The sequence below is a fragment of the Haladaptatus sp. AB643 genome (assembly GCF_024136975.1).
Taxonomy (GTDB): Archaea; Halobacteriota; Halobacteria; order Halobacteriales; family Haladaptataceae; genus Haladaptatus.
Map to the genome: position 1 here is coordinate 225,256 of NZ_JAMYJW010000001.1, position 222,237 is coordinate 447,492.

At 61.4% G+C, this 222,237-nt stretch carries 228 protein-coding genes and 2 pseudogenes (2 of these 230 cut by a window edge); 115 read left to right on the plus strand and 115 right to left on the minus strand.

Annotation, left to right across the window (positions count from 1 at the left end; translation table 11 throughout):
- Together NKF25_RS01155 and NKF25_RS01160 are read right to left on the minus strand one after the other, a co-directional pair.
- Positions 1-327 carry the 5' portion of a radical SAM protein gene (locus tag NKF25_RS01155; RefSeq protein ID WP_253224908.1) on the minus strand. 669 nt of this gene lie to the left of the window's left edge, so the window shows 327 of its 996 coding nt (coding positions 1-327); its start codon is at positions 325-327; the stop codon falls past the left edge of the window.
- A gap of 54 nt (positions 328-381) precedes the next feature.
- Entirely contained in the window at positions 382-1,248 is an 867-nt protein-coding gene (locus NKF25_RS01160) for an alpha/beta hydrolase (RefSeq protein WP_253224909.1), read from the minus strand.
- 199 nt (positions 1,249-1,447) lie between these two features.
- Here NKF25_RS01160 and NKF25_RS01165 point away from each other — a divergent pair, with 199 nt between their 5' ends.
- The gene (locus tag NKF25_RS01165) at positions 1,448-2,548 is read left to right on the plus strand and encodes a DUF373 family protein (RefSeq protein WP_253224910.1); all 1,101 of its coding nucleotides are present in this window, start codon (positions 1,448-1,450) and stop codon (positions 2,546-2,548) included.
- Between the two features lie 376 nt (positions 2,549-2,924).
- Here the strand turns inward: NKF25_RS01165 and NKF25_RS01170 are convergent, their stop codons facing one another.
- The 3 genes from NKF25_RS01170 to NKF25_RS01180 all read right to left on the minus strand — a co-directional run bounded on the left by NKF25_RS01170 (position 2,925) and on the right by NKF25_RS01180 (position 7,805).
- Complete coding sequence (locus NKF25_RS01170; protein WP_253224911.1) at positions 2,925-7,013, minus strand: DNA-directed DNA polymerase II large subunit; 4,089 nt, start codon at positions 7,011-7,013, stop codon at positions 2,925-2,927.
- A 1-nt stretch (position 7,014) separates the two neighbouring features.
- Complete coding sequence (locus NKF25_RS01175) at positions 7,015-7,434, minus strand: PPC domain-containing DNA-binding protein (protein WP_253224912.1); 420 nt, start codon at positions 7,432-7,434, stop codon at positions 7,015-7,017.
- 197 nt (positions 7,435-7,631) lie between these two features.
- The gene (locus NKF25_RS01180; protein WP_253224913.1) at positions 7,632-7,805 is read right to left on the minus strand and encodes a hypothetical protein; all 174 of its coding nucleotides are present in this window, start codon (positions 7,803-7,805) and stop codon (positions 7,632-7,634) included.
- Between the two features lie 319 nt (positions 7,806-8,124).
- Here NKF25_RS01180 and NKF25_RS01185 point away from each other — a divergent pair, with 319 nt between their 5' ends.
- The 12 genes from NKF25_RS01185 (at position 8,125) to NKF25_RS01240 (ending at position 22,374) form a co-directional block, all read left to right on the plus strand.
- Complete coding sequence (locus NKF25_RS01185; RefSeq protein ID WP_253224914.1) at positions 8,125-10,005, plus strand: ABC transporter substrate-binding protein; 1,881 nt, start codon at positions 8,125-8,127, stop codon at positions 10,003-10,005.
- 201 nt (positions 10,006-10,206) lie between these two features.
- Positions 10,207-11,229: an ABC transporter permease gene (locus NKF25_RS01190; protein ID WP_253224915.1), complete on the plus strand. Its 1,023-nt coding sequence runs from the start codon at positions 10,207-10,209 to the stop codon at positions 11,227-11,229.
- A 1-nt stretch (position 11,230) separates the two neighbouring features.
- Positions 11,231-12,697, plus strand: a complete 1,467-nt coding sequence (locus NKF25_RS01195) for an ABC transporter permease (RefSeq protein ID WP_253224916.1) — start codon at positions 11,231-11,233, stop codon at positions 12,695-12,697.
- Positions 12,697-13,773 (plus strand): ABC transporter ATP-binding protein, encoded by a 1,077-nt coding sequence (locus NKF25_RS01200; RefSeq protein WP_253224917.1) that lies wholly within the window; start codon positions 12,697-12,699, stop codon positions 13,771-13,773. Before NKF25_RS01195 ends, NKF25_RS01200 begins: the two co-directional genes overlap by 1 nt.
- Entirely contained in the window at positions 13,770-15,101 is a 1,332-nt protein-coding gene (locus NKF25_RS01205; RefSeq protein ID WP_253224918.1) for an oligopeptide/dipeptide ABC transporter ATP-binding protein, read from the plus strand. The genes NKF25_RS01200 and NKF25_RS01205 overlap by 4 nt, the downstream gene beginning before the upstream one ends.
- The gene (locus tag NKF25_RS01210) at positions 15,101-15,550 is read left to right on the plus strand and encodes a hypothetical protein (RefSeq protein WP_253224919.1); all 450 of its coding nucleotides are present in this window, start codon (positions 15,101-15,103) and stop codon (positions 15,548-15,550) included. Before NKF25_RS01205 ends, NKF25_RS01210 begins: the two co-directional genes overlap by 1 nt.
- A gap of 37 nt (positions 15,551-15,587) precedes the next feature.
- Positions 15,588-16,157 (plus strand): hypothetical protein, encoded by a 570-nt coding sequence (locus tag NKF25_RS01215; protein WP_253224920.1) that lies wholly within the window; start codon positions 15,588-15,590, stop codon positions 16,155-16,157.
- Between the two features lie 109 nt (positions 16,158-16,266).
- On the plus strand, positions 16,267-17,115 hold the full coding sequence (locus NKF25_RS01220; RefSeq protein WP_253224921.1) for a CBS domain-containing protein: 849 nt from the start codon (positions 16,267-16,269) through the stop codon (positions 17,113-17,115).
- Complete coding sequence (gene glyS / locus NKF25_RS01225; RefSeq protein ID WP_253224922.1) at positions 17,112-18,839, plus strand: glycine--tRNA ligase; 1,728 nt, start codon at positions 17,112-17,114, stop codon at positions 18,837-18,839. The genes NKF25_RS01220 and glyS overlap by 4 nt, the downstream gene beginning before the upstream one ends.
- Positions 18,840-18,841: 2 nt before the next feature.
- On the plus strand, positions 18,842-19,417 hold the full coding sequence (locus tag NKF25_RS01230; RefSeq protein WP_253224923.1) for a dolichol kinase: 576 nt from the start codon (positions 18,842-18,844) through the stop codon (positions 19,415-19,417).
- A 112-nt stretch (positions 19,418-19,529) separates the two neighbouring features.
- The gene (locus tag NKF25_RS01235) at positions 19,530-21,935 is read left to right on the plus strand and encodes a DEAD/DEAH box helicase (RefSeq protein WP_253224924.1); all 2,406 of its coding nucleotides are present in this window, start codon (positions 19,530-19,532) and stop codon (positions 21,933-21,935) included.
- Positions 21,936-22,125: 190 nt separating this feature from the next.
- Positions 22,126-22,374, plus strand: coding sequence for a hypothetical protein (locus NKF25_RS01240; RefSeq protein ID WP_253224925.1), 249 nt, complete (start codon positions 22,126-22,128; stop codon positions 22,372-22,374).
- Positions 22,375-22,412: 38 nt separating this feature from the next.
- On the opposite strand, the gene NKF25_RS01245 is transcribed toward NKF25_RS01240, so the two are convergent.
- The gene (locus NKF25_RS01245) at positions 22,413-23,072 is read right to left on the minus strand and encodes an Sjogren's syndrome/scleroderma autoantigen 1 family protein (RefSeq protein ID WP_253224926.1); all 660 of its coding nucleotides are present in this window, start codon (positions 23,070-23,072) and stop codon (positions 22,413-22,415) included.
- Between the two features lie 79 nt (positions 23,073-23,151).
- Here NKF25_RS01245 and NKF25_RS01250 point away from each other — a divergent pair, with 79 nt between their 5' ends.
- Positions 23,152-23,811, plus strand: coding sequence for a hypothetical protein (locus NKF25_RS01250; RefSeq protein ID WP_253224927.1), 660 nt, complete (start codon positions 23,152-23,154; stop codon positions 23,809-23,811).
- Here the strand turns inward: NKF25_RS01250 and NKF25_RS01255 are convergent.
- The 3 genes from NKF25_RS01255 to NKF25_RS01265 are packed head-to-tail and all read right to left on the minus strand — an operon-like array spanning position 23,794 to position 25,234.
- Positions 23,794-24,405, minus strand: a complete 612-nt coding sequence (locus tag NKF25_RS01255) for an L-threonylcarbamoyladenylate synthase (protein WP_253224928.1) — start codon at positions 24,403-24,405, stop codon at positions 23,794-23,796. The two genes, NKF25_RS01250 and NKF25_RS01255, sit on opposite strands and share 18 nt — an antisense overlap.
- Before the next feature lie 50 nt (positions 24,406-24,455).
- Positions 24,456-24,968 (minus strand): redoxin domain-containing protein, encoded by a 513-nt coding sequence (locus NKF25_RS01260; protein WP_253225577.1) that lies wholly within the window; start codon positions 24,966-24,968, stop codon positions 24,456-24,458.
- Complete coding sequence (locus NKF25_RS01265; RefSeq protein WP_253224929.1) at positions 24,965-25,234, minus strand: glutathione S-transferase N-terminal domain-containing protein; 270 nt, start codon at positions 25,232-25,234, stop codon at positions 24,965-24,967. The genes NKF25_RS01260 and NKF25_RS01265 overlap by 4 nt, the downstream gene beginning before the upstream one ends.
- A 116-nt stretch (positions 25,235-25,350) precedes the next feature.
- Between NKF25_RS01265 and NKF25_RS01270 the strand changes: the two genes are divergently transcribed.
- Entirely contained in the window at positions 25,351-26,739 is a 1,389-nt protein-coding gene (locus NKF25_RS01270; protein WP_253224930.1) for a hemolysin family protein, read from the plus strand.
- Between the two features lie 68 nt (positions 26,740-26,807).
- On the opposite strand, the gene NKF25_RS01275 is transcribed toward NKF25_RS01270, so the two are convergent.
- Complete coding sequence (locus NKF25_RS01275) at positions 26,808-27,233, minus strand: hypothetical protein (RefSeq protein WP_253224931.1); 426 nt, start codon at positions 27,231-27,233, stop codon at positions 26,808-26,810.
- Between the two features lie 179 nt (positions 27,234-27,412).
- Here NKF25_RS01275 and NKF25_RS01280 point away from each other — a divergent pair, with 179 nt between their 5' ends.
- Positions 27,413-27,631, plus strand: coding sequence for an AbrB/MazE/SpoVT family DNA-binding domain-containing protein (locus NKF25_RS01280; RefSeq protein ID WP_150123039.1), 219 nt, complete (start codon positions 27,413-27,415; stop codon positions 27,629-27,631).
- Positions 27,632-27,861: 230 nt separating this feature from the next.
- Here NKF25_RS01280 and NKF25_RS01285 read toward each other — a convergent pair whose 3' ends face one another.
- Entirely contained in the window at positions 27,862-28,458 is a 597-nt protein-coding gene (locus NKF25_RS01285; protein WP_253224932.1) for a conditioned medium-induced protein 4, read from the minus strand.
- A gap of 127 nt (positions 28,459-28,585) precedes the next feature.
- Here NKF25_RS01285 and NKF25_RS01290 point away from each other — a divergent pair, with 127 nt between their 5' ends.
- The 4 genes from NKF25_RS01290 to NKF25_RS01305 all read left to right on the plus strand — a co-directional run bounded on the left by NKF25_RS01290 (position 28,586) and on the right by NKF25_RS01305 (position 32,850).
- Positions 28,586-29,170 (plus strand): biotin transporter BioY, encoded by a 585-nt coding sequence (locus NKF25_RS01290; protein WP_253224933.1) that lies wholly within the window; start codon positions 28,586-28,588, stop codon positions 29,168-29,170.
- A gap of 18 nt (positions 29,171-29,188) precedes the next feature.
- Positions 29,189-29,932: an ABC transporter ATP-binding protein gene (locus NKF25_RS01295; RefSeq protein ID WP_253224934.1), complete on the plus strand. Its 744-nt coding sequence runs from the start codon at positions 29,189-29,191 to the stop codon at positions 29,930-29,932.
- Positions 29,929-30,636, plus strand: a complete 708-nt coding sequence (locus NKF25_RS01300; RefSeq protein ID WP_253224935.1) for an energy-coupling factor transporter transmembrane component T — start codon at positions 29,929-29,931, stop codon at positions 30,634-30,636. The genes NKF25_RS01295 and NKF25_RS01300 overlap by 4 nt, the downstream gene beginning before the upstream one ends.
- A gap of 87 nt (positions 30,637-30,723) precedes the next feature.
- Entirely contained in the window at positions 30,724-32,850 is a 2,127-nt protein-coding gene (locus NKF25_RS01305; protein WP_253224936.1) for a (Fe-S)-binding protein, read from the plus strand.
- Between the two features lie 25 nt (positions 32,851-32,875).
- Here the strand turns inward: NKF25_RS01305 and NKF25_RS01310 are convergent, their stop codons facing one another.
- Entirely contained in the window at positions 32,876-33,025 is a 150-nt protein-coding gene (locus tag NKF25_RS01310) for a hypothetical protein (protein WP_253224937.1), read from the minus strand.
- Between the two features lie 170 nt (positions 33,026-33,195).
- Between NKF25_RS01310 and NKF25_RS01315 the strand changes: the two genes are divergently transcribed.
- The gene (locus NKF25_RS01315; RefSeq protein ID WP_253224938.1) at positions 33,196-33,462 is read left to right on the plus strand and encodes a hypothetical protein; all 267 of its coding nucleotides are present in this window, start codon (positions 33,196-33,198) and stop codon (positions 33,460-33,462) included.
- A gap of 27 nt (positions 33,463-33,489) precedes the next feature.
- Here the strand turns inward: NKF25_RS01315 and larB are convergent, their stop codons facing one another.
- Positions 33,490-34,257 (minus strand): nickel pincer cofactor biosynthesis protein LarB, encoded by a 768-nt coding sequence (larB, locus tag NKF25_RS01320; RefSeq protein ID WP_253224939.1) that lies wholly within the window; start codon positions 34,255-34,257, stop codon positions 33,490-33,492.
- A 172-nt stretch (positions 34,258-34,429) separates the two neighbouring features.
- Between larB and NKF25_RS01325 the strand changes: the two genes are divergently transcribed.
- Complete coding sequence (locus NKF25_RS01325; RefSeq protein ID WP_066140253.1) at positions 34,430-34,597, plus strand: DUF1931 family protein; 168 nt, start codon at positions 34,430-34,432, stop codon at positions 34,595-34,597.
- Between the two features lie 73 nt (positions 34,598-34,670).
- Here NKF25_RS01325 and rpiA read toward each other — a convergent pair whose 3' ends face one another.
- Both rpiA and NKF25_RS01335 read right to left on the minus strand, forming a co-directional pair.
- The gene (rpiA, locus tag NKF25_RS01330) at positions 34,671-35,357 is read right to left on the minus strand and encodes a ribose-5-phosphate isomerase RpiA (RefSeq protein WP_253224940.1); all 687 of its coding nucleotides are present in this window, start codon (positions 35,355-35,357) and stop codon (positions 34,671-34,673) included.
- Between the two features lie 299 nt (positions 35,358-35,656).
- Positions 35,657-35,812, minus strand: a complete 156-nt coding sequence (locus tag NKF25_RS01335) for a hypothetical protein (protein ID WP_253224941.1) — start codon at positions 35,810-35,812, stop codon at positions 35,657-35,659.
- 156 nt (positions 35,813-35,968) lie between these two features.
- Here NKF25_RS01335 and NKF25_RS01340 point away from each other — a divergent pair, with 156 nt between their 5' ends.
- Together NKF25_RS01340 and NKF25_RS01345 are read left to right on the plus strand one after the other, a co-directional pair.
- Positions 35,969-36,238: a hypothetical protein gene (locus NKF25_RS01340; RefSeq protein ID WP_253224942.1), complete on the plus strand. Its 270-nt coding sequence runs from the start codon at positions 35,969-35,971 to the stop codon at positions 36,236-36,238.
- A gap of 59 nt (positions 36,239-36,297) precedes the next feature.
- Positions 36,298-36,816 (plus strand): lamin tail domain-containing protein, encoded by a 519-nt coding sequence (locus NKF25_RS01345; RefSeq protein ID WP_253224943.1) that lies wholly within the window; start codon positions 36,298-36,300, stop codon positions 36,814-36,816.
- A 17-nt stretch (positions 36,817-36,833) separates the two neighbouring features.
- Here the strand turns inward: NKF25_RS01345 and NKF25_RS01350 are convergent, their stop codons facing one another.
- The 3 genes from NKF25_RS01350 to NKF25_RS01360 all read right to left on the minus strand — a co-directional run bounded on the left by NKF25_RS01350 (position 36,834) and on the right by NKF25_RS01360 (position 38,762).
- Complete coding sequence (locus tag NKF25_RS01350; protein ID WP_253224944.1) at positions 36,834-37,460, minus strand: rubrerythrin family protein; 627 nt, start codon at positions 37,458-37,460, stop codon at positions 36,834-36,836.
- Positions 37,461-37,511: 51 nt separating this feature from the next.
- The gene (locus tag NKF25_RS01355; protein ID WP_253224945.1) at positions 37,512-37,727 is read right to left on the minus strand and encodes a hypothetical protein; all 216 of its coding nucleotides are present in this window, start codon (positions 37,725-37,727) and stop codon (positions 37,512-37,514) included.
- 174 nt (positions 37,728-37,901) lie between these two features.
- Positions 37,902-38,762: a sulfurtransferase gene (locus tag NKF25_RS01360; protein ID WP_253224946.1), complete on the minus strand. Its 861-nt coding sequence runs from the start codon at positions 38,760-38,762 to the stop codon at positions 37,902-37,904.
- A 242-nt stretch (positions 38,763-39,004) separates the two neighbouring features.
- Here NKF25_RS01360 and NKF25_RS01365 point away from each other — a divergent pair, with 242 nt between their 5' ends.
- From NKF25_RS01365 to NKF25_RS01410, 11 genes are all read left to right on the plus strand, one after another.
- Positions 39,005-39,784, plus strand: a complete 780-nt coding sequence (locus tag NKF25_RS01365) for a sulfurtransferase (protein ID WP_253224947.1) — start codon at positions 39,005-39,007, stop codon at positions 39,782-39,784.
- A 248-nt stretch (positions 39,785-40,032) separates the two neighbouring features.
- The gene (locus NKF25_RS01370) at positions 40,033-40,485 is read left to right on the plus strand and encodes a twin-arginine translocation signal domain-containing protein (protein WP_253224948.1); all 453 of its coding nucleotides are present in this window, start codon (positions 40,033-40,035) and stop codon (positions 40,483-40,485) included.
- Positions 40,486-40,614: 129 nt separating this feature from the next.
- Positions 40,615-41,001, plus strand: a complete 387-nt coding sequence (locus NKF25_RS01375) for a hypothetical protein (RefSeq protein ID WP_253224949.1) — start codon at positions 40,615-40,617, stop codon at positions 40,999-41,001.
- A gap of 303 nt (positions 41,002-41,304) precedes the next feature.
- The gene (locus NKF25_RS01380) at positions 41,305-43,071 is read left to right on the plus strand and encodes a ferredoxin--nitrite reductase (protein ID WP_253224950.1); all 1,767 of its coding nucleotides are present in this window, start codon (positions 41,305-41,307) and stop codon (positions 43,069-43,071) included.
- Between the two features lie 63 nt (positions 43,072-43,134).
- A complete protein-coding gene (gene nasA, locus NKF25_RS01385; protein ID WP_253224951.1) occupies positions 43,135-45,213 on the plus strand; it encodes an assimilatory nitrate reductase NasA in 2,079 nt (692 codons plus the stop codon).
- Positions 45,206-46,543, plus strand: coding sequence for an MFS transporter (locus NKF25_RS01390; protein WP_253224952.1), 1,338 nt, complete (start codon positions 45,206-45,208; stop codon positions 46,541-46,543). Before nasA ends, NKF25_RS01390 begins: the two co-directional genes overlap by 8 nt.
- Positions 46,543-46,671: a hypothetical protein gene (locus tag NKF25_RS24125; protein ID WP_255359047.1), complete on the plus strand. Its 129-nt coding sequence runs from the start codon at positions 46,543-46,545 to the stop codon at positions 46,669-46,671. The genes NKF25_RS01390 and NKF25_RS24125 overlap by 1 nt, the downstream gene beginning before the upstream one ends.
- 39 nt (positions 46,672-46,710) lie before the next feature.
- Entirely contained in the window at positions 46,711-47,556 is an 846-nt protein-coding gene (gene cobA, locus NKF25_RS01395; protein WP_253224953.1) for a uroporphyrinogen-III C-methyltransferase, read from the plus strand.
- A gap of 186 nt (positions 47,557-47,742) precedes the next feature.
- Positions 47,743-48,873, plus strand: coding sequence for a thiamine ABC transporter substrate-binding protein (locus NKF25_RS01400; protein WP_253224954.1), 1,131 nt, complete (start codon positions 47,743-47,745; stop codon positions 48,871-48,873).
- On the plus strand, positions 48,874-50,547 hold the full coding sequence (locus NKF25_RS01405) for an iron ABC transporter permease (RefSeq protein WP_253224955.1): 1,674 nt from the start codon (positions 48,874-48,876) through the stop codon (positions 50,545-50,547).
- Positions 50,540-51,595, plus strand: coding sequence for an ATP-binding cassette domain-containing protein (locus NKF25_RS01410; protein ID WP_253224956.1), 1,056 nt, complete (start codon positions 50,540-50,542; stop codon positions 51,593-51,595). Before NKF25_RS01405 ends, NKF25_RS01410 begins: the two co-directional genes overlap by 8 nt.
- A 278-nt stretch (positions 51,596-51,873) precedes the next feature.
- Here NKF25_RS01410 and NKF25_RS01415 read toward each other — a convergent pair whose 3' ends face one another.
- The 3 genes from NKF25_RS01415 to NKF25_RS01425 all read right to left on the minus strand — a co-directional run bounded on the left by NKF25_RS01415 (position 51,874) and on the right by NKF25_RS01425 (position 55,751).
- A complete protein-coding gene (locus NKF25_RS01415; RefSeq protein WP_253224957.1) occupies positions 51,874-52,590 on the minus strand; it encodes a hypothetical protein in 717 nt (238 codons plus the stop codon).
- A gap of 237 nt (positions 52,591-52,827) precedes the next feature.
- Positions 52,828-55,161, minus strand: a complete 2,334-nt coding sequence (locus tag NKF25_RS01420) for an ATP-dependent DNA helicase (protein ID WP_253224958.1) — start codon at positions 55,159-55,161, stop codon at positions 52,828-52,830.
- A 185-nt stretch (positions 55,162-55,346) separates the two neighbouring features.
- Positions 55,347-55,751, minus strand: coding sequence for a DCC1-like thiol-disulfide oxidoreductase family protein (locus NKF25_RS01425; RefSeq protein WP_253224959.1), 405 nt, complete (start codon positions 55,749-55,751; stop codon positions 55,347-55,349).
- Positions 55,752-55,933: 182 nt separating this feature from the next.
- On the opposite strand from NKF25_RS01425, the gene NKF25_RS01430 reads away from it, so the two are divergent.
- Complete coding sequence (locus NKF25_RS01430; RefSeq protein ID WP_253224960.1) at positions 55,934-56,866, plus strand: DUF4352 domain-containing protein; 933 nt, start codon at positions 55,934-55,936, stop codon at positions 56,864-56,866.
- Here NKF25_RS01430 and NKF25_RS01435 read toward each other — a convergent pair whose 3' ends face one another.
- From NKF25_RS01435 to NKF25_RS01445, 3 genes are all read right to left on the minus strand, one after another.
- Positions 56,867-57,748 (minus strand): aldo/keto reductase, encoded by an 882-nt coding sequence (locus NKF25_RS01435; protein WP_342766294.1) that lies wholly within the window; start codon positions 57,746-57,748, stop codon positions 56,867-56,869.
- Positions 57,749-58,184: 436 nt separating this feature from the next.
- Positions 58,185-58,340, minus strand: a complete 156-nt coding sequence (locus NKF25_RS01440) for a hypothetical protein (protein ID WP_253224962.1) — start codon at positions 58,338-58,340, stop codon at positions 58,185-58,187.
- A 65-nt stretch (positions 58,341-58,405) separates the two neighbouring features.
- Complete coding sequence (locus tag NKF25_RS01445; protein WP_253224963.1) at positions 58,406-58,873, minus strand: cupin domain-containing protein; 468 nt, start codon at positions 58,871-58,873, stop codon at positions 58,406-58,408.
- 211 nt (positions 58,874-59,084) lie between these two features.
- Here NKF25_RS01445 and NKF25_RS01450 point away from each other — a divergent pair, with 211 nt between their 5' ends.
- Together NKF25_RS01450 and NKF25_RS01455 are read left to right on the plus strand one after the other, a co-directional pair.
- Positions 59,085-59,405 carry a ferredoxin family protein gene (locus NKF25_RS01450; RefSeq protein WP_253224964.1) on the plus strand — a complete coding sequence of 107 codons (321 nt, stop codon included), beginning with the start codon at positions 59,085-59,087 and terminating at the stop codon, positions 59,403-59,405.
- A gap of 120 nt (positions 59,406-59,525) precedes the next feature.
- Positions 59,526-59,891, plus strand: a complete 366-nt coding sequence (locus NKF25_RS01455; RefSeq protein ID WP_253224965.1) for a hypothetical protein — start codon at positions 59,526-59,528, stop codon at positions 59,889-59,891.
- Here NKF25_RS01455 and NKF25_RS01460 read toward each other — a convergent pair.
- Both NKF25_RS01460 and NKF25_RS01465 read right to left on the minus strand, forming a co-directional pair.
- The gene (locus NKF25_RS01460; RefSeq protein WP_342764457.1) at positions 59,888-60,058 is read right to left on the minus strand and encodes a DUF6757 family protein; all 171 of its coding nucleotides are present in this window, start codon (positions 60,056-60,058) and stop codon (positions 59,888-59,890) included. The genes NKF25_RS01455 and NKF25_RS01460 overlap by 4 nt on opposite strands.
- A gap of 52 nt (positions 60,059-60,110) precedes the next feature.
- Positions 60,111-60,899 (minus strand): PHP domain-containing protein, encoded by a 789-nt coding sequence (locus NKF25_RS01465; RefSeq protein ID WP_253224966.1) that lies wholly within the window; start codon positions 60,897-60,899, stop codon positions 60,111-60,113.
- Positions 60,900-61,066: 167 nt separating this feature from the next.
- Here NKF25_RS01465 and NKF25_RS01470 point away from each other — a divergent pair, with 167 nt between their 5' ends.
- Positions 61,067-61,351, plus strand: coding sequence for a DUF2795 domain-containing protein (locus NKF25_RS01470; RefSeq protein WP_253224967.1), 285 nt, complete (start codon positions 61,067-61,069; stop codon positions 61,349-61,351).
- Here the strand turns inward: NKF25_RS01470 and NKF25_RS01475 are convergent.
- Positions 61,348-62,358: a DUF5784 family protein gene (locus NKF25_RS01475; protein ID WP_253224968.1), complete on the minus strand. Its 1,011-nt coding sequence runs from the start codon at positions 62,356-62,358 to the stop codon at positions 61,348-61,350. The genes NKF25_RS01470 and NKF25_RS01475 overlap by 4 nt on opposite strands.
- A 215-nt stretch (positions 62,359-62,573) precedes the next feature.
- Here NKF25_RS01475 and NKF25_RS01480 point away from each other — a divergent pair, with 215 nt between their 5' ends.
- Positions 62,574-62,747 carry a DUF5786 family protein gene (locus NKF25_RS01480; protein ID WP_253224969.1) on the plus strand — a complete coding sequence of 58 codons (174 nt, stop codon included), beginning with the start codon at positions 62,574-62,576 and terminating at the stop codon, positions 62,745-62,747.
- Positions 62,748-62,769: 22 nt separating this feature from the next.
- Here the strand turns inward: NKF25_RS01480 and NKF25_RS01485 are convergent, their stop codons facing one another.
- Positions 62,770-63,624: a YkgJ family cysteine cluster protein gene (locus NKF25_RS01485; RefSeq protein ID WP_253224970.1), complete on the minus strand. Its 855-nt coding sequence runs from the start codon at positions 63,622-63,624 to the stop codon at positions 62,770-62,772.
- Positions 63,625-63,697: 73 nt separating this feature from the next.
- Here NKF25_RS01485 and NKF25_RS01490 point away from each other — a divergent pair, with 73 nt between their 5' ends.
- Both NKF25_RS01490 and NKF25_RS01495 read left to right on the plus strand, forming a co-directional pair.
- Positions 63,698-63,979 (plus strand): hypothetical protein, encoded by a 282-nt coding sequence (locus tag NKF25_RS01490; RefSeq protein WP_253224971.1) that lies wholly within the window; start codon positions 63,698-63,700, stop codon positions 63,977-63,979.
- A 137-nt stretch (positions 63,980-64,116) separates the two neighbouring features.
- The gene (locus tag NKF25_RS01495; RefSeq protein WP_253224972.1) at positions 64,117-66,519 is read left to right on the plus strand and encodes a DUF4350 domain-containing protein; all 2,403 of its coding nucleotides are present in this window, start codon (positions 64,117-64,119) and stop codon (positions 66,517-66,519) included.
- A 76-nt stretch (positions 66,520-66,595) separates the two neighbouring features.
- On the opposite strand, the gene NKF25_RS01500 is transcribed toward NKF25_RS01495, so the two are convergent.
- The gene (locus tag NKF25_RS01500) at positions 66,596-67,930 is read right to left on the minus strand and encodes an MFS transporter (RefSeq protein WP_253224973.1); all 1,335 of its coding nucleotides are present in this window, start codon (positions 67,928-67,930) and stop codon (positions 66,596-66,598) included.
- A gap of 446 nt (positions 67,931-68,376) precedes the next feature.
- Here NKF25_RS01500 and NKF25_RS01505 point away from each other — a divergent pair, with 446 nt between their 5' ends.
- From NKF25_RS01505 to NKF25_RS01515, 3 genes are all read left to right on the plus strand, one after another.
- The gene (locus NKF25_RS01505; RefSeq protein ID WP_253224974.1) at positions 68,377-68,580 is read left to right on the plus strand and encodes a hypothetical protein; all 204 of its coding nucleotides are present in this window, start codon (positions 68,377-68,379) and stop codon (positions 68,578-68,580) included.
- 57 nt (positions 68,581-68,637) lie between these two features.
- A complete protein-coding gene (locus NKF25_RS01510; RefSeq protein WP_253224975.1) occupies positions 68,638-70,443 on the plus strand; it encodes an ATP-dependent DNA helicase in 1,806 nt (601 codons plus the stop codon).
- Positions 70,444-70,520: 77 nt separating this feature from the next.
- Positions 70,521-71,546 carry a peptidoglycan recognition family protein gene (locus tag NKF25_RS01515; RefSeq protein ID WP_253224976.1) on the plus strand — a complete coding sequence of 342 codons (1,026 nt, stop codon included), beginning with the start codon at positions 70,521-70,523 and terminating at the stop codon, positions 71,544-71,546.
- On the opposite strand, the gene NKF25_RS01520 is transcribed toward NKF25_RS01515, so the two are convergent.
- A complete protein-coding gene (locus tag NKF25_RS01520; protein ID WP_253224977.1) occupies positions 71,539-71,736 on the minus strand; it encodes a hypothetical protein in 198 nt (65 codons plus the stop codon). The genes NKF25_RS01515 and NKF25_RS01520 overlap by 8 nt on opposite strands.
- A 73-nt stretch (positions 71,737-71,809) precedes the next feature.
- Between NKF25_RS01520 and NKF25_RS01525 the strand changes: the two genes are divergently transcribed.
- Positions 71,810-72,886 carry a DUF2891 domain-containing protein gene (locus NKF25_RS01525; RefSeq protein WP_253224978.1) on the plus strand — a complete coding sequence of 359 codons (1,077 nt, stop codon included), beginning with the start codon at positions 71,810-71,812 and terminating at the stop codon, positions 72,884-72,886.
- A gap of 20 nt (positions 72,887-72,906) precedes the next feature.
- Here the strand turns inward: NKF25_RS01525 and NKF25_RS01530 are convergent, their stop codons facing one another.
- The 3 genes from NKF25_RS01530 to NKF25_RS01540 form a co-directional block, all read right to left on the minus strand.
- Positions 72,907-73,908, minus strand: a complete 1,002-nt coding sequence (locus tag NKF25_RS01530) for a class I SAM-dependent methyltransferase family protein (protein ID WP_253224979.1) — start codon at positions 73,906-73,908, stop codon at positions 72,907-72,909.
- The gene (locus tag NKF25_RS01535) at positions 73,901-75,010 is read right to left on the minus strand and encodes a 60S ribosomal export protein NMD3 (RefSeq protein ID WP_253224980.1); all 1,110 of its coding nucleotides are present in this window, start codon (positions 75,008-75,010) and stop codon (positions 73,901-73,903) included. Before NKF25_RS01535 ends, NKF25_RS01530 begins: the two co-directional genes overlap by 8 nt.
- A gap of 78 nt (positions 75,011-75,088) precedes the next feature.
- Positions 75,089-75,970 (minus strand): NAD(P)-dependent oxidoreductase, encoded by an 882-nt coding sequence (locus tag NKF25_RS01540; protein ID WP_253224981.1) that lies wholly within the window; start codon positions 75,968-75,970, stop codon positions 75,089-75,091.
- A 200-nt stretch (positions 75,971-76,170) separates the two neighbouring features.
- Here NKF25_RS01540 and htpX point away from each other — a divergent pair, with 200 nt between their 5' ends.
- Positions 76,171-77,061 (plus strand): zinc metalloprotease HtpX, encoded by an 891-nt coding sequence (htpX, locus tag NKF25_RS01545; protein WP_253224982.1) that lies wholly within the window; start codon positions 76,171-76,173, stop codon positions 77,059-77,061.
- Between the two features lie 24 nt (positions 77,062-77,085).
- Here the strand turns inward: htpX and NKF25_RS01550 are convergent, their stop codons facing one another.
- Positions 77,086-77,622, minus strand: coding sequence for a DsrE family protein (locus NKF25_RS01550; RefSeq protein WP_253224983.1), 537 nt, complete (start codon positions 77,620-77,622; stop codon positions 77,086-77,088).
- Positions 77,623-77,709: 87 nt separating this feature from the next.
- Between NKF25_RS01550 and NKF25_RS01555 the strand changes: the two genes are divergently transcribed.
- Together NKF25_RS01555 and radA are read left to right on the plus strand one after the other, a co-directional pair.
- Positions 77,710-78,315, plus strand: a complete 606-nt coding sequence (locus tag NKF25_RS01555) for a hypothetical protein (protein WP_253224984.1) — start codon at positions 77,710-77,712, stop codon at positions 78,313-78,315.
- 135 nt (positions 78,316-78,450) lie between these two features.
- Positions 78,451-79,482: a DNA repair and recombination protein RadA gene (gene radA, locus NKF25_RS01560; RefSeq protein WP_253224985.1), complete on the plus strand. Its 1,032-nt coding sequence runs from the start codon at positions 78,451-78,453 to the stop codon at positions 79,480-79,482.
- A 144-nt stretch (positions 79,483-79,626) separates the two neighbouring features.
- Here the strand turns inward: radA and NKF25_RS01565 are convergent, their stop codons facing one another.
- The 5 genes from NKF25_RS01565 to NKF25_RS01585 all read right to left on the minus strand — a co-directional run bounded on the left by NKF25_RS01565 (position 79,627) and on the right by NKF25_RS01585 (position 83,856).
- Positions 79,627-80,043 (minus strand): iron-sulfur cluster assembly scaffold protein, encoded by a 417-nt coding sequence (locus NKF25_RS01565; protein WP_253224986.1) that lies wholly within the window; start codon positions 80,041-80,043, stop codon positions 79,627-79,629.
- 27 nt (positions 80,044-80,070) lie between these two features.
- Complete coding sequence (locus tag NKF25_RS01570) at positions 80,071-81,381, minus strand: MFS transporter (RefSeq protein ID WP_253224987.1); 1,311 nt, start codon at positions 81,379-81,381, stop codon at positions 80,071-80,073.
- Between the two features lie 91 nt (positions 81,382-81,472).
- Positions 81,473-82,324 carry a helix-turn-helix domain-containing protein gene (locus tag NKF25_RS01575; protein WP_253224988.1) on the minus strand — a complete coding sequence of 284 codons (852 nt, stop codon included), beginning with the start codon at positions 82,322-82,324 and terminating at the stop codon, positions 81,473-81,475.
- A 79-nt stretch (positions 82,325-82,403) separates the two neighbouring features.
- Positions 82,404-82,853, minus strand: a complete 450-nt coding sequence (locus NKF25_RS01580) for an MOSC domain-containing protein (RefSeq protein WP_253224989.1) — start codon at positions 82,851-82,853, stop codon at positions 82,404-82,406.
- 64 nt (positions 82,854-82,917) lie between these two features.
- Positions 82,918-83,856 (minus strand): aminoglycoside phosphotransferase family protein, encoded by a 939-nt coding sequence (locus NKF25_RS01585; protein WP_253224990.1) that lies wholly within the window; start codon positions 83,854-83,856, stop codon positions 82,918-82,920.
- 141 nt (positions 83,857-83,997) lie between these two features.
- Here NKF25_RS01585 and NKF25_RS01590 point away from each other — a divergent pair, with 141 nt between their 5' ends.
- A complete protein-coding gene (locus tag NKF25_RS01590) occupies positions 83,998-84,195 on the plus strand; it encodes a hypothetical protein (protein ID WP_253224991.1) in 198 nt (65 codons plus the stop codon).
- Between the two features lie 202 nt (positions 84,196-84,397).
- On the opposite strand, the gene NKF25_RS01595 is transcribed toward NKF25_RS01590, so the two are convergent.
- From NKF25_RS01595 to NKF25_RS01615, 5 genes are all read right to left on the minus strand, one after another.
- Positions 84,398-85,561 (minus strand): acyl-CoA dehydrogenase family protein, encoded by a 1,164-nt coding sequence (locus tag NKF25_RS01595; protein ID WP_253224992.1) that lies wholly within the window; start codon positions 85,559-85,561, stop codon positions 84,398-84,400.
- Between the two features lie 138 nt (positions 85,562-85,699).
- Positions 85,700-86,122, minus strand: coding sequence for a hypothetical protein (locus NKF25_RS01600; RefSeq protein WP_253224993.1), 423 nt, complete (start codon positions 86,120-86,122; stop codon positions 85,700-85,702).
- A 79-nt stretch (positions 86,123-86,201) separates the two neighbouring features.
- Positions 86,202-86,894 (minus strand): type 1 glutamine amidotransferase, encoded by a 693-nt coding sequence (locus NKF25_RS01605; RefSeq protein ID WP_253224994.1) that lies wholly within the window; start codon positions 86,892-86,894, stop codon positions 86,202-86,204.
- Between the two features lie 62 nt (positions 86,895-86,956).
- Entirely contained in the window at positions 86,957-88,381 is a 1,425-nt protein-coding gene (locus tag NKF25_RS01610) for an AMP-binding protein (RefSeq protein ID WP_253224995.1), read from the minus strand.
- A gap of 291 nt (positions 88,382-88,672) precedes the next feature.
- On the minus strand, positions 88,673-89,464 hold the full coding sequence (locus NKF25_RS01615) for an alpha/beta hydrolase (RefSeq protein WP_253224996.1): 792 nt from the start codon (positions 89,462-89,464) through the stop codon (positions 88,673-88,675).
- A gap of 481 nt (positions 89,465-89,945) precedes the next feature.
- On the opposite strand from NKF25_RS01615, the gene NKF25_RS01620 reads away from it, so the two are divergent.
- From NKF25_RS01620 to NKF25_RS01645, 6 genes are all read left to right on the plus strand, one after another.
- The gene (locus NKF25_RS01620) at positions 89,946-91,109 is read left to right on the plus strand and encodes an HD domain-containing protein (RefSeq protein WP_253224997.1); all 1,164 of its coding nucleotides are present in this window, start codon (positions 89,946-89,948) and stop codon (positions 91,107-91,109) included.
- 233 nt (positions 91,110-91,342) lie between these two features.
- On the plus strand, positions 91,343-91,978 hold the full coding sequence (locus NKF25_RS01625) for a helix-turn-helix domain-containing protein (RefSeq protein WP_253224998.1): 636 nt from the start codon (positions 91,343-91,345) through the stop codon (positions 91,976-91,978).
- 90 nt (positions 91,979-92,068) lie between these two features.
- The gene (locus NKF25_RS01630; RefSeq protein WP_253224999.1) at positions 92,069-93,082 is read left to right on the plus strand and encodes a hypothetical protein; all 1,014 of its coding nucleotides are present in this window, start codon (positions 92,069-92,071) and stop codon (positions 93,080-93,082) included.
- 111 nt (positions 93,083-93,193) lie between these two features.
- Entirely contained in the window at positions 93,194-93,610 is a 417-nt protein-coding gene (locus NKF25_RS01635; RefSeq protein WP_253225000.1) for a helix-turn-helix domain-containing protein, read from the plus strand.
- Positions 93,611-93,750: 140 nt separating this feature from the next.
- Positions 93,751-94,734 carry an ATP-binding cassette domain-containing protein gene (locus tag NKF25_RS01640; protein ID WP_253225001.1) on the plus strand — a complete coding sequence of 328 codons (984 nt, stop codon included), beginning with the start codon at positions 93,751-93,753 and terminating at the stop codon, positions 94,732-94,734.
- Positions 94,731-95,561 carry an ABC transporter permease gene (locus NKF25_RS01645; RefSeq protein ID WP_066140401.1) on the plus strand — a complete coding sequence of 277 codons (831 nt, stop codon included), beginning with the start codon at positions 94,731-94,733 and terminating at the stop codon, positions 95,559-95,561. Before NKF25_RS01640 ends, NKF25_RS01645 begins: the two co-directional genes overlap by 4 nt.
- A 36-nt stretch (positions 95,562-95,597) precedes the next feature.
- Here NKF25_RS01645 and NKF25_RS01650 read toward each other — a convergent pair whose 3' ends face one another.
- From NKF25_RS01650 to NKF25_RS01660, 3 genes are all read right to left on the minus strand, one after another.
- Positions 95,598-96,209: a helix-turn-helix domain-containing protein gene (locus NKF25_RS01650; RefSeq protein ID WP_253225002.1), complete on the minus strand. Its 612-nt coding sequence runs from the start codon at positions 96,207-96,209 to the stop codon at positions 95,598-95,600.
- 94 nt (positions 96,210-96,303) lie between these two features.
- On the minus strand, positions 96,304-96,765 hold the full coding sequence (locus NKF25_RS01655; protein ID WP_253225003.1) for a pyridoxamine 5'-phosphate oxidase family protein: 462 nt from the start codon (positions 96,763-96,765) through the stop codon (positions 96,304-96,306).
- Between the two features lie 103 nt (positions 96,766-96,868).
- Complete coding sequence (locus NKF25_RS01660; RefSeq protein WP_253225004.1) at positions 96,869-97,039, minus strand: hypothetical protein; 171 nt, start codon at positions 97,037-97,039, stop codon at positions 96,869-96,871.
- A 245-nt stretch (positions 97,040-97,284) separates the two neighbouring features.
- Here NKF25_RS01660 and NKF25_RS01665 point away from each other — a divergent pair, with 245 nt between their 5' ends.
- From NKF25_RS01665 to NKF25_RS01700, 8 genes are all read left to right on the plus strand, one after another.
- The gene (locus NKF25_RS01665) at positions 97,285-97,836 is read left to right on the plus strand and encodes a DoxX family membrane protein (RefSeq protein WP_253225005.1); all 552 of its coding nucleotides are present in this window, start codon (positions 97,285-97,287) and stop codon (positions 97,834-97,836) included.
- A gap of 14 nt (positions 97,837-97,850) precedes the next feature.
- A complete protein-coding gene (locus NKF25_RS01670; protein WP_253225006.1) occupies positions 97,851-98,165 on the plus strand; it encodes a hypothetical protein in 315 nt (104 codons plus the stop codon).
- 235 nt (positions 98,166-98,400) lie between these two features.
- Positions 98,401-98,817 (plus strand): helix-turn-helix domain-containing protein, encoded by a 417-nt coding sequence (locus NKF25_RS01675; RefSeq protein ID WP_253225007.1) that lies wholly within the window; start codon positions 98,401-98,403, stop codon positions 98,815-98,817.
- A 5-nt stretch (positions 98,818-98,822) separates the two neighbouring features.
- Positions 98,823-99,023 (plus strand): hypothetical protein, encoded by a 201-nt coding sequence (locus NKF25_RS01680; protein ID WP_253225008.1) that lies wholly within the window; start codon positions 98,823-98,825, stop codon positions 99,021-99,023.
- Positions 99,024-99,172: 149 nt separating this feature from the next.
- Positions 99,173-99,844: an SCO family protein gene (locus NKF25_RS01685; RefSeq protein ID WP_253225009.1), complete on the plus strand. Its 672-nt coding sequence runs from the start codon at positions 99,173-99,175 to the stop codon at positions 99,842-99,844.
- Positions 99,841-100,362 carry a TlpA disulfide reductase family protein gene (locus NKF25_RS01690; RefSeq protein WP_253225010.1) on the plus strand — a complete coding sequence of 174 codons (522 nt, stop codon included), beginning with the start codon at positions 99,841-99,843 and terminating at the stop codon, positions 100,360-100,362. Before NKF25_RS01685 ends, NKF25_RS01690 begins: the two co-directional genes overlap by 4 nt.
- Positions 100,363-100,367: 5 nt before the next feature.
- Positions 100,368-101,033: a cytochrome c biogenesis protein CcdA gene (locus NKF25_RS01695; RefSeq protein WP_253225011.1), complete on the plus strand. Its 666-nt coding sequence runs from the start codon at positions 100,368-100,370 to the stop codon at positions 101,031-101,033.
- 57 nt (positions 101,034-101,090) lie between these two features.
- Positions 101,091-101,798 (plus strand): dolichyl-phosphate hexose transferase, encoded by a 708-nt coding sequence (locus NKF25_RS01700; protein WP_253225012.1) that lies wholly within the window; start codon positions 101,091-101,093, stop codon positions 101,796-101,798.
- Here the strand turns inward: NKF25_RS01700 and NKF25_RS01705 are convergent.
- The 7 genes and pseudogenes from NKF25_RS01705 to NKF25_RS01735 form a co-directional block, all read right to left on the minus strand.
- A complete protein-coding gene (locus NKF25_RS01705; protein WP_253225013.1) occupies positions 101,766-103,853 on the minus strand; it encodes a glycosyltransferase family 39 protein in 2,088 nt (695 codons plus the stop codon). The genes NKF25_RS01700 and NKF25_RS01705 overlap by 33 nt on opposite strands.
- Positions 103,854-104,992 (minus strand): annotated as a pseudogene (locus NKF25_RS01710) (ABC transporter ATP-binding protein). It abuts the gene before it with no gap.
- A gap of 13 nt (positions 104,993-105,005) precedes the next feature.
- Positions 105,006-106,613, minus strand: coding sequence for an iron ABC transporter permease (locus NKF25_RS01715; RefSeq protein ID WP_342766297.1), 1,608 nt, complete (start codon positions 106,611-106,613; stop codon positions 105,006-105,008).
- Entirely contained in the window at positions 106,613-107,746 is a 1,134-nt protein-coding gene (locus tag NKF25_RS01720) for an extracellular solute-binding protein (RefSeq protein ID WP_253225014.1), read from the minus strand. The genes NKF25_RS01715 and NKF25_RS01720 overlap by 1 nt, the downstream gene beginning before the upstream one ends.
- Positions 107,747-107,771: 25 nt before the next feature.
- On the minus strand, positions 107,772-109,019 hold the full coding sequence (locus NKF25_RS01725) for an alpha-1 4-glucan-protein synthase (protein WP_253225015.1): 1,248 nt from the start codon (positions 109,017-109,019) through the stop codon (positions 107,772-107,774).
- A gap of 49 nt (positions 109,020-109,068) precedes the next feature.
- On the minus strand, positions 109,069-110,673 hold the full coding sequence (locus tag NKF25_RS01730) for an FAD-dependent oxidoreductase (RefSeq protein WP_253225016.1): 1,605 nt from the start codon (positions 110,671-110,673) through the stop codon (positions 109,069-109,071).
- Positions 110,670-111,197: a gluconate 2-dehydrogenase subunit 3 family protein gene (locus tag NKF25_RS01735; RefSeq protein WP_253225017.1), complete on the minus strand. Its 528-nt coding sequence runs from the start codon at positions 111,195-111,197 to the stop codon at positions 110,670-110,672. The genes NKF25_RS01730 and NKF25_RS01735 overlap by 4 nt, the downstream gene beginning before the upstream one ends.
- Positions 111,198-111,322: 125 nt before the next feature.
- On the opposite strand from NKF25_RS01735, the gene NKF25_RS01740 reads away from it, so the two are divergent.
- Complete coding sequence (locus NKF25_RS01740; protein ID WP_253225018.1) at positions 111,323-113,122, plus strand: multicopper oxidase domain-containing protein; 1,800 nt, start codon at positions 111,323-111,325, stop codon at positions 113,120-113,122.
- Positions 113,123-113,432: 310 nt separating this feature from the next.
- Entirely contained in the window at positions 113,433-114,476 is a 1,044-nt protein-coding gene (locus tag NKF25_RS01745; RefSeq protein ID WP_253225019.1) for a HoxN/HupN/NixA family nickel/cobalt transporter, read from the plus strand.
- Between the two features lie 60 nt (positions 114,477-114,536).
- Here the strand turns inward: NKF25_RS01745 and NKF25_RS01750 are convergent, their stop codons facing one another.
- Positions 114,537-115,250: a hypothetical protein gene (locus NKF25_RS01750; RefSeq protein ID WP_253225020.1), complete on the minus strand. Its 714-nt coding sequence runs from the start codon at positions 115,248-115,250 to the stop codon at positions 114,537-114,539.
- Positions 115,251-115,614: 364 nt separating this feature from the next.
- Between NKF25_RS01750 and NKF25_RS01755 the strand changes: the two genes are divergently transcribed.
- Positions 115,615-116,658 carry a zinc-dependent alcohol dehydrogenase family protein gene (locus NKF25_RS01755; protein ID WP_253225021.1) on the plus strand — a complete coding sequence of 348 codons (1,044 nt, stop codon included), beginning with the start codon at positions 115,615-115,617 and terminating at the stop codon, positions 116,656-116,658.
- A 96-nt stretch (positions 116,659-116,754) separates the two neighbouring features.
- Here NKF25_RS01755 and alaS read toward each other — a convergent pair whose 3' ends face one another.
- From alaS to NKF25_RS01775, 4 genes are all read right to left on the minus strand, one after another.
- On the minus strand, positions 116,755-119,532 hold the full coding sequence (gene alaS / locus NKF25_RS01760) for an alanine--tRNA ligase (RefSeq protein WP_253225022.1): 2,778 nt from the start codon (positions 119,530-119,532) through the stop codon (positions 116,755-116,757).
- 117 nt (positions 119,533-119,649) lie between these two features.
- Positions 119,650-121,350 (minus strand): hypothetical protein, encoded by a 1,701-nt coding sequence (locus NKF25_RS01765; protein WP_253225023.1) that lies wholly within the window; start codon positions 121,348-121,350, stop codon positions 119,650-119,652.
- The gene (locus NKF25_RS01770; RefSeq protein ID WP_253225024.1) at positions 121,347-122,090 is read right to left on the minus strand and encodes an ABC transporter ATP-binding protein; all 744 of its coding nucleotides are present in this window, start codon (positions 122,088-122,090) and stop codon (positions 121,347-121,349) included. Before NKF25_RS01770 ends, NKF25_RS01765 begins: the two co-directional genes overlap by 4 nt.
- A gap of 153 nt (positions 122,091-122,243) precedes the next feature.
- Entirely contained in the window at positions 122,244-123,218 is a 975-nt protein-coding gene (locus NKF25_RS01775; RefSeq protein WP_253225025.1) for a replication factor C small subunit, read from the minus strand.
- 171 nt (positions 123,219-123,389) lie between these two features.
- On the opposite strand from NKF25_RS01775, the gene NKF25_RS01780 reads away from it, so the two are divergent.
- Positions 123,390-124,490, plus strand: a complete 1,101-nt coding sequence (locus NKF25_RS01780) for a polymer-forming cytoskeletal protein (protein WP_253225026.1) — start codon at positions 123,390-123,392, stop codon at positions 124,488-124,490.
- Between the two features lie 23 nt (positions 124,491-124,513).
- On the opposite strand, the pseudogene NKF25_RS01785 reads toward NKF25_RS01780, so the two are convergent.
- The 3 genes and pseudogenes from NKF25_RS01785 to NKF25_RS01795 form a co-directional block, all read right to left on the minus strand.
- Positions 124,514-125,062, minus strand: a pseudogene (locus NKF25_RS01785) (HD domain-containing protein); the annotation flags it as partial.
- A gap of 159 nt (positions 125,063-125,221) precedes the next feature.
- Positions 125,222-125,758, minus strand: coding sequence for a DsbA family protein (locus NKF25_RS01790; RefSeq protein WP_253225027.1), 537 nt, complete (start codon positions 125,756-125,758; stop codon positions 125,222-125,224).
- An 86-nt stretch (positions 125,759-125,844) separates the two neighbouring features.
- A complete protein-coding gene (locus NKF25_RS01795) occupies positions 125,845-127,089 on the minus strand; it encodes a cysteine desulfurase (RefSeq protein ID WP_253225028.1) in 1,245 nt (414 codons plus the stop codon).
- A gap of 119 nt (positions 127,090-127,208) precedes the next feature.
- Here NKF25_RS01795 and NKF25_RS01800 point away from each other — a divergent pair, with 119 nt between their 5' ends.
- Positions 127,209-127,388: a hypothetical protein gene (locus NKF25_RS01800; RefSeq protein ID WP_253225029.1), complete on the plus strand. Its 180-nt coding sequence runs from the start codon at positions 127,209-127,211 to the stop codon at positions 127,386-127,388.
- Between the two features lie 40 nt (positions 127,389-127,428).
- Here NKF25_RS01800 and NKF25_RS01805 read toward each other — a convergent pair whose 3' ends face one another.
- From NKF25_RS01805 to NKF25_RS01830, 6 genes are all read right to left on the minus strand, one after another.
- A complete protein-coding gene (locus NKF25_RS01805) occupies positions 127,429-127,719 on the minus strand; it encodes a DUF424 family protein (RefSeq protein WP_253225030.1) in 291 nt (96 codons plus the stop codon).
- The gene (locus NKF25_RS01810) at positions 127,716-128,447 is read right to left on the minus strand and encodes a tetratricopeptide repeat protein (RefSeq protein WP_253225031.1); all 732 of its coding nucleotides are present in this window, start codon (positions 128,445-128,447) and stop codon (positions 127,716-127,718) included. The genes NKF25_RS01805 and NKF25_RS01810 overlap by 4 nt, the downstream gene beginning before the upstream one ends.
- 115 nt (positions 128,448-128,562) lie before the next feature.
- Positions 128,563-129,693: an ORC1-type DNA replication protein gene (locus tag NKF25_RS01815; protein WP_253225032.1), complete on the minus strand. Its 1,131-nt coding sequence runs from the start codon at positions 129,691-129,693 to the stop codon at positions 128,563-128,565.
- Positions 129,694-129,768: 75 nt separating this feature from the next.
- A complete protein-coding gene (locus NKF25_RS01820; protein ID WP_082837713.1) occupies positions 129,769-129,927 on the minus strand; it encodes a DUF1059 domain-containing protein in 159 nt (52 codons plus the stop codon).
- Positions 129,928-130,026: 99 nt separating this feature from the next.
- Positions 130,027-130,293 carry a hypothetical protein gene (locus NKF25_RS01825; RefSeq protein ID WP_253225033.1) on the minus strand — a complete coding sequence of 89 codons (267 nt, stop codon included), beginning with the start codon at positions 130,291-130,293 and terminating at the stop codon, positions 130,027-130,029.
- A gap of 69 nt (positions 130,294-130,362) precedes the next feature.
- Positions 130,363-132,336, minus strand: coding sequence for an endonuclease MutS2 (locus NKF25_RS01830; RefSeq protein ID WP_253225034.1), 1,974 nt, complete (start codon positions 132,334-132,336; stop codon positions 130,363-130,365).
- Between the two features lie 147 nt (positions 132,337-132,483).
- Here NKF25_RS01830 and larE point away from each other — a divergent pair, with 147 nt between their 5' ends.
- Positions 132,484-133,317: an ATP-dependent sacrificial sulfur transferase LarE gene (gene larE / locus NKF25_RS01835; protein ID WP_253225035.1), complete on the plus strand. Its 834-nt coding sequence runs from the start codon at positions 132,484-132,486 to the stop codon at positions 133,315-133,317.
- Between the two features lie 313 nt (positions 133,318-133,630).
- Here the strand turns inward: larE and NKF25_RS01840 are convergent, their stop codons facing one another.
- On the minus strand, positions 133,631-134,485 hold the full coding sequence (locus NKF25_RS01840) for a twin-arginine translocase subunit TatC (RefSeq protein ID WP_253225036.1): 855 nt from the start codon (positions 134,483-134,485) through the stop codon (positions 133,631-133,633).
- Positions 134,486-134,579: 94 nt separating this feature from the next.
- Between NKF25_RS01840 and NKF25_RS01845 the strand changes: the two genes are divergently transcribed.
- Genes NKF25_RS01845 through NKF25_RS01855 form a run of 3 tightly spaced genes read left to right on the plus strand, consistent with a single transcriptional unit; the run spans position 134,580 to position 137,745 of the window.
- Positions 134,580-136,814, plus strand: coding sequence for a twin-arginine translocase subunit TatC (locus NKF25_RS01845; RefSeq protein ID WP_253225037.1), 2,235 nt, complete (start codon positions 134,580-134,582; stop codon positions 136,812-136,814).
- Between the two features lie 36 nt (positions 136,815-136,850).
- On the plus strand, positions 136,851-137,024 hold the full coding sequence (locus NKF25_RS01850) for a ribbon-helix-helix domain-containing protein (protein WP_066140492.1): 174 nt from the start codon (positions 136,851-136,853) through the stop codon (positions 137,022-137,024).
- Positions 137,017-137,745, plus strand: coding sequence for a queuosine precursor transporter (locus NKF25_RS01855; RefSeq protein ID WP_253225038.1), 729 nt, complete (start codon positions 137,017-137,019; stop codon positions 137,743-137,745). The genes NKF25_RS01850 and NKF25_RS01855 overlap by 8 nt, the downstream gene beginning before the upstream one ends.
- 41 nt (positions 137,746-137,786) lie before the next feature.
- Here the strand turns inward: NKF25_RS01855 and NKF25_RS01860 are convergent, their stop codons facing one another.
- Together NKF25_RS01860 and NKF25_RS01865 are read right to left on the minus strand one after the other, a co-directional pair.
- Positions 137,787-138,545 carry a 23S rRNA (uridine(2552)-2'-O)-methyltransferase gene (locus NKF25_RS01860; RefSeq protein WP_253225039.1) on the minus strand — a complete coding sequence of 253 codons (759 nt, stop codon included), beginning with the start codon at positions 138,543-138,545 and terminating at the stop codon, positions 137,787-137,789.
- Positions 138,546-138,656: 111 nt separating this feature from the next.
- Positions 138,657-138,806, minus strand: coding sequence for a hypothetical protein (locus tag NKF25_RS01865; RefSeq protein ID WP_190303696.1), 150 nt, complete (start codon positions 138,804-138,806; stop codon positions 138,657-138,659).
- Between the two features lie 182 nt (positions 138,807-138,988).
- On the opposite strand from NKF25_RS01865, the gene NKF25_RS01870 reads away from it, so the two are divergent.
- On the plus strand, positions 138,989-139,732 hold the full coding sequence (locus NKF25_RS01870; protein ID WP_066140502.1) for a DNA polymerase sliding clamp: 744 nt from the start codon (positions 138,989-138,991) through the stop codon (positions 139,730-139,732).
- 23 nt (positions 139,733-139,755) lie between these two features.
- Here NKF25_RS01870 and NKF25_RS01875 read toward each other — a convergent pair whose 3' ends face one another.
- Positions 139,756-140,343 (minus strand): hypothetical protein, encoded by a 588-nt coding sequence (locus tag NKF25_RS01875; protein WP_253225040.1) that lies wholly within the window; start codon positions 140,341-140,343, stop codon positions 139,756-139,758.
- Between the two features lie 143 nt (positions 140,344-140,486).
- Between NKF25_RS01875 and NKF25_RS01880 the strand changes: the two genes are divergently transcribed.
- Positions 140,487-141,551, plus strand: coding sequence for a DNA primase large subunit PriL (locus NKF25_RS01880; protein ID WP_253225041.1), 1,065 nt, complete (start codon positions 140,487-140,489; stop codon positions 141,549-141,551).
- Here NKF25_RS01880 and NKF25_RS01885 read toward each other — a convergent pair.
- Positions 141,548-141,751 (minus strand): transporter, encoded by a 204-nt coding sequence (locus tag NKF25_RS01885; protein WP_066140509.1) that lies wholly within the window; start codon positions 141,749-141,751, stop codon positions 141,548-141,550. The genes NKF25_RS01880 and NKF25_RS01885 overlap by 4 nt on opposite strands.
- A gap of 280 nt (positions 141,752-142,031) precedes the next feature.
- Here NKF25_RS01885 and NKF25_RS01890 point away from each other — a divergent pair, with 280 nt between their 5' ends.
- Positions 142,032-142,715 (plus strand): SWIM zinc finger family protein, encoded by a 684-nt coding sequence (locus NKF25_RS01890; protein ID WP_253225042.1) that lies wholly within the window; start codon positions 142,032-142,034, stop codon positions 142,713-142,715.
- Between the two features lie 45 nt (positions 142,716-142,760).
- Here NKF25_RS01890 and hjc read toward each other — a convergent pair whose 3' ends face one another.
- From hjc to NKF25_RS01915, 5 genes are all read right to left on the minus strand, one after another.
- Complete coding sequence (gene hjc / locus NKF25_RS01895; RefSeq protein ID WP_066140512.1) at positions 142,761-143,249, minus strand: Holliday junction resolvase Hjc; 489 nt, start codon at positions 143,247-143,249, stop codon at positions 142,761-142,763.
- Positions 143,250-143,701: 452 nt separating this feature from the next.
- On the minus strand, positions 143,702-144,985 hold the full coding sequence (locus tag NKF25_RS01900) for an adenosylhomocysteinase (protein WP_253225043.1): 1,284 nt from the start codon (positions 144,983-144,985) through the stop codon (positions 143,702-143,704).
- A 68-nt stretch (positions 144,986-145,053) separates the two neighbouring features.
- Positions 145,054-145,251 carry a helix-turn-helix transcriptional regulator gene (locus NKF25_RS01905; RefSeq protein WP_066140515.1) on the minus strand — a complete coding sequence of 66 codons (198 nt, stop codon included), beginning with the start codon at positions 145,249-145,251 and terminating at the stop codon, positions 145,054-145,056.
- A gap of 2 nt (positions 145,252-145,253) precedes the next feature.
- Entirely contained in the window at positions 145,254-145,469 is a 216-nt protein-coding gene (locus tag NKF25_RS01910) for a hypothetical protein (protein ID WP_253225044.1), read from the minus strand.
- A 154-nt stretch (positions 145,470-145,623) separates the two neighbouring features.
- Positions 145,624-146,916 (minus strand): amidohydrolase, encoded by a 1,293-nt coding sequence (locus NKF25_RS01915; RefSeq protein ID WP_253225045.1) that lies wholly within the window; start codon positions 146,914-146,916, stop codon positions 145,624-145,626.
- Between the two features lie 128 nt (positions 146,917-147,044).
- Between NKF25_RS01915 and hisG the strand changes: the two genes are divergently transcribed.
- Positions 147,045-147,893, plus strand: coding sequence for an ATP phosphoribosyltransferase (gene hisG, locus NKF25_RS01920; RefSeq protein ID WP_253225046.1), 849 nt, complete (start codon positions 147,045-147,047; stop codon positions 147,891-147,893).
- A gap of 265 nt (positions 147,894-148,158) precedes the next feature.
- On the opposite strand, the gene NKF25_RS01925 is transcribed toward hisG, so the two are convergent.
- Both NKF25_RS01925 and NKF25_RS01930 read right to left on the minus strand, forming a co-directional pair.
- Positions 148,159-149,211 carry an AAA family ATPase gene (locus NKF25_RS01925; RefSeq protein WP_253225047.1) on the minus strand — a complete coding sequence of 351 codons (1,053 nt, stop codon included), beginning with the start codon at positions 149,209-149,211 and terminating at the stop codon, positions 148,159-148,161.
- Positions 149,212-149,297: 86 nt separating this feature from the next.
- Positions 149,298-151,460 carry a hypothetical protein gene (locus tag NKF25_RS01930; protein WP_253225048.1) on the minus strand — a complete coding sequence of 721 codons (2,163 nt, stop codon included), beginning with the start codon at positions 151,458-151,460 and terminating at the stop codon, positions 149,298-149,300.
- A 415-nt stretch (positions 151,461-151,875) separates the two neighbouring features.
- On the opposite strand from NKF25_RS01930, the gene rnz reads away from it, so the two are divergent.
- From rnz to NKF25_RS01945, 3 genes are all read left to right on the plus strand, one after another.
- A complete protein-coding gene (gene rnz / locus NKF25_RS01935; RefSeq protein ID WP_253225049.1) occupies positions 151,876-152,802 on the plus strand; it encodes a ribonuclease Z in 927 nt (308 codons plus the stop codon).
- A gap of 162 nt (positions 152,803-152,964) precedes the next feature.
- A complete protein-coding gene (locus NKF25_RS01940; RefSeq protein ID WP_066140543.1) occupies positions 152,965-153,174 on the plus strand; it encodes a hypothetical protein in 210 nt (69 codons plus the stop codon).
- Positions 153,175-153,524: 350 nt separating this feature from the next.
- A complete protein-coding gene (locus tag NKF25_RS01945) occupies positions 153,525-155,525 on the plus strand; it encodes a DUF460 domain-containing protein (RefSeq protein WP_253225050.1) in 2,001 nt (666 codons plus the stop codon).
- A 2-nt stretch (positions 155,526-155,527) separates the two neighbouring features.
- Here the strand turns inward: NKF25_RS01945 and NKF25_RS01950 are convergent, their stop codons facing one another.
- On the minus strand, positions 155,528-155,728 hold the full coding sequence (locus NKF25_RS01950; RefSeq protein WP_066140546.1) for a hypothetical protein: 201 nt from the start codon (positions 155,726-155,728) through the stop codon (positions 155,528-155,530).
- Between the two features lie 99 nt (positions 155,729-155,827).
- Between NKF25_RS01950 and NKF25_RS01955 the strand changes: the two genes are divergently transcribed.
- Positions 155,828-156,805: a tyrosine--tRNA ligase gene (locus tag NKF25_RS01955; RefSeq protein ID WP_253225051.1), complete on the plus strand. Its 978-nt coding sequence runs from the start codon at positions 155,828-155,830 to the stop codon at positions 156,803-156,805.
- A 177-nt stretch (positions 156,806-156,982) separates the two neighbouring features.
- Positions 156,983-157,663: an MBL fold metallo-hydrolase gene (locus NKF25_RS01960; RefSeq protein ID WP_253225052.1), complete on the plus strand. Its 681-nt coding sequence runs from the start codon at positions 156,983-156,985 to the stop codon at positions 157,661-157,663.
- Between the two features lie 280 nt (positions 157,664-157,943).
- Here NKF25_RS01960 and NKF25_RS01965 read toward each other — a convergent pair whose 3' ends face one another.
- Complete coding sequence (locus NKF25_RS01965; RefSeq protein ID WP_253225579.1) at positions 157,944-158,147, minus strand: hypothetical protein; 204 nt, start codon at positions 158,145-158,147, stop codon at positions 157,944-157,946.
- A gap of 134 nt (positions 158,148-158,281) precedes the next feature.
- Here NKF25_RS01965 and eif1A point away from each other — a divergent pair, with 134 nt between their 5' ends.
- The 5 genes from eif1A to thsA all read left to right on the plus strand — a co-directional run bounded on the left by eif1A (position 158,282) and on the right by thsA (position 163,022).
- Positions 158,282-158,566, plus strand: coding sequence for a translation initiation factor eIF-1A (gene eif1A / locus NKF25_RS01970; RefSeq protein WP_066140559.1), 285 nt, complete (start codon positions 158,282-158,284; stop codon positions 158,564-158,566).
- A gap of 141 nt (positions 158,567-158,707) precedes the next feature.
- Entirely contained in the window at positions 158,708-159,367 is a 660-nt protein-coding gene (locus NKF25_RS01975) for a nitroreductase family protein (RefSeq protein WP_253225053.1), read from the plus strand.
- A 46-nt stretch (positions 159,368-159,413) separates the two neighbouring features.
- Complete coding sequence (gene rio1 / locus NKF25_RS01980; RefSeq protein ID WP_253225054.1) at positions 159,414-160,277, plus strand: serine/threonine-protein kinase Rio1; 864 nt, start codon at positions 159,414-159,416, stop codon at positions 160,275-160,277.
- A gap of 379 nt (positions 160,278-160,656) precedes the next feature.
- Positions 160,657-161,205, plus strand: a complete 549-nt coding sequence (locus NKF25_RS01985; RefSeq protein WP_066140570.1) for a KH domain-containing protein — start codon at positions 160,657-160,659, stop codon at positions 161,203-161,205.
- Positions 161,206-161,345: 140 nt separating this feature from the next.
- Positions 161,346-163,022, plus strand: coding sequence for a thermosome subunit alpha (thsA, locus tag NKF25_RS01990; RefSeq protein WP_253225580.1), 1,677 nt, complete (start codon positions 161,346-161,348; stop codon positions 163,020-163,022).
- A gap of 251 nt (positions 163,023-163,273) precedes the next feature.
- Here the strand turns inward: thsA and NKF25_RS01995 are convergent, their stop codons facing one another.
- From NKF25_RS01995 to lrp, 3 genes are all read right to left on the minus strand, one after another.
- A complete protein-coding gene (locus NKF25_RS01995) occupies positions 163,274-163,603 on the minus strand; it encodes an ArsR family transcriptional regulator (protein ID WP_253225055.1) in 330 nt (109 codons plus the stop codon).
- 184 nt (positions 163,604-163,787) lie between these two features.
- Positions 163,788-164,447: a helix-turn-helix domain-containing protein gene (locus NKF25_RS02000; protein WP_253225056.1), complete on the minus strand. Its 660-nt coding sequence runs from the start codon at positions 164,445-164,447 to the stop codon at positions 163,788-163,790.
- Positions 164,448-164,489: 42 nt separating this feature from the next.
- Positions 164,490-164,948, minus strand: a complete 459-nt coding sequence (gene lrp / locus NKF25_RS02005) for an HTH-type transcriptional regulator Lrp (protein WP_066140578.1) — start codon at positions 164,946-164,948, stop codon at positions 164,490-164,492.
- Between the two features lie 124 nt (positions 164,949-165,072).
- Between lrp and glnA the strand changes: the two genes are divergently transcribed.
- Complete coding sequence (glnA, locus tag NKF25_RS02010) at positions 165,073-166,443, plus strand: type I glutamate--ammonia ligase (protein ID WP_253225057.1); 1,371 nt, start codon at positions 165,073-165,075, stop codon at positions 166,441-166,443.
- Here the strand turns inward: glnA and NKF25_RS02015 are convergent.
- Genes NKF25_RS02015 through NKF25_RS02025 form a run of 3 tightly spaced genes read right to left on the minus strand, consistent with a single transcriptional unit; the run spans position 166,440 to position 169,678 of the window.
- Positions 166,440-167,267, minus strand: coding sequence for a phosphatase PAP2 family protein (locus NKF25_RS02015; protein ID WP_253225058.1), 828 nt, complete (start codon positions 167,265-167,267; stop codon positions 166,440-166,442). The two genes, glnA and NKF25_RS02015, sit on opposite strands and share 4 nt — an antisense overlap.
- Before the next feature lie 20 nt (positions 167,268-167,287).
- Complete coding sequence (locus NKF25_RS02020; RefSeq protein WP_253225059.1) at positions 167,288-168,514, minus strand: YhjD/YihY/BrkB family envelope integrity protein; 1,227 nt, start codon at positions 168,512-168,514, stop codon at positions 167,288-167,290.
- Between the two features lie 57 nt (positions 168,515-168,571).
- Positions 168,572-169,678, minus strand: coding sequence for a tRNA (guanine(26)-N(2))-dimethyltransferase (locus NKF25_RS02025; RefSeq protein WP_253225060.1), 1,107 nt, complete (start codon positions 169,676-169,678; stop codon positions 168,572-168,574).
- A 262-nt stretch (positions 169,679-169,940) separates the two neighbouring features.
- Between NKF25_RS02025 and NKF25_RS02030 the strand changes: the two genes are divergently transcribed.
- Entirely contained in the window at positions 169,941-170,285 is a 345-nt protein-coding gene (locus tag NKF25_RS02030; RefSeq protein WP_253225061.1) for a hypothetical protein, read from the plus strand.
- 11 nt (positions 170,286-170,296) lie between these two features.
- Here the strand turns inward: NKF25_RS02030 and hisH are convergent, their stop codons facing one another.
- Complete coding sequence (gene hisH, locus NKF25_RS02035) at positions 170,297-170,956, minus strand: imidazole glycerol phosphate synthase subunit HisH (protein ID WP_253225062.1); 660 nt, start codon at positions 170,954-170,956, stop codon at positions 170,297-170,299.
- A 147-nt stretch (positions 170,957-171,103) separates the two neighbouring features.
- Here hisH and NKF25_RS02040 point away from each other — a divergent pair, with 147 nt between their 5' ends.
- The 8 genes from NKF25_RS02040 to NKF25_RS02075 all read left to right on the plus strand — a co-directional run bounded on the left by NKF25_RS02040 (position 171,104) and on the right by NKF25_RS02075 (position 179,957).
- On the plus strand, positions 171,104-172,042 hold the full coding sequence (locus tag NKF25_RS02040; protein ID WP_253225063.1) for a phosphate/phosphite/phosphonate ABC transporter substrate-binding protein: 939 nt from the start codon (positions 171,104-171,106) through the stop codon (positions 172,040-172,042).
- 71 nt (positions 172,043-172,113) lie between these two features.
- Positions 172,114-172,866, plus strand: coding sequence for a phosphonate ABC transporter ATP-binding protein (phnC, locus tag NKF25_RS02045; protein WP_253225064.1), 753 nt, complete (start codon positions 172,114-172,116; stop codon positions 172,864-172,866).
- Position 172,867: 1 nt separating this feature from the next.
- Positions 172,868-173,878, plus strand: a complete 1,011-nt coding sequence (locus NKF25_RS02050) for a phosphate/phosphonate ABC transporter permease (protein ID WP_253225065.1) — start codon at positions 172,868-172,870, stop codon at positions 173,876-173,878.
- A 54-nt stretch (positions 173,879-173,932) separates the two neighbouring features.
- A complete protein-coding gene (locus NKF25_RS02055; protein ID WP_253225066.1) occupies positions 173,933-176,125 on the plus strand; it encodes a PQQ-binding-like beta-propeller repeat protein in 2,193 nt (730 codons plus the stop codon).
- Between the two features lie 69 nt (positions 176,126-176,194).
- Complete coding sequence (locus NKF25_RS02060; protein ID WP_253225067.1) at positions 176,195-177,466, plus strand: inorganic phosphate transporter; 1,272 nt, start codon at positions 176,195-176,197, stop codon at positions 177,464-177,466.
- A gap of 97 nt (positions 177,467-177,563) precedes the next feature.
- Complete coding sequence (locus NKF25_RS02065) at positions 177,564-178,007, plus strand: universal stress protein (RefSeq protein ID WP_253225068.1); 444 nt, start codon at positions 177,564-177,566, stop codon at positions 178,005-178,007.
- A gap of 95 nt (positions 178,008-178,102) precedes the next feature.
- Complete coding sequence (locus tag NKF25_RS02070; RefSeq protein WP_253225069.1) at positions 178,103-178,243, plus strand: hypothetical protein; 141 nt, start codon at positions 178,103-178,105, stop codon at positions 178,241-178,243.
- 151 nt (positions 178,244-178,394) lie between these two features.
- Complete coding sequence (locus NKF25_RS02075; RefSeq protein ID WP_253225070.1) at positions 178,395-179,957, plus strand: hypothetical protein; 1,563 nt, start codon at positions 178,395-178,397, stop codon at positions 179,955-179,957.
- A gap of 137 nt (positions 179,958-180,094) precedes the next feature.
- Here NKF25_RS02075 and NKF25_RS02080 read toward each other — a convergent pair whose 3' ends face one another.
- The 3 genes from NKF25_RS02080 to NKF25_RS02090 form a co-directional block, all read right to left on the minus strand.
- A complete protein-coding gene (locus NKF25_RS02080) occupies positions 180,095-180,682 on the minus strand; it encodes a uracil-DNA glycosylase (RefSeq protein ID WP_253225071.1) in 588 nt (195 codons plus the stop codon).
- 143 nt (positions 180,683-180,825) lie between these two features.
- Positions 180,826-181,035, minus strand: coding sequence for a hypothetical protein (locus NKF25_RS02085; protein ID WP_253225072.1), 210 nt, complete (start codon positions 181,033-181,035; stop codon positions 180,826-180,828).
- A 39-nt stretch (positions 181,036-181,074) separates the two neighbouring features.
- The gene (locus NKF25_RS02090; RefSeq protein WP_253225073.1) at positions 181,075-181,722 is read right to left on the minus strand and encodes a DUF3267 domain-containing protein; all 648 of its coding nucleotides are present in this window, start codon (positions 181,720-181,722) and stop codon (positions 181,075-181,077) included.
- 42 nt (positions 181,723-181,764) lie between these two features.
- Between NKF25_RS02090 and NKF25_RS02095 the strand changes: the two genes are divergently transcribed.
- The 4 genes from NKF25_RS02095 (at position 181,765) to NKF25_RS02110 (ending at position 185,572) form a co-directional block, all read left to right on the plus strand.
- On the plus strand, positions 181,765-182,010 hold the full coding sequence (locus NKF25_RS02095; RefSeq protein ID WP_253225074.1) for a hypothetical protein: 246 nt from the start codon (positions 181,765-181,767) through the stop codon (positions 182,008-182,010).
- 103 nt (positions 182,011-182,113) lie between these two features.
- The gene (locus NKF25_RS02100) at positions 182,114-183,421 is read left to right on the plus strand and encodes an O-acetylhomoserine aminocarboxypropyltransferase/cysteine synthase family protein (RefSeq protein ID WP_253225075.1); all 1,308 of its coding nucleotides are present in this window, start codon (positions 182,114-182,116) and stop codon (positions 183,419-183,421) included.
- Positions 183,418-184,611, plus strand: coding sequence for a homoserine O-acetyltransferase (gene metX, locus NKF25_RS02105; RefSeq protein WP_253225076.1), 1,194 nt, complete (start codon positions 183,418-183,420; stop codon positions 184,609-184,611). Before NKF25_RS02100 ends, metX begins: the two co-directional genes overlap by 4 nt.
- Before the next feature lie 91 nt (positions 184,612-184,702).
- Positions 184,703-185,572 carry a trypsin-like peptidase domain-containing protein gene (locus tag NKF25_RS02110; RefSeq protein ID WP_253225077.1) on the plus strand — a complete coding sequence of 290 codons (870 nt, stop codon included), beginning with the start codon at positions 184,703-184,705 and terminating at the stop codon, positions 185,570-185,572.
- Here NKF25_RS02110 and NKF25_RS02115 read toward each other — a convergent pair.
- Complete coding sequence (locus NKF25_RS02115; protein WP_253225078.1) at positions 185,488-185,901, minus strand: Hsp20/alpha crystallin family protein; 414 nt, start codon at positions 185,899-185,901, stop codon at positions 185,488-185,490. The genes NKF25_RS02110 and NKF25_RS02115 overlap by 85 nt on opposite strands.
- 108 nt (positions 185,902-186,009) lie before the next feature.
- Entirely contained in the window at positions 186,010-186,645 is a 636-nt protein-coding gene (gene serB / locus NKF25_RS02120) for a phosphoserine phosphatase SerB (RefSeq protein ID WP_253225079.1), read from the minus strand.
- Positions 186,646-186,870: 225 nt separating this feature from the next.
- Here serB and NKF25_RS02125 point away from each other — a divergent pair, with 225 nt between their 5' ends.
- From NKF25_RS02125 to NKF25_RS02140, 4 genes are all read left to right on the plus strand, one after another.
- Positions 186,871-187,845: a prohibitin family protein gene (locus NKF25_RS02125; RefSeq protein ID WP_253225080.1), complete on the plus strand. Its 975-nt coding sequence runs from the start codon at positions 186,871-186,873 to the stop codon at positions 187,843-187,845.
- Positions 187,845-188,363, plus strand: a complete 519-nt coding sequence (locus NKF25_RS02130) for a hypothetical protein (RefSeq protein ID WP_253225081.1) — start codon at positions 187,845-187,847, stop codon at positions 188,361-188,363. The genes NKF25_RS02125 and NKF25_RS02130 overlap by 1 nt, the downstream gene beginning before the upstream one ends.
- Positions 188,364-188,488: 125 nt before the next feature.
- Complete coding sequence (gene serA, locus NKF25_RS02135; RefSeq protein ID WP_253225082.1) at positions 188,489-190,072, plus strand: phosphoglycerate dehydrogenase; 1,584 nt, start codon at positions 188,489-188,491, stop codon at positions 190,070-190,072.
- Between the two features lie 184 nt (positions 190,073-190,256).
- Complete coding sequence (locus tag NKF25_RS02140) at positions 190,257-191,441, plus strand: MFS transporter (RefSeq protein ID WP_253225083.1); 1,185 nt, start codon at positions 190,257-190,259, stop codon at positions 191,439-191,441.
- Here NKF25_RS02140 and NKF25_RS02145 read toward each other — a convergent pair.
- The 12 genes from NKF25_RS02145 to NKF25_RS02200 form a co-directional block, all read right to left on the minus strand.
- The gene (locus NKF25_RS02145) at positions 191,330-193,210 is read right to left on the minus strand and encodes a histidine kinase N-terminal 7TM domain-containing protein (protein ID WP_253225084.1); all 1,881 of its coding nucleotides are present in this window, start codon (positions 193,208-193,210) and stop codon (positions 191,330-191,332) included. The two genes, NKF25_RS02140 and NKF25_RS02145, sit on opposite strands and share 112 nt — an antisense overlap.
- Positions 193,211-193,438: 228 nt before the next feature.
- The gene (gene thrC, locus NKF25_RS02150; RefSeq protein WP_253225085.1) at positions 193,439-194,698 is read right to left on the minus strand and encodes a threonine synthase; all 1,260 of its coding nucleotides are present in this window, start codon (positions 194,696-194,698) and stop codon (positions 193,439-193,441) included.
- A gap of 89 nt (positions 194,699-194,787) precedes the next feature.
- Complete coding sequence (locus tag NKF25_RS02155; protein ID WP_253225086.1) at positions 194,788-195,771, minus strand: CapA family protein; 984 nt, start codon at positions 195,769-195,771, stop codon at positions 194,788-194,790.
- 62 nt (positions 195,772-195,833) lie between these two features.
- Complete coding sequence (argF, locus tag NKF25_RS02160; RefSeq protein WP_253225087.1) at positions 195,834-196,727, minus strand: ornithine carbamoyltransferase; 894 nt, start codon at positions 196,725-196,727, stop codon at positions 195,834-195,836.
- Positions 196,724-197,767 carry a [LysW]-lysine hydrolase gene (locus NKF25_RS02165; RefSeq protein WP_253225088.1) on the minus strand — a complete coding sequence of 348 codons (1,044 nt, stop codon included), beginning with the start codon at positions 197,765-197,767 and terminating at the stop codon, positions 196,724-196,726. Before NKF25_RS02165 ends, argF begins: the two co-directional genes overlap by 4 nt.
- A gap of 8 nt (positions 197,768-197,775) precedes the next feature.
- Positions 197,776-198,909 (minus strand): acetylornithine/succinylornithine family transaminase, encoded by a 1,134-nt coding sequence (locus NKF25_RS02170; protein WP_253225089.1) that lies wholly within the window; start codon positions 198,907-198,909, stop codon positions 197,776-197,778.
- Positions 198,906-199,847: an acetylglutamate/acetylaminoadipate kinase gene (locus NKF25_RS02175; protein WP_253225090.1), complete on the minus strand. Its 942-nt coding sequence runs from the start codon at positions 199,845-199,847 to the stop codon at positions 198,906-198,908. Before NKF25_RS02175 ends, NKF25_RS02170 begins: the two co-directional genes overlap by 4 nt.
- A complete protein-coding gene (argC, locus tag NKF25_RS02180) occupies positions 199,844-200,920 on the minus strand; it encodes an N-acetyl-gamma-glutamyl-phosphate reductase (RefSeq protein WP_253225091.1) in 1,077 nt (358 codons plus the stop codon). The genes NKF25_RS02175 and argC overlap by 4 nt, the downstream gene beginning before the upstream one ends.
- Complete coding sequence (lysX, locus tag NKF25_RS02185; RefSeq protein WP_253225092.1) at positions 200,920-201,780, minus strand: lysine biosynthesis protein LysX; 861 nt, start codon at positions 201,778-201,780, stop codon at positions 200,920-200,922. The genes argC and lysX overlap by 1 nt, the downstream gene beginning before the upstream one ends.
- A gap of 60 nt (positions 201,781-201,840) precedes the next feature.
- The gene (gene lysW, locus NKF25_RS02190) at positions 201,841-202,005 is read right to left on the minus strand and encodes a lysine biosynthesis protein LysW (protein WP_066140665.1); all 165 of its coding nucleotides are present in this window, start codon (positions 202,003-202,005) and stop codon (positions 201,841-201,843) included.
- Positions 202,006-202,155: 150 nt separating this feature from the next.
- Positions 202,156-203,634, minus strand: a complete 1,479-nt coding sequence (gene argH, locus NKF25_RS02195) for an argininosuccinate lyase (protein WP_253225093.1) — start codon at positions 203,632-203,634, stop codon at positions 202,156-202,158.
- Positions 203,627-204,796, minus strand: a complete 1,170-nt coding sequence (locus NKF25_RS02200; protein ID WP_253225094.1) for an argininosuccinate synthase — start codon at positions 204,794-204,796, stop codon at positions 203,627-203,629. The genes argH and NKF25_RS02200 overlap by 8 nt, the downstream gene beginning before the upstream one ends.
- A 350-nt stretch (positions 204,797-205,146) precedes the next feature.
- On the opposite strand from NKF25_RS02200, the gene NKF25_RS02205 reads away from it, so the two are divergent.
- Entirely contained in the window at positions 205,147-206,292 is a 1,146-nt protein-coding gene (locus NKF25_RS02205; protein ID WP_253225095.1) for a hypothetical protein, read from the plus strand.
- Between the two features lie 72 nt (positions 206,293-206,364).
- On the plus strand, positions 206,365-206,865 hold the full coding sequence (locus NKF25_RS02210) for a 2'-5' RNA ligase family protein (RefSeq protein WP_253225096.1): 501 nt from the start codon (positions 206,365-206,367) through the stop codon (positions 206,863-206,865).
- 24 nt (positions 206,866-206,889) lie between these two features.
- On the opposite strand, the gene NKF25_RS02215 is transcribed toward NKF25_RS02210, so the two are convergent.
- Both NKF25_RS02215 and NKF25_RS02220 read right to left on the minus strand, forming a co-directional pair.
- Positions 206,890-209,076 carry a helicase C-terminal domain-containing protein gene (locus NKF25_RS02215; protein WP_253225581.1) on the minus strand — a complete coding sequence of 729 codons (2,187 nt, stop codon included), beginning with the start codon at positions 209,074-209,076 and terminating at the stop codon, positions 206,890-206,892.
- Positions 209,077-209,132: 56 nt separating this feature from the next.
- On the minus strand, positions 209,133-210,104 hold the full coding sequence (locus tag NKF25_RS02220) for a cation diffusion facilitator family transporter (RefSeq protein ID WP_253225097.1): 972 nt from the start codon (positions 210,102-210,104) through the stop codon (positions 209,133-209,135).
- Between the two features lie 99 nt (positions 210,105-210,203).
- Between NKF25_RS02220 and NKF25_RS02225 the strand changes: the two genes are divergently transcribed.
- Positions 210,204-210,707 carry a metallophosphoesterase gene (locus NKF25_RS02225; RefSeq protein ID WP_253225582.1) on the plus strand — a complete coding sequence of 168 codons (504 nt, stop codon included), beginning with the start codon at positions 210,204-210,206 and terminating at the stop codon, positions 210,705-210,707.
- 112 nt (positions 210,708-210,819) lie between these two features.
- Here NKF25_RS02225 and NKF25_RS02230 read toward each other — a convergent pair whose 3' ends face one another.
- The gene (locus tag NKF25_RS02230) at positions 210,820-211,470 is read right to left on the minus strand and encodes a winged helix-turn-helix domain-containing protein (RefSeq protein ID WP_253225098.1); all 651 of its coding nucleotides are present in this window, start codon (positions 211,468-211,470) and stop codon (positions 210,820-210,822) included.
- Between the two features lie 85 nt (positions 211,471-211,555).
- Here NKF25_RS02230 and NKF25_RS02235 point away from each other — a divergent pair, with 85 nt between their 5' ends.
- A complete protein-coding gene (locus tag NKF25_RS02235) occupies positions 211,556-211,708 on the plus strand; it encodes a hypothetical protein (RefSeq protein ID WP_253225099.1) in 153 nt (50 codons plus the stop codon).
- 11 nt (positions 211,709-211,719) lie between these two features.
- Here the strand turns inward: NKF25_RS02235 and NKF25_RS02240 are convergent, their stop codons facing one another.
- Positions 211,720-212,736, minus strand: coding sequence for a low specificity L-threonine aldolase (locus tag NKF25_RS02240; RefSeq protein WP_253225100.1), 1,017 nt, complete (start codon positions 212,734-212,736; stop codon positions 211,720-211,722).
- A gap of 106 nt (positions 212,737-212,842) precedes the next feature.
- Between NKF25_RS02240 and NKF25_RS02245 the strand changes: the two genes are divergently transcribed.
- Together NKF25_RS02245 and NKF25_RS02250 are read left to right on the plus strand one after the other, a co-directional pair.
- Positions 212,843-213,937 carry an aminopeptidase gene (locus tag NKF25_RS02245; RefSeq protein WP_253225101.1) on the plus strand — a complete coding sequence of 365 codons (1,095 nt, stop codon included), beginning with the start codon at positions 212,843-212,845 and terminating at the stop codon, positions 213,935-213,937.
- 375 nt (positions 213,938-214,312) lie between these two features.
- On the plus strand, positions 214,313-214,462 hold the full coding sequence (locus tag NKF25_RS02250; protein WP_190303699.1) for a hypothetical protein: 150 nt from the start codon (positions 214,313-214,315) through the stop codon (positions 214,460-214,462).
- Between the two features lie 23 nt (positions 214,463-214,485).
- Here the strand turns inward: NKF25_RS02250 and NKF25_RS02255 are convergent, their stop codons facing one another.
- Entirely contained in the window at positions 214,486-214,656 is a 171-nt protein-coding gene (locus tag NKF25_RS02255; protein ID WP_253225102.1) for a hypothetical protein, read from the minus strand.
- Between the two features lie 115 nt (positions 214,657-214,771).
- Between NKF25_RS02255 and ligA the strand changes: the two genes are divergently transcribed.
- Positions 214,772-216,829, plus strand: coding sequence for an NAD-dependent DNA ligase LigA (ligA, locus tag NKF25_RS02260; RefSeq protein ID WP_253225103.1), 2,058 nt, complete (start codon positions 214,772-214,774; stop codon positions 216,827-216,829).
- Here ligA and NKF25_RS02265 read toward each other — a convergent pair.
- The 3 genes from NKF25_RS02265 to NKF25_RS02275 are packed head-to-tail and all read right to left on the minus strand — an operon-like array spanning position 216,826 to position 218,914.
- The gene (locus NKF25_RS02265) at positions 216,826-217,704 is read right to left on the minus strand and encodes an ABC transporter permease (protein ID WP_253225104.1); all 879 of its coding nucleotides are present in this window, start codon (positions 217,702-217,704) and stop codon (positions 216,826-216,828) included. The two genes, ligA and NKF25_RS02265, sit on opposite strands and share 4 nt — an antisense overlap.
- Positions 217,701-218,615: an ABC transporter ATP-binding protein gene (locus tag NKF25_RS02270; RefSeq protein WP_253225105.1), complete on the minus strand. Its 915-nt coding sequence runs from the start codon at positions 218,613-218,615 to the stop codon at positions 217,701-217,703. The genes NKF25_RS02265 and NKF25_RS02270 overlap by 4 nt, the downstream gene beginning before the upstream one ends.
- Positions 218,616-218,659: 44 nt before the next feature.
- Positions 218,660-218,914, minus strand: coding sequence for a hypothetical protein (locus tag NKF25_RS02275; RefSeq protein ID WP_253225106.1), 255 nt, complete (start codon positions 218,912-218,914; stop codon positions 218,660-218,662).
- A gap of 87 nt (positions 218,915-219,001) precedes the next feature.
- Between NKF25_RS02275 and NKF25_RS02280 the strand changes: the two genes are divergently transcribed.
- Together NKF25_RS02280 and NKF25_RS02285 are read left to right on the plus strand one after the other, a co-directional pair.
- Positions 219,002-219,610 carry a hypothetical protein gene (locus NKF25_RS02280; RefSeq protein WP_253225107.1) on the plus strand — a complete coding sequence of 203 codons (609 nt, stop codon included), beginning with the start codon at positions 219,002-219,004 and terminating at the stop codon, positions 219,608-219,610.
- Positions 219,611-219,619: 9 nt separating this feature from the next.
- The gene (locus tag NKF25_RS02285) at positions 219,620-221,353 is read left to right on the plus strand and encodes an excinuclease ABC subunit C (RefSeq protein ID WP_253225108.1); all 1,734 of its coding nucleotides are present in this window, start codon (positions 219,620-219,622) and stop codon (positions 221,351-221,353) included.
- Between the two features lie 30 nt (positions 221,354-221,383).
- Here the strand turns inward: NKF25_RS02285 and NKF25_RS02290 are convergent, their stop codons facing one another.
- A complete protein-coding gene (locus tag NKF25_RS02290) occupies positions 221,384-221,695 on the minus strand; it encodes an antibiotic biosynthesis monooxygenase (protein WP_066140705.1) in 312 nt (103 codons plus the stop codon).
- A 201-nt stretch (positions 221,696-221,896) separates the two neighbouring features.
- Between NKF25_RS02290 and NKF25_RS02295 the strand changes: the two genes are divergently transcribed.
- Positions 221,897-222,237, plus strand: the start of a protein-coding gene (locus NKF25_RS02295) for an SPFH domain-containing protein (protein ID WP_253225109.1). Its footprint extends 778 nt past the window's final position; 341 of the gene's 1,119 nt are visible here — the first part of the coding sequence; it begins with the start codon at positions 221,897-221,899; its stop codon lies off the right edge, out of view.

A 222,237-nucleotide genomic window follows, 5' to 3' on the forward strand; every position in this document is an offset into this window, starting at 1 on the left:
CCGCCCACCCGTGATTCCGGTATAGAGGTGCGTGTGGTGGTCCTCGCCGAACTCGTCCTTCAACAGCGAGAGGTACCGACAGGTCTTGTTCATCGCCTCCTGTGGTTCGCCACCAGTGATGGACGTGCCGAGCGCGTTCATGCGCTTTGCCTCCGTAATCACGTCCTCGTCGTCCTCGACGAGTCGCTCGTTGGCGTACACGTCGGTGACGTTCTTCCGGTTTTCACCGAGGGGGCAGTAAAAACAGTCGCGCTGGTCGCAGTAACCGTAGACGAAGAGAACCATCTTGCCACCTTTGGCACACTGTTCACAGCCCTTGGAAATCATTCGTTGTACCGTTTTGCCCGTCGAGCCTCAAAAAGCGTGCGAATTACACTACTCTCAGCCACAGACAGTCATGAGCAGGCTGTTCACCATCGACATCATCGCGTTTTCGTTCTCCTCGAAGACGTGCTGACCGTGTGCGCTCCCATTGACCGTTTGGTAGCGTTTCGGATTCGACGCGGCCTTCTGCATCTTCTTCGTCGTCTGCACGTACTGTCGGTCGTCACCCTTGGCCACGACGAACAGCTTCCAGCCCTGCATTTCGCCCGCGGAATCCACACCGCTCCCGGGAGCGAGTGCGAGCGTCCCGGCAATCGTCCCCGACTTTGCCCGTGCGTTCGCCCGAACGACCGCATCCGCACCGGCACCGGCACCGACGAGGACGACGTTTTTCACGCCGACCCGTTTGCGGAGGTACCGACTTGCGGCGAGGACGTACCCCGGTGCCGTGCTGGTGTCGTCCAAGTTCAGACCGATTGGCAGGCACGTGTAGCCCTTGTTCGCCAGTTCCTTCGCCTCCGGGAGCCAGTCCTTCCTGTCGAAGCCGTTGTCGTGTGCGAACACGATGCCACAGCTACCATCGCCCACCAACGTCCCGTGAACCGTCGCTCCGCTTTGGGTGGTGAACTGAACGTCGCCACCGCCCTCCGGCGGCGCCGTTCCGGTCGTCGTTTCCTCGCCCGTTTCTTGAGTGGTGGTTTCCGACGTCGTTTCCTCGTCCGTCGCAGAGCTCGTACTCGTCTCCGTTCCGGATCCCGTCTCCGTCGTTCCCGTTCCGGCTCCCGCCTTCGTCGTTCGTTTCCCGTCGGGCGTCCCGGTACTCGTCGATTCCTTCTTACCGCCGGACGAACAGCCAGCGAGTGTCGCCGTCGCTGCGACTCCGACCGCTCGGAGGAGACGACGCCGTGTCGGCGTTTCGCTCATTGCTCGAACACTCCTTCCAGGGGGGTTAATTATACACGAGATAATGTCGGTCGTCCAACGAGCGAACGACTGTTTACACCGTTTTCGGACGCTCTCGAACTGTTTCTGTCACTTCGATTTCCGTCGATTTTGAGACTTCGATCGTCGTTTTCTTGCCATTCCCGAAAACAGTTAACCGTCGGCCGCGTACACATCGCCAATGCTGCTGGTGTTGTGTGTGGACCTCGACGACGATCTCGGCCGGAAGACGGGCTTTAATACGCCGGTCGTCGGTCGGGACGAGGTCGAGGCCGCCGCCGTCGCGCTCGCCACCGCAGACCCCGAGGACAGCGACGTGAACGTCATGTTCGAGGGCGTCCATCTCTACGACCGAATCCAATCCGACGAGAGCGTCGAAGTCGCTATCGTCACCGGCAACGAGGGGAGCGATATCAGCGCCAACCGGGAAGTCGGCGAGGAAGTGGACACCGTGTTGGCGAGCATCAACACCAGCGAGGAGATCACGACCGTCATCGTCACCGACGGAGCACAGGACGAGAGCGTCATCCCGGTCATCCGTTCGCGTATTCCCGTGGACGGCGTCCGTCGCGTCGTCGTCCGGCAGGCACAGGACTTGGAGTCGATGTACTACACCATCAAGCAGGTGCTGGACGACCCCGAAACCCGCGGGACGATTTTGGTCCCGCTCGGCATCCTGATGCTCATCTATCCCCTCGCGCTCGCGGCCGACCGACTCGGCATGCCCGGCGGGGCCGTGTTCGGCGGGACGTCCGCCCTTCTCGGACTCTACATCCTCTTCCGTGGTCTGGGCCTCGAACGCTTGGTCGACCGCTTCGCGGAGAAAACCCGGGCGAGCCTCTACTCCGGTCGCGTGACGCTCATCACCTACGTCGTCGCCGCCGCACTGCTCGTCATCGGTGGCGTCAGCGGCGTCAACACCCTCGATTCCATCCAACACCAAAACGACGGTAACAGCCTGGGCGCGCTTCGCGTCCTCGCGGCGCTCATCTACGGCGCAGTCGTCTGGTTCTCGGCCGCCGGGATCACCTCCAGTCTGGGTCAGATCACCGACGAATACCTCGCCGACGATTTCAAGTGGCGCTACCTCAACGCGCCGTTCTACGTCCTCGCGATCGGCGGCGTTCTCTACGCCGTCAGCGCGTACTTCCTCAGCCGCGCCTCGCTCGAATTCCTCGCCGGGATGCTCACCGCCGGAACCCTGCTCGGCCTGACGAGCACCCTCATCTTCGCCATCGCCGAATCACGCTATTCGAGGTCAGGACAGGCACGAGCGAGTTAGGATTTCGGTTTCTGCAACCGCGTCCAGACTGTTTCTACAATTTCGTCCATCCAAGTGGCGCGCGCTGACGAGACGGTTCGGCCAGTGGTCCGGCCGAACCGTCTCGGAAAGTTCGTGCGAGGGATGAGTGAGCCGGGCGGGACCGACGGTCCCGCTGGAAGCCGGCGCAAAGCGCCGGCGACGACCGCAGGGAGCGAAGGAATCGGCTGGGGAGGCGTGTGGTGCGGGGCGGTAGCGGTGGCGGTGCAGAAGCGGTGGCGGTACGGTTGCGGTTTCATTGCCGCTCGGTACTTGCGGTTATAGTAAAATTAGCACTCCTTCGTAACGAGTGACCGTCTAAAACCACAAAAGTGCCGAAACAACCAACTACCGTTTTCTACATGAAGTCCGCGATTCCGGACTGCTTGTTCTTGTCGTTCTCGAACACGCTCTCCAGCGAGCGCTCCAGGATCCGCAACCGCTGTTTGGTGTACTCGCGGCAGTCGTACTCCTCGGCGACCTGTAGCGCGGTGTCCATGTACTTGTTCACCGAGCCCTGGTGCACCGTCAGGTTCACCCGGCCGCCGCACTCCCGGCAGTCGCCGGAGAGGGGCATTCGCCGATACTTCACGCCGCAGTCGAGACACCGGGTTTCCTGCCGCGAGAACGCACGAAGGTTCCCGATGAGGTCCGGCAGGAAGTGCCCCTCGATGACGCGCTCGGCCACGTCCGTCTCATCGACCGCACGCGTCTTTCGGGCCAGTTCCAACTGGGCATTCATTTTGTCCATCATCGACCCGAGCGTCTTGTACGCCGAGAGGTCCGGCCCGAGCGCGATGTTCGAGGTGTCGTGTGTGTGCCGGAAACCGGTGTACTCGCGGTCGGTGCCCAGATACTCCTCCGCGATGGTGATGTCCACGTCCTCCGGGTCCACCATCTCCAGCGTCGCCTCGTAGAACTCGCGGGGATACCGGTCCACGATGTCCATGTTGTGCGCCTCGTCGTCGATCTCCGAGGGGTCGATGCGCGAGGACATCACCAGCGGCGCGTCCATCTGCCCACCGCGCTTGTCCGGCAGGAACTCCTTCGAGAAGTTGAGCAGACCGTCCATCAGCAACATCACGCAGTCCTCGTCGCCGTCGCACTGCTTCGTCGCAATTCCGTTTGCGACGAGATTATGCGTATCCCGGACGGTGACGCAGTAGGTGTTCGAAACCTCCGACTGGACGATTTCGACTCGCGTTACTTCGTCACGTTCGAAGGAACCCCCGTCCGCCACTGCTCCTGTATTTGCCCTTCCTGCCGAGAAACCGGAATTCACACCGCCGAGGAATCCAGGAACTGAAGTACCGACCTCCAAATCTCGTGCTTCGATTTCTTCGAGATAGTTCCCGTTCCACTGAACCATCGAATGGTCGGGAGTCACCGTAATTTCCCGTCCGCTTCGAGTTTCGATTTCGACTAGATGGTTCGGTGCTGGATGTTTCGAAACCGCTTCGATGGGCTTTCGAACGACGTTCCCATCCTCGTCTATCGACGGCACCAACACCTCACAATCCAGTTCTTGGACGAGAGTGCCGAAATCATCCGTTCGCGGCTCTTCCAATCGCTTCTCGACCAACTGTCGAATTTCGTCGTATCGCCACTCCTCGTCCTCATCTCGATACCAGACCTTGGTTTCCGGATGGAAGCAGTTGCGACGTTTCGCCGCGTGGAAATACGGATGTGCGTACCCCACCGCCGCGCTGGTAAAGCCGATGACGCGGCCGACGACGGCGGCGGAGGTGTGGGGTGCCATCCCGAAGACGAGTTCGCCGACCAAGTCCTCGCGTTCGTCCATCTCGTAGAACGGTTCGAGTCCGTAGTAGTCCTCGAGGAGTTGGTCCACGAACTCGGCGGTCTTGAGCAGGTGGACGGCCGCGCCGTCCGAGAGGACGATGTCCTGTACACGCAACTCGACCAGTTGGTCGTCGTGTTGGAGCGGTTCGCCGTGGATGTCCTCCTCGTAGCCGAGCGCGTGGAGTTGGTCGGCTTCCACGTCCAGTTCGGACGGCCTGACGGACGTGACCGGCAGGTCGGTCATGTCGTAGCGGATCGTGCCGTCCTTGAACGCGCTCACGCCGTGTTTCGCCCGGAGAACGCCCTTTTCGATGGATTCGGGCGTTTTGTGCGCCGAGGTGAGTCCCTTGACGCCTTTGAGCGTATCGAAGACGTTCGAGCGCTCGCCGACCGATTCGAGCGCGTTCCGGAACTCGTCGTTCATCTCGATGGGTTGCCACTCGACGCTGGTCGCCTCGACTTCACACCGCGGGCACTCTGCCCGGCCCGCTTGGTCGGGTTCGACCCTCGTTTCGCAGTCGGGGCATCTGTACACCGGATACGTGTTGCCGCCGCACTCCGGACACTGGCATTTGAACGTCTCCTCGCCGCAGTCCTCACACTCGCGTTGTCCGATTTGGACTTCGATTCGTCCGCGCTTTCCGGACATCCCTTCCGTATGAGTCGCAGCTTTCGCCACGTCGCGCTGGTCGCCGCCGGCCTCGCCGAGCGGGAAGAGCGTGTGGACTGCGGGACTCATCTCGCGTTTCTCGGATTTCTCGGGCCGACCCATCCGGTTCCCGATGCGCGTGGGTGCGCGTTCACGGACCTCGAACGGGGCGACTTCGTTGACCGCTTGGATAGCGTTGTCCCCCGGTTCGTCCTCGCCCCACTCGCGAGCTTCCTGTGTTAGTGTGTCCCACGCACGCGTAAGGTCATCAATACTGATCCCCAGCGATCGAACGAACGGTTTCCACACCGGTATCTCGATGTCCTCTCCCTGCCTGTGCTGAACGAGGAGATGTTCGAGCGCCGTTCGAATCGTCTCGGTGTTCGAAATGACGAGGGTTCCGTCCCGTATTTCGCCCGCTTCGACGGTCTCCGCCAGTGTCTCGAACTCGGCGACCGAGATATCGTGCCAGAGATGGGTGTACTTCGGGTGGAGCGGTGCGTCGTATTCGGTCGCCCAGTCGAGCGCTTCCTCGGGGGATGGGTCTTCGAGGTCGATACGGGGGTTATCACGCATCGCCTGCACGTTCGCACCGGCGTGTTCGAAATCCTGTACCCACCACTCGAAGACGTAGGATGCGGGGGGGAGCGGGTGGTTGTTCTCGACGAATTCGCCGTAGTTGACCAGATACTCGCCGAGGTCGATGATCTCCACGACGCCGTTACGAACTTCGAGCGCTTCCTCGGTGTCGTCGATTCGGCGTACGTCGCCGTTCGCCAACTTGACCGTCGGTCCTTCGATGGTATCGACGGGGATGACGCCGCCCGCTTTTCCGGGCCGTTCGGTCTTTATCTGCGTTCCCGTCGCGAGGAAATCGTCCACGATGTGCATCGTCGCGGGTTGCACGCCCGCCGTTGCGAACCCGTGGTTCCGCGCCCGACCGTATCGGAGGCGGAAGCCACCGGGTCGGCAGGGGTGTGTAAAGACGGGCCGTCCGGCGATGAGGTCTCGGAGAAACTTCGTGGCTTCATCGACGCGCGGCGGACCATGCAACTCGTGGGTTTCCGCTTCTTCTCCCCCTTCCTCTTCGGCTTTTTCGTCGTCCGCTTCGCCTTCTCCCCCCTCGCTCTCGTCCTTCTCCTCTTCTCCGTCGTCCTTTCCGATGGTACCGTCGATGAGGTCCTGCAACCACGGCCAGTCGATCTCGTCCAGGTTTCGGGTGTAGCGCTGTATCTTCGGCGCTTTGAGCGCGATACCTTCCGCCATGACGAGACACATTCCACCACGGGCGCTGTTGGTATCGACGCGGTCCAAGTCGCGGAATCCGGATACCTCCTCGTCGCCCGTCGCCTCCCCGTCCAGCATGACGGGCATGTGTTTGGCGATGAACTTCGACTCCTTGTCCTTCGGCGAGTACTGCAATCCAGTCTCCGAATCGTAGAGGTTGATCTCCTCGGCGTAGCGTTCGATCTCGTCGTCGCGGGCCTGATACTCTCCCACCCCGAGGAGTGCCCGCGTGTAATCCGCCACGAGAACCGACAACGCCTGTGCGGTCCCACCTGCCGAGCGAATCGGCCCGGCGTAGTAGACGTTGACGAACTCCGTGCCGTCGTCGTTATCGAGGAGTTCCACTCGGTCGATTCCCTCGATGGGCGCGGCGACGACACCTTCGGTCAACAGCGCGACGGCAGTCCGAACCGCACCCTCGATCTTCCCGGCACGGGTCTCGTAATCACCGACGTTCCCGTCCGCGAAGTCCTTTGCCAGTTCCAGGGCGGCCTCCTCGCGGGACATCTGTCCTTCGAGTTCGCGTACGCGTTCGGCGACGTTCTCGATGCCGAGGATGTTCTCCACACGGTCGGCCATGTCCTTTGCGACTGGAATCTCGACTTCCGGTTGCGGGTCGCCGCTGTGTTCCTTGGCCGCCTCCGCCACGTCGAACGCCTCGTCGAGGCGCGATTCCAGCCGTTCGAAGTACTGTCGGTCTTCGTCCCGCATACTACAGCCAGAGGTCCAATCCGGTCGGTTGGTCGCGTTCCCGAACGAGCGGTTCCTCGAACGTTCGCATGTACAGTTCCCCGGCGAACACCGTCGCGGAATCGAGGTGTCCGGCGAGCGTCTGTCCCGAACGTCGTGAAAGGACGGCGTGCGTGTGTGCGAACCGCTCGCCGTCGAGTAGCGAGATGTTGCCGACACAGGACGCGACTTCGAGCGGCTCGTCGAACTGAACCTCCCGGTACTCTTTCTCGTCCTGGTCGTAGTACCAGATGTCCGCATCCTGCACCGCGCCCATCGCGATGAACCACGCAGCGTCGGCGTCCTCGTCGTCGGCAAGCGATTCTATTTCGGCGCGCCAGTCCGCACCGTGCCCGAGCCGGGCGACGAACTCCTGTTCACTGGCAACCTCCCGATAGTCCATGTCTGCATGAAACCGCGTGGGGAACAAAAAAGGTTCAGTCTCGTCCCCTCGCCCTACGGGTCGTCGGTACGGTTAGCTTTCCGACGTACGGTCCCATTTCCTGTCTGCATCCCTACCACTTCCTGTAGCTGTTCGGTAGGCACAAAAACGGGGATCGTGGAAAGAGGACTGTTTGAGGGTCGAAACTGTTGGGGGAACTACTGCCAGTCGGGGAGGGATGCAGTGTCCGTTACTCGCATGCAAATCCATGCATCCTCGCGGGATACATCTGCGATGACGAGCCGCTCCGTCTTCCCGTCATCGTCCACCGAGGCCATAACCTCGGAGTCGTTTGCAACCGACACCGACACTGCTGCCGTATCCGGCGTCATACTTTGAGAGTGTGTACCAAGGAATATAAGCGCACCGAAACGCTGATACTCAATACTATTTCTGATATGAATTTCTGAAAAAATGACTGGACTGGGTGGGGGTAGCGTTTGTAACGAAAATAATAGAACGTTACTCGGCCGATTTCACCGCCGTCTTTCATTTCTCAATGATATGTTCTATGACAAAAATAGCGAAAGAATCCGGGTTGAATATAATCCCGAATCTGGCGAACTGTGCAATAAACCCGCCGTTTAACACCGTAATGGTGGCAATCTCAAACGGTAAGTTTATCCACTATGATACACAAGCCGTTGATGGATGACAGATACTGACAACCTAACCCGTCGGCGGTTCCTACAGGCAACCGGGGGTGCGGCATCCGCTGCCGCACTCGCTGGCTGTACTGGTGGCGGTGACGACAACGGTAACGGCGACAATACGAGCAACAACGGCGGCGGTGACGGCACCAGCAACGGTGGAGGAAACAACGGGAACGGTAACACGCTCCAGTTGCTCAACTCCACGATGACCACGCTCGACCCGGTCAAGGCGACCGACACGGCGTCCGGGACGGTCATTCAGCAGGTCTTCGACGGCCTGACGAACTATCCGAACGGCGAGATTGCCGTCGAAAATCTGATCGCTGACTCGCACGAGGTCTCCGACGACCAGAAGACCTACACGTTCAAACTCAAGGAGGGTGTGAAGTTCCACAACGGCAAGGAAGTCAAAGCGAAGGACTTCATCTACTCCTGGCGTCGCCTCGCCGAATCGAAGAACTCCCGTCGACAGTACTTCGTGCTCGACTCCATCGGCATCAAGCACGAGGAGACGACGAAGAAGTACAAGGATTCGGACGGTGAGGAACACAGCCTGACCGTCGCAAAGGCGGACTCCCTCGCGATCAAGGCGACGGACGACTACACGCTCGAAATCACGCTCGAAAAGCCGTTCCACGCCACGCTCGAAATGCTCGCCTACACGTCCTTCGCGGCGATTCCGGAAGGCATGATCGGCGACATCGACGGCTACGATGGCAAGGTGAAACAGACGAAGTTTGCGACGAAGAAACCCATCGGTGCCGGTCCGTTCGAGTTCGACCACTGGCAGACGGACGTCGAAGCCGCAGTCTCCAAGTTTGACGATTACTACGGCGACAAAGCGAAAGTCGACGGTATCCACTGGAACATCACGTCCGACCCGGACACGAGTTACACCTACGGTATCGTCAACAAGAACGCCGACATGGGGTACGGCAGCGGTATCATCCCGACATCGAAATACGATTCGAACAAGGTCAAAAACACGAAAGAAGACGACCTCGGTCGAACCGTCGGGAAGTACGGTCCCGTCGAAGGCAGTACGATGGACTACCTCGGCGTCTCCACGATCAACACCTACTACATGGGCTTCAACACGGACAACGTCCCGAAGCCTGTCCGACAGGCGATCGCCTACATCACTAATCAGGAGAAAATCGTCGACGAGATCTTCAAAGGCCGCGGGAAGGCCGCGTATCACTTCACGCCGCCGATGATCTACCCCGGTGGTGCGAAGGCCTACACGAAGCACGCGAAGAACAAGTACCCGTACGGCTACAACGAGCGCAATATCGAAAAGGCGAAGCAGATCATGAAGGACGCTGGCTACAGCCAGAGCAATAAGTTCAGCTTCACCTTCACCGTTTACCAGAGCTCCAGCACGTGGCCCGCGCTGGGTAAGCGTCTCCGTGACTTGCTCCAAACGGCGCACATCAACATGGAGATCAAGAAGACGCCGTTCAGCACGCTGCTCCAGCAGGGTCGACAGGGTAAGCTCGAAGGCTACTCGCTCGGGTGGGTCATGGACTGGCCAGCCCCGGACAACTTCCTCGGACTGCTCTACCCGCCACTGACGGACACGTCCCAGGATTCGCCACAGTCCTACACCAACTGGTCGGGTACCCCTGCCGCGAAGAAAGCGACCAACGCGTGGGAGACGGTGCAGGACAACACCGGTCCGACGAAGAAAGAAGGGAAGACTCGCGACGAAGCGTACATCAAGATGGAGGAAGCCAACTGGGAGGACGTCACCTTCCTGCCGATGTACCACGGTCTGTCCGAGCGCTTCTCCTACGAGTGGGTCGACGCGCCAAAGTTCGGCGGTGCTGGCTACAGCCGTCAGATGTACAACAACGTCGAACTCAGCAGCCGGAAATAAATAACCAAACTTCGGCGTTTATTTTTCTCCCAAACGTCCAGATAGCCGCGGCACTACTAGTGATTTTCCGTGAAATACTATCGCAAGACATAATGAGTGGAACGCGAAATACGTATCCGTATCAGCCATGAACGCGGTTACCATTGGGTGCAACCTACCGCACGACAAGATAACGTTTGACTGGGAGGTGGACTGGACAAAATGAGTCGATGGCGCTACTTCGCTCGCCGTCTAATACTGTCCATCCCTATTCTCATCTTCGGAACGACGATCACGTTCGTCGTCCTCCGAATGGGACCTCTCGACCCCGTCGGGGCGATTCTCGGTCCGACAGGAGATCCGCAAGCGTACAACAAGATATCGAATCAACTCGGCCTTAACAAGCCGTTATGGGAACAGTACGTCGACTACATGATCAACATGGCAACGTTCCATTTGGGCCGTTCGTGGGTTCTCCATCCGGATCAAACCGCCTACGGACTCATCGTATCGTATGCCCCCCGGACCCTCTGGTTGGGATTCTGGTCGGTTCTCATCGCCGTCTTCGTGGGAATCCCCCTCGGATTCTACGCCGGACTCAACCCGAACTCGGGAAGTGACTACTTCGCTTCGTTCGGTGGTATCGTATGGCGTGCGATGCCGAACTTCTGGCTCGCGCTGATCCTGATGGCAGTCCTTTCCCATTCACAAGACGTGTTGTTCGGGTTCAACTGGCAGAACTGGCTCGTTCATACGACCGTTACCGGCGTTCCGTTCCACGACTATCACGAGTTGACCAATCCGCATAACCTGCTAGCCGCCATCAAGAAGATCGCACCGGCGGCTATCGTTCTCGGTTCCGCATCGATGGGGAACGAGATGCGTATCGGTCGAACGGCAGTGCTGGAGACGGCGAACTCCAACTTCATCGAAACGGCGCGTGCGAAAGGTGTTCCGCCGCGCTCGCTCGTCTGGAAGCACATCTTCCGAAACGCCCTCATCCCGCTCGTTCCCATCATCACGGGCGAGGCGTTCCTGCTCATCGGTGGTTCAGTCATCGTCGAAACCGTGTTCAACATCAGCGGTATCGGCCGCCTGTTCTTCCAAGCAGTCATTCAGGGCGACTTGCCACTCGTCGGTTCGATGATGTTCATCTTCATCCTCATCGTCGTACTGATAAACATCCTACAGGACTTCCTGTACACGATCATCGACCCCCGTGTCGGTTACGACGGAGGTGCATAACATGAGTACCAATTCCGCTATTCGAGAGGAAAAATCCCTCCGCGAACGTATCGCAGACAACCCACGACCGGCGGCCCTCTGGTTCGCCGGATTCCTCGTGCTCCTCGCACTCGAATTCGGTGCGCTGTGGGGCATGATAATGGCAGTTCCGTGGAGCACGTTTGTCAATAAACTGGCGTTCCTCAAACCGATCGCCGCACCGTTTGCGACCTTCGGTGACGCACTGTCGGACTTGCCGACGCTGCTATCGAGGAGCATCTTCGACAACACCGGATGGCAATCGCCGTCCGGTGGGTGGAAAGGGACGTTTCTCGGATTGTCCCCGGCAGTCGTCTGGGCCATCCGCGTCGTCCTCATTTACGCCTACTCGCTCGCATTCCTGTACTGGATTTGGCGCGGCTATCTCACGTTCCGAGAGCACTATCGATACGCCGACTGGACGCCCCGTGACGACATGATCAACCGGTTCCGCAACCACACGTGGGGACTGTTCGGGTTCGTCGTCGTCTTCATGTTCGTCGTGATGGCGATTTTCGCGCCCGCACTCGGGCCGACGACCCTCGAACGTAACATCCAGGATCCGTACTCCCACCAGATCAAATACCTCGACAAGGATTCCAATCAGGTCAAGGAAGCCCTCGTCGGTGACGCCAACTCGGGTTCCCAATCGGAAGGTTCAAGCGGAAACGTCGGTCCGATGACCTACGACGACTACGGTCGATATCATCCGTTCGGCACGTTACCGACCGGTAAGGACTTATTTACCTTCATGATGCACGGCGCTCGCGTCTCGCTGTTCATCGGTCTCACGTCCATTATCGTGAGCGGTTTCATCGCAACGGCGTTCGCGCTCCTGACGGCGTACTACAAGGGTGCCGTCGATCTCTTGGTCGTCGTCGTCGGTGACTCGGTAATGTCGATTCCGCGCCTGCTACTCCTCATCCTGCTCTCGTACGTGCTGAAGGGTACGTGGCTCGGGAAGATTTACAACGGCGGCCTGTTGTTCGCACTGCTGTTCGCCGCAACTGGCTGGCCGTTCCTCTGGCGTGCAGTGCGTGGCCCCGCGATGCAGGTATCCGAACAGGAGTGGATCGACGCTGCAAAGAGCTTCGGACAGAGCCCGGTTACGACCATGAAGAAGCACATGGCTCCGTACATCCTCGGGTATCTGCTCGTCTACTCCTCGATGACGCTCGGCGGTATCATCATCTCCGTCGCAGCGCTGTCGTTCCTCGGTCTCGGTATCAACGCACCGACGCCGGAATGGGGTCGTGCAATAAGCGTCGGACAGACCTACACGACGACCGCCTCGTGGCACATCTCGCTCATTCCGGGTATACTCATCGTGCTCATCGTCACCGCGTTCAACGCGCTCGGTGACGGTATCCGTGACGCGGTCGACCCACAGAGCGAAACGGGTGACGACGGCGGTGCTGAAGTCGCCGCGACAGGAGGGAGTGGTGCATAATGGCGTCGAGCCACCAACCCACGTCCATCGCCGACAGGGAGCCGATTCTGTCGGTCGAAAACCTTCAGACGGCCTTCTTCACCGACAAAGAGGTCATCCGCGCCTGTGACGGCGTTTCGTTCGACATCAGACCTGGAGAGACGGTCGGTATCGTCGGCGAATCCGGGTCCGGAAAGAGCGTCACCGCACGCTCCATCATGGGCCTCATCAAATCGCCCGGACGCATCCTCGACGGTAGCATCCGTTTCAAGGACGAGGAACTGACGGGTAAATCCGAAAAGGAGTACCGACAGATTCGCGGCGGTGACATCGCGATGGTGTTCCAGGACCCACTGACGAGCCTGAACCCCGTCTACAGCGTCGGGAACCAGATCAAGGAGGCACTTCGTCTCCATCAAGATATGACCGGAACTGCGGCAACCAAGGAGGCGATCAACCTCCTCGAAGCGGTCGGTATCCCCGACGCCGGTCGCCGCATCAAGGAGTACCCACACGAGTTCTCCGGCGGGATGCGTCAGCGGGCGGTCATCGCCATGGCGCTCGCGTGTGACCCCGAACTGCTCATCTGTGACGAGCCAACGACGGCGCTCGACGTGACGATTCAGGCCCAAATCCTCGAACTGCTGGATGAACTCCAGGAGGAACGCGACCTCGCGATCATGTTCATCACGCACGACATGGGCGTCATCGCGGAAATCGCCGACCGCGTGAACGTCATGTACGCGGGCGAAATCATCGAAAGTGCGCCCGTCGTGGAACTGTTCGAGAACCCACGACACCCGTACACCCGTGGTCTGCTGCGAAGCATCCCGGGCAACGCCCCCGAATCGGACCGCCTCGTCACCATCGAGGGTGACGTTCCGACGCCGAACGAACCCGCCACGTACTGTCGATTCGCGCCTCGATGTCCCGAGGCGTTCGACTCGTGCGATTCGGTTCACCCGGTCCCGGTCGAAGTCAACGAGAACGCGGACAGGCACACTGCGGCGTGTCTCCTGTATCCCGAAGACGTGTCACAATCAGAAGCCATCGACGTGCATCGCAATATGGCAACCGAAAGTGAGGACAAACTATGAGCGAAGTACAGAAGAGCAAATCCCCGTCGGTCGAGACAGGCGAAACGCTCGTGGAAATCAACGAGCTGAAAACCTACTACGGCGAGGGTGGTCTCATCGACTCGACTCCCGTCAAAGCTGTTGACGGTGTCTCTGTCGATATTCAACGCGGCGAAACGCTCGGGTTGGTCGGCGAATCCGGCTGTGGAAAATCGACGCTCGGCCGGACGCTCATCCAACTGGAGGAAGCGACGTCCGGCGAAGTGCTGTTCGACGGCACCGACATCACCCAACTGTCGGGCAAAGACCTCAAAAACTGGCGACGAAACAGCCAGATGGTCTTTCAGGACCCCGAGTCCAGCCTCAACGACCGGATGACGGTCGGCGAAATCATCCGCGAACCGCTCGACGTTCACGATTGGAAGACGCCGCGGGAGCGTCGGGAACACGTCCGTGAACTACTGGACGTCGTCGGACTCCAACCCGAACACTACTACCGCTACCCGCACCAGTTCTCGGGCGGCCAGCGCCAGCGTGTCGGCATCGCCCGCGCGCTCGCGCTCGAACCGGAGTTCATCGTGCTGGACGAACCCGTCTCGGCGCTGGACGTCTCCGTGCAGGCACAAATCCTCAACCTGCTCGAAGACCTGCAGGACGAGTTCGGCCTGACGTATCTGTTCATCGCCCACGACCTCTCCGTGGTTCGGCACATCTGTGACCGTGTCGCCGTGATGTATCTCGGTCACATAATGGAACTCGGACCGACGGAGGAGTTGTTCGAGAACCCGAAAAACCCGTACACGATTTCGCTCCTCTCGGCGATTCCGGACCCGGACCCGACGGCCCGCGGTGAGCGAGTCACGCTTCGCGGGACTCCACCGAGTCCGCGTGACCCCCCGAAAGGCTGTCCGTTCAGTACACGCTGTCCGATGAAGATTCGACCGGAGGAGTTCCAAGACATGGACGACGACCTCTGGGTCAACATCGAAATCTTCCGCGAAGTCGTTCGCGAACGTTCCCGCGCCGAACGTTCGATGACCGATCAGGTGAAGGAGATTCTCGGCATGGATACTCGGTTCTCCGACATCAGTGAGATCCAACAGGAGTTGTTCACCGATGTGGAAGTGCCGCAGAAAGTCCAACAGCACATCGACGAAGCGTCGGGCTACATCGAGAACAACGACGAAGAGCAAGCGCGCGAGTATCTCCGCGACGTGTTCGGAAGCGTCTGTGACTCGGACTCGCCCAGCGACAACGTCGTGAGCGACTCCGGTCGCTTCAGCCACTGTCACCGTCATCTCGAATCGTACGAGGAGCCGGACGAATTCACGCCCTACACGATGCGGTAATGGCCGAACCAGACCAGTCCCCTCGGCGGTTTCGACAGGCGATCGACGCGCTCGTCTACGCGATCGTGGTGACTGGGTTGGTCTTCTTTATCGGCGCTGTCGTCTGTTTCACGCTCGGTAGCGATCTCGTCGGCGTGAAGTACTTCCTGTTTCTCGTCGGTATCTTGCTGTTCGGATACGGCACGTTCGCGCTCTATCCCTCCCGTCGGTGGAAGGTAGACCGGTCGGAGGGACGCGTCGACGTCGATCGGAACACGGAGACCGGTGAGGCCATCGGTGCGCGTGAGGAGACCCGATTTCAGTCGGCGGTACAGCGGGTCCCGCCGCTCCCGCAGTACTCCATCCCGCCCGAGGAACGCCTCTCACCCGGTGCGAAGTTGTTCATCGCCAGCCTTTTCGTTCTCCTCGCGTCGTTTCTCATGGAAGCCGTCTTCGGCGTTGGCGTGTAACAACAGTTTTTACCGTTTCGGAACCTGACATGGCTGTATGCCAGAGACCGGTGACGAAGGCGGAAACTATGCCGAGCGTATCGCGGCCAACGCCGACGCGGAGAAGGACGCATGGGGGATGACGCTCGAAGACATGAACGCGATGGCGGACGAACTCGAATCCGACGGGTGGAACGTCGTCGAAGTGGCTGCAACTCATACGGCCCCGGAAAACAAGGACGCTGGCGACACCGACCGGTTCGGGTTCGTCTACGTCATTCCGGACAACTATGCTGACGACCTCCGCGAGGCGGTCGAAGCGGGGACGTTCCCACAATATCGAGTCTTCCGCAAGGAGGTCAGTTCGCGTGTGTTCATGCTCACACAGTTTCTCGACCCCGACACCGAAACGGTGATCCTTCTCGCCGGAACCTACGAGATGATGCACGCACCCGGCTTGGTGAAAAACGCCATGAACGAGGACGAGATGTTCAGCTACGTCCAGACGTTGGACGGTACCGTCCACGGGACGTTCCGCCACGACGATTACACCAAGTTCTTCCCGAACCCGGAGAAGTACGAGAACTACGTCGTCGAGTCGCCGGTCGGCGATCACCACGAAGAATAGCTCCCGCCTCGTTTTTCCGGTGCTGAAGTCCCGGTTTCGGAGTCTCAGTCCGAATTTCACCCCTCACGCTTCGTAGGGTACAAGAAGGGTGAAACCGTATCCGGCGCGTATGAACGTTGCCGAAGCGATGACTCCCAGGTCTGATGTGGTTACTGTCGAGCTTCCGGGCACACGCGACGACGTGCTCGATTACTTGCAGGAACTGTCGTTTTCCTCCGTCCCTGTCGTTAAACAGACGGATGACGGCGAACAGTACCGTGGCCTCATATCGCGCGATGTCCTCATCGAGAATCCTGACGAAGACCAACTCGCCATCCTGATGCGGGATGTCGCGACAACGACACAGGACGCGTCCATCGAGGACGTTGCCGCCCTGATGTTGGAGGAACAAACCCGACGTGTCCCAGTCGTGGACGGCGAACTCGAAGGAATCGTCACCGTCACCGACGTCGTCCGAGCCATCGCCGAGAGCGAAGCCAACGGCGATACGGAAGTCGGCGAACTGGCGAGCCCTGACGTGAACACCTGCTACGTCGAGACGCCGCTGACGGTCGCCGAACGCGAAATCTACTACGCGAACGTGCCCTATGCGGTCACGCTCAACGAAGAAGGTGATATGGACGGTATCCTCACCGAAGTCGATATCATCGAAGTCGCGCGCGTGGTCGAAGGTGAGGACGACACCGGCGGCAGTATCGCGAACGAGGACGACGCGTGGATGTGGGAAGGAATCAAATCGGTCGGAAACAGCTACATCCCGACGCGAAACGTCCAAATCCCGTCCGCACCCGTCAGCGAGTTCATGACGGAGGACGTGGTGACGGTCTCGAAGCACAAGAAAGCGCGAGAGGTCGCCCAGACGATGCTCACGAACGATATCGAACAGGTCCCGCTCGTCAGCGGTGACCAACTCATCGGTATCGTCCGAGACGTGAACTTGTTGGAGGCGCTAAAATGACGGATCTGGTAGAACTCGCCAAACGGCGTGGGTTCTTCTTCCAATCGTCGGAAGCCTACGGCGGTGTATCGGGATTCTACGTCTACGGTCCGCAGGGCGCGGCACTCAAACGAAACATCGAGGACTCGTGGCGTGACCGCTTTCAGGTACAGGAGGGCCACCGCGAAATCGAAGCGCCGACGATCATGCCCGAACCCGTCTTCGAGGCATCGGGCCATCTCGACGGCTTCGACGACATGCTGGTCGAGTGCCCGGAGTGTGGCGAGAGCCACCGCGCCGACCACCTCATCGAGGACAACACGGACATCGAGGACGCGGAAGCCCTGCCGCTCGAAGAGGTCGGCGAACTCATCGCCGACAACGACCTCCACTGTCCGACCTGTGATACCCCGCTCGCGGGCGAACCGGTCGAGGATTTCAACCTCATGTTCGAGACGGACATCGGCCCCGGTTCGGGCCAACCTGGCTACCTGCGCCCGGAGACGGCACAGGGTATCTTCGTGGAATTTCCGCGGCTCAAGGAGTACGCCCGCAACAGCCTCCCGTTCGGTATCTCCCAGATTGGGAAGGCGTACCGGAACGAAATCAGCCCCCGGAAATCCATCATTCGGGTCCGTGAGTTCACGCAAGCCGAACTCGAACACTTCATCGACCCCGAAACCGACGAACCGCCGCTCCATCTGGTCGAGGACATCGAGGTGACGCTGTACTCCGCCGTCGAGCAGAACGCCGACGAAGGCGAGTACATCTACACGACCATCGGCGAGGCGGTCGACGAGGGTATCATCGCCAGCGACTGGATCGCCTACTACCTCGGCGTCGGCCAAGAGTGGTACGAGCGAATCGGCGTGGACATGGACCGCTTCCGGTTCCGCCAACACCTCGAAGGCGAACGGGCACACTATTCGAGCGACTGTTGGGACGCCGAAGCGGAAATCGACGGCGACTGGGTGGAGATAACCGGCTACTCCTACCGGAGCGACTACGACCTCTCGAAACACGACACCTACTCCGACGAGGACTTCACCCTCTTCCGGCAGTACGACGAACCGAAAGTGGTCGAACGTGCGACCGTCGACCCCGATATGAGTTATCTCGGTCCCGAATTCGGCGGGGCGGCCGCCGACATCGCCGAGGCGCTCCAGACCCTCGCGGAACGCGACCGCACCGCGTTCGACGGCGACGAGGTAACCGTCGAAGCCGACGGCGACTCCTACACGGTTCCGGTCGAGAAAACCGGATTCAGCGTCGACGAAGTCAAGGAATCCGGCGAGCACATCACGCCGCACGTCGTCGAACCGTCCATCGGTATCGGTCGTGTGCTCTACACCGTCCTCGACCACGCGTACCAGACGGACGAGATCGAAGGCGAGACGCGAACACGGTTGGCCCTCGAACCCGAACTCGCGCCGACGACGGTCGGCGTCTTCCCGCTCATGGACAAGGACGGTATGGGCGAGCAGGCTCGGGAAATCGCGACCGAACTCAGAACGCACGGCTTCGACGCTACCTACGACGATTCGGGTAACATCGGCCGTCGGTATCGCCGACAAGACGAAGTCGGCACGCCGTTCTGTGTGACGGTCGATTACGAAGGGTTGGAAGACGGCACCGTGACCCTCCGTGAACGGGATTCGACCGAACAGGTCCGCGTTGCCGTCTCCGACCTTCCGGATCTCCTCGCTGAACTCCGGAGCGGTGACCGCGCCTTCTCGGACCTCTAACCGTGTCGGGCGAAGTCAAGCGCAGACTGGTACACGTCAGCGGAACCGGACTCCCGGCGCTGTACTTGTTGGGCCTGCTGACGTGGCAGCAACTGCGCTGGCTTCTCCTCGTCGGTTCGGGTGTCGCGCTCGTCCTCGAAATCCTTCGCTTGTTCGTCGGTCTCGACTGGCAGATTTACGACGAACTCACGCGTTCGTACGAACAGGACAACCTCGCGGGGTACGCGCTGTACTTCTTCGGAATGACGGCGACTGCGTTGGTGTTCGAACCCCGAATCGCCATCCCGGCGATGCTCATGCTGACCATCGCGGATCCTATCAGCGGCCTTATCGGATCCGGTGAACTGGGAATCAAAGCGGCTCACACCCTTCTCGTCACGTTTGCCGTCTGTCTCCTCATCGCGTCCGTCCTCGGACTGCCGTTCCCCGCCGCCGTACTCGGCGCAATCGCGGCGACCCTCGCGGACGGCGTGAAACCCGTCATCGCGGGCTACGTTATCGACGACAACCTCACCATTCCGCTCGGTGCCGCCGTGGCCATCTTCATCGCGCTTCGATATCTGCCGATGCTGTTCTAATTCTCTCACCTCTCGGGTCGTCGTGGTTCCGTCTTCCCGTATAAACCTTCGCCGACCACTTTCACCTCGCTACACGAACCCTTTAACCGAATGACGACCAAACTCACGACGAATGGCGACCACGGACACGGAACAGAACTACGTGGAACACCCCTATCTCGCTCCCTCGTTCATCGAGCGGCGACTCTACCAGATTCAACTCGCCGGAACCGCACGCAACGATCACACGCTCGTCTGTCTCCCGACAGGGTTGGGAAAGACGACGGTTAGCCTACTCGTCACGGCGGAGCGGTTCAACGAGGTGGGTGGCAAGTCCCTCTTCCTCGCGCCGACGAAACCGCTGGTGAACCAGCACGCGGATTTCTATCGGCAAGCCCTCTCGATACCCGACGAGGACATCGTCGTGTTCACCGGCGAGGTCCGCCCGGACGAGCGCTCGAAGTTGTGGAAGTCGGCGAAAGTCATCATCGCCACGCCACAGGTCGTGGAGAACGACATCGTCGGCGGGCGAATCGACCTCGGTCCGGTGACTCACATCACCTTCGACGAGTGTCATCGCGCGACCGGCGACTACGCGTACAACTACATTGCCGAGCGCTACCACTCGGACGCACACGACCCGCTCGTTACCGGGATGAGCGCATCGCCAGGCGGCGACAAGGAGTCGATCATGGAGGTGTGTGAAAACCTCGGCCTGCATGAAGTCGAGGTGATGACTGAGGACGACAGCGACGTTTCGACGTACACCCACGACACGGACGTGGAATGGGTCCGCGTACAACTCCCCGACAACATCATCGAAATCCGGGATGCGCTGAACGAGGTCATCAAGGACCGGTTGGAACGCCTGAAAACTCTCGGCGTCATCAACACGACGCGACCTGACGTGTCCCAAAAGGACCTGAACAAGGTTCGCGGCGAGTTGCAGAAACTCATCAACAACGACCAGTCGGAGGGGTACAAGGGCATGTCCGCACACGCGGAGGTGATGAAACTCCGCCGCGCGGTCGAACTCGCGGAGACCCAGAGCGTCGAATCCCTCCGCCGGTATTTCGAACGCCAACGCAACGCCGCCCGCTCATCCGGTGCGTCGAAGGCGAGCCAGCGGTTCGTCTCCGACCCCAAGGTACAGGAGGCGATGCGGAAGGCGACCCAGTACGACGACCGACATCCCAAGTTCCGCAAGGCACACACCTACCTCGCCCAGACGCTCGTGGATGGCGGCCAGCGGATCATCGTCTTCACCGAATCGCGCGATACGGCCGAGACGCTGACGGAATTCTTCAACGAAAACTTCGACGCCCGGCGGTTCGTCGGACAGGGAGACAAGGACGGAAGCGACGGAATGACCCAGAAGGAACAGCAAGAGGCGCTCGACAACTTCCGGGCTGGCGAGTTCGAAGTGCTCGTCTCGACGTCCGTCGCGGAGGAAGGTCTGGACGTGCCGGAAGTGGATCTGGTGCTGTTTTACGAACCCGTCCCGACCGCGGTGCGTTCCATCCAGCGCAAAGGACGGACAGGTCGGCAGGCACAGGGACAAGTCGTCGTCCTGCTCGCAGAGGACACTCGCGACGAGGCGTACTTCTGGATCTCCAAGCGTCGGGAGGACGAGATGGAAGCCGAACTGCGGAAACTCAAGGGCGTCGCCAAGGAAGTCGAGGAGGAACTGGACGACTCACAGCAGACGCTCGGGTCGTTCGGCGGCGACGAGGACGGGGCGAGGGAAGTGAGCCACGGACTACAGGAGTTCGATACGAAGTCGGCGGACGACACGGGGGAGAAAAACGCCGACACCGACGATAGCGCGGACGCCGAAACCGACCCCGACGGCGTCGTGGCGACGGCACGCAAACGCGACAACTCCGACAACGTCGAAATCGTCGCCGATCAGCGCGAACTCGACGCGAACATCGCCCGTGACCTCTCCGCGCGGGACGGCGTGGACGTTCGCCTCGAAACGCTTGCCGTCGGTGACTACGTTCTGAGCGACCGGGTCGCAGTCGAGCGCAAATCGGTGAGCGACTTCCTTGATACGCTCGTCGGAAGCGACCGCTCGATGTTCGAGCAAGTCGGGGACATGAACCGCCACTACGCCCGCCCCGTCGTCATCATCGAAGGCGAGGATCTCTACGAACAGCGTAACGTCCACCCGAACGCGGTTCGCGGTGCAATCGCTTCGCTTGCAGTCGACTTCGGCGCGAGCGTCCTCCGAACCGAAGACGAGAAGGACACGACGGATTTGCTCGAAGTCATCGCCACGCGAGAGCAGGAGGTCGCACAGCGTGAGGTTTCGGTGCACGGTGACAAACACTCGAAGACGCTTTCCGAACAACAGGAGTACGTTGTCGCCTCCATCGCGGACATCGGTCCAGTCACTGCTCGTGCTTTGCTGGAAGCGTTCGGGTCGGTACAAGCGGTCATGACCGCTTCGAAAGGCGAGCTTATGGAGACACAGGGCGTCGGCGAGATAACCGCCGACCGAATCCGTGAGGTCGTGGCCGAGGCGTACGACCCGTAACCGGTGGTTACCACCCGACAGCAGTGGTGTCCACCGACCACATCCGTACAGTCGGCCAGCACGGCCTAAATCCGGTCATTTCCCGCTCGTATGGGACGAATGAACGTGGATAAACGTCCTGAACAGTCACTACGCTTTAATCTATCACCGCCATTTACCCGGTAGAGAGTAAACTATGTTACCCCGTCCCATGAGGGAGTATGACGAGGAGGAGTGGGAGGCCCAAAAGCGGTACGGAAAACCGCAACACGAAATTAGCCGCTCGACGAGCGAGCAGGAACTCTACGGCGACCCACAGCACGACGTAGCGGACGAGCACTCACTCAGGAACTCGGATTTCGACCTCGACCTCGGATACGCCTTGGACGTCACGCGATTCGACTTCGTGCAGGAAGTCGACAGTACGGAGCACCAACTCCTGTTCGCTGTGGAACGATAGTTGAGAAAATCGTTCGCCTCGACGCTTTTTGGTTCGACTTATCGATTCGCCCGGTCGAGCGCAGCGAGCGCCTCCGCCGCTTCTCGCGTTGCGGCCAGCAGTTCACGCGAGTAGCCTACATCGTTCGTGCTTTCGGCCTCCCTCGTGAGGGTCGTCAGTTTTCGAACCAACGCGTTCCGTGCCTCGGTGAGGTCTCCCGCTTCACCCGTCGCCTGCGTTCGTCCTGATGTTCGTGGCTCGGGTTGCCGCGGCCGTTCGTCCACCTCGTTTCCGCTCGCTTGACTCGGCGGCGCACGTCGCGCTCGGTGCGTCGGCGGTTGCTGAGACGGTGGTCGCTGTGGGGTCGGATGCGGCGGTTGATTCTCCGGTTGACCCTGCTGTTGTGGCTGGTCTGGTTCCGCCGATTCGGCTTCGATTTCGCTCACGTTCTGGCTCGTGGTCTCGACGGCTGAGTCATCCGCGGTCGTTTCCTCGTTTTCCCCTGCCGATTCGGACGCTGCCTGCTGGCACGTCGAACAGAACTCGTTTCCGTCGTAGCGGAAAATGGGATCACCACAGGTGTCGCAGTGCTTTCCCGTCATCGTCGCACCTTGCAACAGCAGTTCGCTCATCCGCTGGGTCGACTTTCGCTCCTTCCTATCGTTTTCGTACTGCTGGCGGAGTTTCTCTCGCTCCGCTTCCTTATCGAAGTCACTCATGAACGAACCAAGACCCTCCAAACTCTTGCCCCTTTCCCTCACCCCGAGGTTTATATACGAAACCGGGGCCAGAACCGCCGTGTCGAAGGTTCCATTCAGCGACCTGGAAGCCGCTACGTACTGCCCGCGAAAACTCTACTATCGACGGACGGACGACATCACCGTCCCGGATATCGTCACTGAACGACGTGAACTCGCATATCAGTACGACCGATTGGTCGATGCGCCCACTTCCGAACTCGCAGACCTCCCGTTAGAAGTCTCACCCGCCCAGTTCCGGGAAAATCTCGAACGCGCAACACACCTCGAAGACTGGGAAATCCTCGCCGACCCATCGGAACGCAACCGACCCGTCGAGGGAAAGGATTGTCGCGGAATCGTCCACAAAGTCCTCGACGGCGACCCGCCAGTTCCGTCGATGATCTTCACCGGAACCCCGCCCGAAACGGGTATTTGGGAGCCACAGAGCGTCCGAGTCGTCGCCGCCGCGAAGGCGCTCTCGTGGGAGTACGAACGGATGATCGAACGCGCGTTCGTGGAGTATCCGGCACACGGTATTGTGCGTGAAATCGCCCTCTCGACGCGCCGGAAAGCGGCCTATCGGCGCGTTCTTCGCACCGCCCGCGCCATCGACGGCCCACCGCCGCGGCTGACGAACACGTCGAAATGCGACGCCTGTGAGTATCGGGCCGAATGCGGGGTGAAAACCAGAACGCTTCGCTCACTCCTCGGCGGCTAGCCACGCCTCGATCGCGTCGGCATTTTCGCCGCGGCGGAGGATCTCCCCCCGTTCGACGTTCACCACGGTGCTTCCGGTCCCGCCGGTTTCACCGCCGTCAATGACGACTGCGGCGGCATCTCGAATCTCGTCGTCGAGTTCGTCGAGCCGTGTTACGCTTCCCCGACCACTCACGTTGGCACTCGTGCTGGTGATGGGTGAGACTCGCCGGAGCAGTTCCAGCGCGAGCGGTTGGTCCGGAATCCGAACCCCGACGTGGGAGCGCCCACCTGTGAGGAGGTCCGGAACGACATCCCGTTTTTCACAGAGCACGGTCACCGGTCCGGGAAGGAACTCGTCCATGAACGCCGCTTCGCGGGTCGTCGGGCGGACGTACTCCCGTGCGGTCTCCACGTCCGGAACCGCGAGCGAAATCGGTTTCTCGCGCGCTCGTCGCTTTGCATCGAACACACGCTCGATGGCTGTCGAGTCCACTGCGTCGGCAGCGAGACCGTACACCGTTTCGGTGGGATAGACCACGAGATCGCCATCCCGAATGGCACGCGCCGCGCTGTCGAGTTCGTCGTCGTGCGTGTCGTCTCGTTCGTCGTTCATACCTGACGTTGTGGGTTCCACGAAAAAAGCGTAGCGTCGTCCGTTCCCGATTATCCTTCGATGGCGCTTTCGACTTCGTCGTAGTCCGGGAAGTCGGGCCATTCGGTCGCGACCCACGCGTACTCCACGGTGCGGTCCTCGTCCAACAGGAACATCGCCGGTCGCGGTTCGCTGATGCCTTCCATCCCGTCCAGGTCGTTCACGATGCCGTACGCTTCCGCGACATCGTTCGCGGGGTCGCTGAACAGACTGTACTCGATTTCGCGCTCCTCGATGAGGGTCTTGTGCTCGTACGGCGACGAGATCGACAGGCCGACGATCTGCACGTCGTATGTGTCGTCCCACGCGCGATCACGCAGTTCGTTCCACACGTAGGTCGCCGGGAACGCGCCGTCCATGCTGTGGAAGACGAGCAGCGTCCGTCCGTCGGCCGTGATATCCGAGAGGGAGGCGTTCTCCCAGAACTCCGTGTTGACCAGCGGGCGGGTGAAATCGGGGACCGTCTCGCCGATTTCCGGGTGGTCCGCTTCACCGAGTTCGACCACGTCGAAGTCAGGCATTATTCGGCTCCTCCGTAGGTGTTTTCGAGGTATTGGACGATGTTCGCGCTCTCACTCATCGTTACGCCCGTGTTCACGTCCACGATGGCCGGGACGGTTCGTTTGCCGCTGATGCGCTTGACGACGTTTCTATCCGAATGCATGGGTTCGATGAATCGCGACTGGTACGGGAGGTCGTACTCCTGTAGTTTTCGAACCACGCGCTCGCAGTACGGACACGCCTGCAGTCGATACAGCGTGATGGCCGGATTTGTCGCCTCGGTGCTCATACAGCCTGATTGGGCCGAAACACGTGTAAGGTCTTCGTTCTCGGCAGTTTCGATCGATATTTAGGAGGGAAAAGGATAAAGAGTTAATCCCGCTGACGGTCAAGATGGGTTATCAAATGGGACTCTCTCCGACACTCATCGCCCTCTCACAGACTGCGCCACTGAATAGTATGCTGGACGTTCAGCCCAACGGACCGATCGTCCGGTGGGGCGGGATCGTCCTCATTTTCGTGCTTCTCTTACTGTCTGCGTTCTTCTCCTCCTCGGAAATTGCCATGTTTTCGCTCGCGAAACACCGCATCGATGCGCTCGTCGAAGACGGCATTCCGGGTGCGAAAATAGTCAAATCTCTGAAAAGCGACCCTCATCGGTTGCTCGTGACGATCCTCGTCGGCAACAACATCGTCAACATCGCGATGTCGTCCATCGCGACGGTCATCGTTGGCTACTACTTCGACCCCGGTGTGGCCGTCCTCGTCTCCACGTTCGGCATTACGACGCTCGTCCTGTTGTTCGGAGAGATCGCCCCGAAATCGTACGCCGTCGAGAACACGGAATCGTGGTCGCTCAGAATCGCCCGACCGCTCAAGTACTCCGAGACGCTTCTCATGCCGCTCGTTATCCTCTTCGACCATCTCACGCGAGCGATTAACAGCGTCACGGGCGGCCAATCGGCCATCGAGACGTCGTACGTGACCCGCGACGAGATTCAGAACATGATTCAGACTGGCGAGCGCGAGGGTGTCATCGAGGAGGACGAACGCGAGATGCTCCAACGCATCTTCCGGTTCAACAACACCATCGCCAAGGAGGTGATGACGCCGCGCCTCGACATGACCGCCGTTCCCCAGGATTCGAGCGTTGACGAGGCCATCGAGACGCTCGTCCAGTCGGGTCACGAACGCGTTCCGGTGTACGAGGGGAGTCTGGACAACGTCATCGGCATCGTCACCGTTCGTGACCTCGTTCGGGAGAAGAACTACGGCGAGACGACGCCGGACGGACTGAAACTCAGCAACCTGATTCAGCCGACCCTCCACGTCCCCGAGAGCAAGAACGTGGACGAACTGCTGACGGAGATGCGCGAAAACCGGATGCAGATGGTCATCGTCATCGACGAGTTCGGAACGACGGAGGGACTGGTCACCATGGAGGACATGGTCGAGGAGATCGTCGGCGAAATCCTCGACGGCGAGGAAGAAGAGCCGATCGAGCGTATCGACGAGGACACCGTCATCGTCCGCGGCGAGGTCAACATCGATGAAGTGAACGAGGCGATGGGAATCGAACTGCCGGAGGGAGAGGAGTTCGAGACCATCGCCGGATTCATCTTCAACCGGGCGGGCAGACTCGTGGAGGAAGGCGAAGACATCGACTACGACGGGGTTCGCCTCCACGTCGAACAGGTCGAAAACACCCGTATCATGAAAGCCCGCATCTCGCGCTTGGATGACGATACAATCGACGAAACCATCGAGGAAGGCGTCGAATCCGGTGCAGAATAGCGGTCGCTGATGGCCGTTTACTGATCGCTCGAAAAAATGGATGTCACTCCGTCCGAACGACGGGGTGATTATTCGACCGGCGTTACTTCTTCCTCTTCTCGCACATGCTCTTCCCGCAACTGCTCTTCCTGTGCGTGGTCGAACTGGCCTTCACCGAGCGCGATGAGGAAAGTCCCCATGAGGTCGAGTGGCAACGTGAAGAACGTCACCAACCCCAGCACGCCTGCAGTCATGCTACCGTACCAGTTGTGACCCCGATACGCCGACGCGCCACCCGCGAACTCGATGACCGAGAACACGAGGACGACACCACCGGCAGTCGCAGCACCAAGCCCACTCAACCCGAGAAGCGAAATACCCGCACTCGTGATGAGGAGTCCAAGTCCAACGATCGCGCCGATAACCCCCGCTAACATCAGCAGGAAGCCGCCTGCCTTGTACGTTCGTGGCGTATACGTTATTTCTCTCTCAACTACTCGGTCTGTTGTTGCCATACTATTTCCCCCGTGTGGACGAAGGGGAGTTTCGCATTTAGCGCCGTCGTCCGTTTAAGAAATTAGATCCTTTTCTGACTCGCTCTGTCCCCCATTACTTCCATCTGACACAGTACGATTTCGTAAACGAACGTCGTACTTTTGCTGACCAAGCGTCTACAGGAGAAGGTGGTGAATCGATGGTGAATATTCCGCATCTCCGATTTCTGGACGACGACGAACAGGAAGAGCAAGCACACCCACTCGGTATACGAACGCTCCGAAAATCAGGTGGTTCGATAGTGGTCACGATTCCGCCGGACGTAATGGAGCTCGTCAACATGAGCGTGGACGACGATGTCGTCATACATGCGGCTTCCGACTCGATTACACTGACGAAGCTTCCGGAACAGGAGTAGCGAGTTTATCGGGGTGGTAATCGACCGTTGAACTGGGACGCGAAATGGCAACTGTTAATAGCCGGGCGTCGCCATTCAATGCAATGAAGGTAGTTTATATGCTACTGGCGTGCTGGTTCGTGTTCTCGCTCGTTGGCGCGACGTTTTTGTACTGGCACAACTCCACGGAACAGCTCACACAGTGGTAACTCTCGGTTTGTGAAGCGTACCGAACAACCGCTGTAATCGAATTAAAACGAAACGTTCGTTTCCATGCCGTCGGTCGCGTCGTCCAAACCGTCTTGTTGAATGTCTCCTGTCATTCTGTCGGATATCTCTCGGTCCTGTAATATGTTCTCGAACTCGTTTGTGTACTGTTGGTTCACCGCTCGTGCCTCGTCTTTGGCTTCGAGGACGCGCTGATAGTGTCGGACGGTTGCCTCGCTGACATCGAGTTCCCCTGCGCAATCGGCCGTCGAAACGTCGTCGTCGACGAGCATTCGGAGACGCTCGATCTCGAACGGAGTCTCGGTATCCGAGAGCGTGAACAGATGGAGATCGATCCGGGCACGGGCCACCGACTCTTCTCGTTCGCCGAGTTCGGCGGCGATTTCCTCGTCGTCGTCACCCGCGTAGAATCGCCGAACGACCGTCGCCAACTGCTCGTCGTCGAGCGTCGTGTTGAACTCGTACCGCTCCCTCATTTCCGTCACGACGGCGAGTAGCTGCTCTTGAATCTTCTCCTCCGTGCTGAGTGAGCCGTGCGCCTCCTCCTGCCGTTCCGTGACTGTCGCCTCGTCCGTCATATTCAGGAACATGTCACGGAGTTCCTCGGTCTTCTTATCCATAGCGCGTAGCTGATGCTTGGATCGTATAAAAACCTGTTGGGCGGTGTATGATATTTATCTCTGTCGTTTGAAACACACTCGCTCGTCAACCGAAGTCCTAATACCGGTTGACCGGAGATGGTCTTCCATGTCGACCGAAACCGAATCCGTCGAACTCGTCGGCGAGCAGATGGTCGGGAACATCGCCCGTACCGCGATGTTCGCCGCTATCATCGGTGCGTTCGCGTACGTTTCGTTTCCGAACCCACTGGCACCGAACATTCCCATCACCCTGCAAGTGCTCGGCGTTTTCCTCGCCGGAATCTTTCTCGGCCCACTTTGGGGGTCCGCATCGCTCGTCCTCTACCTCGTCGCGGGTGTCGTCGGTGCGCCCGTCTTCGCCAATGGCTCCGCCGGATTGGCCGAACTCCAGGGTTTGACCGGTGGCTACCTCATCTCGTACCCTTTCGCTGCCTTCGCCATCGGCGCAATCGTTCATAACGGGTTGACGCTCCGCGACCCCAAGTCCGCGAGCATCGTCCGCCTCGTCAGCGGTATGGTCGTCGGAACTGTTATCATCTACGCTTTCGGAACCGTCGGGTTCTCCTACTACGGCAACTACGGCCTCGTCGATGCGTTCATGCTCTCCGCTGTGGCGTTCATCCCCTTCGAAGCGGTCAAAATCGCTGCCGCAGTCGGTATCGTCAGGAGTGACCGCGTTACGGCCGAATAACGTCCGGAGAACGCTCGAATGATAACAACCGAAAACCTCGTCCATCGATTCGGCGACACGGCGGCGCTCGACGGCATCTCGCTCACGATTCCCGACGGCGAGTTCGTCGTGATTTCCGGCCCGAACGGGAGCGGCAAGACGACGCTCGTCCGTCATTTCAACGGTCTCCTCTCGCCCGATGGTGGGGCCGTTCTGGTTGACGAGACGCCAGTCGAGGACGACCTCGTTGCCGCTCGTACCCGCGTCGGGATGGTGTTTCAACATCCACGGGACACCTTTGTCTCGGCAACTGTCGGCGCGGACGTGGCCTTTGGTCCCGAAAATTTGGGTCTCTCCCACGAAGAAATCGAGAATCGGGTCCAAGAATCCTTATCCGCGGTCGGCATGGACGACCGTCGAGATGCACGAATCGACACTCTCTCGGGTGGCGAATGCCAGCGCGTCGCCATCGCCGGTGCGCTGGCGATGGACCCGGACCACCTCGTGCTGGACGAACCGTTCACCGGACTGGACGGTCCCGCCCGTGATTCCGTCGTCTCCCACCTCGCTACCCTCTCGGACCGCGGAACCGGAATCATTGTCGTCACGCACGATTTGCGCGATGTCTGGTCGCTCGCCGACCGCGCGGTTGCGATTCACGATGGCACCATCGCGGTTGACGGCCCACCCGAAACCATTGCGGACGACCTCGAACGACTCGGCATTCACACGCCTCGATTCGAACGGCATGATTCGAACACCACGAGATTCGAAACTCCATGACACTGGTGTATCGTTCAAGCGGCGCGTTCGCCGAACGCCTCGACTCGCGCGTGAAACTCCTGTTTCAGACGATATTCGCTCTCGTTGCACTCTCCCACACGACGCCGCTCGGGTTGGGCGTTCTGACAGTCGTGGTTGCCGTCGTCCTTCTCGGCGCTTCCACCTCCCCGCTGTGGGTCCTTCGCGAGTTTCGGTACGTGTTCCCGTTCCTCCTCGGCGGGCCAGCGTTCGCGGCGCTCACGCTCGGCCCGCCATGGGTCGTTCCGGCGGACGCCGTCGCGCCCGCATTGGCGAGTTATCGCGTCGTGCTCGTCCTCTGCGTGAGCGCGGCCTTCGTCCGAACCACGCCCGTTCGGGAGTCACGCGCGGCGATACAGTGGTTGCTTCCCGGTCGAGTCGGCCAGTTTTTGGGGATGGGCGTCGCCTTCGTCTTCCGGTTTCTCCCCGTCCTACAGTCCGACCTGCGCGCCATTCGGAACGCGATGGCCGCTCGCCTCGGCACCGAACGCTCGCTCGCCGAGCGGATGGAACTCGTCGGGTCGGCGGGACTGGCTCGGGCGTTCGACCGTGCCGACACGTTCTCGCTCGCGCTCCGCGCTCGCTGTTTCGCGTGGAACCCGACGCTCCCACGTCTGGCGATTTCGTGGCGTGACCTACCCGCTATTCTGCTGACAATATCGCTTCTCGTGTGGGCGTTCGTATAAACTCACAACACGTTTTCCATTCTCGCATGACGGCGTGGAGACGGTTGGGTGGCAAGATTTAAGCAAGTAGTCTCCTCCTGATAAAACATGGAAATCTTCGCGCTTTCGGAGGCGGGTCCGACGCGCCCAACGTTCTGGCGAATAGGTCCCATGGGCGAGGCAGTGTTTTATTTCCTCGCTATCGTGACCGTCGTCTACTTCCTCTACGGCGTCTACAACCGTTTCGCGCGGTACACGGACGGCGAAGAGGACTGGTTCGACCGGTTGGACGACCTTCCGGGACGGGTGACCCGTGCGGCGAAAACCGTCATCACGAACGAGAAGCAGTTCAACCGCGACCTGTACGGCGGACTGATGCACTCGTTCATCCTGTGGGGTTTTCTAACTCTGCTCATCGGGACGACGATCCTCGCCATCGACATGGACGGCTACCGGAAATTCACCCACTACTTCCTCGGCGGCGAGAAATCCTTCTTCGTCGGCAGCTTCTATCTGGCCTACTCGCTCGTGATGGACGCCATGGGGCTGCTGTTCGTCGTCGGTATCTCGATGGCGCTCTACCGCCGCTACTGGGTCCACAAGGAACGCCTCTGGGGCAAACACACGGGGCGAGAGGACGACCTATTCATCTGGACGCTGTTCCTGCTCGGCGTCGGCGGCTACCTGACCGAAGGCGTCCGTATCCTCGGCACCAGCGCCACCCGTAACGTGGACTTCGAGACGGTGAGCTTCGTCGGTTGGTTCGTCAAGGACGTGCTCTCGGCGGCGGGCGTCACCCCACAGGCGGCCACGACGTGGTATCCGGTCGCGTGGTGGTCCCACGCCCTCATCGCGCTCGTATTCATCGCCGCGATTCCCTACGCCAAACCGTTCCACATGCTGTCGTCGTTCGCCAACGTCGTCACGCGCGACGAGAAGGCGGGCAAACGACTCCCGGGCGTTCCCTCCGATGCCAGCCCGGACGAAATCGGTGCCTCCGACATCGATGACTTCTCGTGGAAACAGATTCTCGACCAGGACGCCTGTACGAAATGTGGCCGCTGTTCGTCGGTCTGTCCCGCGAACGCGTCCGGCCGTCCGCTCGATCCGCGCGACGTGATTCTCGATTTGAAGCAGTACCGTGAGAACCTCGACGCGGGCATGACCGACGAAAAGCCCATCATCGCCGACGGCGGCACCAGCGTCATCGACAGCAGCACGATGGAATCCTGTATGGCCTGCATGGCTTGCATGGACGCTTGCCCGGTCGAAATCGAACATCTCAACTCTTTCACGGAGATGAATCGTCGGCTGACCGAATCCGGTCAGATGGACGCCAACGTGCAGGACGCGATGATGAACGTCTTCCAGAACGGCAACGCGTTCGGCGACCCCGAACGCCGCCGCCCCGAGTGGACCGAGGAACTCGACTTCGAGATTCCCGACGCCCGCGACGAGGACGTGGAGTTCCTCTGGTACGTCGGCGACTACCCGTCCTACGACGAGCGCAACCGCCGCGTCGCCCGCTCGCTCGCCACCATCTTCCACGAGACGGGCATCTCCTACGGCATCCTCTACGAGGACGAGCAGAACGACGGCAACGACGTGCGCCGCGTCGGCGAGGAAGGTCTCTATGAAATGCTCGTCGAGGACAACGTCGCCGCGTTCGATGAATGCGAGTTCGACAAAATCGTCTGTACCGACCCGCACAGCTACAACACGTTCAAAAACGAGTATCCGGAGATGGCCGACGACTTCGACGCGCCGGTCTACCACTACACGCAGGTCGTCGAAGAACTGTTCCGGTCCGACCGACTGGGACTCTCCGGAAACGAACTCGACTACACGGTCACCTACCACGACCCGTGTCACCTCGGACGCTACAACGACGAGTACGAGGCACCGCGCGAAATCGTAAAAGGCACCGGTTGTACCCTAGACGAGATGCCGCGCAACCGCTCCAACTCGTTCTGCTGTGGCGGCGGCGGTGGCGGCCTCTGGATGGATTTGGAGGAGACCTCCAAGCCGAGCGAGGAGCGCATCCGCGAAGCACTCGAAGACACCGACGCCGGAGCGGGTGTCGAGAAGTTCGTCGTCGCCTGCCCGATGTGCATGACGATGTACGAGGACGGAAGAAAAACGGGCGGCTACGAGGACGACATCGAAATCATCGACGTGGCCGAACTCGTCGTGGAAGCGCTCGGCGCTGAAGAGAAGATTCAGGTCTCGGCCTGAACTCGTCGATTTTCGCGTTTGGTTTTTACTCGGACGAGCGACGCCGCCAGTTCGAACGATGGAGACCCCCACCGTCCAGCAGCGTGACGGCGAGTGCTGTCGCTGCCGCGAGCAGTCCCGTCGGATTCGGGACGAACAGCGGTCCGAGTACCGCGCCCGCAGAGAGACCGATCAACGCACAAACAACTGTTCGAATTCTGATTGTATAAATAGATTGACAATAATGGGATGAAGAAAATCGCTTTCGAACGTTCCACACTCCGACCGTGACCGGGTTACTCATCTTTCCTCCGAAAATGGTTAGAATCATAATAATTATGCGGAACGAGGCCCACCGCACGGACGATGAACTCCCTCCTCTTCGACCTCGCAGCGTTTAGTTTCATTACGCAACTCGTCGCGCTCTACATCCAGTACCGCCAAGAAAAACCCCGAATCGTCCTCGCCACGTGGTCCAGCTACACCCTCTTCTGGGCGTATCTCGCCGTGACGCAGTTCTTCGAACTTCGTTTCGCTACCATCGGACTTGGGGTTCTACTGGTGGCTATCCTCGCGCTCACTGCCGTTACAGTCCATCGTCAACTTCGAAACAACCGAACGCAGTCCGCCTGATACTCGAACTCACTTCTTCTCTTTTTCCTACTCCTCCCGCGCCCCTCCGACCGCACGGGCGATGAGACCGGCCTGTGCGCCCGCCACGAAGCCAGCGTCGATGTTTACGGTGGAGAGGACGGTACAGGACTGCAACATCCCCGAGAGCGCCGCTTCGCCGCCGCTAGCGTGGCCGTAGCCGTTCGAAACGGGGAGTCCGATGACGGGCGTGTTCACGAGTCCGGCGACGACCGTGGGCAGGGCACCCTCGCGGCCAGCGGCGACGACGAGCGCGTCCACCGCGCGGAGGGTGTCCACCTCGTCCAGCATCCGGGCGATGGACGCCACGCCGACGTCGTGCAGTTCCTCGATGGTCGCACCCATCTCCGCCGCGATGACGGCCGCTTCCCCGGCGGGAATCGCGTCGCTCGTACCGGCGCTGACGACGCCGACCGTCGCGTCGATGTTCGGTACCTCGAACTCCGGTCCGTGTGCGACGAGCAAGTTCGCCCGGTCGTGAATCGTTACGGTGGCGTCGGGGTGATCGGCGTCGAGGCGACGACGGACCGCTTCGGTGTGTTCCTCGTCCGCTCGCGTGACGAGCGCTCTGCCTGCCGTTTCGACGGCCGTCGCGGAGAGTTCGGCGACTTCGCTCGGCGTCTTTCCATCGCAGAGAACCGCCTCCGGTACGCCACGGCGTGTCTCGCGGGCGGCATCGAACCGTCCGGCACCGTTCGTCGCGTATCCGGTCAACTTCGCTTCCGCTTCGGCGACACTGACTTCGCCGTCCGCGACCGATTCGAGTAGTTCGCGCATATTCGGGACTTTGTGGCCCTCCTACTCCGTTCTATCGTCTTCGGTCACTCGATACTACTTCACTTAAAGCTTGTGGCTATCTCGACAGAGTAGGTCACATTCTTCGACTCGTGGCTGTTCACCGCATAATTTGGGAAGCTTTATTAACTGGGCTACGGAACGTGAATCCTGTATGGCAGACCTTATTGTCAAAGCGGCTGTGAAGGAAGCGCTCGACGACAAAAACGTTGCCTCGGACTTCTACGACGCACTCGACGAGGAAGTCGCAGGACTTCTCGAGGACGCCGCACGACGTGCTGAGGAGAACGACCGAAAGACGGTCCAGCCCCGCGACCTGTAAATCGGAAACATCCTTTCATTCATTTTTTGATCGCCGACCAGCGACGGCGTTCCTCGAAATAGCGCCTTCGACGCTAGGATCGCCGTACTTCGACACCATCGTCCGTTCCGACGTGTATCTCGTCGGCCATTCCGACGAACAGTCCGTGTTCGACCACACCCGGAAGCGCCGAGAGTTCACACGCGAGTTCGGCCGGTGAGTCGATGGCTCCGAACTCGCAATCGATGACGAGGTTCCCGTTGTCCGTGACGACCGGCCCGTCCTTGTGCGCCGCTTCGCGCAGACTCGGCTCGCCGCCCAGGCGGCGAACCTCGTCGGCGACGGTCGTCCGCGCGGCAGGGAGCACTTCGAGCGGTACGGGATGGGTTAATCGCTCGTCAGCCTTGCTCGGATCGGCGACGACGAGGAATCGCTCCGCCGCACCGTCCACGATTTTCTCCCGAGCGTGTGCCCCGCCGCCGCCCTTGATCAGGTCGCCCCCGGCGAACTGGTCGGCACCGTCGATGGCGACGTCGACGGTTTCGACCGAATCGAGATCGGTGAGTGGAATCCCTTCCTCCTGTGCGAGTTGCCGCGATTGGAACGACGTCGGGATTCCCCGTATGTCGAGTCCGGCATCCACCATCCGTCCGAGCGCCCGAATCGCGTACGCCGCCGTACTGCCCGTCCCCAATCCGACTACCATTCCATCCTCGACTGCTTCCGCCGCGTTCTCGCCCGCATTCCGCTTCGCTTCGTCGCTTCCACCCGTCGTTTTCATATTCGTGGAAATCGGTGCACGGCGGAAAAAGGTTGCTAGCCCGAGGGGGAGACATTCGCCCCGTTAAATAAACTGGATTTTCGAAGGGTCAATTACAGGTTCGCATCTCTCATACAACTATTCGGATGTGGTTCCCCACATTCGGGAGGAGGGAACTCGGTTCCTCTTGGGTTACGCCCGAGTCGATCTTCGAACGGGAACGCGCCCGGTTGTACCGTCATCTGTCGTCACTCGGATCGAAACGTCGCCCGAGCGTGTTCCCGTGACTCATTGCTCCGCGTCGTTCATACCTGCTTGCGTCAGTCTTCGAACGGTAGAACGCCGGGTTCCTCGACGACGACCCACCAGTGGTAGTCCGCTTTGGGATGTCGGCGCTCTACGTGTTCTCGTAGCGTCTCGCCCTGCTCGAAGTCACGCCCACAGAGGTTACAGCGGTGATGTCGCTTTCGCGCCATGGAACTAGAACGCCGTTGAAACGCTAAAACTCGTCGCCCGCTCATGTACTGTCCTCCTGTTTCCATCGTCTCTCCGCCCGACTCGTCGCGTCATAGATTCCGTCAGCTATCGCCGTCCCCCATAGCACTATTGTGCCCGCTCGCGTACTCTCCCGCATGCCACGCGAAGAACTGGTACACGCAGCAGAGGAACTGAAACACGCCAGTGCCGACGCCTCCGGCGAGGTCAAAGAACGCCTCGAATCACAGGCCGACACGCTTCAGTCGCTCGCTCAGGCCGACCAGGGTCCGGACCACGGCCGACTCGCCCGAATCATGCACGCCCTCTCGGAACTCAAGGAGGACGCGGACGAAGACACCGCCGAGCGTATCCAGAGCGCGTACGACCACGTCGAGGCGCACCGTGAGACCGTCAGCGGCGTCTGATCTTTTATCCCGTAGCGAGCACAAGATCTATTACTGACTCTTTTCTTCCAGTAATTATCATGAAACGACGCGCGTTTCTCTCCGCAATCAGCGTCGGCCTTGCCGGAGCCGCTGGTTGTGCCTCCAAACTCCCCGGATCCGCCAAAATTGGTTCCCATCAATCGACAAAAACCAGTCGTTGTGAACACAATACACCGACGAATACGACGAAACCGACGAAGGAGAACATACAGCTCAATTACAGTTGCATCCGCAACGCTGACCACGTCCAGCAGGAATCGTTCACCTTCGTCAACACTGGTGACACACGCGTCGACTTTTCCGGCTACCGCGTTGCCTTCGAGAAAGAGAGCATGTACAAAATCGACGGTCCCGTACTGCTTCCGAACGGCGAACTAACGATCATCACCGCCAGCAACAGTTCGACAACATCTCCAAAACCGTATTGTGCTAACCACGTCGTTCAGCACCACTTGAAAAGGCCGCTGTTCGCGGATTATCACGCCAGTGTTGCGCTGGTGGCCCCCGACGGGACACGCGTACTCACACGGGCGTTCGACTTGCCGCGTTCGAACTGAAAAACCGCTTTCCGAACTCAGCAAACTGGTTTCGGATTCACGCCCATCGACTCCAGTGACTCGGTGTACTCGTCATAGGCCGCTGTAATCGCGTCTTTCGCTGCCTCTTTTGCCGTTTCCCAGTCCTCGTCCGAATCACAGCGTTCGTCTAACAGCGTGAGCGTGTCGTTCAACTGCTCGTCGAGGTCACCGTTCAAATCGCGGAACAACTGGGCCGTCTTCGGGTCGGCCTTTCCGGTAAAGAAGCCAGTCAGCTGTTTTTTCGATTTCTCGCTCGCCAGCGTGCGCCCGACGAATCCGCCGAGGCGCTCGATGGTGTCGTCCAATCCACGGAGATACTCGTGCAACGCAGGCGTCTCGTTCGGTTCGTGATCGTCTACCTTTCCGGAGACGCGCTCGTAGTGGCCGTTCTCGACCTCCGCGATGCCGGCGAACAGTTCGCTCGCGTCCTCGTCTCCCTCGTCGTCGGCCCATCCGCCGAACGTCTGAGCGGCGGCATACTCGGAGTCGGCGGCGGCATCGAACACCTCGTCAGGCTCCATCTCTCCGCCGGTCGCGGCGTAGAGCGACTTTGATGACCCCAGGCGGGAGAGGGCGGTTTCGTTTTCCTTTCGCACGGCGTCGAGGAATTCCTCGGAATTCATACGCCACGGTACGAAGGCGCGCGGCTTGTAATCACCGACCCCGGTAACGGGTCAGTCCATATCGTCCAACGAGACGAACACGTCGGCGTCGGCGGTTATCCAACTCGCCATCCGTTCGAAGCGGGTCGCCTCTTCCGGGTAAATCGTACATCTGTCCGGTTGTCCGTCGTACTCCACAACGACGGATGCGAGTTCGAACGACCGTTCGTCAACGGCGTTCCGTTTCGATTCGGACCGTGTATCGACAGTATGGAAATGTCCTGTCATTGTGTCCTCGGGGGCGTCCCGGCGACGCCGTACTATTGAGATTCGGCCCGCTCTCAATAACCCCTGCTAGTTGTTCTCAATAGCGCTCGGGAGCGGTGGGGAGCTATCGACCGCCTGAGACGTGACTGTCGGGCGTGGATCGTCCGAAGAAAACGTGCGTCGTTGGTGGCCGACTCAGTTGCCGGTCTCGATGGGTGCATCCACGAGGTTGCCCCATTCGGTCCACGACCCGTCGTAGTTGACGACGTTGTCGTAGCCGAGCAGTTCCGAGAGTGCGAACCACGCGATGGACGAGCGCTCGCCGATACGGCAGTAGGCGACGACCTCTTGGTCGTTCGTGACGCCTTCGCTCTCGTACAGGTCACTGAGTTCGTCGGCGGATTTGAACGTCCCGTCGTCGTTCACGGTGGCTGCCCACGAGATGTTCGATGCGCCGGGGACGTGGCCGCCGCGCTGGGCCGTCTCCTGGAGTCCTGGGGGCGCGAGGATTTCGCCGCTGTACTCCTCGGGCGAGCGAACGTCCACGAGCGGGACGCCGCGGTCGATGGCCTTCTCCACGTCGTCGCGGTAGGCGCGGATGCCCTCGAATGGGCCACGAGCATCGTACTCGACTTCGGGGTACGATGGGACCTCGTCGGTCGTCGGATAGCCGTTTTCGAGCCAGTAGTCGCGGCCACCGTCGAGGAGCTTCACGTTCTCGTGGCCGTAGTACTTGAACTGCCAGTAGGTGTAGGCCGCGAACCAGTTGGAGTTGTCCCCGTAGAGGACGACGGTGGTGTCGTCCTCGATGCCGTGACTGCCGAGGAGGTCCTCGAAATCGTCCTTTTCGAGGATGTCACGCGTGGTCTGGTCCTGGAGCTGTGTCTCCCAGTTGAAGCCGACTGCGCCCGGCGCGTGGGCGTCGTCGTAGGCTTCCGTATCAACGTCGACCTCTACGAGTCGGTAATCGGTATCGTCGCTCTGGAACTCGTCGAGGTGGTCTTCCACCCAGTCCGCGCTGACGAGTACGTCCTTGGCGTAGTCACTGTTGCTCATGCACGTTCCCCTTTCTACGCTCGGGTTATATTCTTGTTACTGCCGGAAGGTTCCGCCTTCTGTCGAGCTTCCCGGCAAGAATACCCGGTATCTCGCGGGGGAATCCCCGTTTTGCCGCTATCCGTGGCTCATCGCGCATGAACGGCACCTGACAACCGGCAAAATGTTCCGGCACCTCCAGTCGAATGCCGGTTTCGACGGAACCCGGAGGGCTAAGACGCTGGCGTCGGTATCGAGGGATAATGCACGAGAACGTCGTCGTCTCCGCCGATTGGCTCGCCGAGCGACTGGGCGATATCCACGTCGTGGACGTCCGCGACGCGTGGGAATACGAGGGAATCGGTCACCTACCCGGTGCGGTGAACATCCCGTTCGACGAATTTCGCTCGGCCGATGCGGACGATGCGGGAATGCTCCCCGGTGCCGAGACGTGGTCCGACCTCCTCGGCAACGTCGGTATCAGCGAGGACGATACCGTCGTCGCGTACGACGACATGCACGGGGTGTTCGCGGCGCGATTCCTCGTCACCGCCGAACTGTACGGACACGAAGTGCTCCACCTCCTCGACGGGGATTTCAGCGCGTGGCAACGCGACCACGAAACGACGACCAACGCTCCCTCTCCCGCTCCCGTTTCCTACGACGTACGGGAACCGGAATCCTCCCCGCTCATCGGCCGCGAGGAGGTCGAAGCCGCGATCGACGACCCGGATTCCGTTCTCGTCGATACTCGCGACCCGGACGAGTTCGCCGAGGGCCATCTCCCGAGCGCCGTCAACGTCGATTGGCTCGACCTCGTTGACGACGAATCCCGCGGCCTGAAGTCACCGGACGAACTCCGTTCGATTCTCGAATCCAACGGTGTCACCCCCGACAAGCGGGTGATCCTCTACTGCAACACCGCCCGTCGAATCAGCCACACCTACGTCGTCCTCTCTTCGCTCGGCTACGACGACCTCGGCTTTTACGAGGGCAGTCTCACCGAGTGGACGGAGGCCGACGGGAAACTCGAACGGGACTGATTCTTTCTATTTATCCTATATCTGTTGGCTGACGAAGAGCGAAATGCGTGTCAGTTTCCATCCCAGTAACGCCCGTTGCCGTCGTTGTAACGCCCAATACGGCTCGGTATCGGTGATGCCCGTATAGTGAGGGGTGCTTGCTCGTGAGAACCTAACCGGGATAGTTTTCCATTGGCACCCGAAACGGTCGCTCCCATTTATCTTCGGCTCCGGCCTATAGCCTGTCACCCCGGGAGGGGGGAAAAGGGATGACTGAGAGAGAACAACAAGACGCAGAAAACGTCGAATCGGAAGAACGTCGCTCGTTCATGAAGAAAGGCGCGCTCGCGACAGGCGCGCTCGCGTTGGGATTAGGCAGTGCCGGGAGCGCCTCGGCACAGGGCCGAAACGTGTTGGTGTACACCTACGACTACCACCCGAACGTGCAGTTCCGCGTCGTCAACTCGCTGGAGAAATCGACGACCGTTCGACTGCTCGAAAAACCGGGTGGCGGCAACGTCCCAGAGATCACCCAGCCGGACAACTACAACGGCTACATCATCCGCTACCTGCTTGGCGGCGGTGGCGGCGGGCAGGGACAGATAACCACGTTCATGTTCGCACAAGGTGTGTCCCTAAACCAGGGCGACACCCGACAGTTCAGTGGTGACGCGTCTGTCTTCAGCAGCACGCTCAACCTGCTTAGCACCAACCTGCGGTGAGACGAGCCGATTCGAGTTGTATCGGGGGGAAACAAGCGGTTCGGTACCCATTTTTCGGTGACGTAATTCACGGGAAGAGCCGTAGCGGTACCGACATCACGGGCGGATTTCAGTACGCTGGAGGAATACATGGACAACGAACACGAAGCAGGGATGCCGCGGTGGAGCGCTCGAGTAGACGATTCGGTTCGACCCCAACGAACCAGACCGTCGGGGGACGTATTGGTGTTCACCCGGGACTTTTTCCCGAACGTCCCGTTTCGAATCGTCGCTCAGCTTCCGGCAATCATCACGGTGACGATCCTCGACGAACCACCGGACGGGACACAGGTGATTTCACAACCCGACGAGTACAACGGCTACGTCATCACCTACGATTTCCATCGGACACCCATCTTCGTCTTTCTGTTCTCCCGACGCTATCTGCCGACGAGCGATCGATACCGGTTCGGCGACGATGCGACCTACTTCAGCAGCAACTTGGATCTGCTCGAAGTGTCCGTGGGGGTCGACTGAGGATCGTTTCGTTCGCTCCCGTCCGCGCGGACGATCGCCCCACTATTCCTGCCCATCTTAGTCTTCCATCCCACTATACTCGCCCATCTTAGTCTGCCTGTTCATCCAGATTCTCTCGAATAAAACGCTAGAATACATAATACTCCTTGTAGACGATTGCTCTGCATTCAGGAATACTGATTTTTACTATGTGTATGTCCATTATCCTTATTGTGTGGGCGTTTGTCCGGAATTAGCAGATGAAATCGAATGTTGTTCGATACTCCGACGTACAGGTAGAAGATTTCAGGGTGATCGACGAATATGGTTCATAAAAAGGAAGAATGGAAAGGTGAGTTGTACGGTGACGCGGTAAGAGACAAAATTCTCGAATTCGCCGAGAACGGTTGGCAGTCGATTCCGGAAGACGAGCGTGATGCGTGGTTCTCGCGGTTCAAATTCTGGGGCCTGTTTCACCAGCGAACCGGGCAAGAAAGCTATTTCATGATGCGTCTGACCAACTGCGGCGGCATCCTCGAACCGGGGCAACTGCGCGCCATCGGGGAAGTCGCACGTGAGTACGCGACCGGCCCAGCCGAGAACCCCGAGTTCGGGAACGGGTTCGTGGATTTCACGACGCGCCAATCGATTCAGCTCCACTGGATAAAGTTGGAGCACGTCCCCGAAATCTGGAATAAGCTAGAAGCCGTCGGCGTCTCGTCTCGCTCCTCCGGTGGGGATACGATGCGAAACATCTCCGGATGTCCCGTCGCGGGTAAAGACGAACACGAGTACGTCGAGACCCGGGAGTTGCTCGACCGAATCCAGTCACAGTTGCGCGACGATGACGTACTATGTAACATGCCGCGGAAGTTCAACATCTCCGTGACGGGTTGTCGGGAGGGTTGTGCACAGGATTCCATCAACGATGTCGCTTTGGAACCCGCACGAAAGCTCATCGACGGGACGCGAGTGAAGGGATTCAACATGCGCGCTGGCGGCGGTCTCGGCGGACGCGAACCCCGCCGTGCACGGTCGCTCGACGTCTTCGTCACGCCCGATAACGCCTACGAAATCGTCCGCGCGTTCGTCGAACTGTATCACGAGGAGGGCAACCGACAGAACCGACGGAAAAATCGTGGCCGCTTCTTCGTCGACGACTGGGGAACCGACGACATCCGCGAGGAACTCACCGAGCGGGTCGACTTCCCGCTCCATCACGCCGGAACGGACCTGCGTGATCAGTACACGTACAACGCCGGAAAGCAGGACGAACGGGGAAAACACGATCACGTCGGCGTCCACGAACAAGCCGACGGTGACTACTACGTCGGCCTCAACGTCCCGGTCGGACGCGTCACCGCCGACGAGGCCATCGACCTCGCCGACCTCGCCGACGAGTACGGGAGCGGCGAAATCAGACTCACTCGACGACAGAACCCGATCATCGTGGACGTCGACGACGCACGACTCGACGACCTGCTCGCCGAACCCCTGCTACAAACGCATACGCCCGAACCCACGGCGTTCACTCGCGGGGCGATGGCGTGTACAGGAACGGAGTTCTGCTCGCTCGCGCTCACCGAGACGAAGGCACGGACGGCCGAGATGCTTCGATGGTTCCGGACGAACGTCGAGCTTCCCGACGACGTTTCACAGCTGAAGATCCACTTTTCGGGCTGTACCGCGGATTGCGGGCAAGCCATGACAGCGGATATCGGCTTGCAGGGGATGCGCGCTCGAAAGGACGGAGAAATGGTCGAGGCGATGGATGTCGGCGTTGGCGGCGGAATCGGCGACGAACCGTCGTTCATCGAGTGGGTCCACCAGCGTGTCCCGGCCGACGAGGTGCCCGGACTCATCGCGAACCTCGTTGAAGCATTCGTCGCACTCCGAGAGGAAGAACAGACCTTCCGCGAGTGGGTCGATGCGACCGGCCACGAGTCCATCATCGAACTCGCCGAACCCGAAGAGACGAGCTACGAGGACCCCTGTCTTCACGACGCAAAGCAGGCCTGGTACCCGTTCGAGAACGGCGAAAGTCCGGCTCCGACCGCACCGGACGGCACACCGATCTCCAGTAATGACTGAGCACATTCACCGCCTTCGACCCGCCGTTCGGTCGAACTCGAATTTCAACGAGGCAACGCTCACATGAGAAACACTGTCCCGACGACGTGTATGCGGTGTGCGGTCGGCTGTGGTCACGTCAACCAAAGCGTCGACGTTGGCTACGGCATCGACATCGTTCGCGGTGACGTTGCCCATCCGGTTAACCAGGGACTCGCCTGTCAACGCGGTATCCGCGAGAGCAAGGAGCCAGAGGGCAGGTGGTTGACGCGCCCACTGATTCGGGAGGGTGACGAACTCCTCCCCACGACGTGGGACGTCGCCCTCGGTCGCGTGGTGGAACGATTCGCATCCACCATCGGACGCGACCGGGACGGCCTCGCCGTTCTCGGGAGCGGACAACAGACCAACGAAGCCGCGTACGCCCTCGGAAAGTTAGCCCGCGGCGGGTTTGGAACCCGGTACTACGACGCCAACACGACCCTCTGTATGGCCAGTGCGGTGACGGCCTACTACGACGCCTTCGGGAGCGACGCGCCGCCATGCACCTACGACGACATCCCGGACGCCCGTAGTCACGTCGTCTGGGGAGCGAACCCCGCCGTCGCCCACCCGGTCATGTTTCGTTGGATTCAGGAAAGTGCCAACGACGACAGCAGGCTGATCGTCGTCGATCCGGTCGAATCCGAGACGGGAACCGTCGCGGACACACACGTTTCACCCGACCCTGGCGGGGACCTCGCCCTCGCGCGCGCCGTATTGGCCCGTCTGGTCGAACGGGACGCGATAGACGACGCGTTCATCGACGCCGCGACTACCGGTTTCGACGCACTCCGCGCCGACCTCCCGACGGCGGAGGAGGGAGCGACGACCGCTGGCGTCGCCCTCGACGTCGTAGACCAACTCGCCGACGCGTTCGCGGACTCGACGCTTCTCTACTGGGGGATGGGCGTCAATCAGAGCACGCAGGGAACCGCGACGGCGGGTGCCCTGATAGACCTCTGTTTGGCGACCGGTAATCTCGGCCCCGGAACGGGACCGTTCTCGCTGACCGGGCAAGCGAACTCCATGGGGACGCGCGTCTGTTCGTCCAAGGGAACGTGGCCCGGTCACAGGTCGTTCGACGACCCCGACGAACAGGCCGTCGTCGCCGACGCGTGGGACATCTCCACGGAGCGTCTCCCCGACGACGCCGGACCCGGTCCGGTCGGAATCGTCGAAGCCGTCGACGACGGGCCGGTCGAAACGGTTTGGACCGTTGCGACGAACCCCGTCGCCGGGTTGCCCGATGCGGGGACCGTCCGCGAGCGACTGGACGAGGCGTTCCTCGTCGTGCAGGATGCCTTCCGAACCGAGACCGTCGAACTGGCCGACGTCGTCCTCCCCGCCGCAACCTGGGGCGAGACGGACGGAACGACCATGAACATGGAGCGACGCGTCTCCCGCGTTCGGTCCGTAACGGGGACGCCGACGGGTGTCCGAACCGACCTCGACATCATCATCGCCATCGCCGAAGGAGTCGTCCCCGGGTTGATGGGTCGTTCGAACCCGAGGGACGTGTTCGAGGAACTGACCACGCTTACGGCGGGCACGTCGGCGGACCTCTCGGGAATCAGCTACCCCCGTCTCGAAGAGGAGAAGGCCGTCCGTTGGCCCGCGCCCGACCCGACATCGAGTGGTGGTTACCGCTACCACGACGACGGGGACTGGTCGTTCGCAACCCCGACCGGCCGCGCCCGATTCTCGACCGCCACCCATCGAGGCCTTCCGGAACCGACCAACGAGGAATTCCCGCTCACACTGACGACGGGACGGACCGCCGACGGGTACAACACCGGCGTCCGCTCCCGACCGCCGGAGGCGGACGCCCCACCGCTCGTGCGTGTGCATCCGGACACGCTCGACTCCCTCGACATACACGGGGAAACCGCCGTCGTCACCTCTCGACGAGCCGAAATCCCCGTTCGAACCGACCCGAATTCGGCGGTTCCACGGGGTGTCGTTTGGCTCTCGATTCACCATCCGCGGACGAACGAACTGACACTTCCCGCTACCGACCCTCGTTCCGACGAACCGAACTACAAACAGTGTGCGGTACGGCTTGCACCGCGACCGGACGAGCGTACCGTGGCGAACCGAGCGGAGGTGACGGGAGATGACTAACAAGGTTGAACAGTTGATAATCGCCACTGTCGGGTTCTTCTGGGCGTTTTTGATGTGGTTCTCCACTGCCGCATTCAGCACGAGTATCGGGACGTTCTACGGTCTCACGACCGGCCAACTCGCCTTGCTCGCGAGTTCGGCCATCTGGCTCGCGCCGCCCGGACGCGTCATCGCGGGCTGGTTGGCGGACCGTCTCGGCGCGCACAACACGTTCGCGATGATTCTCGCGTACTCCGGTGTGGTGAGTATCGCGTCCTCGTTCGCCGCGAGCTATCAAGTGCTGTTCGTGGAGCGCCTCGTCGTCGCCTCGGCGGGAATCAGCTTCGTCGTCGGTATCCAGCATGTCGCACAGTGGTTCGACGAGCACGAAATCGGAACGGCGGAGGGACTGTACGCCGGAACCGGAAACGTCGGTGCTGGTGTCGGCGCGCTGGTACTCCCACGACTCTACGGCACCCACTTCGGCGATGCCTTCCTCCACCTCGGAATCGGTGCGCTCGTCATCGCGGCCGTCTACAAGTGGCGCGGCCAACCCGCGAAGGACCGTGCGACCGCCGAAGCCGCACGACAAAACACGTCCTTCAGCGACACGATGTACGTCTGGACGCGGTACGCCGCGATCGGACTCATGCTGGCCTACGCGATGTCGTTCGGTTTGGAAATCTCGATGAACTCGTGGTTGCCGACTTACTACGCGGACGGCTTTGCGGCGTCCATTCGACACTTGGGATTCACCGACACGTCGTCCATCCAAGTCGCCGCGGGAACGTTCGCCGCCGTTCAGTCGTTCAACGCGTCGTTGTGGCGACCGTTCTCGGGCTACATGTCCGATCTCTGGCAGCGAAACGGATGGACGCCGTATCCGATTCTCGCCACTGACAAGCCGTACTCGCCGCGCATTCACTGGCTGTTGACCGCCCTCATACTCATCACGGTATTGATGATCGTGCTCACCGTCGTGGGTCTCCTCGGCGTCCTTCCGCTGTCGGTGGTCGTTCTGGCCTTCTCCGGAATCGCGGTGAGCTTCGGTACCGGCGGTGTGTTCGCCATCGTTCCCCTCGTTTTCCCGGACCGTCCGGGGACGGCGTCGGGGTTCATCGGAGGCATCTCCACGACCGGGGGTATCGTCTACCCGCTCATGTTCGGCCTCATGCCGAACGTTCACGTGGGATACGCTTTCGTCGCCGTCGTGTTCTTCGTTCCCATCATGCTGTTTTACCTGTGGGCGATGCGCTCACAGTCGGGAATCGGCGACCACGGCATCGGCTCCCGCGAACGGTGGCTCGGCGACGGACCGGCACCGAATGCGTCTACGGGAGGTGATGACTGATGACGGAATACGACTCGTGGTACAAGTGGGGAAAAGCCACGCTGTACGTCGAGATGCTGATCGCAGTGCTCGTGACGGTCTTCTCGCTGTACATGGCCTTTAACGGCATGGCGGGATGGTTGGTCTAAAATGACTGTTAACCGGACATCATCGGCGGGGTCCAAACCATGAGTACGACCACGGGTACCGTTCATCTCGTCGGCGCTGGGCCGGGTGATCCGGAACTCCTCACGGTCAAGGCCCGGCGGTTGCTCGACGAAGCGGACGTTATCCTTCACGATTCGCTCGTCGGCGACGAGGTCGTCGAATCGTTCCCCGACCATGCGACCGTCGTTCACACGGGTAAACGCGCCGACGGCGAACGAACGTCACAGGCGGAAATCAACGACACGATGGTCCGGGAGAGTCGTACCGGAAACGATGTCGTTCGATTGAAAGGCGGTGATCCGACCGTCTTCGGGCGCGGCGGTGAGGAGGCGGAATATCTCGCACGCCACGGGATACGGTTCGAAATCGTCCCCGGCGTGACGAGCGCTATCGCTGCCGGTGAAGTTGCCGGTATCCCAGCTACCCATCGCAACTGCTCGTCCACCCTTACCGTCGTTACCGGACACGAGGACCCCACCAAGGACGACACCTCTCTCGACTGGGAGGCGCTCGCCGCGAATGTCGAGGCGGGCGGAACGCTCGTGATTCTGATGGGGGTCGGCCGTTTCTCCGACAACGTCGCCGCGCTCAGTTCGCACGGACTCGACACCGGGACACCTGTCGCGATGGTGGAGCGCGCGACTCTGCCCGACGAACGAGTCGTTACTGGGACCTTGGATACGGTCATCGAACGTGCGAGAACTGCCGACGTGAGACCTCCGGCGGTCACTATCGTCGGCGACGTGGTCCGCGTCCGCGAGACCGTCGAACACTGTTTGGCCAGTGCCACCGGGTCGTTTCTCGCATCGTGGACATCACCGCCGTCAGCAGTCGATGAAATCGAAAGCGCGAACCGCGGCGAATAGTTCGAATCGGTTCGGAACCACCATCAGCAAGCGAACGAGGAATCGTTCGTCCCGTTCGTCGGTTGTCGACTCGTCTATTTGATATAGCGTTATGGGATTCATTATAGCGCTCACGACTCTCGAACTGACGTTCGTTCGCTCGTTGTATCACGTCCGTTAAGTACCACCGACTGTAACAACCGAGTAATGAAACGACGAACCTATCTCACGGCGACTGGGACGGCATTTGCCGGTCTGGCTGGCTGTCTCGGGAATTCCGACGACTCCGGCAGTTCCGGGGATTCCGGTTCCACGAGTTCGACCGGCGGTAAGTCCGCGAAGACGACGTCACAGACCCAACTCAGCGGTACGCTGAACGTCGCAACGTACAGCGCGCTCGTGGACGCGCCGAGTACATCGCCCGGCGCGTGGCTGAAAAAGGAGTTCGAAAAGAAGTATCCCAAGGCGACGCTCAAGTGGCAAACTCCGGACAGCGAGGTCAACTACTACATCCAGCGAAAGGCACAGCACGTCGATATCGACGCAGACGTGTACGTCGGTCTCAACGTGGACCAACTCATCACCATCGACCAGAAACTGGGCGGGACAAAGTTGTTCACCCCCGTCACCGACTCGCTCTCGAACTACGGTCACGTCAAAAAGAGCCTGAACTTCGACCCGAAAGGACGGGCCGTTCCGTACGATACCGGCTACGTCAGCCTCGTGTACGACGAAACGAAGGTCGATAATCCGGGCTCGTTCGACGCACTGACGAAGCCGAAATTCAAGGGTACGCTGCTGACCGAGAACGCCCAACAGGCCGCGACGGGGCGGGCGTTCCTGCTCTGGACGATCCACGAGATGGGCGAGAAGAAGTATCTCGACTACTGGAGTCGGCTTTCGAACAACGACACCCAAATCCTCGGCTCGTGGGACGCGGCCTACACCGCGTACTCCAACGGCGAGCGGCCCATCGTCGTCTCTTACTCCACTGACCAGGTGTACGCCCATCGTGAAGGCGAGAACATGAAGAAACACCAGATCGGCTTCCTGAACGGACAGGGCTACGCCAACCCCGAGGGGATGGCGAAGTTCGCCGACACGGACTCGCCGAAACTGGCCGACGCGTTCCTCGACTTCATGCTCTCCAAGAAGGCCCAGTCGAAGATAGCGCAACTCAACGTCGCGTTCCCATCGACCGACTGGGCCGACCTCGGAAAGGAGTTCGACAAGTACGCCAAGGAACCGGACGAACCGGTCACCTACTCCTACGATCAACTCAAGGGCAACCTCGAAGGATGGGTTGATGAGTGGGCGCGCCAGATTGCGAGCAAGTAGATGGATACCGGGCGCTGGCTCGAACGACACGCACTCGCACTTCTCGGAATCGCGACCAGCGCCCTGCTCGTCGTTCTGTTCTACTATCCCGTCGCCATCGTCTTCGCCGACGCGGGCGGCATTTCTGCGTTTCTCGACGTACTGACCGACCACTTCTACGTCTTCGACATCTTCGGATTCACGGCGTATCAGGCGCTCCTCTCCACGATTGCGAGCGTCGCCGTCGGACTCCCGGGTGCGTACATCCTCTCGCGTTACGAGTTCCCGGGTCGGCGGACGATTCGCTCGTTGACCATCCTCCCGTTCGTCATGCCGTCCATCCTCGTCGCCATCGGCTTCGTGGCGATGTTCGGGCAGAACGGGTTGTTCAACGATGTCGTCGGCGTCGTGGGTCTCGGACCGTACTCCCTCCTGTACAATCTACCCGCAATCGTCGCCGCACACGCCTTCTACAACGCGCCGCTCGTCGCCCGCGTGACGAACGCGGCGTGGGAGAGCGTCGATGCCCGCGAAGTCGAAACCGCCCGAAGCCTCGGTGCTGGTCGCTTTCGGGCGTTCCGTGATGTGCTCGTCCCACAGTTGCTTCCGGCGATTCTCACGGGAGCACTTCTCACGTTCATCTTCACGTTCATGTCCTTCCCCATCGTCCTCGCGCTGGGTGGGTTCCAGTACCAGACCGTCGAAGTCTGGGTGTACGCGCTCGTCCAGCGCCTCGACTACTCACAGGCGGCCGTTCTCGCCATCCTCGAAACCTCTCTCTCGCTCGCCCTGACCTACGCCTATCTTCGGTACGAGGCTCGGCAAGCCGCCGCCTCGCGCGCCAGCAGACCGCTCGCCCGGAAACATCTCCTCTCGGGTGATACCGGTTTCGTCGAAAGGCTCGAACGGACCGGCGTCGCACTGTATCTCGTCGTCGTCCTCGTGCTGTTTCTCGGGCCGCTCGTCAGCACGGTTCTCGAAAGCATCACCGGCCCGTCCGGCTTTACCTTGCGCTATTACCAGTTCCTCGTGACGCGGCAGGTGTCCGGCGCGTCCTTCCAGACGAAACCCGGCGTCGCCGTCCGTAACTCGCTCACGTTCGGTATCGGAACCCTGTTCGTCGCGCTCCCGATGGGCGTCGTCATCTCCGTCCTGACGCGGGCGCGAAAGAGCCGAATCGTGGAAGCGGTGGCGATGGCCCCGCTCGCGGTGAGCGGCGTGATGGTCGGGTTGGGTATGCTCCGAGGCCTCGTCTTCGGGATCCCCATCGCCGGAACTCGAATCCAGGTGAGCGGCGCGATGGCCATCGTCGCGGCCCACGCCGTCGCCGCGTACCCGTTCGTCACGCGGAACGTCTCGCCCATGCTCGCCGGGATCGACCGGCGAACCGTCGAATCCGCCCGCTCGCTCGGCGCGACCCGCGTCCGGACGCTCATCGACATCGAACTCCCGCTCGTGGCGGTCGGGTTGGCCGCCGGGGCGGCGTTCGCCTTCGCCATCAGCATCGGCGAGTTCGACTCGACAGTTATTCTTGCCACGGGCAGTAGCAGTTACACGATGCCCGTCGCAGTCGAACGCTTCCTCGGCAAACAGACGTTGGGACCGGCGACGGCGATGGGGACCATTCTCCTCCTCGTCACCGCCGTCAGTTTCGTCATCATCGACCGCCTCGGCGGGAGGTGGGAAAGTGGTTGAACTCTCCCTCTCCGGCGTTCGAAAGGAGTACGACGGTGTCACGGCCCTGAACGACGTGTCGTTTCAGGTCGCGGACGGCGAGTTCTTCACCCTCGTCGGCCCGTCTGGCTGTGGCAAGACGACGACGCTCCGCACCATCGCCGGGTTCGAGGACCTCACCGCTGGCGCGGTGCGGTTCGGCGACCGCGAGATGGAAGGCGTCCCGCCCGAGGACCGCGACATCGGTCTCGTCTTCCAGAACTACGCGCTGTTTCCACACATGAGCGTCGCGGAAAACGTCGGCTACGGCCTCCGTTTCCGCGACCCGCCGGGAGCGCGAACTCGCGACGAGCGTGTGCTCGAACTGCTCGAACTCGTCGGATTGGACGGTTTCGAGGACCGCGACCCGGACGAATTATCGGGCGGTCAGCAACAGCGTGTCGCACTCGCTCGGGCCCTCGCGCCCGGTCCCGAGTTGCTCCTGCTGGACGAACCGATGAGCGCACTGGACGCCCGTCTGCGCGACGACCTGCGAACTCAAGTGTCGCGCATTCAGTCCGACCTCGGAATCACGACCATCTACGTCACCCACGACCAGGAGGAAGCGCTCGCCATCAGCGACCGCGTGGCCGTCATGAACGACGGTCGAATCGAGCAGATCGGCCGCCCACAGGACGTGTACCGCCGACCGGAATCCCGCTTCGTCGCGGAGTTCGTCGGCGAGAACAACGTCTTCGACGGGAAGACCGTCTCACGAGACCCGAACGGTTCACGCGTCGTCGTCCGAGACCACGAGTTCCTCCTTCCCGGTTCGACGGCCGACGCCGTGACGTTCTGTGTCCGTCCCGAAGCGCTCCGGTTGGGCGGCGGCGAAAATTCGTTCACGGCGGCCGTCGAGGACGTCGAGTTCCTCGGAGAGGCGTTCCGCGTCCACCTCGACTGGATGGGTAAAACCGTCACACTTCGCGTTCCCGAGGCTCCCGACGGCGAGCAGATGCGCGTCGGGTTCGACCCGGCCGACGCACACGTCATCGACGGCGCGTCCACCGAACTGGTCGAATCACGATAAAAAAGGTCTCGGTGCTCCCTTCGGACGCCGAAGAGCGCCGCGACGACGAACGCGACGAGTGTGACGACCCCACCGAAGCCGGGTTGACCACCGTCGTTGGTGCTCGTGGACGTTTGACCACCGTCGGTATCGGTGACCGTTTTGCCTGCAACCGTCGTGTCGGGCGTGGTCGTCGTCGAATCGTCCGCCAGTCGATGATGGTCGCTCGGCCGTTGCTCGCTCGCAGGTCACTTGAAAAACAGTTTGTTCCGATATCCCGTCGTCCTCCCGGGATTCCCCTATCGATTCGTCGTGTACGTGTCGGTCGTGTTCGTCGTGTAGGTGTCGTACGTTCCCGTCGTTCCCGTATTGGACGTTTCGGTCGTATAGGTGTTGTACGTCCCAGTGGTTCGGGTGTTGTAGGTTCCCGTCGTCCCGGTGGTATTGGTCCCCCGGTTCGTCGTCCCCGTCGTGAACGTGCCACCACCGCCGAACTGTCCCGATCGATCGATCCGTCCTCGCATACTGTTCGGGTGGAACCGACATCGATACCGCCGGATTCTGTCGGTCGGCTTGAACGTCAACACACGTGTCTCTCCCGCTTTCGATGACCGGCCGGTTCGATGGAGTACCTGTCCGTTCTCGCCGTTTTTCTGCCCGATTATCTGGAACTCGTGTTCCTTCCCATCGAGGTTTATCCAGACGATCCTGTACCGCTCGGTCGGAATGAGTCCGAGCGTCGGATTTCGACCCCCTTCGATCTCTTTCGGTGCCAACCCAAGCCAATGGCCGACACGTGCTCCGAGGATGATGGTCCGCTGATTTCCTCCTCCTCCGCCACCGCCCCCGTTCGTCGTACTGGTTTGATTCGACGTTTCGACCGTGCTCGTCTGGTACGTCGTCCCGTCATTGCTGGTATCCTGTGCCATCGCCATCCGTCCGAGCGCACCTATTCCGGTCAGTGCACCCGCCGCCTTCAGTAGCGTTCGACGCTGTGATTTCGGTGTCCCCGTCATATATTCCTCCGAACGTGCAACACCTCCGGAAACCAAAAAGCGCCCAGACCGTTCGGTCCGACAACTCGAAATTATACGCCCGAAACGGCGGTTATTCGCCGTTTCTCGCCGGGAAATTTTCGACTGGCCGTCATCCTACGGCGAACGGAATCGACCGGGAGTTCGAACACGGCCACCGATTCGACGATAGGCGAACGGTGACGGTCCACGATTCGACAGGTGTTGTGGAACCGTATTTCAGTCGTCGTCCCAGAACCGTTCCAACCCGAACGAGAGCATGTCCGGGCTGACCGGTTGAAACTCCTCCCGTTCGACGGGCGGGAAGAACTCCCTGACGCTGTTCCACGATTCGCGGGCGTATCGACCGTCGACCAGCACGCGAATTCCCCGTTCGTCGGGGCCACGAATGACTCGCCCCAGGGCCTGCCGGGCTTTTCTGACGGCCGGAACGGTCAGCGCGTAGGTAAACCCGTCACCGAACTGTCGTTCGTAGGCGGTTCGAACCGCCTTCGTCCGTGGGCTGGCAGTGTTGATGATGGGAACACCGCAGACGACCGCGGCTCGGAGCCGGTCACCACGATAATCGACGCCCTCGGTCAGCGTGCCGCGTAGGCTCGTAACCAGCACTTTCGCCTCGCCGCCGAAGAACTCGTCTTTCAGATTCTCGGTCGCCTCATCCGCGCTGCTCTCGTCCAGCAACACCGGCTTGTCCACCGTGCTCCGCAAGTGTTCGGCGGCCCACGTCGCCTCCGCGTAGTTCGGCATGCCGACGAGGACGTTGCCCGGCGAACGTGCCACATCCCGGATCGCGTCGGCGTACACCTGCCGCGTTCCCGTCTCGTCACCCGGCGCGCCGCGATTGTCGTAGGTGAACTTCGGTGCGTCCACCGCGAAACTCTCCCGGTTCGATTCGGGGAAGTTCAAGCCGTAGGTCCGTTCTACGATCGGTCTTCCGTCCTTCTCCAGATGGCCGAGTCCGGACACTTCCTCGAAAATCTCGATCGGTTCGAGCGTCGCGCTCATTAGGATCCCGCCGCCGAACTTCCCGAGTTCCTCACCGATGGCGTCGCTCGGGACGCAGTTCTGCATGGCGAGTTGGGCGTTGTACGCCCGTCGCCACGAGTCGTTGGGCTCGCGGTCGTTCCACGTCCGTTCGAGGACGATCTCGCGGAAGTACTTCTCGTGATCGTTGCGATACCACTCTCCCAGCGCACGCCCGGCGGGCAACGCGGCGCGTTCCCTGTCATCGTCCTCGGCTTCATTGAGAATGCGGGCGACGACCGCCCCAACGGCCTCCGCACGTGCCCACGTCCCGCCGTTGTACCCTCGATTTTCCGCCCACTCCGAAATTTCGTCCTGCTGTGGTACCGTGGGATCACGGAGCGGAATTTCTTCGTCAGGGAGGTCGGTGATGTTCGCCCGCCACCCCTTGTGTTCGCGCTCCAGGTGTTTCCGCACGCGCCGGTCGATCTCCTCGCGCAGTTCGCCGATGAACTCGCGGGTCTCCTCCAGTTCGAACAGCGTGACGCTCGCGTCTTCGAGCTCCGCCCGGACGAGGTCGGCGTCGGCGGTCATGTGTCCTGAATCATCGTCGTCGAACTTGACGGGCTGAATGACTCGCGTGAGCTCGGACTCGGCGTCACGGAGCGTCGAATCGCCGACCGACTGGCTCACGAGGTCGCGGACGCGCGGTTCCAACATGTGCGCCTCGTCGCAGACGAGGAACGTCGAGTCGTCGACGAGCGCCCCCGTGAACGTCGCCGCCGTCACCGGGTCGAAGGCGTGGTAGTAGTTTCCGACGACGACCTCGACGTGGCCCAACAGCGCGCCCATCATCGAGTGCGGACAGGTGCCCCATTGCACCGAGTTGGCCACTAAATCGTCGGGTTCGATGAGGCCCATGCTCTCGAAATCGAACGGAACCGCCTCGATAGGGTCGCCATCTTCGGGCATGTCCTCCAAGAACTGCGCGTAGAACGGGCAGTACTCCACGTCGTTGTACTCCGGCATCCGCGGCGGGTACGGCGTCGGTTCCCCCGCCGTTTCGAGGTAGGACGCGGCGGCCCCGCCCTTGCCGCTGTCGGCCAGTCCCGTCTGCTGGGTTCTGGCTTGCGAGGCGAGATTTTGGGCCGTGACGGAACCTCCTTCGCCGGTCAGGTCTCGGGTGCGCTCCCGGAGGCCCTCACAGCGGTCGTACACCGACTGGCTGTCGATGTCGCCCGCATTTTCACGGCTGTACGGGCACACGTCGGCCTTCCCGACGAGGGTCAGCGCCGATATCGGGTTCCAGTCGTCGGGCAGATTCGAGTTGATGGTCTTCAGGTCGGTTTCGAACTGGCGGAGCTGTTGTTTCACGCTCGTCAGCACGAACACGCGCTCGTACTGGCTGTCCGGGTCGCGGACGAGATCCAGTCCGGCCGTCAGCGCCAGCATGGTCTTGCCAGTCCCGCAGGCACCTTCGATGACGGTAAAGCCGTCATCGCGGGCGGTTTCGATGGCCGTCTCGATACCGTCCCGCTGCTCGTCGTATGGCTCGTCGTGTCCGAATATCGTCCGCCAGTCCGGCATCATTCTGTCTCTGTTTCCCCCCTGCTTAGGGCTGTTGTCCTGAGTTGCTCCCGTCTCGGTATTTAAACCTCAGCACGGGGCGGAAGTGATGCTGCGAAACGGAGTTGGTGGGAAGCGATGAGTCGTACTTGGTTGTTCTACGATCCCAGCGACTGGGAAGCGGACCTCGAACGCCTTCTCCCCTCTTATCACCGACTCAGTAGCTTCCCCCACCAAGCTCGGTGGTCGGCTCCCCAGCGGTACACCGGCTCGCGAATCTGCTCGCGGGTCGATTCGGGGAGGTACCGGAACATCGCCACCGCGTAGCGCGACGGGTCGTCGAGTCGGGCGAGGGTTTCCTCCATGGCCGCGCCACACGAGTACACCCGCTCGTCGGTGAGCAGGTGCGCGCACGACTGGAAGTCGGGTGGGAGGCGGGCGCGTTGGTCGGGCGTGAGGTCGGCAAAGCCGACGAGTTCGAACTCGCCGTGTGCGTCGGCATATTCGGCGACCCACGTGCAGAAGCCACAGTCGTCGTCGTAGACGAGTCGGGGCGACGACGGAGGGATCGATGGCGACGATGGCCGCGATGGCGACGAGGATCGTTCTCGCATATACGTCCGTTCGAGGGTCGCTCGGATACGATTTCTGGCAACAAGATACGGGCCGCAGTACTGCTCCGTTTAGGAGTCATGTGTCAGCAATCCACACGCTATCGTTCCGAACGCTTACCTGATTTATCAGTAAACGAACTCCTACCCGAGTCTTTATTTAGGAGGTGGTATATAAATTACCCATGCGCCGTAGAAGATTTCTGACGGCGTCCGGAGCGACACTCGCTGGGGGGGCCTTGGCGGGGTGTACGGGTTCCGGACCGAACAGCGGCGGGAATGGGGATAGCTCGAAGAACAAATCGAAGGGCGGGTCGGGTAACGCTACCGAATCGACTTCGGACGGCACCGACGACGGGAGCGCCGACAGTGGTGGAATCACCACTGCCAACGGCTTCCAACTCGTGTCCGCGAAGGTACCGAAGAAGGTCACGATGGGCAAGCAGTTCGCGCTCAAACTCACCCTCAAAAACGTCGGTGACAACCCGAAGGCGTTCGAATCCGCGGTGTCGGTCGAAGGCAACGCGCCGGGGTCCCAGCAGATGGGACACATCCAAACCGACAAGATCGCGCCGGGGAAGACGACGACGTGGTCCACCAAGCTCACGTATCCGTACGTGGCGACGGTCAACTACCACATCGCGGAATTGAAGAAGACGTTCTCGATCGATATCGTCGGCGAAACGCTCTCCTTCGGCGAGTCGTTCCTCAGTCCGAACGAGATCGCCGTGACGGTGCAGGATGTCACCCTCACCGACCACTATCGCTACAAACCGGACAGCGGTGGGTCGGAGGACGTGGAGGCCAGCGACGGCAGCCAGTGGGCCTTCGTGACGGTGAAAGCCGAAAACAAGTTCCGAATGAAGCAGACGCTTCCGATGGGCAATCAGTTCGTCCTCCATACAGGAGGGAAGAAGATCAAACCGACGGACCACATCGCCAAGGAGGATGGAAAGTACAAGGTGAACAAGTTCGGCGACCGAACCGTCGCCTCCGGCGAGAGTCTCGCCGGATGGCTCGCCTACGAACTCCCGGCGGACGTCTCGGAGCAGGACATAACCATCGAGTGGCACGGTAGCGACGACGAAGGCTCGTGGTGGACACGCTGGAACCAGTAGTCAGTTCCACGCGGCCGCGTCCGGATCGATAACTCTCTTTTGACGGTCGATCGCCGCGATAGTGTCCATGTCCTCGGCGTCGAGTTCAGGGACGGAGCGGTTTTGCCGGAGGTGGTCCTCACCGGTCGCCTTCGGAATGGGTACGACGTTGCCCAGTCCCTGCAACCACGCGATGCTGACTTGGCTCGGCGTCGAATCGTGCTTTTCGGCGATGTCCTGCAGTTCGGGGACGTCACCGACATCGCCCCGCATGAGCGGCGAGTAGGCGACGAGCGTCATGTCGTGGTCCGCCGCGTACGCTCGCAGTTCTTCCTGTTGGAGCAGCGGATGCATCTCGACCTGGTTGGCGACGATGGGGGCATCGAGCAGATCACGGGCCTCGTCCAGCAGTTCGGGCGTGAAGTTACTCACGGCGATGTCGGTGGCGGTTCCACCCTCGTACAGTTCGTCGAACGCCGGGAGCGTATCCTCCGCGTCGTAGGCCTCCATCGGCCAGTGGACGTACAGCAGATCGACGTACTCCGTCCCGAGTTTGTCGAGACTTTCGTCCACGCTCGAAAACACGTCGTCGTACGCGAGGTTGGCTGGGAGGACCTTCGTGGCAAGGAAGATATCCTCGCGGGGTACGTCCGAACTGGCGATTCCGTCGCCGACCTCCGCCTCGTTCTCGTACATCTGCGCGGTGTCGATGTGTCGATAACCGACGTCGAGTGCCGTCCGGATCGTCTCGGCACACTGCTCGGGATCCTTGTTTTGAGACGTTCCCAACCCTGGCGATGGAATCTCTATCACGAACTCGGAGAAGGACGCGAGAGCGAAAAAGGTCCGTATCGCGGAAGCGAGGGTGGGGTAGGCGTCACTTCCGTTTCGTCGCCGCTCCATTGCTCCGTCGTCACTACTTTCGCTCCGTCGTTACCTCCTTTCTCTCCGTCGCCGTTCCCTTGCTCCATCGCCACCCCTCCCGATCCGTCATCGTTTTCGCGTCGATATCAGTCCACGATTTCGCTCTCGAACAGAACTTTCGACGTCCTCCGCTTCCTCCGTTCCACCGGAAACTGTGGGGTAGCAAAAACCCACAAAATCGCGTGTCTGACGCCTGTCGTCCGCCGATTATCCCTCCTCGAAAACTGCCCTTTTTGCCCGTCGTTTTCGCCCGCAGGGGTGGGGTTTGTGAGTCCGTGACGAACCCCCCCCGTTTCCGGTGGAAAAGTTACACCGGGGTTTCCCGTCGGTTGTGTTTCGTTTGCAACCGGATTCCGATAGACGAAGGCTACCGTTTCCGGTGGAACCCCACCGTAAAACGCTCCGCCCCCACGATTCATGAACGGTATTTGTACAGACCGAACGAGAACACGAGAAAGAGCGGGATGATCGGCGCGACGACATTCAGCGGGAGCAAAATGAGCAGTACCGCGGAGACGACGACGAATTGGAGGGCGACGAAGACACTGAACGCTTCTCGTTGTGTAGCCATTCGTCTATCGTCCTTTCTTGCCCTGTTTTATGAATGTATTCCCGAAGAATCAACTACCAAACCGATCAGTGAAATCGACCGGTTTCCGCGCCGCAATCCGAACAGATGGTGACGAGCGCTTCCTTGTCGCCGACCATCTCTATCTCGTTCTGCGTCCGTTCGCCACACTCCGGGCAGTCGCGATACATCTCCACGTTTTCGGTGTCGCGCGGCGCGCCAAGCGCGAGGGCGACGACGCGGTCGTCGCCCTCGTTGACGCCACGTTGGAACTCGCCGCGCGCGAAGTGAATCGCTTCGCCCGCTTCGACGACCACGTCGCCGTCTTCGGTTTCGAACGTCGCGGTGCCGGACTGGATGTAGAAGACCTCCTCCTGGTCGTCGTGTGCGTGATACCCGAACGCGAAACTGTCGCCCGGTGCGAGTTCGTAGTAGTTGATGGCCATGTCCTCCGTTCCGAGCGCCTTCGAAACCGGCCGTCGAACGTCCGCCGCGCTCATCTGTCCCGCTACGTCCTCGACGTGGACTTTCTCCATGCGCGTTTCTTCGTCGGTGATACCGTAAAACCTCCTACCGACTCGTTGTGGTATTTAAACCCATCGCACGCTCAAATTCCTACTCTCGCTGTTCGGAGCCTCTCCGGCCAGTTTTTAGCCTAACCTAAAAAATGAAGGGAGAGCAAACCTTTAAGTAAAGTACTTGGTTTTAAGTACCTGTTTCGCGTTAAACTGTGTAGGTGAAACACTGATGGCTATCGACCCACAATTCCACGAAAACCGCGAAAAAGTAGACGAACACGAGGGCCACGACGTATGGGGTCCGGTGGACGAACCGGAAACGCTCGGTATCCACGGTACCCACGTCGCAGTCGATTTCGACCTCTGTATCGCCGACGGGGCGTGTCTCGAAGACTGTCCGGTCGACGTGTTCGAATGGACCGACACGCCGGGCCACCCGGAGAGCGAAGAGAAAGCAGACCCGGCCAACGAAGCGCAGTGCATCGACTGCATGCTCTGTGTTGACGTGTGCCCCGTCGATGCCATCGACGTGGACGCTGGCCGCGCCTGAAGAAACGAAAATTCTTCTTTGTGTTATCCACTGTCTATTTATATATCGGCCGCAAATGGCCTGTATGAATCCTCGAAGCCCTCCCCACTTATTTGGTAGGTGGCAACCGTGAGTCCGACGGTGAGGCGAAAATCGGACGACGTTCTCGACCTCGATCTCGACGAATCGGAATCCCCGTTCGAGCCGGTCGACGTTCTCGGCACGGAACACGAGGGGGACACGCTCACGATCTACACGATGAGCGGTGGTGGCGCGTCCTTGATCCTCTCCGCGGAGGAGAACGCGCTCACCCACCCCGTTGCGGTCGGCGAATCCGACTTGACGGCCCCGCTTCGAACCGGACTCTCGTATCTCTTCAGGGACGGTATTCGAACCGTCCGTGTCCGTGTGTCGCCCGATTCGGCTACCGATGCGCTCGCGACGCTCGAACCCGCATCCCTTTATCGCTACGACGAACTGCTGTTCACCGCGAAAATCGAAAACTAATCCCTATCGGTCCCGTCGATGTCCAGTTGGTTCCGCAACTTCTCCATCATCTCCGAATCCGAGAGTGATTCGAACTGCTCCCGGAAGTGGGCATCACAGAGGCCGACCTGGACGCCATCCACTTCGGGCGCGAACGTCGCTTCTCGGTCACAGTAATGACACCGCATGGCCGCGACTACGTTCCCCACACAAGTCAACCCACCGTTTGCGAATGACCGCTCAAAGCGTGACCGCGCTTCTGAAGTGACGGTATTCCGCCTTCGAGAGTCCGGCTTTCCCGAGCACTTCCCCATGGGCGTCGCTTCCTCCAGTCGGCACCAAGTTGTGGTCGGCAATCGCCCGCTCCAACGGTCGCGTATCCACCTCGCGTCCGTAGGGATAGTATCGCTCGACGGCATCCAGTTCGCTGGTGAGGGCGAGTGCCGAAGTGGGGTCGTCGTACCGATACGGGTGGGCCAAGCCGACGAGGCCGCTCGCGTCCGAGAGCAGTTCGACGCCGCGCTCGAACGTCGGCACGTCCCGGGCGACGTAGCACGGTCCGCCAGCGCCGATGAGTTCGTCGAACGCGCCGGAAAAGTCGTACTCGGTTTCCGGGTGTGCTTCGATGGCGCGAGCGATGTGCGGTCGTCCGAGCCCTTCGCGCGATTCGAGTCCGAGGTCGATATCGAGTCGGTCTTCGACGCAGTCGATGATGGCCTGTCCGCGTTCCTTCCGGTCAGCCTGCAGGCGCTCCAGTTCGTCGGCGAGTTCCGGTGTCGGATAGACGCCGTAGCCGAGCAAGTCGAGATGCTGGCCATCGGGTGCGCTCACCCGCAGTTCGATGCCGTGAACGACCGTAACCCCATCCATGACGCTGACCGGCGTCGGTAGTTCCGGATGTAGTCGGTCGTGGTCCGTGATGGCGACGACGGACACGTCCGCCGACCGCGCGGCCGCCGGAACGTCGGACAGTTCCATCGACCCGTCGGAGTTAGTGGTGTGGACGTGCAGATCCGCAAAAACGCTCATGTCCTTCCTCCGGTAGCTCGAACGAAGGTGTTTGTGGTTCGACCGGCGACTTTTGCAGGACAGGGCGGCGACGAAGCGCCGAATCTATACCGATTGTACATCCTTATATTCTCCGTATCCCCTTGGCGGAAATGTTTATAATGGTCTTTGATTTAGAACTGTTCGTAATGACGCTCAAGAAGGCAAGCCAACTGCTCGATGAACATCAGTATCCGACCGACACGGAACGGTTGATCGCGTCCCACGGCGACTACGTCATCGACCTCCCCAACGGGACTGAAACCCTCGAAGAGGTGTTCAGCCGTACCGGAGACGAAACGTACGAGTCGCCACAGCAGGCCCAAGAAGCGATGTACAACGCCATCAGCCACAAGGCCATCGGTCGCCGGTACTACAGCGACCGCGACCCGACGACGATGGGAACGTCCGGTCCCGACCAGGTCTCGTTCTAGACCCAGTCGAGCGCACGGTTCAGCGACAGCGGCACCGACCCTTTTTCGTACGCTTCGATGTGTCCGGACGGTCGAGCGCGGAAGACGACCGCCGGTCGATGACGGACGCCCGGTTGCTCGCCGATGACGGCGGCCCACTCGTCGTCCCGGAATCCGGTGCAGTCCACGAACAACACCGCGCCACCACCGTGCTCGCTCAGTTGCCCGTTCGTCTTCGTTTCCGCGGTCTCGCGCACCGCCGCGACGGGCGTATCCGCGGCCCGCCGAGTCGGCGGACGTGGACGGGTCACTTCGACCAGCGTGGATTGGTTGCCGTCGGCGGGGTCGGCACGGAAATCGAGCGAATGGCCGGTCGTCACCTCGATTTCGGGTTCGACGGCGTACCCGGCGTCGGTTAGTATCTTTGCGACGGTGAACTCGCTCATCGTCGAACTCATACGGTTCTCGTCGAAGTACTCGCTCGTCCCGAGTTTCGACGCCATCGTGTATCGGTAGTCGTCCAGCGCACCCGTACTGAGAAATCGCTCGTAAAACGAGAGCGCCTGGTCGCGCGTCGCGTCGGGGAATCCGGCGGCGTACTTACGGAAAAACGCTCGCGAGGTTTCGCGGCCGTCCTTCGAGAAGAAGACGGGAAGGAAGAACCACGAGAGGTAGTCGTATTCGGCCAGCCACGGCGATTCGACGGCGAGATCCGCGAGGAGTTCGCGTTGACTCCACCGCGCGATAGGATACGGAATCTCGTCGAAGGTGTACTTGTTCGTGCGCCAGAGTGCGGGCGGCGTCTCGGTGTTCCCGAGCCAGTAGGCGAGGTCGTCGTTCCAGACGAACAGCGCCACGTCGCCGTTATCCATCTCGAAACGCCGTGCCTCGAAGCCGTTCGGTTCCACGTAGTGTGGTGTCGTCGAACGCGCCCCGAGGTTCGAGTCGAGGTGCGAATACAACTCCGTCGTTATGCGGTCGTCGTCCCACCGCTCCGTAGAGCGGCGAAAGCGGAGCGGGCTTGCCACAAGATGACCTAGTAACCGAGAATGTTTACGTGTTATGCACCACACCGGTCGTCACGAATACATCTCTACTCTCAGTTCCGTCGTCTTTTCCATCGGTTCGCGCACTCCGTTTCTTCGAGTACCTCTTTCCGTCTGACGATAGTCCATCGTGAACGTATAATGTGATTATCCGTTACATTAATAACTACTCCTCGCCAAGTATGAGTGTGGTTGTCATGTCAATGGGTGCCTATGACGAAGAAGAACACGAACGTCGTGAGCGGAAAAACAGTAGCGTCGATACGACCGTCGATGACGTACGATCTGAGTATCACGGGACTGTCGAATACGACTCCGGCGATTCAGCCGAAGACCTGCTCGAGCAGTTCCAGAAGATGAAATCCGAGTAGAACGGCTCTTCTTCGCAGTTGTTTACCAGCCTAGAGTGGACGGTGCGCCGCGCTCCGCTTCGACCCGCTCCGCGACCGACGGGTCGGGTTCATCGGAGTTCTCTGCCATCGCTTCCCACTCCCGAATGGAGCGGCCGACCCACGAGTCGGCCGCTCGCGCTCGTTCCAGTACGGTTTCGTACACCGCCCGATTGTGTTCCGTCGTTCCGGGGCTGCTTGCGGCGGCGCTCGCAACGAAGTGGGCGCGGTCCTCGTCGGTCAACTCGTCCGCGAGCATTCGATCGACGACGGGGGGTAACTCGTCGGGGTCCGGATAGACGAACACCTTTTCGCCGATCGCCTGCGGACCGAGGAGGAGTCCGGAGAGCGCCTCCGGCGGTTCCGAATCCAGCAATCGCTCCCCGCCGAACGCTTCCTCCACCCGCTCACATTCGGTTTGCTGTCCCAGCTTGCAGTTGTGGCCGGGGTACTCCGCACACTCCATCGGATACAGGTCGGTCCCGTGAATCCGACACTGCAGCGTCTCCGGGTCGAGGAAGGTACAGGTCGGCAGCCACTCCGATTCCTCGATTTCGAACGGTTCGACGGGTTTCGGCGGCTTGCGAAGCCCGAGAAAGAACGCGGGTTTCCCCCCGATTGCCGCCAGTCGTTCGCCGCCGATTTCGACCCCGGAGTCGTCGTGCCAGAGGCGCGGCGTCATGGCGTCACCGAGTCCGGCCTCCACGAACGCTTCCACTTCCTCGCGCATGAGGGGAACGAGATTGTAGGTCTCGTCCAACGGTCGGCGCGGTCCACGCCGTTCGTGGTCCGAGGAAGTCGGCGCGATGGCTCGCCAGTCGATACAGCATCCAGCACATCCCTCGCAGTTCACCTCCATACCGATCACGGTACGGTAGTTAGTAGCATAAACCGTCGGGTGGAACTATTTCCTCCCGGAACCGATGGGGGATATGGATACCAGCAACGAAGTGCGCGTGTGGCTCGCGGAACGGACGTATTCGGACGACGAACAGAACCTGATCATCCTCGTGTACGCGACGCCGGACGGAAAACGCTACTTCCGCAAGGAGCGTGCGCTCACGAGCTTCACCGGTGCTGCGCGCGAGACCACGGCCGCACTCGACGTGTCTCCCGACCAGTTAGGAACGGTCGAAGACGAGGAAACACGCGAGCGCTACGCCACCGAAGCGAGCCGAATGATGGACGAATACGCTCCGGACGATGGCGTCTAGAACCGTGTGAAACGTAGGAATATATTGTGCACATATTTGTATATATTCTTGTGGCAGTGGGTTAAAATAACGCATGAAAATGCAATAATTTATGTCCCTGCACTTTTTTCGTTCACTCGATGCGAAGACGAACGTTTATGTCAGCACTCGCAGCAGCAACGGCAGCGGGACCAATCGCCGCAACGGGTAGTTCCGAAGTACGGGCCGCTTCGGGCCAAATTCCCGCAATCGAATTCCATTCGACGTCGAGCCTCCTCGACTCCTCCGGGGGCGAGTTGACCGATAGCTCGATCATCTCCGTCTGGGCAGAGGACACGGCCAGCAACCATGATGCCGACTCGAACGGCGACGCAACCATCTACAGCAGCGGCACGTCGATTCCGCTGACAGCCACCGAGTCGAACGTCGTCGCGTTCGGTTCGATGCTCGTCGAGGATGATACCGTCTGGCAGCACGGGAACGAGGAGTTCGTCCTCAACGCGTGGGACGCCCAACTCGGCGGTTCCGGCACCGTTCTCTTCGACGAGGGCCACGACCAATACTACGACCTCGCGTCGTTCTCGAAGTTCGAGAGCTACGCCGAGAACAACGGCTACACCGTGACGGCAACGTCCAGCCTCTCGTCCGACCTCGGGAGCGCCGACGCGGCCGTGATTACCTCGCCCGCCACCGCGTTTTCGTCCTCGGAGTTGAGCGCCCTCTCGGACTTCGTCGCGAGCGGTGGCGTCCTGTTCGTCCACGATCAATCCGACTACAACGACAACGACACGACCGCGAACCTGAACGACATCGCGTCCGCGCTCGGCCTCTCGTTCCGGTTCAACGACGACGAAGTCGTCGACGCGACCAACAACGGCGGTTCGGATTACCTACCGCTCACGAGCCAGTTCAACACCGCTTTCGACTACTTCACCGACCGCGAGGGACTCGGACTGGACAAGTCCAAGACCTACACCGTGGACGTCACCAAGGTCTCGGACGGCGACACCGCGACGGTGGAGTTCTCCGACGGCACGACCGAGAGCATCCGTATCCTCGGCATCGACACGCCCGAACTCTCCTCGCACAGTTCCGCCGAGCGGATTCAGGAGTGGGAGGGTATCGAGGACCTCAGTTACCTCCAGACGTGGGGTGACAACGCGAAGACCTTCGGACAGGACGAACTCGGCGGGAAGACCGTCAAACTCGCGTTCGACGAGAACGAGCCGATTCGGGACACCTACGACCGCGTTCTCGGCTACCTCTACTACGACGCGAACGGCGACGGAAACCGCGACGACCTGTACAATTACCACGCAGTCGAGCAGGGCTACGCCCGCGTCTACGGTTCCGGCCTCACCAAACACGACAAGTTCTGGCGTGCGGAGGACACCGCACGGTCCGATAGTCTCAACGTGTGGAGCGAAAGCGCACCCGACGAGGCTCCAACGATCCGCAACCGCGCGGTGGACGACCTGTTCTTCCCGCAAGCCGCGAGCGTCAAGACGGCCTCGGGCGGCGTCGCCGACTCCCGCGTTCCGGTCTCCGCCGAGAGCACCGCCACGCAGAGTGGCGGCTACAGCTACGACGGCGACATCCCGCTCGCCGCGGTGGACGAGGACGCCAACGTCGCCATGGTCGGCAGCCCACTTATCGACGAGAGTTACGAGAGCTCCGAAGGCTTCGCCGTCGATACCTCCGACTACGAGAACTTCGTCTTCCTCACCAACCTCATCGACTACATCACGGACCGGAGCGGCGACGTCCTCATCGACGGTGGCCACGGTCAGTTCGACGCCTCCTACGCCCTCTCGAACGACGACGCGGCGTACTACGGGCGCTACCTCGAAGGCGTCGACCTCTCGTTCGACCAAGTCAACCATCTCGACGCGTTCGACCTCTCGCGTTGGCAGGCGATCATCGTCACCACGCCCGTCAGCGCGTTCACGAGCGCCGAAATCGACGCGCTCACCTCGTTCATCGCGGACGGCGGCGCCGTCGTTCTCATCGGCGCGGGGACGGCACCGTCCGGCGCTCGCTCCAACCTGAACGGTCTCGCGTCCTCGCTCGGTTCCGACCTGCGCATCAACGGCGACCAGGTCACCGACGGGACGAACAACGTCAACGGTGATTCGGGTATCCCGACGACGACGGTCTTCGACACGTCCTTCCCGCTGTTCGACGCATACGACGGCTCGACCGGCGGCGGCGATGGCGGTAGCGGCGACGGCGAAATCTCGATCGCCCAGATTCACGAGGACGCGTCCGGCAACGACAACAACAACCTCGACGACGAGTACGTTGTCTTCGAGAACACGGGAACCGGCTCCATCGACCTCACCGGCTGGACCGTCGAGGACGAGGCCTCCCACACCTACTCGTTCCCCGACGGCTTCACCCTCGACGCCGGTGCGCAGGTGACGCTCCACACCGGCACCGGGTCGGACACGAGCACCGACCTCTACTGGGGCAAGACCGGCTCTGCAGTCTGGAACAACGGCGGCGACACGGTGTACGTCTACGACGACAGCGACGCACTGTCCACCAGCAAGTCGTACTGAGACGGACGACCCCGTTTTTCGCGGTTTTTCGTACACCATCCCGAGGACCCTCGAAAATTCGAAGGGAACAGCCGCGCTACTCCTCGTCGCCCGATTCCGGCGTCACGTCGAACGCCGCGGGATTCGCATCCGCGACGGCGGGGAGCCGTCGGAGTCGCGGCCGTACGAGTATGTACAGCCCCGTGAATCCGAAACCGAACGCCGCCAGTCCCATCGTTGTCGTCGTTCCCATCACCTCGGCGACGACGCCGCCGACCAGCGAACCGAGCGGTAGCGTGGCACCCGAGGCGGTTCCCTTGATGGACGATATCCGAGCGAGTCGGTCGGCCGGAAACACGGTCTGGTTCAGCGTCGCCGTGAGCACGCCGTTGACGCCCGCCGGTATCCACGCGGCTCCGAAGAGGACCACCGTGAGCGCCGCCGACGGCGCATAAACCGCGGCGAACCAACAGCACGCTCCCAGCGAATTGCCGACGAGGAGCAACCGCCCGTACGAGACGCCTTCGAAACGCGGCGCGACTACCGACCCGACGAGTCGGCCGATGCCGAGCGCACCGAGTAGCAGGCCGTAGACCGCGGGACCTCCGAGACCGTCGCCGAAGGCCGGGAGGATGGCGAGCGTCACGCCGGTCGCCAGGTTGGCCACCGCGGTCGTGAGTATCAGTTCGACGAAGACCGTTCCACGGAGGACGTCGGCCCCCGCTCGCAGGTCGGCGACGTACGAGCCGAACAGCGGTTCGTCGCCCCCTTCCGATTCGCCGGCGGTGTCCACCGCGGTGACGGTGATGCCCGCGAACAGCATCCCGGCGACGGCAAACGTGACCGAGTCGAACAGGAACAGCGTCGTCGCCCCGAAGACGGCGATGAAGGCACCGCCGAGGGCGTCGAACACCATGTCGAGTCCGAGCGTGACGGTCGCGAGCGCCGAGTTCGCCCGCGACAGTCGTCCTTTGGCCACGATACGGGGGACCAGCGTCGCCTGCATCGGCTCCATCAGCAGGTTCGCCAGCGTCAGTATCGGGACGACCATGAGCAGGACACCGACGCTCATCCATCCCATCGCCGCGGCCAGCGGGAGTGCGAGGACGACGACGCCCTGTATCACCTGTGACCCCACGAGCACGGGTTTGAGCCGTAGTCGGTCCACTATCGGCCCGGCGAACATCTGCAGGAGCCACGGGAGCAACAACAGCGAGTTGGCGATTCCCGTGAGGACGGTCGAACCGGTGAGGTCGAAGACGAGCCACAGGACCGCGACGGTGTAGAGGCTGTCCCCGGCGTTCGTCACGAACTCCCCGGCGAAGAACCGTCGGAAATCGCGATTCCGCCACAGCGACGGGTTCGTGGCGTTTGCGTCCACCGACGTTCCGCTCGCGTCGGCTGTATTCCCGTCCGCGTCCACCGTGGTCATTCGCGACCACCTCCGACGGTCGTCGATTCCGGTTCGAACCGTCCGAGGGACGGCGAGCGATGCGTCTTTCGTTCGAGCGACGATACGCTGACGAGTGAGTCGCGGCGACGTGCCGACGACTCGGTGGATATCGGCATATGCGTGTGTGTTCGGTCGAGAAACTGCGGCTACGGGATGTAGCGGAACGAAACCCGAGTGCTGCGGCTATCGGGCCCCGCTCCTCGGCGTGAGCGCGAGCGGTTCGAACACCGGACGACACGCGAACCGATGAGTCATAGAACGCTTCGTGAAAAAATCGAGTCACATCGGTCATAGTTCTGACGGTACCGTGGCACTCCAACGCACACCGATGACGGCCCCCGGAGTTCCGTTTCTGGTTCCCGCCACCGCATCGTCCGAACCGTCCACGCCAAACGCTCTTTGCCCCTGACTCACAACTGGTTCCAATGAGTACCGACAAGTGCGACGGCTGTGGGGCGGACGTGCCGATTGCGGGAGGGATTGGCAACTTTTGGACTGCGAGTCCAAAGACCACTGGCGGAATGACGCTGGAGTTCGAGGACGGCAGCGAGCATTTCCTCTGCTATGCCTGCATCGAACAGTTGCCGGACTATCCGTCGGCGGAAGACGTGGTGGCGTTGAGCGAGTGACGCGAAACCTGCCCGAGACCGGCAGGTTTTACGGCCCTCCTCGTCGTTCTACCAACAGTGAATCCCGAGCGGATTTTAGACGAGTTCCCCGCACCTTCCTTCCGTGGCAACCAGCAGGAGGCGCTATCGGACATTCGGGAAGCGTTCGAGGGGGAAAACGACGTGGTGTTGGTTCGCGCACCGACGGGGAGCGGTAAGTCCCTGCTCGCTCGGGCGATTGCGGGGTGTGCACGGCGGGTCGACGAGGCCGACCCGAGCGATTCGACAGGGGCGTACTACACGACGCCGCAAGTCTCGCAGTTGGACGACGTGGCCGAGGACTCCCTACTGGACGACCTCAAAATCATCCGCGGGAAGCGAAACTACTCCTGCATCCTGCCGGGCGAACACGACACGCCGGTCAATCGCGCGCCCTGTGCCCGCGAGAAGGGCTACGACTGCTCGGTGAGACATCGCTGTCCGTACTTCTCCGACCGCGCCATCGCCAGCAACCGGGAAATCGCGGCGATGACGCTGGCGTACTTCATGCGAACTGCTGGTTCGGAGGTGTTCCGCAAGCGCGACGTGGTGGTCATCGACGAGGCCCACGGACTCGCCGAATGGGCCGAGATGTACGCCGCCATCGACATAAACCCGCGGACGGTGCCAATCTGGGACGATATGAAGGTTCCCGAAATCACGGGTCTCGACAGGGCGGTGGAGTACGCGGAACGACTCGGCGGCACCCTCAAGCGACGAAAAGACGACCTCGTGGCGCAACCGGAACTCACGCCCGCGGAGGTCGCCCGCCGCGACCGGTTTCAGGAACTCGTCTCGGAACTGGACTGGTTCGTTGAGGATTACCGCAACCCCGACAGCGCGACGGAGTGGGTCGTGGACCAACCGGACGGGAAGGGAACCGCGATCACCATCAAACCGATGAACCCCGAGCGGTACCTCGCCCACACCGTCTGGGAGCGGGGGAACAAGTTCGCGCTCCTCTCGGCGACGATCCTGAACAAGGCGGCGTTCTGCCGACAGGTCGGCCTCGATCCGGACCGCGTCGCCCTCGTGGACGTCGGCCACACCTTCCCCGTCGAAAATCGGCCGCTGTACGACGTGACGCAGGGGAAGATGACGTACGAACACCGCGAGGACACGCTCCCGAAGATCGCGAGAACCATCGTCCGCGTCATGCAGGAGCACCCGGACGAGAAGGGAATCGTCCACGCCCACTCCTACCATATCCAGCAGAAACTCGCCGAACACCTCGACGCCTTCGGGGTCGGCGGACGAGTGCGCGCCCACGGCCGCGATTCGCGCGACGCCGACCTCGATTCGTGGAAGGCGACGGACGACCCGGACGTGTTCCTCTCGGTGAAGATGGAGGAGGCGCTCGATTTGAAGGGCGACCTCGCCCGCTGGCAGGTGCTCTGTAAGGCACCATTTCTGAACACCGGCGACTCGCGGGTCGCCCACCGACTCGAACACGGCCAGTGGGCGTGGTACTACCGCGCCGCGCTCCGAACCGTGATTCAAGCCTGCGGGCGCGTGATCCGCGCCCCGGACGACTACGGCGCGACGTACCTCGCCGACTCCAGCCTCCTGCAACTGTTCGACCGCGCCCGGACCGACATGCCCGACTGGTTCGCCGAACAGGTCGATCTGATGTCGTACCCGGACCTTCCCGAGTTCGACCCGGGAGATGCGGGCGGCGACGGTAGTATCGGCGGACTCGGCGGCGGAAGACATCGAACCGAATCGCCGAGCCAATCGACCGACGATCAGTCGCAGTCGAACTCCCAATCCAGCCAATCCTCACGCTCGCGGCGCTCCGACCGCAAAAAGAAGAGTCCGATGGCGGACGTGTGGGACACGGAGTGATGCGGGTCGCTACCGTCACGGTTCGTCGTTCATACTAGGTCGTCAATTTATTCGCTTTTGTTCCGAATCAGCGTGGAATGAACGAGACACGGCGTTCCGGTGCTGTGGGTGAAGACGGTGGCTCTCGACTGTCAGCGGCGGCCACGAAACCGACAGTAGATCGGGTACCGGCAGACGAATCGAACTACGCCAAACCGAACCGTGAAACCGACCGCGACATCCGGTGGTTCATCGTCCACGTCGCGGAACGCGAAGCCGATAGTACGATACGCTGGTTCCAAAATCCGAAATCGAACGTGAGCACACACCATGTCGTTGACCATCGAACCGCGAACCTCACGCGGCAGGTTGCCGAATCGAACACCGCGTGGCACGCCGGAAACCGGTCGTACAATCGGCATTCGGTCGGCATCGAACATTCCGGGTGGCGAAACGAAACACGGTTTTCGGACGAACTGTACGACGTCTCCGCTCGTCTCGTCCGCTGGGAAGCCACGAGATTCGACTTCCCGAAGCGGGTTCGACGCTACGACATCGCGCCCTGCGACGCGATGGACGGCGAGGGCGGTATCATCGGGCACGTACAGGTTCCCGACCCGGACGACTGCTCACGACGGGGCGGTGCCAACGGCCACACCGACCCCGGGTCGCTCTGGAACTGGGGTCGCTACGAGGGATTCGTCCGGCGCTACGACATCGAATCCGGCGAGCACGCGGTGGTATTGTCCGAGAACGCGGTTCATCGGGATACGGACGACAGTTCGGACACGCTCGACGTTCCCGGTGGTGCAGTCGGTACCGCGACTGGAACGGTCAGCGCTCACCGCGGCGAACAGCGGTACGAACTCGACTTCGACGGTCGCCCCGGATGGGTGCTTGCGACCGACCTCCTCTACGCTCGATTCGATACGGGGTCGGCGGTCGAAACGACCGGCGAATCGAGCGTCAGAGACGAACCGAGCGGTACCCGACTCGCAACCGTTCCGGAAGGTACCGCGGGAACGGTCGTGGACGGTCCGGTCGACACCGGCGGCTACCGCTGGTGGAAGGTCGCCTACGAGGGCGGCGAAACCGGTTGGTCCGCCGGGTACTGGCTCAGATGAGGGTGACCGCGTACGCCACTCCTGAGCCCAGCATCAGCAGGACGAAGAACAGCGAGATAAGCTTCTGTCGATCCATACCGGCCATATGGTGCTCGATCTGATAAGTGTTGTTGGCGATCGGTTCCGGAGCGGCCTCTTCCCCGTTCCTTTGCTGGCGCTGCAACCCGTTTAGCCGCGTGTTCTCCATCATCCGAACGGGATTGAGTAATGTTAGCACACAATCGGTCGATTGAATACGGAACGGTAGAGACCCCCCTGCATCGATGAACCCACTTGCCGCCGTCGAGACGAACGTGATCCTCTCGGGGAGAAGCGATTGGATCGGAACGGATACTGCGGAAACCCTCTCCGAGTATCCGTTGGAGTCGATCGAAACCGAGTTTCCCCACTTCGTCGGTTCCGTGGACTCCCCGAACGGGGTCGAACGACCGAAGGAGCGACATCCGGTGTTTTTCGGCTGTTACGACTGGCACTCGTCGGTACACAGCCACTGGGCATTGATCCGCCAACTTCGGCTGTTCGACGACCACCCCGCGGAGTCCGAGATTAGAGCGCGTATCGACGCTCGGTTTACGCCCGAGAACATCGAACGGGAGGTCGAATACTTCGAGGACAACCCGTCCTTCGAGAAACCGTACGGGTGGGCGTGGCTCCTCCACCTCGCCTCGGAGTTGTATCGGTGGGAAGACGACGACGCGAACGAGTGGGGGTCGGTTCTCGGGCCGTTGGAACACGAGACCGTATCCCTCGTCGAATCCGAGTTCCTCCCACAAAAACGCCCGTTCAGGGTTGGAACGCATCAAAACTCCGCGTTCGCCCTCCACTGTATTCTCGATTATGCGAGAACGACGGACAACGAGTCGTTGGAAGCGACCGTTTGCGAGACGGCAACCGAATTCTTCGCCGACGACCGCGACTACCCCGTCGAGTACGAACCCCTCGGATGGGATTTTCTCTCCCCCGCGCTGACGGAAGCGGACCTCATGCGACGCGTCTACGGCCGTTACGAGTTGGAGGCGTGGCTCGACCGTTTCCTTCCGGACGTGACTATCGCCCCCCACGATACGATTCTCGAACCCGTGCACGTGGCGTCTAATCCGGACGAAGGTGTCGCACTGCATTTGGCGGGGCTCAACGTTTCGAAGGCGTGGTGTCTGGCGGGACTCGCGTCAGCCCTCGACGGACACCGATACGCCGATGTATTCGAGCGGAGTGCCAAGCGGCATACTGAACGCGGTTTGAACCAGGCGTTCACCGACGACTACGCCGGGTCGCATTGGCTCTCATCGTTCGTGCTGTACTTGCTCACCAGAAACGACGGCGGTATCGCGCCGCCGTGATCGGTGACGAGCGTCGGGGATCACTCGACTTTCGCGTCCACCACGACGTGCCACACGCCTTCGCTGTGGCTTTTTACGCGCCGAGTATCCAGAATCTCCACGTCCCGTCCACGACTCTCGGCCGTCGATTCGAGCCGCGAAATCGGTCGTTCCCACAACCGGTTTTCCGGCGTCGTCTCGTGCATGTGAACGATGCCGCCGGGTTCGAGGGCGTCGAGCGCCGTGTCGAGATACTCGTGGGCGTCGTAGTAGCCCATGACGACGCGTTCGGCGCTCACGTCCGTCATCTCCCGGCAGTCGGCCCGGTAGGCGTCGATGCGACCCGGAACGTCGTTCAGCATGGCGTTCTCCACGAGGAACTTGAACGACGCAGGATTTCGCTCGACGGCCGTCACTTGTGCTCCTGCGCGGGCCATCGGGAGCGTGAAGTAGCCGATTCCCGCGAACATGTCGAAGACGCGTTCGTCGGGGGAGACGATTTCGCCCATCCGGGCGCGTTCGTGCTGGTTGCCGGGAGCGAACATTACCTTCCGGAGGTCGAGTCCGTACTTCGTCCCGTGTTCGGTGTGGACGGTTTCGGTGTCCCCAGTCCCCGCGATTACAGTCACGTCGGGTTCCCGGTGCTCCCCGGAAATTCCGCCCCGGGCGAGGACGGTTTCGGCCTCGCCGTGCAGGTCGAGCAGTTCCTCGCCGACATCTTCGGGGCGGGGGCAGTCGTCCAACTGGACGAGAATCACGCTGCCGATGACGGCCCACGATTTGGGTGCGCGCTGGAGTTCCTCGTCCGTCCACCCCCGCGCCGAAAGGAGCGCTTCGAGGTCGGCCCCTCGCCGTTCGGGGTCGTCCTGTTCGATGACACCCTCGATTTCGGTTTCGGTCGGCCGCTCGGTTACCGGCAGTTCGACCAGTTCTTCGTCGTGCTCGCGGACCTTTCGGGAATCGTCGTAGACACCTTCGGCTTCCAGTTCGGCGATGGTATCCTCCGCCTTCGGCTTTCGTACGAGAACGGCGAGGTCACGCATCCGGAACCACGTACAGTCCGTCTCGGCTCTTGAACACCGGCACCATCTCCGCGTCCTCGTCCATGTACGACGGTTTGGCGATCGTCTTCGTCTGGTACGTCTCGGGGTCGAGCACCTGTACCGCGTGTTCGTCCGTGACGGCGACCAGCGTCGTCTCCTCGGCGTCGTCGATGCTCCCCAACTTGCTGGCGTCGGCGGCATCCTCGTTTCCGAACTTGGCCTCGTACTCCTCGCCGGTAGTGATCCGTCGGCCCTTCAGGTTTCCTTGTACGCTCCTGACGAGGACCGGCCCGTCGTCGTCGGGACTGATGATGTCGCCGGGGGTGAACGGCGGCAGGCGGACGGCGTAGGTCACGCGATATACTCCGTTGCCGTCCTCGTCCTCCGTGACGAGGGTTTCCGCATCGGAAAAGCTCCCGCCGAACTCCTCGACCAGTTTGCTCGAAATCTTCTTGCCGATGTTGGTGGTCGAGACCTTGATGTTCAGTCCGTCGTCCGTTTCGTCCATCTCGGTGACGAAGGCGTTTCGGTCGCCCGTGGCCTCCATGTCCGCGACGATTTCGTTGGCGATTTCCTTGGCACGCTTTTCCTCCGTCGCGGTCGGCGTCCTATCGACACCTCGAACCTGGACGATGCTGGCGTAGTAATCGCCTGCGATCCGCCCACAGCGCGTACACGTCTGGCGGGCGATCATGACGGGAACCATGATTTCCTCCTCCATCAGCGTGTCACGAACCATCCCGGAGAAATAACAGTGCATCCGGATCGTGTTCGGGTCTATCTGTTCGGGTTCCACCTGCCACGACACGTCGCGGGCATCGACGTGGACGGCGAGCGCTTCGCTCACTTCCTCGATGGCGATATCGGTGTAGTCGCGTGCGCCGACGTCCACCCATCGACGGCCACGATAGACGGCACCGCACTGGGCACACACCCGAACCTCGATTCGCTCGGGGGCGTCCACGAGATCGAAGCGGTCGAAATAACAGGAATCACAGAGCTTCCGCTCGCGCGGGGATGCGGACGTCGGATACTCCCGGTCCGTGATATCGACCTCGATGGGGTCGCCACAGTTCGGGCAGAATTCGCGAGAATCGGTCATTGTCGGCTCTATGTCGTTCTCGCTTTTAAGCCTGAAGATGACGAAGACGCCGAAGATGCCGAAGCTACTGACGATGGCTCACTGAAAGACGAACTCGTCGTCGTCCACCATATCGCGCCACGAGTGGGTCGGTTCCCACCCGAGCATCGACCGGGCTTTCGCGGTCGAGAGCGCCGAATCAGTCCCCGAGATGGTGCACGAGTCGGGAACGTCGTGGAAGAACTCGGACAGCGCCCGCTCGATGGGTTCGTCGAGGTAGTTGTCTTCCGCCGAGACGATGAACGGTTCGTGGCCGGAGAAGTCCGCCGAGATGGCTCGCTCGATGGCGGTCGAAACGTCCCGAACGTCCACGTACGACCAGAAGTTCCCAGCGCCGGTGGCGAGGTTGGTTCGGGCGTCGAGGCAGTCGTACTCGTCGGGGAACTGGACCCACGACCCGCGAATCGACGCCACCGGGACGTCGTAGCGGCGGGCGACCATCGCGCCGATTTGCTCACCCACGACCTTCGACGTACCGTACGGGTCCTCGGGCCGGAGCGGATGTTCCTCGTCCAGCGGAAGGTACTCCGGAAGCGACGGTTTTCCGGCGAGTTGGAAGCCGTAGGCGCTCTCGTTCGACGCCCACGCGATTCGGGCGTTCGCCCTCCCCGCGGCCGTGAGAACGTTGTACGCGCCGACGACGTTGTTCTCGAATATCCGCATTCCAGCGTGGCGTTCGGGCGACGGAAGCGAGGCCCAGTGAACGACCGCATCCGGATTTTCGGTCGAGATGGCTTCCGCCGTCTCGACCTGTTCGGTCAGGTCGGCCGAGCGGAACGAAAGCCCTCGATACCCCCCCAGTTCCCACTCTGAACGGGAGAGACTCATGCAAGTAACGTCCCACCCTTGCTCGGCGAGGTGCGTGGCGAGCCATCGGCCGGAACGGTCGAGGCTCCCAGCTAAGACGACCGTTCCGGTCATCGATGTACCCTCGTCGGTTCAAACGAGAACATACACCGTCTAACCCGTCTCTCGGGGTAAGCGTTCCGGCCTTGACAAACGTGATACTTCTATTATTTTGGTACGTATTTAACCGCGTATAAAAATCACCCCTTCCTCGTATGCTACTTACCCGCACGCAACAACGAATGTTTAAACGGTCGGAATACCTAGACTGAACCATGGAATGGAAGGCAGATTGGGGACTTCGTGCGAGGATGGGCCTCACGATGTTCCTCCTGTTCGCCCTGTATATCGTGTTCGTTGGAGTGATGGCACATTTCTTCAATAACACTGGCATCTTCACCATGGTAATCATCGGTACCGTCGTATTCGGCATCAGCCAACTGTTCTTCAGCGACAAACTGGCGCTGTGGAGCATGGGCGCACACGAAGTGAGCGAGGACGAGTATCCGGACCTCCACGCGACCATTAGTCGGCTCTGTCAGCAGGCAGACCTGCCGAAACCGAAGGTCGCCGTCGCCGATACGCGTGTTCCAAATGCGTTCGCAACCGGACGTTCGCAGAAGAACTCCGCCGTCTGCGTGACGACGGGACTCCTCCAGACGCTGAATCAGGAGGAACTGGAGGGCGTGCTCGCCCACGAACTCGCGCACGTCAAGAACCGCGACGTGATGGTCATGACCATCGCGTCGTTCCTCTCGACCATCGCGTTCATGATCGTCCGCTGGGGTTGGCTGTTCGGCGGCGGCCGCAACAGTCGGGACGGGAATCAGGTTCCCGTCTTCGTCGCCATCGCCGCATCGCTCGTCGTGTGGATCATCAGCTACTTCCTCATCCGGGCGCTCTCGCGCTACCGCGAGTTCGCCGCGGACCGCGGCGGGGCGACGATTACGGGCAAGCCGTCGGCGCTCGCCTCGGCCCTGCTGACCATCGACGGTCGGATGGACAAGGTTCCGAAGGAGGACCTCCGCGAGTCCTCCGAGATGAACGCGTTCTTCATCATCCCCGCAAAAGCAGGCTTCATCAGCAACCTGTTCAGCACGCACCCGAGCACGGAGAAGCGCGTCGAGCGCCTCCGTGACATGGAACGTGAGATGGAGTCGTACTAACGACTCTCGGCGTCTACTAACGCCTTACGGCGTTTTGATGTAGGCGTATCCCTTCTTCGCCTGCAGTTTGGTGAGTTCGCCGACTCCGGCGGGAACGACTTCGACACCCGAAAGGAGGTCCTTTTTCGTATAATTGAACTTGCTCATGCTGTTGTGGCAGGCTTTGAACTTCACGCCCTTCTCCACGAGGGAGGTGACCTTGTCGGCCACCGTGGAGTCCTTCGAAACGAGTTTGACGCCGCCGCCGTTGGCGACGAGCGCGATCGTCTCCGTGTCCGTCGAATCGTCGTTCAGGAGGTTGGCGACGTTCGCCACCGCGTGTCCTTGATGCTCTTCCCCGTCGCTGTAGTGAAATACCGTACTCATCGTGATATCCTCCGATTCTTCGTCGGTCTCCGTCGTTTCCGCTTCCGTCGTTGTTCCTGTCGTTGTGTCGGTTTCCGTGGTGGATGTGGAGGCACCTTTCGCGTCTTCAGTCGGGCCGTTGGAGCAACCCGCGAGCGCGATGGCGGTGCCAGCACCTGTCAGTTCGAGAAACCGGCGTCGGGAATGCGTTCCCATCGGTTCCACTGACGGGTGCGAGGACCTTTATTAACAGCGACATAAGTATCGCGTCCCTTTTTCCTCCCCGCCTCCGTAGGCCTCGATATGGGATTACTCGATGGAATCCGTGAAGTGCTCGGCATCCGCGCCGAGACGGATGCTGGCCGGGCGGCCGACCCCGAGGACCTCTTCGGCATGAGCACGGCCTACGTCACGATGGAAGCCGACCTCGGCTACGAATCGGTTGGGCAGGCCGCGCTCTGTTTCTCCGAAGTCGATAGCACCGACTTCCAGAACGCGGTGGACGAGGTTCACGCCATTCTCGAAGCCGGAAAGGAAGAGACGGGAACCGAGGCGACCGCCCACGTCGACAGCCACGGGTACTCGTGGTTCGTCCTCGAAGACGACGACCCCGAGGACCTCGTGACGAGCCTCCACTTCGCGGCCGACACGTTCGTCGAGGAAGGCTACGGCTCACGCCTCCTCGCCGCGATCTTCGGCTTCGAGAACGACGGCAACTACGTTTACTGGCTGTACTCGTTCCGCCGTGGTGCCTACTACCCGTTCGCGCCGAAACGCGGGCACGAGCGCGACTCGGCCGCCGAGTTCAAACTCCAGAGCAACCTGGACGGGGAACTCGAAATCGAGTCGGACGAACAGTACTGGTATCCGCTCTGGCCTGACCACTCCGGCAAACATCCGTGGCAGTAGTTCGCACGAGGTTCCTTCTTCGTATCTAAAGGCTTTCTTTCCAATTCGATTGTCCCCTATTCCCGCCATCAATTTTCACTTTCACTCCGCTGTTAACGGGGATTTATATGATGAGGGGAACAAGGGAGAACTACAATGGCAGACGTAGACCTCGAAGCACTCCCCGGCGTTGGACCGGCAACAGCAGAGAAACTCCGAGAAGCGGGATTCGACTCCTACCAGAGCCTCGCAGTTGCGAGCCCTGGCGAACTGAGCAACACCGCAGACGTCGGCGAGAGCACGTCCGCCGACATCATTCAGGCCGCACGGAAGGAGGCCGACATCGGTGGGTTCGAGACTGGTTCGCAGGTTCTCGAACGACGCGAGCGGATCGGCAAACTCAGCTGGCAGATCGACGAAGTGGACGAACTGCTCGGCGGCGGCGTCGAGACCCAGTCCATCACCGAAGTGTACGGCGAGTTCGGTGCGGGGAAATCCCAGATCACCCACCAGCTTTCCGTCAACGTCCAACTTCCGCGTGAACAGGGCGGTCTCCACGGAAGCGTCATCTTCATCGACTCCGAGGACACGTTCCGTCCCGAGCGTATCGACGACATGGTTCGTGGCCTGCCGGAAGAAGCCCTTCAGGCCACGATGGACGACCGCGAAATCGAGGGGACGCCGGACGACGAGGAAGCGATGCAGGAACTCGTCGACGACATCCTCGACAAGATCCACGTCGCCAAGGCGTTCAACTCCAACCACCAGATGCTCCTCGCGGAGAAGGCCCAGGAACTCGCGGGCGAACACGAGGACGGCGACTGGCCCGTCCGACTGGTCTGTATCGACAGCCTCACGGCCCACTTCCGCGCCGAATACGTCGGCCGTGGACAACTCGCCACCCGCCAGCAGAAACTCAACAAACACCTCCACGACATCGACAAGGTCGGTAACCTGTACAACACGGCCATCGTGGTGACGAACCAAGTTTCGTCCAACCCCGACTCGTTCTTCGGCGACCCAACTCAGCCAATCGGTGGGAACATCCTCGGACACAAATCGACGTTCCGGATGTACCTCCGCAAGTCGAAGGGCGACAAGCGTATCGTCCGCCTCGTGGACGCGCCGAACCTCGCCGACGGCGAGGCCGTCATGCGCGTGCAGGACGGCGGTCTGAAGCCCGAATAATCGGGCGGTTCGAAAACGCGTTCTCCCCCTTGTTTTTCTTTCTCGATTCCGGGATAGCTTCCGCTCACTCGCAAATCGTCACATCGAACTCGAACGCCCGGCACCGCAAAATCGGAACTCCGTCGATTATTTCAAATCCGCCGCTTATTCCGTCGTCGTCCGCCCTTCTTCCTGCTCGCCCTCGTAAATCTCCGCACCGTCTTGAACGATTTTCTCGGCGAGCACGGCGCATTTGACCCGCATGGGGCTGATATCGACGCCGAGCATGTCGATAACGTCGTCCCGGTCCATCGCCGCAACCTCGTCCAGACTCATGCCGGGAAGCTTCTGGGAGAGCATACTGGCGCTGGCTTGGCTGATCGCACAGCCGTCGCCGCGGAACGCGACGCGTTCGATGGTTTCGCCGTCGTCTTCGAGGGAGACGTCGAATTCGAGTTCGTCGCCACAGGAGGGGTTGACTCCCTCGTGGCTGAACTGGGCATCTTCGAGTTCCCCGTAGTTTCGCGGGTTCCGATAATGGTCGAGAATCTGCTGCCGGTACATGTCCGAACCCATGCTCATAGTTGAATCTGGGTAGGAGAGATTCACCTAAAAGGATTCCGACGGTTCCGCCCCGGCGGCCGTCGAGAGTCCGTACTCCTCGCCACCCAGGTCGTCGAGGGTCGCGATCGCTCGAAGTTGCGGATGGACCAGCCAGCAGAGGGCGATGCAGAGGAAGCCGAATCCGGTGGTCGTCATGACGATGGTGTTTCCGAGTGCGTCCCCACCCACGCCACCGAGCAGCGATCCGAGGGGCATCGCACCCACGGAGGCGCTCGAAAGCACCGACGAGACGCGGCCCATCAGGTGTTCCGGAACGACGGATTGGATCATCGCTGCGAAGATGACGTTCGTCGCACCGACCGGAATCCACGCCAGGAAAAACAGTCCAAGTGTCGCCGGGAACCACCCGACGGCGACTGCGGCGAGCCACACGATTCCACCGAAGACGAATCCGCCGATGCTCAAGGTGGCGAGTGAAAATCGTTCGAGGGGTGACGCCGCGAGCGACCCGATGAGCATTCCGCCGACGACTGCGGCGAGGAGAAATCCGTACGCATCCGACCCGCCGTGTGCTTTCGCATACGCCGGGAGAACCGCAAGTGTGCTTCCGATAGCCGCGTTAACGACGAGGCTTCCGGCGAGCACCCAGACGAGTATCGATCCGCGAACGTAGTCGATACCGTCACGGAGTTGGGCGAGATAGTCGTTGAGGGCGGACGTGACATTCTCTGGGTCTTCGTTTTCGGCTTCCTCTTTCGTTTCCTCACCATCCGACTGCGATTCCGCGGCCGGTATTTTCACTCCCAGAAAGACGAGCGTCGCCGCGAGGAACGTCACCGAATCGACGAGGTAGAGGGCGATTGCGCCCATCGCCGCGATGACGATGCCGCCGAGCGCGGTGAACGCGAAATCGACCCCTTGGTAGGCGAACGAAAAGGCCGAGTTGGCTTCCACGAGTTCGTCTTTGTCCACGACGCGGGGGAGGGCGGCCTGCTCCGCGGGGTAAACGAACTGGTTGAGCAGCGAGAGGATCGGCATCACGACGAGGACGACCCACACCGTCAGCCATCCCATTGCGTAGGCCACCGGGATGGTGAGGACGAAGATTCCCTGTGCGAGTTGTGTTCCGACGAGAATCCGCCGAATCCGCCAGCGGTCCACCAGCGGTCCGGCGAGAAATTGGAGCGTCTGGGGAAGCATGGTGAGAAAGCCCGCCAGTCCCGTGTAAAACGACGACCCCCCGAGTTGGAACGCGAGCCACATCGCCGCGACGGCGTACGCACTGTCCCCCGCATTCGTGATCAACCGACCGAGGAACAGCCGACTGAAGGTCCGATTTTCGAATAGAGAGCGCATGAAACGAAACTGGAGGGGGAGCGAGATATATGATTCCAGAAATACAGTTCTGTTGCGGAAATATCCGAAACTGAGTTCTGTAAGATGATTGTCACTCCCCGACGTGAACGGCGAGTTCCTCGTCCACGGTCAGCGTGAGTTCGTCGCCGTCGAGTGTGACGATGCATTCGGCAACGAGCGGGTCTTCCGAGACGAGACGTTCGTTATCCCCGCTGAGCCATTCGAGTTCCCAGACGGTCGCTTTGGTGAGGTCGATACCGTGGTCGTAGTGGAACGCGACCACCGCCGGATGTCGGAGGAGATACGTCCCGAGATTGCCGGATGCGCGGTCCCCACAGCGCTCGCAGACGAATTCGATGCCGACCTCTTGGTCGCTGTAGAAATACTCCGACTCGGTGATGAGCGACCCGATAGTCTTCCCGGAACACCGAAGACAGACGCCGTCCGCCATGAGCGAAAAAACGTTGAGGAGCCAGCGCTCGAACGTCCTCTGTAACTCCGACTCGTCGCGTCCCTCGAACGCTCCCGGTGGTAACCCGAACGTCGATCGATCCTCGTCGCACGTTTCACAGCGAATCGTGACACGTTCCTCCTCGTACGTCGCGGTCAGTTCCGTCCCGCAATCCGGGCAGTTGGCGTCGAGTTCGAACCGCTCCGTCTCGGCACGCTGTGTGTAGGTCCCCGAGAGAATCGCGCCGATGACTTGTGACCCCGCAAACGTGAGTTCGTACTTCCCGTCCACCTGCCGGACGAACAGGCCGACGAGTTTGTTCAGATGGTAGTTGAACTGCCCGCTGTCACGGATTTCGACTCGGTCGTGGAGGTCGGAAAACGACAGCGGTTCGTCCGCCTTCCAGAGGGCCTGAATGATTCCGATACGGGTGTCGTTTCCGAGCAGTGAGAACGCTTGCTCCGGGGACACCTCTCGCTCGTCCGCGTCCATGCCCCGTCATCGGTCCGGGCGCGTGAAATACTTTTCAACACTACCCCGTCCAGTCCTCACCCCATCCACGTAACCGATTTCACGACAACTGCGTCACGCCGTCGCCGACGCGAATTTCGCCGGATTCGACGATACTGGCGCGAAGCCCGCCGCGGTGGACGAGCGCCGCGAGCGTTCCCTTTTCGGTCAGCGACTCCAGATGCGAGCAGGGTTCACAGAGTTCGACGCCCTCGCAAATCGCGTCGCCGACGCGGAACCGCTTCCCGACGAGGTGATTCAGCGCGGCGTTGCGCGTCGTCACGTTGCGACGGTGTTCCCCGGGTCCGAGCGCGATTCCGGTCTCCGCCTCGATGGCGTCGAGCGCTTCGGTTTCGATGAGCGTGATGTCGTCGCCGGACGTATCGGGGTCGAAGTGACGGTCGCCGCGGAGTCCCGACCCCGCTACCGCTTCGACCGCATCGACTTCGTCCGTCTCCGCCGCCGACTCGTCCGCGATGTGAATCGCCTCGATTTCGCCGATTCCGTCCATGCACGCTGATTGCGTGCTGACAGTATAAATTCGTGGTAGACGAGGATGCTCCCGCGAGCGCTCGCTACGGCTTCGTCTCCAAGGAGTCGATAGTCTCGTAGACGTACTCCCGGAACCCGCGAGCGGTCCGAGCCGCTTCTTGCCCGGTCTGCTGGCGCTGGAGGAAGAGCGACCGGAAATAGGAGACGGCGTTCACCATCCAGTAGAGTTCCCGCCGTCGGTCGAATCCCGCCGGTAACGAACGAACCGATTCGTAGCCGGTACGAAAGGCCTCGGCCAGCGCGTCGTTCGTCCCGCTCGGTCCCGTAAAAATCGGAAGCGCCGTCCGCCAGTAGTCGTACTCCCCCGGGGCGACGATAGCGTGTTCGAAGTCGATGACACACGTCACCTCGTCACCGTCGGTTCCCACGTGTTCCGGAAGGAAGTTGCCGTGACAGAGGACCGGGTCGCCCGCCCCGTCGAACAGACCCGGATTCTTCCGGACGAATTCGAGCGCGTCGGTTGCCACGTCACCGTAGCCGAACGGTTCGACGAACTCGCGCCGGGACGCGAGAAACTCACAGACGGTCCCGTGCCACGTCTCGTCGGCGTCGAGTGCGAGGTCACCGTCGTCGTTCCGAAGGAACCCCGTCGCCTCGAAGGCCGTTTCGTCGTGGAGCGTCGCCAGTCCGGCACCCATGGCTCGGGCGCGTTCCTCGTCCACGCCCGTCTCCTCCGGCACTTCGTCGTGCCATTCGGCGATGAAATAGTCACTACCCACTCCCAGAATCTCGGGGACCGGAATCGACGTATTCCTTGCGACGTGACGGATGACCTCGGCTTCGACGGCTGGATTACCGTCCGAACTCCGTGCCCGTTTGCAGACCGCTCGCTTTCCATCCACCCGAACCTCGTGCGTGACGTGTGGCGGTATGTCGTGTAGCTTCCGGACGACTTCGTACTGTTCTGCGTGCGATACGAGTCTTTCACGTACATCGCGTACGTCTCGTTCGTCTTCTTGCATGATGTTCGTCGCGTGACGTGCGACGACCGGTCGAGGCGAGCAGTCCGATTCGTGCGCGGGCGCTGTCGCTCCGACCGAAAAATGGACAGCTCAAAAATGAATGTCGGTCAACTTAATACTTTTCCAACTACTGTTCGACCCGTGACCGAACTCACGTTGGCGGACTTTCGGACGGTATTCGGTCTGGTCCTCCTGTTGATGGTTTTCGAGTGGCTGATGACCGGAGATGGTGAACTTCAAACGCTCGCTACTTCGATTGGAGGAACCATCGTGTTTCTCGCCGCCTTCTTCATCGTCGGCCTGCTGTTTCTCTATCTACAACGGCAGGACGCGTGGTGAACGGTGGGCGATCTCGACCGTCGAAAAAGTCGCCTATCCAGAAACCAACCAAACTTCGGAATCAAGCATCCGCGCGAACACAGTGAGCGCGGTTCACCGACGGCGAAACGAAGTGAGCCGTCGGCCTTTTTAGCGTAGATTTTTGCGAGCGGTTCGACGAGATGCGCGAAGCGCATCGAGGAGGACCCGAAGTAAAAAGGTACTACTCGAAGGCGGCGATGCCGGTGAGATCCTGTCCCAGAACCAGCGTGTGAATGTCGTGGGTGCCCTCGTAGGTGTACACCGTTTCCATGTTCGCCATGTGGCGCATCGGCGGGTAGTCGGTGGTGATGCCGTTGCCGCCGAGCATCTCGCGGGCGACGCGGGCCTGGTCGCGGGCCATCCGGACGTTGTTGCGTTTGGCCATCGAGACGTGTTGTGGACGGAGGTCGCCGCGCTCTTTCAACTCGGCGAGGCGGTGAACCAGCAGTTGGCTCGTCGTGATTTGGGTCGCCATCTCGGCCAGTTTGTCCTGCTGGAGTTGGAACCGGGCGATGGGGCCGCCGAACTGGTCGCGTTCGGTCGCGTAGTCGCGGGCCGTTTCGAAGCAGTCGCGGGCCGCGCCGATCGCCCCCCACGCGATGCCGTAGCGGGCCTGCGTGAGACAGGAGAGCGGTCCCTTCATCCCGGTGACGCCGGGGAGGACGGAATCCTCGGGAATCGTGACGTTCTGGAGGCTGATTTCGCCCGTGATGGACGCACGGAGCGAGAGTTTGTCGCCGATCTTGTTCGTCGTCACGCCGTCGCGGTCGGTCTCCACGAGGAAGCCGCGAACTGGCGAGTCCTCGGCCGAGCGGTCACGCGCCCAGACGACCGCCACGTCCGAAATCGGGGAGTTGGTGATCCACGTCTTCGAGCCGTTGAGGACGTACTCGTCGCCCTCCTTTTCGGCGTAGGTTTCCATTCTCGACGGGTTCGACCCGTGTTCGGGTTCCGTCAGGCCGAAACAACCGACCGCTTTCCCCTCGCCGAGGTCGGGGAGCCAACGGTCCTTCTGGGCCTCGGACCCATAGGCGTGGATGGGGTACATCACGAGCGCGCCCTGCACGCTCGCCATCGAGCGCAGGCCGGAGTCACAGGCTTCGAGTTCCTGCATCAGTAGGCCGTAGGCCGTCTCGCTCAGGTTCGGCAGGCCGTAGCCGTCGAGGTTCGGCGCGTAGAAGCCGAGTTCGCCCATCTCGGGGATGATCTCCTCCGGAAACGTTCCCGCCTCGAAGTGATCGCCGATGTCCGGTTTGACGTGCTCCTCCACGAACTCGCGGGCGGTGTCCCGAACCATCCGTTCTTCCTGTCCGAGGTCGGCCTCCAATTCCACGTAATCGAGCATGCAAAACTCTCCGGAGGGGAGGCTAAAAAGCCCTCCTACTCCGGGGAAGCACGACGGAAATAAACGGTGCCGAGGCTGTTGACCGACGTTCGACCGTACGCGTTGCTATGAACGGAATACGTCATCCGCAAAATGGCATTATTCCGGCGTCGGCACCGCGTCATCCCGTGCGACGGCGATGTCGAGGTAGGCGTCGGCTTGGTCGGCGTGAATCCCTTTGTCGATGAGACCGCGTTCCTCGTCGTACTGGACGAGCCCAGCCATCGCCAGTTTCGGCAGTTGGGTGTGCTGGAGTGACATGAGGACGTTGCGACGGTGTTCGTCGGAGACGAGGTCGATGGATTTGTCCATCTCCCATGCAGCGACGGTGTCTACGATGGTGTCGAGGGTGACCGGCGCGTCCTCCGACCGCAGATTGTGAAGGATGTAGCGACTTCGACGGGACGCGAGGGCGTCGAAGAGGGCGTCCTGTGAAAGCGGTGGGACGTCCGTACTCGGCCCCGCTGGCGAGGCGGTGGCGCGTGAAGAACCACCGTCATCGTTTGTCGTCTGGTCTGCCATATGGACTAACACACGGCGGACGAGGGTTACTCTGGTGGTTCAGTATTCAGGCTATTTATCTCCCTATCGATAATGAAGCTCAGTCGGCGGCGGGTTCCTGCACGTCACGAACGTACTCCGTGAAGTTCTCGAAGACGAGCTTCGTCTCGCAGGCTGCCGTGAAGTTCTCCTCGTTGATCCCGTCCAAGACCTTCTGAAGGCGTTCCTCCGCGAGGTCCTTGCCCCGCGTGACCTCCTCGGCGGTGTCGGTATCGTACTCGGGATGGAACTGGAGTCCGAACACGTCCCCCTTTCGGAAGCCGTGGTTCGAGTATTCGTTTTCCGCGATGGACGTCGCACCTGGCGGGAGTTCCGCGACTTCGTCCGAGTGGGTCGTGAACGCGGTAAACTCGCGGTCGATTCCCTCGAACAGCACCGATTCGCCGGTGTGCTCGACGATTCGGTAGCCGATTTCGTACTCGCCCATATCACGAACGTCGCCGCCGAGAACGTCGGCCAGCAGTTGATGGCCGTAGCAGATGCCGAGCATCGGCATTCCGGTCTCGATGGCGTCGTCCACCCACGATTTCAGGGGTGAAATCCAATCTTCGTCCCAGTACACCGACGCGCGCGACCCGGAGATGACGGCCGCGTCGAAGTCGAAACTGTCGGGAAGGTGGCGTTCGGTCGCGTCGAACTCGACGAGGTCCGCGTCGAGTTCGCGACGGAAGTTTCGCCGCGTGTTCGTATCGCCGTGTGCGGCGTTCAAAAATGCGATTCGGAGCCGACTCATTCGCCTACAGATAGCAACTCGATCCCTCAAATGCGTTTCGTTAGCGGGGATTTCGCCGCTGTCTACCCGCCCTCGGAGTTCCACGTCCCAAACCGTCGGCGTAGCTCACCCCGGTCGAGTTCGCCGCTCGAATGCCGAGGAAGCGACGGGACCGATTCGATGGATCGTGGCACTTCGTGCGCCGCGAGTCGTTCCTCCGCGAACTCCCTGAGTTCACCCGGCGAAACGTCCCCGACGACGAGTGCCTTCGGTGCTATCCCTCCAGTCTCCGCGACGGTTTCGACGATGCCCGCCGCGCGAACGTCCGGATGTGATTCGAGCACCGTCTCGACTGCCCAGGGATGGATCGGTTCCGCTCCACTTTCGATGGCTTCGTCGTCCGCGACGAGGACGTAGCCGTTCGACTCGTTCGAACCCTCCGAGTCCTTCGGTCCACGTCGAAACACGTCGCCCGTCGGCACCCACTCGCCGAACGCCTCGCCGTCGAGGGACCCGCTGGCCGTCGCCGGACCGCTGACGAACAGTTCACCGATCTCCTCGTCCGTTTTCGCCCCGTCTCCGATTCGAACCGCATAGCTCGGAAACGGATAGAGCGTCCCTTTCGATCCCGACGACTCGCGGAGGACGTTCGGGCCCGTCTCCGGGTGGCCGTAGACGCGGAGCAGTGGAACCGGGAACGCTTCGCGCACGTCCGGCGGCACGTGGCCGCGGGTCGCCGCCCAGTCGAGCGACGAGCGGTTCGTCAGCGACCCTTCGTCGACCAGTTCGCGGAACTCGGTCGGGCCGCCCTCCATACAGGTCACGCCGTGGCTCTCGATCGCGAACAACGCGTCCGCCGGGTCGAACGCACGTCGGAGCACGACTCGGCCGCCGACCGTGAGGAGCGGGAGTGCGAAGCCGAGCAAACAATCCGGGAGCGACAGCGGGCGTACGGTGAGTGTACAGTCGTTTCTGCCGAGTCCCCAGCCAGCGGTGGCCGCGCGACAGTTCCATTCCACCGCCCGGTTCGACAGACTGACGACTCGTGTTCCATCCTCGGTGTGAACCAGCAGGGCGGTGTCCAACTCGTCTTTTCGGCTTCCATCCCACTCGACCGATTGGACGTCACTCGGCGTCACGCGGTCGAACTCCTCGAACGAACGGGCGTCGAACTGCCGAACGAGATCGCGCTGTGCCGACTCGAACAGCACGAGGTCGGGATCGATTTGCGCCATCGGTTCCGAGACGGTAGCCGGTGTCAAGTGATGTGAAACGGGTGCGAACACGCCGCCGACGCGATGGACGGCGAACAGGAAAACCAGGACTTCGACGCGATTTCTGGAGACGAGAGCTACCCTATCCCCGTGTCCGACTTCGAGCGCAGTGAGTCGGCCCGCTGCCGTCTCGACGCGCGCTGCCAGTTCGGCATAGGAAACCCGCTCGTCCCCGTCCACGATCGCCGTCCGATCTCCCCAGCGATCGGCGTGTCGCTTCGATGCGAGCGACATACCCCCTCTGCGACGCGAGAGGGGTTAGCAGTTCGGGGTCGAAGCGATGTTTCTCGAACCTATCATGTATGTGTCAGAACCATATAAAATAGGTTAATAAGCAAGTCCTACAATGTCATTCACGGACAAAATGACACAGGATAGTGAAACCGATACGGAGGACGTCCTCGTCGAGTGTGATGAGTGCGGAAAGCAGGTACTCTCGGTTTATATCGAAGACGGGACGTGCGACGAGTGTCGGATCGAATAGTTTGGGATCGGTAGCAACGGGTTCGGTTCGACGCGTACCGGTTAGTCGAACGTCTCGTCAGCGTGTCGGGCGAGGAAGTCGAGCAGTGCGTCGTTGACCGCCTTCAAGTGCTCGACATGAACGAGGTGTGGCGCGTCCTCGAACGTCACCAACTCGCCGCGTGGCAGTCCATCGGCCAGTTTCTTTCCGGCCTCCACGGGGATCACTCGGTCGTCGGTGCCGTGACAAACGAGTGCTGGCGTCGTGATTTCGTACAGTTCGTCGCTCACGTCGAACGCCTCCAGCGCCGCGAACTGGGAACGCTGAGCGGGGAGGGAGGCGTCGTCCGCGAGCCGCCACTCCATCACGTCCTCCAGTCCGGCCGCGAACGCTTCCTCGCTCACGGCCGGTCGGAGCGACTCGTGAAGCGCGTCGGGCGTCTTTTCGGCCAGCAGGCTGTCCCGAACGTCCGGCGTGAGGGAGGACCCGTCCGCCGCCGTGCCGATGAGCGTCAGCGTCTTCGCGCGCGAGAACTCCTTCGCGTAGTGGAGCGCGACCATCCCACCCAGTCCGGCACCGACGAGGTGGGCTTTTCTGACGCCGTGGTCGGCCAGCACCGCATCCAAATCACCCGCCATCTCCGCGACCGAATACGGGCCGTCGGGCGCGTCGGACTTTCCCGTCCCGCGGTGGTCCCACACCAGCGACTCGAACGGCCCGGTGACGGCGGCGTGTTGCCACCCCCACTGCCATGCGCCGTAGGCCGCATCACCCACGAACGCCACCGTATCGTGTTTCGAAGACCCGTCCGTCTCGTAGTAGATCGAAGTTCCATCGTGTTCCGCGAAAGGCATCTCTGTCGAGTGTAGGTGGTTCGTGCGTTTCAAATCGTCCGTTTCGAACGCGACGAGAGATAGGTGTTGGTTATCCCTATAATCGACTCTCCTTTACTGTTTTCTACGGACATGTGCTGGATGTCTGGTGGTATCGTGTCCGACTTCGACAGCAACCAAGTTGCTAGGAAGCAGACCCCGAAAGCACCCTCTTGGTCACGCTCGCAGTGCTCGCGTGACGTCGTCAGAGCAACGCTCCGACTGAACTCGCTACGAATCGGTGCGGTTGGGTAGCTGGGATTTCAGTAACCGAGCCTCACCATACCGCAACGCACCACGAACCTCCCCAGCCGATTCCTCGCTGACGCTCGTCATCCCTCGCGCCACTCGGCCGGACGAACTGGCCGAGACGGACCAAATCGGAGCCAAAATCCCTTCTCCATCCTACTCGCCGCCGAAAAAACCAGATGCTTTACCGTTTCCCAAAAAACTTCCATCCCTCATGCAGGCGATCAAGGATAGCGTTCACGACTACGTGGAACTCCCGGCGGTCGCGGCGGCGTTGCTGGACACGGCACCCGTCCAGCGACTGCGACACATCAAGCAGTTGAGTACGGTTCGGTTGGTGTATCCGTCGGCGAACCACACGCGGTTCGAACACAGCATCGGCGTCACCCACCTCGCGGGACAGGCTGTGGACCGCCTCGGAATCGACGACCGCCGAGCGACGGCGGTGCAAGCCGCGGCCTTGCTTCACGACGTGGGGCACGGCCCCTACGGCCACCAGACCGAGGGCATCATCGAGCGGCGACTGGACAGACATCACGACGAAGTCGGGGACCTGCTCGATCACGGGGAACTGGCCGCGGTGCTCGAACGCTACGACCTGAATCCGAAGGAAATCGCCGCGCTCGTCGCTGGCGAGGGAGAACTCGGTCAACTCGTGGCGGGCGAACTCGACGTTGATCGAATGGACTACCTCGTGCGTGACGCTCACCACACCGGCGTTCCCTACGGCACCGTGGATTACGGTCGCCTGCTCAGCGCACTCCGGTTCGCGGACGGCAATCTCGTGCTGGCGGACGGAAACGTCCAGACCGCGGAAAGCCTCCTCGTCGCCCGCGCGTTGATGAACGCCACCGTCTACCGCCACCACGTCTCCCGAATCGCTGGTGCGATGCTGGAACGGACGAGCGAGCGACTGCTGGATTCGACGGAGATATCGTCCGAGAGATTCCAGCGATTCACCGACGCCGAACTGCTCGCGGCGCTCCGAAACTGCGAGGAGACGGCGGCAATCGCGAACCGAATCGCCGAACGAAACCTGTTCAAACGCGCGGTGTGGGCCGAATGGGGGGCGGTCCCGGACGACGTCGTGACGGCGAGCCACGAGTCGGTTCGGAAGTTCGAGCGCGACATCGCCGCGAAGGCCGGGGTCGAACCCGAACACGTCCTGCTCGACACGCTCGGCGAACCGAGCATGCCCGAATCGTCGAGTCGAGTGGTCGTCAACGGCGAAATCAGGCGGCTGGCCGACCAGTCCCCATTGGTGCAGGGATTGCAGGAGTCACAGCGAACGCAGTGGCGGTTGGGCGTGTACGCGCCGGAAGCGGCGACGGACGACGTGGAACGCGCGGCGAAATCGGTTCTCGGATTGGATTCTTGACTCGTCGTTCCCGGCCGGATTTCGGTCAGAGCCCGATTTCGGCAATTTTGTGGCGTCGCTGAATGGTTCTCGTCGGACGAGGGAGTTACGCACTATTCGGAAAATAAATCGTATTTTGCGATATGAAATCTGGGATGCCGAGTTCGGGTCGGTCGGTGGACACGGCGTTGTCCGGCGTGGCCGGTGCTGAATCAGCGGCAGAATATATAGACGATAAACGCCGTTCTGTCCGTATGGCTCGCGTTCGACTGAACGTAGAACTCGTTCCCGGTCCCCTGCGGGAACTGTCTACCCAATTCGGAGACGAGGAGCTCTGGATACTTTCCGGCCATCACTCCGAGGAAACGTCGTCGTTACTGGTCGGTGTCGAGTTATCCCGCGTCGAACCCTTCTTCCAGTTCGTTGCGAACGAAATATCCGCGTTCGACATTTTGAGCGTGCACGAACGGTCGATCCTGCTGAAAATCGACGTTCCGACACCGGAGTTTTATCGACTCGTCATCTCTTCCGGCAACCTCGTACAGTACCCGCTCGTGCTTCGTGATGGGTGGATACTCTGTGAGTTGCTCACCTCACATTCTCTTCTGTCCTCGCTCGGTGATGTGCTGGACGACGCAGCGATTCGGTACGAACTCGAATCGATAGTGCAGTCAGAGGACTCCGAAGACTTACTCACCAAGCAACAGCAACGGTTCGTTCTCGAAGCGATAGAGCGAGGGTATTACGATCATCCACGCACGTATTCGTTGACCGAACTCGCGACGGACCTCGACGTGAGCAAATCCACCGCGAGCGTGGTTCTCCATCGAGCAGAAGGGAAGATCATACGACACTTCTTCGGCCGGTACAGTTCGCAGCAAACGTCGTGAAACCAGCAGTTCTCGTATAGTCGAACATGTTCGGAGAGGAAGAACATGTTCGCCGTCGTGTCCAATCCATCATCTCGTGAAGTGGGAAGTATGACCTCGTACCTTGCGACGATGGAGGAGTGCGTAATCGAAATCACACGACGGAACGGAAAGTGGCAGTTCACCCGCTACCTCGAACACACCTCCCCGCTCTGTGTTGCTACCGACCCGTCCGGTTCCGGGATTTACGTCGGCACGTTGAACGACGGTCTCTTTCGAAGTTCGGATTCGGGAGGTTCGTGGGTGGCTATCGGGGAAGAAATAGATTCTCGCCGGATAACAGCGCTCGCAATCGATACGGAGAATCGAATTTGGGCGGGAATCGAACCGACCAAACTCTACCGGTCGGACGACGGCGGTGACACGTGGACGGAGAGGATGGGAATCGATGAGCTTCCTTCGGCAACGGAGTGGAGTTACCCGCCTCGACCGGAGACTCACAACGCTCACTGGATAGAACCGGACCCGACGGTTCCTGATCGAGTGTACGTGTGTGTCGAGCAGGGCGCAGTGGTTCGGACCATGGACGGAGGGCAGACGTGGTCGGATAGAGTTCCCGACTCACCCCGGGACGTGCACACGCTTCGTACGCACCCTAACGCCCCCGGACGATTGTACGCCGCGACTGGTGACGGTGCTGAACGCCCCGGAAGGGGATACGCCGAAAGCCACGACTACGGCGAGTCGTGGCAGTATCCGAACGATGGTCTCGACAAACAGTACTTGATGAGTGTCGCAGTCGATGTCGGAGACCCGGATGTGGTGCTGGTATCGGCATCGACCGCCCCTCGTCAAACGGACGATTTCGATGCGGTTTCGTCCGGCATCTATCGTCGAATTAGGGACGACTCGTGGAAGCGGTGCACGTCCGGACTCCCGGACGAGACTGGCCTTACGCCACCGACGCTGACCGCGAGTCGTAACGAACCGGGACGGCTTTTCGCTGCGACGAATCGAGGATTCTTCCGGACGGACGACTGTGGTGGCTCGTGGAACCGATTGGAGACGGAGTGGCCGGAAGAGTTCAGAAATCAGTTTCCTCGCTCGGTCGCCGTCAGTGAGTAATGCCAAGAACGGTTTGAGCGGTTCGATGCGACCAGGTTGGTTTACGAACGGCCAACTTTGACAACGCTCGAACGTTCGTCGTCGTTCCGCCGAGAACGCTATGACTACCGAATGCGTAGCGACCGTATGGACGACGGCATTCCGGACGCGGAGGCGATCATCGAACGCGGACGACGGTATCGGGACGAACTCGATGAGTACGGGGAACCCGAGCAAAAGGAGACGGTCGCGGAACTGTTCACGCTGCTCGGCCGTGCCTACGCCCTCCCCGTCCTCCACCTCTTCTCCCTGAACGAGGGACCGCTTCGGTTCTCCGACCTCGAAGACCGACTCGACGTGTCGCCGACGACGCTCTCCAAACGGCTCTCGGAACTCACCGACGCGGGGCTGTTGACCCGCCATTCCTACGACGAAATACCGCCGCGAGTCGAGTACGAACCGACCGACGCCGCCAACGGTCTCGCGCCGGTTTTCATCCACCTCTACGAGTGGGCGTCGGTCTACGATCTCGACGGCGATGGCGATTGAGTCACCGAAGATTCCATTACTACAAATTCTGTAGTCGATACACTACTACTGACTCCATAGTATATGACTACAGAAGCGAAAGCAAAGGGCGTGATGAAACACATCCTTACACTCCAACCAGAGCGGACGGAGGGTCCGAGATGACCGACGCGATTCGCGCCGAGGACGTTCACGTCGTCTACCCCGACGGTACCGAGGCCGTCAACGGCGTGGACATGCGCGTTCCGGAGGGTGAATTCTTCGGCTTCCTCGGGCCGAACGGGGCCGGGAAGACGACGACGATTCGAACGCTCGTCACGCTGTTGCGACCGACCGACGGCGCAGTGACGGTGAACGGCTACGACGTGGCCGAGGACCCGAAGAGCGTCCGCCGGTCGGTCGGCTACATGGCACAGGAGACGAGTATCGACGAGGAGTTGACCGCGCGCGAGAACGTCGAGTACATGGCGGCCGCGTACGGCATCCCGAAGTCCGATCGCGGCGAGCGCGCGGACGAACTGCTCGACCTCGCCGACCTGCTGGACGTCGCGGACAAGTCGGCGAAAACCTTCTCGGGTGGGATGAAAAAGCGACTCGACGCCGTCACCGCGCTGGTCCACCGCCCGCCGGTCGTTTTCCTCGACGAACCGACGACCGGACTCGACCCGAAGGCGCGCAACCGCCTCTGGGACTACTTCCGCGAGATAAACCGCGAGGGAACCACGGTGTTCCTCACGACGCAGTATTTGGAGGAAGCGGACCAACTGTGTGATCGCATTTCGCTCATCAAGGACGGCGAAATCGACCTGACCGGCTCCCCGGACGAACTCAAACGGGAGGTCGGCGGCGACATCCTCGAACTCGAACTCGCGCCGTCCGACGTGGACGTGGCGACCCGTATCGCGGAATCGGGTGACGTGTTCGACGACGCCGTCGTCACCGAGACGACGAACGGCATCTCGATTGGGTCCACGATGATTCGAACGAACACTCCTGACTACTTCGTCGCGCTTCGTGAGACGGGTGTGGAAATCGACGGTTTCGACGTTCGCTCACCGACGCTCGACGACGTGTTCCTTGCGGTGACGGGCGAAGGTGTCGAAGAGGAGGATGCGGTCGAATCGAGCACGGAGGTGATGTTATGAGCACCGATACGGACAACCACCACAAACTCGCGCCCGGGAACGGCTTCCTCGGCGACACGTGGGTGAACATGCGGCGGTGGCTGCTCAAGTCGGTTCGAAATCCATTCATCGTCACGTCCTCCATCGTCCAGCCGCTCATCTTCCTCGTCCTGTTCTCGCAGGTGTTCGGACAGGTCACGGGTGGCGCTATCGGCGGACCCGGTCAGGACATCAAGTACATCAGTTTCCTCCTGCCCGCCATCGTCATTCAGGTGTCGCTCGTCGCCGCCGCGAGTTCCGGTATCGGGCTGGTCAACGACATCGAGACAGGAATGTTCGCGAAGGCGCTCGTCTCACCGATGAATCGCGGTGCGGTGTTCCTGGGGAAGACGCTCGCCGAAGTCGCCCGTATCTGCGTGCAGATAATCATCGTCGTCGTGGTCGGTGTCGCCCTCGGAGCGAACATCGCCACGGGATTCCTCGGCGTGCTCGCGTTGATGTTCATCGGCATCCTGTTCTCGATTTGGTTCACGGCGCTCTCGAACGTCGTCGGGATTCAGACCGAGGACACTGAATCGACCATCATCGCCGTGAACTTCCTGCAACTCCCGTTGCTGTTCGTCTCCAGCGCGTTCCTGCCGGTCGACCGGTTGCCGCAGTGGATTCAGTACATCAGCGCGGTCAACCCCATCACCTACGGCGTCGATGCGGCGCGAGCGCTCGTCATCACCGGGTGGGAGTGGGACACCATCCTCCCCTCGATTGCCGTCCTCATCGTCCTCGACCTCATCTTGGCCGGACTCGCGTTGGTCGTGATTCGACGCGCCACCAGCGCCAGTGCGCGTTGAAGAGCGGCGACAAGGGTGAGGGCGACCCGCAGCGGATCAGAACAAGTCGCCGAGGATTTTCGACTCCGCTGCCGCGAGGTGTTCGCTGAACGTGGAGGGATTGATGTCGAGCGCTTCGGCGATTTCCGTCGCGTTCGCCTGTCGCGGGCGCTCGAAATACCCCATCTCGTACGCTTTTCGGAGGATCTGTCGTTGGCGAGCCGTCAGCTTTCCCCGGTCCACGAAGACGAGATCCCGAGTCCGTTCCCCCGCTGGAGAACGAACGAACCGTTTGATGTCTACGTCGGGAAAACGCTCACGGAGATCGGCGATAACGTCCTGTAGTTGGTCGTAGCCATCGGCGTAGAAAATCAATATCAGCGTCCCTTCCCGAATATCGTAGCGGGTGACCGGACAGCCATGTTGACCCAAACACTCACACGGGCAGTTCACACCGTCCTCGTGGACGAACCGATACCGTCGCGTCGACCCGTGCGAGAAGATCGGCGTGATATCCCCCTCCGGATCGTACTCCGCGTCCATCGAAAATTCGGTTACGAGTTCCGTGTCGTCGGAGGGTCGAGCGTTTACGGCGACCGAGTGGATAGTGGCTTCCGCCAACGCCGAGTGTTTGGCGAGCGGACACCCTTCCGGCGTCCGAAACTCCACGGTTGCTCGGATTCCAGGTAACATGGCTGTTTGCGGGATGGTTTGCGTTGGCGCTTTTTTGAACTACCGCTCCACTATCCAATCGTTCTACTATCTACTCGACGTCGCTCTCCCGATCGATTCTCACTTGACGGCCGCTCAAGTCGTCCGGCGTGAGTTGGTAGAGTTGGATATCGAGATTTTGCTTCGATTCGCCCCAAATCTCGAACAGCGGACGTTTCGCCTCGCCGTACTGTTCGATATGTTCGACGGTCAACTCGTCCCGCGAAATCTCGCGTAGGGTTCCGGTTGCGACGACGCTTCGATACAGATTCCCGTTTTCGTCGTACACGACGAGTCGGGCTTGTGGCGCGGACGCCAGAAAGCGCCGCTTCTCGCTCTGTGGTGTCGAAACCAATCGTAAGTAGAACCGCCGGTTCTCGACGTCGTAGCCGTATGAAATCGGAATGGCGTACGGATCGTTCTCGCGCGCGAGTGAGAGCACGCCGGTTTCGTGATCGCCAAGGATTGTATCCGTCTCCTCTGTAGATAGCTCGACCTGCTGATCCAAAGCCATATCTTATATTGCCGAATGGAGAGAGTCCCATTAATAGTTGCCTGTGACGCGGTCCGTTTCGGACGAAATCACGTCCGCACACGAAAGAACAGATGCGGCGGTATCACGAGGAGTCCGCTATCGACGCTTCCGTGAACGCGTCCGCCGTGACGGCACTCCCGCAGATGACACATCCCTTTCCGATGAGGGCGACCCTCATCGAATCGTTCACGGTCAACGTTTCCCCGCACTCCGGACAGGCGAAGATGTACTCGTCTATCCCTTCGCTACTCATCGTATTCGCTACTACGCTTCCCCGTAATAAATACCATCCTCTCTTTCCGAACGCGAGAGAATTGGAGTTCTCCGCGTACAACGCGGCCGAAGCGGTGTCTCTCCTGATCCGATGTGAATCACGTGTCCGCCCGCTACTGTGAACGAACCGAGGTCTTCTCACCAAACGATAATTCTTCTCACCAAACGGTAATTAGCGCTACACTTGGTACATCGACGGTCGTCTCTCGAACTGGAGTAAGACAGATGGTAGAAAACGTCAACACAAGTCTCCTCGGAAGGGAGGTATCGTTCGACTTCTCGGGTCAGTGGTCGAGTTACGTGATCGTCCTCACGCGCCTTCTCGTCGGCTGGTGGTTCACCGCCGCGGGTCTCGAAAAGTTCGCAAATCTCTGGTACGGTCCCGCGGAATCGTTCGACGCGAGCGGATGGCTCATCCACGGTACGACCGCTGCACCGGACTGGCTTCACGGCTTCCTCGTGTGGGCCGGAAACACGGGATGGCTCCTCGTCTTCGCGAACGTCATGATTCCGCTCGGTGAACTGCTGATCGGTCTCGGTGTGCTTTTCGGCGTTCTCACCCGCCTCGCGTCGTTTTTCGGCGCGTTCCTGTTGTTCTTCTTCTATCTCGGCGGTGCCGACTTCGCCAACGGCTACGTGACCGGCGAGTTGCTGGGGATTCTCCTCTTCATGCAGCTCATCGTGTTCGGCGCCGGTCGAATTTGGGGACTCGACGCCATCATCGAGGGAACTGACTTCGTGAACGACCACACGTGGATGCGGTACCTGCTCGGCTAAGGAGGCGACAAGACATGACAACAACACACTCAGAACTCAGTATCGTTGACAAGATTGCAATGGTCCTCGGCGGCGGGCTCATCCTGCTCGGAACCGTCGTGTTAGGATTCCTCGATACCTTCCTCGGGGACCCCTCCGCGATTGCGACGACGAACGACGCGGGACAGGTCGTCACGACCCCCGCGTTCCCAGTTGAGGTTCGCGGAACGATCATCGCCCTCGGACTCGTCGTGTTCATGCTGTACGCGGTTTACAAGCTGTTCACGGTGATCACTTCGCCGGAGGCGAGACACACGCCCGAACAGAGCGCCTCGACCGGACATCACTGATCCCGGTTCTGGAGTTTCAACGACCGCTTCGAAGGAGAATCGTGCTTTTCGTCCGGAGTCGCTTACCATCAGCGTCCCGCTACCGACCATATCACGTCAAAGCCCCGCGAACGTGCGAGTGGACGCGAAAGCGCGCGTCCGTAGCCCACCGCTGACGGGACGATTCGCACCAGTATATAAACTACCCCGAGTACTGTGGCTGTTAATTGTTCCTTCAAGCACGTGATCGAATAGTATGAGTCAATCACAGAACGTCGTCGGTGCGGTTGAAACGTTCGAGCAGTCGCCGAAGCAACGGACGGTAGTCGAAAACGAGGACGCCGTTCGGGATCTTCTCACCGTACTCAATACGTCGGACTGTCAGGCCATTCTCGATGTGACCAGCAACGAAGCGCTTTCGGCAAGCGAGATCTCGAACCGATGTGAATTGCCGCTCTCGACCACGTACCGCAAACTCAACCTGCTCGCGGACGACGGGCTACTCGAAGAACGGGTGCGGATCAGCGGGGCCGGAAAACACGTGAGCGAGTACGCCCGAATCGTCGAGGATGTGGTCATCTCGATGTCTCCCGAGGGGACGTTCGAACTACACATCTCACAGCACGAGGGACCCAAATCACACACCGGCTTTGGGTTCGGGATGCAGGACTGATCGTGATGAACCGCACCGAACGATTCGAGCATTTCGCGTCGCTGTTCGAGTCCATCACCGGACAACCGACGATCACCGAACCACAGCAAACCGATATCCCCATTCGATTGGACGAATCCGGGGAGGAGGAAACGATATCCCATTATCTCGCAACGGCGGGGGCACACGAGTTCGATGACGTCATCAACGAACCGGATACGTACTGAACTCCGTTGGCCCGGTGCCGACGATTCAGTCGCTCTCATGCGGTTCTACTGCTGTACGTGACTTCTTCGAGACGATTTCGAACGCTCATCGCTCGGCCTTCGATGATTGAACCAGATTGCCTTTCATACTCCGGTTACAAACCTCGGTTATGAACCGACGGGGCTATCTCCGTTCACTTTCGGCGACAGGAATCGCGGTCACGGCGGCCGGCTGTTTGGGGTCGTTCGGCGGTGACTCGCATCCGAACGTCACGATGAGCAAACCAGACGTGGATTATGACGTTTCGAAGCTTCCGTACCCCGCGTGGAATCAGCAAATCCCCGATTTGACGATTCCGGCACCGCTCGAAGACAAGAAAATATCGCTCCGTGATGTGAACAAACCGAGCCTCATCACGTTCATCTATACGCACTGTAAGACGATCTGTCCGGTGCTCGTCTCGACGCTCAGAAACGTCCAGACACACGCACAGCAGAACGGATACGCCTCGGACGTCGCCTTCCTGCCGATTTCGTTCGATCCACGGCGTGACGATGCCAAACGGTTGAAAAAATATTCGAAGCAGATGAACATCGATCAGTCCATCGACGACTGGCACTTCCTTCGTCCGCAGTCGGAGAAACGGGCGAGGACCATCGTCACGGACGACTTCGGCGTTCACTTCGAGAAGAATCACAAGAAATCGAAGGACAATTACATGTTTACCCACTCCGCGCTCGTCCTGTTGGCCAACGAAAAGGGCTACGTCGAGCGATCGTACCGTGGACAGAATCCGCCGCAGAAACAGATAATCGACGATCTCGAAAAAGTTCGAGGATGAACCGACGTCGTCTCCTCACCGGACTCGCCGGACTCGGCATTACCGGCGGCAGTGCGTGGGTCGCGCTGAACGGCCTTTCGGGCAACGACGGCGGGTTGCCGAGGCAGGTCACGACGATGCGTGCACCGGGTTCCCAATCCGGGTCGGTACAGGTTCCGGTTTCGGACACCGTCACCGTTATCGACCTCTTTGCGACGTGGTGTTCGCCGTGTGCAAAGCAGATGCGGGCGCTCACGAAAGCACACGACGAGTACGGTGACGACGTCCGGTTCGTCTCGATAACGAACGAGCGAATCGGCGGGACGCTGACGAAGGGTGACGTTCGCTCGTGGTGGAAGAAACACGACGGTCAGTGGACGCTCGGTCTCGATCCGGACAGCGAGGTCATGTCTTCGTTGAACGCGGGCGGTCTCCCGTTCCTCGCGGTTGCGGATGCGGACGGAACCATCATCTGGTCGGATCGCGGTGTGACGAGCATCGATACGCTGCGCTCAAAGATCGAGGCGGCAAAGCAATAGATAAGATGAGTTCTTCGACACTCCTCCCGACGATCGCCTTCGCGGCGAGCGCGGGAATCGCGACGTTTTTCGCTCCGTGTGCGTTTCCGTTGCTTCCCGGCTACATCGGTTACTACCTCCAACACCGCGACGAGGAGTCCGTTTCGTCGGTGCTCCTTCCGGCCATGGGTGCCGCGCTCGGGGCGCTCGTCACGCTCGGTGTCGTTGGTATCGCCGTCATCGCCGCCGGTGGTGAACTCGTCCGGTATCTCCAGTGGTTCGAACCCCTCGCCGGGGTCGTCCTCCTCATCGTTGGAGTGCTCGTGATCGTCGGCAAGCAACCGACGATTCGCGTCCCGCTGCCGGAACGACCCGCATCAACCACCGGGTTCGTCCTCTTCGGCGGCGGGTACGCGCTCGCCGCCGCCGGTTGCGTGGCACCCGTCTTCCTCGGCGTCGTCACACAGACGTTGACGCTCCCGCTCACGGGCCGCGTCCTCTCGTTCGGAAGCTACGCCTTGGGCGTCGTCGTCCCGTTGAGCGGCGTGACGCTGCTGATGGCAGCGGGCGTCGATTGGTGGCGGGAACTGGGGAAGTACTCCTACACCCTCGAACGCGCCGCGGGCGGGTTGATGATCCTGGCCGGTCTCGGCCAACTGTATCTCTCGTTCGTCGTGCTCGACGCGTTCTGAACACAGGAAACGCGGTTTTAGCAACCCTGAAATACTGTCGAGCGCTCGCTTGAATCGATGAGCGAATACGATCTCGGCGACGTGAGCGTCGTGATGGGTGCCTACAACGAGGCGGACGCCATCGCCCACGTCCTCGACGCCATCGGGGCGGCGACCGACGACCGCGCCGAGGTAATCGTCGTGGATTCCTCCAGCGACGCTACCGCCGAGATCGCCCGCGGACACGGCGCACGCGTGATCGAACAACCGCCGCGCGGGTACGGAATCGCCCTCTCGACGGCGCTTTCGGCCGCGAGCCGTCCGGTCGTCGTCACCACCGACTGTGATGACACCTACCCGATGGCTCGCATTCCGGACTTTCTCGATTACGTCAACGAAGGCTACGATGTCGTGAGCGGCGACCGTCTCTACCACGGTGCGGACACCATGCCGGTCGTCAACCGGTTCGGAAACGCCGCATTCGCGCTCGGTGCGTCCGTCCTCGCCGGACGGCGGCTTCACGACGTAACGACGGGAATGCGCGCCTATCGCCGCGACGTGCTCGTCGATATCGACTGGACGGAGAACACGGGGTTGTCCGCGGAACTCCTGCTTCGCCCCGCGATGCGGGGGTACGACGTTCGTGAAGTTCCCATCGACTACGCCGAGCGCCGCGGCGAAACGACGCTCGATCCGTTCTCTGGCGGCGCGGAAATCGCCGGATCGATCCTCCGCGTCTGCGCCGAGGAACGACTACGACGATTGATTCCGTGGGCCACCTTGTAGCGTCGCAGTTATCGAATACTGGTCGGGGACGCGTCCGGGGAGGTAGGCCGCACCGCTGCCGCAGGTCTGCGGGTCCGTACACGCTTCGAGGTACGGCGTGAGTGCGCGCCGCGTTCCGTTTTGGAGACCGACGGGCAGTCGTGAGCCATAGCTGAATCCGACACTCGGTGCGGTTTCGATGTAGACGGTCGCGGTCACGTCGTCGCTCGCGTTCACTGGAACCGTCACCGGTCCGTTCGTGCTCGCGTTCGCAGGGTTGACGCCCCGCCCGTTCACGGTGACGTCCGTCTCGTTCACGACGAGGGTAATGGTATGAACTCCGGACGAGGCGTTCAGGTCGTAGTAGGCGTGTCCCTCCCCCGTGGCGACCCGGAGAGAAGCGAAGTCCGCACCGCGCGGAATTCGAACCGTGAGTTTCTCGGTAATGGGTGTTCCCGAAGTGACGCGGACGCGCCGGAGTGCCGGGTGGACGGGCGTGTCGTCCGTCGGCACCCACGTCCCCCGGAACTCGTAGCGGTAGTAGGTTCGGTTTGGGTAGGCCGACGTCACGTCGAGCGAGTTCACGCCGTCGATGGCGTACACCGTGTTCGCGTCGAATTCGGGACCGTTTCGAAGCGATTGGAACGGATGATTGAGCCACTTTCCGTACGTCGTCGGGAGGAAGACGACGCTGTTCGCGGGTGGGCCGTCGTTCCGGAAGGGGGCGTACCCCTGCCCGTACTGGGCCGTGTTGTCGGCGTTGCGCACGATTGGGCCAGCTAGCGCGCCCCCGATCGCGGCCGTGGTGAGCAGGAAAGCGACCAGCACAACGGCCACGGTCGCACGGGAATCGAAGCCGTCGAGACGGGGCCGAATCCAACCCTCGAGCCACTGGACGCCGACCGCGGCAAACACCGCAGTCGGCGCGAGCAGGGCGAAATGGTAGTACGGGCCGAGGTAGTGGAGCAATCCTTGTGTCGGGTCGAGGTCGGGTGCGAGGAGGTTCAAGTTCCCCCAGAAGTAGACGTTTCCGAGGATGACACTCGGGTACAGTCCGGCGAGTACGAAGTAGCGAGCGTCGGAACTCCGACGCTTGTCGCTTCGTTCCAACTGCCCGTTGCCTCGTGCGCTTCGCGTTCGTCCGAGAACGTGAACGAGACCGATGGCGGCCACTGCGCTCCCGAGGAGGCCTCCGGCCACCCAGCGCGAGGCGAACCGCCAGACGACGACGGCGTTGGAGCGAAAGGCGATGCTTGGCGTGTAGTTGTGGCCGTAGCCGCGGAGCATGTGATAGCCGAACCCGAGACCGTCGCGCGGCGCGAAGGCTTGATACGGAAAGACGAGCGGATTGCCGGTCATCGACCAGTTGTAGAACAGTGCGAGAGCGACCCCGAGACCGCCGAGTCCGGCGGTTCCGACGCGGCGGCCGATTACCTCCCGCGTGGGTGTCCGGCGCAGTGTCCAGAGCGCGTGCGCCACGAACGGCGCGGCGAACAACACGGCCGTGTAGGGCCGCGCGAAAAAGGAGAGTCCGATCAGTGCGCCCGCCAGCAGCGCCCACCGCAACTCCGCAGTTCGTTCGCTACGGAAGTACGCGTAGGCGAATCCGAGGTTCAGCGCGGCGACGGGCGCGTACGGGAGGAACGTGGCCGTATCCACGACGAACAGCGGCGAGACGAGAACGAATCCGGCGGCGAGCAACCCGGTCCGGCGGTCGGCAACCTCGTTTCCGACGAGATACGTGAGACCGACGACGGCCGCGCCGACGGCACCGAGTACGAGTCGGGGGATTCCGACCGCCATCCCTACGGCATAGAGCACGGCGGGATATGGCGCGTACTTCGCATAGAGGCCCTGCGAAGACGAGACGAAAAACCACGGACGGAAGGCGTTCGCAACTGGCGGATGCAGGAGGAGCTGTCCATGCAAAAGGAGATTGGCTTGTTCGAGGTAGACGGCTTCGTCGTGGTTGATTGTGTGGTACGGAAAGAGACCGAACGCGAGAACGAGCGCGACTCCGCCGCCCGCGGCGGCGAGTGCGAGTGCCAGTATTCGGGACCGTGCTGCCTGCGTCATCTACTCGGTCGGATACCACGCGAGCGCGTGGTCCGCGACGAGTTCGACCGAAACCGGTTCGCCGACCGCGAAGCGCTCGGCGTGGTTGTGCATACAGCGCACCTCGTCGCCGTTGTTCAGCGTGACGTGATACACGAACGACGGCCCGGTGTACTGGCGTTTCGTGATCGTCCCATTGGCGTGATTCTCGTTCGCGGGAGTCGCACGCAGGTCATCAGGCCGGACGAGCAGTCGATGGTCGCGCCGACGTACTGGTCGGTAGCCCCGCGGAGAAGGTCGTGGTCGAACGTGGCGATCTTGGTTTCGATGCCGGTCCCCCCGACGTGTGCGGAGAGGAACCCGGCCTGCCCGAGGAAGGACGCCACGAAACGCGATTCCGGGTCCTCGAAGACGTCGCCCGGACGGCCAACTTGTTCGATCCTGCCGTCGTTCATCACGGCGACGCGGTCGGAGATGCTCAGCGCTTCCTCTTGGTCGTGCGTGACGGAAACCGCAGTGACGCCTGCCTCCTTCAGAATCGATCGCACTTCCTCGCGCATCTCGATCCGCAGACGAACGTCGAGGTTGCTGAACGGTTCGTCCAGCAGGAGGATTGCGGGTTCGGGCGCGAGCGAGCGCGCGAGCGCTACCCGCTGTTGTTGCCCACCCGAGAGGTCGTCGGGTGAGCGTTCGCCCATCCCGTCGAGGTCCACGAGTTCGAGGAGCGAATCGACGCGGTTGGCCGTCTCCTCCTCGTCCAAATCGGTCAGACCGAACGCGACGTTCTCGCGGACGGAGAGATGCGGGAAGAGGGCGAAGTCCTGAAAGACGACGCCCACGCCGCGGCTTTCGGGTTCCACGAAAGCCGCTCCGTCGCCAGCGACCTGCTCGTCATCGAGGCTGACGACGCCCTCGGTCGGGCGCTCCAGTCCGGCCATCAGGCGGAGCGTCGTCGTCTTGCCACACCCGGACGGCCCGAGGAGCGTGAGTAGCTCTCCCTCGTGAACGGTCAGTGAGAGGTCGGTGACGGCGTTCTCCTGCCCGTACCGTTTCGTCACGTCATCGAGTTCCAGCACGGACGCCGATGGGGATTCCTCGGAGTACGCTGGTCGGTCGGTTGCTGCATCTGTGGGTATCGATTTGGGCGATTGGTTAGACATCGTTGGAGAGTGGTTAGACACCGTATCGTTCTCGCGCGAGTATTACGAGCATCGACAGTGCGGACACCCCGACGAGCACGAGTGCGGGGACCGCGGCTTCGCTGTAGTAGCCGTTCTCTTGAACCATCCAGATGTATGTAACCAGGGTTCTGAAGTCTGTCGGTTGCAACAGGAGCGTCGCCTGGAGTTCCTTCATCGTCGTGAGGAAGACCAACGCCGCGCCTGCTGCCAGTCCGGGTGCGACCAGCGGCAGGGTGACTCGGTGGAACACCGAGAGCGGTGACTGCTCCAACGTCCGAGCTGCCTCCGTGAGTTTCGGGTCGACCTGCAAGAATGACGACCGAACCGCGCCGACCGCCTGCGGGAGGAACCGGACGACGTAGGCGAAGACGAGCAGGGGAAGCGTCTGGTAGAGCGCCGGAACGAACGACACGCCGACGTAGACCAGCGCGATCCCGAGCACGAGGCCGGGGACGGCGTAGCCGACGTAGGAGAGTCGGTCGAGGACAGTTGCCACGGCCGAGGACGACCGCGCCGAGTAGTAAGCGGTCGGGATTGCGGCGACGACGGCGACGATGGCCGCGAACGTGGCCACCTCTACCGAATTAAGCGCGTACGTCCAGTGGAACGTGAACCCGCCGTAGGTGTTTCCGGCGCGCTGGTTCCACTGAACGAGGATCGCGAGCGGGACACCGAGCGCGAAGAGCGCGACGGCCGCCGGGTACAACTGAGCGACCCAGCGCCAGCGCCCGAGGCGCAACTGTCCGGGTCTCCCGCTTGCACTCCCCCCGATTCCGGTGTTCGCGTTTCCGCTGACGCGCGACTCCAATGCGAGGACGACCGCGACGACTGCGAGCAACTGTAAACTCAGCAGCGCGGTGAATCCCGGTGCCGAAGGGTTGTTGTACTGGACGTAAATCACGCGCATGAACGTGTTGTAGTGCATGATCGCTGGTGTTCCGAAGTCCGCGAGGGAGTCCAGCACGACGAGGAGCACACCGACGCTGATCGACGGCAACACTTGCGGGAGGACGACCGAACGGAGCGCCCCAATCTTCGTGTGATTGAGAGTCCGTGCCGACTCGATGAGCGTCCCATCGACCGAGAGCAGGCCGGCGCGCGTCGTCAAGAAGACGTACGGATAGGTGAACAGCGAGAAGACGAGTACCGTCCCTTGTAGGCCGTAAATTTCGGGGATCGAGTGAATACCGATCGGTGCGAGCAAGTCCGCGAGGTTGCCGTGGGGTCCGAAGGCGGACGTGAACGCGAACGCGCCGACGTACTCGGGAATGACGAGCGGGAGCGCGGCCGTCACCGTCCAAAATCGGTTAAACGGCAGGTCGGTCTGTACCGTGAGGACGGCGAGTGGGACGCCGATACCGATGGAGAAAACGCTCACGGCGACGACCACGACGATGCTGTTTATGAGCACTTGGAGCGTGCTCGGTGCGATGAGGAGCGCGAACGCCGCGGGTGGCGCGGACACTGCACGGACGACGAGCCAGACGACTGGCGAGACGACCAGCAGCGCGACGAACGCGGCGAGGATTGCGACCGGGTACGGCGGAACGTCCTGTCCACCCCCATCCACGAACTCCGAAATTCGGTTGCCGACGGACACTAGTCGAGAACCCCCGTTTCTCGTAAGAGATCGATGGTCGGCTGTACGTTGGCGAGTTTGGTGAGATCGAGATCCGGTGGATGGAGTTTGGAGAGCGGCGGTAGCTGTTCGACGGGTTTCACGCCGTCGATCATCGGGTAGGCAAACGACCACGTGGCGAGGAACTCCTGTGCCTCGGCGCTCAGCAGATGGCGGACGAAGTTGTTGGCGAGGTCGGGCTTATCCGTTCCTTTCATGACCTCCGCTCCGGCGACATCGACGAGTGCACCCGCGTCACCTTTCGTGAACGCGATGTCGAGCGGAGCGTCCTGCCGCGAGGAGATCACACGAACCGCGTAGTAGTGGTTGGCGATGCCTGCCCCGATGTCGCCGTCGGCGACGGCATTCGAGACGAACCACTCGTCTTTGTACTGCTCCATGCCGCCCTTGCCCCGATTTTTCATGCCTTTGAGCCACGCTTTCGTCTTCTGCTCGCCCTGTAGAATTCGCATCGCGGTGACGAAGGTCTGAAACGCCGGGTAGGTGGGTGCCCAACCCATTTTCGCGTCGAGGTTCGACGTGTCCGTTAATTCGGAGACCGTATCCGGAATGTCGCTTTTCGAGAACTGCTTGGTGTTGTACGGGATGGCGCGCGCACGCCCACCGACGCCGACCCACGTTTTGGTGTGGAAACGGCTCGGGACCTGTTTCGTGATCTTCGAGGAGAGGGAGGCGGTGAGGCCCGCATCGTCAACGACGCCGAGCGACCCCGCATCGTTCGCCCAAAATACGTCTGCGCGAACCTGTCCGTTCTTTCCTTCGGTGAGCACCTGATTCGCCGCGCTGAACCGCACGTTCACGCTGAAGTCGTCGTAGTACTGCTCGAGGAGGGTGGCGAGTTGCTGGTAGAGACCGCCCTCGCCACCGCCGATGTAGAGGGTGAGAGTTCCGGAGAGGTCAGGGAGGTCGTCGATAGAAGTGCCACCCGGTTCAGGCCGGTCCTGCACGAGTGGACTTGATCCGCGAAAATCTGAGATCGTCGGTTTCTCGCTATTTCCCGACGAGAAAGCGCTACAGCCCGCGAGCGCTGTTGTTCCGACCATCGTACTTGCGACGAGGAACTGACGACGGGTCGGAGTAGATCGGTTACGCATATTGTTTTAGGCTGCCCTAAATAACTTATACCTGTCGAAAGTTCCTCCGGGTGGTTGGGATGGGAGGACGAGCGAGTGCGTTCAGGCAGTCCAACCAGTTCCCGAGATACTCTCCACAGTGGTTCAGAAACTCGCCGTTCCTGTACATCGAGAAATCGCTGGATGTGAGTTCGTCCGCGACCGCTCGCGCGACGGTCGCGTACGCTCCCGCGCGCTCGCTTTTCCGCGACGATTCCTTTCCGATCCCTCGGTCGAGCGACTTCGCCGCTCGACCGGACGACCTGTCGGGAGTCACTCCTGTGGTCGTTCGGTCCACCGCTTTCCACACGTGTTCGTTCAACTCCAACCCCGCCACCTCGTTCGCGAGGTCATCGAAGGTCGAGCGGGGAGCCTTGTTGTGCTGGCAGAGTGGCCGACCGTTGTAGATTCTCGTCCCGACAGCGTCACAGGCTTTCTTCAGCACGAGACCGCTCCAGATATCGTCGAAGCGCCCGACGCCCCACTCGTTGTCGTCCATCGGGAACTGATAGAACGCGGGGACGATCTCCCGGCGGAAGGCGAGATTCATCGAGCAAACCGTCAGGTAGTTTCCGCGTGCCGTGACGAAATCCTCGGGGTAGTCCTCCCGGGTGGTTCGCGTCGTCGCCCGCCCGCGGAGGTCGCCATCGTTCAGGATTCGAACCGCGTCGAGGTCCGGGACGCCCGTCCAGAGACCCTGCGAAACCACGACGTTCGAGACTTCGACCGTCCGTTCTTCCGTCGTCTCGTCCATCGCCCCGTACGGGTAACCGCGCGGGTAGAGGTCGCCATCGGCATCGTCCAACACGTTCACCCATCGTTCGTCCGAGCGACGCTCGGGCAGGTTACCCTCGTAGGCGAGATTGCTGAGGTGCGTTCCGAAGAAATCCACGTCACGATGTGGAAGAGTGTCGTCATCGAGGAAAACGCCGTACTCGAAGTCGTTGGCCCAGAGGAACAACAGGCCGAAGGAGGTTTGCGCGTGGGATTTCGCGGGAATCAATTCCCGATACTCGGCGATCCCGTGGGTATCGAACCACTCGTCACGTGCCGTTCCGTCGAAGACGACACCGTCGATATCGAGGTCATCGAGCATCGTACCCATCGCGTCGGTTTCACACTCGTCCTCGGTGACCAGACAGACGAAGAGGCGGTCGGTGTCGAAACCGTGGTCGCGGGCGTTCGCCACGTACGCCCGCACGCACTCGTACTCGCGGACGGTCGGGACGATGACGCAAATGTCGGGGTCGGTCATCTCGTATACGCCCTCGTTATTTAGGCTGGCCTAAAGCACTGTCGTTGTGTTACGCGAGTCGGTCGAGGAGTTCGTCGGCGGCGGACAGCGAGAGCGCGGCGATGGTGAGCGTCGGGTTCATCGCGCCCGTCGTTGGGAAGACGGAGCTTCCTGCAACCGTAAGATTGTCCAAATCGTGCGTTCGCATGTCGGGACCGACGACGCTCGATTTCGGGTCCGTGCCCATCCTCGTCGTTCCCATATGGTGGAACGCCGGCCCCGTCTTTTCGGGACCGATCACCCATCGGACGTTCGCGTCGAGTTCGTCCATGATGCGGTGTTGGATTCGGTTCGCGCGCTCGATGGTGCGGCGCGTTCGGTCGTCGAGCGACCACACTATCTCCGGAACCGGATTGCCGTGGTCGTCCGTCTTCGAGTCGTCCAACGTCACGCGGTTTTCGTACTGAGGAACCTGCTCCACGAGCGCGCCGACCGCGAGGTGGTTGCCGTACTCCTCACGGATGTTGTCGAGGAGGTCGTCGCCGAGTGAGCTCCCAGAGAGCGCGATGTCCGCGGGTGTCGGGCCAGCGTAGTTCCAGAATTCGAGTTTGATGGCCGTCCGCGAGCCGTCGGCGGGCTGGTCGTAGAACTGGTGGCTCTCGGTCGTGTTGAAGCCGACGTGGTGCTGGCGCGTCCGCTCGTCCACGACACCGCCGACGCCAGCGAAGAAGTGATCCGTAAAGTAGCGACCGACGAGTCCCGAGGAGTTCGCCAACCCGTCCGGATACTGCGGCGATTTCGAGAGCAGGAGGAGCCGTGGGATTTCGACACCGCCCGCTGCGAGCACGAACTCGGACGCCTCCTGTCGATGTGTCTTCCCGTCGGGAGTCGCGTACACCGCGGCGACGACCCGGTCGCCCGCGTCGTCGTGCTCGAGATGCTGGACGGGCGCGCGGTCGATGACCACCGCGCCCGCCTTCTCGGCACCGTCGATAGTTGCGGTTGCGTCGTACTTCGCACCGGAGGGACACACCGGTTTGCAGGTGCCGTAGCCCAGACACTCGCTCCGTCCGCGGTAGGATTCCGAATTCCGCGCGTTCGGAACCGAATGGGTCGTGATTTCGAGCGACTCGCAGGCCTCGGCGAACATCGCATCCGAATGGGAAGGCGGGAACGCCGGAAGCGGAAACGGTGTTGTTCGAGGTGGGGCGAAGGGATTGTCGCTCGCGCCCGCAACCCCGAACGCACGCTCCGCGCGTGCGTAGTACGGTCGCAGGTCGGCGTAGGAGAGCGGCCAATCCACCCCCATCCCCGTCTCGCTGTGCAGGCGGAAATCCCGCTCGTGGAGACGCATCACCATCCCCTGCCAGTGGAGGGTACTTCCGCCGACGCCCTTCACGCGCGCGGTATTCAACGGGTACTCCTTCGGTCCACTGCTGGTGTAGGCGTCGCGCTTCCCGTGGCCACCTTCCTCTCCCATGTTCCACGGTGGTTTCGAACTCCCGGGTCTGATCGCGCGCTCCTCGCGTTCGGAGCGCCCCTCGAAATCGAAGCGCGGCCCGGCATCCAGCACGACGACCGAATAGCCTGCTTTGGCCGCCCGATGGGCGACGAGTGCACCCGCCGGGCCAGCACCGATGACGCAGACATCCGCACGGGGGCCGCGGTCGGTCACGACTGTGACCCCCGCTGATAGGACGTATCCCCGCCGGGGTATCCCGGCGGGTTCTCCAGTCCAACCAGTTTCGAACCGGTCGGCGTGGTGTACAGCGCGAAGAGTAGTTCGTTCAGCACGTAGTAGCGGATTCGTTCGCCCCGTAGGCCATCCGGGTTGGGTTCGCCCGCGACCGCACCCACTTGCCGAAGTGCAGTCGAACGCGTATCCTCGTCGAGCGTCACGAATTTTCCATCGAACCAATCGGACGTCGCGTCATCGAGCGCGCCGAGTGCGCCCTGTATCCCCGCCCGGTAGTCGGAGTCGTCGTTCGCGCGTGCGACGGAGTACTTCCTGACGAACGATTCGACTCCCGATATCGTACTCGGATATGCGACTTCGGCAACGGCGACGAGCGTCGCAACCTCGTGGTCCGAAAGTGGTGGGGTCCCCGATTTCGATTCGGAATCCACGAAGACGGCCGCGCCGCCGGCAACGCCCACAGCCCCGAGTGCCGCGAGCACGTCACGCCGCGTCAGTTCCATCGTGCCGCGATTAGGCAAACCTAAGCTTTAAGCTATCGTCTCATCGATTCGTTTTCTGTGGCGGTTTGTTTTGGCACACCTAAAAAACGATAGGGTTTTAGGAGGGCCTAAATATTTTCAAGTCAATGACTCTCCCCGACCGTGACGGAACATTGCGTCGTACGTTTCTCAAAGGCGGTAGTGCGCTCGCCGCCACCGGGTTGCTGGCAGGCTGTAACGGTCTCGTCGGTAACTCGTCGAACACGAGTACATCGAGTGATTCTTCACATTCGTCTCCCGACCTCGAAAAGTTCGTCACGGACCTCGCTATTCCCGATATCAAACAACCGTCCGGGAAGAAAGACGGCCATTCTCACTACGAGGTGATGATGCAAGCGGCCAAACAGTCGTTCCACCCCGACCTCGGCGATACCACCATCTGGGGCTACGACGGCCAGTTCCCCGGTCCGACCTTCGAGGTCGAACGCGGTAAGCCCATCTCCGTTCATTGGGCGAACGATAAACTGCCCGACGAGCATATCTTCCCAGTCGATACGACGCTTCCTTCCCAGAAGGGGAACCCGGAAGTCCGTTCGGTCGTCCACGTCCACGGAAGCAACGCTAATTCCGTCAACGACGGCTACCCACAGGCGTGGTACACGCCCGACGGCAAAACCACCGGTCCGTACTACGGTGGCGAGACTTACACGTATCAGAACCACCAGCCTCCGACGACGCTCTGGTATCACGACCACGCGCTCGGCGCGAACCGGCTGAACGTCTACGCCGGTCTCGCCGGACTCTACCTCATTCGGGGTGATGTTGGCGGCACCGACAAACTACCTTCGGGGAAGTACGAACTCCCCCTCGTCCTTCAGGACCGCGCGTTCAACGACGACGGTTCCGCCTTCTACCCCGGTCCCGAGCGGGGCGGCATCTCCCCGAGTATCGTCGAGATGTTCTTCGGTGATGTCGCCACCGTCAACGGGAAAGCGTGGCCAAAGTTCGAAGTCGAACCCCGAAAGTATCGCTTCCACATGCTCAACGCGTCGAACGCTCGATTCTACCATCTCTCGCTGAAAGGCTACGATGCCGATGCGGGCAAGCCCACGGGAGAGGACGGGCCGAACTTCGTTCAGGTCGCCAGCGACGGCGGCTACATGAACAAGCCCGTCGAACTCACCGACGGTCTCCTCCTCGGCAGCGCCCAGCGCGGCCAGTGGGTCGTCGATTTCTCCGACTACGCTGGCGAGAGCCTCCTCCTCCACAACGACGCGAAGGCACCCTACGTCGGCGGTGATCCTTCGTCCGAGAACCAGTCACCGCTACCGGAAATCATGCGCTTCGACGTGCAAGATACCGACGTCAACGATGACGGCACGGTTCCGGACTCGTTCGGACCGCTTCCCCGTCTCGGAAACGGTCAGAACGCCGGTACGAAACCCGTTCCGACTATCGAGAAGGACGACGCCGTCCGCGAGCGTGTGCTCACTCTCGACGAAACCACCGACGAACACGGACGGATCATGTTGCTCCTCGACGGTCTTCGGTATAGCCACGAAGCGACCGAACGTCCGACCGTCGGCACGACCGAAGTGTGGCACCTCGTCAACGTCAGCGACGACTTCCACCCCATTCACATCCACCTCGTCCAGTTCCAAGTGCTCGGCCGGCAGGGATTCGACATCGAACTGTTCAAAGACTCCGGCGCGATTTCGCCCACGACCTCACATCGCCCGCCGCGCGAGCAGGAAACCGGGTGGCACGACACGGTCGTCGCCCCGTCCGGCGACGTCACCAGTATCGTCGCACACTTCGGCGAAACCGACGGTCTCTTTCGTGACATCACCGGCCGATTCGTCTGGCACTGTCACATGATGGAACACGCGAATCACGAGATGATTCGTCCGTTCGAGGTCGACCCGGAGGGTTACAGTCAGGACTAACCGACCGACACCGTTCGACTGTATCCGTCACCCCACCTTCTTTTTCGCGCTCGCTCTTGGTCCGCGATTTGAGCAGATTTGCCACGAAAACGCTAATCTATTCGAAATCTGTCAAATGTGGTGACTACGGGCAACTCTCCTACCTTCGACGGCGAACAACGCTTCGCTCACCACGACGGAAAACACGCTCCTCGACCACTACCACGGGACCGACCATCACTCACAGGACGAACTTACACTCGACTATACCTATGACGTGTAAACGATTCGAGTCGGACGACACAAGTATCCGATCTTCGATCTACCAGTGATGATGCTACCACGAGTCTCGAACGTCGATTCCGCCGAACGGCTCCGACTCGGTGGGCTTTTCGGGGTCGTCGCGCTCATGCACCTCGTCGGATGGGGCGTCCTCTTCCTCGTCGCGCCGGATAACCCGACACTCCTCGGAACCGGTGTTCTCGCGTACAGCTTGGGGCTTCGCCACGCGTTCGACGCCGACCACATCGCCGCTATCGACAACACCACGCGCGCCGCGCTCCAGGACGGACGCCGACACGTCGGTGTCGGCTTCTTCTTCTCGCTCGGCCACTCCACGGTCGTCGCCGCGATGGCGCTCGCACTTGCCGTCGCAACCGACACCGCTCGGACGGCGCTCCCGTCGCTCGAAACGGTCGGTGGGTTCATCGGTGCGCTCGTCTCAGGGAGTTTCCTCTACGCTATCGGGTTGCTCAATCTCCTCGTTCTCGTCGACCTCTTCCGGGTCTTCCTCCGGATGCGCGACGGCGAATACGACCCCGAGGGGCTCGAAGCGAAACTCCGGAAACGCGGGTTCGTCAGCCGGTTCGCTGGCCGGTACTTCGACGCCGTGCGCCGAAGCTGGCACGTCTACCCGCTCGGTGTGCTGTTCGGTCTCGGCTTCGACACTGCGTCCGAGGTCGCGCTGCTCGCGATTGCGGCCGGAGCGGCGTCCGACGGCCTGTCACCGACTGCCATCGCCGTCCTTCCGCTCCTCTTCGCGGCGGGGATGTCGCTCCTCGATACGGCCGACGGTGCGTTCATGCTCTACGCCTACGACTGGGCGTTCTCCACGCCACTCAGGAAAATCTACTACAACCTCACCGTTACCGGCGTCTCGGTCGCCGTCGCGCTGTTCGTCGGTACGGTCGAACTCCTCCAGGTCTTCGCAAGCGGTCTCGACCTCCGGGGGGGCCTCTGGACTGCTGCCCAGTCCATCGATACCGGAAACGTCGGCTACGCCATCGTCGCTCTCTTCGTCTTCGCGTGGCTCGCATCCTACCTCTTCTGGCGGATCGGCAACATCGAAGAACGGTGGAGTGCCGAGTCATCGTAGCCCTCAACTCTTTGTGTCGACGGCCGCCTAATCGACGGATTCGAAATCATCGACTCGGTTCTACAGCACCGAATATCCGTGACCGGGGTCGAGCGAATCGAGATACGAGTAGGACGTTCCGTCCTCCGACGTTTTCCGCTTCACCCCGAACGTGTAGCTCCCGTCCACTTTTATCTCGTCGTAGACCTCCGACGAACTCAGGTACGAAACCTCGATAGTCGTCTTCCCGAACGCGTGCTTCAGCTTGACGTATCTGCTGTCTTCGCCGGGTGAAATCGTCCCAAAGCGTCCGTCCGTGGGTTTCTTTTCCACGACCGTTCCGTCGCGGACGACCCGATGAAAACTCCCGATGGAGCCGGTGATGGTGGTGGCGAGGATAGCGAAGTCGTCTATCTGGACGGTGTTGAACTGGTCGATTGGGGTCGAATACCATTTCACCGAGCCATCCGCTGGCGCTAATCGTACCCCGTCGTACCCCTCGTGGCGTATCTTCAGATAGCAGTCGATATCTCCGTACTTTCGCCCCAACTTCCCCCTCAGGTCCTCGTCGAGCACGAAACCGGGTCCGATAGAACGGCCGTGGAAGACGGAGCCAACGGATGGACCATCGCCGTCATCCGTCACGCTCAGGAGTGGCGTCTGTCCACCACCGGACTTCCCCACCACTGACCGCTCGATGATCCTCCCCTTCGGCGGTGGGAGGGGATGGCTGCAACCGGAGACGAGTGAGAGACCCCCCAGCGCGAAGAGACGATTGAATGACCGCCGATTCATACGAAAGTAAAGACCGTTCTCGATGAAGAAAGTAGTGATAACTGCAATGGATTTCAACTGTGGGAGTTCGACGCTCGGGATCGAAATTATCCGCGCTACGCACGATTTCATATAGCAATATGAGATTCATCGCTCGTGACGTTGGCCGTTCTAACGACGATCAATCACACCACAAAACGCCTTCTAAACCTCTGTAACGGGGAATTTTTGGCTTTTTGGTGATATTGAACCGACTCCCGGCGAAATTTGACTCCCGGTTCGCTAATTTCGACTGCCGGAATCGGGTCGGACGAGAACGATATTCAAACTGACTTCCGGAGCAGCACCGTACTCTTGTCGTCGGAACACCAATCGATACTCGACGATGCAAGCAGCCATCTATCGCGGCCCGAGCGACATCCGAATCGAAGAAACGTCCGACCCCGCTATCGAGAAATCGACGGACGCAATCGTCCGCATCACCCACACCGCCATCTGTGGGTCGGACCTCTGGTTCTACCGCGGACACCGCGACTACGAGGAGGGCGCTCCCGTCGGGCACGAACCGATGGGAATCGTCGAGGAGGTCGGCGACGACGTCCGTTCGGTCGAACCCGGCGACCGCGTGTTCGCGCCGTTCTCGATTAGCTGTGGGGAGTGTGAGTTCTGTCGGAAAGGGCTCCACACGTCGTGTGCCAACGGTGACGGCTGGGGCGGTGACAACGGCGGCGCACAGGGTGAGAAAGTCCGTGCAACTCACGCCGACGGGACGCTCGTTCTTGTTCCCGACGAGTACGCCGACGACGAAACCGTCCTCGAATCCCTCCTGCCGTTGACGGACGTAATGGGAACGGGACACCACGCCGCCGTCAGCGCAGGTGTCGAAGCGGGGGAGACCGCGGTCGTCGTCGGCGACGGCGCGGTCGGACTCTGTGGCGTCCTCGCCGCGAGACGCCTCGGGGCCGAGCGAATCATCGCGATGGGCCACCACGAGGACCGCCTCGAAATCGCCGAGGAGTTCGGCGCGACCGATGTCGTCTCCGCTCGCGGCGAGGAGGCGGTCGAGGAGGCGCGCGAACTCACCTACGGCGGTGCGAACCACGTCCTCGAATGCGTCGGCGCGGAATCCTCCATGGAAACGGCCGCCGAGGTCGCCCGCCCCGGCGGGACCATCGGCTACGTCGGCGTCCCGCAGGGCGTCGAGACGACCGGCTTTCTCGGAACGATGTTCGGAAAGAACGTCTCGCTCAAGGGCGGCGTCGCGCCGGTTCGGAACTACGCCGACGAACTCATGGCCGACGTGTTACAGGGAACCCTCGATCCATCGCCGATCTTCACGAAGACCGTCGATCTCGACGGCGTTCCCGAGGGCTATCGAGCGATGGACGAGCGCGACGCGGTGAAGGTCATGGTGCGACTCGACGAGTGACCGGTCACGACACGAACCGAGAGAAACGATCCATCCCCAACGGACTGCGATTCGTCTCATCAACGATACCACCCGACAAAAACTGTCCGTCGAATCTCAGGCGTTTTCGACTTGCTGGAGCACGTCGGGCGCGCTCTCCAACGCTTCGTCGAGTTTGTCGGCGTCGGGGCCGCCGCCCTGCGCGAAGTCGGCCGGGCCGCCGCCGCCACCGCCGACGAGGGAGGCGAGTTCACCGACGACTTCTCCGGCCTTCACCGAGGCGCCGTCCGGAACCGCGACGACGAACTGCGCACCGTCAGCACCGCTGCCGATGACCGCGATTTTACCGTCCTCGACCATCGCGTTGGCGGTGGCACGGAGTTCGTCCATGTCCGAGTCGATACGCTGGATGACGGCGGTCGTGCCACCGACCTCTATTTCCTCGCCGCCGCCCGCACCGCTGGCGCGGGCCTCGGCGAGTTGCTCTTTCAGGTCTTCTATCTGCTTGCCGCGACCCTTCCACTCCTCGAAGAAGCGCTCGGCGGTGTCGGGCACCTCGGACGGCGAAACCGCGAGCGTGTCGGCGGCCGTTCGGAGGTAGTCCTCGGTCTCCTGTGTCGCCTCGATGGCGGCGTCACCGGCGGCGAACGTGAGTCGCTCGACCCCGTCCTGCACGCGCTCCGTGTTCAGGAGTTTGATAGCGCCGACGTCGCCGGTTCGGCGGACGTGCGTCCCACCGCAGGCCTGCACGTCCTCGGCGACGTGGATGAGGCGGATGTTCGTTCCGCCGGGAATCCCACCCTGATAGAGGTCGAACCCGAACTCCTCCTCGGCCTCGTGCCGGTTGGGCCACTCCTGCTGGACCGTCGTGTTCTCCATGACGATCTCGTTGGCGAGCAGTTCGATGTGTTTGGCCGTCTCGCGATCGATGCGCTCGTAGTGGCGCACGTCGATGCGCGAACTGTCGGTTCCCTTCTGGGCACCGGCCTGTCGGATGTGGTCGCCGAGTATCTGGCGGGCCGCGTGGACGACGATGTGGGTCGCCGTGTGATGACGCATCAGTCTACGGCGGCGCTGGGCGTCGATCTTTCCGCGGACGATGGCTCCCTTATCGACGGCTTCGTCGGTCCGATGGAGGACGACGCCGTTCTCGACCTGCGTGTCCGACACCTGAACCGTCTTCTCCTCGGTCGAAAGCGTGCCGTGGTCGCCCGGTTGTCCTCCACCTTCGGGGTAAAACATCGTCTGGTCGAGGACGACGTCGTAGCCCTCCTCGCGGTCGAACACGTCGAGGACGACGGCTTCGAAGTCGGTTCGGTACTGGTCCTCGTAGTAGAGGCGCTCGGTCTTCGGCAAGTCGGTGAAGCGGTCGTCTTCGGACTCTTCTTCCTCGAAGGCTTCCCCGCTGTCGTGTCGTTCGGCGACGAGGCTGTAGAAGTCGTCCGGAATCGCCACCGACGCGCCGAACTCGTCGGCAATCTCCTCGACCATGTCGGGTTGCAACCCGTGGGAATCGTACAACTCGACGAGCGTCTCGGCCGGGATCGGCTTGCCTTCCTCGGCATGTCGCTTGGCGATGCGGCGAACGCGACGGCCACCCTGTTCGAGGGTCTCGCGGTACTTTTCGACTTCCGTCCGGACGATGTCACGGATGGTGTCGCGGTTCTGGTAGCCCAGGCGCTCGGCCTGCATGTCCACGAGTTCGTCCAGCGGTGCGTCCACGCCCGCGGTGTCACAGAGACGCTTGGTTCGCCGGAGTACCATCCGGGCGAGGTAGCCGGTCGCGACGTTGCTCGGGACGATGCCATCGCCGAACATGTAGGCGAGCGTTCGGCAGTGGTCGGCGATCGCGTAGATGGCTTCGAGCGGTTCCAGTAGCTCGACGAGTTCGGTCGTCGAGACGCCGATTTTGTCCGCGATGTTGTCGCGGGCGGCTTCCATGTCCTCGGCTTCGTCGATGTCCATGTGCCCCGCGAGCTTCGAGGCGCGGTGAACGAGTTCCTCCTCCTCGTCGGTGTGTTCGATTCCCGCGTTCTCCTTGAGGAAATCGATCATGTCGGGGTAGACGGCTTCGTACACCGTCGGCGTTCCCTGTGAAACCCACGTCCAGCGTTCGAGCCCGTACCCGGTGTCCACGATGTACGTGTCCATCGGGCTGTAACGGTTGCCGTCCTTCATCTCGTACTCGCCCTCCGGGTCCTGCTCCATCGACATGAAGACGAGCGTGGCGAGTTCGACGCCCCGGTAGATGACTTCGATAGCGGGTCCGGCGTTGCCGCCGCCGACCCACGGGTCCTCGATGTAGATGACTTCATCGAGGTTCGCACCCATCGACTCGAAGAACTCGTCGCAGTACTCGACCGTCTGGTCCTTCCAGTACACCTCTCCCTCGTACGCGTACTGCTCGGGGTCGTCGATGTCCTCCCGGGCGTTGAACGCGTGGTGGGCCATCATCTCGAAGGCCATCGTGTGTCGCCCCGTCTTCCCGACGTTGTCGATGTCCTGCATCCGGATGCAGGGTTGACTGATGGTCAGCGGGTTGGCCGGTGGTGGCGTCTCTCCGGAGGTGACCAGCGGTTGGAAGTCTGCGATAGAAGCGATAGTGAGTAGCATGTCGTCCCGCCAGCGGTTCGCCGCCACTGGGTACGGGTCGATCCGTTGGTGGTCGTTGTCTTCGAAGAAGGACAGGAACGCTTCCCGCATTTCCGCCAGCGAGTACGTCTCGTCGAAACTCGGGTTGTCGATGAATCCGTACTCCTCACACGGTGGTTCTCCGCACGTCTCTCGGTCGTGGTCACGCGTCCAGAAATGCGCTCCACATTCGGAGCATTCCTTTCGCACAAAGCCGTTTTCCTCGAAATAATCGAGGCGATACTCCTCCTCAAGTTGGCTCATTGTTGGTAGTTCTTCACCCACCGGGGCGTAAAACAGTTCCGCAACCGTGTGAGACCCCAGATACGACCGTCATCGTCCGTTCTGGCCCGAGCGGTCCTCATCGAAAAGGGGTATCTGTCAGGCGTGATCGAACAGGTCGAACAATCCTCGGAGGGCGGCAATACCTGAATCGTCGCCGTCGAGGACGTACGAGTCGAACCGTCGAATCGAGTAGCGGTAGGCGGCCGGAGGTGCGACGACACCGAGCACTGCCGCAATCGCTCCGGCGACGAGACGAACCCTTCCGGGTGAAACCTTCAGCGCGTAGCCGAGAACTCCGGTGAGGAAGTGAACCATCGAGGCGACGGAGGCGGCGGTGGAGGGCGTGATAGCGACGACGGCACCGCCGTACCCGATCATCAGCACGGCCGAATACGTGACGAAGGCCGTCTTGCTCGGGACGACCGCCCGGCGGCTTTTCGTGACGTTGACCTCGCCGAACCGGGGGAACGTCGAGCCGATTCCGATCGCGACGGCGATTCCCGCCAGTCCGAGCAGCACGCTCACCCCCGTCAACAGAATCCAGCGCGTCGGTTCGAGCGGACTCAGAAACCCGGTGAGCGCCGTGGCGACGACGATGATCGGGAGTCCCACGATGCTCGCCGCGATCATGTGTCCCTTGACGAACTGTTTGCCCTCGACGGTCGAGATGAGCGTCACCGGCAACATGGCTCCCTCGTCACCGAGCGGGTTGAGCGTCGCGCCGCCGAGTGCCCATGCCCCGTAGAAGGAGACGAGGACGGGAAGGGACCCCGTGACGTGGCCCGCCTGCACGGCGTCCTGAATCGGCCCGGTGAGGAAGAAGATCGGATAAATCACGTAGAGGAGTCGAAGCGGGGCGCGTTTCGTCCGCCGCCACACGTTTTCGACCACGGAGCGCGTCGGTCTCGACGCGATTCCGGTGAGGAAATCGGCGTTCGTTTCGTCGGCGTCGTACTGTTTGTTCTCGGGTTGGACTCGGTCGCCGTACCAGAGCCGCGTCGCCAACTGAACGTCGATGGCGGATAGGATCGGAACCCCGACGACCACGAGGGCAACCGCGCCACCGACCCGTGCCAACGAGGGGGACGCTCCCGGGATGCCGAGCACGAGGAAGTCGCCGAGCCACGCCGTCGGCGCGTTCTGGAGTATCAGACCGAGCGATGTCATGATGTCGCCGAACGCGTTCGTTACGATGGCTCCCATATAGAGAACGAAGACGACGACCGCGATGATCGATTTGTACTGTGCGAGGACCTCCGAGCGCGCGAGTGCGAGCTTGAGCAGGAGACCGACGATGTGGCCGCTGAGCAGTGCCAGAAGTGTCAACCCGAGCAGCGCGAGAACGATGGTGATGAGCGGAAGCGGCGTCCCGAGCGACGCGCTGAGTGCGCCGCTGATCGCCAGAATGGGAATCGCACCGACGGTGACGAACCGCATGAGTTCCCCGCCGAGGAGACCACCGACCACGTCGCGGGCGGGAACCGTCGTCAGCATGCCCGCCTCGTTGTCGATACGTCCGGTTTTCCCGATGGAGCGCGAGGCAACCATCACCGAGAGACCGACCCACGCGACGGCGAATGCACCGCGTGCGCCCATCAGTATCGGTGCCGATGTCGTTCGGAGCTCACCACCCAGTTTGTACGCGAGATACGCGCCGAGAACGGTCGCGCCAGCGGGCAGGAGGAGGAAAACCCCGAACGCGAGCATCTGCACGGGATTTTTGGCGATGGCGCGGATGCTCCGTCGATACTCCATTCGGGCGATACTGGCGCTCCGGCGGGGCGTCGGCCAGTTCATTGTTCCACCGACGCCGCGGCGGGGTGTTCGCTCGTCACGTCGAGGAACACGTCTTCGAGCGTCTGTTCCTCCTCGGCCCGGTGGGTGAGTCGCTCGGGGGAGTCCTCGGCGACGAGCGACCCGTCGTACAGCACGCCGACCGTATCGGCGAGTTCCTCCACGACCGGAAGGATGTGCGTCGAGAGGAAGACGGTCATCCCGTCGTGGGTGAGTTCCGAAATAAGCTCGCGCACCGTCCGTGCCGCACGCGGGTCGAGGCCCGACGTTGGCTCGTCGAGGAAGACGACGTCGGGTTCGTGGAGGACGGTCTGGATCAGCGCCGTCTTCTGTTTCATCCCCTTCGAGTACGTCCCGACGCGTTCGTTCGCGTCGTCGAGGAGGTCGAACCGGTCGAGGAGTCGCTCGATTCGGTCGTCGGCGTCCACGCCGCGGAGACCGGCGATATACTGCAACTGCTCGTAGGCGGTGAGTTCGTCGTACAGCGGCGGCTCCTCGGGCATGTAACCGATGTGCGAAACGACGGCATCCCGATCCGTGATGGGTTCACCGGCCACGCGGGCAGTGCCGCTCGTCGGCGGCGTCAGCGTCGTCAACATTCGCATGGTCGTCGTCTTCCCCGCGCCGTTCGGCCCGAGGAATCCGTAGACGGATTCGGACGGAACGGTCAGTTCGAGGTTCGAGACGACCGTCGTATCGTCGAACCGCTTCGTCAACCCGTCCGTTTCGATGGCGGGTATCATCGTGTCGCCTCCGACCGCACGCGTTCGTCATCGATGTGGAGAGCAACGACAGCGGTGGGGACTGCGCGAACCATATCGGCTCCGTTGTACCGAGAGGTAAAAAACCCGATTGAAATGGTTGTTCACATTCCCAACCCTTTCTGATATGTATTTTCAGTTCAGCGACAGTGACGCCAGCATCGCTTCGAGTTGTACGCGCTCGTTCGCACCTTCGGTGATGCGGAAGTCGGCCTCGCCGACGCGTTCGAGGACGCGAACCGCGTCCTCGTCGTCCAACTCGAAGTCCCAAATCGAGCGGTGGAGTTGGTCGATGATATCCCCGCCCGCCATGCCGCGCTCGGTCAGCAGTTCGTCCAAGATGGAGCGTGCGCGGGTGAAATCCCCGTCGATGGCGTGCCGTACCATCTCCTTGATGTCCTCGGGGCGGGCCGTGCTGGTGATGACGAAGACGCTCTCCTCGTCCACCTGTTCGCCCATGACCGCGGCGGCTTGGAGGGCGTTGATGGCTTTGCGCATGTCGCCGTCCGCCGCGTAGACGAGGGCGTCGATGCCGTCCTCGGTGGTTTCGATTCCCTCCTCGTCGGCGATGTACCGGATTCGATCGGCGACCGCCTCGTCCGCAATCGGCCCGAACCGAAACACCGCACACCGCGACTGAATGGGGTCGATGATCTTCGAGGAGTAGTTACACGACATGATGAACCGCGTTCGCTTCGAGAACTGCTCCATCGTCCGGCGGAGGGCGGCCTGTGCGTCGCTGGTCAGGGAGTCGGCTTCGTCGAGGAAGATGATTTGGAAGTCCACCGCACCGGGGTCGTGACGGGCGAAGTTCTTGATCTGGTCACGCACGACGTCGATACCGCGCTCGTCGGAGGCGTTCAGTTCGAGGAAGTGGCTCTGCCAGCTATCGCCGTACAACTCCTTGGCGATAGCGACGGCACAGGTCGTCTTGCCGATTCCCGCCTGTCCCGAAAAAAGCAGGTTGGGCAAGTCGTTTTGCTCGATGTAGCTCGTCAGTCGAGCGGTGATGTCGTCGTGACCAGCCACCTCGTCGAGGGTCTGTGGTCGGTACTTCTCGACCCAGATGGTGCCGCGTCCGGGGACGCTTTCCGCGTCGGCCTCGCTCATGGTCCAGCAAAGGAACCTATCGTTCTTAAAGGCCCCGAGAATCTACGCTGGCGGTTCGGAATTCCGGTGGGTGACGGCCGTCGGTTAGGCCGCCGATTCCGGCGTGAAAATCCACGATTCTCGTGGATAACGACTCAATTACTATTCTCCCGGAAATCGACACCTTGGGCCATGTGCGCACTCGTAACTCGTCGTAGACTCGTTCCGATCATCGTCCTCGTGCTCCTTCTCGCCATCGCACCGGCGACGGCGGCGGCGGAGCAGACGCGAACCGGTGGAACCGTCGTCGTCGGACAGGGCCAAACCGTCAGCGGTGGCCTCTCCGCAACCGCCGGGACCGTCGTGATTCGCGGCACCGTCGACGGTAATCTCGAAGCGTTTTCGGGTAACGTCCTCGTCGCCCAAACCGGAACGGTCAACGGCGACGTGTCGGCGTTCGCCGGAAACGTCCGTATCGAGGGCACCGTCAACGGAAACGTGGACGCCCAGACCGGCAACCTCGTCGTCGCGAAAAGCGCGACGGTCGGACAATCACTCGACGGAGCCTCGGGTTACACCCTGATTGCGGGAACGGTCAACGGCGACGCTCAAGTCGCGGGCGATACGCTCACGCTCGCCAACTCGGCGAACGTCGGCGGCAACCTCGTGTACGACGTGAACAAATTCAACCGGCAAAGCGGCGCGACCGTCGGCGGAACCGTCCGGCAGGACGAGTCGTTGACCGACGGCGGTCCCTCGCCGATACCGAAAATCCCCGGTTGGGTCGGCGCGGTGTACGGCTTCTTCGTGAATCTCCTGCTCGGAATCGTGCTGCTGGCGCTGTTCCCGACGTTCTCCGATAGCGTCGCGGACAACGGCCGAACCAACCCGTTGTTCTCCATCGGGGTCGGCATCCTCTTTCTCGTCCTCGTCCCCATCGTCCTTCTCGTCTTCGCCATCACCGTAATCGGGATTCCCATCTCGATTCTCGGTGCCATCGTCTTCGCCATCTTCCTCTGGATCGCGTCCGTCTACGGGTCGCTCACACTCGGTGTCTGGTTGCTCTCGCTCGCCGACTCGGGTGGACACTGGCTTGGATTGATTCTCGGTCTGTTCGTGGTCGCAATCCTCTCCCGAATCCCGGTCGTCGGTGGAATCTTCACCTTCGTCGTCCTGCTGTTGGGTCTCGGGGCGCTGGCCGCCGCCCTCTGGTCGCGCTATCGCGGACGGCGGAACACACCGGAGTACATGGAAGCCCCCACAGGCGGTGACGAGGAGACGCCCGCAGACTAACTTTTAGAGCGTCCTACTGATTCTCAACACTCTCCATCGACTTCCCGCTCGAACCTGTCGATGAACGTCTCCACGAACGCCCGTCGTTCGTCGGCCACGCGTCGACCGGCGTCGGTGTACATCCGCGACGGAAGTCGGAGAATCTTCCTGTGGAAGTGGTTCATCGACGTCGCACCCGCCCGCGTTTCGTCGTCGTCGAGCGGCAGGTCGGGGTCGTGTATGGGTTCGCCGTGTTCCCCGCCGTAACAGAAGTTTCGCGCGATACCGACGGCACCGAGCGCGTTGAGGTTGTCCGCGTCGGACAGCAGTTTCGCCTCCAGCGTCTCGGGTTCCACGTCGTTCGAGAATCGGTGGGCGCGGATGCAGTGCTGAACGGCACGGATTTCGTGCTCCGTCGCCCCGAACTCCGCGAGAATCCCTTCGGCCTCCTCGGCACCCCACTCGGCGTGGTCCTCGATTTCGCCGCGGTCCTCGCGCCCCCGGCCGATGTCGTGCAACCAGACCGCCGAGAAGAGGATTCGCTCGTCCGGGTCGTCCTCCGCGGCGAGCGTTTCGGCGAGATTGGCGACCCGTTGAACGTGATGCTAGTCGTGTGCGGGGGCGACGTTCTCGAAGTAGGTTTTCGCACGGGGTTGGACCGCCTCGGGAAGGGTTTCCGTCATGGTTCGTCTCCCCTGTCGATGGTTGTGACGATGCCATGAAACCCTTGTTTTCGATTCACTCGGACGGGATTACATCGCGTCTTCGAGGGCCGCCCGAAGTGGGGTGGCGTCCCACTGCTCGTCGTAGCGTTCCCCGTTGATGAAGAACGTCGGCGTTCCGATCACGCCGCTTTGAGCACCCGAAATGATATCTTCGTGAACTCGGTCGCGGTACGCGTGTCGTTCGAGGTCGTCGTCGAACCGAGCGAGATCGAGGTCGAGGGTTGCGGCGGCATCCTGCAATTCTGTTTCCCCTATCTCATCCGGTACCTCGAAGAGCAGGTCGTGCATCTCCCAAAACTTCCCCTGTGTCGCCGCCGCTTCCGCCGCTTCCGCTGCCTCCTCCGCGTGCGGATGCAACTGTGAAAGCGGGAAATGCCGAAAGACGAACCGCACTTGATCGTCCATCGTCCGTCTCAGTTCTTTCACCGCCTGCTGTGCACCTTCACAGTACGAGCACTCGTAATCACCGTATTCGACGAGTGTGACGGGTGCACCGTCGACTCCATCGATGTGGTCGTTCCGATTAACCGGTACAGCAAGCTGTGAGACACGTGATTGGCTCATGGTTCCCCGTCTACCCTACCGCTAGCATCGGTCATAGACCTATCTCACGGACGAGAATACGGTCACTGAAAATCGCGATCCGGAGGTTATCTCGCGAACAACTGCCGAGCGTCGTCCACCGCTTCGACCAGTTTATCGACCTCTTCGCGGGTGTTGTAGATGTAGAAAGATGCCCGCGCGGAGGCGGCGACGCCGAGTTTGTCGTGAAGCGGTTGGGTGCAGTGGTCTCCGGCGCGGATGGCGACAGCGTGGTCGTTGAGGATGCTGGAGAGGTCGTGGGCGTGAACGCCGTCCACGTTGAACGAGACGAGACCGCCGCGGTCGTCGCCCGGCGGGCCGTAAATCTCCACGTCGCCCTCCTCGGTCAGGCGGTCGTAGGCGTATTCGGCGAGTCCCTCCTCGTGGCGCTGGATGCGCTCCATGCCGATGTCGTCGAGGTAGTCCGCGGCGGCGGCCATGGCGATTCCCTGCGCGATGTTCGGCGTTCCTGCCTCGAACTTCCACGGCAGGTCCTCCCACGTCGAATCCTCGTAGGTGACTTTCCGGATCATCTCGCCGCCGTAGAGGTACGGTTCCATCTCCTCCAGGATGTGCTCCTTGCCGTACAGGCCGCCGATGCCGGTCGGCCCCGCCATCTTGTGGCCGGAGAAGGCGTAGAAGTCGGCGTCGATGGCCTCGACGTCCACGGGGCGGTTCGGGACGGCCTGTGCGCCGTCGACGAAGATGAGGGCGTCGTGGTCGTGTGCGATGTCCGCGAGTTCGCCGACGGGGTTCGCCGTTCCGAGCGTGTTCGAGACGTGGACGACACTGAGCATCTTCGTGTCGTCGGTGATGAGTTCCGCGGCGGCGTCCATGTCGAGATATCCCTGCTCGTTCACGGGGATGTACTTCACGTCCGCGCCGGTCTTCTTGGCGAGTTGCTGCCACGTCACGAGCGACGCGTGGTGTTCCATCTCGGTGAGGACGACTTCGTCGCCCGGGCCGAGTTCGTTCAGTCCCCACGCGTAGGCGACGAGGTTCTCGGATTCGGTCGTGTTCTTCGTGAACACCATCTCCTCGCGCCCGCTCGCGCCGATGAACTCGGCCATGCGGTCGTGAGCCTCCTCGTAGGCGATGGAGGCCTCCTGGCTCAACTGGTGGATGCCGCGGTGGACGTTCGCGTTGTAGTTTCGGTAGTAGTCGCTGATGGTATCGACGACTTGGTCGGGCGTTTGGGTCGTCGCCGCGTTGTCGAGATACACCACCTGCTTGCCGTTGAACTCCCGCTGAAGGATCGGGAAGTCCTCCCGGATGCGTTCGACATCCAGCGTGTCGGACTGCTGTGATTCCATTAGGTATTGATTGGAGTTCGAGTGGGAACACTTCTTCGGTCTCCCCAAGCCCCACCGCTATCTGATTCGGCCTTCCGGCTGGCAACGTACGTTAAGACCCTTCAGTTCATAGGTCCGCTATGGTTTCGAAACGACGCTTGGTCGGCAATCTACTCTTTCTCGCCCTCCTGTTCGTCGGCCTCTTTCACACGTTTCTGACAGTGGCATTCCACGCTGGCTACCTACCGGTCGCCATCGGAACGGTCGTCGCTTCCCTCCTCTGTCTCATCGCGGTGAACGTTCCGGCGTATCTCGATTAGTCGATTGGTCGAATAGAAGTAACAGCCCGGTTTTCCGCGCTTACATCCGCAGGAACTGCGCGTGTCGAGTGGAGTCGAATTCGAGGACGTTTGTCTCGTCCACGAACCCGGCGTCCACCGCGAGCGCCACGGCGTCGGTGCCGACGATGTTGGCCACGTTGGCCCGCGTGAGGCTGCTTACGACTTCGTCCTCGTCGGCCTCGTCGCCGCCGTAGAACTCCTCGCTGACGGTGAACGAGAGGTCGCCGTTTTCGAACGTCTCGCCCAACACGTCGTCGTCACAGACCGCGACCAGCAGCCCTTCGCCCGTGTCGCGCTCCTTGAGTATCATTCCTGGATCAACTCTTCCTCGGCCTCCCGTCGCATCTCCTCGGCTTCCTCGGCGAGCTTTTCGGCTTCCTCGTCCTCGCCCAACTCCTCTAGCGCACGGGCCTTCTCCTCGATGACCTGCGCGTTCCGGAAGCCGAGGCGGATCGCGTTGTCGAAGCAGTTCACCGAATCTTCGAGTAGCCCGCGTTCGAGCAGGAAGAACCCGCGGTTGAACCACGCTTGCGGGAACCGCTGGTCGATCTCGACCGCCCGCTCGGAGTGTTCGAGCGCCTGCTCCGTTCGGCCGGATTCCCAGAGCGCGTACGCGAGGTTCGTCTCCGCCGTCGCGGCGTGTTCGCTGTCGTCGTCGATGTGCAGCGCTTCGCGGTACGCGCCGATGGCCTCGTCCCACTCCTCCAGTTCTGCGTGGGCAACGCCTTTGTTCGCCCAGGCTTCCTGTGCGTCGAGGGAGTCCTCGTCGGCGAACCGCGCCGCCCGCTCGAACGTCTCGGTCGCCTGCTCGAAGCGGTTGATCTGCATGTAGCTCAGCCCGACCTCCATGAGGTCGGAAACCGAAACCCTGTCCCGCGGAATCGCCTGCTGGTCGAGGAGGTCGGTCACGACTCGGGAGTCCACCGGGTCCACCTCGTCCGGATTCACTTCGAGTTCCGGCGGGTCCAAGTCGAACTCATCGTACGGGTCGTCGAAGCCTTGTCCCTCGGAGAATTTGTGACTTCGCTCGTCGGTCATTACATCCCGCTTGGTGCGGCGCACTGTTAAGGACTGCGCCACGAGGACGGCGAGAATCGAGATTCTGGGTGGTGGTCACTGAAGGGCATTCCAATCAAAATCAACCACGTCGCTTTCAGTCGTCCAATCGCGCCAACACGGCTTCCGGATCGTAGCGCAGCGACAGCGACCGCGACCGCCCGCGGCCATCGACGTTGGTGTAGGTTGCGTCGATGATGCCGAGTTGGTCGAGTTTGTTGATGATCTCCGAGTAGCGGGTGTAGCCCAAGTCGGTCTGGTCGTGGAACACGTCGTACACCTCACCCGCCTGCTCGCCGTCGTGTTCGGCGATGACGCGGACGAGGGTGACCTCGTGGTCGCTCAGGGCGTGCAGGCTGTGCGAGAGGTGGACGAACTTGGACTTCTCGTAAGCGTCCTCCACGTCCTGCGAACTCACGGTTCGACTGGCGCGCATCTCGGCGTTCAGCCCCGCCCGCCGGAGCAGATCGATGCCGACGCGCAGGTCGCCGCTCTCGGACGTGAGTTCCGCGACGCGCTCCAGCACGTCGGGGCCGATGACGCCGTCGTGGAACCCGCGCTTGACGCGCTCGCCGAGGATGTCGATTATCTCCTGGCGGTCGTACACCGGGAAGTACACGTCCTCGGGCCTGAAGACGCTCTGCACGCGGGTGTCCAGTTCCTCGATGACGTCGAGGTTGAGGTCGGAGGAGATGACGAGAACACCGATCTTCGCCCCGCTGTGGGCCTCGTGAGCGCGGAGAAGCGAATACAGCGTGTCCGACGCTTCTCCCTCGTAGAACAGGTAGTTCACGTCGTCCAGCGCGACGACCAGCACCTCGTCCTCTTCCACCAGTTTGTCCGTGATCTGGCGGAACAGCTTCTTGAACGAAATGCCGCTGGACGGCGGTTCGTAGTCGAAGATACCCTCGAAGATGCGCGAGAAAATCGCATAGCGCGTCGAATCGACCTGACAGTTGACGCGAACCGTCCGTACGTCCGTCTGGGCCGATAGCTCGTCGAACAGTTTCTGGACGGACGTCGTCTTGCCAGTCCCCGGCGGCCCGCGCGCCATCACGTTGAGTGGGCGCGACCCGCGAACTGCTGGCCGAAGCGCGTATTGGAGGCCCTGTGTCTGGGATTCCCGATGTTTGAACGTCTCGGGCACGTAGTCGATTTCGAAGACGTGCTCCTCGCGGAACACCGACTCGTCCCACGACAACATCCCCTCCTCGGGGTCGTCTGCCATCACTTTCACCACGCTTCCGTAGCTACTTAATCCTTCGCCAGCGACAAAAGAGGTCGAACACAGGCGTTTGAGCTATCAGATCTGCTCTATTGCACCTTGGACGTCATTTCTGTCCATCGACATACCGTGCTTTTCCTGGGCGTGTTCCTGCACCATATCGATGATTTCTTGCTCATCGTTCGCCCGTACCATAAAGTCACAATCCTGTTGCGTACATTCGAATTCTTGTGCCATGATGAATCTCCCCCCGTTTCGGGGCACAAACGGGAACGGTATGCTGATAGGTAACCGTTCTGGCTGTCGAAACGAGGAGAAGCGGTCAATCACGCTCGCTCACAGGACCCGTAACACGAGGCCAGCAGTGGATAGCACCGCCCCCAGAACGGCACAGTAAGTCAGTGGGCTTTTCGCGGCGGGTCCCCCCGCCTCGTCCGGCCGAAGCGTACCGTAAATGCCACCGACTATGATTCCGAGGGCGGCGACGCCGGTCACGAGCGATACGACGGTGAGGGTTCCCGGAAGCGATTCGGCGACCCACCGTATCGAGACACTGATTCCGTACACCGTAAGAGCGACCCAAAAAACCCGCGACGAGGACATATTCATCTAATTATCCAGCCAACCGAAAGTACGTTCCGGAGGGTCACATCCCGTAGTTGGCAACGACCTCTAGTCGAACTTCTCCAACAGGCGCTCGTAAAAGCCGTTTTCGCCCCCGTCAGCCAGTTTCTCGACGATCAGTTCGGGTGTCGAACGAGCGAGGTGGTCCTTGACCGGCGAGCGCTCCACCACGAGTTCTCCATCGACCAACCCCTTCGCTTCGATTCCATCGACCGCGACGGCGTAGTTCGCCACGGCCCGAATCTCGTCGGCGAGATGGGAGACGAACACGCCGGTCACGTCGCGCTCGCCGAGTTCCTCCAGAATTCCAGCGATGATCTTCGCGCTCGCGCCGGGTTCCGTGATGCTTTCGAGTTCGTCCACCAGCACGAGTCTGCCCGTCTCCCCGTCGGCGAGGGCGGCGAATTGTCGGAGCGTGCTCTCGAACGCGCCAGCGTCCAAGGTGCCCTGCGTCTTCCCGTGATAGTGCAGCTCCTCGAACCGCCGTAGTCGAACCGACTCGGCGGGAACCGGCAGGCCCATGTGGGCGAGGATGACGACGAGCGCCACCAGATCCAGCGTCGATGTCTTCCCGCCGCTGTTGACGCCCGAGAGCAGTGCCACGCTTGACACACCGTAATCCACGGGTTCCACGTCCTCGAACGCCACGTCGAGGAGCGGCGAGCGCCCGCCGACGATGTCGAAGCCGTCGCCGTCGAATTCCGGCATCGTGCAGTCGAAGTCGCGGGCGAACCGCGCGACGGCCAACTCCACGTCCAGTTCGAGCGTGGCGCGAACCAGTTCTCTCGCCGCCTCCCGTTCGTCCGCGAGTTCACGCGCGAGTTCGCGCTTGTGCCGCGCCGCGCGTCGTGATTTCTCGGCGGTCAGTTGCTCCCGAAGCCGGGAAATCACGCCCTCGTCGTGCTCGACGGGAAACGTCGGGTCGTCCGAGAACGCCTGTCGCGCGAGTTCGGTTTCGCCCGCGTCCAGCGCCAACGTCTCGACCAGTTGTTCACGGGCGGCGTCGACCGCGTCGTCGTACTCGTCGGTCAGTTCGCGCGAGAGGAGCGAATCCACCCCAGCGCCGCGTTCGACCAGCGAGAGTAGGTCGGAGCCCTCGATGGTCACGTCCCGCTCCCGAATCGCCTCGCGGAGTCGGTCGTTGGCGACGTTCTCGGCCATCGAGACGGCGGCGTCCAGATCCGAAATCGCGTCGGTCAACCGGGAGAGTTCCTCGTCGCCCGTCACGCCGCCGTCCGCGGTGACGCGGGCCAACGCGGATTCGAGTCCGTCGATGTCGAGCGGTGCATCCAATCCCGCGACGCGATGGACCTCGGCGGCCGCGAGTAACGTCTCCCGATTCTCGGCGAAGAAGGCCAGCGGTCGTTCGGGAACGAGTTCCGCCGGGGTGTCCAACGCGTCGGGTTCGACGCGAACGTCGCCGTCGATGGCGACGCCCGTGAACGCCTCGTCCAGCGCGACGACGGTCGAATAGCCGCGTGCGAGTTCCGCCAGTTCCCGCGTGTCCTCCACGACCTCTATCGGCAGTTCCGGGACCGCCTCGCGCGCTTCCGCGTAGCGTTCGGCATCCGTCGTCGCCAGACAGCGGTCGTTGACTCGAACCCCTCGCGGACTCGACAGCGGTTCGACGCCCGCCAACGCGTCGCGTACGTCCGCCGTCGGCGTGCGGTCCATCGCACGGCGGGTGAACTCGTGGACTTCCTCGATTCGTGACGCCGTCGAACTCGGGTACAGCGTTTCGAGGCGCTTCTCGGCGTACGTCGTGACGGCGCGCGCTTGCACCAAGGAAAGCACGTCGCGGTACAGTTCGCGCGCCCTGTCGGTTGCGAGAAAGCCGCCCTCGTCGTCGTGTCGAATCCTGATGGCACCGCGCGCGATGGCGGCGGCGCGTCCTTCCGTGATGCCCGGCGCTCGCGCGAGCGTGGCGACGTCGCCGGTCTCCAGCGCTCGCTCGGCGTTATCCAGTTCCGCGAGCGCGTCGGCCGTCTTCGCACCGACGCCGGGTACCGCCTCGAACTCCATTCGCTCCGTGATATTGCGGCATACATAAAAAACGTTCCCGACGCGTACCGATCGACGGTCGTCCGTTCCCGAGAGCAGTCGGATCGGTGGAATTCGATGTACTGTCCCCCTCCAAGTGTTTTTGCCGGTCCACAACAATCACGAGGTATGCCGACCCTCTCGGAGAAACTGACAGCCGCGAAAGCCGACCTCGCGGACCGTGACGGCGTCCTCGTCGCGTTCAGCGGCGGCGTCGATTCGAGCGTCGTCGCCGCCATCGCACACGACGCGCTGGGCGACGACGCCGTCGCCTGTACCGCGAAGAGCGAAACATTGCCGGAAGCCGAACTCGCGGATGCAAAGCGAGTCGCCGATGAGATCGGCATCCGCCACGAAATCGCCGAGTTCAGCGAGTTGGACGACCCGAACTTCGTCGAGAACGACGACGAGCGATGTTATCACTGCCGGACGATGCGCCTCGGTTCGATGTTCGAGGCGGCGGCGAAACTCGACATCGGGGTCGTCTGCGACGGGACGAACGCGGACGACGTGAGCGCGGGTCACCGCCCCGGCCTCCGCGCCGTCGAGGAACTCGACGCCTACTCGCCGCTCCTCCAGCACGACATCTCGAAATCGGAGGTGCGCGAAATCGCCGAGCGGTACGACCTCTCGGTCGCCGACAAACCCGCGATGGCGTGTCTCTCCTCCCGAATTCCGACCGGATTGGAAGTGACCGAGGAGCGACTTTCGCGCATCGAGCGCGCCGAAACCCTCCTTCGCCAGTGGGGATTCACCCAGTTTCGCGTCCGCGACCACGACGGACTCGCCCGGATCGAACTCGGCGAGGCGGAACTGTCGCGGGCGCTGGACGAGGAGTTCGTTCGCGCCGCCCGCGACCACTTCGCGGACCTCGGTTTCGACCACGTCACGCTCGACCTACACGGTTATCGGACTGGAAGTGTGAGCCCGGAGGGCGATGTTCACTCGGCGACTGGCGAGTGAACATCGAAGAGCGAACGATGTCCGAGGAAACGAATCTGACACACGCGAACCGCTGATCGAGGACGAATTCAGTGCAGACTCGGGGACTGACAGTCGATAGAAAGCAGCGTCGGGCGTTCGCACCCAAAGGGTGGCAGTTTGCTGGCACGCGAACTGCGGTCTGTAGCTGCTGGCACGCGAGCTAAGGGCAGGTACGAACGCTACCACTACATTGAGGACTGATCCCCTTAGTTATATACCGATTACAGCTATCGAAAGCTCTCATTGTGTATCTCCACGGAAATGTGTGTGTGCCAAAAACTGTGTCAAACGGTCACCTGCCCGTCCATTTTAGGAGGAGCAGAGTTCCCTCGAACAGCCCGACCATCGTAATCGCGACGAGGAACGGGGCCATTCCCGTCGGGTCGGGACTGAAGAGGAAGGCGAACCCGGCGAACGCACCCCAGAAGTACAGGCGTTTGCTGGCCATCCACTGGCGTGTCGTCAGTCCCATCATGATGGCGAGCATGATGAGGAGCGGAATCTGGAAAACGATGGCCAACACGCCCATCATCATCAGGATGAGGTTGAACGTTTTCGTCAACCCGAAGGCGATGCCGACGTCCGCGCTCGACGTGTACGAGAGGAAGTATTTGAAGATGGCCGGCAGGATGAGGAAGTCGGCGAAACAGAGCCCGACGAACGCGAGGACGAGGCTGGTCGGGACTGCGGCGAGGTAGTAGCGTCGCTCGTTCGGGTAGAGTCCGGGGCGCATGAAGAGGTACGTCTCGTACACCATGACGGGGAGCGCCACGACGAGGCCGCCGAGGCTGGCGACTTTGAGCTTCGTCATCACGAGCGCCAGCGGGGCGTAGATTCGTGGTCGGGTGTCCTTCGCGACCGGCAGGATCTGATACCAGAGGAAGTTGATGATGTGGTCCGCGGTCGGGAGGATGAGAAGGGTGACGACCGCCGCGATGACGATGACAACGGCGAGCCGTTTTATCATCTCCTCGACGTGGTCGGCCAGCGGCATCTCCTCGTCCTCCATCGGCTGACTCGGCCGCTCGACTGCTTGCTCCGGGTCCTCTGGCTCGTACAGGTCTTCATCCGGCGGCGCCGGCGTTTCTTCCGACGCCGGGACCTTGGATAGATTACTACCTGCCGTCGCATCCGATTCTTCGCCCATTCACCCGAGGATAAGCAGCCGTATTATTATAGGCTTTCTTCATCTCGCGAGACGGGAAGATTGATAACTGACACGGGGCTACCATCCCCAAGCAATGTCTACCTCGGGGAACAGTCTCATCGGCGAGGATACGGCGAGAACGGTTGCTTCAGGCCGTGAAACCATTGGCGGCCTACTGAGAACGGCGCAGAAGGAACTCCAGAAGGTTTTCATCGTCTTCGTTATCGGGTTCATCGGGACGTTCTATAGCATGTCGTGGGTGGTGTGGCCGTTCCTGCGCGACGTGACGACCTCGGGGATGTCACAGAAGGTCATGAATCACGTCACGATCGTCGCCGTGACGCCGTTCGACGTGATCCTCTTGCAGGCGAAAATCGCCATGTTCGCCGGTGTCGTTCTCTCCATTCCCGCCTTGCTCTATCTCGCTCGTGATTCTATTCGGGAAAACGATTGGTATCCCGAAACGTCCATCTCCTACTGGAAAATCGTTCCGCTGGTCCTGCTCGGCGTTTTGTTGTTCGTCGGGGGTATCGCTTACGGGTACTCCGTCTACCTCCCGATAATGTTCAATTTCCTCGCGAAGAACGCCGTGAACGCCGGTTTGGAGCCGAAGTACGGTATCGTGCAGTGGACCGAATTCGTCCTCATCATCTCCCTTTCGTTCGGTCTCGCGGCGGAACTCCCGCTCATCATGAGTTCGCTGAGCTACTCGGGTATCGTGCGCTACGAGACGTTCCGCGACAAGTGGCGGTACGCCGTCCTCATCATCTTCGTCTTCGGTGCCGTGGCCTCACCGCCCGACCCGTTCACGCAGGTGATGTGGGCGGTTCCGCTTTGTCTCCTCTACGGGTTCAGCCTCTACCTGTCGAAGTTCCTCGTCACTATCAAACGGGGAAGCAACGAGGTGAGTCCGAGAACGGCGATTCGGGACAAGTGGAACTACATCGCCGGAATCACGCTCGTCGCGGCGGCGGCGACGTACCTGTTCATCACGCAGAACGGCATCGGCTTCGTGAACGAACAACTCCTTTCGGGACTTCCGGCGAAGTACCGTCCAGCGCCGTTCCCGCCGATACAACAAGCCATCGGCGTCCCGCGCGAAACGGCCGTCGTCCTGACCGCCGTCGCGGTTGCGCTCGTCGCGCTGATTATCGCTACGCTCTACTTCCTGTTCACCTCCCTCGAAGAGAGCGCGGCAATCGGTCAATCCACGGGCCTCGACCTGTACGAACTCGACGCGGCGGGTGTCCGTGCCGCTCCGCCGGAACTGTTCGCCGAGATGGGCGAGGGCGAGTCGGTCGAGTACGCCCGCGCCGCGATGGATGCCGACCAACCCGAGAAGGCACAGGCCATCCTCGACCGCTACGACGCGGCACAGGAAGCGAAGGAGGCCGATGCGGCGGTTCAGACGGGTGAGAGCGATCCTGACGCGCCCGAGGGGGAAGCACCGCTCGCCGAGGACGTGGCACAACAGAGTACCGAGCAGGAGGGGAACGTCTTCCAGCGTACCACGGCGGGAATGGCGAGCGCGTTCACCGACGACGAGACGACCGAGGACGACATCGGCGGCTACTACTACGACTTCGCGTTCATCGCCCAGAGCCTCATGTCGAAGATGTTCCGCATCGTCATCGTGTTCATGCTCGTGCTCGCGGGCGTCTTTGTCTACCTCTATCAGGGTGGTATCGGGACCATCAACAAGGACTTCACCAGTCGCGTCCCGGAAGCCGTGACGGCCGCCGCCGGTAACGGACAACTGCTCAACGTCGTGACTCTGCATCCGGTCGAGGCGCTCATCTTCGAAGTGAAGATCAGCACGCTGCTGGCAGTCGTGTCCGTGCTCCCGATGGTGCTGTACTACGGATGGCCCGCGATGAAGGAGCGAAAACTCGTCCGCGGGAACCGCAACGTGTTCTTCGCGTGGGGTGGTGCGCTCTTCGCCGGTCTCCTCGTCGGCAGCTACATCGGCTACACCATCGTCGCGCCGGAGATTATCTCGTGGTTGGTCATGGACGCCCACCGCGCGGACATGGTCATCTACTACCGAGTGAAGGCGTTCTTCTGGTTGGTCTTCCTCACCACGGTCGGTATCGGCCTCCTCGCCGACATCCCCGTGACGATGTTCATGTTCCACTGGGGCGGCATCCTCAACTTCGAGACGATGTTCGAACACTGGCGTCCGGCCATCATCGGTATCTTCGTCATCGCCGCGTTGGTGACCCCGGACAGCCTGTACACGCTGTTCCTCATCGCGATTCCTCTCTCGGTCGCCTACCTCATCGGTCTCGGCGGTCTCTGGGTTGGGACGCTCGGCGGTCGGCGCGCCTGACGGTGCGCTTAAGTATTCTTCACGGAATACCACGGTATGAGCAAGATAAGCGTCGAGATACCCGACGAACTGCTCGCCGACTTGGACGACCACGTCGGCGACGACGGTAAATTCGTGAACAGAAGCGACGCCATTCGTGCGTCGATCCGGAAGATGCTGGATATTTTGGACGAGATAGACGAACGTCACGGACGACTCGAAGATGACTGAGAGAGTGCAACCGGGGTCCGCGCTCGCAACCGGTCAACTCGTCCTCACCGGGTTGTTCGTGACGGCGCTGGTGACGGCACAGCTCACGGCGGCGAAGGTGCTCCAGTTCACGATTCCACTCTCGCTCCCGGTTACGGGTGACGCGCTCGTCCTGCCGGGTGCGGCGCTGGCCTACGCGCTGACGTTCTTCGCGTCGGACTGTTACGCCGAAGTGTACGGTCGGAAGGCGGCCCAGCGACTCGTCAACGTCGCCTTCGTGATGATCTTCGTCATGCTCGTGCTCGTCTGGTCTACCATCGAGGCACCCGCCGCACAGTCCAGCGTGGACCCCACGAAGTTCCAGACCGTCCTCAGCGCGAGCACGAACATCGTGATTGGAAGCCTCTGTGCGTACGTCGTCAGTCAGAACTGGGACGTCATCGTCTTCCACGAAATCCGCGAACTCACTGACGGCGACCACCTCTGGGCGCGCAACATCGGTTCGACGGCGACCAGTCAGGCCATCGATACGGTCATCTTCGTCGGAATCGCGTTCTTCGCACTTCCGCGATTCGCCGGTATCGGTCCGGAAATCCCGACGAGCGTCGTCCTGTCGCTCATCGTCGGCCAGTACATCTTCAAGCTGTTCGTCGCACTCCTCGACACGCCCTTCGTCTACGCCGTCGTGGGCTATCTGCGTTCACAAACGAACGTCGGTCGAGTGCCGAGTTCGGCGGACTGAAAAACAGATGGATGTGATTCGGTGATGGACGGCGAGAACCGTTAGTCCAGTCGCTGGGCGAAGCCGAACTTCGGCTTCACGTCCTCGACGCGGATTTCGACGGTTTCCCCTTCCTCGGTGTTCGGCACGAACAGCGTGTACTCTTCGACCTTCGCCACGCCGTCGCCTTCGCTTCCCACGCCTTCGATGGTCACTTCGAGTTTGTCGCCCGCCCTGACGGGTGCGGTGAGGCGCTTGCGGGCGACGAGGTAGACCTCGGAGGACTCGTCACGCGAGGCGTCGGGGCTCATCGTTCGGACGTACTCGAACTCCGGTTCCATGTCGTCGCGCAGGTCGTCCAAGTCAGGTCCTTGGAACACCTTGACGACGAAGTCGCCGCCCGAATCGAGCAGTTCGAGGGCCGTCTCGAACGCCTGTCGGGCGAGATACACCGACCGAGCGTGGTCGAGGCTGTACTCGCCGGTCATGTTCGGTGCCATGTCGGAGAGGACGACGTCGGCCGAACCGGCGACGTCGATGACTTCCTGTTGGGTTTCCTCCTCGGTCATGTCGCCGCGGATGGTCTCGACGCCGTCGATGGATTTGATTCGCTGGAGGTCGACACCGATCACGGTTCCGTCGTCGCCGACTTCCTCGGCGGCGACCTGCAACCAGCCACCCGGGGCCGCCCCGAGGTCGACGACCGTCTCGCCCTCGTGGAGGAGATGTGCGGATTCGTCCAACTGCTTGAGTTTGTAGGCCGCCCGCGAGCGGTAGCCTTGCTGCTTGGATTTGTTGTAGTAGTGGTCTTTACGGGCCATTTGTTAGGAATGGGTTGTCTACGAGGATGTTTACGCCCTTCGTTGTCCGTCGCTCTCCGTGGCGTTCCACCGGTCGCAAAAATCGTAACTGGCCGACGAGGAACGCCCCCGTCAGCGGTATTCACACTCGTCCTGATGACGAACGAGGTCGGATTTGTTCTTTCCGCCGACGAAGACCTTCTTCTTGCAGTAGTTGCACACTCCCCATCGAGGGTCGTCTTCGTCGAGCGTGTATTCTTCTGGCCGCCACTCCTGCGACATATTTCTTCAGAGTACCTTCTAGCGTAAAAAGTTTATCAAAAATCTGTATATTATCTCTTGTAATAATGAGGTGGCGGTGGTATGATTGTCCTCCGTTCGATGGCGTGGTGCGCCCTCAATATGCACACGCCGCGCGCGCGAACGGATGACTTTTATGCCACCCTTTCATACCCCCTATCAACATGTTCAAGGCTATCGTGAGCGCGGATACGCTCCGGACGACAATCGATTCCGTGGGCGTTCTTGTGGATGAATGTAAAATCCACTTGGAGGAGGATGGCCTCACTATCAAAGCAGTCGACCCGGCCAACGTCGGCATGGTTGACCTCCAACTCGACGCCGAAGCGTTCGAGTCCTACGAGTCGAACGGCGGTATCCTCGGCGTCAATCTCGACCGCCTCGAAAGCGTCGCAGGCATGGCTAGCTCCGACCAACTCATCGAGATGGAGTTGGACGAGGAGACGCGAAAACTCCACATCAAAATCGACGGCTTGGAGTACACCCTCGCGCTCATCGACCCCGATTCCATCCGCCAGGAACCCGACATCCCGGACCTCGATCTCTCCGCTACTATCGTCGTCGAAGGGTCCGATATCGACCGTGCGGTCAAAGCGGCCGACATGGTGTCCGACCACATTGCCCTCGGCGTGGACGAGGACGACGAGTTGTTCTACGTCGAAGCGGAAGGTGACACCGACGACGTCGATCTGAAACTCGACCGCGACGACCTCATCGATCTCACGACCGGACCCGCCCATTCCCTGTTCAGTCTCGACTATCTCAAGGACATGAACAAAGCCATCCCGAACGACGGCGAAGTGAGCATCGACCTCGGCGAGGAGTTCCCCGTCAAACTTCACTTCGAGATCGCGGAAGGCATGGGCCAAGTGACGTACATGCTCGCACCGCGTATCCAGAGCGACTGAAAACAGCCTCGACGACTCTCGTTCTATAGATTCCGATCGATAACGGCCTTCGTCGCTTCCGCCTTCTCCTTCCAGCCGTAGCCGACCTCGTAGACGTGACGCTTGTTCTCGACCAGTTCTTCGGGCGTGGACTCCTCGAACCCGCCGCGTCCCCACGTTCCGCTCTTGTGCAGCCACTCGACCACGTTTTCACGCGTCTCGGGCCACGACAGGCCGACCATCTCGTACCACGCGACCATGGCGAAGACGGCGTTGTCGTGACATCCCGGCACGCTCCCCTTCTCGTAAATCGTCCGCATCGGCTCGAAGCTCGGTTCGGAGACGGTTTCGCGGAACTCGTCGCCGGTGAGCAATCGGAGCGCACCGTCGTTTTCTACGACGCGCTTTTCGTGTCGAAGTCGGTCGAGCGCGGCGGCGTGGGTAGCGTCCCACCGCCCGTGAACCGTTTCGCGGAGTTCCTCCTCGGGGAGGGAGTCGGCCGATAGGACCGAAACGATGTCCGTGTACGCCTTTTCGATGTTCGTCCACGGCTCCCCGTCGAATCGGCAGTCGGGGCCGTGGAGGTTCGTCGTGGTCCGACAGTCGGGACAGGGATAGTCGAAACGTGGCACGCAATTCCGTACTCACGCGTCGGTAATAGATGATTGGATTCGACCGAATCGCGGAAATGCGGCATTTCCGTTTTCCTCGTCCGAGAAATCCCTCGTTACCGGCGACCGTCGCGTTTATCCGCCATCGCTCGAAACGGCGAACAATGAATTCGCTCCATGCCCGATACCCGTTCCTCGCGTCCGCCCGCGAGGCGGTTCGGGACGCAAACCTGGACCCTGCGGCGGTTATCGCGGGCGAGGGAGAGCGCCACCCCGCCGTCGAGCGTGGCGTGGAGCGCGTGCGCCGAGCATTGCTCGATGGAACCGTGCGCGCCCCGGACGACGGACGGCGGTGGGCGACATCGACCGAGGTGCTTTCCTATCCCATCGCCCGACTGTTGGTGTCGCTCCTCAACGCGCCGGGTGCAGTGGAAAAGTACGCCAGCGCCGAGGCGACGACGGCCTACGAACGGTTCACCGCCGATTTCGAGACGCCCGACGACGGCCTGAAGAGCACGGGCGGAACGTCGCTCACGCTCCAACAGTTGCTCACGGATTTCGACCTCTCGGAGGACGTCGTCGCGCGCGGCGACGACTTCGGCGTCGACGTCGTCACGTACATCTCCCTCGCGAGTGACTACGGTGACGATTGGCGACTCGTCACGCGCCAGCTTTCGGACGGCGTCGTCACCGTCTCGCAGGCCGAACTGCACGAACTGCTCCGGACGGCAGTGGAGATGCGGATCGCAGAGGATCTGCCGCTTTCGGTCCCCTCGGAAATCGCGGCCGCACTCGACGAGGAACTGTCGGAATTGGAGTCGTCGTTCACCGACGCGGACTTTTCACACGATATCGATACGCTCGCCCCGGAACTGTTCCCACCGTGTATGACGGCGCTGCTCTCCCGGATGCGGGACGCGGAAACGCTCCCCTCCCACTCCGAGTTCACGCTCGTCTCGTTTCTCGCCAGCATCGGGCTCGACGCGAACGAGATACTGTCGCTCTGTGAGGTTCGAGAATCGGGTCGAGGAGACCGACTGCGCGCTCGAATCGAGCGTGTCCGCGACGAGCGAACGACGCAGTTCGCGCCGCCGAGTTGCGCGACGTTACAGGCGTACGACGACTGTGTGAATCAGGACCAGCGCTGTGAAACGGTGACGCATCCGCTCGTCTACTACGAGGATGCGCTGGACGAAAACGGAACCGTGACCGACTGGCGCGACCGTTAGTGCTGATTCGCCAACCAGAAGCCGACGCCGGTCATGACGAGAATGAAGAGCGCGATGACGCCGACGATTTCGAGCGCGCCCGCCCCAGTAATACCGCCGGTATCGTACTGCGACCCGACGATATACATCGCTACGATAAAGAATCCAACCGACACGACGGAGACGACGATGTCGCGGAGCGTATCGCCCTCGAGTTCCATGCTCTGGATTTCCCGGGGTTACATCAAAAGTTCTCCGCTTCTCGGTCGCGCCCGTCCGTCGTCGTGAATCCCCGATTCCACGTCAATTTTGACAGTCTCGAGACACGATCTCGGATATCAACGGGTCATTACCGTCGAGTTCTCCGCCGAAACGGGCGCAGTTTGCGTTGACAGGTGAAAGCCTTAGGGTCGTTCGGCACGTACCCTAATACGTCGAAACCACCGCTGAGGAGTCGCAACGTGCTGATTTTCGTCGCCGGGTTTCACGGAGGAAGCACCCATGATAGACACAGCCGCTTCCAGAAAAGTATCGCTGGCTCCGCTGGCAGAGACGGAGGAGACGAATCCACGCTCACAACGCGCCAGAGCGGAGCGAATGTCCGTCACGCCGCTCGGTGGCGGATTGTACGAAGTCGAAAGCCAGAGCGACAACACGTACTTCGTCGACCTGCTCGGGGGTCGCTGTACCTGCCCCGACCACATGATGCGGGGCGTCCGGTGCAAGCACATCCGGCGGGTCGCCATCGAAATCAACGAGGGGCGCGTACCCCCGCCGGGAAAGGAGGCCGTCGAGTGTACCCGATGTGACTCGTCCGTCTTCGTGGACGAGAAGACGGCCGCCGCCGGGCCGCACTTCTGTGACCACTGTCGGCTCGAACCCGGCGAACCCGTCGTGGACCGCGCGAGCGGTGACCTGCTGGTCGTCGTTCGAATGACCGACTACAGGGCCGACCAGGTCGAGGTACCGGGCCGCGACTGCACCGTCGCCGAGTATCCCACGAACGAGGGCTACCCGGCGGACGACCCGGTGGTCGAAGTACTCTACCCGATTCCGTCGGGGCTTCGACCCGAACAGGTCGAGTCGCGTCACCTTCGGCGCTACTCGTTCCCGCGCTCGCGGCTCAAGCGGCCGGGACGACCGGACGATCAGTCCGAGTTGACCGACTTCCCGGACGCCGAGTAGTCGGATCGATTTTTCAGCATTTTCGAATCCACTGTGGAGCGACCGTTATTCCAAAATCTCCGTCGCCTCTTCCACCGAGAGAACGCCTTGATCGACCGCGTGTAGGATGTCCGAGACGCTGTGTTTCGATTCCTCGTCTTCGTCGTCGCTTTGGAGGTCGTCCATCGAATCCCCGTCCTCCAGCGCTTTCTCTTTTTTTACCCGGTAGTTCCCACCCTTCGTCTGGTGAACGTCGGCGGGGTGGAAGAAGTACCAGTCCTCGCGGTCGAAGCGCACGCCGATCTTCGGCTTCGCGCCGAAGTTCTGCGAGAAGTAGACCAGCGCCTCGACTTCCTCCCCCGTGAGATAGATCGGGTCGCCAGAACTCGATTTCGCCTCGATCGCATAGAAGACGTTCCCGTTCCCGGCCAGCACGTCCGGCAGTTCGCGCTGGGTCGCACCCCCGCTCGCGGGAGCACGCATGACCGCAAATCCGACCTCGTCCAACCTGTTGACGAGTTCGCGCTCCCGTCTGTCGCCTTTCCGATTCGCCATGTTGTCGATGGTCGGCGGTCGCGGGCAATAAAACGGCCGATAGCGCGGTGGAAGTGAACCCGACGGCGTGATGATTCGAGCTTTGAGTCGCAGTAGCTCCGAGGAAAGTCCAGAAAGCCCCCGTCCGTTCGCTACGACGAGACGTTTCTGATTCATATGCGATTTCAATAACTGTGATGAAGACTTCGAAAGCCCCCGCTCGCTCGCGGTTGCTGTGCAGGATATTTTGGCCTCTCAACACCGCCCGGCCAAAATAGTGGCCACACAGCAACCACGTAAACGCGAGTGGGCGGGGGCTTTCGAGGTTGTCATCATCGTCGCTGTGATCGCAGAAGAACCGAATTCAGCAACTTGTCGTAATCGGACGCGAAATTCCTAAAATCCCAATCCAACAACTGAAACGATACGAACCCCACAAACGAAAACGCAGAAAAATCCCCTTCTATTCCTGTTTACGTCCCGTGCTGCCAGCTTCCCATGTACTCCGTCTGCTCGTCGGAGAGGGAATCGAACTCCACGCCGTCGGCTTCCAGCTTGATTTCGGCGATCTCCTTGTCGAGGTCGTCGGGCACGTCATGGACGCCAGCGTCGTATTTCTCGCTGTTTTCGACCATCTCACGCACACAGGCCGACTGCACGCCGAAGCTCTGGTCCATGACTTCGACGGGGTGGCCCAGCGCGATGGGTGCGGCGAGGTTGACGAGGCGGCCCTCCGCGATGACGTTGAGTCGGCGGCCGTCCGCCATCTCGTACTCGTGGACGCCGTCGCGGGCGTCTCGCTCGGCGACGGCGAGGTCCGAGAGGTCGTTGAGGTTGACTTCCACGTCGAAGTGACCCGCGTTGGCGAGCAGGACGCCGTCCTTCATGACTTCGAAGTGCTCTTCGGTGATGACGTCGCGGTTGCCCGTCGTCGTGATGAACACGTCGCCGACCTCGGCGGCCTCGGCCATCGGCATCACGTCGTAGCCCTCCATGTGGGCTTCGAGCGCGCGGCGCGGTTCGACTTCGGTGACGATGACGTTCGCGTTCTGGCCCGCCGCCTTCTTCGCGACGCCTTTGCCACAGTAGCCGTAGCCGCCGACGACGACGTTCTTCCCGGCCCACGAGAGGTTGGTCGTCATGGCGATGGTCGCCAGCGAGGATTCGCCGGTCCCGTGGACGTTGTCGAACAGGCGCTTCATCGGCGTGTCGTTGACGGCGAAGACGGGGTAGTCGAGCGCGCCGTCCTCGTCCATCGCGCGGAGTCGGTGGACGCCGGTCGTCGTCTCCTCACAGCCGCCGATGACGGTGTCGATGAGTTCCGGATAGTCCTCGTGGATGGCGGCGACCATGTCCATGCCGTCGTCCACGGTGATGGTGGGTTCGAGGTCGATAACGGATTCGATGGCCTCGTAGTAGCCCTCGTCGTCCACGCCACGCTTCGCGTAGCTGGTGATGTTCGGGTGCTCGTCCAGCGCGGCGCTCACGTCGTCGTGGGTCGAGAGCGGGTTACAGCCGGTGACGGCGACTTCCGCGCCACCCTCGGCGAGCGTCTCCACGAGGACGGCGGTCTTCGCCTCGACGTGCATCGCCATGCCGATTCGCTGCCCCTCCAGCGGTTTGTCGGCGACGAACTCCTCCTGAATCGTCGTCATGATCGGCATGTGCTGGCGCGCCCAGTCCATCTTGCGGTGCCCCTCGACGCGAGCGGACTCCAAATCGTCCAGTTGCTCGCTTATCGGCGGGTAGTCTGCCATACGTTCGTGATGGGCGAGCGCGTTGAAAACGGTACCGAAGAAAACAGGGTTCTGATCGTCACCAGCGATCAGTCGTCCGGCGCGTCGAAGATGTCCTCGATGGAACAGCCGAAGTATCCCGCCAGTCGAAACGCGAGTTCGAGGCTGGGGTCGTATCGCCCTCCCTCGATGGCGTTGATGGTCTGGCGGGAGACATCGACCACGTCCGCGAGGTCGGCCTGCGTGAGGTCGGCTTTCGCCCGCCTGACTTTGAGGTCGTTTTCCATCGCTACATCACGCGTCTGTAGTACAGCCCCGACCCGAAGTAAACGGCCTGTCCGAGCAGAAACGCGAGAAATTCGAACCGAACCTTCTCGAAACTGTCGAAGCCGTGCTGGTAGACGTGAGCCACCACGACCGCCAACAGCAACGCCGATAGCGCGATGTACGCCGTTCGAGAACTTCGGCGACCGATTTCGACCGCGCGTTCGTCTGCGGTTTCCATGTAAAGTACTCTTTACTTGATGTCTGTAAAACTTTCCACCGGACTGACCATTCTGTCGCTAAGCGGACTGGCTTTCCACCCGTGGTCTGTCGGTATCGAGTCGGCAGCAGGAAAAACCGAGAGACGCTCTTCCGAAAAAGACGCCCTTCCGAATTCACTCCGCAGCGCGCGCAACCAGTTCTTGTGCCTTCTCCTCGGCGGTCTCCCGGACCGATTCCTCGTCCAGCGTCAGCACCTCGCGGTCCTCCATGAGGACGCGCCCGTCACTGATCGTGTGTCGGACGTCGCTCCCGTTGACAGCGTAGGCGAGGTGGCTGACGAGGTCGTGGTGCGGGGTGAGGTGCGGTGCCGATAGGTCGATGACGGCGAGGTCGGCGTTCGCCCCTTCCTCGATTCGGCCGCTGTTGAAGCCGATAGCGTCCGCGCTTCCGGCGGTCGCCATCTTCACTACTTCTTCGGCGGGGACCGCGCTGGCATCGTTCGCGGCGAGTTTGCCGAGCATGGCCGCATCGCGCATCTCGCCGAACATGTCGAGGTCGTTGTTCGACGCCGCGCCGTCGGTTCCGAGTCCGACGGTGACGCCCGCGTCCAGCATCGCCTGTACGGGAGCCATCCCGCTGGCGAGTTTCATGTTCGAGGCCGGGCAGTGGACGACGCCCGTGCCCGTCTCCGCGAGCAGTTCGATTTCCGTCGTGTTGACGTGGACGCCGTGTGCGATGAAATCCCCTTCCTCGGTCATCCCCTTGTCACGGGCGTATTCGAGCGGGCGCTCCCCTCGTTCCTCGACGATGGGCGCGACTTCGTCACGCGTCTCGTTCGCGTGATAGTGCACGGGAACTCCTGCTTCGCGGGCGCGTGGGATGTACTCGTCCAGATACTCCTCGTCGACCGTTGTCAGGCTATGTGGCTTCACCGCGGTCGAAAGGCGGCCGTCCGCCGCGCCGTCGAACTCCTCGGCGATGCTGAGACTCGTTTCGAAGTCCTCGCGGGCGGCTTTCTTGTCCTTCCCGATGGTGACCACGCCGTGTCCGATTCGGGCGCGGAGGCCTGCCTTCTCGACCGCTTCGGCGACTTGGTCCATCTCGAAATACATGTCCGCGAATCCGGTCGTTCCGGATTTGATCATCTCCAACAGACCGAGGTCCGTTCCGGCGCGGACGTCCTCCGGCGTCAGTTCGGCCTCGACCGGCCACACGTCTTCCCGGAGCCACGTGTCGAGCGGTTTGTCGTCTGCGTAGCCGCGCAGGAGCGTCATCGCGGCGTGGCAGTGGGCGTTCACGAGCCCCGGAATCACGAGGCCTCCCTCCGCATCGAGGGTCTCGTCCGCGTCCGCGACGTCGCCGACGGAAAGGATCGTTCCGTCGTCCTGATTCACCAGCACGTCCGCGCGTTCGACGGTCATGTCCGGTCGCAGTACCTTCCCACCGGAAATTTTGAGCGTCGTCATGGGCCGAAATAGTTCACCCCCTCGCATGACTCTGCTGGATTCCCCCGTGATACGGTACGGTATGGCACAATTTGCAGTTTGAACCGGGAAAGCAAGAGTAATCCGTCTGGCCGACCGAAGCCGAGATAATGCGAATCGCGGTCCCCAACAAGGGCAGGTTGCACGACCCGTCGATGGAATTGCTCGAACACGCCGGGCTGCATGTCGTGGACGGTGCGGACCGCAAGCTGTACGCGAACACAGTGGACCCGGATGTGACGCTGCTGTTCGCCCGCGCCGCCGACATCCCCGAGTACGTGAGCGACGGCGCGGCCGACCTCGGCATCACCGGCCTCGACCAAATGCAGGAGGCAAACCCCGGCAACGTCTCGGACCTCCTCGATCTGGGCTACGGCCAGTGCCGACTCGTGTTGGCCGCACCCGAAGAGGGCGACATCAAGGAGATAACCGACCTCGCAGGCAAGACCGTCGCCACCGAGTTCCCCAACGTCGCAAAGCAGTATTTCGCGGAAACCGAGGTCTCCCCCGAAATCGTGGAGGTCTCCGGCGCGACCGAACTCACGCCGCACGTCGACATGGCCGACGCCATCATCGACATCACGAGCACCGGCACGACCCTGCGCGTCAACAGCCTCGGCATCATCGACGAGGTGTTGGCGAGTTCGGTTCGACTGTTCGCCCGCGACGACGTGGTCGGCGACGACAAGGTCGATCAGGTCACCATGGCGCTCCAGTCGGTCATCTCCGCCGAGGGCAAACGCTACCTCATGATGAACGCGCCCGAGGACAAACTGGACGAAATTCGAGAAGTGATTCCCGGCCTCGGCGGCCCGACGGTCATGGACATCGCCGGAAACGGCAAGGTCGCCGTCCATACCGTCGTGGACGAGCGGGACGTGTTCGAGACCATCAACGAGGTCAAACAACTCGGAGCCAGCGGCATCCTCGTGACGGAAATCGAGCGACTCGTGGACTGAACGGCTCTTTTCGAGCTTCGTTACGTTTTTGCGGGCAGAAAGAATTTATTTCCTGACGATCGCTCACTGATATGGACGTTCTCACCGTGTTCGGATTTTCTGACGCCACCGTCGGCACCGTCATCGCGGTGGTGTGGTTCGTCCTCCTCGTCGTCGGTGTCCAATGGTAGCGAGGTCGGAACGCAGATACGGAAAATGAACCTGAAGTGTCCGGATAGTATCGCTTGGACGATTTCTCTCGTAAAATGACCGACCTCGCTCGCCTCTACGCCGTCCCCAACTCCGCCAACAGGTGGGAAATCTGCAACCTGTCACTCGTCCCCTGTGCCAAGTCCATGTCCACTTCGGCGGCGAGGACGACGAGTTCGGCGAGTTCGTCGCCGGAGTAGCGGTTCTGCCGGAAGGCGTCCATGATGGCTTCGAGGACTTCTTCGCCGCTGTAGCCGTCGTCCACGAGCAGGTCGTCCAAGTCCTTGCGAGCGTCGTTGAAATCGCCGCGTTCGGCCTTGTCGAGCATGTCGCCGATGCGGCCGCTGATACCGAAGTTGCGGATGATTTCGTAATCCTCGCTGCTGACTTGGCCCTCCTGTTCGTAGAGCAGTTGCGCGTAGAGGATGGCCTTCCGCACGTCGCCCTTCACGTAGCCGGAGATGAGTTGCACGCCGCCCTCGTCGTACTCGACGTCCTCGGCGTCGAGAATCCTCGTGAGGACCTCCTCTATCTCCGTGCTGGTTGGTTTTCGCATCGCGACGGGGAAACACCGCGACTTGATCGGCGGGATGAGCTTCGTCGGTTGACGCGTGGTGATGACGAACTGCGTCGTCTCGTGATACTGCTCCATCACCCGGCGAAGCGCCTGCTGGAAGTCCTCGCGGATGGATTCGGCGTTGTCGAGGACGATGGTCTTGTAGCTCCCGGTGGAGGGCGCATAGCCCGCGTACTCCTTGAGGACGTGGTTTATCATCTCGCGCTTCGACCAGTTGCGCTTGTACTTATTCTTCCCCGACCCCTGCCGGTACTGCTTGGAGAATTCCGTCTGCCCCTGGAGGAAGTTAGAAAACCGCGGGTCCTCCCGAATCTCCTTCTTCGTCCGGTCGAAGAAGTCGGCGACGTTGATCTCCACGAGGTCGTTGTCCGGGTCGTCGTGTGCCTCGCGGGCCAGTGCTCGCACGGCGGCGGTCTTCCCGCTCCCCTCCGGGCCGTGGATAACGAGGTTTATCGGCTCGTTCACCGCCCGCTCCAGATAGTCGCGGACTTCGGGTTGGGGCAGGTCGGCGAGGTCCGGCGCGTGCGTTTCAGTCCACAGCGGCGACTCCATTGGCGTTTTCTACGAAGTCGCCGGACAAGAATCGGTCGGTTGCGCCGCACGCTGAATCGATCCCGACAAAAGAAGCGGATGATGACCTATAGCAGGTTCCCGATGGCGTCGAAGACGGAACCGATGACGCTCGAATTCGTCGCGTTGGCGCTGGTCGTTCCTGCTTGGGTCGTCGTCTGCTCGGTCATCGTCGCGTTTCCAGCACTCGTCGTTTCGCTCTGCGTCATCGTCGCGTTTCCGGCGCTCGTCGTTTCACTTTGCGTCGTCGTCGCGGTACCGGCACTCGTCGTCGGTTGTGCAGTCGCGGTCGCTTGCGACGTCGTCGTCGCGGTCGTGCTCGTTCCTGCACTCGTCGTTGCAGCCTGTGTCGTGGTACCTGCCTGTGTCGTCGTCGCAGCCGACGTCGTCGTGGTCGTCGCGTTACCGGCCGACTCGAACGTTATCGTCGCAATCTTGCCGAAGTTACGGGTGTACACGCCGTGCGTGTACGTTCCGGGATCGACACCGGTGCTGTCGACCTCGTAGCTCACACCCGTCCGTTGTCCGGGCGAGAGGGTGACGTTCTTCCGTTGAACGACGTTCCCTTCGACTCGGTAGTCCACGGCCTGCGTGAGCGTCTGGTCGGTCGGGTTGTTGATCGTCGCCTTCACGGTGAACGTGTCACCGACCGTCACGTTCTCCGGTGCGCTGAGACTCTGCACGTCGAACGACGGACCGAGGTCGTTGACGTTCTCCATGTTCCCGCTCGTGCTCGTCGCGGTCTGCGTGGTCGTCTGCTGTGCCGTAGTCGTCGTCGCTGGCGACGTGGTCGTCGTACTCGTACTCGGCGTGCTCGTCGTGGTACCTGCCTGTGTCGTCGTCGCTCCACCACAGCCACAGCCGCCTCCACTGGTCGTGGTCGCTTGCGACGTGGTCGTTGCACCACCGGCCTGCGTCGTGGTCGACGTGGTCGTCGGTGTTGCCGTCGTGGTCGCAGCGGTCGTCGTTGCGGCCGACGTGGTGGTCGCGGCCGATGTCGTCGTCGCACCGGTCGTGGTCGACGTAGTCGTCGGTTGTTCCGTCGTAGTCGTCGTCGCGCCGCCGCCCTGCACCGTCACGTAGGCCGGGTCAATGACGATGTTGTTGTCCACGATGTACGGGATGTCCGCAGTGCCGCCCGACGTGACGAAATCGTACACACGATTTCGGTTGGTGTCGAGGTGCGGCATGGCGATGAGCGTCTGGCTCTCGGTCAACGGTTTGTCGAGCGTCACGGTGACGTCCTTGTGCGTTCCCGGCCCGAGGTACTGCGAGGTGCCGACCACGCTACCGATGACGTTCCCGTCCGCCAGACTCGCGTCGTGGATGGTGACGAAGCCACCTTCCGACATGGTGACCGAATCGACCGTCACCGTCTGCCCGTCGCTGGTCTGGTTGTCGAACGTGACGTTCGCGTTCAACTTCGATGGCGACGCCGGTCCTTCCGGAATCCCTGGCCCGCCCGGCATGTTGGGCGCGAGGTTGGGAAGGCTCACGTTCCCCGGCGCTTCCACGACGAACGTCGTGTTCTGCACCGAGATGTCGCGGAGCACCACGCGAACGCTACTGGCGTTGCCCGCTGCCGCCGCTTTGGCGCGTTCGGACGCCCGCTTCAGGTCGTCCTTCGAGACGCTCGGTCCGTTCTGAACGACGTCGTTTGCCGATTTGTTTTCGAGCAAAGCGGTCGCGTTGATGCGGACCGTCTCATCCTTCAGGTGGACTCCTTCGATGACCTCGGTTCGGTCCGGGGTCGGGTCGGTCCCGACCACGAACGACCAGTCGGCGATGGAGAACGATTTGACGTGGAAGACGAACTGCTGTCCGGTCGCGTTCGTCTCGTTCGTCGCGTTCCCCGCTCCGCCTTGCTGGCCGACCGAAATCAGCGCCTGGTCGATGACGACCGTGCCGTTCGCGGTGTACGGTCCGTCGACGGTCCCGTTACCGATGACGAAGTCGTACACTTGGTTCGAGTTCGTGTCCATGTGCGGCATGGCGATGAGCGTCTGGCTCTCGTTGATGGGACGTGCGAGCGTCACGGTGACGTTCTTGTGCGTTCCCGGTGAGAGGTAGACGGAATTGCCCACCACGCTGCCGACGACGTTCCCGTCGAGCAGGCTCTGGTCGTGGATGGCGACGAAGCCACCTTTCTCCATGGTCACGGACGAGATGACGATCGTCTCGCCGTCACTTTGTTGATTGTCTATCGTTACGTTCGCCTGTGATGTATTCATCTGAGTGACATCGTTCAGGCTCGTAACCTGCGTTTCCGGTGCTGTATTTGCTCCCCCACCACCGCCCGACGTCGCTAGCGATGTCGCAACACCGCCGGCGAAGACGACGAGAAGGGACACGAGTACAGCACTCACTGTTCTCGGGATTCGTGTCATATCTCTCCCATTCCGCGTCCGACGTGACGACGAGATGTCGGATAAACCGGTTCGACCGTTCACGGGTTAAGACGCCGATTCGCCGGGTTAAGTCGAAGTTGCGGAGGATCCCTCGAACGCCCCCGAAACGCGGCGAAGCGGCACGATTCGGGATTTCACCCGCTACGTTCCGACCGACAACGGGGATTTCGAACGACGAGGACGGCTTCGAAAGCGGTTTCGAAGGCTGTTTAATCGTCCGTCTGCGAATTGCGAGTAGATGTCGATGCGCGTTACCTTCCTCGGAACCAGTGGGGCAGTGCCGACGACGGAGCGAAACCCGAGTTCTATTCTCGTCAACCGGGAAGGCGACCGCTTGCTCTTCGACGCCGGGGAGGGAACCCAACGCCAGATGATGCGCTTCGGGACGGGATTCACCATCTCCGATCTGTTCGTCACGCACCTCCACGGCGACCACATCCTCGGAATTCCCGGCTTGATTCAGACGTGGGACTTCAACGACCGCGACGACCCGCTCATGATCTACACGCCGCGGGGGACCGGCGACGCCATCGACTCGCTCGTCCGAACGGCGGGCCATCAACCCTCGTTCCCCATCCACATCACGGAAGTCGCACCCGGCGAGGTCGCCATCCGGCGCGACGACTACGAAGTTCGGGCCTTCCGAACCGACCACGACGCCAACTCGCTCGGCTACGCGCTGGTCGAGGACGAACGGAAGGGCCGCTTCGACCGCGACCACGCCGAGGAACTGGGCGTTCCCGTCGGCCCGAAATTCCAACAACTCCACTCCGGCACCCCCGTCGAGTTGGAGGACGGCACCGTCGTACGTCCCGAACAGGTCGTCGGCGAACCCCGTCCCGGCCGCCGGTTCGTGTACACCGGGGACACCCGCCCCACGGAGCAGGCCGTCGATGCCGCCGAGGACGCCGACCTGCTCGTTCACGACGCCACGTTCGCCGACGACCGGGCGGACCGCGCGGCAAAAACGGCGCATTCGACCGCACGGCAGGCCGCCACCGTCGCCCGCCGCGCCGATGCCAAGCGACTCGCCATCACCCACGTCTCCTCGCGGTACGCCGGGAACGTCTCGGATCATTTGGAGGAGGCCCACGAGGAGTTCGACGGCGAAATCTTCGCCCCCGACGACGGGGATACGGTCGAGATTCCGTTCCCGGACGAGTAGCGGGACTGGCGTTTCGGCGGTCGTTCTTTCGAATTCGAAACCCATCAGAACCAATAGAATTAACTCCCCATAGTCAATAATCCCATACGAAGCATGCGGGGTAAAGCCGCAAAAGGCCAGTGCTAGAACACTGACCCCGTCTGCTTCGGAGCCTACCGAAGCATGTCGGACAACGAACCTTCTAATGAAAAGCGTATCGCCACCACACAAACCGTTCTCTGTCTCAAAGGCATCGACCGCGAGGACGTGGACGAGCAGTTGTTGGAATTGATCCACGAGCATTTCAAGCAAAAGGGGCTGGTCGTGCGAGATATCTCGGTTCACGCCCAGCGACGGTACGCGTCCGGTCGTTCGTGGCGTGAAACACCGTGAAGAGGACAGCGAGTGGTAGAATTCTTCTGTTTTTTGTGAGCTGCTCAGTCACGGCTCGTTGATTCTGGTGGAGTAAGTGCAGCAACTGCGATGAAGTCCTCGAAAGCCCCGCCCGTTCGCGGTCGTTGCGCGGGATATTCGCGCTCTCCACAACGCCCGCGCGAATACTGGCCCGCGCAAGCGACCAAGCAAGCGCGAGCGGACGGGGGCTTTCGGTGTCTGCCTCTCAGTAGCTGCAATCGAAATAGAATCAAAACTAAACTCATTATTTCGCCACAAGCGCAGTCTAGTCCCTCCCGCCGTTCGTGTTGCGCGTCGGATTTATATTTCGAGAGACCCTACCACGAATCGTGAGCGAGCGAACGAGTGCCCTCGACGCCCTCGTTTTCGGTGTCGATATCCAAAGCGGGGACGTTCGGGGTGATTCTCCCTCTTACGCGCTCGTCGTCTACGACGGCGAGGGAATAGACCGTGATGTCGTCTCTTACCGCAAACTCCGGCGGCTCATCCACCGCGACGAACCGACGTTCGTCGCCACGGATAACATGTACGAACTCGCCGCCGACAAGAACGCCCTCGTCCACTTCCTTGGCTCCCTGCCGGACGACACCCGCCTCGTGCAGGTGACGGGTGCGGAGCGACCCGAACCGCTTTCCCGGGTCGCCTCGCGCCACGGCGTTCCATACGGCAAGAAACCGATGCGCGAAGCGGAGGCTGCGGCCCGCCTCGCGGCCATGAACGTCGGCCAAGAAGTCTCGGCGTTCACGAACACCACACAAGTCAAAGTCGCACGTGGGCGTTCGACCGGAAAGGGTGGCTGGAGCGCCGACCGCTACACCCGCCGGATTCACGGCTCGGTGAAGGAGTACTCCCGGAAAGTCGAATCGAAGCTCAAGGAGGCCGGACTCGACTACGAACGCGACGTGACCGAGAAGTACGGCGGCTATTCGAACGCGATCTTCGAGGTGGAGGCCCGGCCGAGCGACATTCCGGTCTCGGCTCGGCGTTCCGGCGACATCCGCGTCGAAGTCGAACGCCTCCGCCGCGACGGTATCGAATTCGAACCGCTGGCGAAGCGCCGCGATCACGTCATCGTCGGCATCGACCCCGGTACGACGACCGCGGTGGCGATGACCGATTTGGACGGCAACGTGCTCGACGTGTTGAGCACGCGGACCGCCGACACGGCCGACGTCATCGAGTGGATCATCGAACGCGGGCGGCCTGTCATCATCGCGGCGGACGTGACGCCGATGCCCGAGACGGTCGAGAAGTTCCGCCGGAGTTTCGACGCGGCCGGATGGACTCCCGACACGGACCTGCCGGTGGACGAGAAGCAACACCGAACGAGAGAAGACGGCTACGACAACGACCACCAGCGCGACGCGATGGCGGCGGCGCTGTTCGCCTACGACAGCCACGAGGACCAGTTCGGGCGAATCGCTCGGAAGGTCCCGCCGGGAATCAGTCGCGGTGACGTGACCGCCCGCGTCGTCGCCGGTGACGAGAGCGTCGAAAGCGTCCTCCGGGACTTGTCGGACGACCCGGAACCCGAGGAAGAACAGTCCGAACACACCGTCCGTGAACTCTCCCCCGAGGAGAAACGCATCAAACAACTCGAATCGCAGGTCGAACGCCTCCAGTCGCACGCGGACGATTTGAACGAGAAAGTCGAGCGAAAGGACGGACGGATCGACGAGTTGGAAACTGAACTCTCGGACACGCGCCGGGAGGAGCGACAGAGTGCCCGCGAACGCAGGGAAATCTCGCGTCTGCAACGCGAGAACAACCGATTGGAGGACGAACTCGACGACCGCGACGACAGGATCGAGGAACTGGAAGGCAAACTCGCGCGACTCAAGGAACTGTGGAAACTCGATCATTCGAACTTCAGCGACGTGTCGGAGAAGCAGGCCGGACTCGTCGCCGTCAAACCCGTCGAGAAGTTCACCAACGACGCCATCGACGCCGCCGACGAAAGCTACGGTCTCGTCGACGGCGACGTGATTTTTCTCCGGGATGCGAGCGGTGCGGGACATTCGACCGCCGAGCGGTTGGCGGACATCGCTCCCCGCGTCGTCCTGAAAGCGGGTGGCATCTCCGACGCGGCGGACGAGGTGCTGTTCGAACACGACGTTCCGGTCGGCCCCGCCGACGAGGTGACGATTCAGGAGATAGACGAACTCGCCGTCGCACGCGAGTCGGAAGTCGAAGCCGTCATCAACGACTGGCACGACCGGGCCGAGGAACGCCAGAAACAGGAAAAGGCCGACCAACTCGACCAACTCATCAGCGAACATCGGGCTGAGAGTCGAGCGGACGGTCGCGGGTCGTCCTCGCTCGGGAACTGATCTTACGTCGTCCAGTCGGTCGTCAGCGTTCGCAGGACGCTCAATCCCCAGATGGCGACACCGAATCCGAGTACCAGCACGGTCGCATACAGAAGCACGTACTCCGGGAGCGTCGTCGAAACTCCTTCCTGAAATCGAATGGCAGGATACAGCGCGAGGGCGCCGACGACGGTCATCCAGAGACCGATCCGTTTTCCGTTCATACCACCGGGTTTTTCTTCCGACGACTTGGCTGTTGGGAGTGCGATTGCCAGTAGCATGATGACGCAACCCTAAAGCCGGTGAACCATCTTTTCCCGAGCATGGATGCCTACGAGTTAATCTCACGGAACGCCGAGGAGTTGGTGACCGAGGAGGAAGTGCGCGAACTCGCGGCGGACCCCGAGGGCAAGCGCGCCTACGTCGGCTACGAACCCTCCGGCGTGCTCCACATCGGGCACATGCTCACCGCCAACAAACTCATCGACTTGCAGGAAGCCGGCTTCGAGGTCGTCATCCTGCTCGCGGACGTGCACGCCTACCTGAACGACAAGGGAACGTTCGAGGAGATTCAGGAGACCGCGGATAAGATGAAAGAGCAGTTCATCGCCTACGGACTGGACGAGGAGAACACGGAGTTCCGTTTCGGCTCCGAGTTCCAGATGGACGACGACTACGTCCTCGACCTCCACTCGCTCGAACTGGAGACGACGCTCAACCGTGCGAGCCGAGCGATGGCGGAAATCCAGAGCGGCGACTCCACGAAGGTCTCACAGGCGGTCTACCCGCTCATGCAGTCGCTCGACATCGAATACCTCGACCTCGACCTCGCCATCGGTGGGATGGAACAGCGTAAAGTCCACATGCTCGCCCGCGACACGCTCCCGAGCATCGGCTACGACGCGCCGACCTGCCTACACACCCCGCTCATCGCCGAACTCTCCTCCGGCGAGGGCAAGATGTCCTCCAGCAAGGGCGTCACCATCTCGATGGAGGACTCGACCGAGGACATCGAGGAGAAGGTCAACGGCGCGTTCTGCCCGCCGACCCGCGACCCCGAGGGCGACCTCGAAAACCCCGTCCTCCAAATCTTCGAGTACCATGTCTTCCCGCGCTTCGAGCAGGTCGTCGTGGAACGCCCCGACAAGTACGGCGGCAACCTCGAATACGACGACTACGATTCGCTCGAAGACGACCTGGAGAGCGGCGAACTCCACCCCGCCGACGCGAAGGGCGCGCTGGCGACGTACCTCGACGAACTCATCGCACCGGGTCGCGAGAAGATTCGACAGGCCGAGTAACGCGTTCTAATTGCAGCGCTTTTGACCGTCTGTCGTGGATTCCCTCACTACTTCCCTTCGATAAACACCGAGACGCTATACGAAATCCCGTATCTGGACGGCAGTGGCGGGGTGACCGTTTCGGCGTTGTCTGATGGTGGGGAAGAATAATATTGTCTGAAAGTCTCGCCTCGAACAATGACAGTATCCCTACCGGATGGCGTCCGCCACGTCGACTGTCGAACACGGGACAAACCGAACGTGTACATCGTCGACGACGGTGACATTACGCTCGTGGACGCCGGTTGGCCCGGCGACGAAGGGACCGTACGGGACGGCGTTCACGATGCCGGTCTCGAACTGGCGGATATCGACCGCGTTCTGTTGACCCACTACGACGGCGACCACGTGGGAACGCTCTCGCGATTGACGCCCGACTTGGATGCACCGGTGTACATCCATCGGTTGGAAGCACCGTACGTCGCCGGGGATCAACTCCCGCCGTGGACCGCTCGTCACGGGATCGAGGCGCTACAGCGATTGTATTACCGGCGACTTACGCTTCCCGACCTTCCGATTCGTTCCATCGAGGACGGGGAGACGATCGGCGACTTTCGGGCGTATCACACACCGGGGCATACGCCCGGCCACGTGGTTTACCTTCACGAGGACCTTTCCGCCGCGTTTCTGGGTGACCTCGCGTACGGACTCGGGGACAGTCTTCGTTCGTCCGGCAGGATCACCAGTTACGACACCGCCCAAGTCAGCGAAAGCATCGAATCACTCTGTGAACGAACCGAAGAGTTTCGGTACGCGTGTCCCGGGCACGGTCCCCCGCTCGAAGACGGTCACGACCTGTTGGCGAGCCTCGTCGCGTAATCTGCGGTCTGCTGTTGTCTTGTTCTCCCGGACTCGACGGTTTCGGAACCATTTCGACCACACCCCTCCCCCGAAACGACGCTACGACTCGGACCCCGTTCTCCCGTGATGTCGATTTGATATCGCTGATTTGGGTTTATCGTCGATGCGATTCGGACCGCTTTTCCGGCTTCTACGATCAGGTACGGTGTTCGAAAAGAAGAGAACAGCCCTTGAGAACGGATATATCGACGGAATCTCTTGATTACTATCTGCTGCCGGAATGAGAATCGCCCGTCGATTACTCGAATCCGCCGCCCATCATTCCGCCCATTCCGAAATTGGCGAGCAGACCCGAGACCAGTCCCCACGCGGTCAGCACGAAGCCGACGACGACGAGCGCTATTCCGGCGGCGATAATGAGGCTTTGAACGGCGATGATGCCGATTCCGACGATGAGGACGAGTAGTCCCACGATACCTTTCGTACCGAGTTTTCCGAGCATAGCCCGGATTGTGTCTGCCACCGCCTTAAAACCGACAGTTGGAGAGATGAGTCTCCGGACGGCCCTCCATGTCTCCATCAGCGACGACGGACAGCGGATTTAAAAGCATACCAACCGAATATACACGGTGAGACATGAGTGACAGCAGTGGACGGAATAACCTCCGAATGCCGGACGACAACGAGGTATTCGCCACAGTCACGAACATGCTCGGTGCCAACCGGGTGAAAGTGCGCTGTGCGGATGGTAAGGAACGAACCGCCCGTATTCCGGGCAAGATGCAAAAACGCGTCTGGATTCGTGAGGACGATATCGTTCTCGTCGAGCCGTGGGACTGGCAGGACGAGAAGGCCGACATCACGTGGCGCTACGAGAAGCAACAGGCCGACCAACTCCGACGCGAAGGCCACATAAACTGAGCCGAATCGGGAGCGTTTTACCCGCAATCAGTTGCCGAGAGTACCAACTACGGTCACTCTATGATTCCTGGTATCATACTGCAATCGGAAAGCACGGCCGTTTCCGCTGTTCGGTTAAATACGTGGTTCCTCCGTCCCTGTATGTCCGAACAGATCACTGCCGAAGACGTTGCACACGATGCGGAGTTCCCGGAACTCATCGAAGGGATTCGAAGCCGACGGTCGGGTCACAACTACGACCCGGACGAGGACATCTCCGACGAGACGCTCGAAGAACTTATCCGAGATGCGGCGATCGCGCCGTCGTCGTACAACCTCCAACCGTGGGAGTTCGTCGCCGTTCAGGACGACGAACGACTCGACGAAGTCGTGGACATCGCCTACGGGCAAGAACACATCCGCGACGCCGGAACGGCCATCCTCGTCGTCGGCCACACGGACGCGAAGACGGCCGACCGCGTCTTCGAGGATTGGGCCGAGGCGGGTCGAATGGACGAGGAAACCGCACAGCAGACGAAAGCACAGACGGCGGAGATGTACGAAGGCGACGCGATGGGTCGGGATTACGCGATTCGGAACGCGAGCCTCGCCGCCCAGAACCTCATGCTCTCCGCGCACGCACGCGGGTTGACGGCCACGCCGATGATCGGTTTCGATCAGGAACGCATCGCGGAGTTCCTCGACCTGCCGGACGACGAGATTCCGGTGATGTTGCTCGCTGTCGGTCCGAGCGGCGGCGATGAACCCGAGCGTCTCCCGCGCCGCTCGGTCGACGAAATTCTCCACCGCGAAACGTACTAACCGAACAGGCCATCCTTTTACGGTTCCTCCACATAGTCCGGTGTAGATGAACGAGGAGTACGGATTACTCGACCCAGATAACGTGGACAGCCCCGGCGACGAGTGGGAGGAAATCGACGTTTCCGACACCGAAGCGGACCGCATCGCACGCCGTCGTGACCGGGAGTTCAACCAGTTCAGAAAACGGGTCAAGGATTCCGACCAGTTCAAAGTCGAGCAGTCGGTGTTCGACGACGCGACACTGGCGGCACTGTACAAACTCGTTCAAGACGGCTACGTCCAAGCGTTCGGCGGGCCGATTTCGTCCGGAAAGGAGGCGACGGTTTACTCCGCACTCGGTGACGAGAAGTACGGCGAAGTCGCCGTCAAAATCTATCGCATCAACGCCAGCGACTTCCGCGACATGCGGGAGTATCTGGTCGGCGACCCGCGATTCGAGGAACTCGGCGGGGACAAAAAGCGAATCGTCCTCGCGTGGGTACGAAAGGAATCCGCCAACCTCAATCGCGCTCGGAAGGCCGGGGTTCGCGTTCCGGAACCCATCGCCGTCCAGCGAAACGTGTTGGTGATGGAGTTCATGGGGAACGACGGCAAGCGTGCGCCCACGCTCGCGGACGCCCACCTCGAAAACCCCCAAACCGCGTTCGAGGTCGTTCGCGAGTACATGCGGCGGTTGTTCGACGCGGGCCTCGTCCACGGCGACCTCTCGGAGTACAACATCCTCGTCAGCAACGGCGAACTCTGCATCATCGACGTGGGACAGGCCGTCACTTTCCACCACCCGAACAGCGGCGAATTCCTCACGCGCGACTGTGTGAACATCGCCTCGTTCTTCCGCCGACAGGGACTGGAGATTCAGGGCGACGAACTCGAAGAGTGGATTCGGGAGAACGCCGAGACGGAACGCTGATTTTCCACAAAAACGGCCGATGACACAACTGCCGGAAACTCGCATTTTCACAGCCGTCAGAATCAGCAATCGGTACGACCACGAAAATCAGCCGGTTACACGACCATTAGTCGCTAGCACGCTCACCGAAAGACCTGCAGTCTTTCGAGCCATCAAAATCGCGGCGCGATTTTGAGACGCCGGAAAATCGAAGATTTTCCGGGCCGACGACTGAAGGGAGCGCAGCGAAATGAAGGAGAAGCGCTTTTGGTCCAGCTTTTACAGGGAGCCAGCGGGAACGACGACAACAGTCGTCGTTCCCGCCTGCGACCGTCGTAAAAGGTGGCAGTCAAAAGGTCGTGGGGAAGGGCTTAAACCGTCTCAAGTGATAGAATTTTCTATGAAGCACGTGACGATTCCGCAGGACAGGATTGGTGTTCTCATTGGCCAGGGTGGTGAGACGATGCGAGAAATCGAAAGCCGTGCAGAGGTGCGTCTCGATATCGACTCGGACGACGGTTCCGTGCGCGTCGAACAGACCGGCGACCCGCTTCAGGGGTTGAAAGCACCTGACATCGTGAAGGCCATCGGTCGAGGGTTCTCACCCGAGGAGGCGCTTGCGTTGCTCGACGACGACTTGATGCTGTTCGATCTCGTGGATATCGAAGCTGCAGCGCGTAACAAAAACGATCTTCAACGACAGAAGGGCCGTCTCATCGGTGAGAACGGTCGAACACGGCAATTGCTGGAGGAACTATCGGGTGCGAACGTCGTCATTTACGGAACGACGCTCGGCATCATCGGCCAACCACAGCAGGTCGAAGTCGTTCGAAGCGCAGTCGAGATGCTCCTCGACGGTGCACCACACGGCTCGGTGTACTCCTTCCTCGAACGCAAACGCAACGAGATGAAGCGCCAAGGGATGGAATACCACCAGTTCAGCGGTTAAATCCGATTTTTCACATATAAATAATTCGTGTCACTCCGTGGCACTCGCCGTCGAGAGGCTCGTGTGCCTCGTTCTCACAGCACCAAGGAAAGATTTATATAGAATCGCAATCAACGGATGTGATGACTATGTCACAACCAATGGGCAACCAGCCACTTATCGTTCTTTCCGAGGACAGTCAACGAACCTCCGGACGGGACGCACAATCGATGAACATCACAGCCGGGAAAGCGGTCGCAGAGGCCGCACGTACCACACTCGGTCCGAAAGGGATGGACAAGATGCTCGTCGATTCGACTGGCGACGTCGTCGTCACGAACGACGGTGTAACCATCCTCAAGGAGATGGACATCGAGCACCCGGCGGCGAACATGATCGTCGAAGTCGCCCAGACGCAGGAAGACGAAGTCGGCGACGGGACGACCAGCGCCGTCGTCATCGCTGGTGAACTCCTCCAGAAGGCGGAGGATCTGCTCGAACAGGACATCCACGCCACGACCCTCGCACAGGGGTACCGTCAGGCCGCCGAGAAGGCGAAGGAAGTCCTCGAAGAGAACGCGATCGAAGTCGATGCCGATGACACCGAGTACCTCGAAAAGATCGCCGCGACGGCGATGACCGGCAAAGGCGCGGAGAACGCCAAAGACCACCTCGCCAACCTCGTCGTTAGCGCCGTGCAGAGCGTCGCCGACGAGGACGGCGTCGACACGGACAACATCAAAGTCGAGAAGGTCGTCGGTGGCACCATCGACAACTCGGAACTCGTTGACGGCGTCATCATCGACAAGGAGCGCGTCCACGACAACATGCCGTACTTCGCCGAGGACGCCAACGTGGCCCTCGTCGACGGCGCGCTCGAAATCGCCGAGACGGAAATCGACGCGGAAGTCAACGTCACCGACCCCGACCAACTCCAGCAGTTCCTCGACCAAGAGGAATCCCAACTGCGTGAGATGGTTGACTCGCTGGTCGACGTCGGCGCCGACGTCGTCTTCGTCGACGGCGGTATCGACGACATGGCACAGCACTTCCTCGCACAGGAAGGCATCCTCGCCGTCCGCCGTGCGAAGTCGAGCGACATACAGAAACTGGCACGCGCGACCGGTGCCACGCTCGTCAACAACGCCAACGACATCACCGAGGACGACCTCGGCTTCGCCGGAAGCGTCGCTCAGAAGGATGTCGGCGGCGACCAGCGCATCTTCGTCGAGGAAGTCGAAGAGGCGAAATCGGTCAGCCTCATCCTCCGCGGCGGCACGGAACACGTCGTCGACGAAGTCGAGCGCGCAATCGAGGACAGCCTCGGTGTCGTTCGCGTCACGCTCGAAGACGGCAAAGTGCTCCCCGGCGGTGGCGCTCCGGAAACGGAACTCGCCCTCTCCCTGCGTGACTACGCTGACAGTGTCGGCGGCCGCGAACAGTTGGCCGTCGAAGCGTTCGCTGACACGCTGGAAGTCATCCCGCGCACCCTCGCCGAGAACGCGGGTCTCGACCCCATCGACTCGCTCGTGGACCTCCGTAGCAAACACGACGGTGGACAGACGAGCGCAGGTCTCGACGCATACACCGGCGACATCGTCGACATGGAAGAGGACGGCGTCGTCGAGCCGCTCCGCGTGAAAACGCAAGCGGTCGAAAGCGCTACGGAAGCGGCCGTCATGCTCCTCCGCATCGACGACGTCATCGCGGCTGGTGACCTCTCCGGTGGCAAAGTCAGCGACGACGATGACGAAGGCGGCGCGCCCGGCGGTGCCCCCGGCGGAATGGGTGGCATGGGCGGCATGGGCGGTATGGGCGGTATGGGCGGTGCAATGTAAATTTCGACGAAAGGACAAATTTCATTGCACGGCCGAGGGAACCTCGGCCAAGGCTATGTAAGAGAGGTTTCGAAGAAACCTCGACTGTCGAACGGGCTGTGCCCGTGAGACAAATTCGGCCGAAGAACGGATTTCATAGCCCGTCAGGCTCTGCCTGACGGAGACTATGTAAGCGAGGTTCGGAACGAACCTCACCCCATAGAAGCGACGACTGCCCATTCGACGATCGAAACGAACTCCCGTTTCGAACGTTATTTTTCGCGCATCGATTCGTATCGTTCCGCCAGCACCAGGTACGGTTCGATGACTTCGATGCAATTTCCGAGCGTGACGACATCGTCCTCGACTGTGACCATTCCCGAATCTTCGAGCTTGGGGAGATGGCTGTGATGTAACTGGGCAAAAATACGCCTGGCGTCGGTATCCGGGTTCTCGTCCGAAATTTTCTCCGAGAGGGCTGTTACTGTCAACGATGGGCCACTCTTGATGAGTTCTCGAAGCACGACTCGGCGTCGTGCACTCGCCAGTGTGGAGAAGATGACGGACGGTGCGGGCCTATCGACGTTGTCTAGTGAGGGCATCGGTGGAATATCGTGGAATTCGTAGTTACTGGTATCTCCCGTCGCTGGATATCTATGTACTAGAATGTATTCGCACGAATCGATCTGAACCTTGGCCTTATATTTCAGGCTTTTTATTGCGCGTTTTCATCCTGCCACGAATCTCTTTTTTACTACAATAAAGAGAAAAACACTTTTCTCGGTTCTATCGTGGTTTACCCTTTTCTCCGAGGATGGTGTTCTCGACGAGGCGTGATTGTGCCCGTCGCAAACGCTCCGAAACGGACTGTTTGCTGATGTCCAGCGTGGAACTCAGGTTCGTAAGGGTGGCGTCACGAGGAACTTCGAAATACCCGGATTCGTAGGCGGCGACGAGGGCTTCGCGCTGTGGCCCGGTGAGGTGAAACGCCGTATCGTTGTCGCCCGGCGTGTACAGTCGCTTGAGGGAGAAATCGACGTGCTCTCGTCGGCAGAACTGTTGAAATTCGACCAGGGCAGATCGCTCCGGAAACCGGACCCGTCGCGTCCACGTTCCCGACGCGCCGTGACCCGCCATCGGAACCGCACCGAGTTCCTGATAGGTAGGATAGACGGGAAGGATCGACTCCCGTTCCAGTCGAAGCCGATAGAGTTTCCGAACGTCCATCTCTTCGACGATGGAGTATGACTCGATCGTCGGGTCGGCGTGAAGGGAATCGTTGAACGTGTCGAAACTCCCTCCGGTTGCCCAAATGATGAGGAGCGCGGACCCTGCCGTGCTCGCCATCTGCTGTTCGAGTTCGACGGTCATTTCCGGAACTGCTTCGAGCGTCTCGGTAAGAACGAGGTCCGGAGCACGTATCGTAAACTCCGCGATGACGCTCATGACCGGTGGAACTCGCCCCGGGGTCTAAGTAGTATTGGTCGGTTACCGGGACTCGTCTAGTTTGAACTGTTCGTGCTCGCTCGCAGCGTTGAGCACGACGCTCGTGTTACTCTCTTTGATATCGGGGTCGATGAGCAGCTTCTTGATCTGTTCGTTCATTCCGTCCGTGTCGGTAAATTTGCCGATGGCGATGATATCATAGTCCCCGGTAACCTCGTACACACTTATCATCTGATCATGGTCTTGCAACCGTTCGGTCACTTCTGGCAGGGCGTTCCCTTCGACTTTCAGTTGGACGACTGCCGTCACGTCGTATCCCAACTCGTCGTAATCGACGAGCGGAGAGTACCCTTGAATGACCCCCTGTTCTTCCAAGTGGGTCAAGTGGTTCGAAATCGTCGTCACCGAGACGTCCAGTTCCTCCGCGAGGCTTCGGAGACTCGCTCGTCCGTCGCCGAGTAGTTCGTTTACGAGTTTCGCATCCAGATTTTCGTACGTCATTACACCAACCAACTCGCTCCACCCATTAGAATTTAACGAATATCCAATTCTAGGTCTAAATCGTACAGTTGACTAACCGATACTGTTTTAATGGTGGATGTATTTGCATACGGTGTCTATAAAGATGACAGACGGAAATATTGCCACCGAAAAGGATACAGGGTTATCCGCTGAAGAACAGGAAGTTCTCGACGCAATCGAGACCGAAAACGTCGATTTTGTCCGTCTCCAGTTCACCGACATCACTGGGACGGTGAAAAACGTCAGCATCCCGGCCCACCAAGTCGAAAAGGCGTTCGAGGAGGGCATTTGGTTCGACGGCTCGTCCATCGAAGGATTCGTTCGCATTCAGGAGAGCGACATGCGTCTCGAACCCGACCCATCCACGTTTGCTGTCCTCCCGTGGCGCTCCAACGGTGACTCCGCAAGTGCACGTCTCATCTGTGATGTCGTCAACACCGACGGAACGCCGTTCGACGGCGGTCCACGCCAGGTTTTGAAGCGTGTCCTCGACCGTGCGGACGAGATGGGATATACCGTCAGCATCGGTCCCGAGCCCGAATTCTTCCTCTTCGACAAGGACGAGGACGGAAACGCGACCACCGTCCCGCACGACTCGGGCGGCTACTTCGACCTCGCACCCAAGGACATGGCGAGCGACGTCCGCCGAGAAATCATCTTCACGCTGGAGGAGATGGGCTTCGAAATCGAGGCCAGCCACCACGAAGTCGCCGACGGTCAGCACGAGATCAACTTCAAGTACGAGAACGCACTCGCTGCAGCGGACAACATCGCCACCTTCCGTGCCGTCGTCCGCGCCGTCGCGGAACAGAACGACATTCACGCGACGTTCATGCCCAAGCCGATCAGCGCTATCAACGGCTCGGGTATGCACAGCCACATCAGCCTCTTCGACGAGGACGGTAACGCGTTCGACGACCCCGACGACGAGTTCAACCTCTCCGAGACCGCGTACCAGTTCATGGGCGGCATCCTGAACCACGCCGAGGCGTTCACCGCCGTCACGAACCCGACCGTCAACTCCTACAAACGTCTCGTTCCCGGCTACGAAGCACCCGTCTACGTCGCGTGGAGCGACACCAACCGCTCGGCGCTCATCCGCGTCCCCGACGCTGCGGGCGCGAGTTCGCGCTTCGAAATCCGGAGTCCGGACCCGTCGTGCAACCCCTACCTCGCGCTCGCCGCCGTCATCTCGGCCGGGCTCGAAGGTATCGAAAACGACGCCGACCCCGGAGAACCGGTCCGCGAGGACATCTACGAGTTCGACGACGAGAAGCGTGAGGAGTACGGCATCACGACGCTCCCCGGTTCGCTCGACGAAGCAGTCGACGCGCTCGAAGCCGACGACGTCGTCACCGAAGGACTCGGCGAGCACGTCACCGAGAAGTTCATCGAGGCCAAGCGTGCGGACTACGCCGACTACCGCGTGTTCGTCTCCGACTGGGAGAAAGAGAAGTACTTGGAGAAGTTCTAAGCGCGAATCCCTCTCCGTCCAACTATTTTTGGATACGCGACGATTCCACCCTGTACTACCGCGTTGATGGCGAAGATGGCGGCGAGCGGCAGCGATGCTCGGAGTCCGATGTACGAGAGGACACCGAGGGAAAAAAGCCCCACGACGGCCGTCGGACGGGACACCGTTCCGTCCGGTGGTCCGACCGACTCCCACGCGATCAACGCCCCGATGGTCCCGCCGAATGCGGTGACGGCATCCACCAGGTCGGTTTCCGCGAGTGCGGCAGTGACGGGTGGCATGAGGATAACGATACAGAGCGCCGCGAAGGCCCAGAGGACGGCGAGGGCGAACGCCGGCCTCGGCCGTCGCTTGAAGCCACCGATGAGGACGGCGAGATAGACGAGGCCGATTCCGACGCCCGCGATCACGTCGACGGTGAAGTGAACGCCGAGAACGAGTCGTGCGAGGCAGACGAGCGCAACGATGACGCCCGCAACCGCCAACCGTGTCGCTCTGCTCCAGCGGTCGAACGTCAGCGCGAGAAGGACCCAAAACACGGTCGAACCGAGCGCGTGACCGCTCGGAAAGCCGTATCCCGACGCATTCACGACGTGATACGTCTCGGGCGGCCGTGCCAGCGCGAAAAACCCTTTCAGCGCGAGCGTCAACGACAGTGCGCCCAACGTCGCGGCGAGGAGGAATCCGTACTTCTCGCGGTCGTCGTTGGTCCAGTAGAGCAGCGCACCGAGGACGAAAAACAGCCCCGCATTACCGAGTTGGGTGACGTAGGCGAACACCTGCGGTATCCAATGCGGTAATACCTGATGGAAGAACTCCACCACACCCAAACCACGGGACATGATTACGAGCGCCAGTCCTGAATCCGACCGCCGACGCGTCCGGGGACCATCGCGGCGTTCACGCCGAACCCGACGAGCATCATCAGGGTGTATAGCCCGAGCGTCGAGAGCCAGATGATGAACATGGCGAGGATGGCCCACCAACTTTTGAGCCACCAGAACGCGCCGAGCGTCATCGCCGTCCCGTACAGGAGAACGAGATACGGACCCCATCCGCGCGCGTGCCCACGGCGCATCCGCCTCCGGACGTATCCCTTCAGTTCCGACTCCAACTTGGATTTCTGAACTGTGCGCTCATCGACATCGTGTTCGAACTCCTCGAACTCCGACTGTAGACGTTCCACGTCGTCTCGGAGGTCGAGGATGTCCGGTGCGGACTGCTCTGTATCGTCGGTCATGTCCTCTCCTTTGACTTCCTGCTGTCTTTCCCTGGTGCCTGCCACGCCTTTAGTTTTCCTGAAATGCCGTCCCGCGAGAACCGCGTTGATGACCGCGCCGAACAGGAGGACGATGCCGCCGAGGTAGAGCCACGTGACCAACAACAACGCGCCGCCGAGAACGCCGTAGGCGGAGAACTGCGCCGCTGAATCGACGTAAATGCTGAACACCGCTTGGAGCGCCGTCCAGCCGAGTGTCGCAAATATCGTTCCGGGAAGTATCTCACGGACCGTAACGTCGGTGTCGGGAAAGAAATAGTACAGGGGTAAGAACACCGGAACCAACACGAACAGGAGGGCGATCGACGTGAGCGTCCGCTCGAACGGCAGCCACGCCATGGACGGAAGGAGGATGTTGATCACCGCGACGCCCGCGACCCCCACGGCGATGACGGCCAACACGAGACCCGCATCGGTCAGCGTCTCGGTGAACGGTTCCGCGACGTTCACGCCGTAGACCCGTGAAAACGCCTCGTCCAATCCGCGAAACACCCGCAGGGTACTCCAAACGAGGACGAGAGAACCGACGACCGTCGCGCTTCCACGTCCTGAAGCGCTGGAGAGCGAATTCTGAACGATGTCCTGTGCCTTCGGGGAGAGAAGCGTTTGGACTGTCCCGACGACGTGATTCGCAAACGCGTCCCCGCCGACGAACGACGCGATGGCGAGCGCCAACAACAGCGCCGGAAGGATCGAGACGAAGGCGTAGTAGGCGATCCCCGCCGCGAGAAACGTGATTTCCTGTTCACGCGCGTAACCGACGGTTTCCCGTGCCGTAGTTCCGATATTCACGGGGTGTACTTCGGCGAATTCAACCAAAAGCGTTGGCCACTACCGCTCACCTGTCACCTATGGTCGCGTCGCCGCACGAATCTCGGCGACGTTCGCGGGCGTCTTGAACGTCGTCCCGCCGTAGTGGGTGCGGGAGGCTTCGTAGCCCGCATCCCGAAGGCGCTCCAGGAACTCGTCCATGCCCGAGGCCGAGCGCGTCCACTCCTTACAGAGTCGGTGTTGGTCGTAGTGGGTCGGTCGGTGGAGTTCGCCCGAAAGTTGGGTCAGGAGTTTGTTCGCCTTCTTGGCGGTACCCATCTCCTCGGTGACGTTCTCGGCGACCGCGTCCACGAAGTCGGCGTCGTGGGTCGGGCCGAGCCAAACGGGACCCGCGGTCAGCAAGCGGTTGCTCTCACACGCCGGGCAGGTTTCGGGTGGGTTCGCGATGAGGCCGTACTCGTGCTCGCGGTGAAGACAGTCCTCGCAGTGATAGAGGTGACCGAGTTCGTCGATGGCACCGTTCGCGGTCGTCGCGCCCTCGTCCAGTTCGAGGTAGGTTCGGACGTAGTGGCTCGTCGCGTGGGTCAACAGCGGCGTGACGCCCTTGTCGTACCGGGCGGCGGTGCGGGCCAGCGCGGAGAGGAGGATTCTGACGCCCATCTCGGCGTGGTAGTCCGTGTTGCGCGGGGTCGCGCCGTACTTTCGAACCCCGCTGTGGAAGTGCGCGCCACAGAGCGGCGCGGTGTCCGTCGCCGTGACACAGACCAGATCGCGCGTGTTGGCGAACGCCGCGTCGGCGAACGGGATCGGCGTTCCGAACGGGTCGATGTCCACCACGTCGAACACCTCCTCGTGCATGAGCGCGTTGGCGTTCCTGTGGAGCACTTCGCCCGGCAGGTCGTTGCGCTCGAAGTTCTCCCGACAGAGTTCGATGGCGTCCGGGTCGATGTCGGCACACGTCACGTTCCAGCCGTTTTCGGCGGCGCGGACGCCCCGAATCCCCGTGGCCGCCATCGCATCGAGGTAGTACTCTGCTCGCGGTTCTCGGTCGACGTACGTTCGCAGGACCGCGACCGTCAGGTCGCGGTTCAACTCCTGCACCGGGTTGAAAAACACGTCGTCGATGATGGCGTCCCCCTCCTGTTCGGGGACCTCCACCTCGACGTTCCCTTCGCGGACATTCATACGTCGAGTCGGCGTTCAGCCCCGAAAAGGAATGCGGGTTACGGGCGACGACGGGAACGTCGGAGATGAGCCTCCGGGAACTGTACTGTGAACCGATGGATCGCAGAAACTGGGCGAAAGCCACGCCCGCCGATCCTACGCTAACCAGCCGCTTTTCGTCGTCGCTATCGGAACCGGTTTATTTCGCCCCTCCGAACCGATGGTCCGTGCGTTCGGTTTCCACCGCCATCGACCGTTCACTGACGCCCGCGGAGTTGATACTGTGAACAGCGTCGAGGCGTGGGAATCCGAACTGGCCGAGGTGGGGTCGCTCACGCCGGATGTCGTCCGCCGAATCCTCTCGGTTCACGACGACAGGGGTCGGCAGGCCATCGAAGCGGTGTCCGAGCGGCGGGTCAAGGAATATCGAGACTTCGTCGTGGTCGTCGGGTTCGAGGACGAGTACATCGTGGAGGAAGGCTGTACCTGCCGGGATAGCGAATACAATCTAGATCCGGACGACCCGACCGAACTCTGTTGGCACGTCCTCGCCGCCAAAATCGCGCGGCGGATAGACGCGATGGACCACCACGATATGTGGTACTCCGACGTGCGCGAGTTCCTGTAAGCTTCTGTCGCTCAGGACTGCTGGCAGATATCCACGAAGTTTTGGAGGATTTTCAGCCCTGTCTCGCCGCTCTTTTCCGGGTGGAACTGCGTGCCGAAGACGGTTCCCGACTCGTCGGCGATGACGCTCGGGAAGTCCGTCCCGTAGTCGGTCGTCGCCACTATCGCGTCGTCGTCTTCGGGGACGGCGTAGTAGGAGTGCACGAAGTAGGCGTGCTCGCCGTCGACACCCTCGACTAGCGGGTGGTCCCGTTCGACGGAGAGTTCGTTCCAGCCCATGTGCGGTACCTTCTGTTCCCCGGTGAACCGAACGTTCGTTCCCGGGATTAGGTCCAGTCCGGTGACTTCGCCTTCCCCGGCGTGTTCAGCTTCCTCGCTCGTCGTCAGCAACATCTGCATCCCGAGACAGATGCCGAACACCGGCGTTCCGTCGTTCGCGGCATCGGCGAGCGCCTCCCGGTACGGTCCGGCGTTCTCCATTCCTTCGCGGAACGCGCCGACGCCCGGCAGGACGATGCCGTCCGCCGCCTCGAACGTGGCGGGGTCGTCGGTAATCTCGACGTCCGCTCCCGCGCGTTCGAGGCCGCTGACGGCGCTCCGGAGGTTTCCGAGTCCGTAATCGACCACGACGACGGACGCGGTACGCTGTTTTGCGTGCGTACTGGCTTCCATACCGTCATCTACCAACTCGATCTACAAACTGTTTCGCGTTTGCGCGAAATTTGACCTCTAATCGTGACTATGTATCACACCGTTGGGCCAAATGGTTTGAATAGGAAGATTTAACCTACAAGTACAGAAAGAATAACATGTATTCAGATGGTAAATCGACGCACGTTCATCAAATCCGCGAGTACGGCGGGACTCGTCGGCCTTTCGGGCATGGCCGGGTGTATCGGAACCTTCGGAAAGCAAGCCTACAAGGACGGTAAAATCAAGTTCCTGATGTCTCCGACCGAGCCACAGGAACAGATGATGGCACAGTACACGCCCATCAAAAAGCGTCTGAACAACTACATCGACGCTGTTGACACCGTGAACATGAAGTACGCCGCCAACTACAGTGCGACGCTCACCGCGCTCGACAGCGGGACGGCGGACGTCGCGGAAAGCGGTCCGTTCGCCGCCGCACTCGGCGTCAAAAACGACCGCGCGGATATCATCCTTCAGCGCCACGCCTACGGAACGTGGACGTACTACAGCGTGATCATCACGCGCGAGGATTCGGACATCTCGTCGCTGAAGGACCTGAAAGGCAAGAAAATCGCATTCGCCGATGCACTGAGCGCCAGCGGGTCGCTCTACCCGTTGTCCATGCTCAAAGAGGCTGGACTTTCCATTCCCGACTCCCCGGGTGACCCGAAAGGTGCGGACTTCGAGCCGACGTGGACCACCCACGACAAGGCGTACAATGCGCTGAAAAGCGGCCAAGCCGACGCCGCCGGTGTCGGTCGGTTCATCGTCTGGGACTACGACACGAACGATTACGTTGAAGGCGTCAAGGAACTCGATATTCGCTCCGAAATTCCGCGTGCGCCGATCATGGTTTCCCCGAAACTCACCGACGACGAGAAGGAGAAAATCACGAAGGCCTTCACCAAAGCACCGGACAAGATGTACTACGGAGCGGACGGCAAGAAGGACACCGACGACGACATCTGGTTCGATGGCGTGAAGAAGGTCGATGCCTCGACGTACCAACCCGTCGTCAAGGTGGCCAACAAACTCGGCTACGGCGAGGACATCTTCAAGAACTAACCCTGTCGAGAATCGAACAACGACAGTAGATAATAAACTATTAGCTTTTAGGACTTCGTTCAAATACTAATATGGCATCATTAACGGTATCGGACATCACCAAGGTTTACGGTGGCGAAACGGTGGCGCTCGACGACGTTTCGTTCGAGATTCCCGACGGGGAGTTCGTCATCCTTCTCGGTCCGTCCGGGGCGGGGAAATCGACGTTGCTTCGGCTTCTGAATGGCCTCGAACGGCCGACGGAGGGGGAGATTCGAATCGGCGACGACCGGGTTTCGGGTACCCGTAGCGACGTGGCGATGGTGTTCCAAATGCACTACCTCGTCGAAAGCATGAGCGCGTATCGAAACGCGCTCACCGGGGCGCTCAACCGGACCGACACGGTCGATAGCGTCTTCACACGGTACGACGAGGAGGACAAGGAAATGGCGTTGCGGTCGCTCGAAACCGTCGGGTTGCTCGAAGAAGCGAATCAACGAGCGGACAGCATGAGCGGTGGCCAGCAGCAGCGCGTCGGCATCGCTCGCGCCCTCACACAGGACCCGCAACTCCTGCTCGCCGACGAACCGGTCGCGAGTCTCGACCCGAAAGCCGCCCAAGACGTAATGCACTACATGAAGCGTGCGGCGGAGGAACGGAATCTCACCTCCATCGTGAGCCTCCACCAAGTCAACATCGCCCGCGAGTTCGGCGAGCGGTTCATCGGACTTCGGGACGGGAACGTGGTGTTCGACGGCAGCAAAGACGACCTGACGATGGAAGACGTCGACCGGATCTATTACGGCGAATCACCGGAGGATTCGGCCATCAACAACATCGCATAACATGGCTACGGACATCACCGAAATCAAACAGCGAATCGAACACGAACAGCGCATCCGGCGAATATCCGGCGGCTTGGGAATCCTTGCAGTCCTTCTGATAACCGGCTTGGGGATGACCTATCTCGGCTTCCTGCTGGCGGACCTCGTTCGCCAGTTCGGAACGTGGATCAACTTCATCGGGGCGTTTCTCAAACCCAACTTCGTCGATTTCACGAGCTACACTCACCAGCACGATATCGGCGGCCTTCGTGCGATCTGGATCAGTTTCACACATCCACAGTATTTCGTTAGCACCATCGCCGACGCGTCCGTTTCGAGCGGCTCCGTACTGGTTTCGGCGGCGTTCGTGACGATTCTCGTCGGCTTCTGTGGTACCGTGATCGGGTTTCCGCTCGCGCTCATCTTCGGTATCCTCGGCTCCGAGCGTGTGACCCCGTTCCCGTTCAACTTCATCTTCCGCGGGGCGATGAGTACCATCCGCGCGGTTCCGGCGTTGGTTTGGGTTCTCATCTACATCCCGCTGACGGGCATCAACCCGTACGGCGCGGTGCTCGCCATCGCAACCGACACCATCGGCAACCTCGGACGGCTGTTCACCGACGAACTCGAAGAGATCGACAACGGGCCGATAGAAGCGATTCGATCGACCGGCGCGAAGCGCCCGCAGGTCGTCATCTTCGGCATGCTCAGTCAGGTGTCGAACTCGTTCATCGCGTGGACGCTCTACGTCCTCGAAATCAACACCCGAATCGCCGTCAGCCTCGGTGTCGTCGGTGCCGGTGGGCTGGGGATGTACATCCACCTCCGCCTGCAGACCGTGAGTTCCGCCTCGTACGCCCGGGCGGCGGCGGGACTCGTCACGGTCGTCGTCATCGTCGTGACCGTCGAACTTCTCTCCTCACGCATTCGTGCCCGCCTCCGCCCGGGCGAACACGAACGCTCGGGATTCTTCGAGACGATACGGGGACTCGGAGATACGAGTCGTTGGCTCGGTTCCGGCAACAAAAATTAACGTCACTCGTTCCAAATCTCCAACTATAAATAACTCCGTCAACTGGGTTCGTGTATGAATCCCTCGCCCTCCTCCCTCTCCAGACGCGGATTTTTGGCGACCGCCGGAACGCTCGGGACGGCCGTCGGTCTCGGCGATGCTCAAACGACGACGACCACGATAGGCACCACCACGTCCTCGAAGGACGCACCGAAACCGGACTGGACGTTTCCCGAGAATCCGGACGACTCGTCTTCCGACGACGAAGAGGCGGTTCGATTCGTTTATCCTATCGCCGAGAAGGACGGGTTACTCGTCGTTCTCAGCGCCTACTTGAGCGGAAACCGCAAAGGGTCACGCTATTCGCTTCAGGCGTTGAACGCGGACGACGGTTCCGTGAAATGGTCCAACGACGACTTTTTTCCGGTGACGCTTCCCGTCGTCGAGGATGGGACGGTCTATCTTTCGGCGCAACTCGAACGGGGTGACGGGTCATCCCGGCGGTTCGTGGCGCTCGACCTACGGACGGGGGACGAACAGTGGCACAATTCGGTGTCCGCCGCGTCCTCCATGGTAAAGGTCGATGACAGTCACGTGTATCTGTTCGCGGAGCAGGACGCGCGATTCGTCGCGCTCGACACGAGTTCCGGGAAGCAGGCGTGGACCTACGAAGTGACGGGGGATTACGCCTCCGAGATTTTCCTCCTCGACGGCACCGTGTATTTCCGAGTGAAAAGCGGCCTCTACGCGCTTTCGGCCGAGGACGGGTCCGAACAATGGAAACAACAGAATTCGAACATCAATTTGTCCTCCGTCACCGAAGAGGGGATATTCTGTCGTAGGGGTGGCTCGTTCGTCGCTTTCGACCGCAAGAACGGCGACGAACTGTGGTCGGTGCAGGGCAGCGGTACCGCGACCGTCGAGGATGGACGGGTCTACCTGTGGGGTGAGACGCTACGAGCCATCGACCCGGAGAACGGGTCGGTGGAGTGGCAGTACGACGATGTCCACTCCATCACTAGCGACCCCGTCGTCGCCGATGGGTTGGTGGTCGGCGTCAGTGGAGATGGAGTGCTCTCCGCGATAAACACGGATGGGACGAAGGCGTGGACGTTCGAGACGGAGACGCAGGCCGACTACTACTCCACCGTTTCCGAGGTCAGCGACGGGAAGGTATACTCGATGATCGGGCAAACGCTCTACGTCCTCTCCGCCGAAGATGGCTCCCTGAAGTGGTCGTTTTCCGCGGCGAGGAGGGGCATGCACATGCTCGTCACGTACGACAACGTCTTCTTCGGGACGTACGACGGTCTTTACACCTTCGAGCGCCACCACTCGCTGCTCGACACGGCCGTCGACGGGACGAGCGAATTTCTCACGTCCGCTCCCGGGCTGGGATTGTCCGGAATCCTCGTCGGAACGGCCGCGTTCGCGGCCTACCGACGGTTCAACGACGACGACGATTCGACGGCGGCCGCCGTCGAATCGGCCGCGGAACCGGAACTGGAGTACGGCCGCCTCGAACGGCTTTCGGCGGACGAGTTCACCGAGACGTATCGGGTGAGAAAACGGACCGACGACGGGCCGAAACTCGTCGCCGAACGACAACTGGCCGAGCCACGGGTCGCCGGGACGTTCCGCTCGGCGGTCGAACGGTGGGCGGAACTGAACGACCGTCCCGGCGTCGTGCCGGTGCTCGAAATCGACGGCGACAGCATCGAACTGCCGTACTACGAGGACGGTTCGCTCGCGGATTCCGACCGGCCGTTCCCGGAGCGACTCGACGCGCTTTCGGCGGCGAGTACGGTCGTTCACGACGCCCATACCGACGGCGTGATTCACGGGGGCCTGACACCGGCGTCGGTTTTCTTGGACGGTGACGACGCGTTCGTCGCCGACTGGGAACTCGGATCCGAACTCGTCGAGTTCCGCGACTCGGCCGACCCGTCGCCGTACGATGCGCCGGAGCAGGTCGCGGGAACGGAAGCGGACGAACGAACCGACGTGTACCGTCTCGGTGCGATTGCGGCGTTCGTTCTGACCGGAAAAAGTCCGGACGAAGGGTCACTCCGTGCCCTCGACCCGGAACATAGGGAAGTCATGTTGGCACAGGCGGGTCCACAGGAGTTCGAGTTGCTCCGTGACGACCCCGTCTCGGAGGACCTGTACGAAATCATCTCGAAAGCGATGGCCGAGGACCCCGCGGACAGGTACGAGTCGGTCGTGGCGTTCGACGACATGCTCCGCTGGGCGGCGTTTCGTGCGTGAGTTTGGACGCTGATTCGGACGGGCAAAAGGGATAGTCCTCGCTCCCGTTGTACGATTGGGGGGAACAGCGTGGTTAGTGTACTACTGTTAGTTGGATTGTTCGTCGCCGTGTTCGTCGGCTACAACATCGGCGGTTCCTCGACCGGGGTCGCGTTCGGTCCCGCGGTCGGAAGTAGAATCATCGGGAAGGTCGGAGCGGCGGCACTCTTCACGGGCTTTGCGCTCTGGGGTGGTTGGACGGTCGGGAGGAACGTCATCGAGACGATGAGCAACGGTATCGTCCCGGCCAGCCAGTTCACGCTGGGGACGAGCATCGTCGTCCTCTTTTTCGCCGGGTTTGCACTGCTCATCTCGAACCTGTTCGGCGTCCCTGCGTCGACGTCGATGACGGCCGTCGGCGCGATCGTCGGGTTGGGGTTGGCGACGAACTCGCTCAACGAATCGCTGATGTTCACCATCGTTTCGGCGTGGATCGTCGCACCGCTCTCGGCGTTCCTCATCGGGTTGATCGTCGGCCGCTATCTCTATCCGTATCTCGACGCTCACTTCTCGTTCTCGCGAATCGAGGGTGGGCTGATTACGTTCGACCGTTCGGGGTCGATTCCGCGACCCGAACTGGGCAGTGGCGTCGGTGGGCGCGAGGCTGGCGGTGCGGCCTCGGTGCTCATCATCGCCTGCTACATGGGGTTCAGTGCGGGTGCGTCGAACGCGGCGAACGCCGTCGCACCGCTCATCGGGAACGGATCGATCACGGCGAGTCAGGGAATCCTGCTGGCTATCGGTGCGATCGGTCTCGGTGGCTTTACCATCGCTCGGCGGACGCTCGACACCATCAGCGACGGGATTACCGATCTGCCGATCCTGGCGGCGCTCATCGTTTCGCTCATCGGTGCGACCATCATCACGATCCTTTCACGGCTTGGAATTCCGGCGAGTCTCGCGGTCAGCACCACCTCGTGTATCATCGGCCTCGGATGGGGACGAGCGAGCAGAGCGGTGACGGTCGCCGAGGTCGCGGATGCCGCGATACAGGGGGAGCAAACGCCAGTTGCCGAGCTTTCATCGGGTGCACTGATCGCCGAGACGAGCGAAACCGAGGTGCCGCCCGGCCCGACGATCGGCGAGATGGCGGAGGGGGAAGCACCCGAACCGCCCGCGGCGCGGGACGGCGGTGAACCCGGTCAGGTCGCGCCTATCGGCGAGGAGAGCGTCGAGGAACTGGCCGCGGAGAACTTGTTCGACCCGGCGGCGACGAGCCGTATCGTCCTTCTTTGGGTACTCTCGCCGACGCTTTCGGCAGTCGGGTCGTTCCTCATCTTCGAGTTCATCCTGCACACCTGATGGGTTTTGTTCTGCGCGATCGATGGGTTCGTTTTTATGCGGTTCCTGATTGGGACAGAGAAAATCGTTTTACCTCCCGTCTGCCGTCTCGTGTTCCATGAGCGAACACGTTCTCGTTCCGCTCGATGGTTCGCCCAAATCGATAGAAGCGTTCGAGTACGCACTCGAAATACCTGACGCGGAACTCACCCTCATCACCGTCGTCAATCCGTTCGACATCGACCCGTTGTCACCGGGATACCAGTCACCGCTCGGCAAAGCGGGGATGCCCGCTTACTCACAGGAGTGGTATCAGAAGGAGTGGGACCGCGCCCACGAACTCCACGACGGATTACGGGAAAAAGCGGACGACGTTCCGATCGAAAGCGTCGTCAAGATGGGACAGCCCGCCCGTCAAATCCTCACCTACGCGCGCGAAAACGATATCGACCACATCGTCATCGGAACCCACGGACGCGACGACATCTCACACATCCTCCTCGGGTCCGTCGCCGACAGGGTGATGCGCCGTGCGCCGATGATGGTGACGGTCGTTCGCTGAGGTCGTTTGGGGTTCGGTGACGAAAAGAGCGGGAGTGACGACGCCGGGTCGAACTCCATCGCTTCCACGTCCTGCCCTCCTCGACTCCACCAGCGATGGCCGCAAACGACGCGCTCACCCGTCACGTCTCCACTAATCGAACCGAGCGTAGCGCCGACGACGGTACTTCCGAGGGCCACTACTCACCATTTTCACGCGCGCTCGATTTGCTATCGTATCCCATCGATGGCGTGTAACGATCCTCATACGTTTATTTAATAGACATATATCTATCCATCTGGACGAAATTTTTGCCGCGATTTCGGTTATAGTGAGCTCCTACTCGAGTAGTATTCTTATCAGGTAGCTCATAACGAAATGTGAATCGCTGTTTTACCAGGATGCGCTATGCGAGGAAACAACCGCTCTCTCGACAACGTCAAACGCAGAGGTTATTTGAAAGGAATCGCGGCTGCCGGTATCACTGCCGGTGCTGTGAGCAGGGTCCCCGATGTGGCGAACGCCGTATCGGGCGACACCGTTCGCGCGAACGGGGACAACGTCTATCTCATCTTCGGTGTGGACACCAGCTCGACGGACCTCGAATCGTGGCTCGCGGATCACAAGAGCGACGTGCATTCGAGTTCGCAGAAATCCTCATCGGATGTCATCCAGTATCAGGACGTTTCCCAGTTGAACGTCAATCAGCAGCAGAAGGCGGTCGCAATTTCGATCGACGGTGGGAACGCCAGCGCGATTCAGCGCACCTACCAGCACAACAAGAACCAGCAAATGGGGAAGGCGTGGTCGATCAACGCGAGCGCTGAAGAAAAACAGCGGACGTTCACCGACCTCAAGGACGTGTACATCGTCTTCGCACACGAGACGGAGTCACGCGACTTCTCCGGTTGGGTCGTCAGCGGCCACGAATACGAAAGCGAACAGAACGCGGAAGCCGAGATCGATCAGGAACAGGACGTCGAACAGGCCAACATCAGCAGCCAGAACTTCGCGATCGCTCTCGCCGAGGACAGCAGCTACGCCCGGTCGTACCAGCGAAGCTTCCAGATCAACAAGAACGTTCAGGACGCCGAAGCCCTCGCGGCAAACGTCGGCAACGGCGACGACCAGAACGCCGACTCGTCCGTCGACCAGTCACAGGAAGTCGATCAACTGAACTACAACCAACAGGGCGTCGCCGTCGCAGTCGCAGTCGGCGAGACCAGCAAGGCGAAAGCGTGGCAGGTGAGCTGTCAGTTCAACCGGAACCAGCAGATAGCGAGCGCCGCCGCGCTGAACTTCGACCCGAAACTCGTCGACGAGTTCATGGCGACGGCCAACATGACCGGCGACTACTCGGATTCGGACGTGAAACGGGGCTCGGACGGGTCGGCACAGGCGAACGAGCAGGGTGCCGAATCCAACATCGATCAGTTCCAAGCCGTCAGCCAGCTCAACAGGAGCTCCCAGAAAGCCGCGGTCGCTATCGCGCTCAGTAACAGCGAATCGAAGGCCACGCAGGCGAGCTACCAGGGCAACTTCAACGCACAGATCGCGTCGGCGACTTCCGTCAACGTCGACGACGGCTGGTACAAGCTCGACGGCGTGACCAAGGGAACGGACGCGAAGGGCGACGGTTCGTGGGCAGTCGCCTACGACAACGGCGGCAAACAGGTCAACGAACAGACCGCCCTCTCCGACGTCGAGCAGGAACAGTACATCAGGCAGCTGAACGTGAACGAACAGAACAGCGCTGTCGCCTTCTCCGCGAACGACGGGACTGCGACGGCGGAACAGCTGAACTACCAGCGAAACGAAAACGTCCAGTACGCCGAATCGAATTCCGGCAACAAGGGCGACCAGGGCGACGACTGCGAAGACGGCAAGAAACGCCACCACCACGACGACGACGATTGCCGCGACGGGAAGAAGCACCACCACAAGCACAAACACCACAAAAAGTGCGACTGAACCGACCCCGGTTCAGTCGACTACGCCATAGATAACGCCGATATTCGTCTCCGCCACGACGCTTCATTCGCCTCCGTGATCGTTTTCTTTCCGTTATTTTCCCACCCCCTAGTGACGACACCCTTCCCCGTCAGAAATCAGAAATCGCCGAGGTTCGACTGGCCGCCGTTCGACCCCGCCATCGTCGCCGCTTTGTCGAGTGCGTTCTCGAACGTGGACTCCTGACTCCGGTCGTAGAGCGTGGCCGCCGGGTGCAGACAGATGAGTACGTCCCGTTTCGCCCCGCCGAGTTCGACGGCTTCTATCGACCCCGCTTCGTTCGTCACGGCCACGTCCCTGTCGAGGACGTGCTGACTCGGTACCTTCCCGAGCGTGACGATGACCTCCGGATCGACGAGTTCGATTTCCCGCTCCAGATACTCCCGGCAGTTCCCGAGTTCCTCCTTCGTCGGATCGCGGTTCTCCGGCGGCCGACAACGCACGCAGTTGGTGATTCGAACGTCCGCCCGCGACAGCCCCCTGTCGCGGAGTTTCTCGTCCAGCACCGACCCACTCCGACCGACGAACGGTTCGCCTCCTTCGTCTTCCCGTGCGCCGGGCGCTTCCCCGATGAACAACACGTCCGCGTCCTCCGGGCCGACTCCGTTGACGATTTGGCTCCGACACTCGACCAGCGCCGAACAGCGCGTACAGTCGGTGACGTTCAAGCCATCCATCGTTCCCATGCTCGCTCGAACGAACGGGACACACTAAGTAACCTCGGCCTACGCCGCCACAAGCGAGCGGAGAGCGGGAGTGGGCAGTCCGTACTCGTCGCTTTCGATTACAGTTGCGAGATGGTGGGTCTCGATATTCGTCGATGGTTTTCTTACTCCAGTTGAGCGACGCCGACGTACACCAACACGGAGTAGACGAACAGTCCCACGAGAAGTGCAAAGGCGAGGAACATCGTCGGCGCGGAGAGGTAACGGGCGGTTCGGTAGGAGAGCAGAAGTCGTCCGAAGCCGAGCAGAACGAAACTGACGAGGGTGAGCGCGAACGCGCCGAGACCGAGCAACGTGAACGTTCGCTTTCGCATCGGTTCGTACGTGTTTTTCGGGGGCTATAGCGGTGTCGTTCACGGCCCGGGGTTCGCGGGGCGGAAGAGGTAGCTGTGCTGGACGTCGGCGTCGTAACAGAGCGTCCCGTCGGGCAGTCGCCATAGCCGCCACGCCATGTAGCAGTCGCCCACCCCGCCAGAGGTGTTGACGAGGAGGACGAGATAGGTCACCAGCGCGATGGGAATCGGCGCGGCGAGCAGGGGAACCCCAACGACGGTCACGACGACGAGCGGAGCGATTCCGGTGAGCAAGTTGTCCCGGCGCGTGACGAACTGGTCGAACGCGGCGGTGTAGAGCGCCGGGACGCCTGCAGCGAACCCGAAGGAGACGCGGTAACCCAGCAGTCGAAAGACGAGTCCGTGAATCGCTTCGTGGATGACGAACGTACCGACCACTGCGAGGAACGCGACGACCAGTTCGACGAGGCCGAAGGTGATCGAACCGCCTTCTGGCCGTCCCTGCAACAACCAGAGGAGCGCACCGAACCCGACGACGGAACCGACGAGGGCGAGGATTGAGGCGACCGCGAGGAATCTCGACGGGTAGGTGAACAGTTCGGGCGGTCGATATCCGGCGGGGATGTCCGGTGCGCTCATTGTGCTCGGATGGCGGTCCGTGGTCTTCGCCTTTTCGTGACGGTTGCGGACGGCGACGATCGGACTCATCGCTTCGATGGAATTATGTCGAAAAGACGACCGTCTTTACGCATGGCCGACCCCGATTCCGAATCCGCTCCGGATCCTGATCCCACTCCGGACCCTAACCTCGCGGCGATACGTCGAAAGCTGAACTGGCTCACCGCGGCGGTTATCCTCCTGTTCGTCATCGAAATCTCCCGCTTCGTCGGTGCCGTTTCCATATCCGGGCACGGATCGACGCTTATCCTCTTCCTCGGCGGCGGAATTATCGTCATCGCGGCACTGCTCGTGCGTCTCACCCCGAAATACGAATGAGCTCGGACGATTGGCTCCCCACCCCATGTCATGGGTTCTCATGATCTGCAAAGGTTGCCGTAACTATTGGTTATAAAATTCTGGGGAAATATGCGTACTACACATGAGCAACGACCAGCCCCGGTTCGATACTCGGAGCGTTCATGCGGGGCAACGTCCGGACCCCGCGACAGGGGCGGTTGCGCCCCCACTCTATCAAACCACGTCCTACGAGTTCGAAACCGCCGACTACGCCGCCGAACTGTACGCGCTGGAGCGGGACGGCCACATCTATTCCCGCCTGAGTAACCCGACCGTCGAGATGCTGGAGGACCGCATCGCCTCGCTCGAAGGCGGAACGGGTGCGGTCGCCACCGCGAGCGGTATGGCCGCGCTGGACTCCCTGACGCTGGTCCTCGCCGAAGCGGGCGATAACGTCGTCCTCTCCACCGACACCTACGGCGGCACGACGGCCTACTTCTCTCATACCGCGTCCCGCCGGGGAATCGACGCCCGTCTGGTGGACACGCTCGATTACGAGGCGTACGAGGAGCAAATCGACGACGACACGGCGTTCGTCCACGTCGAAACGGTCGGCAACCCGTCGCTCGTCACGCCGGATTTCGAACGCGTGGCCGACATCGCCCACGAACACGGCGTCCCGCTGGTCGTGGACAACACCTTCGCAACACCCGCGCTGTGTCGCCCGCTCGAACACGGTGCGGACGCGGTCTGGGAATCCACGACGAAGTGGCTCCACGGGAGCGGCACGACGGTCGGCGGCGTCCTCGTTGATGGCGGCGATTTCGACTGGGACGCGGACGACTACCCCGAAATCGGCGGCGAGAACCCCGCGTATCACAGCGTGAACTTCTCCGAGGACTTCTCCGACGCGCCGCTCGCCGCCGCCGCCAGACTCCGCTCGGTTCGAAGCCTCGGCAACCAGCAATCCCCGTTCGACGCGTGGCAGACCCTGCAGGGACTCGAAACCCTCCCGCTTCGAATGGACCGCCACTGCGAGAACGCCGCCATCGTCGCGGAGTACCTCGCCGACCACGAGGACGTGTCGTGGGTCGCCTACCCCGGCCTCGACGACCACCGCACGCACGACACCGCGGAGCGGTATCTGTCGGGCGGATTCGGTGGTATGATCGCCTTCGGCCTCGGCGAGTTCGAGGCCAGCAAGACGTTCTGCGAGGACGTCGAACTCGCCTCCTTCCTCGCCAACATCGGGGACGCGAAGACGCTCGTGATTCACCCCGCGAGCACGACGCACGCACAACTCTCGCCCGACGAACAGCGCGCGGCGGGCGTCACCCGCGACCTGATTCGACTCTCCGTGGGCATCGAGGACCCGGCCGACATCCTCGCCGACATCGACGCCGCAATCGAGACGGCGACAACGACGCGAACGGAGGAACCGACACGATGACCGATTCGGGAACCTCGTCGGCCGACGGAATTTCGAACGGATCGTCACGCTCGCTCGGTTCGTTCGAGTTCGAATGCGGCGAGCGCCTTCCCGAACTCGAAGTCGCGTACGAAACCCACGGCGAGTTCACCGGCGACAACGCCGTCCTCGTCTGCCACGCGTTGACCGGGAGTCATCGCGTCACCGGGTCGGTGGACGGACAGGGCGAAGGCTGGTGGGACGAGGTCGTCGGCCCGGGCAAACCCATCGACACCCACGAGCAGTTCGTCATCGCCGTGAACGTCCCCGGATCGTGCTACGGAACCACCGGCCCGGCGAGCACGAACCCGGAGACGGGCGAACCGTACGGCTCCGACTTCCCGACCGTTACCGTCGGCGACTGGACGCGAGCGCAGCGGCGACTGCTCGACGACATCGGCATCGACCGACTTCGTGCGGTCATCGGCGGAAGCGTCGGCGGCATGAACGCCCTCGAATGGGTGAAGCGATACCCGGACCGCGTCGAGCGCGTGGTTCCCGTCGCCACGGCGGCACGCCTCGACCCGCAACTGCTCAGCCTGTCGGCAGTCGCACGCCGAGCGATTACGTCCGACCCCGTGTGGCAGGGCGGCGATTACTACCCCGACCACCCCGATTCAGGCCTCGCGTTGGCTCGCCAACTGGGTCACATCACCTACCTCTCGAAGGAATCGATGGACGAGAAGTTCGGCCGGGACCTCGCCGATTGTCAGCCCCGGTCGTTCCCGTCCAGCGGCGAGGAGAACGACGGCCAAACCGCCGACTTCGCAACCGACTCCTACCGCGACGTCGAGAGCTATCTCGACTATCAAGCACAAAAGTTCGTCCGGCGATTCGACGCCAACAGTTATCTCCATCTCACGAACGCCATGGAGAACTACGACCTCGCCGCGGGCCATGACTCGGACACCGAAGCCCTCTCGGAGTTCGACGGGGAAGCGCTCGTGGTTTCGTTCTCCGGCGACTGGCACTTCACGGTCGAACAGTCCGACCACCTCGCGGACGCGTTCCGACGCGCCGGTGTCGAAGTCACGCACCGCTCCCTCCATAGCAACCACGGCCACGACGCCTTCCTCGCCGAACCCGACCTCGTCGGTCCGCCGATTCGGCGGTTCCTGTCGAACGACGTCGGACGGTTCGCGCCGGTTCACGCCAGCCTGTTCGCACAGTGAATCGAAGCCTCTCTTCTGCTGTCTTTCCCGACGCGGCCCGCTCCGGGTCGGCCGTGGCACTCATTAACATTCGTGTCGTCCAACGTTCGAGATGGGAAATCGACCGTCGCGGCCGCTCGTCGCACTCGTCGTGGTTTCGCTCGCCCTCGGTAGCGTCGCGTTCGTTCCGAACGTGACCGCGCAGGCGCAGGGTACGCAAGTGCAGGGTACGCAGGTGGAGGATACGCAGGTGGAGGATACGCAAACGCAGGCGGAAGGACGGACCGCGACCTGTGATTTCCCCGCGCTCTACGACCGGAGCATCGACTCGGTCGTCTCCGTCGGCGTCCGAACGCCGCGCGGCGCTGGCGAAGGTTCGGGGTTCGTCTACGAACGCTCGGGTTCGACGGGTTACATCGTCACGAACAACCACGTCGTCGCCGATGCGACTCGGCTTCGCGTTCAGTTCAATCACGGACAGATGCGCGATGCGGAAGTCGTCGGCACCGCACCGAAGCGCGACCTCGCGGTACTGCGGGTTCGAAACGTTCCGTCCTACGTTGATACCCTCCCGATCGCAAAAGGAGAGGCCGAACCCGGGCAAGCCGTCGCCGCACTCGGTAGCCCGCTCGGCTTGCAGGGAACCATCACGGAGGGCGTCGTCAGCGGGGTCGATCGGACGCTGCCGTCGCGCCACGGAGCGACGATTTCCGGCGTCGTCCAGACCGACGCGGCCATCAACCCGGGTAACAGCGGCGGCCCGCTCGTGAGTTGTGACGGCCGGGTCGTCGGCGTCAACACCGCCGGAATCGTCGGCGGGGAGAACCTCGGCTTCGCCATCTCGTCGCGGATGCTCCGAAAGACGGTGCCGCCGCTCGTCCGTGACGCCCGAAAAAATCAGTCCGAAATCTCGATGCGGTCGCCGTCGTCAATTTCCTTCTCGGCGATGGGGAGCCTGACTTCGAGGACGCCGTTGCGGTAGGTCGCCTCGATGCCGTCCTTTTCGACCGACTTGGGCAGGGTCACGCGTTCCGAGAGTTCGCGGGCACGGCTGAAGTCGTCACCCGACACCTCGTGTTTTCCGGCGACGGTCAGCGCGTCGTCGTTGAACGAGACTTCGATTTCCTCCTTCTCGAATCCGGGGAGGTCGGCCACGAGGATGAATTCACCATCGTGCTCTTTCAGGTCCAAGTGCGTGCCGCCGTGGGAGTGGCTTTGTAGGTCCTGCCGCAGGTCGCTCGTGCCCCACATGCGGGCGCGCATCTGTTCGAACATTCGGTCCATGTCCTCGAAGGGAGTGTATCGTTCCATGACAATCACCGAATGTATTAGACGCTCGCTGAGATATTAAAGATAGCGAGATACGGAATATCACGTGTCTCGGGACTTCTACTGCAACATCTCCGTTTCCGGTATCGATCAGATAGCGTTCTTATCGACCAATACGTCGTGCAGTTCGTTCATGTGCGTGACGATGGTATCGCAGGCGGGTGCGACGGCCGGTTTGGGGTCGAAGCCGACGGCCAATCCGGCGACTTCGAGCATCGGCAGGTCGTTCGCGCCGTCGCCGATAGCGATGGTGTTCACCATATCCACGTCCAGTTCCTCGGCGAGCGACCTGAGCGCCTTGTCCTTCGTCCCCTCGATGAGCGGTCCCTCGGTCTCTCCCGTGAGTTTCGTGCCGTCGTCCACGACTCGGTTGGCGACGATGGTGTCCACCGACACGCCCTCGCGGTCGAGCGCGACTTTGACGCCGCGTTCGAACCCGCCCGTGAGGATGGCGACGTGGGTTTCCTTGTCGGCCAAATCGTCGAGGATGTCGGCCGCGCCGGGTCGGAGCGTCACCTCCGAAAACGCGTCGGCGGACTTCTCCAGCGACAACCCTTCGAGGAGGGACACCCGGTCGCGGAGACTTTTCGCGTAGCTGATTTCGTCGTTCATCGCACGAGCGGTGATGTCGGCCATCTCGTCGGCCGCACCGACCTGTTTCCCGAGCAGGACCGTCATTTCCGAATCCGAAAGCGTTCCGTCGAAGTCGAACGCGACTAGCTTCATTCGAATCGTGGTTCGCGCTTTTGGTTGTTAAAGGAGTGTGGTCGTCGTGGAAATTGCCACGGTCGGCTGACCGAACGGTTTACCGTCCCAATCTCACCAGCGACAGCAGTTCACGCGCGTCGTCCAACTTCTTTCACGACCCACCGGTTTCCCCTTCGATTCACGTCCCTGGCGGCAAACACCAAGAGCTATAACATGTCTGTCGAGATATGTGGCTACATCTGAATGAGTTCCGATAGTGACATTCCGATAGACCCTGACGGTTCCTCGGGACCGAGCATCCCCGATATCGATCTTCGAAGCATCTTCGGCAACACCCTCCTCATCGTCCTCGTCATCCTTCTCATCGCCGCTCCGGTGGTCGGATTCCTCTCGTGGACGCCCACTGATGAGGGGAACGTTCAAGTCGTCAAAAAGTGGGGTGCGGCGACGGGAACGGTGTTCGAACCGGGTGCCCACTTCATCAACCCGGTTTCACAGGACACCGTGTCGCTCTCCACGCGCCCGCAGTCCTACACGATGTCCAGCCAACAGGGCGAAGGGAGTAAGGCGGATACCGACGACTCCATCACCGTCTTGACGGAGGACGGACTCCGCGTGGACATCGACATCACCGTCCGGTATCGCGTGGATGTGGGACAGGCCGTGAAGTTCTACAAGAACTACCGGACGCTCGGGTCCGCGGAACAGCGACTCATCCGCCCGAGCATTCGGTCCGTCCTCCGAACCGAGGCGGGTGCCCTCCCAGTGACCGAAATCTACACCGGAAAAGGCCAGACGAAGCTGAAACAGACCGCACAGAGCGCACTGAAGAAGGATTTCAGCCGTGACGGCCTCATCCTCGAAGCGGTTCAGATTCGCAAGGTCAACCTGCCCAAACAGTACGAGCAGGCGGTCGAACAGAAGGAAATCACGAAACAGCGCCGCCAGCAGAAGGAGAACGAACTCGAAGTCGAGAAACTCGAAGCCGACCGGAAGAAAATCGAGGCGAACGGTGAGGCGGAAGCGAACCAGATACTGAGTCAATCGCTCGACCAGAAAGTCCTCACGCAGCAGTACATCGACAAACTGGACGACACCGATACGGTGTACATCCCGGTCGGCGACGGTGGCTACCCGCAGTTCGTGCGGAACATCGGCGGGTCGAACGACGATTCGCCGTCGGGAACGACCAACAACTCGACGAACGCGTCGGCCTGATGACGGACGACGCCACGACCCGATTGGCGAAGTGGGTCCTCGTCGCGGTCGGATTCGCCTCGCTCGCGGTGCTCCTCGGCGTCGTCGTCAGGTCGTTCGTGAGTTGGAAGGCCCTCCTCCTCTCTCTCGTCGTTCTCGTCCCGGCGGCGCTGCTGTCCTATCGTCTCAGTCGGGCGGAACGCGCCTACGACCGAGGTCGGTACGGTATCGGCCGCCGCGTTGTGGCGGAGCGACTCTCGCTCGGTGACGAGGAGTGCGACGTCTGTGACACCCACGGAGGGAACGGCGTTCGGCGGCGGTTCGTGAAGGAACTCGTCGTCGATGGCGTCCCGGTTGCGCTGGTCGAAAGCGGTTACAACGACTACTGTCGGGAGTGTTTCGCTGACGAATCCACGAGGCTCGTGGCTGACCGGAACGATGAGAACAGTGAAGACGGAGAAACGGCCGAACCTGTCGGGGAGTGTGAACGTGTCGATCCCGAACGGTCCACATCGAGCGGACACGAACGAAGCGAATAACCTTCCTGACAGCGATTACGGTCCAAATTACCAGTATTTTTTCAAAAGTAAAAATAAGAAAATAAATTGGCAATCTTCGCTGTGAGAGAAAGGGTTAACGGGTGTGGGGTGTATTCTCTCCAGCAATGAAGGTACTCGTCACGGACCCGATCGCGGACGCGGGTCTTGATCGACTTCAAGAAAGCGGTTACGAGGTAGAGACGGCCTACGACATAGAGGGCGACGCACTTTTGAACGCTGTTTCCGACGCCAACGGGCTCATCGTCCGCTCCGGGACGGACGTGAACCGCGACGTGTTCGAGGCCGCTTCCGACCTCGTCATCGTCGGACGCGCAGGTATCGGCGTGGACAACATCGACATCGAGGCCGCCACCGAACACGGCGTCATCGTGGCGAACGCGCCGGAGGGTAACGTGCGCGCCGCCGCGGAACACTCCGTGGCGATGGCGTTCGCCGCCGCACGCTCCATCCCGCAGGCCCACGCACGACTCAAGGACGGCGAGTGGGCGAAGGGAGATTACCTCGGGACGGAACTGAACGGCAAGACGCTCGGCATCGTCGGTCTCGGCCGCGTCGGGCAGGAAGTCGCCAAGAAGCTCGACAGTCTCGGGATGAACCTCGTCGCGTACGACCCGTACATCAGCGAGGACCTCGCCAGACAACTCGGCGCGGAACTGGTGGACCTGGACGACTGTCTCGCCCGTGCCGACTTCCTGACGGTGCACACGCCGCTCACGCCGGAGACGGAGGGGCTCATCAGCACCGAGGAACTCGCGCAGGTCGAGGGCGGCTACCTCATCAACTGCGCCCGCGGTGGCGTCGTGGACGAGGACGCGCTCGCGGAAGCGGTGGACGACGGAATCCTCGCGGGTGCGGCGCTGGACGTGTTCGCTCAGGAGCCACTCCCCGAGGACAGCCCGCTACTCGACGTGGAGGACGTCATCCTCACGCCGCACCTCGGCGCGAGCACGGAGGCGGCACAGGAGAACGTCGCCACCAGCACGGCCGACCAAGTGCTCGCCGCGCTCCGTGAGGAACCCGTGATCAACGCGCTCAACGCGCCGTCCGTCGAGGAGAGCGCGTTCCCCCGCGTCCGTCCGTACATCGAACTCGCGGAGACGGCGGGCAAGATCGCCACGCAACTGCTGGACGAGCGCATCGAGCGCATCGAGATCGGCTACGAGGGCGACATCGCGGAGGAGACCGTGGACCTCGTCACCGCGAGCGCCCAGAAGGGCGTGTTCGAACCGCTCGAATGGCAGGTCAACGCGGTCAACGCCCCGCAGATCGCCGAGGAGCGTGGCGTCGAAGTCACCGAGAGCAAGACCCGCCAGGCCGCCGACTTCCAGAGTCTCATCACGGTCACGGTCGAGAGCGACGACGAACACATCTCGGTCGAAGGGACCCTCTTCGCCGACGACGACCCGCGTATCGTCCGCATCGACGGCTACCGCGTGGACGCCATCCCGCACGGCCACATGCTCGTCGCCCGCAATCAGGACAAACCCGGCGTCATCGGGTTCGTCGGTACCGTCCTCGGCGAACACGACATCAACATCGCGGGCATGTTCAACGCCCGCGAAACCGACGGCGGCGAGGCGCTGTCGGTGTACAACCTCGACAGCGAGATTAACTCGGCGGCGAAGGAGGCGCTCGAAGCCGACGAGCGCATCATCGAAGTGCGGAACATCGCGCTGAACGGGAACTGAATCTTCGGATACTTTTTTATACGAAACCGGGACCAGAACCGGGTATGGTGATCGCAACGGAACCCTGCTGACCGTTCACCCTGCCGAGAAAGCCGGACTCAAGTAGCCCCCATTCCACCGTCGAACCGTGAGTTCCGTCGAATCTCTCCCATCTGACGAACGAACTTCGCACGAGGAACGACTCGTGACGGGGTATTCTGGACGGTTGCTGCTCGTCGTCTCGGTCGGCTGGATGATGATTCAGGCCGGTCGGCTCGTCCTTTCGCCCATGCTCCCGACCGTGATGGATGAACTCCACATCACGGAACTACAGGCTGGCATGGCGCTCTCCCTGCTCTGGGCGCTGTACGCACTCGGCCAGTATCCGAGCGGTCGGCTCTCCGACCGCTTCTCGCGGAAGACCCTGCTCGTCTCCGGACTCGCGCTCCTCTCCGTCGGGTTCACGGTCGTCGCTGGCGCGCCGACCTACGCGGTCTTTCTGGTCGGCATGGCCGTCGCTGGCGTCGGTGCCGGACTGTATCCGACACCGGCACGGGCGCTCATCTCCGACCTGTTCGTCTCCCGCCGAGGGCAGGCGTTCGGGCTTCACGGCGCGTCGGGCGACTCGGGGGGCGTCGTCGCGGCGGGATTGGCGGTGGCCGTTCTCGCCGTCGCAACGTGGCGGGTCGCGTTCGTCCCCGTCGTGTTGGTGGCGGTACTGGCCCTCGTCCTCCTCCACCGCTGGAGTCGGGAGTCGTACACCCGACCGACCATCGACGAGGGTGCTGGACGGGTGGTCGTGGCGGATATCACGACGACCGCTCGCCGCTTTGCCAACCGTCGAACCGTGGCGCTCCTCGTGGCCTACTCGCTGTACGCGTTCGTCTGGCAGTCCGTCGCGGGATTCCTCCCGTCGTTTCTACAGGAGGCCAAGGATTTCTCGCCCGAACTCGCGGGGAGCGCGTTCGCGGCGCTGTTCATCGTCGGAACGTTGGTGAAGCCGATTTCGGGGTCGCTCGGGGACAGGATTTCCCGCCCCGTCGTCGCTGCCGGGTCGCTCCTCGTGGGGACGGCCGGTATCGCCGCCCTCGTGATGGCGAACAGCACCCTCGCCGTCGCCGGGAGCGTGGCGCTCTTCGCGGCGGGATTGATGGCCTACCCACCGGCCATGCAGGCACACCTAATGGACGTATTTCCGAACGGGAGCATGGGTGGGGACCTCGGTGCGACGCGGACGGTTTACATCGGCTTCGGAAGCCTCGGGCCGACGTACGTCGGTTACGTCGCGGGGAACTCGGGGTACGAATCGGCGTTTGCCGGACTGTTAGCGTGTCTTCTCGTCAGCGCGAGTATCGTGTTCGGGTTGGCTCGCTGGTCGAAATCGCCCTGAACGCCCAACCGTATCGTCTCCGGATCGAATCCACGGGACGCACTGCTTCTGCGCACTTCGGTGGTAGACCCGAGATCGATTTTATCGATCGATTCTTGCTTCGGCGTTGCGACCTGCACGCCGCTGATCTGAAATCGTGCGCCGTGCTGGTCACCAGCCGTCGCACTCACCTCCCAGCCGTGTCGTTCAGCGATGTCGGCGATGATCGAGAGCCCCGCACCCGTCCCGTCCGCTCGGGTCGAATAACCGTGTTCGAAGACGCGAGTTCGTTCGGTTGGTGGGATACCGTCCCCGTCGTCTTCGACGTAGAGCGTGCCGCTCGTTCTTCCGTTTTCGATCCATCCGACTTCGATAGCCGCCGTCGGACCGGCGTGTTCGATGGCGTTTCGAAACAGGTTTTCGAACACGCTCGACAGTTGCCCCTCGTTCGCTCGAACGAAGACGGTACCGACCTCGATGGAGACTATGGCGGACTTCGTCTCGACGTTCTCCCACGCTCGCTCGGCGATTCGTGCGAGGTCGAGGGTTTCGAATCGTTCGGGCTGATCGTGGCGAGCCATCGAAAGGACGTCGTCGATTATCTCCTCCATCCGGTCGTGAGCGCGTTCGACGTTGTCGAAGTATTCGCCGTCCCCGTTCGACCGTTCGAGGTCGAGATACCCCTTGGCGATGTTGAGCGGGTTTCGAAGGTCGTGAGCGATGGTGTGGCCGACCCGTTCCAGCCGTTCGTTTTGCCGCTCTACGTCCCGATTTTGCCGTTCGAACTCGGTTACGTCCCGAACGATGAGCACCGTTCCCGAAAGTTTCGTCCCTGAATCGGACAACTCCGAGGAATGTATGTCGAGGTATCGACGTTCGCTACCGACGTCTCCGACGATCGGTTCCTCCGGGTCTCGCCGTGCGTGGTAGCTGTCGACCAGTTTTGGAAACGCCGCACAGACGTCGCCGAATCGTCGTCCGATGTCGGCGCTTGAAACGCCGAGCAGTCGGGTTGCCGCGGGATTCGTGTCCACGACACGGTCGGTGTCGTCCATGACCACGACCCCGTCCGCGATTTCCTCGACGACCGTCGAGCGTCCGACCGGGACGAGATCGAACAGTCCGTGGTGCCAAATCGCGTAGGCAAACGCGATGGCGGTGACGGCGAAAAACACCTCCGGGTCGATGTCCAACAGGCCGTTGTAGGACAGTACGGTCGCCGACCACGGCACCATCGTCCCAACGATCAGTACGATCGCTTGCTCGTAGAAGAAGCGACGCCCCCGTATCAGCCCCCGGAGGAGCAACAGCGTTCCCAGACCGTCTACGACATTCGAGTAGACGACGCTCAACCAGAACCACGGGCCGAACGTTCGATCCAATCGAAGGACGCCACCGGTAAAAACGAGTTTGCTCGACGCTCGAACGAGGTGATGAACGGGATTGGTCCAGACGAGTACCAGGGTGACACTCGCGTACAGAACGGGTATCGAGAGCGAGCGCCGCGTTAGCCACTCGTCGTGGCCCGTGTATTCACATGCGAAGGCGAACCACGAGATCGGAATGACGACGATCCCGAAGTACTGGACGTTGACCCAGAACAATTTCCCCGTCAGCGTCGTACTCGCGTCCTGAAGCGCGTTTCCTCCCGTCCAGACAGCCGCGGCTATCGTGAACGCGAACAGCGGTATCGCACCCGGTCGAAACCGATACCGCCACGTGAACACGGCGACGCCGAGGATGACGACTGTCGATAATGTCGAGAGGACGACAGAGGGTGTGACTTGCATTTCACTATTTCTTTGCTGTTCATCTTTCGTATTCTGGATGATAAATCATCGCACGGTCATATTTGGGGACAAATTATCGGGATACAAGCATTCTAAACCGGGACGGCGAATAGTTTCATCATTCGAAACGGATAGTTCAGGGATGGAATCGAAAAACGAGAGATCGTTCGCGTGCTTTCGATCGGCAGGGTCGGACGGCACGGAAGACAGCGACCTGTGAAACCGAGACTACCGGTGAAGCAGGTCCAACACGTCGTCCGTGTCCGCCGGGACCGACTCCGGTTCGACACCCGCCGCGGCGGCCGCGTCGGGGTCTTTCAGGAGATGGCCGGTCGTCAGACAGACCACGTTCTCGTCCGCCGAAACTGCTCCCTCTTCGCGGAGTTTTCGTAGTCCTGCAACGCTCGCGGCGCTGGCGGGTTCGACGCCGATACCGTCCCGTGCCAGCGCGCGCTGGGCGTCGGTTATCTCCTCGTCGGTGACGGCGATGGCGGTGCCGCCGGTTTCCCGAATCGCGGGAAGCGCCTTCGGGGAGTTGACCGGGTTGCCGATTCGGATGGCGGTTGCGATGGTTTCGACTTCGTCCCAGCGGCGGATTTCGTCGGCGTCGTTCTCGACGGCTTCGACCATCGGGGCCGCACCCTCGGCCTGTACGCCGGTCAGCACGGGCACCTCATCGGGCGTGAGTTCCCCGGCGGCGACGAGTTCGCGGAACGCCTTGAACAGCGCGCTGGTGTTTCCGGCGTTGCCGACGGGGAGGACGATTCTGTCGGGGAGGTCGCCCGTCTGGTCGCGGAACTGCTCGATGATCTCCAGTCCGATGGTCTTCTGGCCCTCCAGTCGGAACGGGTTGAGCGAGTTGAGCAGGTACGCCTCGCCGCGATTCGCGAGTTCGGAGACGATGTCCAGACAGTCGTCGAAGTTGCCGTCCACTTCGAGGATTCGTGCGCCGTGGAGGCTGGCCTGTGCGACTTTCCCGGCGGCCACTTTTCCGGCGGGAAGGAGCACCAGTACCTCGGTTCCGGCACGTGCGCCGTAGCAGGCAAGCGCGGCGCTGGTGTTCCCGGTGCTCGCACAGGCGAGTCGGGAGACGCCGAGTTTCTCGGCGACTTTCACGCCGAGGGTCATGCCGCGGTCCTTGAAACTCCCGGTCGGGTTCATCCCCTCGTGTTTGACTCGAAGCGCGTTGACGCCGGTCTCGTCCTCGATGGTCGGAACCTCGTACAGCGGGGTGTTGCCCTCCTCGATGCTGACACCCGATTCGACGGGCAGGGCGTCGGCGTAGCGCCAAACGCCGTGTCCCTCGAAATCATCGAACGTCGGGTGGTCGGCGTAGCGAACTTCGAGCAATCCGTCGCAGTCCGGACAGCGATAGCGAATCTCGTCGAACGGCGCGCCGGTCCACTCGCAGTCGATACAGGCGAGCCAGACGCCGTCGTCCGCACTGTCGGGGGCCGATGCCGTCGGGTTCGAGAGCGTTAGGTTCATTGCCGGACCCGATGGGTTCCGGGTTCAAAAAGGCGCGGACGGTGGCAACGATGGCGTCTCGTCTCCGATTCGAATCCCGTAAAATCGGGCTACAGCGGGAGGAGGAGGTCGTCGTCCTCGCGCTGGAATTCGGTCCCGAAGGCGGATGAGAGCGCGTCCATCTGCTGGACGCTCCACGTTCCCGCGTAATGTTCGGCCTCGTGCACCGCCAAATCGTATATCTCGGTGGGACGCAGGCGGAGGTCGGACAGTTCACTGTCCGCCACACCGACCTCGAAGAGGAAGCTCCGGTCGTTGTGCTGTTCCGAGTCGGTCGCGTAATCGTCCACGAAATCGCCCGTGTCGTAGCAGACGAGCGTCTCGTCCACGACTTCGACGCCCTGAAAGACGTGTGCGCTGTGGCCGTGAACGACGTCAACGCCCTCTTCGGCCAACCATCGGGCGAACTCCCGGAACTCGACTGTCGGTTCGGTTCGCATGTTCGGTCCCCAGTGGAGCGACACCACGAGCAGATCAGGGTCCGCATCCCGTGCACGCCCGAGCGAGTTGCCGACGAGTCGAACCGCCTGCGGGTGGGTAACGTCGAAATCCACGTACGCCGTTCCGGGTTCGTCGGGTCCCGCCGCGAACTCCGACGTGTTGTCGGTGAACGAGACGAACGCGATGTCCAACCCGTCCACGGTGGCGAACGCGGGAGCGCACGCCGCTTCCAGGGTTTCACCCGCGCCCGAGTGGGCGATTCCGGCGTCGTCCAGATATCCTATCGTGTCGGCGAGCGCGTCCGGCCCGTAATCCAGAATGTGGTTGTTCGCCAGGTTCACCCAGTCGACGCCGACCGATTCGAGTGCCGGAACCGCCCAGTCGGGGTCGGCTCGGAAGTGAAACGGCCGATACGTGTCCGTCCACGGCGTCCCCCGTGCCGAGAGACAGCATTCGAGGTTGATGAAAAAGCCGTCGAGTTCGCGCAGGGTGTCCTCCATGTTTCCCCAGATTCCGGAGACGCTTCGCTCTCTCTGTCGTTCGTCTATCAGCCGTCCGAGCATTACATCCCCCGCAAATCCGAGTCTCGTCATATCCCAGTTCCCCCACTATAGTTGGTGGGACGCGGGGAAAAGGCTACCCGCTCGATGAACGATCAGTTCGCGTCCGCGAGGAACGCCAAGAGCGCTTTCTGTGCGTGCAACCGGTTCTCGGCTTGATCCCACGACAGCGAGCGGTCGCTTTCGAGCACGTCGCCCGTGATTTCCTCGCCGCGATGGGCGGGCAGACAGTGCATGACCGGCATCGAGTCGGGGAGCAACTCCTCGTTGAGTTGGAAGCCGTCGAACGCGGCCAGTTTCGACTCGCGTTCGTCCTCCTCGCCCATGCTGACCCACACGTCGGTGTACACCACGTCGGCATCAGCGACGGCCGCGTCCGGATCGTTCGTCAGGCTCGGTTTCGGCCCGCGGTTCGCCGCCGTCGAGAGGGCGGCCTCCGAGGGTTCGTACCCCTCCGGGGTGGCGACCGTCAGGTCCATCCCGACCGTCGCCGCCGCGATGGCGAAGGAGTTGAGGACGTTGTTTCCGTCGCCGACCCAGGCGACCGTGAGGTCGTCGAAGCCGCCGAAGTGCTCCTGAATCGTCTGCAAGTCTGCGAGCGCCTGACACGGGTGAGCGACGTCCGAGAGCCCGTTGACGATGGGAATCGTTGCGTGCTCGGCCATTCCGACCAGGCTCTCGTGTTCGAACACGCGGCCCATGACGAAGTCCACGTAGCGCGAAAGCACCCGTCCCGTATCGGAGACGGGTTCGCCCCGATTCAGTTGCGTGTCGTTCGGGCCGAGGAAGATGCCGTGGCCGCCCAAGTGCGTCATGCCCGTCTCGAACGAGATGCGGGTGCGCGTGCTGGGCTTCTCGAACAGCATGGCGAGCGTCTGTCCCGAGAGTTCGGGTGGCGAGCCGTTTTCCTTGTACTCCGACGCGAGCGCCAACACCTCCGCCAACTCGTCTGGCGAGATGTCGTCCACATCGAGGAAGTGACGCGTCATGCTGCCACCTCCAGGTTCCCGCAGATGTCTTCTAACACCGCAATCGAGCGGTCGAAATCGGCGAGTTCGATGTGTTCTTCGGGCGTGTGGTCGAGCGACGAATCGCCCGGTCCGTAGGTGACGACCGGACAGTCCCACGCCTCGGCGTAGAGGTTCGCGTCGCTCGTTCCCGTCTTCCGGAGCAAACTCGGGTCGCCGCCCTCGTTCCGGATGGCGACGCGGAACGCACGTCCCAGTTCCGTCCGCGGACTGGAAAGCGTCGGCGGAATCGGTTCGTTCCACGACACCGCCCCGACGTCGAGGTGGTCTTCGGCGACCGACCGAATCCCGTCGGCCGTCATCCCGGACGGAATCCGGAACTTGATCTCGACGGTCGCTTCCGTCGCGAGGCCGTCGGACGTGAGTCCGCCGTCGAACGAGACGGGTTTCACGGTCACCGACTCCACCGTCGAACCTTCCTCGTCGGAGTCGAATTCGGATTCGACCCCCGAGAGCCACTTCGTCGCGTACTGAATCGCGTTCGGCTCCGGCCGTGAGGTGTGGACCGATTCCACCGTGGCCGAGTACGTTCCCGAGAGGAACCCGCGGTAGCCGAGCGTCACGGCGTCCCAGCCGCTGGGTTCGCCGTTGATGACGAATTCTGGCTCGTCCGCGTCCTCCACGAGATGGCGCGCACCGCGCGAATCGGTCTCCTCGCCGACGACGCCGACGAAGCTCGCGCCGGTTTCGACCGCCGCGACCGCCATCGCGGCCAGCGGGCCTTTCGCGTCCACGCTTCCGCGTCCGTGGAGGATGCCGTCCTCCAGCTTCACCGGCACGTCGCCGGGAACCGTGTCGATGTGCGAGGTGAGCAGAATCCCGTTTCCGGGCGCACGGACGTTGCCCACGTCGTCCATCCAGACCTCGCGCCCCTCGGATTCGAGGAAGTCGGCGAGATGCTCGGCGCACGCCGCTTCGTTCCCCGACACCGACGAAATCCCGACTAGTTCTATCAGCAGGTCGCGCGCGGCGGCCGGTGAGACCGAATTCGCCTCGGTCATATTTGCCATCATTCGTCGCCTCCTAACACGTCGGTCAGCGCAGAGACGACGGCGTCGATGTGCTCTTCTTCCACCGTCAACGGCGGCAGGAGGCGCAGAACGCTCCGTCCCGCCGGGAGCGCCAGAATCCCGTGTGACAGCGCGAGTTCCTTGAGGAGACGATTCGCGCCGCGCTTCACCTCGATGCCGACCAACAGGCCGTGTCCGCGAACGTCGCGCACGGGCAGGTCGGCCGCTTCGAGTTCGTGCCGGAGATATTCGCCCATCTCGGCGGCGTGCTCCGGCAGGTTCTCGTCCACGAGCACCGAGAGGGTGGCGTTCGCCGCCGCGCTGACGACGGGGCTTCCGCTGAAGGTCGAGCCATGCGACCCGGCACCGTCGGCTATCCAGTCGGCGCACAGCGTCGCGCCGATGGGGAGGCCGCTCGCCAACCCTTTCGCCGTCGTGAGCACGTCCGGGGAGACGCCAGCGTGTTCGCAGGCCCAGAAGGCCCCCGTCCGTCCGAGTCCGGTCTGCACCTCGTCGAATATCAACGCGGCACCGGCGTCGGCCGTCAGGTCGCGGGCCGTTTGCAGGTACGTCTGCGTGGCGGGGTTGACGCCGCCCTCGCCCTGTACGGGTTCGAGGATGACGGCGGCCGTCTCGTCGTCCACGACGTCGGCCAGTTCCTCCTCGTCGCCGTAGGTGACGAACTCCACCTCGTCCACGAGCGGTTCGTACGGCGCGCGGAACTTCTTCTTCCACGTCACCGACAGCGACCCCATCGTGCGGCCGTGGAAGCCGCGCTTCGCGGCGACGAGTTTCGAGTTGCCGGTCGCGCTCCGGGCGAACTTCAGCGCCGCCTCGTTCGCCTCGGTTCCGGAGTTGTTGAGCCAGACGTTGTCGAGGCCGTCTGGGGCGAGCGTCGCCAGTTTCTCGTACAGTTCGTCGCGGCTCTCGTTAGGATACGATGCGTGAACGAACAGCAACTCGGCGGCCTGTTCCTGCACCGCGGAAACCACTTCCGGGTGGCAGTGGCCGACGGGGGAAACCGCGTAACTCGCGCCGAAGTCGAGGTATTCGGTTCCGTCCTCCGTGTAGAGATACGGTCCCTTGCCGCTCGCGATTTGGATCGGTTTCTCGTTGTAGACGAACCCGCTCATGGCGATACCTCCAGTGCGGCAGGCGTAAACCGCGTACCGTGGCCGTTCCGCGCCGCCGTGATCGGGTCGTGGTTGTTCGCGTCCGCGACGACGACGGATTCGGCACCGCCTTCTAGCGCCTCCGTGGCGGCCATGACTTTCTTCGTCATGAACCCTTCCGCAGCGGATTTCGCCTCCTCCAACTCGGTCGGCGTGGACACCTTTTCGATGAGCGTCGTCTCGTCATCCGGGTCGGCCAGCAGTCCCGGCACGTCCGTCAGGACGACGAGTTCGCCGCCGAGTGCGGCGGCGACCGCCGCCGCCGCACGGTCGGCGTCCGCGTTGACCGGCGTTCCGTCGTCGGCCAGCATCGGAACCGTCACGACCGGCGTGTAGCCACTATTCAAAAGCGTTTCCAGCAGGTCCGTGTTCACGGACTCGATTTTGCCGGAGTGGTCGCCGCGGCGAATCTTGCGCTTGCCGTCCTCGACCACTCTCACCGCGGATTTGCGTGCGCCGGTGAGGAGCGCGCCGTCCACGCCGGACAGGCCGACTGCGCGGACGCCCTCACCCTGCAAACTCGCCGTCAGTTCGGTGTTGAGTTTGCCGGGCATCACCATCTCGAACACTTCCATCGCTTTCTCGTCGGTGAACCGTCCCATGACGCCGCTGGTCGATTCGACGTACTCGGGTTCCTCTCCTAACTGTTCGAGGGTGTCGTCCACGGCGGTCGAACCGCCGTGAACGACCACCACGTCCTGCCCGTTGGCGGTCAGGTGTGCGACGTCGCTCAGTGCGCCGTCGGGGTTCACCGCCCGTGCACCGCCGATTTTGACGACGACGGGGGAAGCGTCGTCCTCGATCACGCCGCCGTCAGTGACGAGTCCGTCGTCGTTGTCGTTGTCGATGAGTTGGTCGTGTGCGGCCAGCAGTTCATCACGGCTGTATTCGTCAGTCATGGGCTTCCCACGGGATGTAGTCCCTCGAATTCCAATCCGGCTGTTTCCTCGAATCCCAGCGCGACGTTTGCGGCGTGGACCGCCTGTCCCGCCGACCCCTTCATCAGGTTGTCGATGGCGCTGAAGACGACGATGCGTTTATTGGTCGGGTCGAGTTCGAACCCGACCTCTGCGTAGTTCGTCCCGGCGACCGCCTTGGGTTCCGGGTAGCGATAGACGCCGCCGCCGCCCGCGACGAGGCGGACGAACGGTTCGTCCTCGTAGGCCTCTCGATACGCTTTCCAGAGGTCTCCCTTCGAAACGGGCGAATCGGGGAACACGTGGCAGGTCGCGGAGGCTCCGCGAACCATGTCCACGGCGTGTGCGGTGAACGACACGTTCGTTCCCAGAATTCCCTCGATTTCGGCCTCGTGGCGGTGGCCCGTCGGCGCGTAGGGACGGACGATGCCCGAGCGCTCGACGTGGCTGCTCGCCTTGCTCGGCGTCGCGCCGCCCTCCGACGAGCCGACTTTTACATCCACGACGACCTGCTCGCTTCCGAAGAGGATTCCCGCGTCGAACAGCGGCGACAGGCCGAGCAGCGTCGCGGTGGCGTTACAGCCACCCGCGGCGATGAGGTCCGCGCCGGGCAGTTCCTCGCGTGTCAGTTCGGGAAGGGCGTACACTGCCTCGTCCAGATATTCGGGACAGGAGTGGCCGTCGTACCACTCGTCGTACTCCCCTTCCGTGTCGAGGCGGAAGTCCGCGCTCAGATCCACAACGGTGTCCGCGGCGTCGCGGAACGAATCGATGTGCTCCATCGAGACGCCGTGGGGCGTCGCGGCGAACAGCACGTCCACCGACTCGAGGTCGCTCGGTTCCGAAAAGCGCAGGTCGGACCCACGTAAATTCGGGTGAACCGACCCGAGCGTCTTGTTCGTGTACTCCCTGCTGGTCGCCTGTGCGAGCTCGAAGTTCGGATGTCCGGCGAGCAGGCGGAGCAGTTCTCCGCCGGTGAACCCGCTGGCTCCGATGACGGTCGCCGAGAGCGCCTCGGCGCTCGTGTCCGTCTCCGAATCGGCCGCAGTAGCCATCAGGCCACCACCTCCGCGGGAACCTTCGTTTCGAGCCAATCGACGACCGCGGCGGGGACATCCGTCTCGACCGCCTCGTTCAACGCTTTGAACTCGACGGTGTGGTTGACCTCGTGGACGGTGTAGCCCGACTCGGTCTCCATCAGATCGACGCCGAGGAGACCGCCGCCGACGGCGTCGCTTGCTTTCTCAACCAGCGACTTCGCTTCCGCGTCGAGTTCGAATTCTTCCGTCTTCGCGCCCTTCGCGGCGTTCGTGAGCCAGTGATCCGAATGGCGGACCATCGCGGCGACCGGCTTCCCGTCCAGTGCGACGACGCGGATGTCGCGCTCCGGCTTGTCCACGAACTCCTGCACGTAGAACACCTTGTGCTCGTAGTGGCCGAGCGTGGCCTTGTGCTCCAGAATCGCCTCCGCCGCACTGCGCGAGTCGATTTTCGCCATCAGGCGACCCCACGACCCGACGACGGGTTTGAGGACGCACGGGTAGCCGAAGCTTTCGATGGCCTCCATCGCGCTGTCGGTCGTGAAGGCGACTTTCGTCTCGGGCGTCGGGACGCCCGCGCCCGCGAGCGCGAGGCTGTTCTTCGCCTTGTCCGAACACACCTCCGCGGTTTCGTGGCTGTTGACGACAGGAACCCCGTACGCCTCGCAGAATTGCGTGGCGTAGAGGCTCCGACTCGTCGCCAGACAGCGGTCCACGACGAGGTCGAGCCCCTCGAAGGCCTCAGGTGGCTCGGTCAGATCGAACGTCTGCTTGCGCACGTCGATCTTCGTCACCTCGTGTCCGCGCTCGCGGAGCTCCGCGAGGAGGAGCTTTTCGTCGCGGCGAATCCTGGAGTAGAGGATGCCTACATTCATGCGAACCACCCTTGGTGGTGAGCGTGAGCCAGCAAATGGTGCGTATTTGCGCGCTGCAATTTACTCCCCCCAGTCCTCTTCGAGCTCCGGCGCTCGGTCGAGGACTGGTGGGTTCACGTCGATGACTTCCAGTTCGACACCGCAGGTGCCGCAGTCGATGATTTCACCCGTTTCCAGATCGTCGTGCAAAGCCACATCGGCTCCGCACTCAACGCATTCTACCATTGTACTCTTCCGTATCGTCCTATCGGACTTAAATCCATCGTTATTAATAATGAAAGAAAAGCCCGGACTACCGTCTAACGGGAGTAGAAGGCTTATACCGCGGTTCTGAGTTAGTAATCAAGTAATTCCCCACGCGGGGGTCGCGGTAGTTCAGGCATAGTTGTTTACCTCCATCTGGAGCGTTTCACCGGCCGCTTCGAGCGACTCGGCGAGTTCGGTCGTCGTCGTTTCGTCGGCCACGAGCGTTGCCCTCGCGTTCGCCAGCGCTTCGACGACCGTCTCGGCCGCCGGGCCTCCGACCGAATCGCGCATGGCGACGCTCGTTTCCACGTCGAGCGCCGATTCGACTTCCTCCGGTGCGACGAACTCGGCGAGCGGTGCGCCGAGCACTTCCTCGGCGGCAGCATCGAGGGCATCGTAGTCGCCCGCTCCCGCCGTCGCAACGACCTCGTGGGCCGTGCGGAACGGCACGCCGCACATCGCCAGCAGGTCGGCGACGCCGGTCGCCGTCGAAAAGCCCTCCCCCGCGGCGTCCGCGAGTGCGTCCTCGTTCCACGTCGCGGTCGCCACCGCACCGGCAGCGACGTCCGTCGCGTCGATCACGGCGTCGAGGGCGTCCCACGCGTGCGGGGTCGCACGTTGCAGGTCGCGGTTGTACGCGCGCGGCAGTCCTTTTAGCGTCGTCAACAGTCCCGACAGTCCGGAGTGAGCGTCGCCCGCGACTGCGCGGGCGAGTTCCAAGGTGTCGGGGTTCTTCTTCTGTGGCATGATGGACGACGTGGACGCATAGTCGTCCGAGAGTTCCACGAACCCGCGGTTCGAGTAGATCACGAGGTCCTCGGCCAATCCGGACACCGTCGTCGCGAGGTTCGCCGCCGCCGCAATCGTCTCGACGAGGAAGTCGCGGGTCGAAACCGCGTCCATCGAGTTGTCGAGAAGTGCGTCGAAGCCGAGCAGTTCCGCCACGCGCTCGCGGTCCACGTCGAACGGCGTTCCCGCGAACGCCGCCGCGCCGAGCGGGCACTGGTTGATCCTCCCGTAGGCATCCAGCAGACGCGCCGTGTCGCGGGAAACAGCTTGCTCGTAGGACGCGAGAAAGTGCCCGACGGTCGTGGGTTGGGCGGGTTGGAGATGCGTGTATCCCGGCATCACCGTCTCCGCGTTCGATTCGGCGACTTCGAGGAGCGCCGAACGGAGCGCGAGCGTGGTTTCGAGGAGCGCGAGCACGTCCTCGCGGAGGCGGTAGCGGATGCACGTCGCCACTTCGTCGTTCCGACTGCGGGCGGTGTGCATCTTCCCGCCGTCGTGACCGACCTCTCCGACGACGGCCGTCTCGATGGCGGCGTGGACGTCCTCGCCTTCGGGGAGCGAGTCGTGCCCGTTCACCTCGACCACGTTCAGCGCGGTGAGGATGTCGCCCGCGATTTCGTCCTCGATGATCCCCTGTTCGGCGAGCATCACGACGTGCGCGCGGTCGATGTCGAGGTCGGCCGCGAAGATGCGTTCGTCCGCGGCGAGCGACGAGAGGAACCCGCGGGCGGGACCGCCGCTGAAGCGGTCGCCGCGGACGACGTCGCCGTCCCCGGTGAGTTGGTTTTCTTCGCTCTCCGCTCCGTCTCCCTTACTCATCGTTCGCGATGCGAGCCTGGTAACCGTGATATTTGGCGACGCCCGTCGCGTCGGCCTGCTCGATCTTGCCGACCGTCTCGGTGTTGAACGAGGCGGCGTCCTCGGAGTAGACGGCGTGTTCGCTCTCGCGGGCGACGGCGCGGGCCTGTCCGCCTTCGAACTTGATCGTGACCGTGCCGGTGACTTTCTCCTGCGTGGTGTCGATGAAGCCGTCGAGGGCGTCCACGAGCGGCGCGGAGAGCAGTCCCTCGTAGGCCTTCTCGGCCCACTGCTGGTCGATGCCCGTCTTGAACGAGCGCTCTTCCTTCGTCAGCACCAGTCCTTCGAGCGCTTCGTGGGCGTTGAGTAGCGTCGTCGCGGCGGGGTGCTCGTAGTTCTCGCGGACTTTCAGGCCGAGCATGCGGTCTTCCATCAGGTCGGTGCGACCGACGCCGTGCTTTCCGGCGAACTCGTTCAGGTACTCGATGAGTTCGACGGCACCCATCGATTCGCCGTCGATGGCGACCGGTTTGCCGTCCTCGAACTCGATTTCGAGGAGTTCGGTTTCCGCGCTCGGTTGTTCGGTCCACTCGTAAATCTCCTCTGGCGGGACGTAGCCGGGGTCCTCCAGATTGCCGCCCTCCACGGAGCGACTCCAGAGGTTCGTGTCGATGCTCCAGACGCCCTCGTTGCCACCCTCCACGGGCAGGTCGTGTTCGTCCGCGTAGCCCATCTCCCACTTGCGGGTCAGGCCGAGTTCGCGCACAGGGGCGATGACCTCCAAATCGGAGGCGCGCCAGACCGCCTCGAAGCGCAGTTGGTCGTTCCCTTTGCCGGTACAGCCGTGAGCCACGGCGTCACAGTCGTTTTCCTTCGCCACGTCGAGGATGGCTTCTGCGATGACCGGACGTGCGAGCGCGGTTCCGAGCGGATAGCTCTGATACGTCGCGTTCGCCTTCACCGCATCCAGACACTGCTCCGCAAATGCATCCTTGGCGTCGATAACGTAGTGTTCCAAATCCAGTGCTTCCGCAGTTTCCTCCGCCTCTGCAAACTCCTCTTCGGGCTGACCGACGTCCACCGTGACGCCGATGACTTCGTCGTAGTCGTACTCCTCTTCGAGGAGTGGGACGCATACTGTCGTGTCGAGTCCGCCCGAGAAGGCGAGTGCAACCGTTTTCATTGTATGAGTTGCCAAGGGCTACAGATACTTAAATTCTTCTCAATAATCTGAGAAATAAAGGTGGAAAATGGACTAAAGACGAGTTAATCACACGTGAGTGAGTTTTGAACGAACGACCGGCCGGAGTGGAATGGGTATTATTGGGACTAGAAAAGCCCCGGTCGTCGTCGTCGGACGCAGAATGAGCCGTGGTCGGACTCGTCGCTCATCGGAGGGCAAACCCCGGTGGCGCGAGTCCGCGACATTATCAAACCTTTCTGGTGCATACCGCTTAAAGCCTTTCGGGACGGCAACGATTGCCAGCGGTTCTGTTCAACGAGATTTATTACGTATCGAACGAATTGTCGACTATGCGTCGTCTTGCTCCCGTCCTCCTCGCCCTCCTCGTTCTTATGGCCGGGTGTGCGAACTTCCTGCCGTGGTCAGACTCACAATCGGATCCCCAACAGACAACTGCCAACCACCCAGCATCCTATCCCCCCGGAGCCAACGGCCAGTGGATATTCGACGCCGAACAACTCGTCGCCACGCACAAAGCGGCGCTCAGCGGGGCGAACTACCGGATGCACGCTCGCGTCCGGCCGAACCAGCAAACCGCTTCGGTGAAGTGGCAAAATACGACTACGACCGTACACATTGGTAGCGGTCGAACCCTGGTACAGGGGAGCGGCGGGTCGTTCGGACCTCGGGAGCTAACCGAATCGTATCGGAGTTACTCCACGGACAACATGACCGTGCAGTGCCGACGCGGCGCTGAAAAATGTCGGTATCTCTCCACCAGGTCCACTCAGGGACAGCAGATCACGAAGCGTACCACTTCACGAATGGAATCGCTCATCGCCAGTTCGGACTTCGTGGCGAACGGAACGACAGCCCGAAACGGAACGACGTTGTATCGGTATGAAGCCAACGGTTCCACGACGTTTTCGGGCGCTGATAGACTCTCAGCGACCGTACTGGTGGACGAGGACGGTCTCATCCACGATGTCTCGGGAACGATTCACACCGACGGAAAGCGTCCCGCGACTGTCGATTTCAACTACGGGTTTTCTCTGGTTTCGAATCCACCGACGAAGCCGGAATGGGTAGACGGTGTGCCCCGACTGACCGTCCGTACAAGCGCGAGCAGGTTCACGCTCGAACACGAGGGCGGTGAGCGTATTCCGGCGGGAACGAACGTTTCGCTCACGTTGATAAACGACAGCGCCACTGCAATTGGAACGGTTCGACTGCCGAAATCGCTCGGCCGTGGGGATATCGCCTATCTCACGATTTCCGATATCGAGGACACCGACCATCTCCACTACAAAGCCGTCGGGAACATCACGGTCAACCACCCAGCGACGACCGAACCGGGAATAAATCACACTCACTGGACTCTGTCTCTCGGATATGAGACGAAACACTGGAAAGCTGACCTCTGGGTGAATCCCGAAGGGAGAAATCACGACAGCACGAACGGCACCAAAGCGACGACGACCACGACTGCCACCTGACTGACTTTCGACGACCTCTCTTTCTCACGCCAAACGCCACCCTCATACCACTAAAGCGTCTCGAACCAACCAGTGTACAGTCTCAACGTCCCGGTTCCCGGCGAAATCGCTCAACTCGCTGGGCAACTCCGTCCGTCGCTCTACGGCTTCGACAGCGTCCGCGACCAGCACACGCTCGTCGTCAAACGGTTCGGAGATCAAGAAAACTACGACCGATTGGCGATGCGGGTCCGAACCGCGCTCGTCGGCACGCCCGCGTTTGAAGCGCACGTTTCGGGCATCGACTACTTCGAGACGCCAGCGCGTGGTGACGGTCCGGTCGTCTACCTCGCCGTCGAAAGCCCCGGTCTGAAACAACTTCATAGCGAACTGCTCGCCGAGTTCGAGACCATCGAAGGATTGGAAGGCGACGACTACGTTCCTCACGTCACGCTGGCGCGCGGTGGCGACATCGAGGTGGCCCAAGAACTCGCGGAACGGGAAACCGATCCGATTTCGTGGACCGTCACGGAACTCCATCTCTGGGATGCAAAGTACGAAGAAGCCGCCGCGAGAATCTCGCTTCCGGCTTGAAAATTTCTACCTTCGTTCGCTCTTTTACTGCGGCGTCGGCGGTTCGCCGTCCCACGCGTCCTTGTCGGTGAAGAAGTTCAGCATGGCGAACTTGAGCTTTCCGGGGTCGATGTCGATGGTTTCCTTCCGTTCCTCCGGCGGGAACGTCTCTCGAACGCTGTACTTGCCCATCTCCCGGACGCTCCCCTCGGTGTAGCGCTTGTCGAGCAGGATGCGGACGCCGAAGTCGTCCGGGGAACGGATCACCCGGCCGAGCGCCTGTCGCGTCTTCCGAATCGTCGGGATCTCGACGGCGTACTCCCAACCCGAATTTCTTCCGGAACGGTCGGCGAACACGGTGTCGTAGGCGTCCTGTACCGCGTCCATCCGGTCGTCCAGATGCGGGTACGGCACGCCGACGACGACGACGGTTCTGGCTTCGTCGCCGTCGAAGCTGACGCCTTCGGCCAGCGTCCCCCACAGCGAGGTGAACAGCGCGCCGTTCCCGTCCGCCGTGAACTGCTGGCGGAGTTCCTCGGCGGGAGTTCCGGCCTCGTCGAAATACAGGTTCGCGTCGGTTCGGTTCCGCACGAGGTCGCGGTACCGCTCGGCTTCGGCGTAACTCGGGAAGAAGACGAGCGTGTTCCCGGCGGTGAACCGAATCGCGTCGTTCAGCACCTCGGCGATGGTGTCCTGGGTTTCGGGATTGCTCCGCTCGCTGGCGAACAGGGCGGGCGTCTCGGCCGCGAACGTTCGCCGATTCTCCTCCGGGAACTGAAGCCCGTACGCCAGCGAGATGGGGTCGCTCAGGCCGAGCACGTCCGACAGCACGTCGAACGGGCGAAGCGTCGCGCTCATCAGCACCGTCGCGTACACCTCCTCGAACAGGGCTTGGGTGACCTCGCGCGGGATGCAGGTGTACAGTTCCGCCCGTCCGTACACTTCGTCGGTCCCCTCGTCGCGGCGCACCGCGACGACGGGATACTGGCCGAGTTCGGCCCCTTCGTCCATGTAGGATTTGACGAACGCGGCGGCTTGGAGGGTTTGACACTCCTTTCGGGTCGTCGCGTCGCCCTCCTTGTACGCCTCCTCGTATTTCTGGTCGAGTTCCTTGGCGAGCGAGAGCGCGTCGTCCAACTCCGCGTCGATTCCCTTCCCGGCGTACTCCTGTAGGAAGGCAAGCGTCAGGTCGTCGCGTTTGTCCTCGTTGGCGACCGACACGTCCTGCCAGTTCTCGCCGACCGATTCGCGCTCGCCGAAACCAAAGGAGTCGTCGTAGGTCGTTTTGAGCGCCCGCTGGAACGCGGCGAGGACGTTGAACCCCGCTTCGCTCCGAAAGTCGTCGCTCTCCTGAAGTTCGTCCAGCGCGCTGTCGATGGTGTTCTCGGTCAGCGTTCGGGAGGCGTGGTCACGGGCGGTTCCCTCGATGTTGTGCGCCTCGTCGAAGATTGTGATGACGTCCTCCGGTTCGCGGCCCAACCACCGGAAGAACTGTTCGCGGATCATCGGGTCCAGCAGGTGGTGGTAGTTGCAGACGACCAGGTCCACACCCTCCATCCCGTCCTTCAAGAGTTCGTAGCCGCACAACTGCTGTTGCTCGGCGTATTCGTAGATGTCGTCGGGCGTTCGAACCCCGTCGTAGAGCCACTGATAGAACTCCTCGTTATCCGCGGTGAGGTTGTTGTAGTAGTGCTCGCAGATGTTCTTCTCTTTGAGATTCTCGACTTCGTCCTGAATCTGTTCGAGTTCGTCCATCACCGCGCTACGGGCCTCGGCGGCGGTCGAGTCGCCTTCCTGCATGTCGTCGAGCAGTTCGCGCTGTCGCTGTTCGAGTTCGTTCTTGTCGCGTTCCTTGTCGACGACCTCGTAGGTGTTGTCCCGGAGTACCTGACACTCCTGATAATCGACGTCGATGTGGCACATCGACCCTTTCCCCCGAAAGACGACGGCGCGAAGCGGTTCCTTGCGCGTTATCTCGCGCGCTTCGGTGACGAACTGACGCATCTGCTGGTGGACGTTGGTCGTGATGACGACCGTCTTGTCCTCCTCGCGGGCGAATTCGAGCGCGGGAACGAGCGACGAGAGGGTTTTGCCCGTCCCACACGCACCTTCGAAGAGCACGTCCTGCCCGCGAGACAGTCCGTTGTAGATGCGGTCCATCGCCTCCTGCTGGTTGTCGTAGGGGGCGTCGTACGGGAAGAACCGCATGTACTCGTTCGTCGTGGACACGATACCGAATATTCGCGTCTTAGTTCAAAAACCCTTGCCCATCGGAGAGATGCTCGGTCTCAGATAACCGACTCCGCCGCCGTCTCCTGCACTTCCGGTTCGATGTACACTTTCTTGACGCTATCGTTGATTTCGTACAGCCCATCTTCGATGTCGGTTATCAAGTCGTCCATCTCCCCGGTGTCGAGCGTCGGGTCGAACGCCACGTCGGCGGTGACGATGATGCGGTCGGGACCGAAGTAGACGGTTCTGAAGTCGATGATTTCGGTGACGCCCTCCCACCCGTCCAACTCCGAGCGGAGTCTGTCTTCCTCCTCTTTGGGCAGGCTCTCGCCGAGGAGGAGCCGTTTGTTTTCCCACGCCAGCGCGATGGCGAATCCCATCAACAACAACCCGATGAGGAGCGCGGCACCGGCGTCGTAGATCGGGTTTCCGGTGACTTGTGACAGCCAGATACCCACCAGTGCGAACCCGGCACCGGCGACCGAAACGGTGTCCTCGGTGAGCGCCGTCAGGGTGGAGACGTTGCTCGTCTTGTGGAACGCCTCCCGAAATCCGCTCCAATCGCGCCGTTCGATTTCGTGTTTCGTGGAGCGATACGCTTTGCTGAAGGCATATCCCTCGAACAGCATGGCTCCGATGAGGACGGCGTAGTTCACGTAGACCGGTGGAAACGACTGTCCGAGGACGTGAACCAGTCCCCCGCTGACCGTTTCGTGGTGCTGGACAAGCGAGTCGTATCCGTGTTTTGCGCTCTCCCAACCGGCGATACCGAAGAGCAGGACGCTCACCAGAAAGCTGTAGAAGAACTGTGCTTTGCCGTAGCCGAATGGGTGGTCCCGCGTCGGCTTTCGTCCACCAAACCAGATTCCGATGAGGAGAAAGACCTGATTTCCCGTGTCGGAGATGGAGTGAAACGTCTCCGAGAGCATCGCCGGACTCTGTGTAAGCACGAAGCCAACGAATTTCAGCACGGCAATCGCCGCGTTCGAGAGGAGGGCGGCTATCACGACGGACTTGCTGTTCGCCATTACTCGACTAGCGGCGAGGAGGTGTCAAAGTCCTTACGACGGAGCGCCGCGCTTCGATTCGACGGAAGACGAAAGGCGACGGGATACCAACGACGAATCATGATCGCTATCGTCTCCGATACGCACAGCAGGACGGGTCACGAACTGGCCGGACGGACGCTCGAAGCCGTCCGAAGGGCGGACCTCGTGGTTCATGCAGGCGATTTCACGACGACAGCCGTTCTCGACGCGTTCGAAGCCGAAAGCTCCCGGTTGGTCGCGGTTCGTGGCAACAACGCGACGGCTGGGGTCGCCGACCGACTCCCTGCCGTGCGAACGTTCGAGGAAAACGGGGTTCGGTTCGCGCTCACGCATCGTCGGCGCGGCGGAAGTACGGGACTCTCGCTCTTCGGGCAGGAGCGCGATGCGGACGTGGTCGTCTCGGGACACACGCATCGACATCTCGTGGAACAGGCTGGCGAGATGTTGTTGCTCAATCCGGGCAGTTACGCACAGCCACGAGGAAATCGGCCGACACATATCGAACTCGAACCGGAGGGAAAGGGCTTCGCTGGGAGGGTCTACGAGATGAGTGGAGAACTCGTAACCGAGTTCCCCGTGTAGGAGGGCTGGTAAGTTGATGGCGTACCAGTGGAGGGCCGAAGCAGGGCGGCTCCACTTCCGAGTATGCGGTTGGTCATCATGTACTCTTGGTAAGCTCAAAAAAGCGTTTTAGTTATCGGTTCCGCACGAAATACCACCCGACTGCACCGAGGACGAGAACGAGCGCTCCCCCCGCGAAGAACAGCACGCCCGGCGGTATCGTCGCCAAAACGCCGTTTGCCGCATGGCCCGCGCTGTTGGTCGATTCCGTCGAGAACGTTCCCACTTGTCCGCCGCCACCGCTGGCCGTCTTCTCGGCCGCCTTTCCGCCGATACCGAGCAGTCCCTCCGTAACGGTGTACTGAATTCCGGCGCTCACGAGGCCGAGCAGGACGGCAACGCCGAGAACGCGGGAGAGCGCGTCCTTCAATCCCGTCGTCTGCTCTTCCCGCCCGGCAAAGAGGATGAGCGGACCTTCGCTCGGTGCGTACACCTTCATCTCCCGGCCTTTCTCGGAGTAGATGGTATCGACGGCCGTGATGAGGTCCGCGTCTTCCAACTTCTTCAGGTGATACTGGGCGTTCTGTAGCGAGGTGTCCACCTGCTCGCTCAGTTCGGATGCCGTCGCCGGTTGGTCGTGCAGTGCGGAGAGCAGACCACGCGCGGTATCGGACGAGAGCGCCCCGAGCAGATCGTCCGCGTCGTCGCTGTCCACGCCGAGCACTCGGGGGGACCCACCTGACGGCGGTTCCACGTCCGAACTGGAGGGCAAGAGGTCAGCCATATTTATGCGTATGCAACTGCTCGGCAATCAACTTTGCCACTGGCACGGCGAAACGAATTTGGTTCGGCAACTGATACAGGGGGGTATGGAACCACTCGGAATCTTCGGGAAGGTACTCCACGACCCGCTCTTCATCGGCCTTCTCGTCATCATGCTCGCCTTCGTCTTCTTCATCTACCTGTTCATCCGCCGGATCATGACCGGATTTCAGGAAGGTATTCAGAAAGGGCAGCGATAATCGAATCGCTCTCAGAGCGCGTTTCGAATCCGCTCCGCGGCAGTTTTGACGTTCTCACGGTCCACGTCCCAGTGCGTACAGAATCGGACGACATGTGGCCCGAACGCCGACCCAATGACGTCTTCGTCCGCGCACAGATCGAGAAACTCCTCGGCGGTGAGTCCCGCTCGCTCGGTGTTCACGAGGACGATGTTCGTCTCGGGTGGTTGCACCGAGAGGCCGTCGACGTCCGCGAGTCGCTCCGCGAGGAGACGGGCGTTCTCGTGGTCGTCGGCCAACCGTGAGACGTTCCCCAACGCGAGCAGTCCCGGCCCGCCCACGATACCGACCTGTCGCATCCCTCCCCCGAGCAGCTTTCGAACGCGTCGTGCGTGCGCGATGAACTCCTCGTCTCCGGCGAGCATCGACCCGACGGGCGCTCCGAGACCCTTCGAGAGACAGAACATCACGGAATCCACGTTCTCCACGATTCGTGCCGGTGATACGTCGAGGGCGACGGCCGCGTTACCCACCCGTGCGCCATCGAGATGGACCGGAATTCCGAGGTCGTGGGCCGCCTCCGCCGCGGCGTCTATCTTCTCGGGAGCGATTGCGACCCCACCTTTGCTGTTGTGCGTGTTTTCGAGCGATAACAATCCCGTTCCGGGTCGATGTGCGTCCGCCTCGACGTAGCCGTCTCGAACCTGTTCGGGCGTCGGAATTCCACGGTCGCCGCCGTCGAGCGTTCGGACTTGCAGCGCCGAGTGCTGGGCGAGTCCGCCGAGTTCCCACTTGTAGATGTGGCTCTCGCGTTCGACCAGTATCTCCTGTCCCCGTTCGGTGTGGACGCGCGCCGCGATCTGATTGCCCATCGTCCCGGTCGGGACGTAGAGGGCCGCTTCCATCCCCACAAGTTCGGCGGCAGCGGATTCGAGTTCGTTGACCGTCGGGTCCTCTCCGTAGACGTCGTCGCCCACTTCGGCCTCGGCCGCCGCCGCACGCATCTCCTCGCTCGGTTTCGTGACCGTGTCGCTCCGCAGGTCTATCATACGCGACTGTTCCGCCGCGGCGACCAAATAATCGAGGGTAGAAGCAGTTCATCGACGGAGATGCGAACACCGAAAGCGGTTTCCGGTATCCACGAAATTTTGCCACATGGACGAACGAATTCGGAACCATGCCGAAACCATCGTCGACCACTCTCTCGATATCGAAGCGGGCGATACGGTCGTCGTTCGCTCGCCGACCGTCTCGGACGACCTCGCGGTTGCCCTCTCCGAAGCACTCGGCGAGCGCGGTGCGTTCCCACTCGTCACTGCCGGGCGTCGGGACAAGAAACAAGCGGCGTTCCTTCGTTCGGTCGACGCGGATGCCCTCGAAACCCCCGAGCACGAACAGGCGTTGTTCGAAGCGTCGGACGCCATCGTTCACATCCGGGGCCACGAGAACGCCTCCGACATGAGCGATATTAGCGCCGAGACCCACGCGGCATACAGACAGGCGTACCAGCCGATTCAGCAGGAAATCCTCTCGTCGCGTTGGTGTCTCACCCAGTACCCGTCCCCTGGAAGCGCGCAACTCGCCGAGATGAGCACGGACGCTTACGAGGAGTTCGTGTACAGCGCGATGAACAAAGACTGGGACGAGCAGCGCGAGTTCCAAGAGCAGATGGTCGAAATCCTCGACCCCGCCGACGAAGTTCGTATCGTCTCCGGCGAGACGACGGACCTCACGATGTCCGTGGCGGACATGAAAACCATCAACGACGAGGGCAAGAACAACCTCCCCGGTGGCGAGGTGTTCACCGCGCCGATCCCCGATTCGGTCGAGGGAGAAGTGCTGTTCGACAAGCCGCTCGTCCACCAGGGCAACATCGTCGAAAACGTCTGGCTGAAGTTCGAGAACGGTGAGGTCATCGATTTCAGCGCCGACAAGAACGAGGACGTCCTCGCGGGCGTTCTCGATACCGACGACGGTGCACGCAGACTCGGCGAACTCGGTATCGGCATGAACCGCGACATCGACGAATTCACCTACAACATGCTCTTCGACGAGAAGATGGGCGATACGGTCCACCTCGCCGTCGGCATGGCCTACGATATCTGTGTCCCCGACGACCGGGAACCGAACGAGAGTGCGGTTCACGTGGACATCATCGTGGACATGAGCGAGGACTCGTTCATCGAAGTGGACGGCGAAATCGTCCAGCGCAACGGTACCTTCCGTTTCGAGGACGGGTTCGAGGAATAGCCGCGAGGGAGACGAGGCGCTTTGTGCCTCGCAAGACGAACGGGTTGTTTTCGTCGCGTACTACGGATATTCGAGACCAAGCGACCGCGACGAACGTTTATATACTGGAACGAACCCAGAGTCCGTATCTCCTGAAAACTACCCTGTGGATGGCCGAGGCGGGTGTGTGGCACACCTCCACGTCAAACCGTCGTGCCGCCTGTTCGCAATCTTTCGGTTCAAAATCCGTCCGAGACGGACTGATACTGAACTCCCTGTAGGTGTGAACTCTTTCTTCGCCGGTTAACCGTTCTCGAAACAGCACGCTACGAATATTTGATATATATTTGTTGTGGCACCTTGGAGTTAAGTAGCTACGGTTGAATAGAAATAATCGTGCCAAAAGTTGTCTGTCCGGACTGTCGGCGGAACATCGCGTTTCACGAACTGGAAACCAGAACCGTCGCCCAATCCAGCGGATTTTCGACGAACTATCGCTGTCCGTTCTGCCGAAACGCCATCGAGAACGTCACCGAACTGTTGTAATTTCGGACTGGTCGGCGTCAGAATCACGGGTAAACTTCGTAACGGTCGGAATCGTCGAATCCGGACGACAAGAGAACGAAGTGACTGGCGGTATCCGAGAGGTCGTCCGTATCGAAACCCCTCTCTTCGGGCGCGCTCCAGTCTTCGTCGGTCGTTCCGTCGAACTCCGGTTCGTGCACGCTGTAGTCCGTCATCGACTTCAGGTCCGACAGGAACCCGTGTGAATACTGGGGTTGTCACTGCAGGGCTTTGTTTCCTCTCCAACAGCGGTGATGAGGTATTTACCGGACGACGAACAACCTTCGAGCGATGGCAGAGGTGAGCGCGGACGAGAACCCGTACGTCGAAGAGCCAGGGACGGATTTCGAACCCGTCGTCGAGATGAGCGAAGCCGAGGCCAGCGAACAGGCCGCACTGCTTCGCCAGGCGATCCGCCACCACGACTATCGCTACTACGTCGAAAACGACCCGCTCATCGGCGACCGGACCTACGACGCCCTCTTCACGCGACTGCGAGAGTTAGAGGAGGCGTTCGACGTCCAGACTGCTGACAGTCCGACCCGACGTGTTGGCGGCGAACCGCTCGACGAACTCGACAGCGTCGAACACGTCGCCCCGATGCTCTCCATCGACTCCAGCGGTGAAGCCGACGACGTGCGTGGATTCGACGAGCGAATCCATCGGGCGTACGACGAGGTGGAGTACGTCTGTGATCCGAAGTTCGACGGTCTGTCGCTGGAAGTCGTCTACGAGGACGGCGAGTACGTGCGCGCCGCGACTCGCGGTGACGGGGTGACGGGTGAGGACGTAACCGAGAACGTCCGTACCATCGCGAGCATCCCGCACCATCTCCGAGGTGACTATCCGGACTATCTCGCCGTTCGGGGGGAAGTCTATCTCCCGCTGGATGCGTTCACCGCGTTCAACCGCGAGCGGGTCGAACGCGGCGAAGACCCGTTCGCCAATCCGAGAAACGCGGCCGCCGGGTCGCTCCGGCAACTCGATCCGTCCGTGACGGCGGAGCGCCCCCTCGATTGTTTCTTCTACGACGTACTCGACGCGAGCGAGGAGTTTCCGACCCACTGGTCGGAGTACGAGGCGCTGCCGAAGTTCGGGCTGAAGGTGAACGACCGCACCGAAATCGTGGACGATATCGAGGCCTGTCTCGACTACCGCGATGAGATGATGGCCGAGCGCGAGGAGTTGAACTACGAAATCGACGGGGTCGTCATCAAGGTGAACGATCGGGAGAAGTGCGACGAACTCGGGACGACGGCACGCTCGTATCGATGGGCGTACGCGTACAAATTCCCGGCTCGCTCGGAGCAAACCACGATTATGGACGTGACCGTGCAAGTCGGACGGACCGGGCGGCTCACTCCCGTTGCGCTACTCGAACCCGTCGATGTCGGTGGGGTAACCGTCTCACGGGCTAGCCTCCATAATCCGGACGAAATCGCGGAAAAAGACATCAACATCGATGACGAGGTTCGCGTCAAACGTGCGGGTGACGTCATCCCTTACGTCTCCGAAGTGGTCGAAAAACACAGCGAAGGCCACTACGAACTCCCCGACCAGTGCCCCGTCTGCGGCAGTCCGGTCGAACGCGACGGACCGATCGCCTACTGCACCGGTGGACTCGCGTGCGATGCACAACTTCGGCAGGCGGTGGCGTACTACGGGAGCGACGACGGACTCGACATCGAGGGGCTGGGCGAGGAACGGGTGAGCCAGCTTATCGACGCAGACTTGGTCGAATCGTTGCCCGACCTGTACGAACTCGACCGGGAGGCGCTGCTCGAATTGGACGGCTGGGGTGAGAAGAGTGCGGACAACCTGCTCGCCGAACTCGAAGCGTCGAAACGCCCCTCGCTTGCACATTTCCTGTCGGCGATCGGTATCCCACGCGTCGGGAGCGAAACCGCCCGCGAGTTGGCGCGAGAGTTCGACTCGATGGACGCCGTGATGAATGCCGGTACCGACGAACTGGAGGCCGTCCCGGACATCGGACCGAAAGTCGCAACCGGCATCCGGCAGTTCTTCGACTCGGAGCACAATCGAAGCGTCGTCGAGGAACTGTTGGAACACGTCGAACCGGAGCGGGAGGAAGTCGTGGATGGCGACGAACTCGCGGATTTGACGTTCGTTTTCACCGGGTCGCTGTCCGAACCCCGGTCGGATATCGCGGACCTCGTCGAGAGCCACGGTGCGAACGCGACGGGAAGCGTCTCGGGTAACACGGACTACCTCGTTGTGGGAGAAAACCCCGGACAATCGAAGCCGAACGATGCGGAGGAAAACGACGTGCCGATCCTGTCGGAAGCCCAATTTTGGGAACTGCTGGAAGACGAAGGCGTGGCGCGTTAGAATTCCGCGCGCCGGAAGACCGAGTACCCGATTGCGACGGGGATGAACAGCCAGAACAAGAGATAAACCAGGACGAACGCATCGCTGAAGTATATCGGGAGGGAGTTACCGAGGACACTCGCGACGGTAGTTCGGATCAGTCCGTCGAACAGCACTATCCGTGCGTCGACGTGGCTCGAATATATCAACGAATTAACCAACGTCTTGTACGCCGTTATGGGGTTCAGAAGTCGGATGAACAGCATCGTGGATACCCGTCCAGGTATTCCCATCCCAGCGTATCTTCCGAGGAGACTCGCAACGAGGTTTGCCAACCCACTCCAGAAGACGAGAAAGGCGATGTACAACGTCACCGCGCCGATCATCGCTCGGCGGCCGGTCTTGGCGGTCGCCGAAATGCCGACGGACAACCCCACGAACACGAGACCGAGGAGGAGCGTGAGCAGTGCGAACAGGATGTAATCGACGACCTTGAACTGGAGGCTCGTCAGCAGGAGAATTGCCGCGGCGACGACGAACCCGATGACGATGGAAATCCCGACGACACCGCTCCGTCCGAGCACCTTGCCGAGTACGACGTCGTCACGCGAATGGGGAAGCGAGAGCATGAGTTTCAGCGTTCCCGACTCGCGCTCACGGGTGATGGCCGCGTAGCCGATGACGATCGAGATGAGTGGAATCAGAATCGCGGTACCCTGCTCCATCAGGGAGATGTATTGATTGGTGTTCTGTCCCGCGTTCCCGCCGTTATCCAGGACGAACGCGATGATCGGGGGTACTGCGAACACGATGACGAATAGCCCCGTCAACACCCACAGCCATCGTGACCGAACCGCGTCCCGGAAGTCCTTTCGGGCGACGGATTGCCACGTCATGGCGCCGCCCCCTGTCGGGTGTATGCGATAAAGAGGTCTTCGAGCGACGCCTCCTCGGTTTCGAAGTCCTCGACCTGCGTGCCCGTGTCTTCGAGCGTGGTGAGGACTGTGGTCTTGACGTTCGCCGCACAGTCGACGAGCAGTGTCTCCCCGTCGCGCCGGACGCTCTCGACGCCGTCGATCGCGCGCACCCGCTCGATCGCATCGGCGGAGAGCGAGGCAGTCTCGACTCGGAAAACGGTGTCGCCGCCGACGTTCTCTCGAAGCCCTTCGATGGAGTCCTTGGCGACGAGTTCGCCCTCGCGAAGGATTCCGACCCGGTCACAGACGGCTTCGACCTGCCCGAGGATGTGACTGGAGAAGAACACCGTCGCGCCCCGCTCCCGTTCTTCATCGATGATCTCGCGCATCTCGTGGGCACCCGTCGGGTCGAGACCGGACGACGGTTCGTCGAGAATGAGGAGGTCGGGTTCGCCGACGAGCGCCATCGCAAGCCCGAGTCGCTGGGCCATCCCTTTCGAGTAGCCCCCCGCTTTCCGGTCGGCGGCCTCGGGGATTCCGACCCGGTTCAGCAGTTCGTCCGGGTCGTCGTCGGCGTTCTTCGCTTCGATGGCGAACTCCATGTGCTGTCTTCCGGTGAGGCGGTCGTAGACGGACAACCCTTCCGGGAGAACGCCGGTTCGTTTGCGAATCGCCATGCTCTCGGTCTGTGCATCGTGTCCGAGAACGGTGACCGAACCCTTCGTCGGGCGGATAAAATCGAGAATGAGGTCGATGGTCGTCGATTTCCCCGCCCCGTTCGGCCCGAGAAAGCCGAACACTTCGCCCTCTTTCACGTCGAGTGAAAGATTCTCGACGGCCGTGACGTCCCCATATCGCTTCGTCACGTCGTCCAATCGGATAGCGGTCATCGGTTCAGATTCCGCCAACGCACACATAACGGTGTTGCTCCGTGCTATACCGTGTCATCTGGGTCACGCTTTTCCGCGATTCGTGTCGCCTCCGTGGCGTATCGTTCCCTCTCGGCTTCGTCGGTAACCCGGGCCAGTCGTTCCCGTTCGACTTCGATTGCGGCGGTCGTTTCGCCACCGAGTCTCCCCGCTCGTTCCTTGCGAAGATACCATTCCCCGTCGGGCGTCGAGTACACCAGCGTCAACAGGTCGCGGTCGCTGTACGTCCGTTCGACCAACCACACTCGAACCTCGTCCATGGCTGGCCGTTCGTGGGTATCGAATTTGTATCTGGCGAGGTGTCGATAGCCGCAACCTTATTTATCTCCCTGATTGACCGGTAAACGATGGGACAGTCCCCGCTGTCACAGGCGTCCGACGACCGCCTGCTCGACATGCTCTTTGCGGGCGAGGAAATCGAAGAGGAGATCGAACTGGAGGGTGCGCGAATCGCGGTGACGAGTCATCGCCTTCTCGCGTTCATGCCCGAAGGGGAGGACCGACGGTTCGACCACGAGGACCGACCGAACGTCCTCGATGCCCGTGTGCAAGCCGCTGGCCACCCTGATTACCTCTCGTGGTGTGTTCGGAGCTTCATCTATGGCCTACTCCTCGTGGGCGGTGGATACTTACTCGACAGCAGCGGGCTACTCACCGACTTCGGCGATACGAACACGGCGAGTGCACAGGCCGTCGCTGGCGTCCAGGGGATGGTCGGCACGATGGTCCACGCTTTTTCCTTGCTGACGAGTATCCTGCTGCTGGTTGGAGGGGTGCTCCTGCTCGTGGCCATCATCCTCGGGATTCTCTACCTCTTTACGCGTTCGGAGGAACTGATAATCGAACGCGCCGGACGCGACCCGATTCGAATACCCGTCGATGGCAACGAGGCCGAGGACGCCGCTCGTCGCATTCGGGCGGCGGTAGGGACAGGTTCAAAGCCGAGCATCGACTAATCGAAATCGATGGACGTGGCGACCGTCCGGGAGCACGCGAGCGAATTACCGCGTGAACCCGGCGTGTATCAATTCTTGGAAGGCGACACGGTTCGCTATGTGGGGAAGGCCGTCGATCTTCGGGCGCGGGTTCGGTCGTACGCCGACCCACGGAGCAACCGCATCGGGAACATGGTCGCACGGGCGGATTCGCTCGACTTCGCCGTCACCGATACGGAGACGCAGGCGCTCCTGTTGGAAGCGAACCTGATCAAACGGTATCAGCCACGCTACAACGTCCGCCTGAAGGACGACAAATCCTATCCGCTGGTACAGGTGACGGGGCACGAGTTCCCGCAGATCGAGATCACCCGCGACCCCGACCGCGCCGGAGCGACGGTGTTCGGTCCGTTCACGAACAAATCGACGGTCGAGACGGTCGTCAAGGCGCTTCGGGAGACGTACGGTATCCGTGGCTGTTCGGACCACAAGTTCTCCAACCGCGACCGGCCGTGTCTCGACCACGATATCGGTCTCTGTACCGCGCCGTGTACGGGGGAAATCGGCCGCGAGGCGTACCTCGGGGACGTGAAAAGCGTCGAACGGTTTTTGGGCGGCGAGGTGGACGTGCTCGCACGCCCACTCCGCCGCGAGATGGAGGCGGCCGCTCAGAGTCACGAATTCGAGCGGGCGGCGAACCTCCGCGACCGACTCGACGCCGTCGAGTCGTTTCACGGCGGCGACGCCGACGCGATTACCTCACAAACCGACGAGCGAACCGTGGACGTGCTCGGGGCCGCAGTCGAGGGCGAACGGGCGACGGTCGCCCGACTGCACAGCGAGCGCGGACAACTCGTGGACCGTGACCACCACTCCTTATCGGTACCGGACGGGGACGACGTGGCCGCAGTCTTCGGCGGGTTCATTCCGCAGTTCTACGCCGAGCGCGACCTTCCCGACGCGCTGTTGCTTTCTGAGCGTCCGGACGACGCCGACGTGATGGAGTGGTTGGAAACCGAAGGCGTCGCCGTTCGTGTGCCGGGGGCGGGGCGGGAGGCGACGCTCGTGGATCTGGCGTTGAAAAACGCCCGCAGGGGGTCGGGCAACCCGGATGAACTCCGGGCGCTCGCGGACGCGCTCTCGCTCCCCTCGGCCGAACGAATCGAGGGATTCGACGTGAGCCACGCACAGGGGTCGTCGGTGGTCGGGAGCAACGTCGTCCTCGTCGGTGGGTCGCCCGAGAAGGGCGACTACCGCCGGAAGAAACTGACGGAGAAAAACGACGATTACGCGAACATGCACGACCTGATCCGCTGGCGGGCGAAACGGGCGGTCGAGGGTCGGGACGACCGGCCCGACCCCGACCTGCTCCTCATCGACGGGGGAACGGGACAACTCGACGCCGCACGCGAAGCGCTCGACGACGTCGGATGGGACGTGCCCGCAGTCGGGCTTGCCAAGGCCGAGGAGATAGTCGTCACGCCGACCACGACCTACAACTGGCCGAACGACGCGCCACAACTCCACGTCCTTCAGCGAGTGCGGGACGAGGCGCACCGGTTCGCGGTGCAGTACCACCAGACGCTTCGGGACGACGTTTCGACGGAACTGGACGACGTCACGGGAGTCGGGCCGCAAACCCGCAGAAAGCTGTTCCGTCGGTTCGGTAGCTTGGCGGGGATTCGGGGAGCTTCGGACGACGAACTCCGCGAGGTCGATGGTGTCGGCGAAAAGACGGTGACCGCGCTGCGGCGTCGGTTGTGAGTTCGATATATTCTCCCGTGAGAGACCGGATCACTCCGCCGTTCGCTCGAACGCCACGTCGTGGATTTCGAGTTCGTGAGGTTCGGTGAACATGTCCTTCGGTGGGTGGTCATCGTGGGCCTCCGCGAACGCGTCGGTGTCGGTCCACGCCTCGAAATCCTCCATCGACTCCCAGTAGGTCTGGGAGATGTACGAATCCGTCTCGGAGTTGGCGGGCGTCAGCAACTCGAACTTGACGAAACCGGGTTGACTCTCGACCTTGCCCATGCTGTCTCGAAACCGTTCCACGAACTGGTCTGCGTACTCATCTGCCACGAACAGCCTGTTTTCGACGACTATCATTCCACTACGAACTGCGTCAGTTCCACGCTTAACTCTATCTCTCGAAACGGGGTTTTCATAATCCGAAATGGATTATACATCCTCGACAGTTCCGATACGGCCGGTTTCCCCACTTCGTTTCTTTCTCCACCGTCTCCCCTTCAGTACCATGATGCTGAATGACACAAAAATGTTAAACGACTGGTGTCTCTCTGTTCGAGTATGGACCATCCGTTCTACAAACTGGGGAAGATTTCGGGAGGCTCCGGGCTCTCGAAACTCCTCTTTGCAGTCGTCGCCCTCCTCGTCTTCCTCTTTTTCCTCCCGACGCTCAACGGCGTCGAAATCGTGGGCTTCCTCCTGCTCGCACTCGTGGTCGTCGCAATCAACAGCGCCGTCGAAATCGTCGGTGCGTACGAAAAACGCGCCCTCGTCGTCTTCGGGGATTTCCGGGGATTGCTCGGCCCGGGACTCCATTTCATCCCGCCATTCGTGAGCGCGACCCACAGTTTCGACATGCGGACACACATGCTCGACGTGCCGAAACAGGAAGCGATCACGGA

Excerpts from the sequence above, each read along its gene's own strand:
- NKF25_RS01160 (WP_253224909.1), bottom strand. The coding sequence starts at position 1,248 with ATGAGCGAAACGCCGACACGGCGTCGTCTCCTCCGAGCGGTCGGAGTC.
- NKF25_RS01165 (WP_253224910.1), top strand. The coding sequence starts at position 1,448 with ATGCTGCTGGTGTTGTGTGTGGACCTCGACGACGATCTCGGCCGGAAG.
- NKF25_RS01170 (WP_253224911.1), bottom strand. The coding sequence starts at position 7,013 with ATGCGGGACGAAGACCGACAGTACTTCGAACGGCTGGAATCGCGCCTC.
- NKF25_RS01175 (WP_253224912.1), bottom strand. The coding sequence starts at position 7,434 with ATGGACTATCGGGAGGTTGCCAGTGAACAGGAGTTCGTCGCCCGGCTC.
- NKF25_RS01180 (WP_253224913.1), bottom strand. The coding sequence starts at position 7,805 with ATGACGCCGGATACGGCAGCAGTGTCGGTGTCGGTTGCAAACGACTCC.
- NKF25_RS01185 (WP_253224914.1), top strand. The coding sequence starts at position 8,125 with ATGACAGATACTGACAACCTAACCCGTCGGCGGTTCCTACAGGCAACC.
- NKF25_RS01190 (WP_253224915.1), top strand. The coding sequence starts at position 10,207 with ATGAGTCGATGGCGCTACTTCGCTCGCCGTCTAATACTGTCCATCCCT.
- NKF25_RS01195 (WP_253224916.1), top strand. The coding sequence starts at position 11,231 with ATGAGTACCAATTCCGCTATTCGAGAGGAAAAATCCCTCCGCGAACGT.
- NKF25_RS01200 (WP_253224917.1), top strand. The coding sequence starts at position 12,697 with ATGGCGTCGAGCCACCAACCCACGTCCATCGCCGACAGGGAGCCGATT.
- NKF25_RS01205 (WP_253224918.1), top strand. The coding sequence starts at position 13,770 with ATGAGCGAAGTACAGAAGAGCAAATCCCCGTCGGTCGAGACAGGCGAA.
- NKF25_RS01210 (WP_253224919.1), top strand. The coding sequence starts at position 15,101 with ATGGCCGAACCAGACCAGTCCCCTCGGCGGTTTCGACAGGCGATCGAC.
- NKF25_RS01215 (WP_253224920.1), top strand. The coding sequence starts at position 15,588 with ATGCCAGAGACCGGTGACGAAGGCGGAAACTATGCCGAGCGTATCGCG.
- NKF25_RS01220 (WP_253224921.1), top strand. The coding sequence starts at position 16,267 with ATGAACGTTGCCGAAGCGATGACTCCCAGGTCTGATGTGGTTACTGTC.
- glyS (WP_253224922.1), top strand. The coding sequence starts at position 17,112 with ATGACGGATCTGGTAGAACTCGCCAAACGGCGTGGGTTCTTCTTCCAA.
- NKF25_RS01235 (WP_253224924.1), top strand. The coding sequence starts at position 19,530 with ATGGCGACCACGGACACGGAACAGAACTACGTGGAACACCCCTATCTC.
- NKF25_RS01240 (WP_253224925.1), top strand. The coding sequence starts at position 22,126 with ATGAGGGAGTATGACGAGGAGGAGTGGGAGGCCCAAAAGCGGTACGGA.
- NKF25_RS01245 (WP_253224926.1), bottom strand. The coding sequence starts at position 23,072 with ATGAGTGACTTCGATAAGGAAGCGGAGCGAGAGAAACTCCGCCAGCAG.
- NKF25_RS01255 (WP_253224928.1), bottom strand. The coding sequence starts at position 24,405 with ATGAACGACGAACGAGACGACACGCACGACGACGAACTCGACAGCGCG.
- NKF25_RS01265 (WP_253224929.1), bottom strand. The coding sequence starts at position 25,234 with ATGAGCACCGAGGCGACAAATCCGGCCATCACGCTGTATCGACTGCAG.
- NKF25_RS01270 (WP_253224930.1), top strand. The coding sequence starts at position 25,351 with ATGGGACTCTCTCCGACACTCATCGCCCTCTCACAGACTGCGCCACTG.
- NKF25_RS01275 (WP_253224931.1), bottom strand. The coding sequence starts at position 27,233 with ATGGCAACAACAGACCGAGTAGTTGAGAGAGAAATAACGTATACGCCA.
- NKF25_RS01280 (WP_150123039.1), top strand. The coding sequence starts at position 27,413 with ATGGTGAATATTCCGCATCTCCGATTTCTGGACGACGACGAACAGGAA.
- NKF25_RS01285 (WP_253224932.1), bottom strand. The coding sequence starts at position 28,458 with ATGGATAAGAAGACCGAGGAACTCCGTGACATGTTCCTGAATATGACG.
- NKF25_RS01290 (WP_253224933.1), top strand. The coding sequence starts at position 28,586 with ATGTCGACCGAAACCGAATCCGTCGAACTCGTCGGCGAGCAGATGGTC.
- NKF25_RS01295 (WP_253224934.1), top strand. The coding sequence starts at position 29,189 with ATGATAACAACCGAAAACCTCGTCCATCGATTCGGCGACACGGCGGCG.
- NKF25_RS01300 (WP_253224935.1), top strand. The coding sequence starts at position 29,929 with ATGACACTGGTGTATCGTTCAAGCGGCGCGTTCGCCGAACGCCTCGAC.
- NKF25_RS01305 (WP_253224936.1), top strand. The coding sequence starts at position 30,724 with ATGGAAATCTTCGCGCTTTCGGAGGCGGGTCCGACGCGCCCAACGTTC.
- NKF25_RS01315 (WP_253224938.1), top strand. The coding sequence starts at position 33,196 with ATGAACTCCCTCCTCTTCGACCTCGCAGCGTTTAGTTTCATTACGCAA.
- larB (WP_253224939.1), bottom strand. The coding sequence starts at position 34,257 with ATGCGCGAACTACTCGAATCGGTCGCGGACGGCGAAGTCAGTGTCGCC.
- NKF25_RS01325 (WP_066140253.1), top strand. The coding sequence starts at position 34,430 with ATGGCAGACCTTATTGTCAAAGCGGCTGTGAAGGAAGCGCTCGACGAC.
- rpiA (WP_253224940.1), bottom strand. The coding sequence starts at position 35,357 with ATGAAAACGACGGGTGGAAGCGACGAAGCGAAGCGGAATGCGGGCGAG.
- NKF25_RS01335 (WP_253224941.1), bottom strand. The coding sequence starts at position 35,812 with ATGGCGCGAAAGCGACATCACCGCTGTAACCTCTGTGGGCGTGACTTC.
- NKF25_RS01340 (WP_253224942.1), top strand. The coding sequence starts at position 35,969 with ATGCCACGCGAAGAACTGGTACACGCAGCAGAGGAACTGAAACACGCC.
- NKF25_RS01345 (WP_253224943.1), top strand. The coding sequence starts at position 36,298 with ATGAAACGACGCGCGTTTCTCTCCGCAATCAGCGTCGGCCTTGCCGGA.
- NKF25_RS01350 (WP_253224944.1), bottom strand. The coding sequence starts at position 37,460 with ATGAATTCCGAGGAATTCCTCGACGCCGTGCGAAAGGAAAACGAAACC.
- NKF25_RS01355 (WP_253224945.1), bottom strand. The coding sequence starts at position 37,727 with ATGACAGGACATTTCCATACTGTCGATACACGGTCCGAATCGAAACGG.
- NKF25_RS01360 (WP_253224946.1), bottom strand. The coding sequence starts at position 38,762 with ATGAGCAACAGTGACTACGCCAAGGACGTACTCGTCAGCGCGGACTGG.
- NKF25_RS01365 (WP_253224947.1), top strand. The coding sequence starts at position 39,005 with ATGCACGAGAACGTCGTCGTCTCCGCCGATTGGCTCGCCGAGCGACTG.
- NKF25_RS01370 (WP_253224948.1), top strand. The coding sequence starts at position 40,033 with ATGACTGAGAGAGAACAACAAGACGCAGAAAACGTCGAATCGGAAGAA.
- NKF25_RS01375 (WP_253224949.1), top strand. The coding sequence starts at position 40,615 with ATGGACAACGAACACGAAGCAGGGATGCCGCGGTGGAGCGCTCGAGTA.
- NKF25_RS01380 (WP_253224950.1), top strand. The coding sequence starts at position 41,305 with ATGGTTCATAAAAAGGAAGAATGGAAAGGTGAGTTGTACGGTGACGCG.
- nasA (WP_253224951.1), top strand. The coding sequence starts at position 43,135 with ATGAGAAACACTGTCCCGACGACGTGTATGCGGTGTGCGGTCGGCTGT.
- NKF25_RS01390 (WP_253224952.1), top strand. The coding sequence starts at position 45,206 with ATGACTAACAAGGTTGAACAGTTGATAATCGCCACTGTCGGGTTCTTC.
- NKF25_RS24125 (WP_255359047.1), top strand. The coding sequence starts at position 46,543 with ATGACGGAATACGACTCGTGGTACAAGTGGGGAAAAGCCACGCTGTAC.
- cobA (WP_253224953.1), top strand. The coding sequence starts at position 46,711 with ATGAGTACGACCACGGGTACCGTTCATCTCGTCGGCGCTGGGCCGGGT.
- NKF25_RS01400 (WP_253224954.1), top strand. The coding sequence starts at position 47,743 with ATGAAACGACGAACCTATCTCACGGCGACTGGGACGGCATTTGCCGGT.
- NKF25_RS01405 (WP_253224955.1), top strand. The coding sequence starts at position 48,874 with ATGGATACCGGGCGCTGGCTCGAACGACACGCACTCGCACTTCTCGGA.
- NKF25_RS01415 (WP_253224957.1), bottom strand. The coding sequence starts at position 52,590 with ATGACGGGGACACCGAAATCACAGCGTCGAACGCTACTGAAGGCGGCG.
- NKF25_RS01420 (WP_253224958.1), bottom strand. The coding sequence starts at position 55,161 with ATGATGCCGGACTGGCGGACGATATTCGGACACGACGAGCCATACGAC.
- NKF25_RS01425 (WP_253224959.1), bottom strand. The coding sequence starts at position 55,751 with ATGCGAGAACGATCCTCGTCGCCATCGCGGCCATCGTCGCCATCGATC.
- NKF25_RS01430 (WP_253224960.1), top strand. The coding sequence starts at position 55,934 with ATGCGCCGTAGAAGATTTCTGACGGCGTCCGGAGCGACACTCGCTGGG.
- NKF25_RS01435 (WP_342766294.1), bottom strand. The coding sequence starts at position 57,748 with ATGGAGCGGCGACGAAACGGAAGTGACGCCTACCCCACCCTCGCTTCC.
- NKF25_RS01440 (WP_253224962.1), bottom strand. The coding sequence starts at position 58,340 with ATGGCTACACAACGAGAAGCGTTCAGTGTCTTCGTCGCCCTCCAATTC.
- NKF25_RS01445 (WP_253224963.1), bottom strand. The coding sequence starts at position 58,873 with ATGGAGAAAGTCCACGTCGAGGACGTAGCGGGACAGATGAGCGCGGCG.
- NKF25_RS01450 (WP_253224964.1), top strand. The coding sequence starts at position 59,085 with ATGGCTATCGACCCACAATTCCACGAAAACCGCGAAAAAGTAGACGAA.
- NKF25_RS01460 (WP_342764457.1), bottom strand. The coding sequence starts at position 60,058 with ATGCGGTGTCATTACTGTGACCGAGAAGCGACGTTCGCGCCCGAAGTG.
- NKF25_RS01465 (WP_253224966.1), bottom strand. The coding sequence starts at position 60,899 with ATGAGCGTTTTTGCGGATCTGCACGTCCACACCACTAACTCCGACGGG.
- NKF25_RS01470 (WP_253224967.1), top strand. The coding sequence starts at position 61,067 with ATGACGCTCAAGAAGGCAAGCCAACTGCTCGATGAACATCAGTATCCG.
- NKF25_RS01480 (WP_253224969.1), top strand. The coding sequence starts at position 62,574 with ATGTCAATGGGTGCCTATGACGAAGAAGAACACGAACGTCGTGAGCGG.
- NKF25_RS01485 (WP_253224970.1), bottom strand. The coding sequence starts at position 63,624 with ATGGAGGTGAACTGCGAGGGATGTGCTGGATGCTGTATCGACTGGCGA.
- NKF25_RS01490 (WP_253224971.1), top strand. The coding sequence starts at position 63,698 with ATGGATACCAGCAACGAAGTGCGCGTGTGGCTCGCGGAACGGACGTAT.
- NKF25_RS01495 (WP_253224972.1), top strand. The coding sequence starts at position 64,117 with ATGTCAGCACTCGCAGCAGCAACGGCAGCGGGACCAATCGCCGCAACG.
- NKF25_RS01500 (WP_253224973.1), bottom strand. The coding sequence starts at position 67,930 with ATGACCACGGTGGACGCGGACGGGAATACAGCCGACGCGAGCGGAACG.
- NKF25_RS01505 (WP_253224974.1), top strand. The coding sequence starts at position 68,377 with ATGAGTACCGACAAGTGCGACGGCTGTGGGGCGGACGTGCCGATTGCG.
- NKF25_RS01515 (WP_253224976.1), top strand. The coding sequence starts at position 70,521 with ATGAACGAGACACGGCGTTCCGGTGCTGTGGGTGAAGACGGTGGCTCT.
- NKF25_RS01520 (WP_253224977.1), bottom strand. The coding sequence starts at position 71,736 with ATGATGGAGAACACGCGGCTAAACGGGTTGCAGCGCCAGCAAAGGAAC.
- NKF25_RS01525 (WP_253224978.1), top strand. The coding sequence starts at position 71,810 with ATGAACCCACTTGCCGCCGTCGAGACGAACGTGATCCTCTCGGGGAGA.
- NKF25_RS01530 (WP_253224979.1), bottom strand. The coding sequence starts at position 73,908 with ATGCGTGACCTCGCCGTTCTCGTACGAAAGCCGAAGGCGGAGGATACC.
- NKF25_RS01535 (WP_253224980.1), bottom strand. The coding sequence starts at position 75,010 with ATGACCGATTCTCGCGAATTCTGCCCGAACTGTGGCGACCCCATCGAG.
- NKF25_RS01540 (WP_253224981.1), bottom strand. The coding sequence starts at position 75,970 with ATGACCGGAACGGTCGTCTTAGCTGGGAGCCTCGACCGTTCCGGCCGA.
- htpX (WP_253224982.1), top strand. The coding sequence starts at position 76,171 with ATGGAATGGAAGGCAGATTGGGGACTTCGTGCGAGGATGGGCCTCACG.
- NKF25_RS01550 (WP_253224983.1), bottom strand. The coding sequence starts at position 77,622 with ATGGGAACGCATTCCCGACGCCGGTTTCTCGAACTGACAGGTGCTGGC.
- NKF25_RS01555 (WP_253224984.1), top strand. The coding sequence starts at position 77,710 with ATGGGATTACTCGATGGAATCCGTGAAGTGCTCGGCATCCGCGCCGAG.
- radA (WP_253224985.1), top strand. The coding sequence starts at position 78,451 with ATGGCAGACGTAGACCTCGAAGCACTCCCCGGCGTTGGACCGGCAACA.
- NKF25_RS01565 (WP_253224986.1), bottom strand. The coding sequence starts at position 80,043 with ATGAGCATGGGTTCGGACATGTACCGGCAGCAGATTCTCGACCATTAT.
- NKF25_RS01570 (WP_253224987.1), bottom strand. The coding sequence starts at position 81,381 with ATGCGCTCTCTATTCGAAAATCGGACCTTCAGTCGGCTGTTCCTCGGT.
- NKF25_RS01575 (WP_253224988.1), bottom strand. The coding sequence starts at position 82,324 with ATGGACGCGGACGAGCGAGAGGTGTCCCCGGAGCAAGCGTTCTCACTG.
- NKF25_RS01580 (WP_253224989.1), bottom strand. The coding sequence starts at position 82,853 with ATGGACGGAATCGGCGAAATCGAGGCGATTCACATCGCGGACGAGTCG.
- NKF25_RS01585 (WP_253224990.1), bottom strand. The coding sequence starts at position 83,856 with ATGCAAGAAGACGAACGAGACGTACGCGATGTACGTGAAAGACTCGTA.
- NKF25_RS01595 (WP_253224992.1), bottom strand. The coding sequence starts at position 85,561 with ATGCTCGATTACGTGGAATTGGAGGCCGACCTCGGACAGGAAGAACGG.
- NKF25_RS01600 (WP_253224993.1), bottom strand. The coding sequence starts at position 86,122 with ATGGCAGACCAGACGACAAACGATGACGGTGGTTCTTCACGCGCCACC.
- NKF25_RS01605 (WP_253224994.1), bottom strand. The coding sequence starts at position 86,894 with ATGAGTCGGCTCCGAATCGCATTTTTGAACGCCGCACACGGCGATACG.
- NKF25_RS01610 (WP_253224995.1), bottom strand. The coding sequence starts at position 88,381 with ATGTCGCTCGCATCGAAGCGACACGCCGATCGCTGGGGAGATCGGACG.
- NKF25_RS01615 (WP_253224996.1), bottom strand. The coding sequence starts at position 89,464 with ATGCCTTTCGCGGAACACGATGGAACTTCGATCTACTACGAGACGGAC.
- NKF25_RS01620 (WP_253224997.1), top strand. The coding sequence starts at position 89,946 with ATGCAGGCGATCAAGGATAGCGTTCACGACTACGTGGAACTCCCGGCG.
- NKF25_RS01625 (WP_253224998.1), top strand. The coding sequence starts at position 91,343 with ATGGCTCGCGTTCGACTGAACGTAGAACTCGTTCCCGGTCCCCTGCGG.
- NKF25_RS01630 (WP_253224999.1), top strand. The coding sequence starts at position 92,069 with ATGACCTCGTACCTTGCGACGATGGAGGAGTGCGTAATCGAAATCACA.
- NKF25_RS01635 (WP_253225000.1), top strand. The coding sequence starts at position 93,194 with ATGCGTAGCGACCGTATGGACGACGGCATTCCGGACGCGGAGGCGATC.
- NKF25_RS01640 (WP_253225001.1), top strand. The coding sequence starts at position 93,751 with ATGACCGACGCGATTCGCGCCGAGGACGTTCACGTCGTCTACCCCGAC.
- NKF25_RS01645 (WP_066140401.1), top strand. The coding sequence starts at position 94,731 with ATGAGCACCGATACGGACAACCACCACAAACTCGCGCCCGGGAACGGC.
- NKF25_RS01655 (WP_253225003.1), bottom strand. The coding sequence starts at position 96,765 with ATGGCTTTGGATCAGCAGGTCGAGCTATCTACAGAGGAGACGGATACA.
- NKF25_RS01660 (WP_253225004.1), bottom strand. The coding sequence starts at position 97,039 with ATGAGTAGCGAAGGGATAGACGAGTACATCTTCGCCTGTCCGGAGTGC.
- NKF25_RS01665 (WP_253225005.1), top strand. The coding sequence starts at position 97,285 with ATGGTAGAAAACGTCAACACAAGTCTCCTCGGAAGGGAGGTATCGTTC.
- NKF25_RS01670 (WP_253225006.1), top strand. The coding sequence starts at position 97,851 with ATGACAACAACACACTCAGAACTCAGTATCGTTGACAAGATTGCAATG.
- NKF25_RS01675 (WP_253225007.1), top strand. The coding sequence starts at position 98,401 with ATGAGTCAATCACAGAACGTCGTCGGTGCGGTTGAAACGTTCGAGCAG.
- NKF25_RS01680 (WP_253225008.1), top strand. The coding sequence starts at position 98,823 with ATGAACCGCACCGAACGATTCGAGCATTTCGCGTCGCTGTTCGAGTCC.
- NKF25_RS01685 (WP_253225009.1), top strand. The coding sequence starts at position 99,173 with ATGAACCGACGGGGCTATCTCCGTTCACTTTCGGCGACAGGAATCGCG.
- NKF25_RS01690 (WP_253225010.1), top strand. The coding sequence starts at position 99,841 with ATGAACCGACGTCGTCTCCTCACCGGACTCGCCGGACTCGGCATTACC.
- NKF25_RS01695 (WP_253225011.1), top strand. The coding sequence starts at position 100,368 with ATGAGTTCTTCGACACTCCTCCCGACGATCGCCTTCGCGGCGAGCGCG.
- NKF25_RS01700 (WP_253225012.1), top strand. The coding sequence starts at position 101,091 with ATGAGCGAATACGATCTCGGCGACGTGAGCGTCGTGATGGGTGCCTAC.
- NKF25_RS01705 (WP_253225013.1), bottom strand. The coding sequence starts at position 103,853 with ATGACGCAGGCAGCACGGTCCCGAATACTGGCACTCGCACTCGCCGCC.
- NKF25_RS01720 (WP_253225014.1), bottom strand. The coding sequence starts at position 107,746 with ATGCGTAACCGATCTACTCCGACCCGTCGTCAGTTCCTCGTCGCAAGT.
- NKF25_RS01725 (WP_253225015.1), bottom strand. The coding sequence starts at position 109,019 with ATGACCGACCCCGACATTTGCGTCATCGTCCCGACCGTCCGCGAGTAC.
- NKF25_RS01735 (WP_253225017.1), bottom strand. The coding sequence starts at position 111,197 with ATGGAACTGACGCGGCGTGACGTGCTCGCGGCACTCGGGGCTGTGGGC.
- NKF25_RS01740 (WP_253225018.1), top strand. The coding sequence starts at position 111,323 with ATGACTCTCCCCGACCGTGACGGAACATTGCGTCGTACGTTTCTCAAA.
- NKF25_RS01745 (WP_253225019.1), top strand. The coding sequence starts at position 113,433 with ATGATGCTACCACGAGTCTCGAACGTCGATTCCGCCGAACGGCTCCGA.
- NKF25_RS01750 (WP_253225020.1), bottom strand. The coding sequence starts at position 115,250 with ATGAATCGGCGGTCATTCAATCGTCTCTTCGCGCTGGGGGGTCTCTCA.
- NKF25_RS01755 (WP_253225021.1), top strand. The coding sequence starts at position 115,615 with ATGCAAGCAGCCATCTATCGCGGCCCGAGCGACATCCGAATCGAAGAA.
- alaS (WP_253225022.1), bottom strand. The coding sequence starts at position 119,532 with ATGAGCCAACTTGAGGAGGAGTATCGCCTCGATTATTTCGAGGAAAAC.
- NKF25_RS01765 (WP_253225023.1), bottom strand. The coding sequence starts at position 121,350 with ATGAACTGGCCGACGCCCCGCCGGAGCGCCAGTATCGCCCGAATGGAG.
- NKF25_RS01770 (WP_253225024.1), bottom strand. The coding sequence starts at position 122,090 with ATGATACCCGCCATCGAAACGGACGGGTTGACGAAGCGGTTCGACGAT.
- NKF25_RS01775 (WP_253225025.1), bottom strand. The coding sequence starts at position 123,218 with ATGAGCGAGGCCGACGCGGAAAGCGTCCCCGGACGCGGCACCATCTGG.
- NKF25_RS01780 (WP_253225026.1), top strand. The coding sequence starts at position 123,390 with ATGTGCGCACTCGTAACTCGTCGTAGACTCGTTCCGATCATCGTCCTC.
- NKF25_RS01790 (WP_253225027.1), bottom strand. The coding sequence starts at position 125,758 with ATGAGCCAATCACGTGTCTCACAGCTTGCTGTACCGGTTAATCGGAAC.
- NKF25_RS01795 (WP_253225028.1), bottom strand. The coding sequence starts at position 127,089 with ATGGAATCACAGCAGTCCGACACGCTGGATGTCGAACGCATCCGGGAG.
- NKF25_RS01800 (WP_253225029.1), top strand. The coding sequence starts at position 127,209 with ATGGTTTCGAAACGACGCTTGGTCGGCAATCTACTCTTTCTCGCCCTC.
- NKF25_RS01805 (WP_253225030.1), bottom strand. The coding sequence starts at position 127,719 with ATGATACTCAAGGAGCGCGACACGGGCGAAGGGCTGCTGGTCGCGGTC.
- NKF25_RS01810 (WP_253225031.1), bottom strand. The coding sequence starts at position 128,447 with ATGACCGACGAGCGAAGTCACAAATTCTCCGAGGGACAAGGCTTCGAC.
- NKF25_RS01815 (WP_253225032.1), bottom strand. The coding sequence starts at position 129,693 with ATGGCAGACGACCCCGAGGAGGGGATGTTGTCGTGGGACGAGTCGGTG.
- NKF25_RS01820 (WP_082837713.1), bottom strand. The coding sequence starts at position 129,927 with ATGGCACAAGAATTCGAATGTACGCAACAGGATTGTGACTTTATGGTA.
- NKF25_RS01825 (WP_253225033.1), bottom strand. The coding sequence starts at position 130,293 with ATGTCCTCGTCGCGGGTTTTTTGGGTCGCTCTTACGGTGTACGGAATC.
- NKF25_RS01830 (WP_253225034.1), bottom strand. The coding sequence starts at position 132,336 with ATGGAGTTCGAGGCGGTACCCGGCGTCGGTGCGAAGACGGCCGACGCG.
- larE (WP_253225035.1), top strand. The coding sequence starts at position 132,484 with ATGCCGACCCTCTCGGAGAAACTGACAGCCGCGAAAGCCGACCTCGCG.
- NKF25_RS01840 (WP_253225036.1), bottom strand. The coding sequence starts at position 134,485 with ATGGGCGAAGAATCGGATGCGACGGCAGGTAGTAATCTATCCAAGGTC.
- NKF25_RS01845 (WP_253225037.1), top strand. The coding sequence starts at position 134,580 with ATGTCTACCTCGGGGAACAGTCTCATCGGCGAGGATACGGCGAGAACG.
- NKF25_RS01850 (WP_066140492.1), top strand. The coding sequence starts at position 136,851 with ATGAGCAAGATAAGCGTCGAGATACCCGACGAACTGCTCGCCGACTTG.
- NKF25_RS01855 (WP_253225038.1), top strand. The coding sequence starts at position 137,017 with ATGACTGAGAGAGTGCAACCGGGGTCCGCGCTCGCAACCGGTCAACTC.
- NKF25_RS01860 (WP_253225039.1), bottom strand. The coding sequence starts at position 138,545 with ATGGCCCGTAAAGACCACTACTACAACAAATCCAAGCAGCAAGGCTAC.
- NKF25_RS01865 (WP_190303696.1), bottom strand. The coding sequence starts at position 138,806 with ATGTCGCAGGAGTGGCGGCCAGAAGAATACACGCTCGACGAAGACGAC.
- NKF25_RS01870 (WP_066140502.1), top strand. The coding sequence starts at position 138,989 with ATGTTCAAGGCTATCGTGAGCGCGGATACGCTCCGGACGACAATCGAT.
- NKF25_RS01880 (WP_253225041.1), top strand. The coding sequence starts at position 140,487 with ATGAATTCGCTCCATGCCCGATACCCGTTCCTCGCGTCCGCCCGCGAG.
- NKF25_RS01885 (WP_066140509.1), bottom strand. The coding sequence starts at position 141,751 with ATGGAACTCGAGGGCGATACGCTCCGCGACATCGTCGTCTCCGTCGTG.
- NKF25_RS01890 (WP_253225042.1), top strand. The coding sequence starts at position 142,032 with ATGATAGACACAGCCGCTTCCAGAAAAGTATCGCTGGCTCCGCTGGCA.
- hjc (WP_066140512.1), bottom strand. The coding sequence starts at position 143,249 with ATGGCGAATCGGAAAGGCGACAGACGGGAGCGCGAACTCGTCAACAGG.
- NKF25_RS01900 (WP_253225043.1), bottom strand. The coding sequence starts at position 144,985 with ATGGCAGACTACCCGCCGATAAGCGAGCAACTGGACGATTTGGAGTCC.
- NKF25_RS01905 (WP_066140515.1), bottom strand. The coding sequence starts at position 145,251 with ATGGAAAACGACCTCAAAGTCAGGCGGGCGAAAGCCGACCTCACGCAG.
- NKF25_RS01910 (WP_253225044.1), bottom strand. The coding sequence starts at position 145,469 with ATGGAAACCGCAGACGAACGCGCGGTCGAAATCGGTCGCCGAAGTTCT.
- NKF25_RS01915 (WP_253225045.1), bottom strand. The coding sequence starts at position 146,916 with ATGACGACGCTCAAAATTTCCGGTGGGAAGGTACTGCGACCGGACATG.
- hisG (WP_253225046.1), top strand. The coding sequence starts at position 147,045 with ATGCGAATCGCGGTCCCCAACAAGGGCAGGTTGCACGACCCGTCGATG.
- NKF25_RS01925 (WP_253225047.1), bottom strand. The coding sequence starts at position 149,211 with ATGGAGTCGCCGCTGTGGACTGAAACGCACGCGCCGGACCTCGCCGAC.
- NKF25_RS01930 (WP_253225048.1), bottom strand. The coding sequence starts at position 151,460 with ATGAATACATCACAGGCGAACGTAACGATAGACAATCAACAAAGTGAC.
- rnz (WP_253225049.1), top strand. The coding sequence starts at position 151,876 with ATGTCGATGCGCGTTACCTTCCTCGGAACCAGTGGGGCAGTGCCGACG.
- NKF25_RS01940 (WP_066140543.1), top strand. The coding sequence starts at position 152,965 with ATGTCGGACAACGAACCTTCTAATGAAAAGCGTATCGCCACCACACAA.
- NKF25_RS01950 (WP_066140546.1), bottom strand. The coding sequence starts at position 155,728 with ATGAACGGAAAACGGATCGGTCTCTGGATGACCGTCGTCGGCGCCCTC.
- NKF25_RS01955 (WP_253225051.1), top strand. The coding sequence starts at position 155,828 with ATGGATGCCTACGAGTTAATCTCACGGAACGCCGAGGAGTTGGTGACC.
- NKF25_RS01960 (WP_253225052.1), top strand. The coding sequence starts at position 156,983 with ATGACAGTATCCCTACCGGATGGCGTCCGCCACGTCGACTGTCGAACA.
- NKF25_RS01965 (WP_253225579.1), bottom strand. The coding sequence starts at position 158,147 with ATGCTCGGAAAACTCGGTACGAAAGGTATCGTGGGACTACTCGTCCTC.
- eif1A (WP_066140559.1), top strand. The coding sequence starts at position 158,282 with ATGAGTGACAGCAGTGGACGGAATAACCTCCGAATGCCGGACGACAAC.
- NKF25_RS01975 (WP_253225053.1), top strand. The coding sequence starts at position 158,708 with ATGTCCGAACAGATCACTGCCGAAGACGTTGCACACGATGCGGAGTTC.
- rio1 (WP_253225054.1), top strand. The coding sequence starts at position 159,414 with ATGAACGAGGAGTACGGATTACTCGACCCAGATAACGTGGACAGCCCC.
- NKF25_RS01985 (WP_066140570.1), top strand. The coding sequence starts at position 160,657 with ATGAAGCACGTGACGATTCCGCAGGACAGGATTGGTGTTCTCATTGGC.
- thsA (WP_253225580.1), top strand. The coding sequence starts at position 161,346 with ATGGGCAACCAGCCACTTATCGTTCTTTCCGAGGACAGTCAACGAACC.
- NKF25_RS01995 (WP_253225055.1), bottom strand. The coding sequence starts at position 163,603 with ATGCCCTCACTAGACAACGTCGATAGGCCCGCACCGTCCGTCATCTTC.
- NKF25_RS02000 (WP_253225056.1), bottom strand. The coding sequence starts at position 164,447 with ATGAGCGTCATCGCGGAGTTTACGATACGTGCTCCGGACCTCGTTCTT.
- lrp (WP_066140578.1), bottom strand. The coding sequence starts at position 164,948 with ATGACGTACGAAAATCTGGATGCGAAACTCGTAAACGAACTACTCGGC.
- glnA (WP_253225057.1), top strand. The coding sequence starts at position 165,073 with ATGACAGACGGAAATATTGCCACCGAAAAGGATACAGGGTTATCCGCT.
- NKF25_RS02025 (WP_253225060.1), bottom strand. The coding sequence starts at position 169,678 with ATGAATGTCCGCGAAGGGAACGTCGAGGTGGAGGTCCCCGAACAGGAG.
- hisH (WP_253225062.1), bottom strand. The coding sequence starts at position 170,956 with ATGGAAGCCAGTACGCACGCAAAACAGCGTACCGCGTCCGTCGTCGTG.
- NKF25_RS02040 (WP_253225063.1), top strand. The coding sequence starts at position 171,104 with ATGGTAAATCGACGCACGTTCATCAAATCCGCGAGTACGGCGGGACTC.
- phnC (WP_253225064.1), top strand. The coding sequence starts at position 172,114 with ATGGCATCATTAACGGTATCGGACATCACCAAGGTTTACGGTGGCGAA.
- NKF25_RS02050 (WP_253225065.1), top strand. The coding sequence starts at position 172,868 with ATGGCTACGGACATCACCGAAATCAAACAGCGAATCGAACACGAACAG.
- NKF25_RS02055 (WP_253225066.1), top strand. The coding sequence starts at position 173,933 with ATGAATCCCTCGCCCTCCTCCCTCTCCAGACGCGGATTTTTGGCGACC.
- NKF25_RS02065 (WP_253225068.1), top strand. The coding sequence starts at position 177,564 with ATGAGCGAACACGTTCTCGTTCCGCTCGATGGTTCGCCCAAATCGATA.
- NKF25_RS02070 (WP_253225069.1), top strand. The coding sequence starts at position 178,103 with ATGGCCGCAAACGACGCGCTCACCCGTCACGTCTCCACTAATCGAACC.
- NKF25_RS02075 (WP_253225070.1), top strand. The coding sequence starts at position 178,395 with ATGCGAGGAAACAACCGCTCTCTCGACAACGTCAAACGCAGAGGTTAT.
- NKF25_RS02080 (WP_253225071.1), bottom strand. The coding sequence starts at position 180,682 with ATGGGAACGATGGATGGCTTGAACGTCACCGACTGTACGCGCTGTTCG.
- NKF25_RS02085 (WP_253225072.1), bottom strand. The coding sequence starts at position 181,035 with ATGCGAAAGCGAACGTTCACGTTGCTCGGTCTCGGCGCGTTCGCGCTC.
- NKF25_RS02090 (WP_253225073.1), bottom strand. The coding sequence starts at position 181,722 with ATGAGTCCGATCGTCGCCGTCCGCAACCGTCACGAAAAGGCGAAGACC.
- NKF25_RS02095 (WP_253225074.1), top strand. The coding sequence starts at position 181,765 with ATGGCCGACCCCGATTCCGAATCCGCTCCGGATCCTGATCCCACTCCG.
- NKF25_RS02100 (WP_253225075.1), top strand. The coding sequence starts at position 182,114 with ATGAGCAACGACCAGCCCCGGTTCGATACTCGGAGCGTTCATGCGGGG.
- metX (WP_253225076.1), top strand. The coding sequence starts at position 183,418 with ATGACCGATTCGGGAACCTCGTCGGCCGACGGAATTTCGAACGGATCG.
- NKF25_RS02110 (WP_253225077.1), top strand. The coding sequence starts at position 184,703 with ATGGGAAATCGACCGTCGCGGCCGCTCGTCGCACTCGTCGTGGTTTCG.
- NKF25_RS02115 (WP_253225078.1), bottom strand. The coding sequence starts at position 185,901 with ATGGAACGATACACTCCCTTCGAGGACATGGACCGAATGTTCGAACAG.
- serB (WP_253225079.1), bottom strand. The coding sequence starts at position 186,645 with ATGAAGCTAGTCGCGTTCGACTTCGACGGAACGCTTTCGGATTCGGAA.
- NKF25_RS02125 (WP_253225080.1), top strand. The coding sequence starts at position 186,871 with ATGAGTTCCGATAGTGACATTCCGATAGACCCTGACGGTTCCTCGGGA.
- NKF25_RS02130 (WP_253225081.1), top strand. The coding sequence starts at position 187,845 with ATGACGGACGACGCCACGACCCGATTGGCGAAGTGGGTCCTCGTCGCG.
- serA (WP_253225082.1), top strand. The coding sequence starts at position 188,489 with ATGAAGGTACTCGTCACGGACCCGATCGCGGACGCGGGTCTTGATCGA.
- NKF25_RS02145 (WP_253225084.1), bottom strand. The coding sequence starts at position 193,210 with ATGCAAGTCACACCCTCTGTCGTCCTCTCGACATTATCGACAGTCGTC.
- thrC (WP_253225085.1), bottom strand. The coding sequence starts at position 194,698 with ATGAACCTAACGCTCTCGAACCCGACGGCATCGGCCCCCGACAGTGCG.
- NKF25_RS02155 (WP_253225086.1), bottom strand. The coding sequence starts at position 195,771 with ATGACGAGACTCGGATTTGCGGGGGATGTAATGCTCGGACGGCTGATA.
- argF (WP_253225087.1), bottom strand. The coding sequence starts at position 196,727 with ATGACGCGTCACTTCCTCGATGTGGACGACATCTCGCCAGACGAGTTG.
- NKF25_RS02165 (WP_253225088.1), bottom strand. The coding sequence starts at position 197,767 with ATGACCGAGGCGAATTCGGTCTCACCGGCCGCCGCGCGCGACCTGCTG.
- NKF25_RS02170 (WP_253225089.1), bottom strand. The coding sequence starts at position 198,909 with ATGAGCGGGTTCGTCTACAACGAGAAACCGATCCAAATCGCGAGCGGC.
- NKF25_RS02175 (WP_253225090.1), bottom strand. The coding sequence starts at position 199,847 with ATGACTGACGAATACAGCCGTGATGAACTGCTGGCCGCACACGACCAA.
- argC (WP_253225091.1), bottom strand. The coding sequence starts at position 200,920 with ATGGCTACTGCGGCCGATTCGGAGACGGACACGAGCGCCGAGGCGCTC.
- lysX (WP_253225092.1), bottom strand. The coding sequence starts at position 201,780 with ATGAATGTAGGCATCCTCTACTCCAGGATTCGCCGCGACGAAAAGCTC.
- lysW (WP_066140665.1), bottom strand. The coding sequence starts at position 202,005 with ATGGTAGAATGCGTTGAGTGCGGAGCCGATGTGGCTTTGCACGACGAT.
- argH (WP_253225093.1), bottom strand. The coding sequence starts at position 203,634 with ATGAGTAAGGGAGACGGAGCGGAGAGCGAAGAAAACCAACTCACCGGG.
- NKF25_RS02200 (WP_253225094.1), bottom strand. The coding sequence starts at position 204,796 with ATGAAAACGGTTGCACTCGCCTTCTCGGGCGGACTCGACACGACAGTA.
- NKF25_RS02205 (WP_253225095.1), top strand. The coding sequence starts at position 205,147 with ATGCGTCGTCTTGCTCCCGTCCTCCTCGCCCTCCTCGTTCTTATGGCC.
- NKF25_RS02220 (WP_253225097.1), bottom strand. The coding sequence starts at position 210,104 with ATGGCGAACAGCAAGTCCGTCGTGATAGCCGCCCTCCTCTCGAACGCG.
- NKF25_RS02225 (WP_253225582.1), top strand. The coding sequence starts at position 210,204 with ATGATCGCTATCGTCTCCGATACGCACAGCAGGACGGGTCACGAACTG.
- NKF25_RS02230 (WP_253225098.1), bottom strand. The coding sequence starts at position 211,470 with ATGGCTGACCTCTTGCCCTCCAGTTCGGACGTGGAACCGCCGTCAGGT.
- NKF25_RS02235 (WP_253225099.1), top strand. The coding sequence starts at position 211,556 with ATGGAACCACTCGGAATCTTCGGGAAGGTACTCCACGACCCGCTCTTC.
- NKF25_RS02240 (WP_253225100.1), bottom strand. The coding sequence starts at position 212,736 with ATGATAGACCTGCGGAGCGACACGGTCACGAAACCGAGCGAGGAGATG.
- NKF25_RS02245 (WP_253225101.1), top strand. The coding sequence starts at position 212,843 with ATGGACGAACGAATTCGGAACCATGCCGAAACCATCGTCGACCACTCT.
- NKF25_RS02255 (WP_253225102.1), bottom strand. The coding sequence starts at position 214,656 with ATGACGGACTACAGCGTGCACGAACCGGAGTTCGACGGAACGACCGAC.
- ligA (WP_253225103.1), top strand. The coding sequence starts at position 214,772 with ATGGCAGAGGTGAGCGCGGACGAGAACCCGTACGTCGAAGAGCCAGGG.
- NKF25_RS02265 (WP_253225104.1), bottom strand. The coding sequence starts at position 217,704 with ATGACGTGGCAATCCGTCGCCCGAAAGGACTTCCGGGACGCGGTTCGG.
- NKF25_RS02270 (WP_253225105.1), bottom strand. The coding sequence starts at position 218,615 with ATGACCGCTATCCGATTGGACGACGTGACGAAGCGATATGGGGACGTC.
- NKF25_RS02275 (WP_253225106.1), bottom strand. The coding sequence starts at position 218,914 with ATGGACGAGGTTCGAGTGTGGTTGGTCGAACGGACGTACAGCGACCGC.
- NKF25_RS02280 (WP_253225107.1), top strand. The coding sequence starts at position 219,002 with ATGGGACAGTCCCCGCTGTCACAGGCGTCCGACGACCGCCTGCTCGAC.
- NKF25_RS02285 (WP_253225108.1), top strand. The coding sequence starts at position 219,620 with ATGGACGTGGCGACCGTCCGGGAGCACGCGAGCGAATTACCGCGTGAA.
- NKF25_RS02290 (WP_066140705.1), bottom strand. The coding sequence starts at position 221,695 with ATGATAGTCGTCGAAAACAGGCTGTTCGTGGCAGATGAGTACGCAGAC.